The 230,686-nt window shown below is 32.0% G+C and carries 192 protein-coding genes, 1 tRNA gene and 1 pseudogene (2 of these 194 cut by a window edge); 106 read left to right on the top strand and 88 right to left on the bottom strand.

Going from position 1 to position 230,686, the window contains the following annotated elements:
* Both ACUN3A_RS14450 and ACUN3A_RS14445 read left to right on the top strand, forming a co-directional pair.
* Window positions 1-214 carry the final stretch of a DUF4249 family protein gene (locus ACUN3A_RS14450; protein ID WP_445551983.1) on the top strand. The gene continues 620 nt to the left of window position 1, outside the view, so the window shows 214 of its 834 coding nt (coding positions 621-834); its start codon lies beyond the left edge, outside the window; the stop codon is at window positions 212-214.
* A gap of 286 nt (window positions 215-500) precedes the next feature.
* Window positions 501-1,163 (top strand): thiamine diphosphokinase, encoded by a 663-nt coding sequence (locus tag ACUN3A_RS14445; RefSeq protein WP_445551982.1) that lies wholly within the window; start codon window positions 501-503, stop codon window positions 1,161-1,163.
* 95 nt (window positions 1,164-1,258) lie between these two features.
* On the opposite strand, the gene ACUN3A_RS14440 is transcribed toward ACUN3A_RS14445, so the two are convergent.
* The gene (locus tag ACUN3A_RS14440) at window positions 1,259-2,227 is read right to left on the bottom strand and encodes a helix-turn-helix domain-containing protein (RefSeq protein ID WP_445551981.1); all 969 of its coding nucleotides are present in this window, start codon (window positions 2,225-2,227) and stop codon (window positions 1,259-1,261) included.
* Between the two features lie 90 nt (window positions 2,228-2,317).
* Here ACUN3A_RS14440 and ACUN3A_RS14435 point away from each other — a divergent pair, with 90 nt between their 5' ends.
* A complete protein-coding gene (locus tag ACUN3A_RS14435) occupies window positions 2,318-3,487 on the top strand; it encodes an FAD-dependent oxidoreductase (RefSeq protein ID WP_445551980.1) in 1,170 nt (389 codons plus the stop codon).
* 87 nt (window positions 3,488-3,574) lie between these two features.
* On the opposite strand, the gene ACUN3A_RS14430 is transcribed toward ACUN3A_RS14435, so the two are convergent.
* Together ACUN3A_RS14430 and gltB are read right to left on the bottom strand one after the other, a co-directional pair.
* Complete coding sequence (locus tag ACUN3A_RS14430) at window positions 3,575-5,029, bottom strand: glutamate synthase subunit beta (protein ID WP_445551979.1); 1,455 nt, start codon at window positions 5,027-5,029, stop codon at window positions 3,575-3,577.
* Window positions 5,030-5,031: 2 nt separating this feature from the next.
* Complete coding sequence (gene gltB / locus ACUN3A_RS14425) at window positions 5,032-9,552, bottom strand: glutamate synthase large subunit (RefSeq protein WP_445551978.1); 4,521 nt, start codon at window positions 9,550-9,552, stop codon at window positions 5,032-5,034.
* 411 nt (window positions 9,553-9,963) lie between these two features.
* Between gltB and sucC the strand changes: the two genes are divergently transcribed.
* Window positions 9,964-11,157 (top strand): ADP-forming succinate--CoA ligase subunit beta, encoded by a 1,194-nt coding sequence (sucC, locus tag ACUN3A_RS14420; protein WP_445551977.1) that lies wholly within the window; start codon window positions 9,964-9,966, stop codon window positions 11,155-11,157.
* A gap of 84 nt (window positions 11,158-11,241) precedes the next feature.
* Here the strand turns inward: sucC and ACUN3A_RS14415 are convergent, their stop codons facing one another.
* Window positions 11,242-12,387 (bottom strand): geranylgeranyl reductase family protein, encoded by a 1,146-nt coding sequence (locus ACUN3A_RS14415; protein ID WP_445551976.1) that lies wholly within the window; start codon window positions 12,385-12,387, stop codon window positions 11,242-11,244.
* 312 nt (window positions 12,388-12,699) lie between these two features.
* Between ACUN3A_RS14415 and ACUN3A_RS14410 the strand changes: the two genes are divergently transcribed.
* A complete protein-coding gene (locus ACUN3A_RS14410) occupies window positions 12,700-14,265 on the top strand; it encodes a protein adenylyltransferase SelO (protein ID WP_445551975.1) in 1,566 nt (521 codons plus the stop codon).
* Window positions 14,266-14,410: 145 nt separating this feature from the next.
* Here the strand turns inward: ACUN3A_RS14410 and ACUN3A_RS14405 are convergent, their stop codons facing one another.
* Window positions 14,411-16,816, bottom strand: coding sequence for a mechanosensitive ion channel family protein (locus ACUN3A_RS14405; RefSeq protein ID WP_445551974.1), 2,406 nt, complete (start codon window positions 16,814-16,816; stop codon window positions 14,411-14,413).
* Window positions 16,817-17,537: 721 nt separating this feature from the next.
* On the opposite strand from ACUN3A_RS14405, the gene ACUN3A_RS14400 reads away from it, so the two are divergent.
* Window positions 17,538-17,876 (top strand): hypothetical protein, encoded by a 339-nt coding sequence (locus ACUN3A_RS14400; RefSeq protein ID WP_445551973.1) that lies wholly within the window; start codon window positions 17,538-17,540, stop codon window positions 17,874-17,876.
* 38 nt (window positions 17,877-17,914) lie between these two features.
* Here ACUN3A_RS14400 and ACUN3A_RS14395 read toward each other — a convergent pair whose 3' ends face one another.
* Entirely contained in the window at window positions 17,915-18,379 is a 465-nt protein-coding gene (locus ACUN3A_RS14395) for a DUF1456 family protein (RefSeq protein WP_445551972.1), read from the bottom strand.
* A 159-nt stretch (window positions 18,380-18,538) separates the two neighbouring features.
* Between ACUN3A_RS14395 and ACUN3A_RS14390 the strand changes: the two genes are divergently transcribed.
* Both ACUN3A_RS14390 and ACUN3A_RS14385 read left to right on the top strand, forming a co-directional pair.
* The gene (locus ACUN3A_RS14390) at window positions 18,539-20,050 is read left to right on the top strand and encodes a redoxin domain-containing protein (RefSeq protein WP_445551971.1); all 1,512 of its coding nucleotides are present in this window, start codon (window positions 18,539-18,541) and stop codon (window positions 20,048-20,050) included.
* Window positions 20,051-20,106: 56 nt separating this feature from the next.
* The gene (locus tag ACUN3A_RS14385; protein ID WP_445551970.1) at window positions 20,107-20,508 is read left to right on the top strand and encodes a TerB family tellurite resistance protein; all 402 of its coding nucleotides are present in this window, start codon (window positions 20,107-20,109) and stop codon (window positions 20,506-20,508) included.
* Here ACUN3A_RS14385 and uvrB read toward each other — a convergent pair.
* The 3 genes from uvrB to rlmF form a co-directional block, all read right to left on the bottom strand.
* Window positions 20,505-22,496: an excinuclease ABC subunit UvrB gene (gene uvrB / locus ACUN3A_RS14380; RefSeq protein WP_445551969.1), complete on the bottom strand. Its 1,992-nt coding sequence runs from the start codon at window positions 22,494-22,496 to the stop codon at window positions 20,505-20,507. The genes ACUN3A_RS14385 and uvrB overlap by 4 nt on opposite strands.
* Before the next feature lie 83 nt (window positions 22,497-22,579).
* The gene (locus tag ACUN3A_RS14375) at window positions 22,580-23,518 is read right to left on the bottom strand and encodes an alpha/beta fold hydrolase (RefSeq protein ID WP_445551968.1); all 939 of its coding nucleotides are present in this window, start codon (window positions 23,516-23,518) and stop codon (window positions 22,580-22,582) included.
* A 156-nt stretch (window positions 23,519-23,674) separates the two neighbouring features.
* Window positions 23,675-24,658: a 23S rRNA (adenine(1618)-N(6))-methyltransferase RlmF gene (rlmF, locus tag ACUN3A_RS14370; protein ID WP_445551967.1), complete on the bottom strand. Its 984-nt coding sequence runs from the start codon at window positions 24,656-24,658 to the stop codon at window positions 23,675-23,677.
* A gap of 387 nt (window positions 24,659-25,045) precedes the next feature.
* Between rlmF and lysA the strand changes: the two genes are divergently transcribed.
* Window positions 25,046-26,275: a diaminopimelate decarboxylase gene (gene lysA / locus ACUN3A_RS14365; RefSeq protein ID WP_445551966.1), complete on the top strand. Its 1,230-nt coding sequence runs from the start codon at window positions 25,046-25,048 to the stop codon at window positions 26,273-26,275.
* Window positions 26,276-26,768: 493 nt separating this feature from the next.
* Here lysA and pafA read toward each other — a convergent pair whose 3' ends face one another.
* From pafA to ACUN3A_RS14320, 9 genes are all read right to left on the bottom strand, one after another.
* Entirely contained in the window at window positions 26,769-28,391 is a 1,623-nt protein-coding gene (pafA, locus tag ACUN3A_RS14360; protein ID WP_445551965.1) for an alkaline phosphatase PafA, read from the bottom strand.
* A gap of 226 nt (window positions 28,392-28,617) precedes the next feature.
* Window positions 28,618-29,031, bottom strand: a complete 414-nt coding sequence (locus tag ACUN3A_RS14355; RefSeq protein ID WP_445551964.1) for a hypothetical protein — start codon at window positions 29,029-29,031, stop codon at window positions 28,618-28,620.
* Between the two features lie 35 nt (window positions 29,032-29,066).
* Window positions 29,067-30,011, bottom strand: coding sequence for an NAD(P)H-dependent flavin oxidoreductase (locus tag ACUN3A_RS14350; RefSeq protein ID WP_445551963.1), 945 nt, complete (start codon window positions 30,009-30,011; stop codon window positions 29,067-29,069).
* A 14-nt stretch (window positions 30,012-30,025) separates the two neighbouring features.
* Window positions 30,026-31,639, bottom strand: a complete 1,614-nt coding sequence (locus ACUN3A_RS14345; RefSeq protein WP_445551962.1) for a S8 family serine peptidase — start codon at window positions 31,637-31,639, stop codon at window positions 30,026-30,028.
* Between the two features lie 20 nt (window positions 31,640-31,659).
* On the bottom strand, window positions 31,660-32,847 hold the full coding sequence (mnmA, locus tag ACUN3A_RS14340; protein WP_445551961.1) for a tRNA 2-thiouridine(34) synthase MnmA: 1,188 nt from the start codon (window positions 32,845-32,847) through the stop codon (window positions 31,660-31,662).
* A 247-nt stretch (window positions 32,848-33,094) separates the two neighbouring features.
* Window positions 33,095-33,811 carry a toxin-antitoxin system YwqK family antitoxin gene (locus ACUN3A_RS14335; protein WP_445551960.1) on the bottom strand — a complete coding sequence of 239 codons (717 nt, stop codon included), beginning with the start codon at window positions 33,809-33,811 and terminating at the stop codon, window positions 33,095-33,097.
* Window positions 33,812-33,989: 178 nt separating this feature from the next.
* Window positions 33,990-35,888, bottom strand: a complete 1,899-nt coding sequence (yidC, locus tag ACUN3A_RS14330) for a membrane protein insertase YidC (RefSeq protein ID WP_445551959.1) — start codon at window positions 35,886-35,888, stop codon at window positions 33,990-33,992.
* 130 nt (window positions 35,889-36,018) lie between these two features.
* Window positions 36,019-37,632, bottom strand: coding sequence for a CTP synthase (locus ACUN3A_RS14325; protein WP_445551958.1), 1,614 nt, complete (start codon window positions 37,630-37,632; stop codon window positions 36,019-36,021).
* A 224-nt stretch (window positions 37,633-37,856) separates the two neighbouring features.
* A complete protein-coding gene (locus ACUN3A_RS14320) occupies window positions 37,857-38,087 on the bottom strand; it encodes a DUF3820 family protein (protein ID WP_077377026.1) in 231 nt (76 codons plus the stop codon).
* 179 nt (window positions 38,088-38,266) lie between these two features.
* Here ACUN3A_RS14320 and ACUN3A_RS14315 point away from each other — a divergent pair, with 179 nt between their 5' ends.
* Window positions 38,267-39,217 carry a WG repeat-containing protein gene (locus tag ACUN3A_RS14315; protein ID WP_445551957.1) on the top strand — a complete coding sequence of 317 codons (951 nt, stop codon included), beginning with the start codon at window positions 38,267-38,269 and terminating at the stop codon, window positions 39,215-39,217.
* Window positions 39,218-39,444: 227 nt separating this feature from the next.
* On the opposite strand, the gene ACUN3A_RS14310 is transcribed toward ACUN3A_RS14315, so the two are convergent.
* The 5 genes from ACUN3A_RS14310 to ACUN3A_RS14290 all read right to left on the bottom strand — a co-directional run bounded on the left by ACUN3A_RS14310 (window position 39,445) and on the right by ACUN3A_RS14290 (window position 46,295).
* Window positions 39,445-39,846 carry an OsmC family protein gene (locus ACUN3A_RS14310; RefSeq protein WP_445551956.1) on the bottom strand — a complete coding sequence of 134 codons (402 nt, stop codon included), beginning with the start codon at window positions 39,844-39,846 and terminating at the stop codon, window positions 39,445-39,447.
* Window positions 39,847-39,935: 89 nt separating this feature from the next.
* Window positions 39,936-41,918: a LysM peptidoglycan-binding domain-containing protein gene (locus ACUN3A_RS14305; RefSeq protein WP_445551955.1), complete on the bottom strand. Its 1,983-nt coding sequence runs from the start codon at window positions 41,916-41,918 to the stop codon at window positions 39,936-39,938.
* A gap of 78 nt (window positions 41,919-41,996) precedes the next feature.
* Complete coding sequence (locus ACUN3A_RS14300; RefSeq protein ID WP_445551954.1) at window positions 41,997-43,880, bottom strand: LysM peptidoglycan-binding domain-containing protein; 1,884 nt, start codon at window positions 43,878-43,880, stop codon at window positions 41,997-41,999.
* Window positions 43,881-43,940: 60 nt separating this feature from the next.
* On the bottom strand, window positions 43,941-45,470 hold the full coding sequence (gene guaA / locus ACUN3A_RS14295) for a glutamine-hydrolyzing GMP synthase (RefSeq protein ID WP_445551953.1): 1,530 nt from the start codon (window positions 45,468-45,470) through the stop codon (window positions 43,941-43,943).
* A 144-nt stretch (window positions 45,471-45,614) separates the two neighbouring features.
* Window positions 45,615-46,295, bottom strand: coding sequence for a hypothetical protein (locus tag ACUN3A_RS14290; protein WP_445551952.1), 681 nt, complete (start codon window positions 46,293-46,295; stop codon window positions 45,615-45,617).
* Between the two features lie 418 nt (window positions 46,296-46,713).
* Here ACUN3A_RS14290 and ACUN3A_RS14285 point away from each other — a divergent pair, with 418 nt between their 5' ends.
* The 6 genes from ACUN3A_RS14285 to ACUN3A_RS14260 all read left to right on the top strand — a co-directional run bounded on the left by ACUN3A_RS14285 (window position 46,714) and on the right by ACUN3A_RS14260 (window position 52,536).
* Window positions 46,714-47,100, top strand: a complete 387-nt coding sequence (locus tag ACUN3A_RS14285; RefSeq protein ID WP_100431600.1) for a RidA family protein — start codon at window positions 46,714-46,716, stop codon at window positions 47,098-47,100.
* A 66-nt stretch (window positions 47,101-47,166) separates the two neighbouring features.
* Window positions 47,167-48,423, top strand: coding sequence for a voltage-gated chloride channel family protein (locus tag ACUN3A_RS14280; RefSeq protein WP_445551951.1), 1,257 nt, complete (start codon window positions 47,167-47,169; stop codon window positions 48,421-48,423).
* A 67-nt stretch (window positions 48,424-48,490) separates the two neighbouring features.
* Complete coding sequence (locus ACUN3A_RS14275) at window positions 48,491-49,495, top strand: DHH family phosphoesterase (RefSeq protein WP_445551950.1); 1,005 nt, start codon at window positions 48,491-48,493, stop codon at window positions 49,493-49,495.
* A 6-nt stretch (window positions 49,496-49,501) separates the two neighbouring features.
* Complete coding sequence (gldI, locus tag ACUN3A_RS14270; protein WP_445551949.1) at window positions 49,502-50,143, top strand: gliding motility-associated peptidyl-prolyl isomerase GldI; 642 nt, start codon at window positions 49,502-49,504, stop codon at window positions 50,141-50,143.
* 15 nt (window positions 50,144-50,158) lie between these two features.
* Window positions 50,159-51,283: a peptidylprolyl isomerase gene (locus ACUN3A_RS14265; RefSeq protein ID WP_445551948.1), complete on the top strand. Its 1,125-nt coding sequence runs from the start codon at window positions 50,159-50,161 to the stop codon at window positions 51,281-51,283.
* Window positions 51,284-51,315: 32 nt separating this feature from the next.
* The gene (locus ACUN3A_RS14260) at window positions 51,316-52,536 is read left to right on the top strand and encodes a peptidylprolyl isomerase (RefSeq protein ID WP_445551947.1); all 1,221 of its coding nucleotides are present in this window, start codon (window positions 51,316-51,318) and stop codon (window positions 52,534-52,536) included.
* A 79-nt stretch (window positions 52,537-52,615) separates the two neighbouring features.
* On the opposite strand, the gene ACUN3A_RS14255 is transcribed toward ACUN3A_RS14260, so the two are convergent.
* From ACUN3A_RS14255 to ACUN3A_RS14230, 6 genes are all read right to left on the bottom strand, one after another.
* Window positions 52,616-53,053 carry a hypothetical protein gene (locus ACUN3A_RS14255; RefSeq protein ID WP_445551946.1) on the bottom strand — a complete coding sequence of 146 codons (438 nt, stop codon included), beginning with the start codon at window positions 53,051-53,053 and terminating at the stop codon, window positions 52,616-52,618.
* 166 nt (window positions 53,054-53,219) lie between these two features.
* Entirely contained in the window at window positions 53,220-53,819 is a 600-nt protein-coding gene (locus ACUN3A_RS14250; RefSeq protein WP_445551945.1) for a GNAT family N-acetyltransferase, read from the bottom strand.
* Between the two features lie 177 nt (window positions 53,820-53,996).
* Window positions 53,997-54,353: a hypothetical protein gene (locus tag ACUN3A_RS14245; protein ID WP_445551944.1), complete on the bottom strand. Its 357-nt coding sequence runs from the start codon at window positions 54,351-54,353 to the stop codon at window positions 53,997-53,999.
* A gap of 88 nt (window positions 54,354-54,441) precedes the next feature.
* On the bottom strand, window positions 54,442-55,620 hold the full coding sequence (locus ACUN3A_RS14240; RefSeq protein ID WP_445551943.1) for an AIR synthase related protein: 1,179 nt from the start codon (window positions 55,618-55,620) through the stop codon (window positions 54,442-54,444).
* A gap of 149 nt (window positions 55,621-55,769) precedes the next feature.
* A complete protein-coding gene (locus ACUN3A_RS14235; protein WP_445551942.1) occupies window positions 55,770-56,654 on the bottom strand; it encodes an OmpA family protein in 885 nt (294 codons plus the stop codon).
* A gap of 134 nt (window positions 56,655-56,788) precedes the next feature.
* The gene (locus tag ACUN3A_RS14230) at window positions 56,789-58,978 is read right to left on the bottom strand and encodes a glutamine synthetase III family protein (protein WP_445551941.1); all 2,190 of its coding nucleotides are present in this window, start codon (window positions 58,976-58,978) and stop codon (window positions 56,789-56,791) included.
* A gap of 385 nt (window positions 58,979-59,363) precedes the next feature.
* Between ACUN3A_RS14230 and ACUN3A_RS14225 the strand changes: the two genes are divergently transcribed.
* Window positions 59,364-60,380 (top strand): glutamine synthetase beta-grasp domain-containing protein, encoded by a 1,017-nt coding sequence (locus ACUN3A_RS14225; protein ID WP_445551940.1) that lies wholly within the window; start codon window positions 59,364-59,366, stop codon window positions 60,378-60,380.
* Window positions 60,381-60,554: 174 nt separating this feature from the next.
* Window positions 60,555-61,514 carry a TerC/Alx family metal homeostasis membrane protein gene (locus ACUN3A_RS14220; RefSeq protein ID WP_445551939.1) on the top strand — a complete coding sequence of 320 codons (960 nt, stop codon included), beginning with the start codon at window positions 60,555-60,557 and terminating at the stop codon, window positions 61,512-61,514.
* An 80-nt stretch (window positions 61,515-61,594) separates the two neighbouring features.
* Here ACUN3A_RS14220 and ACUN3A_RS14215 read toward each other — a convergent pair whose 3' ends face one another.
* Both ACUN3A_RS14215 and ACUN3A_RS14210 read right to left on the bottom strand, forming a co-directional pair.
* A complete protein-coding gene (locus ACUN3A_RS14215; protein WP_445551938.1) occupies window positions 61,595-62,119 on the bottom strand; it encodes a hypothetical protein in 525 nt (174 codons plus the stop codon).
* 121 nt (window positions 62,120-62,240) lie between these two features.
* Complete coding sequence (locus ACUN3A_RS14210; RefSeq protein WP_445551937.1) at window positions 62,241-63,113, bottom strand: AraC family transcriptional regulator; 873 nt, start codon at window positions 63,111-63,113, stop codon at window positions 62,241-62,243.
* A 187-nt stretch (window positions 63,114-63,300) separates the two neighbouring features.
* Here ACUN3A_RS14210 and ACUN3A_RS14205 point away from each other — a divergent pair, with 187 nt between their 5' ends.
* A complete protein-coding gene (locus tag ACUN3A_RS14205; protein ID WP_445551936.1) occupies window positions 63,301-63,702 on the top strand; it encodes a DUF3244 domain-containing protein in 402 nt (133 codons plus the stop codon).
* 139 nt (window positions 63,703-63,841) lie between these two features.
* Here ACUN3A_RS14205 and ACUN3A_RS14200 read toward each other — a convergent pair whose 3' ends face one another.
* Window positions 63,842-67,282: a methylmalonyl-CoA mutase family protein gene (locus tag ACUN3A_RS14200; protein WP_445551935.1), complete on the bottom strand. Its 3,441-nt coding sequence runs from the start codon at window positions 67,280-67,282 to the stop codon at window positions 63,842-63,844.
* A gap of 318 nt (window positions 67,283-67,600) precedes the next feature.
* Here ACUN3A_RS14200 and purU point away from each other — a divergent pair, with 318 nt between their 5' ends.
* Window positions 67,601-68,455: a formyltetrahydrofolate deformylase gene (gene purU / locus ACUN3A_RS14195; RefSeq protein ID WP_445551934.1), complete on the top strand. Its 855-nt coding sequence runs from the start codon at window positions 67,601-67,603 to the stop codon at window positions 68,453-68,455.
* 176 nt (window positions 68,456-68,631) lie between these two features.
* On the opposite strand, the gene ACUN3A_RS14190 is transcribed toward purU, so the two are convergent.
* The gene (locus ACUN3A_RS14190; protein ID WP_445551933.1) at window positions 68,632-70,428 is read right to left on the bottom strand and encodes a fasciclin domain-containing protein; all 1,797 of its coding nucleotides are present in this window, start codon (window positions 70,426-70,428) and stop codon (window positions 68,632-68,634) included.
* Window positions 70,429-70,899: 471 nt separating this feature from the next.
* Between ACUN3A_RS14190 and ACUN3A_RS14185 the strand changes: the two genes are divergently transcribed.
* Window positions 70,900-71,622 carry a DUF4197 domain-containing protein gene (locus ACUN3A_RS14185; protein WP_445551932.1) on the top strand — a complete coding sequence of 241 codons (723 nt, stop codon included), beginning with the start codon at window positions 70,900-70,902 and terminating at the stop codon, window positions 71,620-71,622.
* Between the two features lie 238 nt (window positions 71,623-71,860).
* Here ACUN3A_RS14185 and ACUN3A_RS14180 read toward each other — a convergent pair whose 3' ends face one another.
* The 3 genes from ACUN3A_RS14180 to pyrF all read right to left on the bottom strand — a co-directional run bounded on the left by ACUN3A_RS14180 (window position 71,861) and on the right by pyrF (window position 74,451).
* Window positions 71,861-72,646, bottom strand: a complete 786-nt coding sequence (locus ACUN3A_RS14180) for an alpha/beta fold hydrolase (RefSeq protein WP_445551931.1) — start codon at window positions 72,644-72,646, stop codon at window positions 71,861-71,863.
* 115 nt (window positions 72,647-72,761) lie between these two features.
* Window positions 72,762-73,556: an ABC transporter substrate-binding protein gene (locus tag ACUN3A_RS14175; protein ID WP_445551930.1), complete on the bottom strand. Its 795-nt coding sequence runs from the start codon at window positions 73,554-73,556 to the stop codon at window positions 72,762-72,764.
* 79 nt (window positions 73,557-73,635) lie between these two features.
* Window positions 73,636-74,451 (bottom strand): orotidine-5'-phosphate decarboxylase, encoded by an 816-nt coding sequence (gene pyrF, locus ACUN3A_RS14170; protein ID WP_445551929.1) that lies wholly within the window; start codon window positions 74,449-74,451, stop codon window positions 73,636-73,638.
* Between the two features lie 177 nt (window positions 74,452-74,628).
* Between pyrF and ACUN3A_RS14165 the strand changes: the two genes are divergently transcribed.
* From ACUN3A_RS14165 to ACUN3A_RS14120, 10 genes are all read left to right on the top strand, one after another.
* Window positions 74,629-74,814: a CsbD family protein gene (locus ACUN3A_RS14165; protein ID WP_445551928.1), complete on the top strand. Its 186-nt coding sequence runs from the start codon at window positions 74,629-74,631 to the stop codon at window positions 74,812-74,814.
* 319 nt (window positions 74,815-75,133) lie between these two features.
* Window positions 75,134-75,694: a helix-turn-helix domain-containing protein gene (locus ACUN3A_RS14160; protein WP_445551927.1), complete on the top strand. Its 561-nt coding sequence runs from the start codon at window positions 75,134-75,136 to the stop codon at window positions 75,692-75,694.
* A gap of 12 nt (window positions 75,695-75,706) precedes the next feature.
* Complete coding sequence (locus tag ACUN3A_RS14155; RefSeq protein ID WP_445551926.1) at window positions 75,707-76,153, top strand: response regulator; 447 nt, start codon at window positions 75,707-75,709, stop codon at window positions 76,151-76,153.
* A gap of 15 nt (window positions 76,154-76,168) precedes the next feature.
* Window positions 76,169-78,385 carry a PAS domain-containing protein gene (locus ACUN3A_RS14150; protein ID WP_445551925.1) on the top strand — a complete coding sequence of 739 codons (2,217 nt, stop codon included), beginning with the start codon at window positions 76,169-76,171 and terminating at the stop codon, window positions 78,383-78,385.
* 98 nt (window positions 78,386-78,483) lie between these two features.
* Complete coding sequence (locus ACUN3A_RS14145) at window positions 78,484-79,023, top strand: hypothetical protein (protein ID WP_445551924.1); 540 nt, start codon at window positions 78,484-78,486, stop codon at window positions 79,021-79,023.
* Window positions 79,020-79,997 (top strand): YihY/virulence factor BrkB family protein, encoded by a 978-nt coding sequence (locus ACUN3A_RS14140; protein WP_445551923.1) that lies wholly within the window; start codon window positions 79,020-79,022, stop codon window positions 79,995-79,997. Before ACUN3A_RS14145 ends, ACUN3A_RS14140 begins: the two co-directional genes overlap by 4 nt.
* A gap of 186 nt (window positions 79,998-80,183) precedes the next feature.
* The gene (locus ACUN3A_RS14135) at window positions 80,184-80,816 is read left to right on the top strand and encodes a porin family protein (RefSeq protein WP_445551922.1); all 633 of its coding nucleotides are present in this window, start codon (window positions 80,184-80,186) and stop codon (window positions 80,814-80,816) included.
* 24 nt (window positions 80,817-80,840) lie between these two features.
* A complete protein-coding gene (locus tag ACUN3A_RS14130; protein ID WP_445551921.1) occupies window positions 80,841-80,993 on the top strand; it encodes a lmo0937 family membrane protein in 153 nt (50 codons plus the stop codon).
* 20 nt (window positions 80,994-81,013) lie between these two features.
* Complete coding sequence (locus ACUN3A_RS14125) at window positions 81,014-81,325, top strand: YtxH domain-containing protein (protein WP_445551920.1); 312 nt, start codon at window positions 81,014-81,016, stop codon at window positions 81,323-81,325.
* Window positions 81,326-81,360: 35 nt separating this feature from the next.
* On the top strand, window positions 81,361-82,023 hold the full coding sequence (locus ACUN3A_RS14120; protein WP_445551919.1) for a hypothetical protein: 663 nt from the start codon (window positions 81,361-81,363) through the stop codon (window positions 82,021-82,023).
* Between the two features lie 114 nt (window positions 82,024-82,137).
* Here the strand turns inward: ACUN3A_RS14120 and ACUN3A_RS14115 are convergent, their stop codons facing one another.
* Window positions 82,138-84,342 carry a DUF5723 family protein gene (locus tag ACUN3A_RS14115; protein WP_445551918.1) on the bottom strand — a complete coding sequence of 735 codons (2,205 nt, stop codon included), beginning with the start codon at window positions 84,340-84,342 and terminating at the stop codon, window positions 82,138-82,140.
* 121 nt (window positions 84,343-84,463) lie between these two features.
* A complete protein-coding gene (gene prfA / locus ACUN3A_RS14110; protein ID WP_445551917.1) occupies window positions 84,464-85,540 on the bottom strand; it encodes a peptide chain release factor 1 in 1,077 nt (358 codons plus the stop codon).
* Window positions 85,541-85,945: 405 nt separating this feature from the next.
* Here prfA and ACUN3A_RS14105 point away from each other — a divergent pair, with 405 nt between their 5' ends.
* Together ACUN3A_RS14105 and ACUN3A_RS14100 are read left to right on the top strand one after the other, a co-directional pair.
* Complete coding sequence (locus ACUN3A_RS14105) at window positions 85,946-86,566, top strand: uracil-DNA glycosylase family protein (protein ID WP_445551916.1); 621 nt, start codon at window positions 85,946-85,948, stop codon at window positions 86,564-86,566.
* 239 nt (window positions 86,567-86,805) lie between these two features.
* Window positions 86,806-87,426, top strand: coding sequence for an REP-associated tyrosine transposase (locus tag ACUN3A_RS14100; RefSeq protein WP_445551915.1), 621 nt, complete (start codon window positions 86,806-86,808; stop codon window positions 87,424-87,426).
* A 213-nt stretch (window positions 87,427-87,639) separates the two neighbouring features.
* On the opposite strand, the gene ACUN3A_RS14095 is transcribed toward ACUN3A_RS14100, so the two are convergent.
* Window positions 87,640-87,870, bottom strand: coding sequence for a hypothetical protein (locus tag ACUN3A_RS14095; RefSeq protein WP_445551914.1), 231 nt, complete (start codon window positions 87,868-87,870; stop codon window positions 87,640-87,642).
* Between the two features lie 478 nt (window positions 87,871-88,348).
* Here ACUN3A_RS14095 and ACUN3A_RS14090 point away from each other — a divergent pair, with 478 nt between their 5' ends.
* The 10 genes from ACUN3A_RS14090 to ACUN3A_RS14045 all read left to right on the top strand — a co-directional run bounded on the left by ACUN3A_RS14090 (window position 88,349) and on the right by ACUN3A_RS14045 (window position 98,502).
* Window positions 88,349-88,672, top strand: a complete 324-nt coding sequence (locus ACUN3A_RS14090) for an ArsR/SmtB family transcription factor (RefSeq protein ID WP_445551913.1) — start codon at window positions 88,349-88,351, stop codon at window positions 88,670-88,672.
* Between the two features lie 5 nt (window positions 88,673-88,677).
* A complete protein-coding gene (locus ACUN3A_RS14085) occupies window positions 88,678-89,142 on the top strand; it encodes an SRPBCC family protein (RefSeq protein WP_445551912.1) in 465 nt (154 codons plus the stop codon).
* A gap of 6 nt (window positions 89,143-89,148) precedes the next feature.
* A complete protein-coding gene (locus tag ACUN3A_RS14080; protein ID WP_445551911.1) occupies window positions 89,149-89,529 on the top strand; it encodes a DoxX family protein in 381 nt (126 codons plus the stop codon).
* A 224-nt stretch (window positions 89,530-89,753) separates the two neighbouring features.
* The gene (locus ACUN3A_RS14075; RefSeq protein ID WP_445551910.1) at window positions 89,754-92,054 is read left to right on the top strand and encodes a DNA topoisomerase 3; all 2,301 of its coding nucleotides are present in this window, start codon (window positions 89,754-89,756) and stop codon (window positions 92,052-92,054) included.
* Window positions 92,055-92,263: 209 nt separating this feature from the next.
* Window positions 92,264-92,752, top strand: coding sequence for a DUF6265 family protein (locus ACUN3A_RS14070; RefSeq protein WP_445551909.1), 489 nt, complete (start codon window positions 92,264-92,266; stop codon window positions 92,750-92,752).
* Between the two features lie 204 nt (window positions 92,753-92,956).
* On the top strand, window positions 92,957-95,326 hold the full coding sequence (locus ACUN3A_RS14065) for a TonB-dependent siderophore receptor (protein ID WP_445551908.1): 2,370 nt from the start codon (window positions 92,957-92,959) through the stop codon (window positions 95,324-95,326).
* A 150-nt stretch (window positions 95,327-95,476) separates the two neighbouring features.
* Window positions 95,477-96,202 (top strand): DUF4198 domain-containing protein, encoded by a 726-nt coding sequence (locus tag ACUN3A_RS14060; protein WP_445551907.1) that lies wholly within the window; start codon window positions 95,477-95,479, stop codon window positions 96,200-96,202.
* A 95-nt stretch (window positions 96,203-96,297) separates the two neighbouring features.
* A complete protein-coding gene (locus ACUN3A_RS14055; protein WP_445551906.1) occupies window positions 96,298-96,630 on the top strand; it encodes a hypothetical protein in 333 nt (110 codons plus the stop codon).
* 21 nt (window positions 96,631-96,651) lie between these two features.
* Entirely contained in the window at window positions 96,652-96,942 is a 291-nt protein-coding gene (locus ACUN3A_RS14050; RefSeq protein ID WP_445551905.1) for a hypothetical protein, read from the top strand.
* 12 nt (window positions 96,943-96,954) lie between these two features.
* The gene (locus ACUN3A_RS14045; RefSeq protein WP_445551904.1) at window positions 96,955-98,502 is read left to right on the top strand and encodes a PepSY-associated TM helix domain-containing protein; all 1,548 of its coding nucleotides are present in this window, start codon (window positions 96,955-96,957) and stop codon (window positions 98,500-98,502) included.
* Between the two features lie 558 nt (window positions 98,503-99,060).
* On the opposite strand, the gene ACUN3A_RS14040 is transcribed toward ACUN3A_RS14045, so the two are convergent.
* A complete protein-coding gene (locus tag ACUN3A_RS14040) occupies window positions 99,061-100,293 on the bottom strand; it encodes a DUF4374 domain-containing protein (RefSeq protein ID WP_445551903.1) in 1,233 nt (410 codons plus the stop codon).
* A 75-nt stretch (window positions 100,294-100,368) separates the two neighbouring features.
* Window positions 100,369-102,729 carry a TonB-dependent receptor gene (locus ACUN3A_RS14035; protein WP_445551902.1) on the bottom strand — a complete coding sequence of 787 codons (2,361 nt, stop codon included), beginning with the start codon at window positions 102,727-102,729 and terminating at the stop codon, window positions 100,369-100,371.
* 679 nt (window positions 102,730-103,408) lie between these two features.
* Between ACUN3A_RS14035 and ACUN3A_RS14030 the strand changes: the two genes are divergently transcribed.
* The 5 genes from ACUN3A_RS14030 to ACUN3A_RS14010 all read left to right on the top strand — a co-directional run bounded on the left by ACUN3A_RS14030 (window position 103,409) and on the right by ACUN3A_RS14010 (window position 110,491).
* Window positions 103,409-104,536, top strand: a complete 1,128-nt coding sequence (locus ACUN3A_RS14030) for a PepSY-associated TM helix domain-containing protein (protein WP_445551901.1) — start codon at window positions 103,409-103,411, stop codon at window positions 104,534-104,536.
* A 283-nt stretch (window positions 104,537-104,819) separates the two neighbouring features.
* Window positions 104,820-106,346: an ankyrin repeat domain-containing protein gene (locus ACUN3A_RS14025; protein ID WP_445551900.1), complete on the top strand. Its 1,527-nt coding sequence runs from the start codon at window positions 104,820-104,822 to the stop codon at window positions 106,344-106,346.
* A 43-nt stretch (window positions 106,347-106,389) separates the two neighbouring features.
* Entirely contained in the window at window positions 106,390-106,872 is a 483-nt protein-coding gene (locus tag ACUN3A_RS14020; RefSeq protein ID WP_445551899.1) for a DUF2271 domain-containing protein, read from the top strand.
* 261 nt (window positions 106,873-107,133) lie between these two features.
* Window positions 107,134-109,320, top strand: coding sequence for a PepSY domain-containing protein (locus ACUN3A_RS14015; RefSeq protein ID WP_445551898.1), 2,187 nt, complete (start codon window positions 107,134-107,136; stop codon window positions 109,318-109,320).
* Window positions 109,321-109,477: 157 nt separating this feature from the next.
* The gene (locus ACUN3A_RS14010) at window positions 109,478-110,491 is read left to right on the top strand and encodes an FAD:protein FMN transferase (RefSeq protein ID WP_445551897.1); all 1,014 of its coding nucleotides are present in this window, start codon (window positions 109,478-109,480) and stop codon (window positions 110,489-110,491) included.
* Window positions 110,492-110,526: 35 nt separating this feature from the next.
* On the opposite strand, the gene ACUN3A_RS14005 is transcribed toward ACUN3A_RS14010, so the two are convergent.
* Complete coding sequence (locus ACUN3A_RS14005; RefSeq protein ID WP_445551896.1) at window positions 110,527-111,681, bottom strand: MFS transporter; 1,155 nt, start codon at window positions 111,679-111,681, stop codon at window positions 110,527-110,529.
* Window positions 111,682-112,149: 468 nt separating this feature from the next.
* Between ACUN3A_RS14005 and ACUN3A_RS14000 the strand changes: the two genes are divergently transcribed.
* The 3 genes from ACUN3A_RS14000 (at window position 112,150) to ACUN3A_RS13990 (ending at window position 116,106) form a co-directional block, all read left to right on the top strand.
* Window positions 112,150-114,474: a TonB-dependent siderophore receptor gene (locus tag ACUN3A_RS14000; RefSeq protein ID WP_445551895.1), complete on the top strand. Its 2,325-nt coding sequence runs from the start codon at window positions 112,150-112,152 to the stop codon at window positions 114,472-114,474.
* A 218-nt stretch (window positions 114,475-114,692) separates the two neighbouring features.
* Complete coding sequence (locus ACUN3A_RS13995; RefSeq protein ID WP_445551894.1) at window positions 114,693-115,592, top strand: NAD(P)-dependent oxidoreductase; 900 nt, start codon at window positions 114,693-114,695, stop codon at window positions 115,590-115,592.
* Between the two features lie 88 nt (window positions 115,593-115,680).
* Window positions 115,681-116,106 carry an HIT family protein gene (locus ACUN3A_RS13990; RefSeq protein ID WP_445551893.1) on the top strand — a complete coding sequence of 142 codons (426 nt, stop codon included), beginning with the start codon at window positions 115,681-115,683 and terminating at the stop codon, window positions 116,104-116,106.
* A gap of 60 nt (window positions 116,107-116,166) precedes the next feature.
* Here the strand turns inward: ACUN3A_RS13990 and ACUN3A_RS13985 are convergent, their stop codons facing one another.
* The 3 genes from ACUN3A_RS13985 to ACUN3A_RS13975 all read right to left on the bottom strand — a co-directional run bounded on the left by ACUN3A_RS13985 (window position 116,167) and on the right by ACUN3A_RS13975 (window position 122,030).
* Window positions 116,167-116,400: a hypothetical protein gene (locus ACUN3A_RS13985; protein WP_445551892.1), complete on the bottom strand. Its 234-nt coding sequence runs from the start codon at window positions 116,398-116,400 to the stop codon at window positions 116,167-116,169.
* Between the two features lie 21 nt (window positions 116,401-116,421).
* Complete coding sequence (locus ACUN3A_RS13980) at window positions 116,422-118,653, bottom strand: T9SS sorting signal type C domain-containing protein (RefSeq protein ID WP_445551891.1); 2,232 nt, start codon at window positions 118,651-118,653, stop codon at window positions 116,422-116,424.
* 743 nt (window positions 118,654-119,396) lie between these two features.
* Complete coding sequence (locus ACUN3A_RS13975; RefSeq protein WP_445551890.1) at window positions 119,397-122,030, bottom strand: valine--tRNA ligase; 2,634 nt, start codon at window positions 122,028-122,030, stop codon at window positions 119,397-119,399.
* Window positions 122,031-122,238: 208 nt separating this feature from the next.
* Between ACUN3A_RS13975 and ACUN3A_RS13970 the strand changes: the two genes are divergently transcribed.
* Window positions 122,239-122,628: a DUF1573 domain-containing protein gene (locus ACUN3A_RS13970; RefSeq protein WP_445551889.1), complete on the top strand. Its 390-nt coding sequence runs from the start codon at window positions 122,239-122,241 to the stop codon at window positions 122,626-122,628.
* 48 nt (window positions 122,629-122,676) lie between these two features.
* Here the strand turns inward: ACUN3A_RS13970 and ACUN3A_RS13965 are convergent, their stop codons facing one another.
* Window positions 122,677-124,008, bottom strand: a complete 1,332-nt coding sequence (locus ACUN3A_RS13965) for a PDZ domain-containing protein (protein WP_445551888.1) — start codon at window positions 124,006-124,008, stop codon at window positions 122,677-122,679.
* A gap of 126 nt (window positions 124,009-124,134) precedes the next feature.
* Here ACUN3A_RS13965 and ACUN3A_RS13960 point away from each other — a divergent pair, with 126 nt between their 5' ends.
* The 6 genes from ACUN3A_RS13960 (at window position 124,135) to lgt (ending at window position 129,663) form a co-directional block, all read left to right on the top strand.
* Window positions 124,135-125,331 (top strand): pyridoxal phosphate-dependent aminotransferase, encoded by a 1,197-nt coding sequence (locus ACUN3A_RS13960; RefSeq protein WP_445551887.1) that lies wholly within the window; start codon window positions 124,135-124,137, stop codon window positions 125,329-125,331.
* A 203-nt stretch (window positions 125,332-125,534) separates the two neighbouring features.
* Window positions 125,535-126,206 carry a GTP cyclohydrolase I FolE gene (gene folE, locus ACUN3A_RS13955; protein WP_445551886.1) on the top strand — a complete coding sequence of 224 codons (672 nt, stop codon included), beginning with the start codon at window positions 125,535-125,537 and terminating at the stop codon, window positions 126,204-126,206.
* 150 nt (window positions 126,207-126,356) lie between these two features.
* A complete protein-coding gene (locus ACUN3A_RS13950) occupies window positions 126,357-126,722 on the top strand; it encodes a four helix bundle protein (RefSeq protein WP_445551885.1) in 366 nt (121 codons plus the stop codon).
* An 82-nt stretch (window positions 126,723-126,804) separates the two neighbouring features.
* A complete protein-coding gene (gene cysS / locus ACUN3A_RS13945) occupies window positions 126,805-128,283 on the top strand; it encodes a cysteine--tRNA ligase (protein WP_445551884.1) in 1,479 nt (492 codons plus the stop codon).
* Window positions 128,284-128,328: 45 nt separating this feature from the next.
* Window positions 128,329-128,577: a membrane protein insertion efficiency factor YidD gene (yidD, locus tag ACUN3A_RS13940; RefSeq protein ID WP_445551883.1), complete on the top strand. Its 249-nt coding sequence runs from the start codon at window positions 128,329-128,331 to the stop codon at window positions 128,575-128,577.
* A gap of 156 nt (window positions 128,578-128,733) precedes the next feature.
* Window positions 128,734-129,663 (top strand): prolipoprotein diacylglyceryl transferase, encoded by a 930-nt coding sequence (gene lgt / locus ACUN3A_RS13935; protein ID WP_445551882.1) that lies wholly within the window; start codon window positions 128,734-128,736, stop codon window positions 129,661-129,663.
* Between the two features lie 54 nt (window positions 129,664-129,717).
* On the opposite strand, the gene ACUN3A_RS13930 is transcribed toward lgt, so the two are convergent.
* Entirely contained in the window at window positions 129,718-130,008 is a 291-nt protein-coding gene (locus ACUN3A_RS13930; protein WP_445551881.1) for a putative quinol monooxygenase, read from the bottom strand.
* A 2-nt stretch (window positions 130,009-130,010) separates the two neighbouring features.
* Window positions 130,011-130,604 carry an NAD(P)H-dependent oxidoreductase gene (locus ACUN3A_RS13925; RefSeq protein ID WP_445551880.1) on the bottom strand — a complete coding sequence of 198 codons (594 nt, stop codon included), beginning with the start codon at window positions 130,602-130,604 and terminating at the stop codon, window positions 130,011-130,013.
* Between the two features lie 102 nt (window positions 130,605-130,706).
* Between ACUN3A_RS13925 and ACUN3A_RS13920 the strand changes: the two genes are divergently transcribed.
* Window positions 130,707-131,600 carry a LysR family transcriptional regulator gene (locus tag ACUN3A_RS13920; RefSeq protein WP_445551879.1) on the top strand — a complete coding sequence of 298 codons (894 nt, stop codon included), beginning with the start codon at window positions 130,707-130,709 and terminating at the stop codon, window positions 131,598-131,600.
* Window positions 131,601-131,707: 107 nt separating this feature from the next.
* On the opposite strand, the gene secDF is transcribed toward ACUN3A_RS13920, so the two are convergent.
* The 3 genes from secDF to gyrB form a co-directional block, all read right to left on the bottom strand.
* Window positions 131,708-134,683, bottom strand: coding sequence for a protein translocase subunit SecDF (gene secDF, locus ACUN3A_RS13915; RefSeq protein WP_445551878.1), 2,976 nt, complete (start codon window positions 134,681-134,683; stop codon window positions 131,708-131,710).
* Between the two features lie 224 nt (window positions 134,684-134,907).
* Window positions 134,908-135,843 carry a malate dehydrogenase gene (locus ACUN3A_RS13910; RefSeq protein WP_445551877.1) on the bottom strand — a complete coding sequence of 312 codons (936 nt, stop codon included), beginning with the start codon at window positions 135,841-135,843 and terminating at the stop codon, window positions 134,908-134,910.
* 54 nt (window positions 135,844-135,897) lie between these two features.
* Window positions 135,898-137,844, bottom strand: a complete 1,947-nt coding sequence (gyrB, locus tag ACUN3A_RS13905; protein WP_445551876.1) for a DNA topoisomerase (ATP-hydrolyzing) subunit B — start codon at window positions 137,842-137,844, stop codon at window positions 135,898-135,900.
* A gap of 536 nt (window positions 137,845-138,380) precedes the next feature.
* On the opposite strand from gyrB, the gene ACUN3A_RS13900 reads away from it, so the two are divergent.
* Window positions 138,381-139,388: an IS110 family transposase gene (locus ACUN3A_RS13900; RefSeq protein WP_445549790.1), complete on the top strand. Its 1,008-nt coding sequence runs from the start codon at window positions 138,381-138,383 to the stop codon at window positions 139,386-139,388.
* A gap of 231 nt (window positions 139,389-139,619) precedes the next feature.
* Window positions 139,620-140,078 (top strand): RNA methyltransferase, encoded by a 459-nt coding sequence (locus ACUN3A_RS13895; protein ID WP_445551875.1) that lies wholly within the window; start codon window positions 139,620-139,622, stop codon window positions 140,076-140,078.
* A gap of 103 nt (window positions 140,079-140,181) precedes the next feature.
* On the opposite strand, the gene gatB/aspS is transcribed toward ACUN3A_RS13895, so the two are convergent.
* The 3 genes from gatB/aspS to ACUN3A_RS13880 are packed head-to-tail and all read right to left on the bottom strand — an operon-like array spanning window position 140,182 to window position 145,179.
* Window positions 140,182-143,511 carry a bifunctional amidotransferase subunit GatB/aspartate--tRNA ligase AspS gene (gatB/aspS, locus tag ACUN3A_RS13890; RefSeq protein WP_445551874.1) on the bottom strand — a complete coding sequence of 1,110 codons (3,330 nt, stop codon included), beginning with the start codon at window positions 143,509-143,511 and terminating at the stop codon, window positions 140,182-140,184.
* Window positions 143,511-144,908 carry an amidase gene (locus tag ACUN3A_RS13885; RefSeq protein WP_445551873.1) on the bottom strand — a complete coding sequence of 466 codons (1,398 nt, stop codon included), beginning with the start codon at window positions 144,906-144,908 and terminating at the stop codon, window positions 143,511-143,513. The genes gatB/aspS and ACUN3A_RS13885 overlap by 1 nt, the downstream gene beginning before the upstream one ends.
* A gap of 1 nt (window position 144,909) precedes the next feature.
* Window positions 144,910-145,179, bottom strand: a complete 270-nt coding sequence (locus ACUN3A_RS13880; RefSeq protein ID WP_445551872.1) for a hypothetical protein — start codon at window positions 145,177-145,179, stop codon at window positions 144,910-144,912.
* Window positions 145,180-145,646: 467 nt separating this feature from the next.
* Here ACUN3A_RS13880 and ACUN3A_RS13875 point away from each other — a divergent pair, with 467 nt between their 5' ends.
* Together ACUN3A_RS13875 and ACUN3A_RS13870 are read left to right on the top strand one after the other, a co-directional pair.
* On the top strand, window positions 145,647-146,657 hold the full coding sequence (locus ACUN3A_RS13875) for an acyltransferase family protein (RefSeq protein ID WP_445551871.1): 1,011 nt from the start codon (window positions 145,647-145,649) through the stop codon (window positions 146,655-146,657).
* Entirely contained in the window at window positions 146,635-148,146 is a 1,512-nt protein-coding gene (locus tag ACUN3A_RS13870) for a phosphoethanolamine transferase (RefSeq protein ID WP_445551870.1), read from the top strand. Before ACUN3A_RS13875 ends, ACUN3A_RS13870 begins: the two co-directional genes overlap by 23 nt.
* A gap of 113 nt (window positions 148,147-148,259) precedes the next feature.
* On the opposite strand, the gene ACUN3A_RS13865 is transcribed toward ACUN3A_RS13870, so the two are convergent.
* The 4 genes from ACUN3A_RS13865 to ACUN3A_RS13850 all read right to left on the bottom strand — a co-directional run bounded on the left by ACUN3A_RS13865 (window position 148,260) and on the right by ACUN3A_RS13850 (window position 154,620).
* Window positions 148,260-148,709, bottom strand: a complete 450-nt coding sequence (locus ACUN3A_RS13865) for a hypothetical protein (RefSeq protein WP_445551869.1) — start codon at window positions 148,707-148,709, stop codon at window positions 148,260-148,262.
* Between the two features lie 165 nt (window positions 148,710-148,874).
* Window positions 148,875-150,692 carry a TonB-dependent receptor gene (locus ACUN3A_RS13860; protein ID WP_445551868.1) on the bottom strand — a complete coding sequence of 606 codons (1,818 nt, stop codon included), beginning with the start codon at window positions 150,690-150,692 and terminating at the stop codon, window positions 148,875-148,877.
* A gap of 38 nt (window positions 150,693-150,730) precedes the next feature.
* A complete protein-coding gene (locus ACUN3A_RS13855; protein WP_445551867.1) occupies window positions 150,731-151,594 on the bottom strand; it encodes a PhzF family phenazine biosynthesis protein in 864 nt (287 codons plus the stop codon).
* 11 nt (window positions 151,595-151,605) lie between these two features.
* Entirely contained in the window at window positions 151,606-154,620 is a 3,015-nt protein-coding gene (locus ACUN3A_RS13850; protein ID WP_445551866.1) for a tetratricopeptide repeat protein, read from the bottom strand.
* 213 nt (window positions 154,621-154,833) lie between these two features.
* Here ACUN3A_RS13850 and ACUN3A_RS13845 point away from each other — a divergent pair, with 213 nt between their 5' ends.
* Window positions 154,834-155,517 (top strand): cell division ATP-binding protein FtsE, encoded by a 684-nt coding sequence (locus ACUN3A_RS13845; protein ID WP_445551865.1) that lies wholly within the window; start codon window positions 154,834-154,836, stop codon window positions 155,515-155,517.
* The gene (locus ACUN3A_RS13840; protein WP_445551864.1) at window positions 155,517-156,410 is read left to right on the top strand and encodes a glycosyltransferase family 2 protein; all 894 of its coding nucleotides are present in this window, start codon (window positions 155,517-155,519) and stop codon (window positions 156,408-156,410) included. Before ACUN3A_RS13845 ends, ACUN3A_RS13840 begins: the two co-directional genes overlap by 1 nt.
* On the opposite strand, the gene ACUN3A_RS13835 is transcribed toward ACUN3A_RS13840, so the two are convergent.
* From ACUN3A_RS13835 to ACUN3A_RS13825, 3 genes are read right to left on the bottom strand one after another with little or no spacing between them, the layout of a single operon-like run.
* Window positions 156,399-157,499 (bottom strand): glycosyltransferase, encoded by a 1,101-nt coding sequence (locus ACUN3A_RS13835; protein ID WP_445551863.1) that lies wholly within the window; start codon window positions 157,497-157,499, stop codon window positions 156,399-156,401. The genes ACUN3A_RS13840 and ACUN3A_RS13835 overlap by 12 nt on opposite strands.
* A complete protein-coding gene (locus ACUN3A_RS13830) occupies window positions 157,496-157,894 on the bottom strand; it encodes a sugar 3,4-ketoisomerase (protein WP_445551862.1) in 399 nt (132 codons plus the stop codon). The genes ACUN3A_RS13835 and ACUN3A_RS13830 overlap by 4 nt, the downstream gene beginning before the upstream one ends.
* Complete coding sequence (locus ACUN3A_RS13825) at window positions 157,887-158,660, bottom strand: glycosyltransferase (RefSeq protein WP_445551861.1); 774 nt, start codon at window positions 158,658-158,660, stop codon at window positions 157,887-157,889. The genes ACUN3A_RS13830 and ACUN3A_RS13825 overlap by 8 nt, the downstream gene beginning before the upstream one ends.
* A 107-nt stretch (window positions 158,661-158,767) precedes the next feature.
* Here ACUN3A_RS13825 and ACUN3A_RS13820 point away from each other — a divergent pair, with 107 nt between their 5' ends.
* Together ACUN3A_RS13820 and ACUN3A_RS13815 are read left to right on the top strand one after the other, a co-directional pair.
* A complete protein-coding gene (locus tag ACUN3A_RS13820; protein WP_445551860.1) occupies window positions 158,768-159,910 on the top strand; it encodes a glycosyltransferase in 1,143 nt (380 codons plus the stop codon).
* Between the two features lie 130 nt (window positions 159,911-160,040).
* Window positions 160,041-160,568, top strand: coding sequence for a DapH/DapD/GlmU-related protein (locus ACUN3A_RS13815; RefSeq protein ID WP_445551859.1), 528 nt, complete (start codon window positions 160,041-160,043; stop codon window positions 160,566-160,568).
* A 1-nt stretch (window position 160,569) separates the two neighbouring features.
* Here the strand turns inward: ACUN3A_RS13815 and ACUN3A_RS13810 are convergent, their stop codons facing one another.
* The 5 genes from ACUN3A_RS13810 to ACUN3A_RS13790 form a co-directional block, all read right to left on the bottom strand.
* The gene (locus ACUN3A_RS13810; RefSeq protein WP_445551858.1) at window positions 160,570-161,277 is read right to left on the bottom strand and encodes an acyltransferase; all 708 of its coding nucleotides are present in this window, start codon (window positions 161,275-161,277) and stop codon (window positions 160,570-160,572) included.
* A gap of 46 nt (window positions 161,278-161,323) precedes the next feature.
* Window positions 161,324-162,811, bottom strand: a complete 1,488-nt coding sequence (locus tag ACUN3A_RS13805; protein ID WP_445551857.1) for an oligosaccharide flippase family protein — start codon at window positions 162,809-162,811, stop codon at window positions 161,324-161,326.
* A gap of 3 nt (window positions 162,812-162,814) precedes the next feature.
* Window positions 162,815-163,915, bottom strand: coding sequence for a DegT/DnrJ/EryC1/StrS family aminotransferase (locus ACUN3A_RS13800; RefSeq protein WP_445551856.1), 1,101 nt, complete (start codon window positions 163,913-163,915; stop codon window positions 162,815-162,817).
* Window positions 163,912-164,889, bottom strand: a complete 978-nt coding sequence (locus tag ACUN3A_RS13795) for a GNAT family N-acetyltransferase (RefSeq protein WP_445551855.1) — start codon at window positions 164,887-164,889, stop codon at window positions 163,912-163,914. Before ACUN3A_RS13795 ends, ACUN3A_RS13800 begins: the two co-directional genes overlap by 4 nt.
* A 128-nt stretch (window positions 164,890-165,017) precedes the next feature.
* The gene (locus tag ACUN3A_RS13790; protein WP_445551854.1) at window positions 165,018-165,620 is read right to left on the bottom strand and encodes a trimeric intracellular cation channel family protein; all 603 of its coding nucleotides are present in this window, start codon (window positions 165,618-165,620) and stop codon (window positions 165,018-165,020) included.
* A 129-nt stretch (window positions 165,621-165,749) separates the two neighbouring features.
* Here ACUN3A_RS13790 and ACUN3A_RS13785 point away from each other — a divergent pair, with 129 nt between their 5' ends.
* From ACUN3A_RS13785 to ACUN3A_RS13765, 5 genes are all read left to right on the top strand, one after another.
* Window positions 165,750-166,535 carry a TrmH family RNA methyltransferase gene (locus tag ACUN3A_RS13785; protein WP_445551853.1) on the top strand — a complete coding sequence of 262 codons (786 nt, stop codon included), beginning with the start codon at window positions 165,750-165,752 and terminating at the stop codon, window positions 166,533-166,535.
* A gap of 141 nt (window positions 166,536-166,676) precedes the next feature.
* Window positions 166,677-168,896, top strand: coding sequence for a RelA/SpoT family protein (locus ACUN3A_RS13780; RefSeq protein WP_445551852.1), 2,220 nt, complete (start codon window positions 166,677-166,679; stop codon window positions 168,894-168,896).
* Window positions 168,897-169,234: 338 nt separating this feature from the next.
* On the top strand, window positions 169,235-169,717 hold the full coding sequence (locus ACUN3A_RS13775; RefSeq protein WP_445551851.1) for a Fur family transcriptional regulator: 483 nt from the start codon (window positions 169,235-169,237) through the stop codon (window positions 169,715-169,717).
* Window positions 169,718-169,735: 18 nt separating this feature from the next.
* On the top strand, window positions 169,736-171,007 hold the full coding sequence (locus ACUN3A_RS13770; protein ID WP_445551850.1) for an adenylosuccinate synthase: 1,272 nt from the start codon (window positions 169,736-169,738) through the stop codon (window positions 171,005-171,007).
* Between the two features lie 57 nt (window positions 171,008-171,064).
* Window positions 171,065-171,649: an NUDIX domain-containing protein gene (locus ACUN3A_RS13765; RefSeq protein ID WP_445551849.1), complete on the top strand. Its 585-nt coding sequence runs from the start codon at window positions 171,065-171,067 to the stop codon at window positions 171,647-171,649.
* A gap of 216 nt (window positions 171,650-171,865) precedes the next feature.
* Here ACUN3A_RS13765 and ACUN3A_RS13760 read toward each other — a convergent pair whose 3' ends face one another.
* Window positions 171,866-172,777: an AEC family transporter gene (locus ACUN3A_RS13760; protein ID WP_445551848.1), complete on the bottom strand. Its 912-nt coding sequence runs from the start codon at window positions 172,775-172,777 to the stop codon at window positions 171,866-171,868.
* A gap of 128 nt (window positions 172,778-172,905) precedes the next feature.
* On the opposite strand from ACUN3A_RS13760, the gene ACUN3A_RS13755 reads away from it, so the two are divergent.
* The 3 genes from ACUN3A_RS13755 (at window position 172,906) to meaB (ending at window position 175,201) form a co-directional block, all read left to right on the top strand.
* Window positions 172,906-173,313 (top strand): RrF2 family transcriptional regulator, encoded by a 408-nt coding sequence (locus ACUN3A_RS13755; RefSeq protein ID WP_445551847.1) that lies wholly within the window; start codon window positions 172,906-172,908, stop codon window positions 173,311-173,313.
* A gap of 57 nt (window positions 173,314-173,370) precedes the next feature.
* Window positions 173,371-174,012: an NAD(P)-dependent oxidoreductase gene (locus ACUN3A_RS13750; RefSeq protein WP_445551846.1), complete on the top strand. Its 642-nt coding sequence runs from the start codon at window positions 173,371-173,373 to the stop codon at window positions 174,010-174,012.
* Between the two features lie 100 nt (window positions 174,013-174,112).
* Window positions 174,113-175,201 (top strand): methylmalonyl Co-A mutase-associated GTPase MeaB, encoded by a 1,089-nt coding sequence (gene meaB, locus ACUN3A_RS13745; RefSeq protein WP_445551845.1) that lies wholly within the window; start codon window positions 174,113-174,115, stop codon window positions 175,199-175,201.
* Window positions 175,202-175,295: 94 nt separating this feature from the next.
* Here the strand turns inward: meaB and ACUN3A_RS13740 are convergent, their stop codons facing one another.
* Window positions 175,296-177,242, bottom strand: a complete 1,947-nt coding sequence (locus tag ACUN3A_RS13740; protein ID WP_445551844.1) for an LTA synthase family protein — start codon at window positions 177,240-177,242, stop codon at window positions 175,296-175,298.
* Window positions 177,243-177,858: 616 nt separating this feature from the next.
* On the opposite strand from ACUN3A_RS13740, the gene ACUN3A_RS13735 reads away from it, so the two are divergent.
* The 5 genes from ACUN3A_RS13735 to ACUN3A_RS13715 all read left to right on the top strand — a co-directional run bounded on the left by ACUN3A_RS13735 (window position 177,859) and on the right by ACUN3A_RS13715 (window position 183,545).
* Window positions 177,859-178,830: an NAD-dependent epimerase/dehydratase family protein gene (locus ACUN3A_RS13735; RefSeq protein WP_445551843.1), complete on the top strand. Its 972-nt coding sequence runs from the start codon at window positions 177,859-177,861 to the stop codon at window positions 178,828-178,830.
* An 81-nt stretch (window positions 178,831-178,911) separates the two neighbouring features.
* Window positions 178,912-180,534: an ArnT family glycosyltransferase gene (locus ACUN3A_RS13730; RefSeq protein WP_445551842.1), complete on the top strand. Its 1,623-nt coding sequence runs from the start codon at window positions 178,912-178,914 to the stop codon at window positions 180,532-180,534.
* 50 nt (window positions 180,535-180,584) lie between these two features.
* Window positions 180,585-181,298 carry a glycosyltransferase family 2 protein gene (locus ACUN3A_RS13725; protein WP_445551841.1) on the top strand — a complete coding sequence of 238 codons (714 nt, stop codon included), beginning with the start codon at window positions 180,585-180,587 and terminating at the stop codon, window positions 181,296-181,298.
* Window positions 181,298-181,930, top strand: a complete 633-nt coding sequence (locus ACUN3A_RS13720) for a lipid-A-disaccharide synthase N-terminal domain-containing protein (protein WP_445551840.1) — start codon at window positions 181,298-181,300, stop codon at window positions 181,928-181,930. The genes ACUN3A_RS13725 and ACUN3A_RS13720 overlap by 1 nt, the downstream gene beginning before the upstream one ends.
* Complete coding sequence (locus tag ACUN3A_RS13715) at window positions 181,911-183,545, top strand: ArnT family glycosyltransferase (protein WP_445551839.1); 1,635 nt, start codon at window positions 181,911-181,913, stop codon at window positions 183,543-183,545. Before ACUN3A_RS13720 ends, ACUN3A_RS13715 begins: the two co-directional genes overlap by 20 nt.
* Here the strand turns inward: ACUN3A_RS13715 and ACUN3A_RS13710 are convergent, their stop codons facing one another.
* Both ACUN3A_RS13710 and ACUN3A_RS13705 read right to left on the bottom strand, forming a co-directional pair.
* Complete coding sequence (locus ACUN3A_RS13710) at window positions 183,546-183,773, bottom strand: hypothetical protein (protein ID WP_056247475.1); 228 nt, start codon at window positions 183,771-183,773, stop codon at window positions 183,546-183,548.
* 266 nt (window positions 183,774-184,039) lie between these two features.
* Window positions 184,040-185,428, bottom strand: coding sequence for an MATE family efflux transporter (locus ACUN3A_RS13705; RefSeq protein ID WP_445551838.1), 1,389 nt, complete (start codon window positions 185,426-185,428; stop codon window positions 184,040-184,042).
* A gap of 213 nt (window positions 185,429-185,641) precedes the next feature.
* Here ACUN3A_RS13705 and ACUN3A_RS13700 point away from each other — a divergent pair, with 213 nt between their 5' ends.
* From ACUN3A_RS13700 to ACUN3A_RS13685, 4 genes are all read left to right on the top strand, one after another.
* Window positions 185,642-186,184: a hypothetical protein gene (locus tag ACUN3A_RS13700; protein WP_445551837.1), complete on the top strand. Its 543-nt coding sequence runs from the start codon at window positions 185,642-185,644 to the stop codon at window positions 186,182-186,184.
* Between the two features lie 221 nt (window positions 186,185-186,405).
* Window positions 186,406-187,599 (top strand): carbohydrate binding domain-containing protein, encoded by a 1,194-nt coding sequence (locus tag ACUN3A_RS13695; RefSeq protein WP_445551836.1) that lies wholly within the window; start codon window positions 186,406-186,408, stop codon window positions 187,597-187,599.
* Between the two features lie 290 nt (window positions 187,600-187,889).
* Entirely contained in the window at window positions 187,890-188,726 is an 837-nt protein-coding gene (locus ACUN3A_RS13690) for a DUF6929 family protein (protein ID WP_445551835.1), read from the top strand.
* 11 nt (window positions 188,727-188,737) lie between these two features.
* Complete coding sequence (locus ACUN3A_RS13685; RefSeq protein WP_445551834.1) at window positions 188,738-189,454, top strand: 3-ketoacyl-ACP reductase; 717 nt, start codon at window positions 188,738-188,740, stop codon at window positions 189,452-189,454.
* 147 nt (window positions 189,455-189,601) lie between these two features.
* Here ACUN3A_RS13685 and ACUN3A_RS13680 read toward each other — a convergent pair.
* From ACUN3A_RS13680 to mtaB, 4 genes and pseudogenes are all read right to left on the bottom strand, one after another.
* Window positions 189,602-189,859 (bottom strand): annotated as a pseudogene (locus ACUN3A_RS13680) (tRNA (N(6)-L-threonylcarbamoyladenosine(37)-C(2))-methylthiotransferase MtaB); the annotation flags it as partial.
* 56 nt (window positions 189,860-189,915) lie between these two features.
* Window positions 189,916-190,533, bottom strand: coding sequence for a hypothetical protein (locus tag ACUN3A_RS13675; protein ID WP_445551833.1), 618 nt, complete (start codon window positions 190,531-190,533; stop codon window positions 189,916-189,918).
* Between the two features lie 2 nt (window positions 190,534-190,535).
* Window positions 190,536-193,430 carry an HsdM family class I SAM-dependent methyltransferase gene (locus ACUN3A_RS13670; RefSeq protein WP_445551832.1) on the bottom strand — a complete coding sequence of 965 codons (2,895 nt, stop codon included), beginning with the start codon at window positions 193,428-193,430 and terminating at the stop codon, window positions 190,536-190,538.
* 220 nt (window positions 193,431-193,650) lie between these two features.
* On the bottom strand, window positions 193,651-194,985 hold the full coding sequence (gene mtaB, locus ACUN3A_RS13665) for a tRNA (N(6)-L-threonylcarbamoyladenosine(37)-C(2))-methylthiotransferase MtaB (protein WP_445551831.1): 1,335 nt from the start codon (window positions 194,983-194,985) through the stop codon (window positions 193,651-193,653).
* A gap of 170 nt (window positions 194,986-195,155) precedes the next feature.
* Here mtaB and ACUN3A_RS13660 point away from each other — a divergent pair, with 170 nt between their 5' ends.
* The 10 genes from ACUN3A_RS13660 (at window position 195,156) to pelA (ending at window position 202,852) form a co-directional block, all read left to right on the top strand.
* On the top strand, window positions 195,156-196,055 hold the full coding sequence (locus ACUN3A_RS13660; protein WP_445551830.1) for a helix-turn-helix transcriptional regulator: 900 nt from the start codon (window positions 195,156-195,158) through the stop codon (window positions 196,053-196,055).
* 2 nt (window positions 196,056-196,057) lie between these two features.
* Entirely contained in the window at window positions 196,058-196,258 is a 201-nt protein-coding gene (locus ACUN3A_RS13655) for a hypothetical protein (RefSeq protein WP_445551829.1), read from the top strand.
* Between the two features lie 11 nt (window positions 196,259-196,269).
* Window positions 196,270-196,725: an exonuclease domain-containing protein gene (locus ACUN3A_RS13650; RefSeq protein ID WP_445551828.1), complete on the top strand. Its 456-nt coding sequence runs from the start codon at window positions 196,270-196,272 to the stop codon at window positions 196,723-196,725.
* Window positions 196,726-196,747: 22 nt separating this feature from the next.
* A complete protein-coding gene (locus tag ACUN3A_RS13645; RefSeq protein ID WP_445551827.1) occupies window positions 196,748-198,028 on the top strand; it encodes a PDDEXK-like family protein in 1,281 nt (426 codons plus the stop codon).
* A gap of 19 nt (window positions 198,029-198,047) precedes the next feature.
* Window positions 198,048-199,325: a PDDEXK-like family protein gene (locus ACUN3A_RS13640; protein WP_445551826.1), complete on the top strand. Its 1,278-nt coding sequence runs from the start codon at window positions 198,048-198,050 to the stop codon at window positions 199,323-199,325.
* A gap of 181 nt (window positions 199,326-199,506) precedes the next feature.
* Window positions 199,507-199,935, top strand: a complete 429-nt coding sequence (locus ACUN3A_RS13635; protein WP_445551825.1) for a hypothetical protein — start codon at window positions 199,507-199,509, stop codon at window positions 199,933-199,935.
* A gap of 92 nt (window positions 199,936-200,027) precedes the next feature.
* Window positions 200,028-200,258 carry a hypothetical protein gene (locus ACUN3A_RS13630; RefSeq protein ID WP_445551824.1) on the top strand — a complete coding sequence of 77 codons (231 nt, stop codon included), beginning with the start codon at window positions 200,028-200,030 and terminating at the stop codon, window positions 200,256-200,258.
* Between the two features lie 114 nt (window positions 200,259-200,372).
* Entirely contained in the window at window positions 200,373-200,522 is a 150-nt protein-coding gene (locus ACUN3A_RS13625) for a hypothetical protein (protein ID WP_445551823.1), read from the top strand.
* A 385-nt stretch (window positions 200,523-200,907) separates the two neighbouring features.
* Complete coding sequence (locus ACUN3A_RS13620; protein WP_445551822.1) at window positions 200,908-201,432, top strand: hypothetical protein; 525 nt, start codon at window positions 200,908-200,910, stop codon at window positions 201,430-201,432.
* A 241-nt stretch (window positions 201,433-201,673) separates the two neighbouring features.
* Window positions 201,674-202,852, top strand: coding sequence for a pectate lyase (pelA, locus tag ACUN3A_RS13615; RefSeq protein ID WP_445551821.1), 1,179 nt, complete (start codon window positions 201,674-201,676; stop codon window positions 202,850-202,852).
* A gap of 79 nt (window positions 202,853-202,931) precedes the next feature.
* Here the strand turns inward: pelA and ACUN3A_RS13610 are convergent, their stop codons facing one another.
* The 8 genes from ACUN3A_RS13610 to ACUN3A_RS13575 all read right to left on the bottom strand — a co-directional run bounded on the left by ACUN3A_RS13610 (window position 202,932) and on the right by ACUN3A_RS13575 (window position 210,164).
* The gene (locus tag ACUN3A_RS13610) at window positions 202,932-203,744 is read right to left on the bottom strand and encodes a Cof-type HAD-IIB family hydrolase (protein ID WP_445551820.1); all 813 of its coding nucleotides are present in this window, start codon (window positions 203,742-203,744) and stop codon (window positions 202,932-202,934) included.
* Between the two features lie 77 nt (window positions 203,745-203,821).
* Window positions 203,822-204,040, bottom strand: a complete 219-nt coding sequence (locus tag ACUN3A_RS13605; protein ID WP_445551819.1) for a putative signal transducing protein — start codon at window positions 204,038-204,040, stop codon at window positions 203,822-203,824.
* 88 nt (window positions 204,041-204,128) lie between these two features.
* Window positions 204,129-204,647: a GNAT family N-acetyltransferase gene (locus tag ACUN3A_RS13600; protein WP_445551818.1), complete on the bottom strand. Its 519-nt coding sequence runs from the start codon at window positions 204,645-204,647 to the stop codon at window positions 204,129-204,131.
* Window positions 204,648-204,672: 25 nt separating this feature from the next.
* On the bottom strand, window positions 204,673-205,398 hold the full coding sequence (locus ACUN3A_RS13595; protein ID WP_445551817.1) for a DEAD/DEAH box helicase: 726 nt from the start codon (window positions 205,396-205,398) through the stop codon (window positions 204,673-204,675).
* Window positions 205,399-205,490: 92 nt separating this feature from the next.
* The gene (locus tag ACUN3A_RS13590) at window positions 205,491-206,654 is read right to left on the bottom strand and encodes a sigma-54-dependent transcriptional regulator (protein ID WP_445551816.1); all 1,164 of its coding nucleotides are present in this window, start codon (window positions 206,652-206,654) and stop codon (window positions 205,491-205,493) included.
* 150 nt (window positions 206,655-206,804) lie between these two features.
* Window positions 206,805-208,121, bottom strand: coding sequence for an ABC transporter permease (locus tag ACUN3A_RS13585; protein WP_445551815.1), 1,317 nt, complete (start codon window positions 208,119-208,121; stop codon window positions 206,805-206,807).
* A gap of 223 nt (window positions 208,122-208,344) precedes the next feature.
* Window positions 208,345-209,016 carry a hypothetical protein gene (locus ACUN3A_RS13580; protein WP_445551814.1) on the bottom strand — a complete coding sequence of 224 codons (672 nt, stop codon included), beginning with the start codon at window positions 209,014-209,016 and terminating at the stop codon, window positions 208,345-208,347.
* 230 nt (window positions 209,017-209,246) lie between these two features.
* Window positions 209,247-210,164: an ABC transporter ATP-binding protein gene (locus ACUN3A_RS13575; RefSeq protein ID WP_445551813.1), complete on the bottom strand. Its 918-nt coding sequence runs from the start codon at window positions 210,162-210,164 to the stop codon at window positions 209,247-209,249.
* 427 nt (window positions 210,165-210,591) lie between these two features.
* Here ACUN3A_RS13575 and ACUN3A_RS13570 point away from each other — a divergent pair, with 427 nt between their 5' ends.
* Complete coding sequence (locus tag ACUN3A_RS13570; protein WP_445551812.1) at window positions 210,592-211,041, top strand: DinB family protein; 450 nt, start codon at window positions 210,592-210,594, stop codon at window positions 211,039-211,041.
* 70 nt (window positions 211,042-211,111) lie between these two features.
* Here ACUN3A_RS13570 and dnaJ read toward each other — a convergent pair whose 3' ends face one another.
* The 3 genes from dnaJ to ACUN3A_RS13555 form a co-directional block, all read right to left on the bottom strand.
* Window positions 211,112-212,227, bottom strand: a complete 1,116-nt coding sequence (gene dnaJ, locus ACUN3A_RS13565) for a molecular chaperone DnaJ (RefSeq protein ID WP_445551811.1) — start codon at window positions 212,225-212,227, stop codon at window positions 211,112-211,114.
* Window positions 212,228-212,280: 53 nt separating this feature from the next.
* On the bottom strand, window positions 212,281-212,856 hold the full coding sequence (locus ACUN3A_RS13560) for a nucleotide exchange factor GrpE (RefSeq protein ID WP_445551810.1): 576 nt from the start codon (window positions 212,854-212,856) through the stop codon (window positions 212,281-212,283).
* Between the two features lie 330 nt (window positions 212,857-213,186).
* Window positions 213,187-213,639, bottom strand: a complete 453-nt coding sequence (locus ACUN3A_RS13555) for a DUF4442 domain-containing protein (RefSeq protein WP_445551809.1) — start codon at window positions 213,637-213,639, stop codon at window positions 213,187-213,189.
* A gap of 410 nt (window positions 213,640-214,049) precedes the next feature.
* Here ACUN3A_RS13555 and ACUN3A_RS13550 point away from each other — a divergent pair, with 410 nt between their 5' ends.
* The 5 genes from ACUN3A_RS13550 (at window position 214,050) to ACUN3A_RS13530 (ending at window position 218,516) form a co-directional block, all read left to right on the top strand.
* A complete protein-coding gene (locus ACUN3A_RS13550) occupies window positions 214,050-214,505 on the top strand; it encodes a DUF4870 domain-containing protein (RefSeq protein ID WP_445551808.1) in 456 nt (151 codons plus the stop codon).
* Between the two features lie 309 nt (window positions 214,506-214,814).
* Entirely contained in the window at window positions 214,815-215,144 is a 330-nt protein-coding gene (locus ACUN3A_RS13545; protein ID WP_325260687.1) for a PadR family transcriptional regulator, read from the top strand.
* Between the two features lie 5 nt (window positions 215,145-215,149).
* On the top strand, window positions 215,150-216,856 hold the full coding sequence (locus tag ACUN3A_RS13540) for a PspC domain-containing protein (protein WP_445551807.1): 1,707 nt from the start codon (window positions 215,150-215,152) through the stop codon (window positions 216,854-216,856).
* Window positions 216,857-216,858: 2 nt separating this feature from the next.
* The gene (locus ACUN3A_RS13535) at window positions 216,859-217,596 is read left to right on the top strand and encodes a head GIN domain-containing protein (protein ID WP_445551806.1); all 738 of its coding nucleotides are present in this window, start codon (window positions 216,859-216,861) and stop codon (window positions 217,594-217,596) included.
* An 83-nt stretch (window positions 217,597-217,679) separates the two neighbouring features.
* A complete protein-coding gene (locus ACUN3A_RS13530; RefSeq protein ID WP_445551805.1) occupies window positions 217,680-218,516 on the top strand; it encodes a GIN domain-containing protein in 837 nt (278 codons plus the stop codon).
* Between the two features lie 239 nt (window positions 218,517-218,755).
* Here the strand turns inward: ACUN3A_RS13530 and trxB are convergent, their stop codons facing one another.
* Entirely contained in the window at window positions 218,756-219,703 is a 948-nt protein-coding gene (gene trxB, locus ACUN3A_RS13525; protein WP_445551804.1) for a thioredoxin-disulfide reductase, read from the bottom strand.
* 408 nt (window positions 219,704-220,111) lie between these two features.
* On the opposite strand from trxB, the gene ACUN3A_RS13520 reads away from it, so the two are divergent.
* Entirely contained in the window at window positions 220,112-223,861 is a 3,750-nt protein-coding gene (locus ACUN3A_RS13520; RefSeq protein WP_445551803.1) for a hybrid sensor histidine kinase/response regulator transcription factor, read from the top strand.
* Window positions 223,862-224,311: 450 nt separating this feature from the next.
* Window positions 224,312-226,414: a rhamnogalacturonan lyase family protein gene (locus ACUN3A_RS13515; protein ID WP_445551802.1), complete on the top strand. Its 2,103-nt coding sequence runs from the start codon at window positions 224,312-224,314 to the stop codon at window positions 226,412-226,414.
* 145 nt (window positions 226,415-226,559) lie between these two features.
* Here ACUN3A_RS13515 and ACUN3A_RS13510 read toward each other — a convergent pair.
* A tRNA-Pro gene (locus ACUN3A_RS13510) sits at window positions 226,560-226,634 on the bottom strand.
* Between the two features lie 245 nt (window positions 226,635-226,879).
* Window positions 226,880-227,641: a LuxR C-terminal-related transcriptional regulator gene (locus ACUN3A_RS13505; RefSeq protein ID WP_445551801.1), complete on the bottom strand. Its 762-nt coding sequence runs from the start codon at window positions 227,639-227,641 to the stop codon at window positions 226,880-226,882.
* A 303-nt stretch (window positions 227,642-227,944) separates the two neighbouring features.
* Between ACUN3A_RS13505 and udk the strand changes: the two genes are divergently transcribed.
* The 4 genes from udk to ACUN3A_RS13485 form a co-directional block, all read left to right on the top strand.
* Complete coding sequence (gene udk, locus ACUN3A_RS13500) at window positions 227,945-228,553, top strand: uridine kinase (RefSeq protein ID WP_445551800.1); 609 nt, start codon at window positions 227,945-227,947, stop codon at window positions 228,551-228,553.
* A gap of 114 nt (window positions 228,554-228,667) precedes the next feature.
* Window positions 228,668-228,991 (top strand): FtsB family cell division protein, encoded by a 324-nt coding sequence (locus tag ACUN3A_RS13495; protein ID WP_445551799.1) that lies wholly within the window; start codon window positions 228,668-228,670, stop codon window positions 228,989-228,991.
* A gap of 93 nt (window positions 228,992-229,084) precedes the next feature.
* Window positions 229,085-230,449, top strand: a complete 1,365-nt coding sequence (locus ACUN3A_RS13490) for a methylmalonyl-CoA mutase subunit beta (RefSeq protein ID WP_445551798.1) — start codon at window positions 229,085-229,087, stop codon at window positions 230,447-230,449.
* Window positions 230,450-230,517: 68 nt separating this feature from the next.
* Window positions 230,518-230,686: the 5' portion of a hypothetical protein gene (locus ACUN3A_RS13485; RefSeq protein ID WP_445551797.1), read on the top strand. The gene runs 68 nt beyond the window's last position; only the first 169 of its 237 coding nucleotides appear in the window; it begins with the start codon at window positions 230,518-230,520; its stop codon lies beyond the right edge, outside the window.

Here is a 230,686-nt window from a genome sequence, read left to right as displayed (position 1 = left end):
CGATCTAATCGAATTTGGTCTACAAGGAATCACAGAAAAATACAGTAATTACATGACCAAATTACTTAATACAACAGGAACTAATAATGGACCTTTTGCTACAGCACCAGCAACTTTGCGAGGAAATATCATCAACCAAACCAATTCTGATGACTATCCATATGGCTTTTTTCAACTTTCAGAAATAGATACCAAAACTTATACTATTCAGTAGCTAATCCAGCTATTCATTACAAATAAACCAGTTTTATAAACAGTTTAGTAAAGGTTTCAAGGAACTTCCGTTGGTCGTTCTTGTAACCTAACTAAACTAAAGTTTATAACACTGGTTTATTTTTCATTACTATCTGGGCTATTGATTGAAGATTAACGGTTTTAGATTTAAGATATTTCATAACTTTACAGAAAATTTAGGTAAAAATCTAAATTCAAAACCCCATATCCTATTCTAATATTCTTCACTCTGAAATCAAAAATCAGAATTCTAAAATCAAAATCAAATGTCATCACACCATATCGTTCGCGACGACCAAGAACCTGCTTTAATCATTGCTAACGGTGCCTCCTGCAATCCCGAATTATTAGGGCAGTTATTAGAATGGTCTCCGTTGGTAATTGTACTCGATTCGGCAATGGAACGAGTAATGGAATTAGACATTAAAGTAGATGTTTTATTGGGTGATTTCGACCGAGGCTTTGATCCAGAGATATATAAAACCACACAATATCCCCTTGAAATTATATACACCCCAGACCAAGACAAAACCGACTTAGAAAAAGCATTTGATTACCTTATCGAAAGAAAAATACCCGCAGTAAATGTCGTTTGGGCTACAGGAAAACGTGCCGATCATACGCTAACTAACGTTACCAACATAGTTCGATATCGAGATTTGCTAAAAATTGTAATTCTCGACGACCATTCCAAAATATTTTTACTTCCAAATAAATTTGAAAAATGGTACACCGCAGGCACACCAATTTCTCTAATACCTGTTGGAATTGTAAACGGAATCTATTCTCAAAATTTAAAATATACTTTAGAAAATGATACCCTTACTATGGGCTATCGAACAGGATCCAGTAATAGTGTTGCTCAAGACGGACTTGTTGTCTTAACTCACACTGATGGTGATTTGTTGCTTATGGAATGTATCGATTAAAATTTGGAGTTATAATTACTCAAATTAAAGACTTAGCAAGTAAATAATTATCTTCAGTTCTAAATATTATATTTGTGGACCAATTATAAAAGCAACTAAGTTTCCATAGAATACTTTTTTGGTTTTACCCCAATATGCGTTTCAAAAAGTCTGGTAAAATGACTCAGATTACTAAAACCCATTCGGAAACCCACTTCAGAAACTGATAATTTATGTTCTCGAAGTAAAGCAGCCGCTTCTTGCATTCGGAACGATTGAAAATAATGAAAAAGACTGATCCCAAATATTTGCTTAAAAAGGCGTTTGAGTTTTGATTTGCTAAAATTAATCTCTGAAGCTAATGCGTCTAGATTTGGTGAAACATCCAATTGCTTCAACATAGCATCTCTAATTTTATAAATGGCTTGCACATCATCTACATTCAATGCAGATATAGCTGTATTTTCCCTTTTCAGCAATTCAGCAATCAATAGACATACCAATTCTTCGGCTTTTACCTTATAATAAAAAGAAGCTAAATTGCTTGGAATTGAATTTGACAACATTTCAAAAGCCACTTTTTGTATGCTAGCTGGTAACAATTCTTCAAACAAAAAAGACTGCTTTTGGTTTGTAATAGTATCCAAAATAGTATTTTGATAATCTACTTTTAGCAATTCTTTCAAGTACGCTATTTCAATCCCGATTACAATAGAATTGAACAAAGTCTTACTAGGATAAAACTGATCTCCATTTATATTTCCAGAAAAAAGCTGAACAGACTGACGTAATTTCATATGGGTAAGTGAGTCTTTATTTTCGATATTTCTTAAAAAGATATTATGAAATTTAAAGATTACTACTCCAGTAATATTTTCCTCAATAGTTCTTTTTATAAGCAAATCTTCCTTCAACTCATAATCTTGAATCATCATTCTAAGACTCGAATTAAATTTGAAACGCTGTAGAAATCCTTTTCCAAATTGCTTTGGAATAATAACTCTACCACTATCATCAACCGTCATGTTCAACTTATCTGTAAAGCTTTTCCATGAACTGTTCCCCTCTTCTATTATTATTTCCATTAATGATCCTTTAGGACTAAATTAAGAACAAATGTAGCTATTTTGTCTTATTAGATTATTTTAATTTTATATCATATTAAACAATCTAAAATGAATTTACTAAATAACAAAGGAATCGCTATCATTGGTGGAGGACCAGGCGGACTCACATTGGTAAGACTTTTACAAAAAAAAGGTGCTACTGTAAAAGTATATGAAAGAGATTTCAATAAAGAAGTAAGAGTGCAGGGAACAAGATTAGACTTACACAAACACTCGGGATTAAAAGCACTAGAAGAAGCTGGTTTGATGGATGCCTTCAAAGCAAATTATAGAAATGATAATGAACGAACTCGCATTGTGGATGAACATACTAACATTTTATTTGACGAGAATAATGAGAATATGGGTAATTTTGGAGACGAATGGTTTAGCCCCGAAATAGAACGTGGGACATTACGAACTATTTTATTGGATTCTCTTAAACCCGATACCGTTGTTTGGGATAGTCACATTATTTCTCTAGAAAAAAAAGATGACGCTTGGGAAATTATTTTCGAAAATGGAAACAAAGCAAATGCTGATATTATAATCGGGGCTGATGGCGCAAATTCTAAAATTCGCCCATTTGTGACCCCAATCCAAGCCTTTTACTCGGGAGTTACCATTTTACAGGCAACTATTGAAAATGTTGATGAAAATGCACCAAATATTAATGCCTTTTTTAAAGATGGAAAAATTATGGCTCTGGGCGATTCAAAAACAATAACTGCAGTAAGTGCCAAAGGTGACGATAATCTGAAATTTGCTCTAAGCTGGAAAGAAGAAATAAATTGGCTTGAAGAAAATGGTATTAATTTTAAAAATGGTAAACAAGTTTTGGAATGGTTCAGAAAAACCTACTCCAGTTGGAATCCAATTTGGAAAGAACTATTTGAAGCAGAAAATACAATATTCATTCCAAGGCCCCAATACTGCATGCCTTTAGACCAATATTGGGAAGCACAACCAAATATAACCTTACTAGGCGATGCAGCACATTTAATGCCTCCATTTGCAGGCGAAGGGGTAAATATGGCCATGTTTGATGCTTTACAATTAAGCAAAAGTTTAACCAACGGAAAATTCATGGATTTAAAATCGGCAATAGCCCATTATGAAAAAGAAATGTTTTCCCGATTTGCCGAAATAGGAAAGCAAACACTAGACAACACCAATTGGATGCATTCACCCAAAGCATTAAAAAAAATGACAAAATTATTCATCAAAGCTGAAAGATGAGCAACTTTTTTCAGGACGAGACATTGCCAAAAAAAATCCCTTGATAAAATGTATTATCAAGGGATTTTAAATTTAGTATTTCAAATATTATAAAGCAGGTAAATCACCATTACCTTTAGTTGGTAAATTGCTATAACCCATCAAATATAAATCAACTTCTCTTGCAGCTTCACGGCCTTCAGAGATTGCCCATACAATTAGAGATTGTCCTCTTCTCATATCTCCAGCAGTGAAGATGTGAGGAACATTCGTTTGATAGTTAGTAGCTTTATAATTAGTTCTAACATCAACTTCTAAACCTAATTGCTCTGCTAATGTTTTTTCTGGACCTGTAAAGCCTAAAGCTAACAAAGCCAAATCACAAGGCCAAGTTTTCTCTGAACCTTCTTTTTCAATTAATTCTGGTCTTTGTCCTGGAGTTAATTTCCATTGAACTTCAACAGTTTTTAATCCAACTAATTCTCCTTTTTCATTAGCAAGGAATTCTTTAGTATTAATTAACCAGTTTCTATCACATCCTTCTTCGTGAGATGAAGATGTTTTCAACTGTAAAGGCCAAAATGGCCAAGGAGTAGTTTCGCTTCTTCCGATTGGTGGTTTTGGCATGATTTCAAAATTAGTCACCGATTTTGCTCCGTGTCTGTTTGAAGTACCAACACAATCTGATCCAGTATCACCACCACCGATAACGATAACATCTTTTCCAGTAGCTAATACTTGATCTTCAATTTTTTCACCAAATACAACTTTAGTTTGTTGTGTCAAGAAATCCATTGCCTGAACAACACCTTTACTATCTGCTCCTTTAGTTGGCAAACCTCTTTTTTCAGTAGCTCCACCACATAATACGATAGAATCAAAAGCATTTAATTCTTCAACACTATAGTTAACACCTACGTTCACATTTGTTTTAAAAATGATTCCTTCAGCTTCTAGTATTAATACACGTCTGTCAATAATTCCTTTTTCCAATTTGAAATTTGGAATTCCATAACGTAATAAACCTCCTATTGCATTGTCTCTTTCAAAAACCGTAACAGTATGTCCTGCACGATTTAATTGTTGAGCAGCTGCTAATCCAGCAGGACCTGATCCAATAACTGCAACTGTTTTTCCAGTTCTTACTGCTGGAGCTTGTGGTTTAATCCATCCTTCAGCAAAACCTCTTTCAATAATATTTTTTTCAATATTCTCGATAGCAACTGGTTCTTTTATTATTCCTAGAACACATGATTTCTCACATGGTGCAGGACATAAACGACCTGTAAATTCTGGAAAGTTATTTGTTGATTGTAAAATTTCCAAGGCACTTTCCCATTCTTCCTGGTGCACCATGTCGTTAAAATCAGGAATTAAATTTCCTAACGGACATGAGCTATGACAAAATGGAATTCCGCAATCCATACATCTAGAACCTTGTTCTTTGATTTTTTCTTTTGTTAACGGAATTGTAAACTCATTATAATTTGTAACTCTTTCTTGAACAGCAACGTTACTTTCGTCGGCTCTATTATATTCTTTAAATCCTCCTATTTTACCCATGACTATTGTTGTGCTATTAATTCTTCAATTTGCTTTTCTTCTGCCAATCTTTGTAATGCCTTTTTGTAATCTGTTGGCATTACTTTAATGAAATGTTTGCTCTCATTTTCCCAATCTCCTAATATGCGTTTCGCTAAAGGGCTATTGGTGTACATAGAATGATTTTTGATTAAGTGTTTTAATTTCGCTAAATCATCTTCTTCTAATGTCTCTAAGGCAACCATTTCCATATTGCACAATCCATTTTCAAATTTCTTTTTGTCGTCATATACATAAGCAACACCACCGCTCATACCAGCTGCGAAGTTTCTACCTGTTTTTCCAAGAATAACTACTGTTCCTCCTGTCATGTATTCACAACCGTGATCTCCAATTCCTTCAACAACAGCAGTAGCTCCAGAGTTTCTAACAGCAAAACGCTCTCCAGCCATACCGTTGATGTAAGCTTCTCCGGTAATTGCACCGTATAAAGCAACGTTACCAATGATAATATTATCTTCAGGTACAAAAGTAGCTGTAGGTGGTACTTTGATAATTAATTTCCCTCCAGAAAGCCCTTTTCCTAAATAGTCATTACAGTTTCCATGAATTTTAAATGACAATCCGTTAGTTGCAAAAGCTCCAAAACTTTGTCCAGCAGAACCTGTAAAGTCAACAAGAATAGTATCTTCAGGCAATCCTTGAGAACCATATATTTTTGAAATCTCATTACTTAAAATCGCACCTACAGAACGGTCTGTATTTTTGATATCAAATGTAACTCTTGTTTTCTCTTTTCTATAAATAGATGGAATAGCCGCTTTTATAATATCAAAATCAAGTACATTTTCTAATGCGTGATCTTGAGTAGTTGTATTGTGATTTGGAACTGTTTTCGCTTTCTCTGGTTTGTAAAGGATGGTAGACAAATCTAATCCATTCGCTTTATAATGTTTAATAGCTTTATTAACATTTAATTTTTGAGATTGTCCAACCATTTCTTTCAATGTTCTGAAACCAAGTTGAGCCATAATTTCTCTCAACTCTTCAGCGATAAAGTACATGAAGTTGATGATATGTTCAGGTGTTCCTTTGAAATTTTTTCTCAATTCAGGATCTTGTGTTGCAATACCTACTGGGCAAGTATTCAAGTGACAAGCTCTCATCATGATACAACCTGAAGCTACAAGAGGAGCAGTTGCAAAACCAAACTCTTCAGCACCAAGTAAAGCAGCGATAGCTACGTCACGACCTGTTTTCAATTGACCATCACATTCTAAAACTACACGACTTCTTAAATCGTTCAAGATTAAAGTTTGTTGTGCTTCGGCAAGACCGAGTTCCCATGGAATACCTGTATGTTGTAATGAAGTTAATGGTGCAGCACCAGTTCCTCCATCGTATCCAGAAATTAAGATAACGTCCGCTTTTGCTTTAGCAACACCGGCAGCAATTGTTCCAACTCCAACTTCGGCAACTAATTTAACGTTTACTCTAGCTTCTCTGTTAGCATTTTTTAAATCAAATATCAATTGAGATAAATCTTCAATAGAATAAATATCGTGGTGAGGTGGAGGAGAAATAAGACCTACATAAGGAGTAGAATTTCTTGTTTCTGCAATCCAAGGCACTACTTTTTCACCAGGTAATTGTCCACCTTCTCCAGGTTTTGCACCTTGAGCCATTTTAATCTGAATCTCTTGCGCATTTGTCAGGTAGTTAATAGAAACTCCAAATCTTCCAGATGCTACTTGTTTGATGGCACTATTTTTAGAATCACCATTCAATTCTTTTTGGAAACGTTTTGGGTTTTCTCCACCTTCTCCAGAGTTAGATTTACCTCCAATTCTGTTCATTGCAATCGCTAAATTCTCATGAGCTTCCTGGCTGATAGATCCGTAAGACATCGCACCAGTTTTGAATTTCTTCACAATTTCAGTCCATGGTTCTACTTCATCAATAGAAATTGGGTCTAAATTGTTAAATTCAAATAAACCTCTAATAGTCATCAAGTTTTCACTTTGCTCGTTAACCATTTTAGAGTATTCTTTATAGCTTTCTGGGCTATTCAAACGAACTGCTTGTTGTAATTTTGAAATTGTAGTTGGATTGAACATGTGTTTTTCACCATTTCTTCTCCATCTGTAAATTCCTCCAATTTCTAAAGGCAATAAATTTGCAATTTTAGATTTTGGAAATGCATTTACATGTCTTTTCTTAACTTCTCTTTCAATTTCCATTAATCCAATTCCTTCTATTCTTGAAGGAGTATAAGGGAAGTATTTTGAACTAAAGGTTTTATTTAAACCTAAAATTTCAAAAATTTGAGCTGCTTTATAGGAATGCAAAGTAGAGATTCCTATTTTATTCATGATTTTCAGAATACCTTTTGCAATTGCTTTATTATAGTTTGTAATTGCATAATCTGCTTTTATTCCTGTAATAAAACCTTGATTTACTTGGTCATGAAGAATTTCATTTACCATGTAAGGATTGATAGCACTTGCACCGTATCCAAACAATAAAGCAAAATGATGTGGTTCACGTGGTTCAGCAGATTCGATTATAATACCAAATTTAGAACGAACTTTTAGAATGTTCAAAGAGTGGTGAATATAAGAAGTAGCTAACAACATTGGTATTGGAGCCATTTTTTCGTTTACTCCTCTATCTGAAAGAATAACGATATTGCATCCTTCTGAAACTGCTTTGAATGTTGCTTGTACACATTTTTCTAAAGCACGTTCCAAACCATTTACACCTTTTTCAATTTTATATAAAGTAGAAATAGTTACTGATTTGAAATCAGCATGATCGATACTTCTAATTTTATCCAAATCCTCATTAGAAATAACTGGGTTTTGAATTTTGATTTTTTTACAGTGAACATCAGTAATATCAAAGATGTTGTAATCTCCTCCAACTGCTAAACTCGTATCTGTGATTATTTCTTCACGAATACCATCCAATGGTGGATTAGTAACCTGAGCAAATAATTGTTTGAAATAGTTATATAATAATTGCGGTTGATCTGATAATATAGCAAGTGGCGTATCATTACCCATAGAACTCAAAGCTTCATTACCTTGCCCTCCCATTGGATTAATGATTGTTTTTAAATCTTCGATTGTATAACCAAACAAACGTTGTCTAGCTTCAAAATCAGTTTCTTCAGTTGGAATTGGATTATTCGTATAAGGAATTTGTGCCAATTGTAACATATTGTTATCTAACCACTCTCTATAAGGGCGTTTAGTAACTACTGAATGTTTGATTTCATCATCTTCAACAATACGACCTTCATTCATGTCCACTAAGAACATTTTTCCTGGCTCTAATCTTCCGTGTTGAATTACATCTTCTGGTTTTACATCAAGTACACCAATCTCTGATGACATGATAACAAAACCGCTTTTAGTCAATGTATAACGAGAAGGACGTAATCCATTTCTATCTAATAATGCTCCAATTACGTTACCATCTGTAAATGGAATAGAAGCTGGACCATCCCAAGGCTCCATAATACAAGCATTGTATTCGTAGAATGCTTTTTTCTCATCAGACATGGTTTTGTGTTTTTCCCATGCTTCAGGAACAACCATCATCATTACTTCTGGCAAAGAACGTCCAGTCATTAATAATAACTCAACAACCATATCCATAGAAGCAGAATCTGATTTTCCTTCTAAAATGATTGGGAATAATTTTTTCAAATCATCTCCAAAAACATCACTTTTCATTAATTCTTCACGAGCACGCATTCTGCTCACGTTTCCTCTTAATGTATTAATTTCACCATTGTGACACATATATCTAAATGGTTGTGCCAAATCCCAAGAAGGGAAAGTGTTTGTAGAGAAACGTTGGTGAACCAAAGCTAAACGGGTTACCAAATCGCTATCTAATAAATCAGTATAGTATCTACTGATGTCTTCTGGCATCAATAGACCTTTGTATATAATAGTAGTAGTAGAACAACTTGAGAAGTAAAACATATGACTTTCAGAAGTTCTTGAATTGCGAATCGTATGCTCAGCAATTTTTCTAGCCATAAATAATTTGGCGTTGAATTGTTGCTCAGTAATATCCTGACCATTTTTACCAACAAATACTTGTTTTACAGTTGGTTCTTTCTCGGCAGCTATTTGTCCTAAATTAGAAACATCCACAGGAACATCTCTCCATCCTAAAATAGATAGGTTTTGATCTTTTATTGCAGATTCAAAAGTTTCTTTGCAAAAGGCAACTTGGTTAGGGCTTTTTGGCATAAAAGTCATACCTACTGCATATTCTCTAACTTCTGGAATTTCAAAATCACAGACCTTCTTGAAGAAATCATGTGGAATATCAAATAAGATTCCAGCACCATCACCAGTTCTTCCATCTGAGCTTACCGCTCCACGATGTTCCAACTTGATAAGGATGTCTAGAGCCTTGTGAATAATATCATTAGACTTGATTCCATTCAAATTACATATAAATCCTGCGCCACAGTTGTCGTGCTCAAATTCGGGTAAATAAAGACCTTGTTCTTTAACTCTCATGCTTGATATTTTTTTTTACAAAATTAAAGATTTCATAACATATAACTAATGAATCTTGACTTAAGGTCTTATTTTTGCTATAAAATTAAAAATATAATATAAAATTGATAATAATGCTTATTTTTCACTTTTCAATTGATATATTATCAATAAATATTTTTCTGTTTTTTTAAAAGCAACTGTTTTTGTAATAAATATAGGGTAATACATTTTAGAGATAATTATTTTAACAAAATAGATGATTATTTTTAAATTTTATTTTTCAATTCCATTTAAAGCATAGGAATCAGTTTTTTGCTTTCAAACATTATAAGATATGAGTAAAAAAAGTTTTAATTAAATTTAATTTTGCTATTTTTGCGCCACTTTCGATATGAAATAAATTTTTAGAATCTAGTCAAAACATATATTATGAACATACACGAATATCAAGGAAAAGAAATTTTAGCTAGCTATGGCGTTCGCATTCAACGTGGAATTGTAGCTAATAGTCCAGTAGAAGCGGTAGCAGCTGCAAAACAATTAACTACTGAAACTGGTACTAGCTGGTATGTAGTAAAAGCTCAAGTTCACGCAGGTGGTCGTGGAAAAGGTGGTGGAGTTAAGCTTGCTAAAGGAATTGACAAAGTAGAAGGAATTGCAGAAGAAATCATCGGAATGCAATTAGTTACACCTCAAACTTCAGCAGAAGGAAAAAAAGTACACAAAGTTTTAATTGCTGAAGATGTATATTACCCAGGTGAAAGCGAAACTTCTGAATTTTATGTTTCTGTTCTTTTAAATAGAGGAACTGGACGTAATATGATCATGTATTCTACTGAAGGTGGTATGGATATTGAAGAAGTTGCAGAACACACTCCACACTTAATTTTTACTGAAGAAATTGATCCAGCTGTTGGATTACAAGGTTTTCAAGCAAGAAGAATTGCCTTTAATTTAGGTCTTTCTGGAAATGCTTTCAAAGAAATGGTAAAATTCATCGATGCATTATACAAAGCTTACATTGGTTCTGACGCTTCTATGTTTGAAATCAACCCAGTTTTAAAAACTTCGGATGATAAAATATTAGCTGTAGATGCTAAAGTAAATATCGATGATAATGCTTTATACAGACAAAAAGTATATGCTGATATGCGTGACATTCGTGAGGAAAATCCAATCGAGGTTGAAGCTAAAGAAGTAGGATTAAACTATGTAGATCTTGACGGAACTGTAGGATGTATGGTAAACGGTGCAGGTCTTGCAATGGCAACTATGGATTTAATTAAGTATGCTGGTTTTGAACCTGCAAACTTCCTTGACGTAGGTGGAACTGCTGATGCAAAACGTGTTGAAACTGCTTTCCGTATTATCTTGAAAGATCCAAACGTAAAAGCAATTTTGATTAATATTTTTGGAGGAATCGTTCGTTGTGACCGTGTTGCTCAAGGTGTTGTTGACGCTTACAAAAACATGGGAGATGCTATTAAAGTGCCAATCATTGTTCGTTTACAAGGTACAAATGCTGAAATTGCAAAAGAATTAATTGATAATTCTGGAATGCCAATTTTATCTGCAGTACAATTTCAAGAAGCTGCTGATCAAGTACAAGCTGCACTTTCTTAATTAAATAAGAAAAACTTATATATTGAAAATCCTGAGTGAAAGCTCAGGATTTTTTATTTTTAATTAAGATTATTTAAAAAACTATTATTTAAAAATTGTCTCTTTAATCTTTTTACTAATACTTGCTATGTAATCTTTAGGATAAGTTCTTTCCCCCATAAACAAATCAGTCATAGCTTCGGCAGAATACTGTCCGTATTTTTTTAAAATAATATTTCTAAAGCTTTTTTTACAATAAAATTGACGCGCAAGTATAGCACCTCTTTTAATTTCAGGCAAAATAGTAGTTTCTAATTTTTCAACATATAAAGTGGCAGCCTTTTCTGAATCTAAATTACTTTCTATAATAGCTTGAGCAGCTTGCACACCACTCAGAATGGCGTTCGAAATACCTTCTGCAACTAATGGATCTGCTAAACCTGCAGCATCTCCTGTTAAAAAAACATTTTTTTGCACAAAATAATCTGTTCTCGGTGTTACTGGAACGACAAAACCATGTCCTACTTCATTCAGTATTTCTGTAATCCCTAATGTTTTTAAATACTCAGCATAATAGTGTTTGAGATTCATTTTTTTATTGGTTTTCACCATAACTCCAACCCCAATCGAAAGATGATTTTTTTTAGGAAAACACCACCCGTATCCATAAGGAATAGCATCAATATCAAAACGAACCTCTTTAGACAATCGTTCAAAATCAAGTGCAGGAACTTCAACTTCATATTCTAATGCCGGAATGATTGTTCTCGTTTCTTTCCAGCCTGCTATTTTAGCTATTGGACTTAATGCGCCATCTGCAGCTATAATAAATTTAACACTAACATCTCCTTCAGTTGTATGAATCGTTTGAGTTTCTCCAAAAGTAATATCCAAAACTTTATGATTTTGCAATAAAGTAACTCCATTATTCCTGGCTTTTTCTACTATTAAATTATCAAAAGTATCACGCATAACCATGGTAACGATAGGATTTTCTCTTTTGGTAGTGATACAAGGGTATTTTTTAGAAAAATAAAGATCCATTGAATGGAAATTCTTTTCTACTACAGATGAAATATCAAACGGCATCTTTTTGAGACCTCGATAAACAAGTCCTCCACCACAAGTTTTATATCTTGGCAGGGTTTCTTTTTCAATAATTACAGTTGAAATTCCTGATTTGGATAACTCAAAAGCCGCAGAAGCACCAGCGGGACCACTACCAATAATCGCTACATCAAATGATTTCATCAGTTTTTATTGTAAAACTAAATTAATAATTTGTATTCTTCAAAATTATCTACAGCTAGTATTATACAAATAATTGGTTTTCTGTTTCAATTCAGACATTAATTTATTTTAGACTTCCATATCTATAACTATAATGATTTTGCATATAAAATAAAGTTATCATTAGGATTCGATTATCTATTAGATATGAAATATCTTTACGTATTATTAATTTAGTGAGAAATGAAATGAGCATGACCGAAAATAAGTAGTAAAAACTGATAGCATTCACGCGAATTACATACGACCAATAAAAAAAATAAATATCCCCATATGAAACTTCATATTCAAAATAATTTCACAACAGAACTACCTGCTGATCCAAGCGAAATCAATATTCCAAGACAAGTAGAACGAGCTTGTTTTTCATATGTTACACCAAAGCAACCTTCTAAACCTACTTTTATTCACGCTTCGGAAGAAGTAGCATATTTAATAGGATTATCTTCAAAGGATATAGTATCGGAGGAGTTTTTGAATGTTTTTTCAGGAAAAACTGTTTACCCAGAAACAAAACCTTATGCTTTACCTTATGCAGGGCATCAATTTGGTAACTGGGCTGGGCAATTGGGAGATGGTCGCGCCATCAATCTAACCGAAGTTGTACATAATAATCAATCCTATACTTTACAACTAAAAGGAGCAGGACCTACCCCCTATTCTCGTACCGCCGATGGTTTTGCCGTTTTGCGTTCTTCCATACGAGAACATTTGTGTGCCGAAGCCATGCATTATTTAGGAGTTCCAACGACGCGTTCACTTTCTTTGATGCTTTCTGGAGATGAAGTATTACGAGACATATTATATAACGGAAATCCTGCTTATGAAAAAGGCGCAATTGTTTGTAGAGTAGCACCATCTTTTATTCGTTTTGGTAGTTTTGAATTATTTTATTCTCGAAATGATCGTGTTAATCTCAAATTGCTAACCGATTTTACCATCAAACATCATTTTCCTGATATCAAAAGTGAAAGTGTAACAAAATATCTTGACTTTTTTCAAGAAGTTAGTCGAACAACACTAGATATGATTGTACACTGGCAACGCGTTGGCTTTGTTCATGGCGTGATGAATACCGATAATATGTCTATTCATGGCGTAACTATAGATTATGGTCCTTATGGATGGTTAGAGGATTACAACCCAAATTGGACTCCAAATACAACCGATAGAGAAAATAAACGATACCGATTTGGGAATCAGCCAGAAATTGCATTGTGGAATTTATACAAATTAGCAAATGCCTTATATCTTTTGATTAATGATGCAAAGCCGCTAGAGGAAATCTTAAACGCTTTTAGTGTTAACTATCAAAAAGAGTATTTGAACATGATGCGAAATAAACTTGGATTAAAAGTAACAAAAGAGGAAGATGCTATTTTAATTGAAAGCTTGACTGAATTACTTCAATTGATAGAAACAGATATGACCATTTTCTTTAGGAATCTGAGTAACATCCAAAAAACGGATACGGTAGAAGTTGCTTTTGATGTAATTAAAGAAGCTTTTTATAACGAGAAAGATCTTAATGCGTCTATTTTGGATAATTGGCATGTTTGGCTAGAGCATTACAAGAACAGAATCATTCAGGAATCACTGACCGATGCCGAAAGAAAAGAGCAGATGAATGCCGTAAATCCCAAATATGTATTGCGAAATTATATAGCACAACTATGTATTGATGATGCCGATAAAGGAGATTATTCATTACTTAATGAACTATTTGAATTACTCAAAAAACCTTACGATGAGCAACCTAACAGTCAAAAATGGTTTGCCAAAAGACCAGATTGGGCCAGAGATAAAGTAGGCTGTTCTATGTTAAGCTGCAGTTCGTAAATATTTTAGATTAATGGCTTTCAAAGTCGTCAAAATTGCAAAATGCTTTCCTGTAAATTACAAATACAACTGTGTAATTTGTAATATTTCAATAAGAAAAAGCAGCAGTAAAATTATAATTTTACTGCTGCTTTTTCTTATTGCATTAAGTCTCAGATTCTGGTTCTTCAGATTCTTCTAGCTTACTATCGGATTCATTATTAATTATATGAATATCCTGTTGAGAAAAAGGAATCACAATGTTATTTTCTTTCAATGTTTTGTCAATAGCAATTATCAATTCACTTCTCGTGTCATTATCAAAATCAAAATGGCTGATCCAATATTTCAGAACTAAGTCGATTGAGCTGTCTCCAAATTTAGTAAACCAAATTGCTGGCTGAGGTCTCATAAGGACATTCGTATTTTTCTCTAGAATTACAAAAAGTAAATTTTTGGTTAATTCTAAGTCGGTTCCATAAGCTACACCAAATCGGATTTCTGATCTTCGGCTACTGCTCCCAAGAGTCCAATTGGTTAAATTTTGGTTTAATAATTCTCCGTTTGGAATAACTACATCGGCTCCATCAAATGTTGTCACCACACTGCTTCGGATACCAATTGATTTCATTTTCCCAGATTGTGCGCCAACTTCAATAATATCGTCTAAACTTACCGGTTTTTCAAAGGCTATAATCAATCCACTTATTAGATTATTAACTAAACTCTGCATACCAAAACCAATACCAACTCCCAAGGCACTAATGATTAAAGTTATTTTATCCAGAGGGATTCCTGCTGACCCAAAAGCAAGTAAAACACCTAAAGTCACAATAGTTATTCGGGATAAAAATAACCAGCTTCCAAAATTTTTGCTCTTGTTTTTATCTTTAATAATTTGATTATCTGAAGCTAAAAATGAAACCACTTTTGAAAGGAAATTAGACAATAGAATTACAACAAAAAAGGTTAGAATATTTTCAAATGTGAATGTAATATTTCCAAGGCTTCTAGGTTCAGAGATGGTATTTCTAAAAGGATCAACAATATTTTGAAAAGTATAGGTATTTCTTATCATCAACAAAAAACAGCAAACAAAGAGGATTAAATAAAACCCAATACTAAATTGGTGAGGAATACCATTTAAGTTTTTCTTTCGCTTGTCTTCATCATCAACTTTCAAAATTTTAGATATCAAATTAATTTCCTTAACAATAATAAAGGTGCTATAAAGAGAAAACACTACTATAATAAGATAAACAGCTTTTGTCATTAAAAATTTACCCAGATTATAATGGCCATTTAGCAAATAATAGAATGAAAAGAACTGAAGAATAGCTGCTGCAATGATATACCACAAATAAACTTTTCTTTGAATTTTCGCCCTATTCATGAATGCATAAATTCCTATTCCAATGCCTAAACAGTTTATTGCCAAAATCAAAAAGGACTCCCCTACAAAGTGAATCAAAATTATAATATCAAAAAAAGCAATCATATTCAATAGAAAAATAGCAATCCAGATTTTCCAAACAAATGTATTGATTGATTTCCTCATTATTATAGTCAATGAGATGGTCGATATTGTCCAAGTTATGATTGAAAAAATAAGCGGTGGCATAGGAAGAACAAACTGATACAAATTCAGAACAGCCAAAATAGCAGTGGTAATAGGACTATTTAGGATATATATATCAAATAACATTTCTTTTTTATAACCCAAATCAAGGAATTTATTCTTTTGCAGTTTAAAATATATTGCAGTTCCTACTATTAGAATCAGCATCAAAAGAATAGAGTTTATATTGTTTATCACATAAAAATATAATACCAAATAATTTGTTTTTAAAGAAAAAGCCAATGGATCATCAATTATCAACCTTTTGATATTAAGACTCTCAAAAACAGGCACTTTCTTGGTAAATAACTGATCAACTTCTAATTTTCTGAGTCTATCATTTTCAATTATATCTGACTCAATTTTAAATTTTAATCGGTCACCCATAATTTCCAATGTTTGGATGCTGTCCACTGCATTTTTTAGCCTTTCTGAGATAGAATTAATATCGGCATCAATTTTTAGGGATTGCAGTCGATAAATTTCACGGGCAACAGAATCCGTAGGTACATAATACAAATTTTTATCTGCAACTAAGGAATCAATTCTTTCTTGCGCTCTACTTACCTGTTGATTTTCTACACTTATTTTCAACAAACGATTACTGGCACGTTTTAATAATTCATCAAGTAAGATGGAAGTTGAACTAAGATTTCTGTCAGTTTGAACTCTGAATTTTTTTTCCCCTACAATTCCTTTAACGGCAAATTCTTCCCATTCTTTTAATTGATGAATTTCTTCAGTAATATCCTTGTAGTCAAATCCCCTGTTTAAAAGAATCTTTGCATTTTGCAATTCAAATTCTATTAAATTGAAGATTCTATTTTGTTTTTGGACTTTTTGGTAACTAATGTATTTTTCCTGTCTCGTTTTCTTTTCATTTTCAGCTTTACCCTCAAGCATAAGCTGATTTACCCTATTTTTAATTCCAATTTCTTTAACAATGGAATCCATTTCCCTTTTTTGGGATTGAGAAACAACTGAGAAAAAAGACATTAATGTAAAAAAAACAAAAATAGAATTCCAACTATTAGCGTTATTATTTTTGACAGGCTTATTGCGTTGAAAAGTAAAATTTAGCATAGCTATAATATATTTGTAATGTGTTATTTCGTGGTTTCTCATTAATTTAGGAACTGAAGAAAACAATCTTATCGCCTTTATACTTCTTTTGCACCAGGATGCAATTAAATCCTTATTTGCTCTGGCTTTTTTACTTACTCTTTTAATTGAAGATTAATTACTAGATGTATATCAAATTTAACAAAAAACTATTACAATTTTCGATAAAGGCTAAAAAAGAGTTAGTCTTTATAATTATGGAATAGGACCAATTAAGACATAGAAAAATCCTGAACTTTCATTCAGGATTTTTTATGCAGATGTCGTAATAAGCAACTATTTATATATTTCAATGTTAACTAAATGTTACCAATGTAAATTTAATGTTATCAATTTGAAATTAACTTTTGTAGGTCTTTTGGCTATTTTTATGTGATAAGTGTAATTTATAGTCGTTTTTTTTGTTTAGTCAAAAATTTTAAAAGATATTTTTTTTTGATATAGAAAAAAATAAGATTTAAAGCATGCGTTATCAACAGGTTAAGTTCTATTTTGTAAGTTTTTATACGGAAAAACTGTTGTACTTTTGTCCTGTAATTAAAAACTAAAAATCATGAAAAAATTATTTTTAACGGTTATTGCTACTTTATTTATTGCTAATACTTTTGCTAATACAAATCATCCTAATCCAATAGAAAAAATTGAAACGAATAAAGAATTAACTACTTTATTCAATAGTAGCCCATTTTCTGAGAATGCATATCAAGAGGTTTTAGTAAAAGTAAAAATTACTTTGAATGAAAATCGCGAAATAGTTGTTGTGGAGACTAACAGTAAAGATAATGTACTTAATGATTATATTAAAAACACTTTGAATAATCAAAAAATTGCCTCTGATGAATTGAGAGCTGGTGAAGATTTGGAATTTGCAATTATATTTACAAGTAACTAATAGTTATTATTAATAAAAACAAAAAATCCTAAGTAGTCTTAGGATTTTTTGTTTTTACCAAAATTGTATTTTACTTTTTCTACAACGGGTGTTTTTCCGTTACCTTTTGGAAATTCTTTTTTACTAGGCTTTTTAGCTGAATTCGATTTTGATGGGCTTTGATCTCCACGAGATCGTTCTTCATCCTTTGGTTTAGCTTTAAATTCTGGTCTATCTTTTGAACTTTCTTTCTTTGGAATTTCCGCTTTGTGTTTAGCCAAAACATCATTTGGATTTTTCGGATTTTCTTTGGTTCCTCTTAAATGTATTACTAATCCGTTTAAGAAGTTACGCAAAACCTGATCCCCACATTCCATATAGTTTTCGTGTTTTTCATCACGAAAAAAAGCGCCCAATTCTGATTTTGAAATTCTAAAATCTACCAATTCTAAAATTTCTACTATTTGGTCGTCACGTAACATCAAGGCTACTCGAAGCTTTTTAAATATATCGTTATTTGTCATTTTTTTATTTTTAAAGCACAAAGATAAGCATTTGCAAAATGAATTAGTCATTATTGTTTTCGAGAGTGTAAAAACACTTTACCGATAGTTTGAAAATATATTTTAATTCTATTATTTTTGATGCAAAGGTGATACCTCCTCTAAAGATTATTTTGTACTATGAAAAAATTCTTAATAGCTTTTGTTTTATTTTTTTATTTATTGTTTGCACAAGCTCAAACGGGGCATGAAATCAAGATTAACTTGAAAAATTGCAAAGATACCATTGCCTATTTAGCTTTTTATCAATTTGATAAAATGTACATTTCAGACACTTGTAAAAAAGTGGTCAATGGAAATATTATATTTAAAGGAAAGAAAAAATTAGACAAAGGAGTTTATTTTTTACTTAGTCAGGAGAAAGGAAATTATTTTGATTTTATTGTTGACGAGCAATCTCAAAAGCAACAAATTAATTCGGACAAATCAAATTTAATTGAAAATTTAAAAGCTGTTAACTCTAAGCAAAACGACAATTTCTTCAATTACATTCGTTTTGTATCTGCCAAAAACAAAGAATTTGATAGTTTTAAAAAATCAATAAAAGAACAAAAGAAACCTGATTCGATTGCGCTTTTGTCCAAAGAATTCAAAATTTTGGATGAAGCGATTTTACAGAACGATTTGAATGCGGTCACTCAAAATAAAGGAACATATCTATCCGAAATGATCAATTTAAAAATGGATAAAAAAGCAAAAGATATTCCAAAAGCATCTAACGGCAGACCCGACAGTCTTTACGCCTACAACTATCATAAAAAGCATTTTTGGGATGGAGTCAATTTCCAAGATGATGCTATGTTGAAAAATCCATTTTTTGCAAATAAAATAAAGCAATATTTTAACACAGTTGTAGTTCAACATCCTGATTCTATTTGTGTGGAAATTGATAAAATGATGATCAAAACCAAGTCAGGAACTAAAATGAATATGCATTTATTAGCCTATTTTACACAGACTTATGAGATTCCAAAAATTATGGGAATGGACAAAGTGTTTATTTATATGGTTGATAATTACTTTAAAACAGGCAAAGCCAAAGGAATTTATGATGACAGTGTCATTAAAATTATTATCAATCGAGCAGCTATTTTAGCACCATTACAACTTGGAAAAACTGCTCCAGAACTTAACATGATTGATATTGCCTCACATGATAAAATAGCTAAAATGGGTTTTGATTCGGCTAAAACAAGCGAAGAAATCACCAAAGTCTATTATGCTAATAAAGAGGAAATTGAAAAATCATATACATCATTATCCAGTATAAAAGCCGATTATTTGATTCTTATTTTTTGGGATGTTGACTGTGGCCATTGCCAAAAAGAAATACCTAAAATCCTTGAATTATATCATGATTTACTGAAAGAAAAGAAAAATGTTCAGGTTTTTGGAGTTTATACTCAAAACGAATTTGATAAATATAAAAAGTACATCGACGATAATAAATTAGATTGGATCAATGTATATGATGGAGTTCACATCAATAATCTCAAGGATAAATACGATGTAGTGACTACACCTGTTATTTATATTTTAGATAAAAACAAAGTGATTAAAGCCAAGGGAATTGGTTCTGAATCCATTAAAGGTATTATTACTCAAATGGAGAAAGAATATTCTAAGAATTAATAATTTAATTTTTAGATTTGAAAAAAAAGAATATTTTAGCTGAAAATACAAATTTGATGAATACTCAAGAAGAAAAAATAAAGTTATTATCGGAGATGATTGCGTTTTCAGTTGTAGATGGCAGATTGCATGAAAGAGAATATCAATTTGTTTGGATAGTTGCTCAGGAATTGGGTATTAGCAGAGCCGAATTCAATGATTTATTTCGTAAAGAACTACCAACTGGGGTTATCAAATCAGAGTTTGAAAGGATTCAACAATTTTATCGTTTGGCATTATTGATGCATTGTGATAATGTTTTACATCCAAAAGAACAAGAAGCTATTCGTCAAATTGCCATTAACATGGGATTGAATCCAAGTGCTACGAATCGTATTTTAAAATTAATGCAAGCAGCTCCTAATGGTATAATTTCTCCAGAAGTACTATTAAGTCTTTTTCAAGAGCAACTCAATTAATGAATTTGCTCTTGTAGTTTCTTAATCTCATCACGTAGTTTTGCGGCTTGTATAAAATCTAAATCTTTTGCCGCTTTTTCCATTAATTTTCTCTTTTCACGGATCAATTTTTCTAAATCGGGTTTTGACATATAGGCCGTTTCTGGTTCAGCAGCGGCTGATAAATTATGCCCCAATTCATATTCTACCAACTTATTATTGGTAAAGGCACTTTCTATTTTTTTATTTAAAGCAACAGGAACTTGATTGTTTTGCGTATTAAAATTGATTTGCTTGGTTCTTCTGTATTCGGTTTCATCAATTGTTTTTTGCATGCTGTCGGTAATTTTGTCCGCATACATAATCGCTTTTCCGTTTAGGTTTCTTGCAGCACGACCAATCGTCTGAGTAAGTGATCGGTGACTTCTTAGAAATCCTTCTTTGTCCGCATCAAGTATGGCTACCAATGAAACTTCTGGTAAATCCAATCCTTCACGAAGTAAATTCACCCCAATTAAAACATCAAATATCCCTTTTCGTAAATCTTGCATGATTTCAATTCGCTCCAAAGTATCTACATCAGAATGAATATAACGACAGCGGATATTAACTTTATCCAAATATTTAGCTAATTCTTCTGCCATTCTTTTGGTTAAAGTAGTGATCAAAACACGCTCATCTATTTCAGCTCGGGCTTGAATCTCTTCAATCAAATCATCAATTTGATTCAAACTCGGACGAATTTCTATGATAGGATCCAATAAACCTGTTGGTCGAATAATTTGCTCTACATAAACGCCATCACATTTTTGCAATTCATAATCGGCCGGTGTCGCCGAAACATAAATCGTTTGATTTTGCATGGCTTCAAATTCCTCAAATTTCAATGGCCGATTATCCATCGCAGCTGGAAGTCGGAAACCATATTCCACTAAATTCTCTTTTCTACTTCTATCACCACCATACATAGCATGTACTTGCGAAAGCGTAACGTGACTTTCATCCACAACCATCAAATAATCTTTTGGGAAATAATCCAATAAACAGAAAGGTCTTGTACCCGCTTCCCTTCCATCTAAATAACGAGAATAATTTTCTATTCCAGAGCAATACCCCAATTCCCGAATCATTTCTAAATCGAAATTAGTTCGTTCTTCCAAGCGTTTGGCTTCAAGATGTTTTCCAATTTCTTTAAAATAATCCACTTGTTTAACCATGTCTTGCTGTATTTCCCAAATAGCATTTTGCAATACATCGGGCGACGTAACAAACATATTCGCAGGATATATTGTCAATTTTCCGAAACGTTCAATCACTTTGGAAGTCTTTGTATCAAAACTTTCAATTTCTTCTATTTCATCTCCAAAAAAATGAATTCGAAAGGCATCATCGGCATAACTCGGATATACTTCAACGGTATCTCCTTTTATACGAAAATTTCCAGGCGTAAAATCAGCTTCCGTTCTGGAATACAAACTTTGAACCAAACTTTTTAATAATTGTGTTCTTGAAATCATTTGGTTGGTTTCAAGAGCAATTACGTTTTTTTGAAATTCGACAGGATTTCCAATACCATAAATACAAGAAACTGATGCAACCACAATAATATCTCTTCGCCCTGAAAGTAAAGAAGAAGTGGTGCTCAAACGCATTTTCTCTAATTCTTCATTAATAGATAAATCTTTTTCAATGAAAACGCCCGTAACAGGCATAAAAGCCTCCGGTTGGTAATAGTCGTAATAAGAAACGAAATATTCGACTGCATTATTAGGAAAAAATTGCTTGAATTCCGAATATAATTGGGCAGCCAAAGTCTTGTTATGTGCCAAAATCAACGTTGGTTTTTGCACTTCCTGAATGACATTGGCAACCGTAAATGTTTTTCCTGAACCCGTAACTCCCAAAAGGGTCTGAAATTGTTCGCCAGTCTCAATACCCTGCACTAATTTTTCGATAGCCTGAGGTTGGTCTCCTTTGGGTTGGTAATCGGATACGACTTGGAAATTCATATGTTATAAGTCAAAGGTTAGAATCGCAAAGTTACAAAGTTTGAATGCTATACAACAACGTACAATAAAATTAAAAATTAGAGCTATTCTAAAAATGAAAGCATAGCTTCATTCACTTCCTTGGTTTGGTCGATAGTTAAAAAATGCCCCGCATCTTTTATAATTTTGGTTTTGCCTTTGACTAAAAATTCTTGAGCTCTTTCAATACTTTTTTCAGAATTGATAACATCCTGATCGCCGATTAAAACCAGTACTGGATTACCAATTGATTTTAGCTCATCATCCGAAAAAGGTTGCATTTGAAGCATACTTGCATTTGATTTTGAATATTTATTGGCTAAATAAAATTGTCTTCTGTAAATAGAATTGATTTTTTCAGGATGTGTAGAAAATATTTTTAATGTTTTTTTGAATTTTTTCTCACTCGGAAAAAGTTTTAAAAACAATGCAGAAGATGTTTTTCCAACTTTATCAATATATTCGAATGTTTGTGCAGGGCTTAATAAAACGATTTTATTGATAGAATTGTTTTTTTGAATAGCTAATAAAGTAGCAATCCAACCGCCACGGGAAGCCGCAACGATATCAAAGTTTTTTAATTTATAGTAATTGAAAATATCGTTGTACCAAATTACTATTTCTTCTTTTGAAAGTGCATTGGATGTTAAAGTGGATTTATTAGGCTCCATCAAAAAATCGATAGCATATATTCGATGGTTTTTTGCCAAAGCCTTAATATTAGGATACCACATTGTTGAACTGGCATCCATACCATGAAGTAACACTAACTTTTTTCCGTTTTTGGGACCAGTCATAATGATGTGAGCTGTTCCATAGCGGGTTTTTATATTTTCTTCTTCATATGGAACATCCCAGAGTTTTAAGGCATTATCATAGGAAGCAATATAATTGTCTTTTTCTTTCTTTGTTTCAAAAGTATAATCGTCAAACTTTGCTTTCTTTGAAGAAGCACAACCAATAAAAAGCAATAATACTAGAGTTTGCAGTAGCAATTTTGACATAATTTTAAAATTATAATTTACTTTAAAGATACTCTTTAATAAGGCTTTAAAGTATTAAAATTCCAATTTAATGTTATGCAATTACCATTGTTTATTAGAACAATTGTCAGGTCCAGATAATTATTCAATGGATGAAACTAATACTGTAACCACTGCTTATTCTTCAAACTTCCAATTTGCTTGTTGTTCTTCAGTCAAAAAAGTCCAGGCAACAAATCGGCTTGTTTTTTGGCCTTGAGCCATATCAATCGTTTTTATGGTTGCTGGGTGTACTTTTGCTAATGTTTTATAAATACTTTTTAGGTTATCACTTTTAGAAACTAAAGTAGTAAACCACAAACATTGCATTGGGTATTTGGCACTTTCGTAAACCATTTGTTTAATAAATCCTAATTCGCCACCATCACACCATAATTCCGTATTTTGACCCCCGAAATTTAAAACTGCTTTGTCAGTTTTAGGTGCTTTTGGATTCAGGTTATTTACTTTCCGAGTAGCGCTTTTTTGTGCTTCCTCAGCTGAATTATGAAAAGGCGGATTGCAAAGCACAAATGTAAATCGATCCTCAGGAGTTATAATATTTTTGAAAATAAAACGGGATTCAGTTTGTTGTTGCAAACTAATCGCATCAATTAAGTTCGGATTAGCTTCGATAATTTTGCTGCAATTTTCGATAGCTTTTGAGTCAATATCTGTCCCAACAAAACTCCAGCCATAAGTGGCGTGACCGAGAATAGGATAAATACAATTTGATCCCACACCAATATCAAGACCCATTACATTTTCGCCTTCTGGAATTTTTCCTTTATTGGATAAAGCTAACAAATCGGCGATATAATGAATATAATCAACACGTCCAGGAATAGGCGGACAAAGATAATTCTCAGGAATATCCCAGCTTTTAATATTGTAATTAGCAATTAACAACGCTTTATTGAGTGCTTTTACAGCTTTAGAATCACTGAAATCAATAGTTTGTTTTGCATGTTCGCTATCGCACGAGTCAATGGCATGCTCATTGATTACCACAAAATTTTGAAGTTCAGGGCAAACAGCAATTAATTCTTGAAAATTATATCCCAATCGATGTTGGTTTCTTGGATGTAAATTGGTTTTAACCGAAGGCTTAGATTCTTTCATTATATTTAATTTCGATGCAAAGATACTGATTCCAAATTTGAAAATTTTGAAGATTATTTTGCTTAAAATAAAGGACTTAAAATAGCATTAAAATTCTCATAAATTATTTTATATCATTTAAATAACTGTTATGCATACATAATATATTATTACCTAAATTTGCAGAAAAAATAAAACAGCTTTTTTAAAGAACACCAAATTATTTGATAAAAATCATATCAATTACAGTTGAAACATAACTTACAAAGTCCAATAAAGTTAAGAAATTCAATAGGTAACAGCAATTTGTTACAATAAAAACAATTTGTTATATTTTGTTAAATAACATAAAATAGTTTGGTCGTCATATTAAAGAATAATAAATTTGTAAAAAATAATAATTAAAAGATGCAAGCAAACGATTTACTACACTTAGCAGAACAATTTGGAAGTCCACTTTATGTGTATGATGCAGAGAAAATACAATCCCAGTATAATCGATTAACAAAGGCATTTTCAAAGGTTTCAAATTTACGCATTAATTATGCTATGAAAGCATTATCTAATGTTGCCATACTTCAATTATTAAGAGATATGGGATCAGGATTAGATACCGTTTCTATACAAGAAGTGCAATTGGGTTTACATGCTGGTTATGCCCCAGAAAAAATATTTTATACGCCAAACGGTGTTTCTTTAGAAGAAATAGAAGCAGTTCACGCTTTGGGAGTTCAAATTAACATTGACAATTTATCAATATTGGAGCAATTTGGTGCAAAACATCCACATGTTCCAGTTTGTATCCGTATTAATCCACACGTAATGGCTGGTGGAAATGCAAATATTTCTGTTGGACATATCGATAGTAAATTTGGTATTTCTGTACACCAAATACCTCATTTGGTACGTATTGTAGAGAATACAAATATGAACATCGTAGGTATTCACATGCATACAGGATCAGATATCTTAGATATTGAAGTGTTTTTATATGCAGCAGAAATTTTATTTGACACTGCAAAAAACTTCAAAAACTTAGAGTTTTTAGATTTTGGAAGTGGTTTTAAAGTTCCTTACAAAAAAGATGATATTGCAACTGATATTGATGAATTAGGTAAAAAACTATCTAAAAGATTCAATGCTTTCTGTACAGAATACGGTAAAGATTTAACGCTAATATTTGAACCTGGAAAATTCCTAGTGAGTGAAGCAGGATTCTTTTTAGCAAAAGTTAATGTGGTAAAACAAACAACTTCGACTGTTTTTGCAGGTATTGATAGTGGATTTAATCACTTGATTCGTCCAATGCTTTATGGTTCTTCACATTTTATAGAAAACATATCAAATCCTAAAGGTAAAGAGCGTTTTTACTCTGTAGTAGGATACATTTGTGAAACAGATACATTTGCGACTAACAGAAAAATTTCTGAAATAAAAGAAGGAGACATTTTATCTTTCCGAAATGCTGGAGCTTATTGCTTCTCAATGTCTTCTAATTACAATTCAAGATACAAACCAGCCGAAGTGTTATGGATGAATGGTAAAGGCTATTTAATCAGAGCGCATGAAAAATTTGAAGATTTATTGCAAAATCAAATTTCATTGCCAAAAGAAATAACTGAAGCAGTAAACATTTAAGAAAACAAAAAATCCCGAAATATTTCGGGATTTTTTTTTGCTAAAAAACTGAATTCAATTACGAATGTAGGTCACTCTATGGAGTTTTTAAAACGAATCTCTTTTTCTACAAACGGTTAACTTCTACGAGGTTTATTTAATTTGTAAAGCACCTTTTGAACTTATATTTTAAATACCATAAGTTTATCATTTAGCCCCGATTGCTTCGCCAGTTCGCTACGCTCGTATGTAGTGAAAATCCTTTTTGTTTTTTCTTTAAAAACAAAAAGATTACAACGGATAGCGAGACTAGATTTATTAAAAACCTAAGGTAACTGCTCCATAAAACAAACAATAACTTCTCAGACAATTTCTTCATAAATAAAAAACGTCTAACAAAACCATTTCTATTCAACAGTTACATCTTTAATTGCTCAAGAAAACTAAAACATGCATAAAACAAAAATATCCCATTTGTTGTTACAAATGGGATATTTTATGACTGTAAAAACGATTATTTTTTAATGAACAAATCTTCTAAAACTTCACCTTCCGAACCGTTTGGAGTAGTGATTTTTAACATTTTAGAAACTGTCGGAGCGATTTCTGTAATATACTCTTTTTTATTTGATTCTCCTTTTGGAACGTGCCAACCATAAAAAAGCAACGGTACATTAGTATCATAACTATTAGGAGTTCCATGAGTAGTTCCTGTTCCAAATCCATAGCTTTCCAAATAGCCCGGTCCTTCAAGAATAACAAGATCACCACTTTGTTTTGGATCGTATCCTTTGAAAATAAAATTCAAATAATAATCTTGGGCAGCACCAGCCAAAATATCTTCTTGCGTGTATATTCTTTTTACATATGGCTGTTCCATTAAAAAGTCTTTGAAAACTTGTTTCACTTTGACCAATTCCAAACCTTTTTGTTTGATAGCTGCTTTATCTAAGAAAACATTAAAATTAGAATAATTCAAAATTAAATTTGCCCCAAAAGTATCAGTTGAAAATTTACTCAAAGAAGCAGAAATATCTTTGGAAGGAATGTTATCTACATTTAATTTACGATCTTTCAAATAAATTGCATTTTCAGCAACAGCATGGTCTGCTGTCAAGAAAAGCAAGTAATTATCCTTTCCAACTTTAGAATCTAAATAGTCCAAAAATGCAGCAATAGTAAGATCCAAACGCAAATAAGTATCTTGAATCTCCATAGATCTAGGACCAAAAGTATGCCCTACATAATCAGTTGAAGAAAAACTTACAGCAAGAAAATCAGTAATATTATCTTTCCCTAATTCTTCTTTATCTACAGCTCTCATGGCTAATTCAGCCAAATAATCATTTCCAAATGGAGTCGTTTTCAAAACTTCCATTCCACTTTCTTTATAAATTTTACTCAAATTATAAGGAAACACAGGTGGCAAAGATTTGTCTAATCTTCCTTCATAAGGATTATCATCAGGTAAACTTTCGTTATAAGTTTCAATTGGTCTCAATAAACTCCACCCTTTATCAATATATTTCATATAATTCTTTTCAGAATTAAATTGAGTAACCCAATCCGGCATTTTATCACCATAAAAACTACTTGAAATAAACGCTCCTGATTTAGTACTCCAAAAAGCCCAATTCGCAAAATGACCTGCTGGCAAAATAGCGCCACGATCCTTAATACTCAAACCAATTACTTTGCCTTTAAAATTTGTAGCCATTCTCAATTCGTCTGTAATTGTAGTGGTCAAAAGGTTTTTAGGAGACATTGCTCCTTCTTTTTCAGTCCCTTCAACTAGCGTTTTAACACTAGCATCATCTGTACAATACATCGTTTTACCAATGGAACGGATATACCAATCATTTCCTATAATTCCATGAGTAGCAGGAGTCGTACCTGTGTAGATAGAAGCATGCCCAGGAGCCGTAAATGTGGGCATATAGTTATAATTCATGTTATAAAAAGTAAACCCTTCACCCATCAGTCTCTTAAAACCGTTGGCTGAAAAATCATCAGAAAACCGGTACAAATACTCCATTCTCATTTGATCAACAACAATACCAACAACCAATTTTGGTCGTTGCTGTGCTTGACTTTGAATCGCAAAAACACAAACTAAAAACAAAATAATTTTTCTCATAATATATTTAAATGGTGAACAAAAATACTTTTTATCTTCTAAAAAAGAGATAAATAGTAAATATTAAAACAACAAATTTACGTTACCGCTATTACTGCGGGTTTGGGGCTGAATTAAACTCTATTTTTGGATTTAAAAAAACATTTAGAAGACAAATTCATGAATAACAACCAATTATCATCACATGCTAAAAGTCTCTACGAGAGAGCTAAATAAACAATCTCTTTTACAGAAGACTCACAATATTATATGCCAATACTCGATTACTATATTTGACATATAACTGTTTTCTGTTTTGTTGATTTTTTCTGGTTATGAATGAAAGAGTACAATCTTCACCGCTATTGTCTTTACAAACAAAAGAATAAACAATATCAGTAGCATTTTCTTCATCAGGGAGGTATTCTATGATTTCAAATGCCTGAATGGCTTCCGAGTAAATTGTAATTCTATTTTTTTTTGTATCCAAATTGATTACAATGCTTACTGGCTTTAGTTCACTCCACTCTCCAAATTTGCCTTTTTCTCCTTTTGCAGCAACACTCAGTCCAGTAGTTTTAAATTTATATACCTGGCTGAATCCTTGACTTAATCCAAAAAAAAGAAACAACAACAAAAACGATTTTTTTAATTTATTCATTATCTAAAATTTTGTAAGAAACAAATATAATAATTTTAAAAGCCAAACAAAGCTACTTCCTGTTTTGCTTGTTCAAATTCGGAAATCATGCTCTCAATTATTTTTTTTGCAGGTAAAACTTCTTTAATTAGTCCTGCAATTTGTCCAATTTCTAACTCCCCTTCTTCTAAGTCACCTTCAAATATACCGCGTTTTGCTCTTGCTCTCCCTAATAAAGTTACTAATTCTTCTTTGCTTGGACATTTTTCATACAATTGCTGTACGTCCTGGTAAAATTTATTTTTGATTAAACGAACAGGCGCCAATTCTTTTAAAGTCAATTGAGTTCCACCTTCTGGAAGTTCAATAATCGCTTGTTTAAAGTTTTCATGAGAAGACGATTCTGTCGAAGCTGCAAATCGGCTTCCAACTTGTACACCATCAGCTCCAAGAACCATTGCTGCCAACATTCCTCGTCCCGTAGCAATTCCACCAGCAGCTATTAACGGAATTGATATTTTATCTTTAACCATAGGAATCAAAGTAAATGTCGTAGTTTCCTCTCTACCATTATGCCCACCAGCTTCAAAGCCTTCTGCAACAATCGCATCAACTCCTGCTTCTTGCGCTTTTAACGCAAAAACTGAACTGCTAACTACATGCACAACCATTATCCCTTTCTCTTTCAAAAAAGATGTCCACGTTTTTGGATTTCCTGCTGATGTAAAAACTATTTTAACCCCTTCTTCAACAATAATTTTCATTATCTCTTCGATATTGGGATATAACAATGGAACATTTACCCCAAAAGGTTGTGACGTTGCTTTTTTACATTTTTGAATGTGTTCTCTCAATATTTCTGGGTACATAGAACCAGCACCTATTAATCCTAATCCTCCTGAATTACTCACGGCACTAGCCAATTTATAACCACTATTCCAAACCATTCCACCTTGTATGATTGGATATTTAATATTGAAAAGACTGGTGATTTTATTCATAAATAAAAAGACGATTATTGTTTGATTAGTTTTCCAGAGATTACTTTACCATTACAATCAATTTCATAAACATAAACCCCAGCTTGTAATGTTTTTAATGAAACCGAAGGCATTGCTCTGTTAATAGTTTTTTCGAATACCTTTTGACCAACTAAAGAATAAACCCGAAATAGACCAGTATCAAAATTATCCGAAAAAGAAACGATACTTATATCGCTGGTAGGATTTGGATATAAAAAAACACTCTTTTTACAAATATCATTTACATCTAACCCATTTGACAAACCCAAACTAAAATCAGGAATTCCATATCCATATTGATTATTTGGTGTGTTATATTTATCAGCCGATTTTATAATTAAATCTTTAATTTCCTGATTGGTTTTATTAGGGAAAGCTTGCCATAAACAAGCCACTAAACCGGCGGTTATTGGACCAGAGAAAGAAGTACCATTTGCTGTAACAATTGTTCCTGAAGGATCCGATAAAACAACTGACTGTCCTTGCGCCATAACATCTGGCTTTATTCTTCCATCAAATGAAGGTCCAATAGAACTAAAACTCGTTATTGTTTTCGATGTATTAACTGCACCCACTGTAAGTACCGAAACTCCATCTGCAGGCGCTCCAACATGAGGATTTGAAGTTGCTCCTTCATTCCCCGCAGAAACAACAACCATCATTCCTCTAGAAAAAGCGATTTCGGCTCCTCTCGTTATATAAGCTGTTTTACCATCCATCTCTGAATAAGTGTGGCTATAACTTGCTTTATCCATCTCAAAATAGCCTAAAGAGGTATTTATAACATCTACTCCCAAACTATCTGCTTTTTCAGCCGCTTCAACCCAATACGATTCCTCTACAGGATTTTCGCTCGAATCATCTTCTGTTCTAAATAAATAATAAGAAGCATCGGGTGCGGTTCCTACAAGGGAATTTTCTTTATAACCTCCCATACTTGAAAGCACCATAGTGCCATGAGAATCTCCTGTATAAAAATTAGCATTTCGATTTACAAAATCATAACCACCCGAAATTTGGGAATTATCTCTTAATCTTTGAAAGGGTTGAGCTGTATTCACTCCAGGAAAACCAGCATCCATAACAGCAATTATTTTTCCTGAGCCTGTATAATTTTGTTGGTGCAAAATATCACCATGAAGCATTTGTATTTGGTTTGCCGAACTACCATAAGTAAAATTTACTTGAGTTTCCAAAACCTTAACTATCGATTTTGTTTTAGAAGCACTGGCTATCTTTGAAGTCGAATTGAGCGCTTTATTTGCAAAATCAACTTTATCGACTATGTTTAAAGATTTCAACGAATTAATAACAGCTTCCGTACCTCTAATATGCAAAGCATTCAACCATTTAGATTGCGCCATAACGGTAATACCTGAGACTGCTTTTATTTGATTAATATTGCTTTTATCAATAGGAATGTCTTTAGAATCTAAAGGAATACTTTGTCTTATCCTTCTATCCAAAGCCCTTTGAGAAAGCATTAGCAAAGGGGTGTCAAAATAAGATTGAGAATTATTTTTTGTCTTAAAATAAACCCAAGCGTCTTCTTGAGCAAAGCCCGAAAAACAAGAAAAAAACAAAATAAAAAATACAATTTTCTTCATGTTTGACAACTATTTTAAATTTATGAAATAACTCCTGAACCGATTAATTCATCACCAATATACCAAGCGGCAAATTGTCCTTCTGTAATAGCAGATTGTGGCTCTTCAAATGAAATATACATTCCGCTTTCAAATTGATGCAAAGTAGCTCGTTGCAAAGGTTGTCTGTATCGAATTCTTGCCATCACTTCCATTGTTTCTCCTTCAGCCAAAGCTAAATCTTTACGAATCCAATGTACTTCAGTTTTATCAATAAACAAAGCTTTCTTAAATAATCCTGGATGCATACTCGATAAACCAGTATAAATAGTATTGGTATTTACATCGGTCGCAATCACAAATAAGGGATCTGTAGTTCCTCCTACGTTCAAACCTTTTCTTTGACCAACGGTAAAATAATGCGCCCCTTGATGTTTCCCCATTACTTTCCCCATAGTAGGGGTATAAGGTAATTTTCTAGAGGCAAAAGACAATTTATCTTCAATAGATAATTCGCCATCAATATCATTAGAATATACTGAGTCATTTTTATCAATTTGAATAATCGTTCCTTCTTTAGGCTGCAATTTTTGTTGCAAAAACTCAGGTAAACGCACTTTCCCAATAAAACATAATCCTTGTGAATCTTTCTTTTCGGCGGTAACCAATTCCATTTGAGCTGCAATTTCACGAACTTCAGGCTTAGTTAATTCACCAATTGGGAATAAGGATTTAGACAACTGTTCTTGAGACAATTGACATAAAAAATAAGATTGATCTTTATTGTTGTCAACTCCAGCGAGAAGTTGATATACTTTTTCTCCATTAAATTCAACTTCACCTTTTCGGCAATAATGTCCTGTTGCTACATAATCAGCTCCAAGACTTAAAGCGATTTTCATAAAAACGTCAAATTTTATTTCACGATTACAAAGTACGTCTGGGTTTGGGGTTCTTCCCTTTTCGTATTCGTTGAACATATAATCAACGATTTTCTCTTTATATTGTTCGCTCAAATCAACCGTTTGAAAAGGAATCCCTAGCTTTTCGGCAACTAACAAAGCATCATTATTATCTTCCAGCCAAGGACATTCATTAGAAATTGTCACTGAATCATCGTGCCAATTTTTCATAAAAAGACCTATTACTTCATATCCTTGTTGTTGCAATAAATATGCTGCAACACTCGAATCAACACCACCTGAAAGACCTACAACTACACGTTTCATATACTGACTTATATTATTTCCCTAATACAAATTAGGAACAATTCGCAGAATCTAATTGGTATTTTTAACCAAATTAAAGATTATGCTCCTTACATTTTAAAAAATTTAATTCTTGAAATTTTAATCACTTGCAAAAGTACAAATAATAACTAGAGATACATCAACATTGGGATTGATGAAAACAATGCTACAATAATCGAAGTCAATACTTTTGATTCTTAGTTTTACCCAAAAAAGAATAACAAAACTATTCGGTTTTAACTTTATCTCTTTTAAGTTGTGGCTTTTTCGGTTTGTTCATATCTTCTTCACTAGTCAATTTTCCATTGATGAAAAATTGCCATTTACCTACTTTCTTACCGTTTTTAAACATTCCTTTCGCAATAACAAGATCATTTGGATCTTTATAAACCGCTTCACCTTCATATTCACCATTTTTAAAAAAACTACTTTCTAAAACAATACCCGTTTCTGAATACTTTTTATAAACACCTTCTTTTAAACCTTTTTTATAAATTGTTTCATCAACAATTTTGCCACTTGGATAATAAACAGTTCTAGTTCCTTCTAATTTTCCGTTTTTATAATTTTCTAAAGTCATAATTGCTTTTGAAGCTTTGTGGTAATACTTCCAAGGTCCTTCACGCAATTTATTAACCTCTTTTCCCTCACTCACTACATTTTTCTTTTGGTCATAAAAAATAGTATAGCAAGAATTATCATTTGGACTAAATGTTCTTGTTGCTATAATAGTTTGTGCCTTCGTATCATCAAAAAAGTTAAAAACACCAACTTCTTTTCCATGTTCAAAAGTACCTTCGTATCTAGGTCTACCAGATGTTTCATATACCCCTTTCCATACACCATGTTTTTTCCCTTTGTCATCTACAGGGTTATTATCCGTTTGAGAAAAAACGATTTGGCAACACAAAAAAAGAACTAAAAATCTAAAAATAGAAAACATATATTTATAATTTAATTATCTAAAACCAATACCAATATAACTTCAAAAAATCACGAATAGTATGACTTTCAAGTTATTTCACAAAAGTACAAAACCTGATACTTTTAAATTAACACACTCTTTATTAAAACAAAAAAGCTCCTATTTTATTAGGAGCTTTTGCAATATGTATTAAATATTATTTCTTTTTATCTCTTGCTTTTTGAGCTTCGGCTTGTTCCATAGCGTCTTGCAAACGTTGTTGAAATTTACCTGGTTTTTTTGGCTCTTTCGCTTTATTCTCTTGAATTTGCGCATGTATTTTATCAGAATCTACAATGTAGTTTTTGATAACAAACATAATTCCGATAGTAATTAAATTCGAAATAAAGTTATACAAACTCAATCCAGCACCATAACTATTGAAGAAAATCAACATCATGATTGGTGAAATATAAATCATGTATTTCATCATTTTAGCCATATCTGGCATTCCTTCTTGTTGGGGAGCTGCCATTTGCTGATCGCCAGAAGTCATTTTCATATAAAAGAAAATTGCAATGGCTGCCAAAATTGGAAACAAACTAATATGATCACCATACAATGGAATATGGAAAGGCAATTTATAAACCGAGTCAAATGAAGATAAATCATCTGCCCAAAGGAAACTTTTTTGTCTCAACTCAAAAGCTGATGGAAAAAACTGAAACGAAGCATACATAAATGGCAACTGAATCAAAGCAGGAATACAACCAGCCATAGGATTTACACCTGCTTTATTGTATAACTTCATCGTTTCCTGTTGTTTCTTCATTGGGTCTTTTTTGTATTTTTCTCCCAACTCAGTAATATCAGGTCTTAATACTTTCATCTTAGCCTGAGACAGAAATGACTTATAAGTAATTGGTGACATAGCCAATTTAATCATAATGGTAAAGATAATAATGGCAATTCCATAAGCAATATAAGAACTTAAGAAACCGAATAAAGGAATAAAAATCCACTTATTGATCCATCCAAAAATACCCCAACCTAATGGAATAATTTTCTCTAAATTTTCATCATATCCTTTTAAAGTTTTATAATCTGAAGGTCCAAAATACCAACTCATTTTATAATCTACTTCACCATTTGTGAAAGCCAAAGGCATATTAGCATTAAATTGTTTAACAAAAATAGTATCAACCTTTTCATCGACAGCTAATTTATTTGATTTAAGAACCGCTTTTTCAAAAGGAGTATCTGTCAATAAAATCGTAGAGAAGAAATGCTGTTTGTAGGCTACAAATTTAACTTTATCAATAGATTCTTCTTTATTGGCCCCATCACTAACATTACTAAACTTCTCATCACCATATTCGTAATTCAAAAGAGTGTAGCGATTTTCATAAGAGATACTTTTCTCTGTTCTAAACGTTTTCATGTTCCACTGCAAATCCATTGGTTTTGCTGTATTCAAAACTTTATTAAGACCTTGAGAACGGATATCAAAACCAACCATATAGTCGTTTGGTTTTAAAATGTATTTGTATTCTAAAAATTCATTGGCACCAGCTTTCAATTTCATCGAAAGAATTTGATCAGCACCAACTTTAGATAATGTAGGTTCAAAATACAAGTTTTTTGTATTTAAAATTCTACTGTCATTTGTTTGTAACTGAATATTCAAATCGGCGTTATTATCTTTTATTAAAGAAACTAACTGACCAGATTTTTTTTCAAATTTTTCGAAATTTTTTAAAGTAGCTTCAACAATATAACCTCCTTTGTTAGCAATTTTTAATACTACATAATCATTTTCGATTGTTGTAATATCATTTTTAGCAGAAGGTAAAGTCGCTGAATAAGCAAATCCTCCTAATGTTTTTTGCAATTGTGCTAATTGTGTAGAATCTCCTGCAACAATAGCTGTTGGAGTCACAATTTGTTTTGCAGCTGCATCTTTAGCAGCAGCTTGTTTTGCAACCAATTCTTTTTTAGCCTTTTCTGCAGCAATTTGCGCCTCCGAAGGTTTGTTTTGGTACATCATCCAAAAGAATATACCAACGATTAATAACATACCTATAATCGAGTTAAGGTCTAATTTTTTTTCTTCCATTTTATTTATTGTTGTTTTTCATCTTCTCAATTTCATTCAAATAAATCAAGAACTGACTTTGTTAGTCATCCATTCACATTCAATGTTACAATATGGATGATTATCTTTTAAAAAATAAATTATATAAAACTTACTTCTTTTTTCCTTTTACTGCTGCTGCAACAAAACTTACAAAAATTGGATGCGGATTTGCTACTGTACTTTTATATTCAGGGTGGTATTGCACACCTATAAAGAAAGGATGATTTTCTAATTCAACAACCTCTACAAGACCAGTATCAGGATTTACACCTGAAGCAATTAATCCTGCTTTTTGCAATTGATCAACATATTGACTGTTGTATTCGTAGCGGTGACGGTGACGTTCTGAAATAGATGTCTTACCGTAAATTTTATTAGCTAATGAATCTGGTGTAAGCTCACATTTCCATGCTCCAAGACGCATTGTTCCACCTTTATCTGTTACTGTTTTTTGATCTTCCATCAAATTGACAACAGGATTTTTGGTTTTATCATTCATCTCAGTAGAATTAGCATCTGCTAAACCTAAAACATTTCTAGAATATTCAATAATCGCCATTTGCATTCCCAAACAAATTCCGAAAAATGGAACATTGTTTTCACGAGCATAACGAATAGTTTCAATTTTTCCTTCAATTCCTCTTTCTCCAAAACCTGGAGCAACAAGAATAGCATCTAAACCTGATAATTTCTCTGTAATATTTTCTGAATCGATAAATTCAGAATGTATTGAAATAACATTTACTTTAGTCTCATTAGCAGCACCTGCATGGATAAAAGCTTCTAATATCGATTTGTAACAGTCTTGCATTTCTACATATTTCCCAACCAAACCAATATTTACGGTATGTTTAGGAAATTTCAATCTACGTAAAAATGTATTCCAGTTTTTTAAATCTGGAGCTGCTTTTTTAGGTAAATCTAATTTTTTCAAAGCGACAACATCTAGTCCTTCTTCCAACATTAAATTTGGAACTTCATAAATAGTCGATGCATCAATAGATTGAATAACTGCTTCTCTTTTTACATTACAAAACAAAGCCAATTTATTACGAATTTCATCCGAAATCTCATGCTCTGTTCTACAAACCAAAATATCAGCTTTGATACCGCTTTCCATCAAAGTTTTAACAGAATGCTGTGTTGGTTTTGTTTTTAATTCTCCTGCTGCAGCCAAATATGGTACTAAAGTTAAATGAATAACGATTGCATTATTTTCGCCTAAATCCCATACTAATTGACGAACAGACTCTATATAAGGTAATGATTCAATATCCCCAACAGTACCACCAATTTCAGTAATAACAATGTCAAAATCACCTGATTCCCCAAGCAATTTCATTCTATCTTTAATTTCATTAGTAATATGAGGTACAACTTGAACTGTTTTTCCAAGAAATTCTCCTCTACGTTCTTTTTCTATTACCGAAAGATAAATTCTACCAGTAGTTACATTGTTCGCTTGAGAAGTAGGTACATTTAGGAAACGCTCGTAGTGTCCTAAATCCAAATCAGTTTCTGCACCATCATCTGTTACATAACATTCTCCATGTTCATAAGGATTTAATGTTCCTGGGTCAACATTTAAATAGGGATCAAACTTTTGAATAGTTGTTCTATACCCTCTTGCTTGTAACAATTTTGCCAAAGATGCTGCTATAATTCCTTTTCCTAAAGAAGAAGTCACACCACCTGTAACAAAAATATATTTCGTTTGATTCATTCTGTTGTTGTTTGTATTGTAGTTATGTAAAAAACGTGGCAAAAGTACAAATTTAATTAGACAATTAGCTAATTAGAAAATTAGAAAATGAATCAATTTGATAATTTAGGAAATAGATAAGTGATAATTAGAAAACAATGAATTAAATTCATTTTAAACCAATATATTATAATTATCTCTCTAAAGATTATCTAATTTTCTAATTCCCCCGCTAACTAATTATCTTAAGGTTTTGGGTACTTCTTTTTTATGTTTCGAATTAATTCTTCGAGTCCGTTAAGTTTTAACTCATAAATTAATTTCAATTGTTCTCCGAGCTCTCCTTTTGGAAAACCTTTATTACTATACCACACAATGTAATACTCTGGAATATCAATAAGGAACCAACCTTCGTATTTACCAAAGGGCATTTTCGTATGGGCTAGTTTTATGAGTTGTTTTTGGTTTTGATCCATTTTAAAAAAGAAAAAAATGTACTTTGTTTTGCTGCAAGGTACATTTTTAGTTGAATGATATACAATACAAATTTATTTTTTTGGAGCAGAAATTTTAGTTTTTACAGAAATTTCAGATATGGCTTGACAATAAAAATTATATATTTACAAACTAATTTTAACATTAAACATCTTAATAAATGAACAAAATAATAGTAGCATTAGCATTATGTATAACCGTTGTAACAGGACATTCTCAAACCTTAAAGCTTTATATGAATCAGGATACTGATAAATTTGGTTTCAAAGATGATAATGGAAAAACAATTATTTCGGCAAAATACAATTATGCTGGTGAATTTAAAGAAGGTCTCGCAGCAGTCGAACTGAATTCTAAATGTGGTTTTATAGATGCTACTGGAAAAGAAGTCATCCCACTACAATATGACGAAACATATAACTTTAAAAATGGAAGAGCAAGTGTTAGGCTTAATGGAAAATGGGGATTTATAGACAGTCATGGAAAAGTTATTATTCCACTAGAATATGATTCTGTAAATGAATTTTCCGAAGAACTTGCACCAGTTAAGAAAAAAAATAAATGGGGCTTTATAGATATATCTGGAAAAGTTATTATTCCGTTGAAATACGATCAAGTATCTAATTTTTCTGAAAAACTTGCGGCAGTTAAGTTAAATAAAAAATGGGGTTTTATAAATTATGAGAATAAACTAATCATTCCGATGGAATATGATCGTGTAGATAGTTTTTACGAAGGACTTTCATCATTTAAGTTGAATGGGAAATATGGTTTTATAGATAAATCGGGAAATGTAACTGCACCTCCAAAATATGATGAAGTAGACAGATATTTCGAAGGTCTCGCAGAAGTTAAGCTGAATCATAAAAAGGGATTTATAGACCATTTAGGAAAAGAAATTACTCAATTTAAATATGATCAGGTAAGCTCTTTTTCAGAAGGACTTATAGCTGTTAAGCTAAACAGTAAATGGGGGTTTCTAGATAAGTCAGGAATAGTAGTTATACCTATGATTTATGAGAATGCAACTAGCTTTAATAAAGGAACCGCAAAGGTTCAATTGAATGGCAACTATTTTTCTATAGACAAAACTGGTAAAAAGAAAAAATAGTACTAATTAGCTTGAAAAAATCGTTTGGTATTCATTTAATAAATAAGATTTTTAAATATAGAACCTATTTTAAAATTACAAATAAGAACTACTGTGCAAGATTTCCCTACAAGGTATTTTGAGATATGCACTAATTTTATAAGTTTGTTTTGATCTATTCTAAAAACAAAAAAGAAGCTCGAATAAAGAGCTTCTTTTAATTAAAATTATTAATCGCAATAAATATTTTATTTCCAAATAAAACTAATATCTTTTTCAATTTCAGTATTCAAACTCAAGAAAACAGGACAAGTTCTAGCTGCTCTTTCTAAAATAATTTTATCTTTTGTTTCTGTTACACCTTGCATTTCAAAAATAATTTCGATAGCACCAATACGTCTTGGTTCAGCATTCATGGTTTTAGTCACTGCAGCAGTTGAACCATTAAAATCAATATTCAAATCTCTTGCTTTTATCCCCATTATAGTCATCATACAGCTTGCCAAAGCATTAGCCACTGTATCTGTTGGAGAAAAAGCTTCGCCTTTTCCGTTATTATCAACTGGAGCATCAGATATTATTTCGCTTCCTGATTGTATATGTATGGAGGAAGTTCTTAAATCTCCTAAATAAGTTACTTTTGAAGTCATTTTTTATTATTTTTAATTATCTTTTATCAGGTCATCTGTTAGTAGTTTTCTGAAACCGACAACCAACAACAGACAACCTACAACTTTTTTTACTTTGCTTCTTTTACAGTCAGATCAGTATCATAATACAAGATATAAAGACCTTTATTAATATAACCGCCTTCTTCTTTTTTATGATATTCAAATTTATTTTCTACTTGTTCTGTTATCATTGTTTCAGCAGTTTCCTGATAAGTTTTATCTTGAGACAAACGCATCATAGTATCAAACGTAATATCGAAACCACGAATAGCAAACGTACTTGGATTTACTTTATTCTTTTTTCTATAACTCTGCATGAATAATTGTGCTTCGGGTGAATTATTTTCACGAGTTGCCGATGGATACATCAAATGCAACTTAGTTAAATTTTCGAATCTAACCTCATCGGTATCCAAAGTTTCATTCGGTTCCAAAACAACTAATTGTACCTGATAAGAAGCCATTACACTAATCATCGTATTTATAGTATACTTAACCATGGCAGTATTGGTTGTTTCCAAAATGATATAATTCATTTTATCTTTTACCAATAATGCTTTAAAACTTTCTACATTTAAACCTCCAGTTTCAGTCAAGGGAGCAATTTTGACAGCCTTTTGATTCTCTAAAATATATTTCTTTATAGTTTCTTTTTTCTTGTCAATAACCGCTATTATGTTTCCTTGCTTTGCATTTAAAAAATCAAACATAGCTGTTTTTAAATCAGAATTAGGAACAATCGATTGGTATAAATTTGGAGTGGGATTCCCCGCATCTTTTGACAATGGAGAAATCACCGGTACATTATTTTGACCCAATATTGAAGCTGTTTTTTCAACGTTCGCTTGATAAAATGGCCCAACCACAGCATCCGCATTAGCAAGATCACTATCATTAAAAATAGTCGTTACATTCGAAGTTGTTTTAGTTTCATTCGAATCAAAAACTTTAACATCCATTGTAATTCCCATTTGCTTAGCAGAATCAATTGCCATTAAAGCACCCGAATAAAAATCTAAAGTCATATTTAGAAATTTATCATTATTCAATCGATTAACATTTGAAGTAAGTGTATCTCCTCCGTTTTTGGCAACATTAAAAGGTAATAACAACACTAAAGTCTTTTTATCATTGCTATTTTTCTTAGCTAAAACAACTTTTTGTTTAGTAGAATTGGCTGCAATTTGATTTGATTTTGATGGTACTTTTAAAACCATTCCTTCTTGAACACCGCTAGATAAAGCAGAATTCAACTCAATCAATTGTTGTTGTGTTAAACCAAACTGTTTTGACAAGCTATAAAAAGTTTCTTTGGCCTTTACAGTGTACTCGATATAACTTACAGGTTCTACATGCGGTACAGCAGATTTTACCGGAGTTACTTTTGTTTCCGGAACAGTACTTTTTGGTGCAACTTTTGGTCTGCTTCCTTTTATCAATAACTCATATCCTATTGTCAAGTTAGAGACAATCTCAGGATTTTTTTGTTCTAATTCCCCAACTGTTATACCATATTGTTTTGCGATAGAAAACTTTGTTTCTTTTGGCAATACGGTATGATATACCACTACATTCTTAGCTACAACAGTTGGTTTTGGGCCATTCTTAGAAGGAATATTCAAAATTTGTCCTACTTGTAAACCATTTTTTTCAAGATCTGGATTAGCTTTTTTCAAATCTTGATCCGTTACATCGTATTTTTTTTCAATTGCAAATAATGTTTCTTTCGGAAGAACTTGATGTGTTTTTGGAAGTTGTTTTGTTACGGTCGTAGTTTTTGTATCGGGTGTAGTTTTTGCAGCGATCGCAGTGCTTTTCCCTTTACTTTTTGGAATCAACAAAACACTACTTGGCTTTAATCCACTTTGTGCATCTGGATTAAGTTTATAAATATCATAAGGAGTAATATTAAATTTTTGAGCAATTTGAGCTACTGTTTCTCCTTTACCAACAATATACTTATCTATTTTTTCTTGCGCTATAACAGAAGTCAATGAAAACAATACCACGCCAAGTGCTACAAAAAAACAGTTTTTATTAAATAGGGTCATTGTAATTTATTTTTAGTAAAAATACTGTCTTTCGAACAAATATCCTTTCTACAGTTGTTAATTTATTCTTTAATTGATTTATTCAGAAACTACATTTGCGATGTAGATTTTTTCAATAAGTGGTCTCCCTTGTTTTTGAATACATTCATATTGAGCTTCTTCTTTAGTTTCAAACACTTTTGAATACACATAATAAGAAAGCACATTTATATTATAAAAGAAATTACTTTCCAAAGAACCAGAATCTGATAATTTTTTAATGAAAGCATCTCTTTGCTTGGCATCTTGAAAACTTCCTAATACAACATAATAACCTGCTTTCAAATCCTTAACACCTTCCACTTTCTCAATTTTAATGGATTTAACTTTCGTGGGTTGCTTCGCTAATTCTTTATTAATTTTATCTAATGTAAGTGGCTTTACAACTACAGCAGTTTTCGCTTTTACCTGAGCCTCAGATGCTTTATTTTGATAACTTTTATTTTTTAATTTAGCTAAATTATCATCAAAAGCTCTGGCTTGTTTACTATAAAAATCAGCTTTACTAATATGCAGTCTCAACTCAGATTTACTTTCGTTGTTCAAAGAATCTAATTTTGTAATCAGCTTTATATTATTTAAATCACGAACACGTTGTTCCATTTCCATGGTCTTTAATTCGGCAGGAGTCAATTTTGTAGGTTTTGCTTCTACAGGTTTTGTTTTGCTATTATCGCGAATACTTTTCTTGTATTCTTGATTTTCCTCCACAGCAATACGTTCCGCTTTGTCCATTAAACCTGTATATACTTTTCTATTATCAGCCAATTGTTTTTTGAGCTGTTGCGATAATTCATTAGTTTTTTGAATATTTTCATTTGAAATTTTTTGCAAACGAACAGATTCATCAAGATCTACTAATTCTGTTTTTTTTAGTACTGATAAATCTTTACTCATTGTATTTACCAATGAATCTAATTTTACCAAAAGAATTTCCTGTATATTTTTATTGGCTTCTAAAACCAATCTCAATTTTTCAGCAGAACTTTCTTTTGTATTATCAATTTCTTTCAAATCTACCAAAAGACCATTAACCTTAACTACTCTTTGATTGATTTCTTGTTGTAATTCTAATTTATCTTTTAAACTGTTGATTTCTTTTTCCTTCGCTTTAGATTTCTCAACCACCACTTGCTTTTCTGCTAAAGCAAGCATTAACTCTTCATTTTCATTGGTTGGTTTAACCTCTTTAACATTAATTGCTAATTTATTACCTTCAACCAATCCATTTACAATTTCTGGATTTTGAGATTCCAATTGTTCAACTGAAATACCAAATTGTTTGGTTATAGAATACTTAGTTTCCTTTGGTTTTACCACATAAAAGACAGTTTCAGAATTGATAACCCTTACTCTTCCATCTATAGTTTTCTTTTTATTCGGAATAGTAATTTCTTGCCCAATCTGCAATCCATTTTTCAAAAGAGCAGCATTATTTTTATCTAAATCTTCTACAGATACATTATAAAGTCTGGCAATGCTAAATAAAGATTCTTTAGCCTGAACAATATGAGTCTTTTTAGACGAAGTAGTTTCTGTTTTAACTTCTTGTGGAATGACCAATTCCTGACCAACCTGTAATCCATTAGCAAGAACACCAGCATTCGCATTTTGAATAGCATCTGCTTTAACATTATACTTTGTTGCCAATCCAAACAAGGTTTCTTTTGGAGCAACAATATGGGTAATTGAGTTTTGAGTTTGAGGAACTAATTCTGGAACATTCAGCATTTGGTTTTCCGAAATTCCGTTTTGAGCTTCTGGATTCAATTTATAAATTTCAGAAGGTGTAGTTTTGTAATTTTGAGCGATTTGGGTTATATTTTCGCCTTTTAAAACTTTATGGGCTGTTGTAGAATGTTGTCCAAAAGAGAAATTAAAACAAAAAACAACAAGCAAAAAAACGCTAAAAAAATTTTTCATAAGTAGGATTAAAAAAATTAAGTCGTTACAAATGTAACGACTTAATCTTAAAAAATAATACTATTCCCACTCAATTGTTGCAGGTGGTTTTGAGCTAATATCGTAAACTACACGATTCACTCCTTTTACTTTATTAATGATATCATTAGACACTTTCATCAAGAATTCATATGGTAAATGTACCCAGTCAGCAGTCATTCCATCAGTAGATTCTACTGCACGAAGAGCAACCACTTTTTCGTAAGTACGCTCATCGCCCATTACTCCAACGCTGTTCACAGGAAGCAAAATAGCTCCTGCTTGCCAAACTTTATCATACAATCCCCAAGATTTTAATCCGTCGATAAATACTTTATCCACATCTTGTAAAATTTGTACTTTCTCTAAAGTAATATCACCTAAAATACGAATAGACAATCCTGGTCCTGGGAAAGGGTGTCTTCCTAATAATTCTGGATCAATTCCTAAAGTTGCTCCTACTCTACGTACCTCATCTTTAAAAAGCATACGTAAAGGTTCTACAATCTTCAATTTCATATAATCTGGCAAACCACCCACGTTATGGTGTGATTTAATAGTTGCAGACGGTCCTTTTACCGAAACCGATTCGATTACGTCAGGGTATATTGTTCCTTGCGCTAACCAGGTAACGTCTTCAATTTTATGTGACTCATCATCGAAAACTTCGATAAATGCGTTACCAATTGCTTTTCTTTTTAATTCTGGATCAGTAACTCCAGCTAAGGCATCGTAAAAACGTTGAGAAGCATCAACTCCTTTTACGTTTAGTCCCATTCCTTCGTATTGATCTAAAACGCTTTGGAATTCATTTTTACGAAGCAATCCGTTATTAACAAAAATACAATACAGGTTTTTACCAATTGCTTTATGTAATAAAACCGCCGCTACTGTTGAATCCACTCCTCCTGAAAGACCCAAAACAACTTTGTCGTTTCCGATTTTTTGTTTCATTTCAGCCACAATCTCTTCAACGAAAGCACCTGGCGTGAAATTTTGAGGAACTTCAGCAATTTTCACTAAGAAATTCTCTAGCATTTTTGATCCATCTGTAGAATGAAAAACTTCTGGATGGTATTGAATAGCATAAGTAGTTTCACCTTCAATTTTGTAAGCAGCAAATTCTACATCGTGAGTACTTGCTAATTTTACACCATTAGTTGGTAATGCTTTGATACTATCACTGTGGCTCATCCAAACTTGGCTGTTTTCAGAAACGCCTTCAAAGAAAGTCTCGTCTTCTTTAATGTAGGATAAATTAGCTCTTCCGTATTCTCTGGTGTTTGAAGCAGCAACTTCTCCTCCACTAAAATGGGCTAAATATTGCGCTCCGTAACACACAGCAAGCATAGGAAGCTTACCTCTAATTTGTGATAAATCTGGATGTGGTGCATCTTCTCCTCTAACAGAAAAAGGGCTTCCTCCAAGAATTACGGCTTTATAACTTGATAAATCACTCGGAAAATGATTGTAAGGAAAAATTTCGCAGAATATATTTAATTCGCGAACTCTACGCGCAATAAGCTGTGTATATTGCGATCCGAAATCTAAAATAAGTACGTTGTGTTGCATGCGCAAAAATACTTTATATATTCGGAATTGAAAAATTGATTTTTGATTTTTTTTTAAGTTTCTGAATTTCTAAATTTCAAAGTCACTACGCTAAACTAAAATCTTAGTAACTCAGTCTCTTAGTGTCTTAGTAACTTATAAAAACTATTCTTTTACAATAATAATGGAGGCTTTAAAACCAGTGCCCAAATTCCATTCACTGGCAGAAATTAGATTATTTTTATCATCATAAACTTTAAATTCGGCAGTATTCGGTCCTGACTGTCCTTGATTTAATGCTTCAAAATCAATTTTATTAAATCCTTTTACCAGAACTACATCAAAACCTTTAAAATTACTATCCAAATACACTTGAGATTGAATGATAACGCCATTCAAATACACCCGAATTAAATCCCCATCGACATATTGAGCATCTCTATACATTACAGTAGCCGATTTCGCAGTAGAACTATAGGTACCTAAATCTTGATTGCGACGGTACGCTAAACCTTCTTGACGATCTGTCCTTTTATTCAATTTATCTCGCACTTCATCACCTGGATTCATAAACTCATTCTTAGGGATCATTGACATTTCACTTTTGGTTTTCACATCATAATCATCAACAGGATTCGGCGGTGATTTAATGATATTTGGACTCTTGTAAACATTTGGCGTTATAATAACCGGAACATTAGGATCTACTGGCGGAACATACTTCTTCTCTGGTTTGGGTTTGGTATTTGCTGGAGGAATACCTTTGAACTTATTACTAAACTCAATTTGAGCTTGTGAACAAGTTATAAAACCAATTAGAAAAATAAATAAAAGAAAATGCTTCATAGTAAAAAAAGTAGGCTTTTGTCTTCAAACATCAATTCAAAAATAGAAAAACATCAATTAGAAAATCATAAAACAAACATAAATTATTTTTATTTACCTGCTAAAAAATTCTAAATAGTAAAAACAAACCTCTTATAAATACTCAAAAAAACAGTCATTATCTAAACCCCAGATAGAAATAGAAGCCGTTACAATAATAGCAGTCAAGTCCAAAATAGAATCGATTAATAAAGTCGTAGAAATTAAAATAAAATTATTAATTTGTTATAAAAAGCACAATTCAATCACATTAAAGCTTCTGCTTCAAAAGGGACTCTTTTTTTAATTCTAATTTTTATAAATTCGCACTTTAATCGAAATTCATCTATAATTTGAATAACGCATTAAACAACAATCAACAAACTTTAAAAAACAAATAATGAAAAGAGAAAACATCTTAACTGGATCGCCTTGGGAAGACAAAATGGGATATTGTCGCGCAGTTCGTATTGGAAACATCATTGAAGTATCTGGAACTGTTGCTATCGTAGACGGTGAAAAAGTAAAAGCAGATGATGCACATGCTCAAACTTTAAACATTCTTGAAAGAGTAGAAAAAGTGTTAGAAGATCTTAACGTAGGAATGAAAGATGTAATTCGTACTCGAATTTTCACAACTGATGTTTCAACATTTGAAGCGGTTGCAACAGCTCATGCAACTTTCTTTAAAGACATCAAGCCAACTACAGGATTTTATGGTATCAACCAATTGGTAGCTCCAGAATATTTGGTTGAAATTGAATTTACAGCTATTGCTTCAGAATAATTCTAAAAAATACTATAAATTGCAGTGCTTTTGTATAAACATTTAGCTTAAAAAGTATTGCAATTAATGGATTTTCAAAAAATAAAACAACTAATGCTTATCACACTCAAATGGCTTCTCATTTGTTGTTTGATAGGCATTTTTTCTGGATCAGCATCAGCTTTTTTTTTAGTTGCGTTAGAATATGTCACTCAAATTAGAATTCACAATACTTGGCTTATTTGGTTATTACCGTTTGGCGGATTACTCATTGGGTACCTTTATTTCATATCAGACTCCAGAATTGCAAAAGGAAACAATCTCCTTTTAGAAGAATACAACAAACCCGAAAAAAAGATTCCTTTGCTGATGGCTCCTCTAGTGCTGTCGGGTACATTGGTAACGCATCTTTTTGGAGGATCAGCAGGTAGAGAAGGAACAGCGGTACAAATGAGCGGGGCGATTGCTGATGTATGCAGCAGCATTTTTAAAGTAAGCCGATCTAAAAGACGAACATTGATTATTTTAGGAATCAGTGCTGGTTTTGCTTCTGTTTTTGGAACACCGTTAACAGGAGCTATATTTGCTTTAGAAATTGTTATTTTTAGTAAAATCAATTTTAAAAGTAGTATTCTATCTTTTGTAGTAGCATACATCGCTTATTTCACAGTCGAATTTTGGAACGTAAAACACACTCATTATAGCATTCCAACAATACCGGAAATGAATTTCAAAACTTTATTTTGGGTAATTGGGGTGAGCATTCTATTTGGTTTTGCCGCGTTGCTTTTTTCCAGATCTACTCATTTTTGGAGTAAATTATTTTCCAAAAACATCAAATACCCTCCTTTGAGACCCTTTGTTGGTGGAGCTATATTAGCATTGACCTTTTACTTTATGGGTAATTTGAAATTTACAGGACTAGGAGTTCCTGAAATTGTGAATGCTTTTTCAATCCAAAATGCACCTTATGATTTTCTTTTAAAAATACTTTTTACAGGATTTACGCTTGGAGCAGGATTCAAAGGAGGCGAAGTAACTCCGCTCTTTTTTATAGGGGCTACACTAGGAAGCGCATTATCTGTAATTGTTCCTTTGCCAATTGCATTATTGGCTGGAATGGGATTTGTAGCTGTATTTTCGGGAGCAACCCACACTCCTATTGCGTGTACAGTAATGGGAATGGAACTTTTTGGTATAGATTGTGGTATTTACATTGGGATTGCCTGTGTCTTTGCTTATTTCTCATCAGGTTCTATAGGGATTTACCATGCTCAAATTGTAAAAGGTCCGAAGTATATTTTGTATCAAAAGTTTAGAAAAAAAAGACTGAAATTTCTTTAACCACTATTTCTTTATAATTTCTTAAAACTTTTCAACTTTTAGTTTAAAAAATGTAATTTCGCAAACTATGAAAATACAAGACATACAAGCGATACAGTTGTTATTATCAACGCCAAAAAAGATTGCTATAATTCCACACCGTGGTCCAGACGGAGACGCTATGGGTTCGACATTAGCATTATATCATTTTTTATTAAAAAACAATCACTACCCAACAGTGGTTTCTCCTAATGATTATCCTGATTTTTTAGCTTGGATGCCAGGCTCAGAAACAGTAAAAATATTCGAAAAAGACAAAGAAAATTGCACCAAAATACTTGAAGAAGCTGAAGTGATTTTCACGTTAGATTTCAATGCATTGCATAGAGTTGGCGAAATGGAACAAACGTTAGAGAAACTTACGGCTCCGTTTATCATGATTGATCATCATCAAAAACCTGATGATTATGCAACCTACACCTATTCGAATGTTGCTTTTGGATCTACTTGCGAAATGATCTATAATTTTATTTCATTTTTGGATAAAAAACAAGATTTAGACAAAACGATAGCTACTTGTATTTACACGGGGATTTTGACGGATTCGGGTTCATTTCGTTTCCCAAAAACGACTGGAACAACACATAGAATTGTAGCCGATTTGATCGATCTTGGAGTAGAAAACACATTAATTCCTGCCTTATTATTTGATAATAGTTCGTATAGCCGTTTACAATTACTGGGACGCGCTTTGCAAAACTTAAAAGTGATGATGGAACACAAAACATCATATACTACATTGACGCAGGAGGAACTAAATAGCTTTAATTACATAAAAGGCGATACTGAAGGCATTGTTAATTATGGTCTGAGTATAAAAGGTATTGTATTTACAGCTATTTTTATCGAAAATAAAGAAGAAGGAATTATCAAAATTTCTTTCCGTTCCCAAGGCGATTTTGATGTAAATCAATTTGCAAGAGATCATTTTCAAGGGGGAGGTCACTGTAATGCTGCCGGAGGTAAATCAGAGATTTCTATGGAAGAAACCATTAGTAAATTTGAAAGTTTAATCCAAAATTTAAAAATATAGTAACCTATGAACTATCTTAAAGTATTACTTATTGTATTTTTTTCTGCTATTTTAGTAGCTAGCTGCAAGCAGACCCAAGAAGCAAGAAAACCTATTTCGCATTCATCGGGTAGTTTCATGAAGCAATCTATTGCTCGAAATAAAAAAATGATAGCAAAAGAAGAAGACCAGATTGCAGCTGTAATTAAAAGTGATACTACCAAAAAATACATTGCCTCTAAAAAAGGATATTGGTATTATTACGAATCCAGAAACTTAACAGATAGTCTGACTCCTAAAAAAGGAGATATTGCTCTTTTTGATTATGAAATAAAAGATTTAAACGGAAAAACCATTTATTCAAAAGAAGAATTAGAACGACAAATCTATAAAGTCGACAAACAGGATATCATGATGGGATTGAGAGATGGTATCAAATTAATGCGTAAAAAAGAAAAAGTACATTTTCTATTTACGTCGCACATGGGATACGGGTATCATGGAGACAATAACAAAATAGGAATTAATCAGCCTTTGTTTTGCACCGTAACACTTTATGATTTTATGCCTGAAACAGAATATAACAAACAAAATCAACCGGCTGCAATCGTAAAAGCAAACACTACGGTAAAACCTAAAGTCATTGTAAAAGACACGTTAACAAATTAATTAAAAGAATTCAGAATGAAAAAAAATGTTTTATTTCTATTATTAGTTATTACAACTTTAATTTCTTGTAAAAATGAATACGCGAATTTACCTGATGGTTTATACGCAGAAATAGAAACCAACAAAGGAACTATTCTACTGGAATTAGACTATAAAAAAGCACCAGTAACGGTTGCTAATTTCATAACATTGGCAGAGGGTGAAAACGAATTTATTGTAAATGACACCCTGAAAGGAAAACCTTTTTTTAATGGATTAAAATTTCATAGAGTAATAAAAGATTTTATGATTCAAACTGGTGATCCGCTGGGAAATGGATCTGGAGATACGGGTTACAAATTCAAAGATGAATTTTCAGATGTGAAATTTGACAAAGGAGGAATTTTAGCAATGGCAAATAATGGTGCAGGAACAAACAGCAGTCAATTTTTTATCACACATTTAGAAACGCCTTGGCTTGATGGTAAACATACAATTTTTGGACATGTAGTAGATTACAACCTGGAAGTAGTCAATAAAATTGAGCAGGATGATTTTATAAAAAGTGTAACTATTATTAGAAATGGTGAAGACGCAAAGAAATTTGATGCCAAAAAAACGTTTTATGATTATTTCAAAATAGAATCAGAAAATCAAAAACAAAAAATAGCGGCAGAGGCCGCTGCAAAAAAAGAATATGAAGCCAAATACAAAGCAGTTTGTGAGCAAAAAACAGCTGAACTTACAGCATTAAAAAGCAAAGCTATCAAAACTTCAACTGGGCTTAAATATGCAATTACTAAAAAAGGCAATGGCAAAAAACCTGCTATAGGATCTATTGTTTACATTCATTACGCTGGCTTTTTTGAAAATGGGACATTGTTTGATTCAAGCCTTGAAGATGTTTCTAAAACCTTCGGTAAATTTGACCCGGCAAGAGCAGCTGAACATCAATATATACCAATGGCTTTTCAAATAGGAAAAAAAGACGGTTTAATACCAGGTTTTATTGAAGGAATTGAAAAAATGGCAATTGGCGACAAAGCAACACTTTTCATTCCGTCACACCTTGCTTATGGAGAAGCTGGAGCAGGAGATGTTATCCCGCCAAATAGCAATATAATTTTCGAACTTGAATTATTGGAAAAAATGCCTAATTAATTTTAACCTAAAATATCTATAAACTTTAAAAAATGAAATCTAAAATCTTATTATTACTCTTCTTAGGAGTAATCAATTTACACGCACAAAGCACCAAAAAAGCAGTTCCAGCAAAAAAAACTGCTACTACTGCTACTAAATCTACAACAAAACCAGCGGCAAAACCAACTGTTCCTGTTGAAGGTATTTTTGCTACAATAGCAACCGCCAAAGGAAATATTACTATTCAATTATTCTATAAAGAAGCACCTATTACAGTAGCTAACTTTATAAGTCTTGCCGAAGGAAACAATCCATTTGTAACTGTTGAAAGATTAAAAGGAAAACCTTTTTTTGATGGTTTAAAATTCCACAGAGTTATCGCTGATTTCATGATTCAAGGAGGAGATCCTGATGGTAATGGTTCTGGAGGACCTGGTTATGCATTCAAAGATGAATTTAATAGTTCAAAATTTGACAAAGCTGGAATATTAGCAATGGCAAATTCTGGTCCTACTACTAACGGAAGTCAATTTTTTATTACCCATAAAGATACACCTTGGTTAACTGGAAAACACACTATTTTTGGTCAGGTAACACAAGGACAAAGTGTCGTAAATGCTATAGCTCAAAATGATGTTATGACCAAAATTACGATCACTAGAAAAGGAACTTTAGCTAAGAAATTTGATGCCGTAAAAGTATTCTCTGATTATTTCAACAACAAAGCAGAGGATCAAAAAAAGCAGGCATTAATAGATGCTGAAAACCAAAAAAAGCAAGCTGCAATTGATGCTGAAGCTAAAAAAGCGTACCTAGAAAAATACGCCCCGATTATTAAAGCAAAAACAGCTTATTTCGCAACCGAAAAAGCTAAAGCTACTACAACTCCATCGGGATTAGCTTATAGCGTAATAACAAAAGGAACAGGCATAAAACCTGCTGATGGTTCTACATTTTATTTTCACTATGCAGGTTATTTCGAAGATGGTACACTCTTTGACAGTAGCTATGAAGAAGTAAGCAAAGCTTATGGAAAATTTGATGCTAACAGAGCGGCACAAAATGGATACAAACCATTCCCTTTTGAAGCTGGAAAAAAAGAGGGTTTAATTCCAGGTTTTCTAGAAGCGGTAGCCACTATGTCTTATGGAGAGAAAATAATTGCATTTATTCCTTCTAATCTAGCTTATGGAGATAGAGGCGCAGGCGGTGTAATTCCACCAAATGCAAATTTAATTTTCGAATTAGAAATGTTTGAAAAACAACCATAATCTAATTTTTACATCTAAAAAAAGCCACGACATTTTATTATAAATATCGTGGCTTTTTTATGTGAAAAAAATATGAATTTTATTTTTTAAACTTCCATTCAAATTCGTCTTTGCTGTTGATTATTGCACCAATTTCAAATTTAACTACTTCATCAAATTCGGTTTGAAGTATAATCCAATTCTCTTCATTAAAGTAGTTTTCAAAAGTATCAAACTCTTCTTGAGTAAACTTTGTTATTCCTTTTGGAGCCAAATCTTTCTTAACATCAGCTATTTTTCTATTCATTATTTTGCTGCCAAATAATTCTAAATCTGAACTAGAAGCTACTAAATATCCTAATCTCAACTCTTCATCTTTATAAAAAGTCATACGGATCTTAAGATTATTATACACAAAAATCACGTTATCATCTTCGTCTTTATAATCTTTATTAGGTTTACCGTAAGCAGTTATAACATCATTTTGTTTCATTCCGAAAATGAGCTTGTCAATTCCGCTTTTAAGATTTATTTTCATTCTTTATTTTTTTATTTCTTTTGCATACAAAGGTATCCTTTTTTGAATCAATTGTATTTTTTACTTAAAACAATGTTTTAAACATATAAGACATATAAGTTTTTAGCTTAAAGTTCAAATTAGCAATTAATGAAGTTATTATACCTCCTTACTTTTGAGAAGTACTCTAAAGTTTTTTTCTCAAATTCTCTTTAACCTCATCAAACCATTCATTTTTTAAAATACTCAATATAATACTATCCCTGCGAACATCACTTCCCGAAGTTGGCATGTGGCTTCGCAGAACACCTTCAACTTTGCAGCCGATACTTTTCATGGCGGCAATACTTCGCTGATTATCATTATCGGCACGAAATTCTACACGTTCCATCCCAAGGGTTTCAAATGCAAATTGCAAAAGCAAAAATTTACAATGCTTATTAAGTCCAGTACCTCTAAAATCTTTTCCATACCAAGTATAGCCTAATTGAACTGTTTTGAAAGGCAAATTGATATCATAAAAACGAGTGCTTCCAGCATATTTACCTGTTTTTTTATCATAAACTATAAATGGGAATTCAATTTTATTTTCTCTCGCTTTTATCGCTAACTGAATATAATTTTCCAGATTTTCTTTTCCATTCGCACGAACTAAGGAGTAATACCAAGTTTCAGGTTCATTGAGGGAAATATCCAAAAGATTGTCAATATCTGTTAATTCTAAAGATCGCAGTAAAACTAATTCATCTTCGAGTATTATATTTTGAGGAAATTCCAATGTAGTCATTATTTTTTTTAGCTAATTTATAAAATTGATAAAAAACACAGAGCCTTTTATTTCAAAAATATCATTGATTTCTAATTCATCTTGCTTCGTCAGTTCGCTCTAGCAGAGGCAAAATAAAAACCCGCAATATAAACTTCTTTACATTGCGGGTTTCTAATATAGATTAATTCAAAAAAACTATTCATTCATTTCATCATAACGCACTGGAACTTGTGGGTCATATAATGGACATTTGAATTCATCCAAAGTATCGGCGAGAAGATTCATAGTTTTACCTTCAGTACCATAACAATCAATTTGTATGCTTTGCGGAGTTGTTTTGACTTGAAAAGCTCCTTTCCCTTTGGGATTTTGCCAACTGTTCTCATCCACTTTTTCCCAGCTTGAGAACACACTGTTAATTCTATTTAAAATAACATCGACAGGAAGTATTTCAAGACCTTCTACTTCTTGTTGTTCTACCAAAGCTTCATAAACCAAATGATGGTTTAGATAAATTCCTTCCTGATATTGCCAAAAAAGTAGTTCGTACATATTGAAAAAAAGTTTAATCGTTTAATTGTTTATTTGTTTAATCGATGATTGGCTAAACGTTTAAACGAATAAACGATTAAACAGTCCTTTAGTATTCGAAAGTACCGTATTCGCTGTTGATTGTTAATTTCTTCGCATCAGAAGCCTCTACTCTACCTACAATTTGCGCATCAACATTGAAAGATTTTGAAATAGCAATAATGTCCTGAGCAATCGCTTCTGGTACATATATTTCCATTCTGTGACCACAATTGAACACTTGATACATTTCTTTCCAATCAGTTTTTGACTGCTCTTGAATCAATTGAAACAAAGGCGGAACTGGAAATAAATTATCTTTTATGATATGCAAATTATTTACAAAATGTAAAATCTTGGTTTGAGCTCCTCCACTACAATGAACCATTCCGTGAATCTCTTGTGAAGTATATTTGTCTAAAATTTTCTTGATGATTGGCGCATACGTTCTTGTTGGGGAAAGTACAAGTTGTCCAGCATCGATTGGTGAATTTTCAACTGCATCAGTTAATTTTACCTGTCCAGAATAAATCAATTCATTAGGAACTGCAGCATCATAACTTTCTGGATATTTGTTCGCCAAATATTTCTCGAATACATCATGACGAGCCGAAGTTAATCCGTTACTTCCCATTCCACCATTATAGCTTTTCTCATAAGTTGCTTGACCAAAAGAAGCCAATCCAACGATAACATCGCCTGCTTTTATATTTGCATTATCAATTACTTTGGAACGTTTCATTCTAGCTGTTACAGTAGAATCTACGATGATGGTCCTTACTAAATCACCAACATCTGCCGTTTCTCCTCCTGTTGAGTGAATCGTTACTCCAAAAGAATCTAATTCTTTTATCAATTCTTCAGTTCCATTGATAATAGCAGATAAAACCTCACCTGGAATAACATTTTTGTTTCTTCCAATAGTAGATGAAAGTAAAATATTATCGGTAGCACCTACACACAATAAATCGTCAATATTCATGATTAAAGCATCTTGAGCGATACCTTTCCAAACCGAAATATCTCCGGTTTCTTTCCAGTACATATAAGCTAATGAAGATTTTGTACCAGCTCCATCAGCGTGCATTATAAGACAGTAATCTTCGTCCTGTGTCAAATAATCTGGGACAATTTTACAAAATGCTTGAGGAAATAAACCTTTGTCAATATTTTTAATGGCGTTATGCACATCTTCTTTGGATGCCGAAACACCGCGTTGTGCATATCTTTTTGAAGTATCTGAACTCATTTTTCTAGTTGTGTGTATGTTGGGCAAAGATAATTTTAATGTAACAATTATACAATTAAATTTCAATAGCAATATCAATGGGAATTTCAATGACAATATCAATGGGAATGGCAATCAGAAAATTCAAATTTTAAATCTTTATCTTTTTATTAATTAGCCATAATTTCAATCTCAACGCGACGGTTTGCTTCTCTTTCAGCTTCGTTTTTTTCAGGTAAAGGGTACAACGGTTTTGTACTGGCAAAACCAACAAAAGTCATTCGGCTTTTATCAATTCCATTAAATTCTAAAAATTTGTAAATAGCTTTGGCTCTTTGAGTACTGAGATCACGAAAGTCTTTTTGTACACAACAAATATGCCCTTGAATTTGTATTTTTAAATCTGGAACATTTTTCATCACCGTCAGCAATTCATACATTACTGATCTGGATTGTGGCATTATTGCAAAAGTATCAACAAAAAAATTCATGTTTTCTAACTTAAGTTTTTCACCAACATTAGCAACACTCACTTTTTTCATAAAAACGGTATCCATTTTTAAAGTAACAGCAGAACCATCGGGGTTTTCGTAGGTATAAGTATCTATAAATTTAATGTTTGACTTTTTCTTCTCTACAACTACTTCTTTCTTTTCGGATATTATTTTTTCTTCATTTACAAAATCTTTTGGAAGTATATAGTACAACGTAACTTTCCGATTTTCGGCTTTGATAGTAGATAAAGCATGTAGTTTACCAAAGCTTCTTGTTTTGAAATCTTCTCTAATTTTGACCTTCCCTTTTATAATATTGAATACATAATTAATTCTTTTTTTAGCCAAAGTATCATTGTATCCTACTGATCCTTCTTCATCACAAAAGCCGTAAACCCCAACCACTTTTACTTCCTTATTAACTGACAACCATTTATTCAGATTCAATAACTCTGTTTTTTGCAATACAAATTTGTCGCTATCAAAAAAGAAAGAAACTTGTTCTTGAGCAAAAGCAGAAGAAACTACAAAACCAAACAGTAATGCGATAAGGAATTTCATATTTTAGAGATTTATCATTCAAATTTACACTAAAAATTACAGTTTATAATTAGCAACAAAATGTAACAATCAAAAATTAAAAACAAAAACCGCTTCACAAGGAAACGGTTTTATCATTTTAAATGCAATAAACTTTATTTAGTCAAAAGCAATTCTCTGTATTTAGTCAAAGTCCATAATTCATTATCGACCAATAATTCCAATTTATCACAATGATTTCTAATGATTTCAAAATAAGGCTTTACATTATTGCAATACATTTCGGCCATTACCTGTGCATCGGTCAAATTATTTGCTTTCTTTCTTTCTTCAGTCATCTCTTCTACTTTAGAATTAATTCCTTCTATATGTCCCGAAATCTCTTTTATCAAAATAATTTGTTCTTTCGCAATAGATTCAAATTCTGAACCAAAAATGTCTTTCAAGCCTTTTACATTTTCAATCAAAGTATTCTGATAACGTATAGCTGTTGGAATAACATGGTTTTTAGAAATATCCCCTAATACTCTACTTTCAATTTGAATTTTCTTGGTGTATTCTTCTAATTCTATTTCATAACGGGCTTCTAATTCAACATGATTCATAATACCCATTTCTCCAAATAAATCAAAAGCTTGTTTTGAAGCTCTTGATTTCAATGCCTCTGGAGTAGTTTTAAAATTACTCAATCCTCTTTTTGCTGCCTCTTTTTGCCAAGCTTCACTATAACCATCACCTTCAAAAAGAATCTTTTTAGATTGTTTGATATATTCTCTTAATACATTAAAAATCGCATCGTCTTTTTTCATGTCTTTAGATTCTATCAAAACATCTACAGCAACTTTAAAATCCTTCAGTTGTTTGGCAACAATAGCATTTAATGTCGTCATTGCATTGGAACAATTTGCAGATGAGCCCACTGCTCTGAATTCGAATTTATTACCTGTAAAAGCAAATGGAGAAGTTCTGTTTCTATCTGTGTTATCCAAAAGAACATCTGGAATTTTACCCACAACATTAAGCTTTAAATCGGTTTTTTCTTCAGGAGATAATTTCCCTGTAGAAACACCTTCCAATTCGGCTAAAACCTTAGTTAACTGCTCACCTATAAAAACTGATATAATTGCTGGTGGCGCTTCATTAGCTCCTAGTCGGTGATCATTACTAGCTGTAGCAATAGCTCCTCTTAATAAAGCTTCATAATCATTAACCGCTTTGATTGTATTAATAAAGAAAGTCAAAAATTGCAAATTAGTCATAGGTGTTTTACTTGGACTTAACAAGTTTACCCCTGTATCCGTTGATAATGACCAGTTATTATGTTTTCCGGAACCGTTTACACCTTTAAAAGGTTTTTCATGAAACAATACTTTCAAATCATGACGTTCTGCTACTTTTTGCATAACATCCATCAATAGACAGTTATGATCTACCGCTAGATTTGCTTCTTCAAAAATAGGTGCAAATTCAAATTGATTTGGAGCCACCTCATTATGACGCGTTTTCACAGGAATCCCAAGCAACATACACTCTTGTTCCAAATCTCTCATATAGGTCAAAGCACGAGTTGGAATAGATCCAAAATAATGATCATCAAGCTGTTGTCCTTTAGCAGAAGTATGTCCTAATAAAGTTCTTCCTGTCATAATAAGATCTGGACGAGAATTTGCCAACGACTTATCAATCAGGAAATATTCTTGTTCCCAGCCTAAAGTAGCCGTTACTTTCTTTACATTCTTATCAAAATATTTACAAACCTCAGTAGCAGCTTCATCCATTGCAGATAAAGCCCTTAATAATGGAATTTTATTATCTAAAGCTTCGCCCGTATAGGAAATAAAAATAGTTGGAATACATAAAGTTGTTCCAAATATAAAAGCAGGAGACGTTGGATCCCAAGCTGTATAACCACGAGCTTCGAATGTATTTCGAATTCCGCCGTTTGGAAAACTGGATGCATCCGGCTCTTGCTGCACTAATTGAGCACCACCAAATTTTTCTAATGGATCGCTACCGTCATACGAAGTCTCAAAAAAAGCATCATGTTTTTCAGCCGTTGTTCCCGTTAATGGCTGAAACCAGTGAGTATAATGAGTAACTCCTTTAGCCAAAGCCCATTCCTTCATTCCCATGGCAATATAATCTGCCAGTTTTCTATCTATTTTATTTCCATATTGAACCGCACCCTGCACTGCTTTAAAAGCATCCGAAGTCAAATATTGCTTCATCGCTTTATCATTAAATACATTAGAACCAAAAAGTTCTGATTTTCTTCCTGATTCCTGAAAATCTATTAACTTTCTATTTGAAGCTTCTTTTAAAGCTTGAAAACGAATTGATGACATATCTTATATATTAAACATTAATATCCTTTGAATAAACATATGCAAATATAAATCATTCTATTCAACAAATAATTATTGCATCGAGTAGATAAATTACATTCAGCTTTAGATTAGACAGACTACTTTAAAAATGTATCAAAAGCATGATTTTTAAAAATATAGTACTAAAATTCTTAATTAAAAATTAATATTGAAAAAACATTGATTACGAATTTAATTATTATACCCCTCTAAAATTACAATTTTTCAAATATACACCTCGTAAAATGCAGTAATATCAAAAATTAAAAACACTCAAATAAAAACTACCCCCCAATTTTAGGACGTGAACAAATATTTTTATATTTGCAATCAGAAAAATCAAAAAAAAATAAATTATAATATTATGGCTAAAATTAAATTAGAATACCTTTGGTTAGATGGATACGAACCAACACAAAACTTAAGAAGTAAAACTAAAGTTGAAGAGCACGAAAACTTTCAAGGAACTTTAGCTGAAATCGAAAACTGGTCTTTTGATGGTTCATCAACTAAACAAGCTGAAGGTGGTTCATCTGACTGTTTATTAGTTCCTGTTGCAATTTACCCAGATCCAACTCGTATTAACGGATGGTTAGTAATGTCTGAAGTTATGTATGCTGATGGTACTCCACACCCTTCAAACGGTAGAGCTACTATTGATGATGACAATGACGATTTCTGGTTTGGTTTCGAACAAGAATACTTCATCATGGATACTAAAACATTATTACCTTTAGGATTCCCTGTTGGAGGTTACCCTGCTCCACAAGGTATGTACTACTGTTCAGTAGGTGGAAAAAACACACACGGAAGAAAATTAGTTGAAGAGCATGCAGATTTATGTATCGCTGCAGGACTTAACTTCGAAGGTATTAACCAAGAGGTTGCTTGCGGACAATGGGAATATCAATTATTCGCTAAAGGTGCTAAAAAAGCAGGTGATGAAATCTGGGTTTCTAGATATTTATTAGATCGTTTGACTGAAAAATATGGTTACTATATTGAATACCACCCAAAACCACTAGGTGATACAGACTGGAATGGTTCTGGAATGCACGCTAACTTCTCTAACGAAGTATTAAGAACATGTGGTTCTCAAGAAGTTTACGAAAAAATCTGTGAGGCTTTCCGTCCTGTAACTGCTGAGCACATTGCTGTTTATGGAGCTTACAACGACCAACGTTTGACTGGTAAACACGAAACTGCTTCTATCCATGATTTCTCTTACGGAGTTTCTGATAGAGGATGTTCAATCCGTATTCCTTTGATGACTGTTCAAAAAGGATGGAAAGGATGGTTGGAAGACAGAAGACCAGCTTCAAATGGAGATCCATACAAAATTGCTGCTAGAATTATCAAAACTGTAAAATCAGCTTTGTAATTATAACAAATATATTAAACTACAAAAAGTGCCTTTCTAACCGAAGGCACTTTTTTTTATACAATAGAATATCGTATTTTTAATCAAATTCAATTATGCCGATTATTTAACAATCACTATTTACAAGTTAAAAACAAATCTTACATTTGAATTAAACCAAAAATAAATCATACTATGACAGTTTGGATATTATTTATAGCACTAATTATCATTATACTAGCACTTGATTTAGGCGTTTTCAATAAAACACCGCACATCATTAGCACAAAAGAAGCTAGTAAATGGACAGCCATTTGGTTTACAGTTTCCTTACTTTTTTCAGGAGTTGTCTATTGGTTATACTCTACCGACTATGTATTAAACCCCAGTCAATTAAAACCATCTGTAGCAGCAATGAAATTCATTACCGGCTATTTAATAGAACTATCCTTAAGCATTGATAATATCTTTGTAATCGCATTGGTTTTCACTTCGTTTAATATCTCGAAAAAATACCAACACCGCGTTTTATTTTGGGGAATTTTGGGGGCTGTAGTTTTTAGAGGCTTAATGATTTTCTTTGGCGTTTTATTGATTAATAAATTCTCTTGGACAACTTATATTTTTGGCGGATTCTTATTATTCACGGCTTTAAAAATGCTATTTACCGCCGAAAAAGAAAAAGAATTTGACCCTAAAAAATCTATCATTTATAAAATCCTTGGAAAATTAATTCCAATCACACATCATACTGAAAAAGAACATTTTTTTATAAAAACCGAAAAAGGAAATGCTGCTACACCTTTATTTGTAGCGTTAATAGTTATTGAAGTAATGGATGTTGTTTTTGCAGTAGACAGTGTTCCTGCCATTTTAGCCATTACATCTGATCCTTTTTTAGTATTTAGTTCTAATATTTTCGCTATATTAGGGCTGCGTTCTTTGTATTTTTTCTTGGCCAATATGCTGGAAAAATTCAGTCATTTAGAATACAGTTTGATCGCTATTTTGAGCTTTGTAGGATTAAAAATGCTATTACATGATCACATAGAAATTCCAGAATGGGGCTCTCTTGGTTTCATAGCTATTTCACTGATTATTGGAGTTATAGTTTCTATAAAAATGGAAAACAAAACTAAGCAAAAAACAAAGTAATTCAGAACTATCATTTTTTACAAATAAAAAAAGCTGCCAAATAGAGATTTTGGCAGCTTTTTTTAATATTTAAAAATCAATTAATTTAAAACTTTCACTTTTGAATCATCAATATTATATGCCTTAATAACCGCATCATAATCTGAAAGATTTACTTTTTTAGCAGTAGATTTACCAGTCAAATCACCAGGTACAATAACAATTCTAAATGTCTGTCCGTTAATAAAACTTGGCGTTAACGCTAAATTATAGGTTCCACCAGCATAAATAGTGAAATCCTTTTTACTGAAATCAAAATCATAATCTAATTCTCCTTGACTTAAGTATAGTGTTCTTGGAATTGGTTGCCAAATTGGAGTCGCAGAATCGATTGTCCCCGCTAAACGATAAATTAAAATAACATCTCCATCGTATAATACAGGATCTAATTTTTGATAAATTATATACCCGTCAACATTATCAAGCGAGAAATTCACATTCCTAAGCTCAAAAACCTCGCTAATCAAGCCGTCTTGCCCTGGAGGCCCTACAGGTCCTTCCGGTCCTTCGCAACTAGAAAATACCATTAAACCAACAATCGCTAAAAGTGTAATTATTTTTTTCATCTTATTTATATTTTTAAGGTTTAATAAATGTATTACAAAAATCAAGCCAAAAATAATTATTTGATTAAACTTCAATCGAAATAGTTAAATTCTAATTCATAAAAATAGCTTTCTATGAATACTACTCAATAAGAGATTTTAATTCATGTCTATATTGCGAAGCACTTTTTCCTGTAAATGCCTTAAATGATTTATTAAAATGACTAAAATTATTAAATCCGCTTTCAAAACTAATTTCAGTAATACTTTTTGTGTTTTCCGCCAAAAGTTTTGAGGCATGAACCAAGCGATAATCATTTACAAAAGTGGTAAATGTTTTATTAGTTATTTTTTTAAAATACCTACAAAAAGAAGGTGTAGTCATACTCACCATATTTGAAACAGTATCAAGCTGAATAGGTTCTTGAAAGTTATCTTTTACATAGTTAAAAACAACATTAATCCTATCATTATCCTGCACTTGTAACTCCAACGCAAAACCATCTGCATTCAAAATGGTGTATTCATCACTTACCCCTAGGTCATTCAAAATCCTAATCATTCTTAATAATCGATCAAAATTAGACCGATTTTCCATCTCTTCTATTACAGGTGCAATCCTTTTTATAGTTTCTTTACCAAAAGCAATTCCTCCTTTTGCTTTCTTAAAAAGATGTTGAATGTTTTTTAGTTCCGGAACATTCAAAAAATCACTCCCTAAAAAATCAGCAGGCATTTGTATAACAATTTCATTTTTATTACCCGTTTGTTCGTTTGTAAATCCACAATGAGGCAAATTACTACCTATTAGTACCAAATCACCATCCGAGTAGTAAGATACATGACTTCCAATCTGCCTTTTTCCAGAACCTCCGTTTACAAAAACCAGTTCGATTTCAGGATGATAATGCCAGAGATCAGATTTACAATTCGACTTCTCAACATAATTTGAAAAAGTAAAAGAACTACCAAAAGTTGGCGTAATAAGTTCGAGTGTTGGATTTATTTTTTTCATATACGTCCATTTTAAAATACTACTCAAATTTACCACAAAACTGTCTTATATTATCAAAAATTAACATACAACGTTTTCGTAAAGTTAAAATAACATATAAATCAGAAAATCCTGTTGCGTTATGTAATCGATTACCCTTGTACATTTGTAATAGAAATTTAATTAATAAACTAAAAAAACAAAACATATGAAAACGATCTTAAAACTTAGTCTAGTAGTATTAGTTGCAATGACAACAATAAATACTTATGCAATCAATGGTGATTTTTTATTAAAAGTAATGAGAGGTAATGGCAAAGAAATTAGTTTTGCTGTAAATCAAATTCAAAAAATTAAGATAACTATCACAGATAAATTTAACAATGTTATCTATTCTGAATTAGCAACTGGAAAAGATGGTATTTTAAAGACATACAGCTTAGAAGAATTTCCTGAAGGAACTTATTTTTTGGAAGTAGAAACAAACTCTAAAAAAATAACACATGAAATTGTTGTTACAAGAGAATTTTCTACACTATCAAAAAAATCAATAGCTGAAGTGCAAAAAACTGATTTAAAAATTAAAAATCAAAATGTAGCTAATAACTAGGACTCTTTTTGCCCTTAATTAAAAATATAAGAAACAGCTTCAAATTGAAGCTGTTTCTTTTTATACAAAAAACACATTTAATAAACAGTTCAGTTTACTAAATGTGTTTTAATCAATTATGAAAATCTAACTTAAAAAACTACATATTTCGTCTATACTGTCCTCCTACTTCAAACAAAGCCTCCGTAATTTGTCCTAATGAACAAACTTTTGTTGCTTCCATCAAATGTTCAAATAAATTATCACCTTTGATTGCTGCTTCCTGAAGTGTGCATAAATGCTCTTTTACCAAATCGGCATGACATTGATGCAAATTATCCAACATCGTAATTTGGTATTGCTTTTCTTCCTCGGTTGCACGAATTACTTCTGCTGGAATTACTGTTGGAGAACCTTTAGAACTCAAGAATGTATTTACGCCTACAATCGGAAATTCACCAGTATGTTTCAATGTTTCATAATACAGACTTTCTTCTTGAATTTTAGAGCGTTGATACATTGTTTCCATTGCACCAAGTACTCCTCCTCGATCTGTAATACGATCAAATTCCTGTAAAACAGCTGCTTCAACCAAGTCTGTCAATTCTTCAATAATGAACGAACCTTGAATTGGGTTTTCATTTTTGGCCAATCCTAATTCTTTATTAATAATCAACTGAATAGCCATTGCCCTACGAACCGATTCTTCTGTTGGCGTTGTAATTGCTTCATCATACGCATTGGTATGCAATGAGTTACAGTTGTCATAAATTGCATATAAAGCTTGTAAAGTCGTACGAATATCATTGAAATCAATTTCTTGCGCATGTAAAGAACGTCCCGAAGTTTGAATGTGATATTTCAGCATCTGCGCTCTTTCGTTGGCTCCGTATTTATTTTTCATGGCTTTCGCCCAAATTTTTCTAGCAACACGGCCAATTACTGCATATTCAGGATCGACACCATTTGAGAAAAAGAACGACAAATTAGGTCCAAAATCGTTGATATCCATTTCGCGACTCAAATAATATTCTACATAAGTAAAACCATTAGAAAGCGTGAAAGCCAACTGCGTGATTGGATTGGCCCCAGCCTCAGCAATATGATAACCCGAAATAGATACTGAATAAAAATTTCTAACATTTTTAGCAATAAAATATTCCTGAACATCCCCCATCAATCGCAATGCAAATTCAGTAGAAAAAATACAAGTATTTTGAGCTTGATCTTCCTTTAAAATATCGGCCTGAACCGTTCCTCTAACTTTTTTAAGTGTTTTGGCTTTTATCTTATCATATACTTCCGAAGGTAACACCTGATCACCAGTCACTCCTAACAGAAACAATCCTAAACCATTATTCCCTTCCGGCAAATCGCCTTGGTAATGTGGTCTTTCAACTCCTTTTTGTTGGTAAATTTTATTGATTTTATCCGTAATCTCATCTCCAAGATCATTCTCTTTTATATAATGCTCACACTGCTGATCAATAGCTGCATTCATAAAGAATCCAAGCAACATAGGTGCTGGTCCGTTAATAGTCATACTCACTGATGTCATAGCATGCACTAAATCAAAACCTGAATATAATTTTTTAGCATCATCCAAACAGCATATTGAAACTCCAGCATTTCCGATTTTTCCATAAATATCTGGTCGGATATGAGGATCGTTACCATATAAAGTAACACTATCAAAAGCAGTAGAAAGTCTCTTCGCTGGTAATCCCGTACTTACATAATGAAAACGTTTGTTTGTTCTTTCGGGACCTCCCTCTCCAGCAAACATACGCGACGGATCTTCTCCTTCACGCTTAAACGGATACAAACCAGAAGTAAAAGGGAATTCTCCTGGAACATTCTCCTGTAAACACCAACGCAAAATATCCCCCCATGCTTTGTATTTAGGCATTGCTATTTTTGGAATTTGAGAATGCGATAATGACTCCGTATGTGTATCCATTTTTATTTCTTTGTCACGAACTTTAAAAGTGTAAATTGGATTTTTATATAAGCTGACTTTTTCATCCCAATTCAAAATCATTTCCCAATTGTAAGGATCCAAATCCATTTTTACTTTATCGAATTCGTTCAATAAAAGATTTAGAAAGATTCTATTGTCATCATGTTCAACCAAAGCACTTGGAAGCACTGAACTATCATCAATCCCAGCTTTATTGATTACGGGAACTTTTCCAGAAACACTTTCCAGCGTTTTAAAAATTCCATATAATTTTTGAGCCACTTGCTCCTGACTCAAAGCAATGGTATCGTATTTTCTGTTATTTTCGGCAATTTCAGATAAGTAACGCGTTCTGTGAGGCGGAATCACATAGATTTTCTCGCTCATTTCACGGGTAATTTCAAAAGTTGATTTTAAATCCGCATCGGTTTTCTCAACTATTGTATCCATGATAGATTTATACAAAGTATTCATCCCTGGATCATTAAATTGAGATGCAATAGTTCCATAAACTGGCATCGCATCAGGATTTACATCCCAAAGATTATGATTACGCTGATATTGTTTTTTCACATCACGAATAGCATCCAAAGCACCGCGTTTATCGAATTTATTCAAAGCTACTAAATCGGCAAAATCAAGCATATCTATTTTTTCTAATTGAGTCGCCGCACCAAATTCGGGTGTCATTACATATAGAGAAACATCAGAATGATCCATAATTTCCGTATCGGATTGCCCGATACCCGAAGTTTCCAAAATTATAATATCGTATTTCGCCGCTTTTAAAACTTCAATAGCTTCGGCTACATATTTTGACAATGCCAAATTGGATTGGCGTGTTGCCAAAGAACGCATATAAACTCTAGGATTATTAATCGCATTCATACGAATTCTATCTCCTAATAATGCTCCTCCCGTTTTACGCTTTGAAGGATCGACAGAAATTAATCCAATAGTTTTTTCTGGAAAATCTATTAAAAAACGACGTACCAATTCATCTACTAATGATGATTTTCCAGCACCACCAGTTCCTGTAATTCCAAGAACTGGAATCTTTGATGTTTTATTTTTTTCGTGAATTACATCAAAGAAAGGTTTCGCTATTTCAGGAAAATTCTCTGCAGATGAAATTAAGCGGGCAATAGCAGTTGGTGTTTTATTTTCGATTAAATCCAACTCATTGGTTAGTTTATTCCCTATTGGAAAATCAGAACGTTCAACTAAATCATTGATCATTCCCTGTAATCCCATCGCGCGCCCATCATCCGGAGCATAAATTCTGGTAATTCCGTAGTCTTGTAATTCGGTTATTTCCGATGGGAGGATTACACCTCCGCCTCCGCCAAAAATTTTGATATGACTAGCTCCCTTTTCTTGAAGCAAATCATACATATATCTAAAATACTCATTGTGCCCACCTTGATAGGAAGTCATGGCAATAGCATTAGCATCTTCTTGAATAGCAGTATTGACTACTTCTTCTACACTTCGGTCATGACCCAGATGAATTACTTCAACTCCTGTGGACTGAATAATTCTTCTCATTATATTTATTGCAGCATCATGCCCATCAAAGAGGGATGCAGCAGTTACAATTCGGACTTTATTTACGGGTATGTAAGGTTTAACTAATTCCATTTTGCGAATATGATAATTTAAAGATGCAATTTACATAAATTTTAAAATAAAAATCATTAAAAACAATGCAAAATAAAAAATATGACAACATTGTTTTTTATTAAGATTAAAGAAGCTTTATTTTCATAAAAAATTGGTATTTTCGAACTTTAGCCCCGATGGAAACGAAAAGCCCGGAATGGATAAAAATAGTTTTTCTTGCTCCAAAAAAGCGACCAACGGAAGCTGTTTTGGAGCTTAGAAAAACAGTTTTATACATGAGGACTTGTAGTGTACAGCGGGAACAGCTCCTAATTATTTTTAGAAAATTTAAAACAAATGCAAAGAATAACTATACTTATCCATTGTGAAGATAAAAAAGCAATTATTGCCTCGGTAACTAATTATATAGCTTCGATTAATGGAAACATCATATACCTCGATCAACATGTTGACGCAGATGAAAATGTATTTTTTATGCGATTAGAATGTGATTTTAGTGATGATAATTGGAATTTTGAGTCGATTAAAAGTCGCTTTCAAGACAATCTTGCCACTCCTTTTGATATGACTTGGGCAATGTATCCTCAAAATCAAAAGCCGAAAATGGCTTTGTTTATTTCTAAATATGATCACTGTTTATATGATATTTTGGGTCGTTATTGCGCTGGTGAATTACCGCTTGAAATCCCTTTAATTATAAGTAATCACGATGATTTAAAACCAATAGCAGAGCGTTTTAACATTCCATTTTTCCATGTTCCTTTTACAAAAGACAACAAAGAAGAGGGGGAAAAAGCACAACTTGAATTATTAAAAAAATTCAATATTGACTTTATCGTTTTAGCTCGTTATATGCAAATAATTACCCCAAATCTGATTGAACTTTACAAAAACAAAATCATTAATATTCACCATTCATTTCTTCCAGCCTTTCCTGGAGCGAAACCATATCATTCGGCTTTTAAGCGTGGTGTAAAAATCATTGGTGCCACGAGTCACTATGTTACTGAAGAATTAGACGAAGGTCCAATTATTGAACAAGATATTTCGAGAGTTTCCCACAGTCATTCTATAGAAGATTTTATCATGAAAGGGCGCGACTTAGAACGAATCGTACTTGCGAGAGCTATAAAATTACATGCCGAACGAAAAACAATGGTATATAATAACAAAACGGTTGTATTTTCTTAATACAACCGTTTTTGTTATTTTAATAAATCTCTAAAAACTATTTCAAAGGATATAGCCAAATATTTCTCATTGGACATTTAATTTATAAACAATCCCTTTCCTTTTTTATAAAAAAGAAAGGGATTTGTTTTTACTTTGAATTAGTCACTTTTTATTTTAGTGTCACTTTTAAAATTTTAATAACCAGAATTACCGTTATCCCCTTTAGTAGCCTCTGATCTTTGAATTAAACCATCACCATTAAGATCATTACCACTTGGAAGACCAGTTTTAATACCTTTTAGAAATTTTGGCCATATTTGATCCATATCTACAGGACGAAATTCTACCAAATCCCATCTGTCTCCAGCATCTGCACTACAACCAGTACAAGCGTCTGTTGTGAACTTAATTAAATGCCTTCCAGTTGTTGTTACTTCTACAATACCTACAAGTCTAGAATTAAGATTGTCACTTTGAACATGTGGAAAAATATAACGTTTGTAACCTTGCGACTCTAATACTTTATCATTCACGCCTGATCCTGCAGTAGCTGGATTATTTGGAAATTCCTGCCCATTCATAATTCTAGAGGTTTGTATACCATCAAAAAACACCTTTGTATTTGTAGAAGCTTTAGCGTTTTGACGATAAGAAACCCATACTTTGTAACGACCTTTAATAATTACAGGTGTCTTTAATTCAATATCATTATTACCATTACTACTACCACTAGCATTTTGAAGACGAAAACGAAAAATATTAAAAAGATCCCCATTAACTGCTGCAGGCCATGGTTGCCAATTAATTGATCCTTGTCCTACCCAGGTTATACCACTAAGTGCTCCATTATTTCCGAAACCAAAAGTCACTCCAGCTGTTTTTCTGTAATTAGCAACATTCGCAGCGAATTCAGGTTGATCACATATATCAAAATAAACTGGTGCTGCAACACGTTTTTTAATAGTGAAATGTCCATCCACATAATGCAATACTCCATTAGAACAAGTTACATTGCTTAGATCTCGTATTATTGCAACACCTTGTTCTTGTACCCCATTAAAAATATCATGATTCAACAAAATAGACTGCTTATCTAACTGAGAACTAATCACTTCAAGTGGTGCCTTAGTTAAAAAGGTAGGAGTTGTTGCCATATCACTTAAATAATTTAAATTAGGCAACACATGATATTGAACAAATAGATTCAAACTATCCGCTGGATTCATTGGATCAGTTCCTTTACTATATCTGTTTTTTAAATCCTGTAAAGAACTAAAACCTGCTTTAGTGAAAACATCATTACTTTGTGCTAAAACAGTTAAAAAACTACCAACCTTATTAGCATCATAAGTAATAGGAAGGTCTAACTTATCATACCATCCAGTAGCTTTTAAAACTTCGGTAAATAAAGAAAGATTTTTATCTGCTTCAATGGTCTTTGCTAGTGTTTTATTAGCAACTCGCAACACTTTATCAATAGCATGAATGATACCATTTCCAGCTAAAATGTTAGAAACTACAATATTTGATGTTTTATTAACTGTTATACTTGAAACACCATTGATGTTCGCTGCTCCAGTTATTAAATATTGACCATAAAGAGTAGGCGTAGTAATTTTACCATCAGTAAAAGCTGTTGTAGATATTGTCTTATCTATAATATGTATTTTAACGATATCTTTCAAATCTTCTAATGGCACTTCTTTTACTGAACTAACACCTAAATCAGCTAAATACTGTTTAACAGCATCATTGGTTGGAAGAAATAAAGTATATGTCCCGTAGGTATTCATAAATGAAGCGTAATCTGTAATATCAAGAATTTCTAAAAACAAAGAATATTCTGGATTTGCTCTTAAATATTCAGTAATATTAGGAGTTTTATCTGTACCTTCTTTTATCTGTTGCTCTGAACAGCTCTGAAACACCAGAACAATCAAAAACACTAAAGTAAATCGCAAGAGGCTTGGTAATTTTAATAATCTTTTCATGTTTTATTATTTTTTATTTATAAAATGGATTTTGTAATTATACTTTTTTAATATTAGATCATAGACATTAAAACGAAAAAGCTTTTTTATTTTCTTAGACTCTATACATATTATTCCCCAACAAATTGCCTAATGAGTTAGAACTGTTACTTAAAAAACTTTCAAACCTAAATCCAGCACCAAGTCAATTACTATTCTCAGACAATGATTAATCACTTTCATTTTATTCTTTTTTAAGATTTAAACATGTTGTAATATTTTAACACAATAACACCATTAAATAAAATAAAAAAATTACATAATTTTAATATAAAATTATTAACTGTTAAATATATAATAAATATACAAAATAAAAACATAATTAACAAAAAAACAAATCATATTTTCATTTATTAATTTTATACTAAAACACAAAAAAGATATCCTATGGTACATTATGTTTATTTATTTTTGAAAAAAAATAGAAACAAAATGAAAAAAGCCCTACTCCTATTCCTTATTTTACCAGCGATTAGCAATGCCCAATTCAAAGACATATTAGCAAAAGCAACCGAAAAAATAAATGCAGTTACAAAATCCAACAATACGATAGATATTACTGCTGGATTAAAAGAAGCCTTAAACAAAGGAGTTACTCAACAAGTATCAAAATTAACTGCGACCGATGGTTTTTATAAAAATGAAGCCGTAAAGATTTTAATGCCCGAAGAATTAACCAAAGTAGACAAAACTTTACGTAAAATAGGAATGTCAAAATTAGCGGATGAAGGTATTCTTGCTCTAAATAGAGCTGCCGAAGACGCAGTAAAAGAAGCTACACCAATATTTGTATCAGCCATCAAAAACATAACTATAACTGATGCCAAAGGTATCTTACTAGGAAAAGAAAATGCTGCAACGGTTTATTTGCAATCAGCTACTACAACTTCGCTTTATGCTAAATTTAATCCCGTGGTGCAACAGTCAATTGGTAAAGTTGGAGCCGATGTGATTTGGACAAAAATAATCAAACAATACAATACTATACCGCTTGTAACCAAAGTAAATCCTGACCTTACAGATTATGTAACCAACAAAGCATTAGATGGTGTTTTTAAAATGATTACTGTGGAAGAAAAAAATATTAGAACCGACATCAATGCTAGAACTTCAGATGTTTTAAAGAAAGTTTTTGCTTTGCAGGATAAAAAATAAAACACGAAAAAATCAATTGGTTATACATTTAAAACCGTGAAAATTTTGATATGTTAAATTAAATTTCAAAACTTAACTTTTTAAGAATAACTAATAACAATTCCTTAACAGCATAACATCTACATTATACTGATCTTTGTAGTGTAATAAACTGGTTATTTATTATTTTGGTTTTGGTTAGTTATAAAATTGCCTGCATCTATATGACGCAGGCATTTTTTGTTTTGGGATGTATTGATTATTTTGCGGTATGTATAAAAGATAAAACAGCTTTATTAAAAGCGTTAGGCTGTTCTACATTTACTACATGACCACAATTTTCGATTACGAATAATTGAGATGATTTATAATGACTTTCTACCACTTTACGAACTGATGGCAGAAACATATAATCTTCTTCTCCCATTATATAAAGTGTAGGAATATTTAATTCTACTTGCCTAAACCACTTTAGCACAGGATTAATTTCAGCTGTGAGCTTAAACCATTTGATAAATTCCTTTTGGTACAATTTTTTAGCTTCATTAATAAAAAGCGATCTAGATTGTTTGTGACTTTTTTTAGGCATAATCACAAAAGCAAAAAACTTGTATAAAACCAAATATGGCAGCACATATTTAAAAGTATTTCCCAAACGCATTAAAATTTGCGAACGAAAATTCATTTTTAAAATGGCTCCCCCAAGAATCATACTTTGCACTCTATTAGGATACATTTCAGCTAACTGTCTAATAAGTATAGTTCCTAATGAAATTCCAACAAAGTGTGATTTTTCTATTTTTAGATGATCCAAAACTTCCAGAATATCATTAGCCAAAGCCGAAAAAGTATATTTCTGTTTGAAAGCAGTTTTCAATGTAGTTTTAGATTCCCCATGACCTCTTAAATCCAACAACAAAATATTGTAGCTTTTTTTAAAATCACGAATTTGCTTGAACCAAATAGAGGAACTTCCTCCAGCACCATGAACAAAAGTTACCCATTGATTGCTGTTTTCGTTCTTATATATTGTATAATTAATCACTTAGCTTTTTTTTGTTGGGCAAATATAGTTCTTTTTTAGGCTTTTGAATTGCTGGATTTTTAGATTATTAGATTGTTAAACTTTTGATTTGTTAGATTTTTAAACTTTAAACCTTTCAAATACTATTATGCAAAAATTTAAAATACTCCAAAGCTTTCATCAATCGGCTTCCGTACCAAGAAAACATTTCTCCATCGACTAAAATAGCTTTGGCATTATTTAAATTTCTTACAATCTCATAACCATCTTCAGTTTTAAACGGAAATGGTTCCGAAGAAAGCAAAACCAAATCCAGATTTCCATTCTCATCCATTTTTTCAAGTTCAATTTCAGGATATCGCTCTTTTGAAAAATACTGGTTTTGAAAATGATTCAGATGTAACAATTCATCAATAAAAGTTCCCGAACCTGCCACCATATAGGGGTTTTTCCAAATAAAATAAGCCACTTTTTTAACTGGAACATTGGCAATAAAACCTTTAAAATCGCTCAAAGCAAAAGCTAACTTATCGTTCCATTTTCTGGCTTCGGTTCTTCGATTAAAAAGTTGTCCAAAGTCGGAAATCATTTGAAAATTATCTTCTATAGTAAAAATATCTGTTATCCAAACGGGGCAAATCTTTCGCAACTCTTCAACTATTTCTTTGGTATTTTCTTCTTTGTTACAAATAATAATATCTGGTTCTAGCGACCTAATTTTATCATAATTGACTTTCTTGGTTCCGCCTACAATCTTTTTAGTCGATTTAAGATGATACGGATGCACACAAAATTTAGTGATTCCAACTATTTTATCTTCAAGCCCCAAATCAAATAATAATTCGGTTTGAGAAGGCACCAGAGAAACAATCCGCTGAGGAGAAGTTTCAAATGTGTGGGATATACCGAGTTGGTCTATGAATTGTTTCATTTTAGAAATTGCTTAATTTTGTTTAAAAGTTTGAATTGTTTAAAAATCAAGAGAAAACAACTTTAAACATTTAAACTCTTTAACCTTTTAAAATCTCTTCCATTTCTTCCTGCATCTTCAAAGCTTCTATTCTTGCAACTTTGGCAAAATCAGCACCATTTGAAGCGTAAATAATAGCACGAGAAGAGTTAATTAACAATCCTACTTTATCATTCATTCCGTATTTACAAACTTCAGAAAGACTTCCTCCCTGCGCACCAACACCTGGTACAAGTAAGAAACTATCAGGAACAATTTTACGGATTTCGGTAAAATATTCAGCTTTAGTAGCACCTACAACATACATTAGATTTTCAGAATTCTTCCAAGTTTTGGATGTTTCCAATACATGTTTGTAAACTTCTTTCCCATCAACTTTTAATGTTTGAAAATCAAAAGCACCTTCATTAGAAGTTAAAGCCAACAATATAGCATGTTTGTTTTCGAAAGCAAGAAAAGGTTCAACAGAATCTTTACCCATATAAGGAGCGATTGTAACGCTATCAAAATTTAAATCTTCAAAAAAAGCTTTGGCATACATAAAAGATGTATTTCCAATATCGCCTCTTTTAGCATCAGCAATTGTAAAAATTTCAGGATAATTTACGTTGATATAATTAATGGTCTTTTGCAATGAAGCCCAACCTTTTAATCCATAGGCTTCAAAAAAAGCAATATTAGGTTTATAAGCAACTGTTAAATCATGAGTTGCATCAATAATTGCTTTATTAAATTCAAAAATAGGATCTTCTAATTCTAATAAATGTTGGGGAATTTTATTCAAATCAACATCCAAACCTACGCATAGAAATGATTTTTTGATTTTGATTTGATCGTTAAGTTGTTGTGTAGTCATGTGAATTTTAGTTGTGCGGCAAATTTACAAACTTGAAATTAAAAAACTTGAAATTTTGCAACAATCCTAAAAAATTGTGTAAGCCGTTTTAAAAGGAACGAGAATATATTTGTAAAGAACATCAAAATGATGATTTAAAAAAAAGAAAAAAAATATTAATTCTAAAAATAAACGATCATGAACACTACAGAAATTAAAGGAAACTGGAACGAAATTAAAGGGAAATTGAAACAGAAATATGCCGACCTGACGGATGACGATTTGTTGTATGAAGAAGGGAAAGAGGACGAAATGTACGGCAAAATCCAAAAAAGAATTGGTAAAAGTAAAGATGAAATTACAAAATGGATTGCTGATTTGTAATTAAGTTTCAAATTTTAAAAATTGAACTGCCTAAATTATTTTTTGATTGAGAAATTACAAAATAGTATAGGCAGTTTTTCCTAATAAATGTCTATCAGGATTTTAATCCATCCTATATTATGCATCGATCTGAAACTAGATTATATTTTAATCAAAAAAATAGTTTAAAAACTAAAAACATAGTTCCGAAACAGTACTTTTATTTTAATTATTAGCTAATTCTGCAATATTATCAATAAATTTACGATTAAGAATGAAAGTATTATTCAAATTAACAAGTGCTATTTTTAACAACTTTAATAGCCAAATAAAATAAATCATGAAAATATTTATACGATTTGATTTTAATAAAATTTGCAATAAAATTCTCGAAGAAAAACTAGAGGAATTCCAAATAAAACATAGAGTTTTAGGTTTTGGAGAAGTTGAATTTTTAGAAAAAATACCAGCCGAAAAACTGGATTTATTCAGCCATTCCTTAAATAATTATGGAATTGAAATTGTTGAAAATCAAAAAACCATTTTGATTCAAAAAATTAAGGATGCAATAGTTGATATGGTTTTTAATGAAGATACCGATATAAACGTAAAAAGTTCTGTATATTTATCTGAAAAACTAGGTCATTCCTACGGTTATTTATCTAATCTTTTTTCGGAAGTAACCTATACGTCTATTGAAAACTTCATTATTCTACAAAAAATTGAACATACAAAACAATTAATCATAAACAGTCAGTTATCATTAACAGAAATAGCCTTTAAGCTAAATTATTCTAGTGTTGCTCATTTAAGCACACAGTTCAAAAACACTACTGGTATAACGCCTTCAGCATTTCAAAGAATAATAAAAAGACGAAGAGAAATTAGCTCTAAACAATAAAAACCAAGAAACATGCAACACGATTCGATACTTATTACCCTAGCAGACGATGATGAAGATGACAGATTATTTTTTACTGATGCCTTTGAAGAAATAAAAATTAATACAATTGTCAATACTGTAAATAATGGCAGAGAATTGTTAAACTACTTAAATCTTCCAGATACAATATTACCTAATATTCTTTTTCTGGATTTAAATATGCCAATTTTAAACGGAATAGAGTGTTTGAAAGAAATTAAATTAAATGATAGATTTAAAGATATTGTTGTTGCAATATATTCTACCTCATCTTCAGATCAAGATGTAGAAGATACATTTGTTTTGGGTGCAAATATTTACATTAAAAAGCCTAGCAATTTTAATAATTTAAAAAAAATATTGTCGGATGTTGTCACTATTAATTGGCAATATCATACTAATGGATTAAATAAAGACAATTTTTTACTCAGAATGTAATGTTATTAAAATTTTATGAAAACCAATAAAAATAAATCTTCAGTTTATCATAAAATTATATTTATAATAAGTTTACTTATTGTATTTGTTATTAGTCTACTTACCGTAAAACATATCAATAACATCTCTAAATCTACAAAATTACTCATGCACACGTATGAAGTAAATTTAGAATTAGAGCATCTATTTTCCTATATTAAAGATTCTGAAAATGATATGAGAGGTTATATTATTTCTAAAGATAATTTTTATTTAATATTATATAAAAACGATATAAAAAACATAAACAACACTTTTTCTACCCTTAAAAAGCTGAGCAAAAACAATATCAATCAACAAGAAAATTTAATATCATTATATAAAACAATTAATAAAAGGTATGAATATATAGCAAATTATTCGAATCTAAATGAAAACTCAGACCTCTCTAAAAATTACGATTTCAAAAAAAATTTTAGAGAAAGTAACACCCTTTTGGCTGACATTAGAATCAAATTAGACGAAATGGTTCATAATGAAAAGTATAATTTAAGACTTCAAAATTCAATATACGACAAGCAAATATATCTTACACCAATCTTTACCTTAAGCATTTTATTTATAACTCTTTTGCTTTTAACTTTTACTTATTTTAAAACCACAAGAGATTTAGAGAAACTTCAAAATGCAAATACCAAATTAAGCAAATTTAATTTTTTAAGTTCCCAGGCTGAAATTCTCTCTGAATTTGGTACTTGGGACTTAAATTTGGATACTGACGAAATAATTTATTCTGATAACTTATATAGAATTTTGGGAACAGAACCTCAATCTTTTGATGCAAATCAGGAAAATTTCATGAAATTTATACATCCGGAAGATGTCGAAATTGTAAATACTATTTTTCAAAAAATTATTAAAGATGAAGATCTTCCACATGTTTTCTTTAGAATTATCAGACCAGATAAAAACATTCGTATAGTAAGATCTGTTAGAAAACTGTTTACTGATAATTGGGGTAATAAAACCATTTTAGGCGTAACCGGAGATATTACTGATGAACATAATAAAAATCAATTATTAAAGAGTAATTATGAAGATTTAATAAAGATAAACAATCAACTAAAGATTTTCGATGAATCAAGTAAACAAGCAGAGATTCTTGGAAAATATGGAAGTTGGGTTCTAAATCTTAAAACCTTAAAATTCACTTATTCGGATAATAGCTTTAGATTATTGGGTTTTGAACCTCAAACATTTGATCCAAATATCGAAAACTTATTAGACCTTGTTCATCCAGAGGATAAAGAAATTGTAGATATAGCTTATAAAAAAGCATTCGTTGGTTTAGAAATTCCAAGTATAAATTATAGAATTATTACTAAAGAAGGCAAAACCAAGCGATTTAGAACTATTGCTAAATCATTTACTGATCTAGAAGGCACACAAAGTATAATTGGAACTACTCAAGATGTTACAGAGGATTACAATAAAAGTTTACAATTAAAACAACGAAACTCAGAATTAGAGAAACATGTCAAAGAATTGAATGAATTTAATCAGGTAGCCAGTCACGATTTACAAGAGCCTTTACGAAAAATTCAAACTTTTATTTCCCGAATTAATGATAAAGAAAAAGATAACCTAACAGATATTGGTAAAGAATATTTATCCAGAATAGAAACAGCCTCTAATAGAATGCGGGTGTTAATTAATGATCTATTGCAATATTCTAAAGCCAACAGATCTGAAAAAAATCTTGTAAAAACTAATTTGAACGAAGTTCTAAAAGACAGTTTAATAGAATTATCTCAAACTATTGAAGACAAAAAAGCCATTATCAACTATACTGAATTGCCTACAATCAATGGAATTCCTTTTCAAATTCAACAGCTTTTTTCAAACTTATTGAGCAATTCACTAAAATATTCAAAGGAAGATGTTAGTCCAATAATTGATATCAGTTGCAGCAAAGTTTTGGCAAAAACACAAAGTATTTTGAATGATAAAAGCACAAAAGAATACTATAAAATAACCTGCTCAGACAACGGAATTGGTTTTGAACAAGAGCAATCCAAAAAAATATTTTTACTTTTCAACCGTCTTCATGGTAAAACTGAATATCATGGAACTGGTGTAGGACTCGCTATTTGCGAAAAAATTGTAGAAAACCACAAAGGCTATATTTTTGCTAACAGTAAAGTTAATGAAGGAGCAACATTCACTATCTACTTCCCTGTCCGTATTGCTTAAACTCATATTCTTTTTAGATGGTAATATTATAATACTAAAAAGAAATAATACAATTCCATTCGTTAATATATCGTGAACTTTGTATCAAAACAAAGGTCATGAAAAAGCTGATTATCTATCAACCCATTCTTTGTTGTTTATTTGCAATCTTTGGTATACAATCTTGCACTAATCAAGAAAAAGAAAACAACAATTCTATTTTAGAATCTACCAAAGAAGAGCCTACAATTGATTTTAATTTAATTGACTGCCTGAATGAATACAATCAAAAAAATATTAAACTTTCGGATATTACATTTGATTTAACCAAAGATGTAAAGACACTTCAGCTCCTTTTGAAGATCAAAAAAAATCACCAAGACATTGATTCTGAACTAAAAAAATTGACAAAACAGAAATTAATAATTATCCCAAAAATTGTTTATCAGATAAATATAAATCCAGATTCTATAAAAGGTAAAAAGGCTACTCTTTATCTTTTAAAAAAATTAAAAAATCAAATAGAAACCCAAATTTCATTATTTGACAGCATCGAAAAAAACAGCCAAAATACGGATTTCAAAATACTTGCCATAAAATCAAGAAAAATATTAGAAAACAATAATAATGTATTAAACACTTTAACTTATTTAAAATGAACTATTACAAACAATATATTATTTCATTATTTAAGGTTATAAAAAATGCTGCCAACTGTTTTTCTGAACATAAAGTAATGAAAATGAGTGCTGCGTTGTCTTATACAACAATGTTTTCAATGGGACCTTTGCTTTTAGTTATTTTATTTTTATCCGATTTCTTTTGGGGAAAAGAAGCAACTGAGGGAGCTATTTACAGCCAAATCAAAAGTTTTGTTGGGCCATCAAGTGCTGCGCAAATTCAGACTATAATTGAGAATTTAGCCATATCAAATAATGGGCATTTAGCTGGAATAATAGGTGTAATCACCTTATTGATTGGTGCAACATCAGTCTTTGCAGAAATTCAAGATTCAATCAATACCATTTGGGGAATCAAACCCAAAAAACAATCAGGGTTTTGGCTTTACATCAAAGCACGTTTGTTATCCTTTGGCGTAATAGGAAGTTTTGGTTTTATATTATTAGTTTCATTAGGCGTTTCAACTATAATGGATACATTGAGCAGCCAGTTTTTTTCTCGGTTTTCAGACTCATTATTTTATGTAATATATGTATGTAATAGCTTAATGACTTTTATAATTATCTCTTTGTTATTTGGAGCAATTTTCACCATTCTCCCAGATGCAGAAATAAAATGGAGGCAAGTTCGATTGGCCTCATTCACAACAGCTATATTATTTATGATAGGTAAATTTTTAATCTCATTTTATATTTCTAACTCTAATATTCAAAATGTTTATGGGACAGCTGGTTCATTTGTCGTCTTGATGATTTGGGTTTATTATTCATCGGTTATACTTTATTTTGGAGCTGAGTTTGCAAAAAGTTATGCTATACAGTTTTCAAGCGATATTGTCCCATCAAAATTTGCTGATTTGGTTAATACAGTAGAAGTTATTTCCGATCAACAAACTGTTCAACAGGCCGACAAAGAACTTAAAGCCATCAAAGAAAACCAATTGATAAAATAACCTATCCATTTCTATTAAAAAAACAATTACTTCTCTAATAAGGGAAGTTTTTTTTTGCTTTAAAAAATATTTCTATAAGTAAAATGGTAATTATATAAAACATCAAAAGTATGATATAACACAATGATTCTGCTTCAGTTGCATCTTTGTAATATAAACATCGATACCTAACCTATGAAAAACAGAATGAAATTACTATCCGCAATAGCCTTAATCGGACTATCAAATACCATTCATGCACAAACAGATTCATCTACAATACAATTTGGCGTAAAGGGCGGTGTAAATTTCTCTAACATATATAATGAAGAGGTTGACGACAATAATGTATTGACCAGTTTTAATGCCGGTATTTATGCTTCATTTCCAATTACGGATTTAATTGCCATTCAGCCAGAAATTTTATACAGTCAAAAAGGAGCCGAATTAAAGTACGATAATGCCTTTGCAACAGGAGAAGCAAAATTTAAATTGAATTATATTGAAGTTCCTGTTTTAGTAAAATTTAATCTAACTGAAAATTTAAATATTCATGCTGGTCCTTATGTCGCATATTTAGTTGATGCCCAAGTAAAAAATAATTCTGAAGGAGGCTCTTTTAATTTTGAAGACAATTACAATAATGACGATTTCAACAAATTTGATGCTGGACTTTCAGGCGGAATCGGATTAGAATTTAATTCTGTCGGATTTGGAGCTCGTTATAATTATGGTCTATCAAAAATAGGAAAAGAAAAAGAAATTGCAGGAACTACCTATACTACATCCGAAGGAAAAAACAGCAATTTAAGCATTTATGCCACATTCAGAATAAATTAATACTAATCATAAAAAATAGAAATCATGTCAAATTTATTGTATTTAATAGCGGTCATTCTAGTGATATCTTGGGCTTTAGGTTTTTTCGTTTACAGCGCTGGATCAATAATTCATATTTTATTGGTAATTGCAATAATTGCAGTTTTACTAAGACTAATAAACGGAAAAAGAATTTAAAATAACTTAAAAAGAAAAAAATGAGAACAGACAAAACAATAATCGGAATTTTAGGAGGAGTTGCAATTGGTGCAGCATTAGGCATATTATTAGCGCCTGATAAAGGTTCAAACACAAGAAAAAAAATTATTCAAAATAGTGCGGCTGCAACTGATGGTTTAAAAAGCAAATTAGAAAACATCACCAATACCTTATCTGAAAAGTATCATTCAATACTAAACAAAAGCGAAGAACTTGTTGACAAAGAAATGGATAAGTTTAATATCGAGAATATCAAAAAAATGAATAAAGAACTAGGAGAACTAAAACAATTCCCTACTGCAAAAGCATAAGTCAAAATATTTTAATCACTAAAAAATTTAAAAAAATGAAAAATTTAAAAATAACATTCGTACTAATCGCAACAGCAATTGCATTCGCATCTTGTAAAGATGAAAAACAGGAAACCGCACAAAAAGCATTAGATGTTTACACTAATTATGTAGATTCCGTGAGCAAAATTACGCAAGAAAAAGCTGTTGAAAATTGGCAAACAATTGAAAGTGATTATACCAAACTAAAAGCAGATGCCGAAATTTCATTAGCAAACGCAACTGATAAAGCAAAAATTCAAGATAATTTAGACAAGTCTACAATCCAATATGAGGAATTTAAAACTAACATTTTAGCTGAAAAAGAAAAAATGGAAGCAAGTAGTTCTAAATCGGTGATGTATACAACATTATTTGGTCCAAGTTATGTTAATGATGACATGAAATTCAATTGGGTAAATAAAGACAATATATTGAGTGTGTATGATAACTTTGTGACTACGGTACAAAAAAACAAAGACTCTTATTCTCGTGAAGATTGGGACGAAATCAAACTTGTATATGAAGCTTTAGACTCTAGAAAAAACACAGTTGAAAAAGAAGGTTTAACTAGTCACGATAATAACAAAATTGCGTTACTAAAACTTAAATTTGCACCAATGTACACCCTTAATAGAATGGGAGCAAAATCAGAAGAAAATGCTGAAGCAAAAAAATAAGCTTTCATCTGTTACAAACTGAAAAAGCTATTCACATTCTTTTTGAAGGAATGTAAAAAAGAAATGAGGTCTTTGCAGACCTCATTTCTTTTTTTATAATAATAGAAAAACTAATTATAATTTTCCTTCGTATACAGTTCCTACGTGTATTACTTCGGTTCTTCTGTTTTGAGCTCTTCCTGCAGCTGTTTTATTACTAGCTACTGGTTTAGATGATCCAAAACCTTTATACGTTAAGTTTTCAGGTTTAACACCTTTAGCAATCAATGCATCCATAACCACTTTTGCTCTTGCTTCAGAAAGTTTTTGGTTTGCTTTAGCATTTCCTACGCTATCAGTATGACCTTCAATAGAGAATTTTGCATTAGGATAATTTTTAATAATATCTTTAATAGCATCTAATCTTCCATCAGTTTGACCTTTATCAGCACTTTGTAGAACAGCTTTTCCAGTTACAAAGAATACCGCTCTTGCTTGAACTTTAAGTTCTTTTAATACTGCAGCAGTTACTTCTGGACAACCTTTGTTACTTGCAGGTCCAGCAACAGTAGGACAAGCATCCTCTTTATCTGTAATACCATCTTTATCTGCATCATAAATAGGACAACCACCATTTTCAACTAATCCTTTTTCGTTAGGACATTTGTCATCTTTATCTAAAACTGTATCTCCATCAGTATCAGGCCAAGGGCAACCTTTGTTTTCAACTGGACCAGCAACAGAAGGACATGCATCCACGTTGTCTAAAAGAGTATCACTATCAGCATCTCCCCAAGGACATCCTTTATTTTCAACTGGACCAGCAACTTTAGGACAAACATCATCTTTATCAGCAACAGTATCAGCATCAGCATCAGGCCAAGGACAACCTTTATTTTCAATTGGACCTACAACTTTAGGACAAGCATCATCTTTATCTATAACTTCATCTCCATCAGTATCTTTAAATTTCTTTTCATATACTGGAATTTTAAATCCAAAATATACATCCGCAGCTTTAGATTCTTTAGAAAGCATATTAGTAATCAAAGAACTTGAACCAACAAATACTGGACCAAAACGCAATCCAGTACCTACTTGCATACCATTGAATTCCATGTAGTTTATAGGTAATGAAAAAGTAAACCATCTTGTTTCGTAACGAGGAGTCAACATCCATGTGTTTTGAGAATAAGTAGTATTACGAGCATTATTATCTACTAAACTTAGATTCCCAGTTGCATTTAAATAAAATTTCTTATAGATATTCCAATCAACATCCACGTGCAACATTGTAGGCAATTTTGATTTGTATTCGCTGTATGTTGTTTTAGGAGTTCCATAATGTTCAGTTAAAAAATCTTCAAGGTTATCAAAATCTTCAAGATCTTGTGCAGTAGCTTCACCGTTTATGTTATATAGATCTTTCTTCATGTTTTTGTACGTGATAGAACCAATATCAGTAACAGATGCACCAAAACGTATTTTGTACTTATTTAAGTCTCTAAAATTATTATCGGCAGCTTTAGCTTTATTCACATCATACGAATCATAATCAGGTCTCCACTCGTATACTAAACCAAAATCAGCACCAAATCCTTTTGAATCAGAATCAAATTTAAAGTCATCATCACCAGTAATAACATCCTGACTACTCGCTACAGTAACAGTTCCTGTTGTTGTCAACTTACTTGATACAAGATCACCAGTTTGATTAAAATTAGCTGTAATACCATTTCCGTCTACATAAGAATTAATTCCACCCACTAAATATTTAGCTGTAAAACCTCCTTTTAAGAAATGTTGTTTACTTTGCCATAAAACAGCAGCATAAGAAGCTCCAATTTCACCCCAAGTATGCCCTACTACATTTGGACTTCCAACCTTAAGATTCGTAAAACTTTCCACATCATCAAATCCATCTTTAAATCTATCAAATAATTCACCGTTTATTTCATTTCCATTTAATACTGCTCTTGCTCTTGTGTAAATTGCAATAGCATGTTTTGGAGCTATATTAAACATGAATGAAGGCCCCATAATATCAGAATACATAATTCCACCGTTATTTTGAGTAGGAGTTCTAACAGCATCTTTATCAGAATCAAAAGAACTACTTGGCAGTTTAAACAAATTAACACCATAGTAATCATTGTTTAATGAACTACTGGTTGAAAACAAATTGATATCCGCTTTGAAACGAGAATCAACAATAGACGCAGGGTTAAAAAGTACCCCTTGAACTCCAGCATAATTATCTGGAATATACCCCATGTACGATTGGGCATTAATTTTCACAATTGAAAACAGAACAATTAAAAAAAGTATTTTTTTACTCATAAATTTGATTTTAGACTACACTAATAGTCATTTGTTAATTTTAAGACAAAATTAACAAAAAAAAGCACTTAACAAAGACTAATCTTTAATTAAGTGCTACTACTTTTTGGGTATTTTTTATTTAGAAAACTTCGCTGGCTTCTTTTAATTTCTCCATATTATTCACTAATGCTAACTCGTCCACAATCTTCTGAATATCACCATTCATGATATTTCCTAGATCGTATAAAGTCAAACCAACACGGTGATCCGTCACACGCCCTTGAGCATAATTATACGTACGAATCTTTGCCGAACGGTCACCAGAACTTACTTGTGATGTACGTTTAGTAGCATCTTCAGCTTGTTTTTTGGCCAATTCCTGCTCATATAAACGAGAACGCAAAACGCCCAAAGCTTTGTCTTTATTTTTATGCTGTGATTTCTGATCCTGACATTGCGCCACCAATCCTGTCGGAATGTGCGTTAAACGTACTGCCGATTTCGTAGTATTTACCGATTGTCCACCAGGTCCTGACGAACAGAAGAAATCCACACGAACATCATTCATATCAATTTGAACGTCAAATTCCTCTGCTTCCGGAAGCACCATAACCGTCGCTGCCGAGGTGTGTACACGTCCCTGAGTTTCCGTTTGCGGTACACGTTGCACACGGTGAACACCCGCTTCAAACTTCAAAGTTCCGTAAACATCCTCTCCCGAAACTTCAAAAATCACCTCTTTGAAACCACCCGAAGTCCCTTCGTTCATATCGACAACCGAAGTTCTCCAACCTTGTCCTTCACAGTATTTAGTATACATTCTGAATAAATCACCTGCAAAAATACTCGCTTCATCCCCACCCGTTCCGGCACGAATCTCCACCATTACGTTTTTCGCATCTTCAGGATCTTTTGGAATTAGCATGAATTTAATTTCATCCTCTAATTCCGGCAATCTTTCTTTGGCTTCGTCTAATTGCATTTTGGCCATCTCCGTCATATCGGCATCACTACCGTCAGCAATAATTTCGTTGGCTTCTTCGATATTTGCCATCAAAAGCACGTATTCATCACGCTTTTCAGCCAAAGCTTTTAAATTTTTATACTCTTGATTCAATTGCACATAACGTTTCTGATCCGAGATCACATCCGGCTGAATAATCAAATCCGAAATCTCATCGAAACGTTGTTTTACTATTTGAAGTCTATCTAACATCTTTATCTTCCTTTTTATTGGACTGCAAAATTACAAAATTTTTGTTGAAAATTCTATCATTAACTTTTTGAGTTTTTTAGGGTCTTTTTCTAAAGAATCATTAGTCGAATTATATGATTTTTCAGGAGCTATTTCCTGCTATTCGCTTGTATCTTTTCCTTGCTAAAGAAGCAAGAAAAAGGATATTGCTTCTATCAGGGCTAGGGCTTTTGTTTTCAAAAAGATTTACAGTTTTCAAAATTAATGGATTTTGAAGTAATTATCTTTGAAACTATTTTTATCCGTTTTTCAATGTTAATTTATATATTTGAAAACCTTCCTATCTGCACTTAGATGATCGGTAGATTTACGAGACTAAGTTTCGTATAACCATAAGTTGGTTGATATTTTACCAAAAAAAAGCAAATGATTACAAAATTTATTGAAGAACTTAAAAAATTAAACGTGGAATATTGCTTAAACGAGCAAGTTTACGATTATAAAAAATTAAAATATATCATTGTAGGCGATAATCCTGGAAAAACTGAAAAGAAAGAAAATAGATTTTTTATCGGAGCTTCTGGTCAAAAATTAAGAAAACACTTCGAGTCAAATAAATTGGTAGATGATTTCAATAATGAATGTATCATTTTTAATAAAACATTTATACATACTGTAAAAACTGAACAATTAGAGTCTATCAGGATAAATATTGGTATAGAACTATTTGATAATATCCAAATTCATTGTGCTAAAGAAATCTCAAAAATTACAAATGAGTTTAATATTCCCATTTTAATTTTTGGTAAAAGTAAAATTGGAGCAAATTTACTTTTTGAAAGTTTTTGGAAAGCAATAAATGAATTCACAATTATAAAAGAAAATATTTTGGTCTTTAACCATCCTTCATATAATCATTTCTTCAATGAATGGGATAAATACAAAACAGATTTAAAATTAAACTCCAAAGAATTACTTAAAGAAATTGGAACTATTAATTCACAAAAAATACAATTATCAAATACAAAAAAACAACTGAAGCATTAAAAACCCAAATTCCGCGAAGTGTAGGTGCTCTACGAAGTCTCCCGACTTCGCTTTTTTTTTTAAGTTCTTGAAAACCTTAAACTTCTCAAAAGTCTCCCGACTTTTAACGCATATGCCTTTATAACAACATGTTTTTTAAAAATCATCGTAAAAACAACAAAATCATTATTTTGTAGTTTTTTATTTATATTTTAATTCTAGACTAACTATAATATTCTAATTTCAAATAAACTTTCAAGATGGATGAAAACAAAACAGCAACTAGAGAAGGCTATACTATACGAGACCAAACTTTGCCACATTTTATAACAGCAACTGTAGTCGATTGGATAGATGTTTTCACGAGAAAAACGTATAGAGATACAGTTATTGAGTGTTTCGATTATTGCATTAAGCACAAAGCGATGGTACTTTATGGTTATGTAATAATGAGTAATCACATACATTTAATCGTTCAATCCAGTGATGGTAATCTTTCTGATTTAATACGTGATTTCAAAAAATTTATAGCTACCAAAATCTTAGAAAAAATTCAAACCGAACCAGAAAGTCGAAGAGAATGGATGCTAGAACGGTTTAAATTAGCTACCGAAAGTCATTCCAGAAACAAAAACTATCAGTTTTGGCAATATGGCAATCACCCCGAAGAAATCTATACCAATAAATTTATGTGGTCCAAACTAGATTATATTCATCTAAATCCTGTACGCGCAGGAATTGTTGAAAAAACATCACAATACATTTATTCCAGTGCCAGTAATTATGTTTACGACACAGGTTTACTAAAAATAGAAAAAGCAGACAATCCTATTGTTGATGTTTTAAATCCTAACTCTTTTGCCAAATACAATTTGTATTGATAGTTATAAAATGCTTTAGATTATAAAGATATTCACGGTAAAAGTCAGGAGACTTTTAGTAGATTTACGTTTTACAACAACATTTAAAAAAATTCGAAGTCGGGAGACTTCGCAGAGCTGAGTAATTTTATACTATCAATAATCTCCCCTGCTGACGCGAGCGTCCCGCTCGTGCCTCTGCTCTTCAAAGTCTCTCAACTTCCTGCTGTAGTTCTACCTATTTCCCATACTACATTTACCCCCTATCCAAACCATAGTCGCACCTGCCAAAACTAAAGGCTCTCCTATCAAAAGCATAGGAGCTCCTACTAAAATCATAGGTACTCCTATCAAAAGTATAGGAGCTCCTACAAAAACAATAGGCACTCCTACCAAAATCATAGGAGCTCCTACTAAAACCATAAGTACGCCTATCAAATTCATAGCTGCTCCTACTAAAATCATAGGAGCTCCTACAAAAACTAAAGGTCGCCTACTTAAAGTATAGGCGCGCCTACAAAAACGATAGGCACGCCTATCTAAAATTATGGCTTGCCTAAACAATTCAAAGGCTCGCCTATCAAAACCAAAGGCGACACCTTCAAAATAGATAGCCACGCCTATCAAAACTATAGGCGATGCCTAATAAAACTAATGGCGAGCCTATTGAAATTAAAGGCTCGCCTATCAAAAACAAAGGCAACACCTTCAAAATTGATAGGCGAGCCTTAATATTAGTATGGCGTAGTATTCCTTTCTCTGCCAAATCCCCCGATTTGCCCACACACACTTAGGAAACAATATAATTCCACAATCAAAGTCATCACTATCAATTTTTAAATCAACATCAACTTATTATACAACCTCTTTTTTCAAAAAAAATTAAATAAAAAATTGCGTAGTTAAATAACTACACTTATATTTGAAGTCAAATAACTACACAATGAATTTACGAAGAGATGTTTTCCAAGCCATAGCAGACCCAACAAGAAGATCCATTTTGTTATTGGTTACTGCTCAATCGATGACAGCAGGCGCAATAGCTTCAAACTTTGATACTGCAAGACCCACAGTTTCAAAGCACCTGCAAATACTTACCGAATGCGAATTATTAAAAAAAGAACAAAACGGAAGAGAAATATATTATCAAATAAATCCCCAAAAAATGAAAGAAGTCGATGTTTTTATTGAACCCTTTCGAAAATTGTGGGATGATAGATTCAATAAATTAGAAGCAATCATGAAAGAATACAAATCAAAAGAATAAATAATATGGAGGCAAAAACAAAAATCAATGCCGAGGAAGGCAAACAGGATTTAACAATAACAAGAGAATTTGATTTACCATTAGAATTGCTTTTCAAAGCCTATTCAGAACCAGATCTTGTTGCACAATGGATGGGAACAAATGTGCTAAAATTTGACAATAAAAAACATGGCAGCTATCAATTTGAAACATTGTATCAGGGAAATGTCGTGTTTCGTGCCAATGGCGTAATTCATGATTTTATTCCTAATCAAAAAATCACACGAACCTTTGAAATGGAAACAGCCTCTTTTGGAGTGCAGCTTGAAATTCATCAATTTGAAAAAATAACTGACAACACAAGCAAAATAAACATTCACACCATTTTTGAAAGTGTTGCTGTTCGAGATCAAATGCTCAAATTGCCATTCAAGCAAGGCATCAACATGGCACATAACCGTTTACAAGAAATAGTAACTAATTTAAAATAACATCAAATGACAAAGACAAACAAAATAATTTATTGGATTTCTACTGCCCTATTGAGTTTTGGAATGTTAGGAAGCGGTATATCTCAAGTGCTGCATGTAAAAGAAATGAACGAATTAATTACACACGTTGGCTATCCTTTATATTTTATGTACATCATTGGTGTGTGGAAAATTCTTGGTGTAATAGCTATTTTAGTTCCAAATTTTAAATTAGTAAAAGAATGGGCTTATGCGGGTTTCTTTTTTTTAATGACTGGTGCACTAGTATCACATCTATTTATGGGCGACGCTGGGAAAGCAATATTCGGACCTCTTTTTCAGACCATTTTTATAATTCTGTCTTGGTATTTCAGACCTGCGGACAGAAAGTTAGTTTCGGCGAATTAGCAAACGAATGCTACCCTAGCAAATGTCATTAAGCTAACTATAATTTTCTTCACAGAGACGCAAAGGAATCGGTTGTGAACTTTGTGTCTCTACATTTTTGTAAGATTAAAAATCTTAGAATCTTAGAGCCTTAGTTGCTTAGCAACTAAACCCACAATCTTCAAATTTCTTTTCAATACCAATTTCAAAATTCCTAATTTGCGCCCTCAAATCAAAAGGAAAAAATGAAGGTCTGTATTGCCGAAAAACCAAGTGTAGCACGCGAAATCGCATCCGTTTTGGGAGCCAATACCAAACACGATGGGTATTTCGAAGGCAATGGCTATCAGGTCACTTATACCTTTGGGCATTTATGTACCTTAAAAGAACCTAACGATTATAAACCCAATTGGAAAAGTTGGGATTTGAACAATCTGCCTATGCTTCCTGAAAAATTTGAAACCAAAGTGGTACAAAATTCGGGTATTCAAAAGCAGTTTAGAATTGTAAAAGGTTTATTTGACAAAGCAGAATTGGTCATCAACTGCGGGGATGCCGGGCAGGAAGGAGAACTCATTCAGCGTTGGGTAATGAACGAAGCCAATTATAAAGGCGAAGTACAACGCTTATGGATTTCTTCCCTTACCACCGAAGCCATCAAAGAGGGGTTTCAAAACCTAAAACCATCTGCCAACTACGATAATTTATACTACGCCGGATTTTCCAGAGCCATTGGCGACTGGTTACTCGGTATGAACGCTACCCGTTTGTACACCGTAAAACATGGTGGATATAAACAGGTTTTGTCTATTGGTCGGGTACAAACCCCAACCCTAGCAATGGTGGTGGATCGATTTAAAGAAATTGAGAATTTCAAACCTCAACCTTATTGGGAGTTACAGACTTTATACAGAGAAACGCTTTTTAGCTATGAAGAAGGACGTTTTCTGAATAAGGAAGATGGCGAAATTTTGGCTAATAAAGTTAAAGAAAGTGAATTCGAAATTGTTTCTGTCGAAAAAAAGAACGGTAATGAGTATGCTCCAAAACTGTTTGACCTAACAGGTTTACAGGTATATTGCAATCAAAAATTTGGCTTTTCAGCAGATGAAACGCTCAAAATTGTCCAGACTTTATACGAACAAAAAGTAGTCACTTATCCTAGAGTCGATACCACATTTTTACCAAACGATATTTATCCAAAAGTTCCTGGAATTCTACAAAAGCTGACTAATTATTCTGAGTTGACGCAGCCTCTTTTAGAAAAAAAGATTAAAAAATCACCTAAGGTTTTTAATGATAAAAAGGTAACCGATCACCACGCTATTATTCCAACAGGTGTACAATCTAATTTGCAATACAATCAGCAACAAGTATATGATATTATTGTAAAGCGTTTTATTGCTGTCTTTTATGATGATTGTTTGGTTGCTAATACTACAGTAATCGGAAAAGCAGCCGATGTACTATTTAAAACCACCGGAAAAGAAATCTTGAAAAAAGGATTTCGAGTTGTTTTTGAAGATCCAAATGCCAAAGAAAAAGAAGCCGATATATTAGCAAGTTTTGTTGTTGGCGAAAAAGGACCGCACGTACCTTCGTTTTTAGAAAAGGAAACCAAACCTCCCAATCAGTTTACGGAAGCGACTTTATTGCGTGCCATGGAAACTGCCGGCAAGCAAGTCGATGATGAAGATTTACGTGAATTAATGAAAGAAAACGGTATTGGCCGTCCATCAACCCGAGCTAATATTATAGAAACTCTTTTCAAACGCCAATACATCATTCGAAACAAAAAACAGGTTTTGCCAACGCCAACGGGAATTCAACTGATTGATACCATTCAAAATGAATTAATCAAATCGGCCGAATTGACGGGTTCCTGGGAAAAGCAGTTGAAGGACATTGAAAAAGGAACATTTACCGCTGGATCATTTATCAAAAACATGAAACAGATGGTTGAAGCTTTAGTATATGAAGTACGAAGCGAAACCAGACGTGCTAATATTTCGCATGAGGGAAGCATTCAAAAACAAGAGGCTACGGTTGAGAAAAAGAAAGCAGCAGGAATTTTGGCAGAAGTTTGCCCGAAATGTAAAAAAGGAAACTTAATAAAAGGGAAATCGGCTTACGGATGCAGTGAATATAAATCAGGCTGCGATTTTCTATTGCCCTATACTTTTGCGGAGAAAAAAATATCAGAGAATCAATACTTGCGATTACTTCAAAAAGGATCTACTGTAAATCTAAAGGACTTCAAAACCGATGAGGGTACTGTAGAAGGCTTGCTCCGTTTTGATGAAAATTTTAAACTCATATTAGAACCAAAGAAAACCGTTGAGAAAACGGAGAAAACAACATCCGATTCATTGACCTGTCCGAAATGCAAAAAAGGAACGGTGCTAAAAGGAAAAACAGCTTACGGTTGTGGCGACTATAAATTGGGTTGTGATTTTAAAGTCACTTTTGATGTCGTTAGAGAAAAACTGAAAGATCAAAAACCAACTAAGGAACTGGTTCATTCTATATTAAATGAAAGTATCTAGTTTTTTAGCCACAAATTTCAACAAAGAATCTACATCTTAAAATTTAACCGCAAAGTCCACTAAGGAAGCGCAAGGCACGCAAAGCTTTGTAAACTTTCCATAATTCTTTGCGCACTTTGCGGTTATCTTTCCATGACAATTAATATACATAATTTTTAAATGATTTTTTCATAATTTAGCATTTCAAACAATATCAAATAACCACTCCTATGTTTCAAAAAACAACCTTTATACTGCTTTTGTTAGCTATTGTTTCATGTAAAAACACTGAAGCAACCGAGAAAGATCAAATAAAATCAGCCAACTGGTTACTTGGAAAATGGGAAACCAAAACCGCTGATGGTGATCTTTCCGAGAGTTGGAAACAGCTTAACGATAGTACTTTCAAAGGAGAATCCTTTTTCGTCAAAGGAAAGGATACTTTACATTTTGAATCCATAACATTACAGCAAAAAGGAGAAGAACTTTTTTATAATGCTACTGTAAAAGGTCAAAACGAAAATAAAGCAGTCGCCTTTAAACTCACAACAAAAACCGAAAAACAATTGGTTTTTGAAAATCCAAAACACGATTATCCACAAAAAATAAGCTATACCCGAATTACCAAAGATAGCCTTGTCGCATCGATATCTGGAGTACAATTAGGGAAACCAAGCTCCGAAAAATTCGGGATGAAAAAAGACTCAATAGCTAAATAACAATCTTTGTCTTATAAAAATTTTACCTTGCCTAAAAACAGCAAGTTTTTTTATGCTCTAAAATGCCCTAAATCATTGACTTAATTATTTTATTTGTAATTAATCTAAATAAATACCGTAAAATAAAGTTAAATTTTTACATTTGCACTATTCTTATTTGTTCTAAATAATAACAGTAAAATTAAAAAAATTTACACTTTACCTATGAAATATTTGAATCAACAATTATCCAAATTTAAATTATTCTTATTTCTCTTAATTCTTTTCACAGCTACCACTTTTGCACAAACTAAAGGAAGCCTAAAAGGAACCGTTCAAACTAGTGATAACAAACCCGCAGAAGGAGTTTCGGTTACCGTTAAAGAATTAAACAGAACAACCATCGCTGATAATAATGGTTTTTATACTATCAAAAACCTACCTGCTGGCAACTATACTTTAATACTTACATTGGTTGGTAATAGTGATGTTCAACAAAAAGTAACCATAGTGGCTGGTGAAACTGCAACTGTTGACATCAATTTGTCACTCTCCAATAATCAATTGAACCAAGTAGTCGTTTTGAGTAATAAAAGTGCTTTTAAAACCAACCGTGTTTCTTCTTCACTTCGCTTACAATCTCCTATTATAGAGATTCCACAAAACATACAAATTGTAACTGGAAAACTTATTCAAGATCAACAAATTAATAATATGCTTGAAGGTGTAACCCGCAACGTTAGTGGTGCTACAAGGGTAGAGCATTGGGATAATTATGCTAACATTACTATGAGAGGTAGTCAAGTTGCTGCTTTTAGAAATGGTATGAACGTAAGTACAACTTGGGGCCCGTTGACGGAAGATATGAGTATGGTAGAACGTATTGAATTTGTAAAAGGTCCTGCAGGATTTATGTTATCAAACGGAAATCCAAGTGGTTTTTATAATGTGGTAACTAAAAAACCAAGCGGAAGAAACAAAGGTGAGGCAAGTTTATCTTTAGGTAGTTATGGCATGTACAGAGGTACATTGGATTTAGATGGAAAATTAACTAAAGACGGAAAACTTTTGTATCGTTTCAATGCAATGGGAGAAAAGAAAGACAGTTATCGTGATTTTGACTTTAATGATCGTTATACTTTTGCACCTGTTTTAAAATATTTATTTTCTGATAAAACTTCAGCAACATTAGAATATACACAACAATTTTCAAAAGTAAATGCTATTGGTAGTAACTATGTTTATGCCAAAAATGGTTACGAAGAATTACCAAGAAGCTTTACTACATCAGAAAAAGAATTAGATCCTACACAAATGCTGGAAAGAAGTCTTTTGGGTATTTTCGAACATAATTTTAATGACAAATGGAAAATTACGGCCCAAGGTTCCTACTTAAATTACGAACAAGAAGGAATGTCATTATGGCCAGGTGGTTTTGATGATACAAATGATGCAATCCTTAAAAGAGCTGGTGGAAACTGGGATATTTTAGGAAAAATATATGTTGGACAAGCTTATGTAAATGGTCAGGCTCAAACTGGATCTGTTTCACATAAAATATTGTCTGGATTAGATCTGAGTGATAAAACCTACTATCATGATTGGTCACAATCTTTTACTTTACCTGATTTAGACATTTATAATCCAGTACATGGTATCGCAGAATCACCAAAATTTGACAGAAGCAAAGACATCAAAGACAGAGGCGTAAAATATTATAATAACTATAAAGGTTTTTATGCGCAGGATGAGTTAGGGTTCTTAGATAATGACCTTCGTTTAACATTGGCAGGAAGATATACTGTTCTAAAAGCTGGTGATGTATATTCTGGTGGTTCAAAAAACGAAAAATTCACGCCTCGAATTGGATTGAGTTATTCTATTGACAAAAACACATCAGCCTATTTTGTAAGAGATGAGTCTTTTACAGAAAATTACGGAAGCGATTGGCAAGGGAAAAGTTTTAATCCTCAAACCGGAACAAATTTAGAATTAGGTTTCAAAAGAGACTGGCTAAACGGAAAATGGAATTCAACACTTGCTGCCTACCAAATTACAACAGACAATGTCCTTACATTAGATGCTGAGCATTCTACACCTGCTAAACAATTTAGCAAAGAAGACGGTCAACAAAAAGTAAAAGGTTTTGAAGTTGACATTAGAGGAGAAATCTTTAAAAACTTAGATGTTGTTGTAAATTATGCTTTCACAGAAGGAAAAATCACCAAAGATACTGACCCAAATATGGTCGGAAATCAAATTCCGGGAAGTAGTAAACATATTCAAAACACTTGGCTAAATTATAAAATAGATAACGGATTACTGAACGGATTGGGTCTTTCATTAGGATATCAATATCAAGTAGACAGAGCTCCTTGGTACATTTCACCTGATAACACGACTTCGCTACCTGATTATTTCCGTTTAGATGGTGGAGTTTCTTATCAAATCAAGAAAGTATACATAAATCTTATTGTTAATAATATACTTAACAAATACCTGTATTCAGGTGGATATTACAGCTATACTGACATGTACTACTGGCAAGCAGAAGCTGGAACAAATGCAAGACTAACTGTAAGTTATAAGTTCTAAATTATTTTAATTACGATCAACTAAATTCAAACTCCCCATTTCGGTGCGGAGTTTTATTTTTAATACAGCAAACAAATTAACAAGTAAATAAATACGGAATAATTGTTTGTTTTTTTATAAAGAACAATTATATCAAATAAATTAAAAGCCATGAAATCAAACTCATTACAAAAAGTATTATTCGTAATACTAACACTATTATTCAGTGCTTCAACATTCGCACACGCACTTTGGATTGAAACTAAAGCAATTGGAACTAAAGGAAAAGCACAAAAAATCGATATTTATTTCGGTGAATTTTCAGACAAAGACATTACCAAAACTGCCAAATGGTTTTCGGATATAAAAGACTTTTCGTTAGTATTGATTACTCCTTCCAAAAAAGAAATCAAATTAACCTCAACAGCTTTAGAAGATAAATACCAAGCTTCATTCATTCCAGATGAAGAAGGTGTTTACACAGTAACCATGCACCATACTGTAAAGGATGTTTATGGAACAATGAAATTAGATTACAATTCAAGTGCCACCGTTACAGTTGGAAATCCATCAAAAGGAAATGAAGCAACCGCAAATACAAACATAATCAGTTTATTTTCCAAAGAGATCACAGCAGCAAAGAAAAACGGAAAAATAACTGTAAATGCTTTATATGATGCTAAAATTGCAAAGAGCCAAAAAATGAAAGTTATTGCTCCAAATGGCTGGGAAAAAGAATTATGGAGTAATGAAAATGGCGAAATATCCTTTACACCGCTTTGGTCTGGAAATTATATGGTTGAATTTGCTTATACAGAAAAAAGTGAGGGTGAATACAACGGCAAAAAATACAATGAAATCTGGAAAATGGCCACTTATTTTATTGCCGTAAAATAATTTCTATTAGATATTCAACACTACATTTTACTATTAAAAGATATTAACCTAAAACTGAATGCCTTTTAATAGTATTATAAAAAATCAAATCAATTATGATAACCATAGCTAATAGTATTCTATTTTTTGCATTCTATACTTTGTATTATACTTCCAAACGAGTTCCATTAACTTATAATCTTGGTTTTGAAAAATGGCTGCAAAGAAACCCAAATTCAACCAAAATCATAGGGATATCATTATTAGTAACATCCTATCTTTTATGGGTTTTCATTACTGCCTTTGGTGTTGGAACACTATTATTTGTTATAGCATTAATGACTATTGGTAGTTTAATAGTCATCTTAAAACCTTTGCAAATCATACCTCTAAAAACCATCTTATTACTTTTTATCATAATAGAATTTTTAGAAATTTATTACTCTTAAATCATTTGTTTACTTATAAATATGCCTGCAAATCCTAAATATTTAACGCAATCCAAAACGCAACGTTTTGCCAAAATAACCGCCGCAATACTGGGTGGCTATTTAGTTTCGGTAAGTTTTCATTTGGCTCTTGCTGCTTGGTTAGACCAAGTAACTATAATTATCACAATGGCCTTTAGTGGTTTTATACTCTGGGTAGCTTTGATGATTGTTGCTTTTTTGGCAAAAAACGGTTGGAAAATTTGGGGTATTTATTTACTACTGACTTTATTTTTTGCTCTTATTGTTTATTTAGGTAAAACCTATAATTAGTCACTAACTTTTATGAATAACAGAAACTATAATATTTATTTTCATACCCATACGGTTAGCGGTATCGTAATAAGCGTGGTGCTTTATGTGATTTTCTTTGCTGGATCTTTTTCCTTTTTTAAAGAAGAAATCAATAGTTGGGAACGAAATGAATCCATAATAATCAATAAGGAAGTTACATTAAACACAGAAACTATATTAGATTCTATAGGCAAAAAAAATAATTTGCACGCCCGCACTATATCATTTTGGCATCAAAATAATTCTAGAAAAATAAGTGTTTCTCTGGAAGGTTCAAAAGACAGCTTGGCATCCAAAGAAGATAAAGAAAGTCTGTACTTTAAATTAGACAACCAAACGTACAAAACAACTACTTATGAAGAATCGTATTCTTTGGGTGAATTCCTGTATCGACTTCATTTTTTAGCCCAAATCCCCTACCCTGTTGGTTATTACCTTTCTGGATTTGTGGCTTTGTTTTTTCTATTTGCAATAGTAACAGGAGTATTGTTGCATTGGCAAAAAATAGTATCTAACTTTTATCTTTTTAGACCGAAAGAAAAATTAAAAACAATGTGGACAGATGCACATACTTCATTAGGCATCTTAGGTTTACCTTTTCAATTTGTATATGCTGTTACTGGTGCTTTTTTTATGATTAAATTAGTACTTCTTGCACCAATATTATCTACTTTTTACAATGGCGATCAGGACAAATTATACAAAGATTTAGAATACAATTCTGCACCTTATGAGTATAAAAACACTCCTTTAAAATCACCTTATCGTATTGACGAACTAGTTAACGAAGCAAAAACCAAATGGAAAGATTTTGAAGTGACAGAAGTCAAAATTGAAAATTATGGCGATACAAATATGCACCTTACAGTTGGAGGACAGTTATCTACTAACCAAAAATTTACAGGCAATGGTGAATTAGTTTATAATGTTGCGACTGGGAAATTAGTAAAACAAAAAGACCCATATACTCAAAATACCTATTTAGATGGTGTGAAAAGCGTTTTATACCGAATTCATTTTGGCGATTATGGAGGTTATGCCTTGAAAATAATTAGTTTTATATTGGGAATCATTACCTGTTTTGTCATTATTTCTGGGGTTATGATTTGGCTGGTTGCTCGTGATAAAAAGAACATGCCTGAAAAGAAAAGGCGTTTTAACCGTAGAGTAGTTCGCATCTATTTAGCAATTTGCTTGAGTATGTATCCAGTAACGGCTCTTACTTTTATTATTTGTAAACAATTTTATCCTCTAAGTCAATCAGGCATTTATACCGTTTATTTTGTGAGTTGGCTATTATTAAGTATCTTTTTTATTGTAAAAAGAAATGATGCTTTTACTAATAAATATTGCCTGCTTTCGGGAAGTATTCTTGGTTTTATGATTCCAATTGTAAACGGAATCGTTACTGGAAATTGGTTTTGGATTACTTATAACAACGAATTTCATTCCTTTTTTATAGATACTTTTTGGATTGTTTTGGCTTCTATCAGTCTTTATGTGGCTTTGAAACCCAAAAAAAGTAATACAGATAAATAACAACAATACACATTAAAACAAATAACCTCTAGCTTTCACTAGAGGTTATTTGTTTTAATATGGTAATCAAAAATAGTTGGTCCGTTTTATTTCTTTTAAAATTTCACTTTCTTCTTTCCCCATTTTCGATTATACCAAATTATAAATCCTGTAACTGGCAGACTGGCTATCAAATATTTTTTTTGTTGGTAATCTCTTCTATGAATTTCAAATGGAGACTAACATTAGATCGCATTAGCCATTAGACTCAACTTCGAATTCATTTTACTAAATCGTGATTTACATATATTGCACATCTATCAAAACCTCATAGAAGTTAATTATTTATAGTACAGCAATTTGTCTCAATAATTAAGCTCCATATGGGCGACCTGTATTTGTATATTTCAGGTCGCTCCTACGGAGCTTTCTTTGCACGCCTTAGTGAAATTTATTCCTATTACTGGATTTAGGCTAAATTATATTTATGTTTAGTATAATAAATCATTCGTACTCAAAAAAAAACCACATAATCAAAGCTATAAAAGCAATGATTATATGGTTATAAAAAAACTTAAATTATTGCTTTGGCGATAATTGAGTAATAGCCGAAATATCTGTTCCTCCACCTGTTACTTTGGCACCAGCTGTTGCAACTCCAGTTGCTATATTTATTCTATATATACGAACTTCATCTTTTGTTTTGAATGCTTTATAAGCGTTTCCATCTTCAAAATACATACTTCCTACTCCAAAATAATAATCACCTCCGTGATCTGGCAAACCTGTTACTGGTGTAATCGTTTTAGCTGCTAAGTCTATAATTGCAGATTTGAATTTGTAGTTAGTAAATAAGAATCCCCACAATATGTCATCAGCTCCTTCTGGAATATAATTGACAAATACTTTTTCTCCACCAACTGGATATGCTGATAACACTTTACCTTTAAGAGCACTAGCTTCAATATCAAAGAAATAAGAAGAATCAAACACTGTTGTACCTTTATTGATACGAAGAATTCCTGATTTTTTTGTCGTTTCTAATGTTTCATATCCACCAGCTAAAGCATTTGAAGAAAAAGTATAAACATTCCCAGAATCAGTACGAACAATACCTGTTCCTGTATAATACATTCCTGCTGCTGTTGTACGGGTATCTTCGATTCTTTTAACAAAAGTTAAAGATGGATAATCATATATTCTTATGTATGCATTTTTCTGATCCATATTCCAATCTTTGTCTCTATTAAATACAGATACATAAACCTTTCCATTACTTACCGTTACTGCTGTAGGAAAGTCAAAACGCCCAGCAGCTGTACTAAAATCGTCAAACTTACGAGCAGTAATTGCCTGTTTTGATGGATCATAAACCATCAATTCATTATTTGTGGATGTTCCGTCCCAAGAAGCTCCAATGTTTATTACTTTATCATCATCAGTAACTCCATAAGCATAAGAAGATTCAATAAAAACACGATTTCCTGCTGTTAATTGGCTAGCACTATTCAGGTAAAAAGGAGCTGCACCTTCAACGTCTTCGGCATTAAGAGCAAACATTGTATTGGCAACAGGAACATAAGAACCTCCTTGTTCAATTCCTTTTACTGTCATATCAATAGTACCAGTCATAAACTCATCTAGCGAATCAAAACTCCACATATAATTTGCATTCCATGTATCTGTTTGATATCCTATTACGTATTTACTTCCTTCAATAGTATCATCACCTCCATTATCGTCACTACATGAGAATAATGAAACTGAAATTAGCGCAACTGCTAAAAGGTTTTTAATTTTAATTGTTTTCATATTATTTTAATTTTAGTTAATTATTATCTGTTTTCAAGTCACAGATTTGTTGTATTAAGAATTTTGATATTCGAATTAATTAATAAAGTATCGCAGTTTTAAAGTGAAAGATCTTCCAGGTTTTTGGACATTATAATAATCATATAACTTTTCATTAGTGATGTCAAAACACTCCAGGGCGATGTTATATTTTCCGTTTTTTAAAGAATAAGCCACATTCACAGAGTAAAAAAGCTGTTCAGGGATTTCTTTTTTATTATATTTTCCTAAAGAAGGAGGATTTAAATAATAACTGTCTGTATAATTGGTTGATATATTAGCTGTAAAGAAATCATCAGCATATTTTATATTTTTAAAATGAAAACCTAAATCAGCGTTTCCATATAAAATTGGAATATTAGGCACTTGCTTGTTATACAAATAATTAACCTGATTCGTTCCTGGCTGAAGTGTATTGTCTTTATTCAATGTTTGCTGATAAGTAGCATTCAAATCAAATGTTAACCATTCTTTATAACCATAGTGAACCACTCCATCAACACCTGTAACTTGTATATTTTTAAAGTTTACGTTTATACTTTTATTGCCATCAAGTCTGGATTGAATAAAGTTATCTGCCTTTCTATAAAGAAAATTACTTTCAAAACCGAAGGAATGTATTTCAAACTTCTTTTTATATGAAAATCCTAAATTTAAATTATCGCTCTCTTCAGGTTGAAGATTTGGATTCGGATTTACTCGAACACCACCATCACCTAACAACTCTTGCGCTGATGGAAGTCTAAAAGCATGCTCATAAGATGCTTTAACTTGGAATTCTTCTGGAACTACAAAATAAGCTGCAGCAGTACCATAACCAACATTATTGAAAGATGGTTTTACTGTTACATCATCTGCATATTGATCATGAGTTGTGATTTCGCCTTTCATATCAAGCATTTTGACAAATGCGGTGTAGGATAATCTTTTTTGAAGAGCAGATAAATCATAACCAATACCTACAATATTTTTATTTATATATGGTTTTGTAACTATATAATCTGAATCATATTCATTATTTTCGGTTCGCTTATAACCTAAAAGTGTATAATTAAGAGAGAATGAATTATTTTCGTTTAGGTCATATTTAAGATTAGCATTACTTTGAAGCGATTTTACATCCAATACCATTAGGGTTTTAACTAAGTTAATTTCACCGCCACTTTCATAATTTTTAATAGTATAATTTCCTGACCAATCATATCTGGCAGACGAAGTATCAATCGTTCGTTCTTGCGCAATATTATAAGAAGCTGCTAAAGTTGCAGTTAGGTTTTTGGTAAACAAATTGGCTTTTTTGTACTTAAGTGAGGGCACAAAGTTTTTACTATCTGTAAATGCATCCCCAACAACTCTCAACATTGTAGTCCCTTGTTGAATCTCTTTTTTATTTGTACTCGCAGCAACGCCAAACAATAAGTAATCAGCGTATTTTTTGTCTTTAACACCCACTTCTGCCATAATAGTTCCTTGCTTGTAGGCGTCATGAAAATGTTCAAGTTCTTGAACTGGACCAAAAACTCCGGAAAAAGCATCTGGAATCTGCGCATCCACTTTATAATTATTATCTGAAAAATTGACAAAGGCATTAATATTAGTTACGAAACCTTTTTCATTGGTAAAACGGGTATTAACAGCTGCTTTATGTGTATTAAAAGACCCATAACTATAGGAAGCATCAATATATCTTTTTGCACTTTTATTTGTTACAATATTTACTGCACCACCTAGTGCATCTCCTCCAAGTTCTATTGGAACAACACCCTTGTAAACCTCAACACGTTCTGCCATTGTTGCCGGAATATTGTTTAGTGTAAAAGAAGAACCATAATTATCTATTGGAATTCCATCCATAAAGAACTTGACCTGGTTCCCTGAAAATCCATTTAATGAAAAATTAAAAGTAGATCCCATACCACCAGTTTCTCTGACTCGAACGCCTGTAGTTCGGTTTAGAATCTGATTCAAATCAGCCGAAGTATTATATAGCTTTTTTAAATCAACAGCAGTAATATTATACGCTTTTTCCCGAACACGTTGCACTTTCGATTTTCCATTAACGTTTACTTCGTTCAAACTAGCCACATCCTCCTCCATCGTAATATTTTCAATCTTTTTCCCTTCTGGAGCTAGGTTTATAGAAATTCTATTGGTCTTATATCCTACGTTAGAAATTACCAAAACATACTTACCAGGAACTGCGTTAATTTTGTACTCTCCCTTTTCATTAGTAGATGTTGACACTGCTGTTCCTTTTAATAAAATTGAAGCACCTTCGGCTGGTTGCCCATTATTTGTTAAAACAACTCCTGAAATAGTTGCTTTACCTGTTTGAGAATAAAGCTGTGTTATTGTCAAAAACATTGTTATTAAAACTGCTATTTTTTTTGCTTGCATTATTTTGATGTTGGTTCAAATTAAATTCGGCACAAAAGTATTATTTAAAATTATTCTAAACAACACTATATTTAATTATTCTAAATAAAAATAACAAAACAAAATGCAAAATATTGATACACAAGAAGTTGATTAACAATTTTAAATACGTTTTTTCTGATTAAAACAAAAGATATTATTGAAAGTTGAAATAGAATATTGAAATGGTATTCGCAAAAACACAATATAATTCTAGTTTTTATTCTTAAGAATGGAGTTCAGGTGAGTAAAGGTATGGATTTTGAATTAATTGCTAATCCAATATCAGGTTAAAGTGTTGTAGCAAGATATGCTTATAATGATAATCGAATTGTAAAAACAAGCGAAAGTAGCAAAGCTATAGAAGGTAATAAAGTAACTGGATCTCCTGAGAATATAGCAAATTTCTCTGCAACTTATCATTCAGATTTTAAAACCTATTTTGTTAGTTAGTGGGTCAAAACACCTCTACCTCTAAGAAATATGAGGAATGGGGTGTTTTGTTTTTAATACAATAGAAATTTTATAGAATTGCAAACTAAAGTACACTCCTAAAATGCATTATTTACGAATAGAAGTTTAACACAAGAATAAACAACCTTACAACTTTTATCATGGTTTCAGCTAATTAACGCTATTTTTGCAGGGAATTTTATTTAAAATGAAGAAGAAGAATAATTTAAAAAAAGCTATAGGTAAAATACATTTATGGCTCGGATTGTCATCAGGAATTATTGTATTCATAATTGCCATAACAGGTTGTTTGTATGCTTTTCAAGAAGAAATACAAAACTATACTGAAGAATATCGCTTTGTAGAAAAACAAAATAAACCTTTTCTTTTGCCTTCGCAATTGGAACAAATTGCCAGAAAAGAACTTCCAAATAAAGCCTTACATGCCATCAAATACAATGGAAACGAAAAATCGGCTGAAGCTATATTTTTCCATTTCGAACCTACCTATTATTATATTGTTTACCTGAATCCTTACACTGGCAAAGTATTGCAAAAAGTCAATATGGACGAAGGCTTTTTTGAATTTATATTAGATGGCCATTTTTACCTTTGGCTACCCGATCAAATTGGACAAACGGTTTGTGCAACTGCAACATTAATTTTTCTTATACTCATTATTTCTGGGTTCTATCTTTGGTTTCCAAAAAATAAAAACGCTGTCAAACAACGATTTTGGTTCCGATGGAAAGATAAAACAAAATGGAAACGCAAAAACTATGACTTACACAATATCACTGGTTTTTATGTTCTCTTCATAGCTCTTATTTTTGCAACTACAGGTTTGGTTTGGGGCTTTCAATGGTTTGCAAACTCCTATTACAAAGTTCTTGGAGGAGAAAAATCATTGCTGTATGAAGATCCTATTTCTATAAAAAATACTGTTCATCCCATTAAACCATTGGATAAAATCTGGTTGCAAATGCAAAAAGAATATCCAACAGCCAAATCTATCGAAGTACATCCTCCAGAAAATGACAGTACGTCTATTGCTGCTAATGCTAATCCTGAAGAAGGAACATTTTGGAAAACCGAATACCGCTATTTTGACCAATATTCTTTAAAAGAACTAGAAGTCAAACACCTTTACGGAAAATATAAAGACGCAGCTATTTCAGATAAATTATTACGAATGAATTATGATCTACACACTGGTGCTGTATTTGGATTAACAGGGAAAATATTTGCTTTTTTAATCAGCTTGCTTATTGCGACACTTCCTATATCTGGTTTTTATATTTGGTGGGGAAGAAATAGAAAAGAAAAAAGTAAATAATCTATTTCTTAAGAGCTATTATTTTAAGCTCGCTAAGCTATTTTATCAGTTCTATTTATATGGTCAGTCATTTATTTCTATATTCAGATTAAACCTTTTATAAATTTTTCAATCCAAAGGCGATAAAAAATAATCACGTTATTTTCTGTTAAAAATAAATAAAACAAGTCCAAGACTAAAACATTGGTTTTATAATATTAATTTCTACATTTGCATTATTTTTATTTATTCTAAATAGCTTTTGATAAAAATTACTATTACAAAATAACCCTTACTTTATATTATGAAAAAACAACTTTTCATTTCTTTTGCATTAGCAGCTACATTATTTGTTAGTGCTCAACAAAAAAACGCTCTTTTGGAACAATCATTTTGGAAAACAAATCCAGATGTAGCAGCTGTTCAAGCTGAAATCGCAAAAGGCAGTAATCCTTCGGAATCAAACTCAAGATCTTTTGACCCTGTAGTTTTAGCCATTAATAATGATGCACCAGCAGCTACTATCAAATTCTTATTGGAACAACCAGGAAATGACGTAAACAAACCGACTCATGATAATCGCATTTACCTACATTGGGCAGCAAGCAAAGGAAATCTAGAAATCATAGAATACTTAATTGCTAAAAAATCAGATGTTAATTTAGAAGACAGCCATAGCAGCTTTCCAATTACAGCAGCAGCAAGTAGTGGTGTAACTAATCCAGCAGTTTATGAAGCTTTTTTTAAAGCTGGTGTTGAACCAATGAAAAAATATCAAGACGGGGCAAACCTTTTGCTTATCGCAATACCTTATGACAAAGACCTTAGTCTTGCCAATTATTTTACAACCAAAGGAATGTCAATTAAAGATGTAGATGCTAATGGCAACACGGCTTTCAATTATGTAGCTAAAACTGGTAATATTCCTTTCTTAAAAACACTATTAGAAAAAGGAGTAAAATACACTGACAATGCACTTATTTTTGCAGCGCAAGGTTCACGTAGAGAAACAAATACACTTGAAACATACAAATACCTAGTAGAAGATTTAAAAATCAAACCGACAACTAGAAGCAAATCTGGTGAAACTGTATTTCATTATCTGGTAAGCAAACCAAAACAAACCGAAATCATCAATTACTTTTTGGCTAAAGGAGTGAATATTACCCTAGCAGATAACGAAGGAAATACTCCTTTGATGGTTGCTGCTTCATCTAGAGAAACAGGTACTGCTACAATAGAACAAATATTGACAATTGTAAAAAACATAAATGGTCAAAATGGAAACGGAGAATCTGCATTAACAATCGCGGTTAAATCTGGAACTCCAGAAACTGTAAGCTTACTTTTGGATAAAGGTGCCGATGTAAAAGTCTTGGACAAACAAGGGAACAATTTAGGTTACTATTTAATACAATCTTACCGCCCACAAATGGCAATGGGAATGGGTGGTCGTCCTGAAGGTGGAAATGCTCCAAAACAAGATGCCTTTGTTGCAAAAACAAAATTACTTCAAGATAAAGGATTAAACTTGGCGACTCCTCAAAAAGATGGTAACACACTTTATCACTTAGCTGTAGCCAAAAATGATTTAGTTTTATTAAAAAAATTAGCTGATTTAAACATTGATGTTAATGCTAAAAACAAGGATGGTTTAACAGCTTTACATAGAGCTGCAATGATTGCTAAAGACGATACCATTATGAAATACTTGATTTCTATTGGTGCAAAAAAAGACATCACTACTGAATTTAAAGAAAGTACTTTTGACTTGGCAAAAGAAAATGAATCTTTAAGCAAAAACAAAACCGATTTAACATTTTTGAAATAATAATTCAAAGAACATAACTATAATAAATAATTCATAATTCGATATGAAATCAATACTTAAAATAGCTTCCACAACTGCCTTAATATGTCTTTTATCATTTCAAGCAACTGCTCAAACGAGTAAATATAAATGCATGCTCCAAATGTCTAATTATGTTGGAGATGGTGCTTATGTTGTGGTATCCCTTCTAAATCCAAAAGGGGAATATGAAAAAACACTTTATGTAATGGGTGATGACAAAAAATGGTACAAAACCCTTAAAGAATGGCATAAATTTTATTCTAAAAAACCTACTGATATCAGTGCTACAACAGGAGCTTCTGTAACTGGAGGAGATCGAAGCATTACCACTTTTGAAATAGAAGATTCTAAAATTAACAAAGGGTATAAATTACGTTTTGAATCTTCAGTTGAAGATCAAAAATATTACACCTCCGATTTAGAACTTCCGTTAACTACTGAAGCAATGGCTGATAAAACAGAAGGAAAAGGATACATTCGATATGTAAGATTGAATAAAATCTAATAAAAAGACTTTACTTTTAACTATATAAGGCATATAAGATCATTTAAGATTGGTAAACAAACTTAACATATCTATTTTTACATTAAATACTAAAGCAACTATTTGTCATTCTGAGGAACGAAGAATCACATAACGTGAATGTAGGATATGATTTCTCCTTCGTCGAAATGACAAATTATGTATTTTATATTCAGGTAAATTCAAATATAAAATGGTATTATATGCCTTATATAGTAAACATTTCAAACAAAATCATTATCAATGACTCTTTCTTTTTGGCGTTACACTCACTTAACTTTAGCGATTTTTTCGGTTGCCTTTTTAATTGTGGCATCAGTAACAGGTACTATACTTGCAGTTGATGCAATACAAGAGAAAATTCCGTCCTATCGAGTGGAAAATTTCGACCAAGTTACATTACAGGAATCTTTACCGAAGCTTCGCAAAATTTACCCTGAAATAACAGAATTAAGTGTAGACCACAATCAATTTGTAACCCTTCAAGCGATTGATAAAGATGGAAATGATGTTAATGCCTATATTGACCCTTTGACAGGAAAAATAATAGGAACTCCACACAAAAAGAACGAATTCATTCAATGGGTTACCTCCTTACATCGTTCTTTGTTTTTGCACGAAACAGGGCGATTTTTTATTGGAGTTAATGCTTTTCTTTTACTGCTAATTGCTGTTTCAGGTTTCGCTTTGGTAATTAACAGACAGCGAAGCTTGAGAAAATTCTTTTCCAAAATCATCAAAGAATATTTTACGCAATACTACCATGTTTTATTTGGTCGATTGGCATTAATTCCAATTTTAATTATTGCACTTTCAGGAACCTATTTATCTATGGAACGTTTTCATTTTTTTGAAAACAAAACTGAAGAAAAGGACAAAATTGAAACCAAAGCCACGGCTGTTGCTAACAATAAATTTGACTTTAAAAATACGCTTCTTGCAAATGTTACTAAAATCGAATTCCCTTTCTCCGATGATGCCGAAGATTATTACACCTTTGAATTAAAAGACAGAAAAATCGAAGTCGATCAATATTCAAACGAAATTATTACCGAAGAAGTTTTTCCAATGTCAGCTGTTTTAACAGAATTGAGTTTGGATTTGCACACAGGTCGAGCCAATCCTTTTTGGGCAATTGTTCTTGGTCTTGCTTCTTTAAACATACTTTTCTTTATTTATTCGGGCTTTGCAATGACATTAAAACGCAGAGCAAGTCGTATTAAAAATAAATTCAAAGCCAACGAAAGTAAATACATTATTTTAGTTGGTTCCGAAAATGGAAGTACACTGCGTTTTGCCAATGCTATTCAGAAACAATTAATTGATCAAGGCGAAAAAGCACATATTGCTCAAATGAATGATTATTGCCTGTATCCAAAAGCGGAACATTTATTGATTTTTACCTCAACATATGGTTTGGGCGATGCTCCAACTAATGCGAGTAAATTTGAATTCCTTTTGAGTAAACACCAACAACAACAAAACATTCATTATTCAGTAGTTGGTTTCGGTTCTAAATCGTATACTGATTTTTGTGGTTATGCCAAAGAAATTGATATTATCTTATCCAGTCAAGATTGGGCGCATCAATTAACGGATTTGCAAACCGTAAACGACAAATCTGCTGACGAGTTTGTTAGTTGGGTAAAACTATGGAGCAAAAAGACAGATATTCCATTGGCCACAACTCCATCTTTATACAATCATATTCCAAAAGGTTTAGAAAAATTAATGGTATTAGATAAAACAACTGTTTCTGATACTGAACAAACTTTCTTACTGACTTTACGCACCGAAACGCAAAGCAAATTTACTTCAGGAGACTTATTAGCTATTTATCCCGCCAATGACAATAGAGAGCGTTTGTATTCTATTGCAAAAAATAATGGAAATATTCAATTGGCTGTAAAATTACATCCTTCAGGTTTGGGTTCCGAATTTTTATACAATACAACAGTAGGTGATATTTTCAAAGCCCGAATTATTAATAATCATGCTTTTCATTTTCCCAAAAATGCCAAAAGAGTAGCTTTGATTTCAAATGGAACAGGCATTGCTCCTTTTTTAGGTATGATTCAACAAAATAAGAAAAAAGTAGATATTCATTTGTATTGTGGCTTCCGCCAAAAGACTGAAATCACTACACACTACGAAGAATTTGCATATGAAATGATGCAAAAACAGCGATTAACTAATTTACACTTGGCTTTTTCTCGTGGTGAAAATCAACATTATGTAATGGATTTGATTAAAAGGGATGAAGACTTTTTTGCTGATTTCTTAAAAAATGATGGAGTAATAATGATCTGTGGCGCATTACAAATGCAGATTGATGTTGAAAATATTTTGGATGCCATTTGTTTAGCCAAAAACAATACAACTCTTTCCTATTATATAAACAAACAGCAAATTTTGACTGATTGTTATTAAAATGATGTTTAAAATAGTCACTGATTACACTAATTTTCGCAGATTAAATCATTTAAATCTGTGGAAAAAAAACCGCAAATTCGCAAAGTGTACTTAAAACATAAAATAATTTGTGAATTTGCGGTAAACATTTTTAGAATCTGAAAGAAACAAACAAATGGAATTGAGATTAAAATTCATAACCCCTTATTTAATTATCACTTTTCTGTTTATCAGTTTGTATAGTAATGCCCAAGTTTTACGAAAAAGAAACACCATGCTTATGGGCGGTCGTTTTGACATTACTATTGTAGCCAAAGATTCACTTACAGCGGAACAAAGCATTGACGAAGTTATTGCAGAAATAAGTCGGATAGAATATTTAATTTCCGATTGGAAACCTACTACACAAATTTCCCAAGTGAATCAAAATGCTGGAATCCGACCGGTTAAAGTAGATAAAGAAGTCTTTGAATTAACCCAAAGAGCACTCCATTTTTCACAAATTACCAATGGTGGTTTTGACATCAGTTTTGCCGCTATGGATCGAATTTGGAAATTTGATGGATCAATGACTGAAATGCCTTCGGCGGAAGCCATAAAAAAATCAGTCGAAAAAGTGGGGTACAAAAACATTATTTTGGACAGTGTAAATTCTACCATTTTTTTAAAATTAAAGGGAATGAAAATTGGATTTGGCGCTTTGGGCGAAGGCTACGCAACAAACAAATGCATGAAAATGATGCTTGCCAAAGGAATCAAATCTGGAATTGTAAATGCTACTGGGGACATGAGCACTTGGGGAAAACAGCCTAACGGAAAACCTTGGAATATTGGCGTTACAAATCCCTTTCATCCTGAAAAATTATTAGGCGTAATTCCGCTAACACAAGGTGCGGTTACTACTTCTGGTTCTTATGAAAAATTTGTTGTTTTTGATGGCAAACGTTATTCTCACATAATCAATCCTACTACGGGATATCCTGTAACGGGTTTATGTAGTGTAACTGTTTTAGGTCCTAATGCCGAAACCGCAAATGGATTGAGTACTTCAATAATGATTTTAGGAAAAACTGCAGGATTACTTTTGCTTCACAAATACCCTGATTACAGCTGCATTATAATTACAGACGATGGCAAAGTGGTAAAATCTAAAAACTTTAAAATCAAAAAATTCAAAGCTAAACTTTAATTTTTTAGGCTTATAACGTTATAATTTAGAGTTCTTTATTCTTCAATTTTTCTCACCATCAGGACCATAATAAATCCTAAAAATGCCATTATTAGAAACGCCCATTTCATACTTAAAATTTCAGAAATAAAACCAACCATTGGTGGCACAACCAAAAAGCCAAGATAACCAATAGTCGAAATTGAGGTTAAAGCTGATCCATTACTCAAACTTTTTGATTTTCCTGCAATACTAAAAACCAATGGAACTACGCAAGAAACCCCTATTCCTATTAAAGAATAACCTAAAATTGTAGGGTAAATAAAAGGTAAAAGAAAACAAATTAAAAATCCCAAAGTGATAAAAATCCCGCTAATCAATAATATTTGTTTGATACCAAATTTCATTACTGCATAATCGCCAGAGAAACGTCCTAAAGTAACAGCTGTCATAAAAAACACAAAAGCCGCTGTGGTAAGTTTCGGAGATGCATGCAATACATTCTGAAAATAAATACCACTCCAATCGTACATTGTATTTTCACATGCCATAGCAACAAAACAAATTAGGGCAAACTTTATAAGGTTTTGATCAGGCATCGAGAAGAATTTTCGTTTTTCTCTCAAAGGTTCTGTTTTGATGGTCATAGGATAAAAACAAGCCATAACTCCCATCATCGCTATACTAATTCCGAGTAAATGATATGAGGCAGCAACATTTTGCGTCACCATAATATAACCCAAACCCGCGCCTGCAAATCCTGCCAAACTCCACACTGCGTGAAAAGTAGTCATAATCGATTTTGAATATAATCTTTGAACTTCCAGAGCTTGTGCATTCATCGATAAATTCAGAATATTACGCGATGATCCAAATAGTAAAAGAATAATAACTAACTGCCAAACAAAAGACGTAAAACCTGGCAAAGCCAAAAAAATATTAAACAAAACAGCTCCCAACAACATACAATATCGGCTACTAAACTTATTTAGTAATCGTCCTGTAAATGGCATTGTCAGTATTAAACCTATTGGAAATGCAAATAAAACAGCTCCGAATTGTGCTTCGCTTAAATGCAATTGCTCTTTAACACTCGGAATTCTAGAAGCCCATGAGGAATATCCAAATCCGGATACAAAGAAAAACACTGTGTTTGCTAATCTGTATCCTTTTGGGGTATCTATTAGACTTTTAAAATAGGAAATAATCATTATGCAGAAATAGTCAATTTATTTTAACTGCAAAATTAAGCTTTTTAAAACTATTTATAAATTAAGACTATAAATCATAAACTTTTAATAGTTTGGGTATAATTCGGAACGCAATCCAAACTAGCATTTGAAAAAGCGGTAGAGTTTTCAACTTATAATAAAAAAGCAAAAACACTATTAAATAAAAAATAACGATGCAGCTCATTATTAATTTCCTCCTTAAAAATTAACATCAAAAAGATCTTTAAACTCTATTCTCAGACATAATTTGAGCATTTTTAAAATCTAAAATTGCCAATTAATTACTTTTTTCCAAATAAAAAATAAACATTTTTTGAATTAAAAAACTGAAAATGAAATAGTTAAATACTGTTAAAATATTATTAATATTTAGTCTAAATAAATTGCAAAAACAAAATTCAGGTTGTACATTTGCATCGTTATTTTAATTAATTCTAAATAAAAACGATGAAACGCATTTTACTCCCTCTGACATTTTTTGCTTTTTGCTTTAATGCTCAAGCTCAAGAAATGGCAAGTAATACTTCAAAATCAAATGACAAAGAATTATACTATTTTTCTTCTGATACGATAAAATCAATAAATGATACTGTAAAGAAAAGAAGAGGACAAGAATTAAAAGAAGTTAAAGTTACAGGAAATAAATTACGCAAACCTGTTAGTGCTTTACGCTCTGGTTTAAAACCAATGGATACACCACAAAGCATACAAGTAATTGGTTCAGAGGTAATCGAGCAACAACAAGCTATTCGTTTGAGCGAAGTAATAAAAAATGCTAATGGTATCAATGTAAGTTCTGCTCGAGGTGGTGCTCAAGAATCTTTTTCTTCAAGAGGATACGCTATGGGAGCCAGCAATATGCTAAAGAATGGTTTCCGTTATAATTCTGGTTCTATTCCTGATGTTTCTGGTTTAGAAAAAGTAGAATTCCTTAAAGGAGGTTCTGCGCTATTATATGGAAATGTGGCTCCAGGGGGAATCTTGAATTTGGTAACAAAAACACCTTCTTTCACACAAGGAGGTTCTATATCAATGCAAGCAGGTAGCTATGCATTCTACAAACCTTCTATTGATTTTTATGGACCTTTAAATAAATCTATTGCTTATAGAATTAATGCTTCTTATGAAAATTCTGAAAGCTTTAGAGATGTTGTAAAAAATGAACGTTTATATATTAATCCATCTTTCCTTTTTAATATAAGCGATAAAACACAGATTACATTACAAGGGGATTATTTAGATGCTGATTGGACTCCAGATTTTGGAACAGGAGCTATTACTTATCCTTTATATTCAACAATTGTTGATGTACCACGTAACAATTTCTATGGTGCTCTTTGGTCAGTTGGAAACACAAAATCAGCTAGTGCTTCTGCATTTGTTAACCATGATTTCAACAAAAACTGGAAATTGAATTTCAATTCTTCTTTCCAAACTTATGACCGATATTCAAAATCGACTGCTCAATTATCAACTGTACAACCTAATGGTGACTGGAAAAGAGGATTGACTGAAGGTAAAAACATAGAAAACATCTACGGTGACCAATTAAGCTTACAAGGAACCTTTAATACAGGAGCTATTAAGCATCAATTATTTACTGGTGTAGATTGGGAAAATTCATTTGCAACTGCATATACTTACGGATTTTTCAAAAAACCAACAACAGCAACAGCTGTAACTACAGAAGATAAATCTATAAATCTTTATGACTATGATGCACTAAGTACTCAAAGTACTGAAGCTCCATATCCTTCTAGACAAACTCAAATTGCAAATACAGACACGAATCGTTTTGGTGTATATTTTCAAGATTTAATTTCAATTACAAAAGAATTTAAAGTTCTAGCTGGTCTTCGTTGGTCTTGGCAAGAATCTGAAGTTACTACATACAAAGAAGTTGTAGATACAAAAAAGGATATTCTTGTAACATCGGTAAATAATGTAGCTCCAGTTGTTGGTGACAAAAAATTAGATAATGCTTTTTCTCCAAAAATTGGAATTGTTTACCAACCTTTAACTGACATGTCTTTATTTGCAAGTTATTCCAATTCATTTACTCCAAACACAGGAACAACTGTAGATTTACAACCAATTGAACCTTCGATCATTGATCAATACGAAGCTGGTGTTAAAACCGATTTCTTAAAAGGAATGTTAAGCACAAACGTTACTGTTTACCAAATCACTAATAGTAATTTAGCACAAACAGCCGAATTTAAAGCAGATGGTTCTCTTAATAGTGACACAAACATAAAAACTTTAAACGGACAAACAAAAAGCAAGGGTATTGAAGTTGATGTTACCGCTAGACCAATCGACGGTTTAAGCATCATTGCTGGATACAGTTATAATGATATGCGTTACAGTAAAACATCAGGACTAAACGGAAGCCCTGTTGAAGGTGATCGTTTAGTTGGAACTCCAGCAAACACAGCTAACTTAAGCTTTTTCTATACAGTACAATCTGGATTCTTAAAAGGAATTTCTGTAGGAGCTATAGGAAATTATATTGGAGACCGTATTGCTGGTTGGAATAACCAAAACAGTACAGACCTTGTTAAATACCCTGACGGAATCTATCATAGAGAAATTCCATTGGACGGATACACTACTATTGATGCCTCTTTAGGATATACTTGGAACAAGTTTTCAATATTATGCAGATTATCTAATATTACAAACGAGTTGAATTATACAGTACACGAAAATTACAGTGTAAATCCAATTGCACCTCGTCAATTTATGACAACTTTAAAATACAAGTTCTAAAATCTCAAGTTTAGTTATATTTTTTTTCCAAAACTTTTTCTGACCATTTCATTTTTTGATAAGCAGAAAAAGTTTTTGGTTTTTAATAATCAATCAAAAAAACAAATAGTAAACCACTGAATATTCAATTGAACAAAAATGGATCTGACTTATATCAGGTCCATTTCTTTTTTGAAACTACCCAAGCCTATTCTTTCTCTCTTTTTTCGTAAATTTACTTGTCAAATCCAATCGGAAATCGGAAACCAAATTATAAAAACAAAAACATGAATAAACAGAAAATAGGATGGATTGGTCTTGGAAACATGGGCGTTCCAATGGCAAAGAATCTTCTCAAAGCCAATTATGAAGTGACTGTTTATAACAGAACAAAGGAAAAAGAACAGGAATTAATCAACCTAGGCGCAATATCGGCAGCAAGTCCGCAAGAAATAATTCAAAAATGCGACATAATTTTTACAATGCTTACCAATGACAATGCCGTAAAAGAAGTTTTCCAAAACGAAACTGGTTTATTATCTAAACCTGGGATCGGTAAACTCATCATCAACATGAGTACAATTTCCCCTGAAACTTCCAGATACTTAGCAGAAATATCCAACAATCATCAAATAGAATTTTTAGACGCGCCCGTATCAGGCAGCGTAAAACCGGCCCAAGATGGTGCTCTTATCATTCTTGTGGGCGGTAGTGTTGGAAATTATGAAAGAGCAAAACCCCTGTTTGACATATTGGGAAAATCCTCCCTTCTTTTAGGTGATATTGGCGTGGGAAGTTCAGCCAAATTAGCCATCAATTACTTTTTAGCATTAAATATTCAGGGATTGGCAGAAACGGTTTTATTTGCCGAAAAAAACGGAGTGAGCCGTGAGAACATGCTAACCATTGTTAACGAAGGCGCATGCGGAAATGGAATAACCCATATAAAAACTCCCTCTCTTTTAGCCAATCAATACCCAGTTGCATTTCCGTTGAAACTTTTATACAAAGACCTTAATCTAGCCAAAAATGAAGGATTGGACTCTCCTTTGTTTAAACCTCTCTTCGAAAGTTTTCTGCAGGCAAAAGACAATGGCTTGGGAGATGAAGACGTAATGGCCATCATCAAAAACCTTTAATCCATCAAATAAATTTTAATTATTTAACTAAAGCCAAGACATAATTTACTAGTTTTGGTTTCAATTAAATTTTTTTTAAAAAAATAATATGCCTAGCCCAGTTTCAGAATGTCTATACTGTCAAAATAATGACACCCTGCATCAATTAATGATTAAAATAGGTGATTTAAAAGTATCGCAACTTTTCCTTTTTAAAGAACAATCATACGCTGGTCGTTGCAATGTGGTTTATAAAGATCATGGCGTGGAGCTTTATGAATTAAGCGATGAACAACGCAATCTATTTTTTGAAGATGTAGCCACTGTTGGAAGAGCAATCGCTAAAGCTTTTAATCCTACCAAAGTTAATTATGGTGCCTATAGCGATACACTTTCTCACTTACACGTTCATATCGTTCCTAAATATAAAGAAGGTTACGGTTTTGGAACTGTATTTGAAATGAATCCGCAAAAAACGTACTTATCGGATGCTGAATATACTGAGGTAATCGAAAAGATTAAATCAAATTTATAAATCAAAAAAATCCCAATTCCGAAAATTTTCAGAATTGGGTTTTTTAAACTTTGGGTTTTCTTATCCTTGAATTTTATTTTTCTGAATAGCTCTCAGTTTCATAAAAACAAAAACCAAGCCTATTACAGCTAAAACCCAAACATAATTATCGATAGGAACTCCATCATCTCCTTCTAAACCAGGACCACCTCCACCTCCATCTCCTGGACCTGGTTCTCCTGGGTAAGAAAACATTACAAAAGTGGATAAAAAGAACACTGCAGCTATATAATATTTTAAAGAATTATTTTTCATTTTTTAATGATTTTAAGGTTCTTAGTTTAGAACTTTTTTACTCACTATTTTGTTGTCCTCTAAGCTTATCTGAACGATCAAAACTTGGTGCGATTTCAAGTTAGCGATAGAAGCAGTATCGGCTTTCACATTTTTTTGTTCAGCAATTAATCTTCCTTGAATATCAAAAACTTTAACGTTATTGATTACACTTGCTCTTGAGGTGATGTATAAAGTACCATTATTTCTATATGCCGTTACACTGTTGTCGTTCATTACTGGCGTATCCACATTCAAGGTTTTTTGGTATTTCAATGAAAATCTAGTATTGTCAACACCAGCTGTAGCAGTAAAGTTGTAAGCTCCTGCTTTCAAGTTGGTTTCAGCTCCCGTTTTGCTATCTACAAGATACACTTCCTGACTTCCTAAAAACAAACCATCAACGTGGTCTATGGCGATGGTAAAATTACCATTAATAGCAGTTTTGAATGCCAATGGTACAATATCCGTTCCATCAAAAGGCAGGCTTCTTCCTTGAATAACAAATTCTTCGTTATTAAGTAAAGAGTTCAAAGCACTAGAACTATCATTAAAATATTTACCATCAATTGCGGCATCAACACCTTGTGTAGCATCTGTCATATAAGCTACCAACATTTGGCTAAATGCACCTGCAGCATTAGTAAGGTTTAACCAAATACGATTTCTTTCCACTGTATTTTTAATTTTCAAAATTTGATTGGCATTATTTGGTAGACGCATAGTATTGGTAAATTGAATACTTGTCGAAGTAGATTTAGCTATAAAACCTTGACCAACTTGGATAATTCCACTTGGTGTAATTCCAATAGGGTCTGCAGTGTTCGAACTAGTTGTCCCAGTTCCACCCGCTTTTGTGTATGTTGCATAAGAGGTAGTTGGTGCAGTTAATTGGTCTAGATTATTCTTTTTTCTCCAGAAATACAACGGACCAGTAATCCCATTAGCTGTGATAAATGCATCTGCACTTATAGTAGAAGGATAAGGATTACCAATTGCGTAATAAGACCCTGCAGTAAGACCGGTAAGAGAAACAGTTCCATTATTGGGTACTCCAGTAAAGATACCCGGATAATTCAAAGTAGCTAATCCAGTATCATAACCTGTTTTAGGATCGCTATTAGGCATACGGATTAAATAACCAGTGCCTTTTGCAAAAGTACTTGCAGATGAAGCTATATCGTATAAATTAGTAATTGGGTTGTACGTATAAAAACGTGTTGAAATAGTCAAAGGCGAAAAGTTAGCCAATGTTTGAGTACCCGTAACTGGTGATGACCATAAAGTGTAATCTAGACGGAACAGCGCATTGCTATTGCGATTTACATTAATAACTCCTGAATTGATGGAATTTGCATCCGTCTGAACCAAATTGGAGTTGTTGCTCAAGGTAAAAGTACTTCCAGCCTGTATAGTTAAAGCTCCAGTCAATTTTACATTATATCCAGAAGGAATAGTAACTGTAGCATTATCCTTGACTGTTAATGTCAAAGCAGTGATATCCGCAGCTTCACTATATGTATCTTCAATTTCTGCATTAATAGTTGCATTTGGTGCAGCAGGATACCAAGCGCTGTTCCAAGTAGCTAGAGGATAATAGGTCGCTGTTGCATCTTTTACCCAACCACTACTTGGTATTGCAGCCAGATCAGTGACAACAATACGACTTAAAGCAGGATTAGCTGTACAATCAAAAGTATTTAGACTATTCAATCCTCTAACATCTAAACTTGTTAGACTGTTGTAGGAGCAATCTAAATAGGTCAAATTTGTCAATGTACTTACATCTAATGAACTAATAGAATTGAAATAGCAATCTAAATAGGTCAAATTTGTTAAACCGGTAACATTTATTGAAGTTAATTGATTGTCCCAAAGTTCAATTTTAGTTAAGTGAGTTAACATACTTAAATTTAAACTACCTGTTAGCGAGTTAGACCCGCATTGTAAAGTTTGCAAACTACTAAAATCCTGTATACCTGTCAGATCTGTTATATCGCTTAAAAAAACATCTAAATCTTTAACACTGCTAATATCGGAAGTCAACACATGTCCATTAACATTACCATCACTATCATAACCCTCTCTAATTAATGCTAATTCAAAATTTGGGTCAGGAATTGATGTATATTGTGCAGAAGCCAAATTTGTAAACAACGAAAATAATACCGGGATTAGTAAAACCCGAATTTGATAACCAAAATTTGGTCTTAAATTCTGTAAAATATGCTGCATAGCTATTTTTTTAAATTGTTTGGGCAAGTTTTAAAAATTTTGGAGTGCTTCTAGACTAAAAAAAGCATTTGCGATACAAAATTAAAAAATTAACTGCACATCTATTTTTTTTTCACTTTTTTTTAAGTATTAAGTATCTAATATGAAGACATTTACTTACTAAAAAGACCGATTCAAATCGGCCAAAACACAGGCTATGATAAACCGAGGAAATGATATTATATAGTAAACATTTATCTAAATAAGGTACTAAAAGAGCAGTAAATACGGATACTATGATGTAAATTTAACCCGTTGGGTGTAATTCGTTTTTAATATTAATTTTCGGCAGTTCGAGTGTTCCCCCTTTTTGGGGGCAGTATATTAATTTTATGACTATCCGTGACTAGTACCATTTCGCAGAATAAATTAGTTGTTGAATGTTTTTCGCAAACTTTATACTTTATGCTCTTTGCGTCTCTGCGTCTTAGCGAGCCCAATTTCACGCAAAGGCGCAGAGACGCAAAGTGTATTTTCAATATTTAGACTCTTGATATGAGTTACGGACAGTCATATTAATTTTCTTTATAAAAAAAACGAATGAAATTGCAGTCGTTAGAGTTTTACACGAAAAAATGGATATTAAAAACAGGTTAAATGAATGAATGAATGAATGAATAAACGAGATCAAACGTAATTCAAAAAACAAACCCGACAAATTTCAAAAATCTGTCGGGTTTTATATTTTTAGCAAATTCTGATTGTTATTTCAATCCGGCTAAACTCTGCTCAATAGTAGCAATTTTAGCCAATGCATCGGCTTCTTTTTGTCTTTCGTTTGCCAAAACTTTCTCTGGCGCTCCGTTCACAAATTTCTCATTCGAAAGTTTATTTTGAACAGATTTCAAGAAACCTTGCGTGTATTCTAACTCCGTAGTTAGTTTTGCAATTTCAGCTTCAACATCAATATTCCCAGTAATCGGAATAAAATATTCGTTAGATTTTACACGGAAAGATAATGCCCCATCTACTTTATCCGAAACATATTCTAACGAAGTAATGTTTCCTAATTTGGTCACAACCGAATCAAAATAAGTAGAAGCGTTATCATTGTTTACCACCTTCAATTCAATCGTATCCTTGAATGGAATATTCTTGTCTTTACGAATCGTTCTGATTCCAGAAATCACTTCAATCGTGTTTTCAAAATCTGTAATTAATTTGGCATCAAAAGGTTTTAATTCTGGCCAAGTTGAAACTATTAAAGCTTCTTCTGTAGTTCTTTCTGCAATATGTTGCCAAATTTCTTCTGTCAAGAAAGGCATAAATGGATGCAATAATTTAAGATTATTTTCTAGCATTTCTATTGCTTTCGCAAAAGTTACGCTATCAATTGGCTGTTGGTAGGCTGGTTTAATCATTTCCAGGAACCAAGAACAAAAATCATCCCATACCAATTTGTAAATTCCCATCAAGGCATCAGAAATTCTATATTTTTCAAAATTATCTTCAATTTCTAAAAGCGTTTGTTGCAACTTAGCCTCATACCATTCAATCGCCACTTTAGAAGATTCTGGTTGTGGAATAGTTTCTGAAACCTCCCAGCCTTTAATCAATTTGAAAGCATTCCAAATTTTATTGGTAAAACCTTTTCCTTGGTTACACAATTCTTCATCAAACATAATGTCGTTACCCGCAGAAGCACTCAAAAGCAATCCAACACGTACACCATCGGCACCAAATTTTTCAATTAACTCTAATGGTTCTGGTGAATTACCCAACGATTTAGACATTTTACGTCTTTGTTTATCACGAACCAAACCAGTCAAATATACATTTGAAAATGGTTTTTCCCCTGCATATTCGTAACCAGCAATAATCATTCTCGCCACCCAGAAAAACAAAATATCTGGACCAGTTACTAAATCATTAGTTGGATAATAGTATTTGAAATCTTCGTTTTCAGGATCCATAATTCCTCCAAAAACAGACATTGGCCATAACCAAGAAGAGAACCAGGTATCTAAGGCATCTGCATCTTGAGTAAGGTTGTTGGTTGTTAGTTGTTGGTTGTTGGTTTTCTCTTTGGCTAATGCCAAAGCGTCTTCGATGTTTTCAGCAACTACAAAATCTTCTTTCCCATCGCCATAAAAATAAGCAGGAATTTGTTGTCCCCACCATAACTGGCGCGAGATGTTCCAATCGCGGATATTATTTAACCAATGTGCATACGTATTATTAAAACGTGCTGGATGCAATTTAATATCACCATCAACCAAAACAGATTGAATCGCTGGTTTTACCAAATCTTCCATTTTCAAGAACCATTGATCAGATAATCTTGGTTCGATTACTGCTTTAGTTCTTTCAGAAGTTCCTACTTTATTCAGGTGGATTTCAGTTTTAGCCAAAGCTCCACTTTCTTCTAATTCTTTTGCAATTTCGGTGCGAACCACAAAACGATCTTTCCCTTGGTAATGCAATCCAAAACTATTTAAAGTAGCATCTTCATTGAAAATATCAATAATTTCCAAATTATGCTTCTCCCCTAACGTTTTGTCATTCATATCGTGAGCTGGAGTCACTTTCAAACATCCAGTTCCAAACTCTACATCTACATATTCATCTTCAATAATCGGAATCACTCGACCGCAAATTGGCACAATTGCTTTCTTTCCTTTCAAATGTGCAAAACGCTCATCATTTGGATTAATACAAATAGCAGTATCACCAAAAATAGTTTCCGGACGAGTTGTTGCAACTGTCAAGAAATCTTCGGAACCTTCGATTTTATATTTTAGGAAAAATAATTTCCCGTTTTGTTCTTCATATATAACTTCCTCATCAGACAAAGTTGTTTTAGCTTCCGGATCCCAGTTTACCATTCGGTAACCCCTGTAAATCAAACCTTTGTTATATAAATCCACAAAAGATTTAATTACAGAGGCAGACATATCTGGATCCATTGTGAATTTAGTTCTGTCCCAATCACAAGAACATCCCAATTGCTTTAATTGCTCTAGAATTGTTCCTCCATATTTATCGGTCCATTCGTAAGCATGTTTCAAAAACTCTTCACGACTCAAATCTGATTTATTAATCCCCTCGGATTTTAATTTGGCTACAACTTTAGCTTCAGTTGCAATAGAAGCATGATCCGTTCCAGGAACCCAACAGGCGTTAAAACCTTTCAAACGCGCTCTTCTAATCAAAACATCTTGAATGGTATTATTAAGCATGTGCCCCATGTGTAATACCCCTGTAACATTGGGAGGTGGAATTACAATCGAATAAGGTGTTCTGTGATCTGGCTCAGAATGAAAATAATTATTCTTCATCCAGTAATCATACCACTTATTTTCAATGGTTTTAGCGTCAAATTGTGCAGGAATTGTCATTGTATTGTTTATTTGTTTAATCGGTTATTTGTTTAATCGATTAAATGAATAACCGATTAAACAAATAAACTTATCTTTTGGTCTGATTTTTGTTATTGTAATTAACGACAAAAGTAAATAATTAAGCACAGTATAAAAAATAGAAATAAAAAATTGTCCGTTAATTAAAAGATAGTACATTTACTATACTTTCAAAAAAAACTAAGAAATGAAAAATATAAAATTACTTATAATATTCCTATTTTTAAGCTACACGGGCTTTGCGCAAAGTGGTCCTAAGATAGAGATTCAACAAACTGACAATACGATTGATTTTGGCAAAATAAACAAGTCTACTGATAATGGAGTTCGAAACTTTACATTTACCAATATTGGAGATGCTCCTTTAACTATTACAGGATTCCAATCTACAGCTAGTTTCACTATTTCATATAAACCTAATCAGCCAATTGCTCCGGGGAAATCAGATAAAATAGAAATAAAATACAATATGGTTCCTGGTCCAATTCGTAAAACCATTACACTAGAAACAAATGCCGTAAATTATGACGGAGGTCGAGTTCCTCTCAAAATTAAAGGGGAAGTAATGACCAATTAAAACAAACTAATTCCTAAAAAAACGCTTTTAAAAAGCGTTTTTTTTTATTTATAAATCATCGACCAATTGAAATGCGAATTTTAAAACTTCATTATTCCTTTGTATTTCTAAGTAAATCCATTTATCCTCATGTAGCTTAAACATTTCATTCAGTTTTTGTAGTGAATAATTATAAGCTGCTGTTTTATTAACCTTAAGAATTAGATCTCCCACTTGCAAACCACATTTTGCTGCAGCTGAATTTTTTCGAATATTAGCAATTTCATAAATTGGTTTGAGCTGAAATTTATATTTAAAATCATTCGTAATTCTATTTCCTTCATTATCAAATGTAATTGCTCCGGATATAGGAACCGTCTCCAACCTTACTGTTTCTTTCACCCATTGAATGCCATTGTGTTTTATTTCAATACCGCTTTTATTATAAGAAAAATGATCATTAAAATCACCGTTTTTTTTCAAATATAGCTGAGCATTTTTATAATCAAATACTACCGAAAAGCGTTTTAAAATTTCTCCTCCAATAGATCCAACTCTATTTTTCACCATACGAACATTTTTTATAGAACTTGAATCTGGGAAAGCTACGATTGGTGACTTAAAAGTAAATTTATCAAACGAAAAATTAGAAATCCTGGCTCTTTTCCCTTCGATATCTCCGCTAAAACCTTTTCCTAAAAAATCATCAAAATTTTTAGCCGGCACTTTAATTTGATCTGATAAATTTTGAAAAAGCCACACTGAATCACTATTGCCTATATCTATTAATAATTTTACCTGTACTTTTTGTTCATTAATATCTACTTTACCAATCAAATAAGGCTTAAACTTTTCAATTGTAATGGTCATTTTATCGAATTTTCTTTCGATTTTTTTTTGATTTAAATCATCGTTCTTATACACAATTATTCTCTTGCTAGTATAATCAATGCGAACCAAATTGTCTTTAAAAAATTGATAGCCAATAATACCATTTACAGGAATACCAATTTGTGATGAAAGATTAAAACTCTGATCCAAAATGACATAAATAAGCTGACGAGTTGCTTTAACGCCATCCAAGTCCAAAATATTATTGGTAGTTTTTAATCCTTCAATTGCATCTTCACTGCCTAAACCTCGCAGAGTTATTTTTTCGGAATTAAAAAAATTAACTTTTGGATTATCTTCCAAACTAAAAAGAATAGTTTCCTCTACCCCAGTATCCAAAAGAAAATTCAACTCTACGCCATTTACCTTTATAGGAACAAAAACTAAGTTATTTATTAGTTTTATGGGTATCGAAACTTTTTCAACTCCTTTATCAAACACAAAACTGTCCTGACCAAAAACTGGTATTATTGTTAGTAATAAAAGAAAAAATACACATTTTTTTTTCATTTAGTGATATTTCTACATTGTTACTCAATTATACAACAATAATCAATCAAAAACAATAAAATAGGCATATTGTTTACTGTGTTTTTGGAAAATAAATTGCAAATTTGCACCTCAAATTTTATAATCATGCCTGAAATTTCAATCAGAGGTCAAAGAATGCCGGAATCACCAATTCGAAAATTGGCTCCATATGCAGACATAGCGAAGAAAAAGGGGCATAAGGTTTATCATTTAAACATTGGACAACCTGATATAAAAAGCCCTGAAATTGCTATCCAAGCGATAAAAAACATTGACTTAACTATCATAGAATATGGCCCGTCAGCGGGATACGAAAGTTACCGAAAAAAACTAGCCCAATTTTACACCAAACAAGATGTAAAAGTAGGTTATGAAGATATAATGATAACCACTGGTGGTTCTGAAGCACTTTTATTTGCTCTTGGAAGCATCATGGATCCAGGAGATGAAGTCATTATTCCTGAGCCATTTTATGCCAACTATAGCGCATTTTCAGAAGAATCAAGTGCCAAAGTTGTACCCGTAATTTCTACTATTGAAAGTGGATTTACGCTACCAACAATTGAAGAATTTGAAAAAGCAATCACATCAAAAACAAAAGCTATTTTAATTTGTAACCCAAATAATCCAACAGGATATTTATATTCAGAATCTGAAATTAATCAGTTGGGAGAATTGGTTAAAAAGCATGATTTGTTTTTAATCGCAGATGAAGTATATCGTGAATTCATATACGATGAAAGAGACAAACACTTTTCTGTAATGAACTTAAAAGGAATCGAACAAAACGTAATCATGATTGATTCAGTTTCTAAAAGATACAGTATGTGTGGCGCACGTATTGGTTGTATGGTAACTAAAAACAGAGCCGTTATTGCTGCCGCGATGAAATTTGCACAAGCTCGTCTATGCCCGCCAACAATCGAACAAATTGCTTGCGAAGCTGCAATTGATACACCTCAAAGTTATTTTGACGAAGTAATCGTTGAATACAAAGAACGAAGAAATATTTTAATAAGCGAATTGAACAAAATAGAAGGTGTAGTAGTAAAGACTCCAAAAGCGGCTTTTTATTGTATCGCCCAATTACCCGTTGATAATACCGATGATTTTGCACAATGGTTATTAGAAAGCTTTAATTCGAATGGTGAAACTGTAATGGTAGCTCCAGCAGCTGGATTTTATTCGACACCTGGAGTTGGTTTAAATCAAGTACGAATTGCATATGTTCTTAAAAAAGAAGATTTAATAAGTGCGGTTCGGATTTTGAAAGAAGCACTAACTGCTTACAATTCAAAATAAAGAAAAAGAAAAACACCCTTACCTTATAAATATCAAAAGGCAATAGCAATTTATGTTATTGCCTTTTTTGTTTTGATATCAAAATAATCAATATTTCTATCGATTTTATGTATAATTAAAAGCCAAAGCGATAGAAAATGTTTCCTTTTTATTAATTATCTTTACCCCTTAAAAATAGACACTCATAATAATAGTAGCTTTTAATGATAAACAACGAAGAATTTCAGGACGAAATAGGAAACAATCATATTAGTACAAATGCTCAAAATCCAGTAAGAAAAGACGCTTTTGACATTACCGATGAAGAAAAGATTGAAAAAATAAAAAAAGATGTTGAAAACATTCTACTAACACTAGGAATGGACTTAACTGATGACAGCATGAAAGGAACCCCTAATCGTGTTGCAAAAATGTTTGTAAAAGAAATTTTTGGAGGACTAAATCCAGACAAAAAACCGAAAGCATCCACTTTTGAGAACAATTACAAATATGGAGAAATGTTAGTTGAAAAAAACATTACGCTCTACTCTACCTGCGAACACCATTTATTGCCAATTATCGGAAGAGCACATGTTGCTTATATTTCGAGTGGAAGAGTTATTGGTCTTTCTAAAATGAACCGTATCGTAGAGCATTATGCCAAAAGACCTCAAGTACAAGAACGTTTAACCATGCAAATTGTTCAGGAACTTCAACAAGCTCTTGGCACTGAAGATGTGGCTTGCGTGATCGATGCGAAACACCTTTGCGTGAATTCTAGAGGAATCAAAGATATCGAAAGCAGTACGGTAACTTCAGAATTTGGTGGAAAATTCAAAGATGCTCAAATCAAAAGAGAGTTTTTGGATTATATCAAATTGGAAACAAAATTCTAAATAAAATGTTGAATTGGTTATTTGTTGAATCGATCATTCGCTAAACACTTTCACAATGATGAATTGGCTAATCGTTGATTTGTCAGAATGGTAGTTAAACGATTAAACAATACACAATTAAACGATTCAACTTTTTAAATAAACAACAAGATGTATATTTTTTCATTTGAAAAACTTGATGTTTGGCAAAATTCAAGAGAATTTGTTTTAACAATTTACAAACTGATAAATAATTTTCCGTCAACTGAAATTTACGGTATCACATCTCAAATAAAAAGAAGTTCGTCATCTATTGCGACAAATATAGCTGAAGGAACTTCTAGAAACACAAATAAAGATAAAGCTCACTTTCTTACTATTTCATATTCTTCGGCAACAGAAACATTAAATCATCTTATAATTTCAAAAGACCTTGATTATATTTCTGAAAAAGAATATTTAATTTGCAGAGAAAAACTTGAAAAAATTTGTAACCAAATAAACAGCTTAAAAAAATATTATCTTTCACAAGGGTAAAAGTTTAATCGTTGATTCGTTTAATCGGTAATGCGGTAAACAATTCAACAATTAAACGATTAAACAATAAACGAATAAACACATGCCGCTATATAAAAGTCAGACCTTAAAAATATACAATTCTCTTTCTGGAGAAAAAGAAACATTTACACCAATTAACGAAGGAAATGTGGGGATGTATGTATGTGGGCCAACGGTTTACAGCAATGTGCATCTTGGAAATGTAAGGACTTTTATGTCATTTGATGTAATTTTTAGATACTTATTGCATTTGGATTATAAAGTGCGTTATGTTCGAAACATTACCGATGTTGGTCATATTGTAGACGATGTGGATGAAGGCGAGGATAAAATTGCTAAAAAAGCGCGTTTGGAACAATTGGAACCTATGGAAGTGGTACAACGCTACACAGTAGATTTTCATGATATTCTGAATGCTTTTAACTTTTTACCACCGAGTATAGAACCAACAGCAACTGGGCATATTATTGAGCAAATCGAAATCATAAAAACCATTATTGACAAAGGAATTGGTTATATAGCCAATGGCTCTGTTTATTTTGATGTTGTTAAATTCAATGAAACGAATCATTACGGAATATTAAGTGGCCGTAATATTGAAGATATGCTGGCTAATACCCGCGATCTTGACGGACAATCTGACAAAAGAAACCCACAAGATTTTGCGCTTTGGAAAAAAGCCGAACCACAACATATTATGCGTTGGCCATCTCCTTGGAGCGATGGTTTTCCAGGTTGGCACTTAGAATGTACAGCAATGAGTACCAAATATCTTGGCAATCATTTTGATATTCACGGTGGCGGAATGGATTTGAAATTTCCACACCATGAATGTGAAATTGCACAAAACGAAGCTTGCACTGGACATACACCGGTAAACTACTGGATGCATGCCAATATGTTAACTTTGAATGGCAAAAAAATGGCAAAATCGACTGGAAATAACATTTTGCCAGGAGAGATTTTAACTGGTGATAATGCTTTTTTGAGTAAAGCCTTTTCAGCATCTGTGGCTAGATTTTTTATGCTACAAGCACACTACAGAAGCATTCTTGATTTCTCTGACGAAGCTATTACTGCAGCCGAAAAAGGATATAAAAGATTAATGGAAGCGATAGAATCTTTAAATGGAATTTCACCAAGCGAATCGAGTTCATTAAATATAGCTGATTGGAAACAATTGTGTTATGATGCCATGAATGATGATTTCAATAGTCCAATCCTTATTGCACAATTATTTGAAGGAGTTCGTTTTGTTAATTTATTGAAAGACGAAAAAGAGACTTTAAATGCCGCAGATTTGAAATTATTCACAACAACAATGCAAGCTTTTGTATTTGATGTTTTAGGATTGGAAGAAGAGAAAACCAATGGTAATACCGAAAAACTAGAAGGCGTGGTTAACATGCTTATCGGTATGCGTAAACAAGCTAGAGACAATAAAGATTTTGCATTATCAGATCAAATTCGCGACCAGCTAATAGCTTTAGGCATTCAATTAAAAGACGGGAAAGAAGGAACAACATTTAGTGTTCAGTAGTCTAATTTTTAGTATTCGGCTGAACACTGATTACTTTATAAAAATATGCTAAACAAAATCCTCATCTATCCATTTGTATTGCTCGTTCGGTTTTATCAAGGCGCAATTTCTCCTTTTACTCCCGCAGCCTGCCGATTTGAGCCCACCTGTTCTAGTTATATGATTCAAGCCTTACAAACTCATGGATTGTTTTATGGAGGCTATTTAGGTTTAAAACGAATTTTAAGATGTAATCCTTGGGGCGGAAAAGGATATGATCCCGTTCCTGAAAAGAAATGTAAGCATAAACATTAAACAAAAATGCAGATGATATTGGTTTTGTTGGAATATGTAATTTACGCATCCTCATTAGTATTGTCCACTAATTCATGGTCTAGCTGATTTCTTACCTTTTAGTTAACATAATTACTCAATTCAAAATAGTATTTTCACAAAAAAATAAAAAATTAAATGACACACGCTTTAAACATTGTCTGGAATCCTTCCGAAGGTATTGATTTAGGTTTTTTCATTATTCGCTTTTACAGTTTAATGTTCGTAATTGCTTTTGGATTAGGATGGTATATCATGAAGCAAATTTTTGACAGAGAAAACATTTCCATCGACAAATTGGATTCCTTATTTGTTTGGACAGTATTAGCAACATTAATTGGTGCTCGTTTGGGGCATGTCTTCTTTTACGATTGGGAATATTACAGAAACAATCTAGCTGAAATCGTATTACCTTTCCGTTTTAATCCAAAATTTGAATTTACAGGATATCAAGGTCTAGCTAGTCATGGAGCTACTATTTCCATCATCATTGCTATGTACTTCTTCAGCAAAAAAGTACTTCATAAACCAATATTATGGATATTGGACCGAGTAGTTATTCCTGTAGCCAGTGGAGCAATTTTTGTGAGATTAGGAAATTTTTTCAATTCAGAAATTTTAGGAAAAGAAACAACTTCAGCATTTGGAATTCGTTTTGTGAGAGACCAATTTACTCCAAGAGAAGCTGTAAATGCAACACAACTTCCTACGCCAAAAGAAGCTTATAACGCTATTGCTACCAATCCTCAATATGCTAATTTACTGGAACAAGTTCCTGCTAAACATCCAGCACAATTGTATGAAGCTATTTGTTATGTTTTTGTGTTTGCAACCTTGTTTTTCCTTTACTGGAAAACGGATACCCGAAAAAAATCTGGCTTTTTATTCGGTTTGTTCTTAGTTCTTTTATTCACTGTTCGTATCGTAGTTGAGTCAGTAAAAGAAAGTCAAGGCGGTTTCGAAAGCGATTTAGGAAACATATTATCAACAGGTCAATGGTTGAGTATTCCTTTTATAATCGTGGGATTATATTTTGTAATTACTGCAAAAAAGACAAGCGAAATATAAATTGAGTTTTTCATAATTTAAAATGCCACTGAAAATTCAGTGGCATTTTTTTTATTATCCAATTCTAGAAGTCACATAAACTACTATTTTTTCTTCTAAAAAAAGTTCCGAAGTGTGATCAAATTTCAAGAAATATGGTTGTTCTTTATGCAAATCCAGTCCTTCCTTATTTTTCCAAACTTCGTGAAGGATAAAGATATTTTGATCATCTATATTTTGATGTAAATCATATTGAAGACAAGCTTTTTCCTTTTTAGAATTTTCTGCTAAATTTTCCAAAACCGCTTTTAATTCTTCTCTATATCCAAATTTACTTTTGATAATTACTGTCAAATTTATTTCCATAATTAGTTCAAAAATAATTGAGACAAATGATTTCTGTACATTTCTAAATCACTATCTACGTTCGCTCCTTTCATAACATCATGAAAATGCAAGCTTTCTAAAGGTTTCAATCCTGTAAACGCATTCATTTTGTGAAATCCAAATAATGGTCCATCATCGACACTTGTTTCATCAAAAAACTCGCCTGGCAACGTAAAAGCTTCTTTCGGTGCATTCCAAGAAGTAGTTACCATGTATTTTTTTCCATGTAGCATGCCACCTGTTCCGTAATTTATCGCTGGGTTTTTAGACGATCTACCATCGCTTTTATAAATACCATTGTTATGTCCTTCGGTAAAAACTACATCAATATATTTCTTCAAAGCGTGTGGCAATTGAAACCACCAAATCGGTGTATGATAAATAATCACATCAGCCCAAACAAATTTATCCACTTCTTGAGCTGGATCATACTCATCATTCACATCTGTACTTTTCACTTCGAAATCTTTATGATTTATAAAAAAATCTGCAGTGGCATTCGCTATTGTTTGATTGAATCTTCCTCCTGAATGTCCAAACTTTTGACCTCCATTTATTATAAATATCTTTTTCATATCGTTTTATATTAATTTGATACTGCAAATTTACAACCAACATAACTATAATAAAAATAACATAATTCATACATTTGTATCATAATTATAATACTTATTGGAATGGTAAATCTAGAATGGTACAGAACTTTCAAATATATTTACAAAACTGGTACTTTGACTGGTGCGGCTGAAGCATTATTTATTTCACAGCCTGGAGTTAGTTTACATTTAAGTTCACTTGAAAGTTACGTCGGTTATAAATTATTCGACAGAACTAGCAGAAAAATGATTCCCACCGAAAAAGGAAAAGTACTCTATAATTTTATAACCGATGCATTGTCTAAATTGGAAGAAGCAGAGAAAAATTTTCAGCGAAGCACAGAAAAAAACACGCCAACAATAAGCATTGGAATGTGTTTTGAGACGTTTCAGATAACTTTAGAGCCATATTTAGCAACATTTCCTTTCAATGTTATTATACAATTTGGAGAATACCCTGAAATGATCGAAAATCTAGACAAAGGAATTCTAGATTTAATCATTACCCCACAAATGATAGTCAAGAACACTATCGATTATCAAGCCTTCTCTTCAGAAACGATTGTTCTCATAGGCGGTAACGAAACAGATTCAGACGCCTTTGACAATTTAAAAAAACAAAATAACTTAGAAGCTATAGAAGACTGGCTCAAACAGCAAAGATGGTATGGAACAACAGGAGACATGGAGCATTTAAGACGCTTTTGGCAGCTAAATTTCAACAAATACGCAGATTTTAGACCTAACTATATTGTTCCTAATTTAAACTCAATAGTACGCTGCTTGAGCAACAGCAATGGATTAGCGGTAATTCCAGATTTCTTGTGTAAAACAGAACTCGAAAACGGAAAAATCAAGCTTTTGTGGCAAGGAAAAACACCTTTAAAGAATACGCTGTACTTTGCAACAAAAAAGAAAACCATTTATATAGATCAAATACAATTAATAAAAGAAACCTTCATCAAAATAATGTAAGTAAAAGCATTTCTGAACATAATCATACATTAGTTACTCTAATTATAAAGTAAAAAAAAAGATTCAACTTTCGTTGAATCTTTTTTAAAAAAATATACTTGTTATTTTTAAGCTTGCACTTCTTGGTGTTTAACTTCCACTTCATGCTTCTCATCTTTAGAAATGGTATCAACCAATACCGGAGTTGCAATAAACAATGAAGAATAAGTACCAATAATAATACCGATAAGCATTGCAAAGATAAATCCTCTAATAGATTCACCTCCAAAAATAAACATAATCAACAATACAAAAATCATTGTCAATGAAGTATTGATTGTTCTTGACATTGTAGAGTTAATAGATTTATTTACAATCTCAGAGAAAGAACCTTTTGTTTTACCATCTAAGAACTCACGTACTCTATCATAAACGATTACAGTATCATTCATAGAATAACCAATAACTGTCAAGATAGCCGCAATGAAGTGCTGATCAATCTCCATACCGAAAGGCATGTATTTCCAAAGCAATGAGTACACTCCTAATACGAAGATAACGTCATGTGCTACCGCTGCGATTGCACCTAAACTATATTGCCATTTTCTGAAACTGATTACTAAATACAAACCAACAATAAGCATTGCTCCTAAAACAGCCCAGTAAGCATTTGTTTTAATATCTTCCGCTACAGTTGGACCAACTTTTGATGCTTGTAAAACACCCAATTTTTTACCTTCATAAGCATTTACAAACTTATCATAAGTCATATCTGCACCATAATGCTTTTTCAGAGTTTCAAACAACTTTTTGTTTACTTCTTCGTCAGCAGCACTTCCAGTTTCTTGAATTTTATATTTAGTTGTGATTTTCAACTGATTGTCTTCACCAAATATTTTAACCTCGGCACTACCAAACACTGCAGTCAACTCATCTTTAACCTCTTCTGGCTTCATTGATTTGTCAAAACGTACTTGGAAAGTTCTACCTCCAACAAAATCAACACCCTGATCAAAACCGTTAGTTGCAATAGATGCAATACTTACAATAGTTACTACAGCAGAGAAAAGGTAAGTCCATTTTTTAATTCCCAAGAAATCAAAATGGAAATTTGTAAAGAAATTTTTAGAGAAATTAGTAATGAAAGTCAAATCATTTTTACCAGCAATATTTTTATCAATAAAGATTCTAGCAATAAAGATAGAAGTAAATAAGGATGTAATAATACCGATTAATAAAGTAGTAGCAAAACCTTTAATTGGTCCAGATCCGAAGATAAACAATACAGCACCTGTCAAAATGTGGGTTACGTTAGCATCCACAATAGAACGCATCGCACCAGTCCAGCTATAAGAAGCTTTAACTGCTTCATCAAGTGACTTACCAGCTCTTAATTCTTCTTTTGCTCTTTCATATATAATGATATTTGCATCTACAGCAGTACCCATTGTTAAAACGATACCTGCAATACCTGGCAATGTAAGTACAGCACCTAAGCTTGCCAAAATACCAAACATAAATAGTAAGTTAACTGCTAAAGCAATATTTGCATACCATCCTGCTTTACCATAGTAAATCATCATCCAAAGAGACACTAAAAGCAATCCAATTACAGCAGAATTTGTACCGTTATCAATAGCTTCCTGACCTAAGGACGGTCCTACAACTTCAGACTGAACAATTTCAGCAGCAGCAGGTAATTTACCAGCTCTTAATACGTTTGCTAAATCTTTAGTTTCTGTAACATCGAAATTTCCAGAAATTTCAGATCTACCACCAGCAATTGGTCCACTAGAAACTCCAGGTGCAGAATAAACAACATCATCAAGAACAATAGCAATATTACTTTTTTGAGTATAAGCTCTTCCTGTTAATTCTTCCCATTCTTTAGCTCCTGTGTTATTCATTTGCATAGAAACAGCAGGTTTTCCTAATTGATCAAATGTATCACTAGCATCAGTAACAACACCACCTCCCATAGAAGCAACATTATCTCTATTTCCTTTTAAAGCATATAATTCAACAGCTTCAACATCTTTTTCTTTTGCATCTTTAATAGTCGTTGGTTTTCCCCAAACGAATTTTGCATAACGCTGGTCACCTGCCAACAAAACTCTAATATCAGCTCTTTTAAAATAAGAGTTAATTACAGCAGTATCTTTTGGAGAGAAAAGACCAAGAACTGGTCCTCCACCTTGAGCAAGAATTTTATCAATAATAGGATTGTTTCCTTTTTTTGTAGTAGTAGAATCTTTTGCATCAGTCAATAAAGCACTTAAAGAATCTTTTGCAACAGTTTTAGATTCAACTTTTGCTACTTCAGTTTTTTTCAAAGCCTCATTAGCGGCCATGATGAAATTACCAATTTCTTCAACTTTATAAGTTTCCCAAAACTCTAATTGAGCTGTACTTTGTAATAACTTTTTAATTCTATCAACATCTTTAGCTCCTGGAAGTTCTACTAGAATTCTTCCAGACTCTCCTAATTTTTGAATATTAGGCTGAGTTACACCAAATTTATCGATACGTTTTCTCAATACTCCAAAAGCACTTTCTACAGATTCATCAACTTTTCTTTTGATTACTTTTTGAACTTGTGCATCTGTCATTTGAAAAGTAACTCCACCATCCCCTTGCAAACTTCTGTTAGCAAAAATATCTGGTGACGCTAATTTCACAGACCCTTTAGAGTTCGCTTCGAAAGCTTCAAAGAATGCGTCAATATACGTTTGATTTCCTTTTTGATTTGCAGTGGCATCAGCCAAAGATTTATTAAAAACAGGGTTTTTCGAATTATTTGACAATCCTTTCAAAATGTCTTTAACAGAGATTTGAAGAATCACGTTGATTCCACCTTCTAAGTCAAGTCCTTTATTGATTTGTTTATCTTTTACTTCATTGAATGTAAAATCAGTAAAGCCTAAATTAAATACTTTTTCTTTACCAATTGAATCCAAATATTTTAATTCTTTTTCTGGATTTCCTCCAGCAAAAGATTTTGCATCACTTTTGACTTTACTAGAGATAAAAGTGAAAGAAAGTTGGTAAATACTTACCAATGCAAATAGAATTGCGAAAAATTTAATAAGTCCTTTATTCTGCATTATTACTAAAAATTAATTATTTTTATTTATTATTTTTTGTTTTAAACCCTATAAAATAAGCCATTACGTCATTTTTGAAAAACAAAAAAGAAGTGTACGATTTATATCATTTTTTTTAAACCGAGCAAATATATAATTAACGGAAAGATTAACCAATTTATTTATTAATTAATATCAAAAAAAAGACCGCAAAATTGCAGTCTTTTTTTTTATGCCGTAAATTATTATGCTAAAACCGATTTTAAATCAGCATTCATATTTCTTACTGCATCAGCACTTTTAGCAAAAGCTGCTTTTTCAGCATCATTCAATGCAATATCCACAATTTGCTCCACACCATTTTTACCTATAATACAAGGTACTCCAATACAAATATCATTTTGACCATATTCTCCTTCGACAAAAACAGAACAAGCTATCATTTTCTTTTGATCATTCAAAATACTATCAACCAAATAAGCAACAGAAGCCCCCGGAGCATACCAAGCCGAAGTACCTAATAAACCAGTAAGTGTTGCACCACCTACCATAGTCGCTGCAGCAACTTTATCCAATTCTTCTTGAGACAAAAATTGAGAAACAGGAATACCATTATAAGAAGCTAATCTTGTTAAAGGAATCATTGTAGTATCACCGTGACCACCAATTACCATAGCTGAAATATCATTTGATGGTTTATCTAATGCTTTAGACAAATAATATCTAAAACGAGAGCTATCCAAAGCTCCACCCATACCGATAATTCTGTTTTTTGGCAATCCAGTAGCTTTCAATGTCAAATAAGTCATTGTATCCATAGGATTTGACACCACAATAATAATACAATTTGGAGAATGTACTAATACATTTTCTGCAACAGATTTAACAATCCCAGCATTAATTCCAATTAATTCTTCCCTAGTCATTCCAGGCTTTCTAGGAATTCCTGAAGTGATAACAACAACATCACTGTTCGCTGTTTTAGAATAATCATTGGTAACACCTGAAACATTGGTATTAAATCCAGTATTAGTAGCACATTGCATGATATCCATAGCTTTACCTTCGGCAAAACCTTCTCTGATATCCAATAATACTACTTCACTTGCAATTCCTCTATAAGAAATTGAATCTGCACAGGATGCTCCCACATTCCCCGCTCCTACAATGGTAACTTTCATTTCTATTTAGTTTTATATTATTTGCAAATTAAAAAACACAGTTACCCTAAAGAACTAAGCATCAATATTAGCGTAAACAGCATTTTTCTCGATAAACTCTCTTCTTGGCGGTACTTCATCCCCCATTAACATTGAAAAAACCCTGTCAGCCTCAGCAAGGCTATCAATATTTACTTGTCGTAAAGTTCTAAAAGCCGGATCCATTGTAGTTTCCCACAATTGCTCAGCGTTCATCTCTCCAAGACCTTTATAACGTTGAATAGCAGCACTTCCTCCCATCCTAGCATTTGCCTGATCACGTTGATCGTCATTCCAAGCATATTCTTTTTTATTTCCTTTTTTAACCAAATATAAAGGCGGAGCTGCAATATAAACGTGCCCTTCCTCAATTAATTCTTTCATAAAACGGAAGAAAAATGTCAAAATCAAAGTAGAAATGTGACTACCATCGACATCGGCATCACACATGATAATTACTTTATGGTAACGTAATTTCGAAATATTCAAAGCTTTACTATCCTCTTCGGTTCCAATAGTTACCCCAAGTGCTGTAAATATATTTCGAATCTCTTCGTTTTCAAAAACTTTATGATGCATTGCTTTTTCAACATTCAAAATCTTACCACGTAATGGCAAAATAGCTTGAAAAGCACGGTCACGACCTTGTTTTGCCGTTCCACCTGCCGAATCTCCCTCGACAAGATACACTTCACATTTTGCAGGATCTTGTTCTGAACAATCCGATAATTTTCCTGGTAATCCACCGCCACCCATTACGGTTTTGCGTTGTACCATTTCACGTGCTTTCTTAGCTGCGTGACGAGCCTGAGCAGCCAAAATTACTTTTTGAACAATGATACGAGCATCATTTGGATTTTCTTCCAAATACGCTTCAACCATTTCTCCAACAGCTTGACTTACAGGCGAAACAACCTCTCTGTTTCCTAATTTGGTTTTGGTTTGCCCCTCAAACTGAGGTTCGGCCACTTTTACAGAAATAATTGCTGTAAGACCTTCTCGGAAATCATCTCCAGAGATATCAAACTTCAATTTATCTAGCATTCCCGAAGTATCAGCATACTTTTTTAAAGAACGGGTCAAACCAGTTCTAAAACCTTGTAAATGCGTCCCTCCTTCGTGAGTGTTGATGTTATTTACGTAAGAAAAGATATTCTCACCATAACTTGTGTTATAGATTAAGGCAACTTCAACTGGAATTTCTCCTTTGTCGCTGTCCATTGAAATTACATGTGAAATAATTGGCTCACGATTTCCATCCAAATAACGGATATATTCTTTTAAACCTTCTGTAGAATGAAACACTTCCGAAAGAAAGTTTCCATCTTTATCAACTTCTCTTTTATCAGTAAAAGTAATTGTAATTCCTTTATTCAAGAAAGACAATTCTCGCATACGCGCCGAAAGAGTATCGTATGAATATTCTATTGATTGTGTAAAAATAGAAGGATCTGGATAAAAAGTTACAATTGTACCTCTTTTTGTAGTTTCACCAATTTGTTTTACAGGATAAAGTGCTTTTCCTTTTTCATATTCTTGTTCATATACTTTTCCATCACTACTATGAACGGTCGCTCTTAAATGGTTTGACAACGCATTTACAACAGAAACTCCAACTCCATGCAGTCCTCCAGAAACTTTATAGGAATCTTTATCAAATTTACCTCCGGCACCAATTTTAGTCATTACAACCTCCAAAGCCGAAACACCTTCTTTTTTATGAATACCAACTGGAATACCACGTCCGTTATCTTCAACAGAAATAGAACCATCTTCATTAATATCCACTCGTATCGTATCACAATGACCTCCCATTGCCTCATCGATAGAGTTATCTACTACCTCATACACCAAGTGATGTAATCCTCGAACACCTACATCTCCAATATACATCGAAGGACGCATTCTTACGTGCTCCATTCCTTCTAATGCCTGAATACTATCTGCTGAATAATTATTTTCCTTCTTGATTTCTTCGCTCATATTTTTTATTCTAAAAAATGTAATTTTTGTCTAACGAACAAATATATAAAAACAGAAATTAGAACACAGTTAAAATTAGCTTTTAACCGCTTAAGTTATTAACATTTTGTTGATTTTTTAGCTTAAAAATCAACCTTTCAACCCTTACACTTAGCACCATTGACTTATTTCTATCTTATTATTTTTTCTCAACTAATCAAAACTGACAAACATTTAAATTTTCTATACAAAAAAGACAATTTGGGCGTGCCATCAGCAAACAAAGGGGCTTAATTTTGCATGCGCATATACAGCCCCATTGCTTGCTGCTGTCGGGCTATCCGCCTTTACTTTGTGTTTAATAAAAACAGTAACTTTATTCAAAGGAAAACAGAGGTGAACTATGCTATCCGCCAAGCTTGTGACTTATGTAGCGCATTAGTCCTCTGTCTTCTCCTTGAATCCCGTTGAATTGCTTCAAATAGAATGATAGACATCAAGGTCTAATAAAGGCTCTAAAGAAGTTCAACATTTTTGTTTATCCTAAATTCAAAGTTATGAAAAACTATTTATTTTATGTAGGTGTTGATATTTCAAAATCAAAATTAGATGTAGTGCTTTTAAAAAAAGAAGAGCCAAATGTAATTAATCATTTCATTGTAGAAAACAATTTAAAAGGTGTTAAGGAAATTTTAAAAAACTTAACAAAACAGAAGATAGATTTAACTGCTGTTTTGTTTTGCTGTGAAAACACCGGGGTTTATACTTTTCCTTTGAGTAGCTGTCTATCTGAAAGCAATCTTGATTTCTGGGTTGTACCAGCCATTGAAATCAAACGATCTAAAGGAATCTCGAGAGGCAAAAATGACAAAGCAGATGCTAAAGACATTGCTTTGTACAGCCTCCGAAATGTTGATAAACTAAAACTCTCTACTTTGCCAGAAACAGTAATTCAACAATTAAAATTGCTTTTCACTGAAAGAGAAAAAGTAATGAAATCATTTAAAATTTTTGAGAGGACAAAAGAGAATGCTGCTTTTATGCCAAAACAGATTTATCAATCAATTAAAGGAATAAATAATAAAACGGTGAAGTTTTTAAAAGCAACATTAAAATCTATTGAGAAGGAAATGGAAGCAATAATATCTAGTCATTCTGAATTGAAAAAACAATTTGAATTGATTAAAAGTGTTCCTGGCATTGGAGATAAAACGGCTATCTATATGTTAATTGTTACAAGAGGTTTTACAGCATTTGATAATGCGAGGAAATTGGCTTGTTACGCTGGAACCGCCCCTTTTGAACATACGTCGGGTTCGAGTATAAAAGGACGAACCAAAGTAAATCATATGGCAGATAAAAAAATGAAATCAATATTACAAATGTGTGCTTTAGTAGCAGTAAAACATGATCCGCAACTCAAAGAATATTATGAAAGAAAAAAAAGGGAAGGCAAAAATGCTATGTTAATCTTAAACAATGTAAAATGCAAAATAATAGGACGTGTTTTCTCTGTAATTAACAGACAAACACCATATATAAACACATATAAATTTGCCTGTTAATCTTTTAAATTTAATTGTTTTTTATCATAGAATGCGCTACTTCGGTAGCCTACTTCTATCCCTCACGCAAACCCGTAGTCCTAAATAAATTTTATTTTCAACAACAACTTCCCACCACCAATTAAAAGAATTTAAAAACAGATACACAATCAGAAAAACAGCAATTAAAAAAGACGTTTTTTAAATAAACCAAAAATTTGAAAATACTATCAACAATTGTACTTTTGCATTATGAATGATAATTTTATAAATGAATTTTTCGGCATCGGAATTCAAAACGGAAAAACTCCAGAAAACTTGGGTGTTTTATGGCGCTCTGCACAAAACTTAGGAGCCAGTTTTATTTTTACTATCGGCAATCGATATGCAAAACAAGCTTGTGACACACACAATGCTGTAAAATCGATGCCTTACTTCCATTACGAAAATTTTGATGATTTTTTCAACAACCTACCTAAAGGTGCACGCTTAGTTGGTGTAGAATTAGATGACAATGCTGAAGACTTAGAAACTTTCGAACATCCAAGACGTTGTGTATATTTATTAGGCGCTGAAGATAACGGCCTTTCTAAACAAGCCATTGAAAAGTGCCATTATTTAGTAAAATTCAAATCCGAAAAAAGTTTAAATGTATCAGTTGCAGGAACTATCGTTCTATACGACAGAGGACTTAACAAACCGAGATCTTAAGGCAAACCACAGCATTTTTAATCACATTACCACATAAAAAAAGCGGATTTATATCTTTCGATACAAATCCGCTTTTACTATTAATTTAGATTTTAAAAATCTATTATCTCATAATCTTCACATTCATTTCTTCTACCTTTTTATCTGATAAAAGAGATGGTGCTCCAAATAATAAATCCTCGCTTGATCCTGTTTTAGGGAAAGCCATAACTTCACGAATCGATGCCTTTTTCTCTAAAATCATCATTAAACGATCGATTCCCCAAGCAATTCCTCCGTGTGGCGGCGCTCCATATTGAAAAGCTTTATACATCGTTCCAACGCTCTTCATCATTTCTTCTTTGTTATAACCCATATTTCTATAAGTTGCTTCCAAGATTTCAGATTTATGTGCACGAACTGAACCTCCACCGATTTCATAACCGTTTAAGATTATATCGTATTGTTGCGCGATGATAGATCCAATTTCATTATCATCTCCTTTCATATGCTTTTCTAAATCGTAAATCGCAGGCATCGAGAACGGATTGTGTGTAAATGTCCATCTACCTTCGTCTGTTCTTTCAAACATTGGGAAATCAACCACCCAAGCCGGACATAATTCCTTCGGATTAATCAAATTTAACATCCTACCCATTTCTTGACGAACGGCATCCAAAGCTTTATTAGCTGTAGCATAATCCGCTGCAGAGAAGAATACAATATCACCCACTTGCGCATTAGTCGCTTTGATAATTCCTGCAGCAATTTCTTCACCTAAAAATTTGATAATTGGCGATTGCAAATCCTCTTCATTAACGATAATATAAGCCAAACCTCCTAAACCGTGTTGTTGTGCAACAGCAGTCAGTGTTTCAATTTGACCTTTAGACATACGCTTGTTTCCTTGCTCTTGAGCCGAAACTTTGATACATTTTACAATTCCACCTTCTTCAATTGGTTTACTGAATACTTGGAAAGTCGTATCTTTTACAATATCTGTAATGTCTTGCATTTTCAAACCGTAACGCAAATCAGGTCGGTCACAACCATAGAAATCCATTGCATCTTTATAGGTAATCACTTCAAACGGACGTAAAATCCATTTTTTACCGTAAATTTTAGCTACTATTTCATTGAACATTTTCGTGTTCAAATCGATAATTTGTTGCATACTTGCGTAAGCCATTTCCATATCCAATTGCGTAAATTCCGGCTGACGATCTCCACGAGAATCCTCATCTCTAAAACAACGTGCAATTTGGAAATATTTCTCATAACCACTTACCATCAACATTTGTTTGAACTGCTGAGGCGCTTGTGGAAGCGTATAAAACATACCCGAACCTTTACGTGTAGGTACAATAAATTCACGTGCTCCTTCATCAGTTCCTGCACTTAAAATCGGCGTTTCAATTTCTAAGAACTCTTCTTCATCTAAAATGTCACGCAACAACTTAATTACTTTATGACGGTTTACGATGGCTCTTCTAACTTCTTCGTTTCTGTGATCTAAGAACTTGTATTGAAAACGAATCGCTTCGTTTGTCTTTGCCGCTCTTTTAATTTCGAAAGGCAATGTTTTAGACAAGTTTAGAATTTCTAATTCAGAAGTTTCTAATTCAATTTTACCGGTACGCAAACCTGCATTATAGTCATCTTCATTACGTCCAACAACGATACCTGTTACAGCAATTACTGATTCCGGTTTCAATTTCACCAACTCATCGATATTAGGAAACGATTCTCTGCTGATACGTACTTGAAAAATCTCATAACTTGAATCACGTAAATCGATAAACATCAATTCACCGTGGTCACGCACACTCGCAATCCAACCGGACAACATCACTTCTTCTTTGATGCTTTCTTCTGATAATTGCGAAATTTTATGCGTTCTATACGTATCTTTTATAATAATTGGAACTTCAGGAAGTGTTTCTTCTTGTTGTTCTTTTGTAGCAACAACCGTTTCTTTAGCAACATTTTCAGAAGTTGCTGCCTTTTCTAAAACAGCATCGGCTCCTAACTTGTCTAAAATAATTTGACGAATTACTTTACCATTCGCTCCTTTTCCGATAACGCCTAAAACTTTACCAACTAAAATACCTGCTTTTCCTTGGTCTCCTGCTTTGATATCATTGGCAACAGCCTCATTCTCTGAAAGAACTTTAGCTATAACTTCTTGAATCGTATCTTCTGAAATCGTATTTTCTTCAAAATACTTTTTGTAATCAAAATTTTGATCTTTCAAATAACCCGTAATCGCATTTTGAACTAAAACCGCAGTGATTTTTTCAGCTTTAAACAACACAAAAATGGTTACTAAATGCTCAATATTATGGATTTTAGCGTAGTCTTCTGCCTTAACATTATTTGACAAAGTTTTAGCAACAAAAGACGGATCATTGATTTCGTTGTTTAATGTAACGAAGGTTCTTGAACGCAAAGCATCAGCTGTAAAAAATTTAGCATCTTGTGGCAAAACACCTCCACCAATTAAAATAGATTCCACTGCATAAGGCAAAGCGCTTGTATCCACTTTAATCGCATCGATTTCTGCTTTGATATTTACAAAAGGTAAATCCGGCTCCGAAATAAAACGGTAATCCGCTTCGAATTCTTTTTTACGCATTACTTTGGTTTGCTTCAAATCAGCATCCCATAAAACCGTTGTTTGATCAGGTCTAAATGCAGCATTTTCTATGAAATAATTGAATTGTTTCTCCACCTCTTCTTTCAAAGCTTCCACCATAAACTTAAACGAGTTCAAGTTTTTGATTTCCGTTCTTGGGTTTAAAACATTCGAATCAATTTTGCGTAAAGAAACCGAAACATCCGATTTGAATTCTCCTTTTTCTAAATTCGCTTCCGAGATTCCTAAATTCTGAACAATACGCTGAATGTATTGCGCATAAGTCGAAGCATCTTCAATATTACGAACGCAAGGTTCTGTAACAATTTCGATTAATGGCACACCTGCTTTATTAAAATCGACTAACGAAATTTTCTTTTCGTGCATCAATTTTGCAGCATCCTCTTCAATATGAACTTGTGTTAAATTTACAGTAAATTGAGAACCATCATTTCTATAACAAGACACTTTTCCATCAGGAATGATTGGATTGTGAAATTGTGTTATTTGTATGTTTTTCGGATTATCCGGATATTCGTAATGTTTTCTATCCCAAGAGATAATTTCATTACTAAAAGTAGATTCTACCGCTTTTCCAAAATAAATCGCTTTTGTAATTGCTTCTTTATTCAGGGCAGGCAAAACGCCCATTTGTCCCGTACAAACGGAACATATATTTTCGTTAGGTGTTTCTATTTCTTGATTTGGACAAGAACAAAACAACTTGGTTTTGGTATTCAATCGAACGTGAGTTTCAAGTCCAATTACCAATTCTAAATCGTGGGCTTTTAATGCCGCTGTTAATTGCTCCAATTCCATTATATTGTATCTTTTAAGAAGTTTGCAAACTTCAACACTAATTCATCATTATTTTTTGCTGCCGTAATTTGCAGTCCTGTACTTGTTCCTTGTGGCACGGTTAAAGTTGGTAATTGCCCCAAACTAAAACCAACCGTATAAGCATCTGACAAATACATCGCCAACGGATCTTTTAAACTGTCTCCAATTTTAGGAGGAGTACTTGGTGTAACGGGCGATAAGATAATATCTACTTCGTTAAAATCTTTACTGAAATTTTCAGAAATCTGATCTCTTAAAGCCAATCCTTTCAAATATATTTCATCTGAAAACCCTTGAGACAACACTTGGTTTCCACCCACAATTCTGCGCTTAGTTTCTTCTGAAAAGTTTTCAGAACGCGTTACTGCATAAGTTTCAATTAAATTTTCAGCTTCAATACGGTTTCCATAATTTGTTCCATCAAGACGAGATAAATTAGAAGCCGTTTCTGCCATTGCCAATGTATAATAAGTCGAAACTAAAATATCAGATTTGAAAAAATCTAATTCTTTTACCGCAATTCCTTTGGCTTTTATTTTTTCGATACTAGCTAAAAAATCCGCTTTTATTTGCGAATCAATAGCTTCACTTTCGATAAAGTTTTTGAAATAACCAATTGTTTTCACAGCTGAAGTTGCAATTGCTTCTTCACTAATTTCATTTGAAGTAATTGAGGTTTGATCTTTTGCATCTTTTCCGCTCATTACATTCAACACAATTCGAATATCTTCAACCGATTTTGCCAATGGACCAACGCAATCCGTAGAGGATACATAAGCCATCAAACCGTATCTTGAAATTCTTCCGTAAGTTGGTTTTAAACCGTAAATATGATTGTATCCTGCAGGCTGACGAACAGAACCTCCCGTATCGCCTCCGATAGAAAATACAGTGTAATCTTTAGCAACATTTACCGCAGAACCTCCACTTGAACCTCCTGCTACTAATTCCGGATTGATAGCGTTTTTCACGGCACCAAAAATGGTGTTTTCACTCGAAGACCCGTGACCAAAACTATCGCAGTTTTCTTTTACTAACGGAATAGCACCTGCATCCAATAATTTTTGAATGGCAGTAGCGGTATAAGGCGATTTATAATTTTTCAACAAATCTGAACTTGCAGTAGTGAAAGTTCCTTGAACCATAAATACATCTTTAATTCCAAAAGGAATTCCTTCTAACAATCCGATGGTTTCTCCACTTGCAATTTTAGCATCTACTTTAGCGGCTAAATCCAAAGCCAAAGTATCTAATAAAGAATTGACAGAATTGTATTTATTTTCTTTAAGTAAGTTCAGTTTTTCTTGTACCAAAACCGTACAAGTTATTTCTTTCGACACCAATTGTTGGTGTATTTTTTTTATCTGAGAATCCATTTTATCCTTCTATAACTTTAGCAACCACTAAAAATCCATTTTTCTTGTTCGGGAAGTTTTCCAAAATAATTTGTTTCTCCATAGCCGAACTTTCTACCACAACATCTTCTCTTAAACTATTTACAGACACAGCATTATGATTGACATTATTTACAGCGTTATTATTAGATGGAACTGCATTTTTAATTACATCAAATAATTTGTTCACAGACTCTGAGGGCTGCGCACCTTTAATACTCGACAAAATGTCGACTGTCATTGTTTTGCTCATAATTTTGTTTCGTTTAACGTCAAACTTTTAAGGTGGCGAATTTACAAAAGTTTTATTTGGGAAGCCTATTTTTTTTGAGGATTTAGATAATACTCTTCAAAAAAGATCATCAATTTAACATGATGTTAAATTTATTCACATTATATAATACAATGTTAAAATAACATACAAGTAAAGAGGAATGGAACATAGATTATAACAGATTTTATTCAATACTCTCAATTAAATACTTCGATCCATTAATTTCAAATTGAAATTCAACTTTATTCCCTAAAATATTTAAAACGAAATTGCAATTATATTTACTCCAAGAATTGCAATTTTAAAAAAATATAACATATAATAATTAATATCATTTTCTTAAAAATCAGCAGATTAATCATCAACCTTTAAAACCCGATACTGAAGCATAATTGATATCAAAACAAAATTCTATATTTGCTTAAGCAATATAATTAAATATCCTCATGAAACTTAAACCAAATTATGAAACCGAAAGATTAAATTGGATTGACCAAGTAAAAGGATTTGCAATTTTCTTGGTTGTATATGCCCATAATTTCCCTTTTAATGAAAAATATATCTACAGTTTTCATATGCCTTTATTCATTATGATTGCAGGTTTTTTTCACCCAAGCACTTCAAGTTTTACTAATATCAAAAAAAGATTTAATTTCATAATCATTCCTTATTTTATTTGGAGTTTTCTTTTATTTATCTTTTGGTTTTTTCTAGGTAGAAAATATGGAAGTAATGTTCCTTTAAATTTATCACCAATCAAAAATCTAATAGGTGTTTTTTATTCACAGGGAGGACAAAATTATATGGACTGGGGAATTCCACTTTGGTTCCTACCTTTTATTTTCTGTACCTTCCTGATTTTAGATTTAATTAAAAAAATAAACAACAAAACTTTACTCTATATTATTTTAACTCTTATCCCAATAATAGGCTTTATTTACACACGTTTCAATCAAGAAAATTTGGTCTGGAGTATAAACATTGCTATGGTAGGTTTACTTTTTTACGCATTTGGCAATTATTTTTTAAAAAAAATAACAAGTCTATCAAAGAACAACTCCATCCTTCTAATGTTTTTTATGGGATTGATCAATTTGTATTTCTATAATAGCAACACAAAAATAGATATGTACAGAGCCTACTATGGAATTGAATTTTATTTTATTTTGAACGGCATTTGTGGAAGTTTATTTATTCTTTTGTTCTTTAAAACATTTCCCTTTTTTAAATTTTTAGAATCTATTGGTAAATTTTCGATGACAATATTGGCATTACAATTATTAGCCATGACATTCATTAAGTTTACATTATTAAAAATATTTAATCAATCTGAATTTAATTTCTCAGAATGGGAAAAATTTCAATATAGTATTTTACAGATAATTATATTAACACCTAGTTTTTTTTTAATCAACAAATATTTACCTATCTTAAATGGAGGCTATAAAAAAATATAAGAAACAACTTTATTTTCATTTTATTTTAAATTTTTATTTTGGAATATTCATTACTTTCGCTTCTTTCAGTCACATCCCTTTAAATGATTTCAAAGACCATATTTATTATTTTTCTCATTTTTTAGCTGTACAGTTTTCTGTATTTGGTTTTCTTTACTTTTTAAGTTTAAATAGATTGGTGTTTACTATTGCATTCCCTTTGTTATTTGTTTTATATTCAATTATTGCTTATTGGATATATTTTCAAGATATAGCCATCTCGCAAAGTATAATTCAAGTATCAATAGAAACAAAACCAGATATTATTTTAGACCTAATCACTATTCCTTTTATATTATACATTCTATGTTCAATAATAGCTTGCATTATTATATTAAAAATATATTTTAAAATAGGTATTAATCAATTGAAATCACCGCTTATACTATTTGCAGTAATTGGAATTTTCACACATACTCTTTTTGAAAATTATAAATATGGTTCATTCAACAGAAGGCTGCCTTACAATGTTGTTTTTTCCATTAAAGACTATTTTAATCAGAACAATATAATCTTTAAACCAATCAATAAAATTTTAAAAACGAACGTTGATAGCTTAAGTGTCGTTTTTATTCTTGGAGAAAGTGTAAGAGCAGATCATTTACAATTGAATGCTTACAGTAGAAAAACAAATCCTTTTCTTTCGAAAAGAAAAAACATTATAAGCTTTCCAAACACCTATACTCCATTAACTTATACTGCTATAAGTGTTCCTCAAATTTTAACAAATGCAACTCTTACAGACGATTATAGTCAACCAAAATACTCGTTGATAGACGTATTAAATCACTCTAACATTATGACAAATTGGATTGGCAATCAGACCCCTGAAAAAAGCTACGAAACATTCATTAAACAATCAAATTACAGCAAAATAATTGATCCTCTTCATTCTGAATTGAGTTTTCAAAAAGATTATGACGAAAAATTATTACCTATTTTTAAGGAAAGATATTCCCCATATAAAAATCAATTCACAACAATACATATGATAGGAAGCCATTGGTGGTATGAAACTAGGTATCCGAATTCATTTAGAGTATTCAACCCTGTTATTAAAAGCAAACACATTCCTTCAAATTCAAAAATGGAAATGATAAATTCCTACGATAATACTATCGTGTATTTAGATTATTTCATAAATGAAACTATAAAACATGTTGAAAAATATAATTCCAATACATTAATCATCTATCTTTCAGATCATGGAGAAACATTGGGAGAAGATGGCTTATGGCTACATGCCCAAAAAAGTAAAGAAATAGAGCATCCTGCAATGCTAATTTGGTACTCCAATCGATTTAAAGAAAAGCATAGTAAAATGATAGCAATCTTAAAATCTAACAACAGCCAAGAAATAAATTTAGATTTCTTTTTTCACAGCATTGTAGATTTGTATAAAATAAAAGGAATAGAATACAGTAAAGAAAAAAGTATTTTACAAGACTAAATAACACCCCTTTCATCCATCCAATGAAACATATTTTTTAAATTTCAACATTCAAGTTGGATGGATTCAATTCGTAAACAGAACTTATATTGTCTTTATTAGTAGATTATAACCTACTCTACACTCTCAATAGTGTATTTAGTAGTATTAATCTCAAAAGCAAACCCAACTTTATTTCCCATCAATTTATTTCCAAGAGGAGATTGCGGGGATAAAGCGATGACATTAACTCCATCAACATTGATTTTTGGAAGTGCAAGACTTAGATACAAATAGATTCCATTGGCTTTTACCAAACTTCCCAAAACTATAGTTTCTGCAACTATAGATGCGTCAATTTTATCTAAAACTGCTTTTTGAGTCAATACTTCTTTGAGTTTTGTATTGAGTTTTTCCTGTTCAATGTGCATCATAGACAAAGCCGTCTCGTGCTTATCGCCAGCTGAACCTTTGGCGTCGTTCTTAGAATCTTCGGTCAAAGCCACAATCATGTCTTTGAAAACATCGATTCGATCTTGAACTAATTGATGGTATTGATTGTATATTTTTTGTTTGAAAGTCATAGAGAAGGTTTAACCGCGAAGTTCGCAAAGAATTACGCAAAGTTCGCAAAGCTAATTTAAAAATTTAATACATAAGAGATGCAAGTCAAAGTTTAAGTAAACCCAACAAAAGACAAAACCATAGCGTTCTTTGCGCAATTCTTTGTGAACTTTGCTATTATTTTCCTAAAAATCAAACTTATAATTCGCTCCCAACATCACTTGAAAACCTTGAACTGGATAATTCAACCATTTTTGATATCCTTTATTAGTGATATTATTAGCTTTCAAAAAAGTGGTAAATCTTTCGCTGTATTTGAATCGTACATTAGCATTCAAATCGAAATAGCTATCTAATGTGATAGCTCCAGGAGCTGTAACATAAACAATATCTGTGTTTAACTGATAATCTTTACGCTCGCCTATATAAAATAAATTTACGCCTGCAAACCATTTATCAGTAATCATAAAATCTGCTTTACCATTCAATTGAAGTTCTGGCAAATTCCATGCTTCTTGCTCTGCCTTTTTAGTATAGCTATTTAATGTTACATCTGCTTCAACTGTTATTCCTTTGGCTAAATCAGCTTTGATTTCTCCATAAAAACGCATTGTCGTCAAATCATCATAAACTACTTGAAATGAGTTTCCAAAACCATAATTGGCATTTGTATTGTTTTCAGTATAATCATTACTTCTAAACAATGCTTTATTTTCATCATGTATATAGGACGCTCTTACATCATAACTCACAGTGCTTGCTAATTTTCCTTTTAATCCCCCCTGAATATCATACAACTCATTTGTAGGCTTAATATTTAATGTAGGCGAAACATAAGGATTCTCATCTACAAAATCTTTATAGGTGTTTTGCTGTAAATTCCCAATGGCATTCGCATAAAATATCATCAAATCTCCCACTACGTTATATGAAGCCTTAATCGACGGATAAATATAAAACTTGTTGCTCGTATTATCTTTACCCATACTATAAACCAAGCCAGCACCAATATCTATTGTCCAATCATCTCTTTTCATCACAAAACTTGGCACTATTCCTAGATTAGTAAAGCCATATTCAATATCGGCGGTATTGGTTCCTGAATAATCCTTCTTAAAGCTGCCGTCAATATAATCAACAAAAACTTTGGTTTTGATGGCTTCATCCATCACGTCAAACTTAAAAGTTGGAGCTAGTAAAAAACGATTCTCAGCCGAACTAAATGCATCTGTAAAATGTGTAAATTCAAGATTCATATCATTTAAAACACCATCCTCAAAGGCTATAGAACCACCCGCAGTAAATGTATTATATGATTGCTGTGGATTAATACCATATACCAAGTCCATGCTTTCTGGAAGCGTCAAAGTATCCCCGAAATTTGCTGGCAATCCATACCAATTATAAATTTGATTTCGATAGCCTGCTTTTAAATTCCAAGCCATATTTTGCTGATTGTTTCCATATTGCAAATCAATTTTGGTATCATAATAGAAATCATCAAGAAGAATATCTTTTATACCTCCTTGTGACGAATTATGGCGAAACATTCCACTTACATATTCGTTATTATTAAGATCTTCATTTACATACAGTTCAGCATTTAAAGCCCCATAATTACCGATACCAAGAGTGGCATAATTTTTAAATAAACGGTCTTGTTTGGTTTTTTCAACTCCCTGGGCATTTCCTTTGGAAGGAGCAAATGTAGAAGCGACTGGAAAAGGCAAAATAGAATAATTTACATTTTCTTTTTTAGCATTCTCCTCGTTAATAATTACTGGAACTTCTTTTACTTTGAAAGCATCAGAAATTGTCGGAGTATACGGTTTTACAACATTTACTACTTCTGTACCAATATTATCTTGTTTGTTTTGAGCAAATGAAAACTGGAAAAACAAAATAAATAATACCACAAACCCACTCGATATTCTCAAAGGATTTAAAACCGATAGTATTGATTTTGTATATTTAAAAGATTTTATTTTGTTTTTAAACGCCATTGTATTTTGTTTTTTACTTCTATTTTTTTGAGTATTCATTACACTTCCCATTCCCCTTTTGCAATGAATTGTGTTTTTCCTCCAATTTTTATATCAAAATTATCTCCAACCAATTCCCCATCAAAATAAATTTGCGAAGGTCTGTTGATAAAATCTCCCTGATGATTCACCATTTTTATCTCTGTCGAATGATATTTCAAAAGAAAAGCCTGCAAACAAGTACTAGCACTTCCTGTTGCTGCATCTTCCAGTAGCTGATTATTTTCAATGCATAACATTCTGCTATATAATTTTCCATTATCAAAACAATAAAAATATAACGCTCTATGCGCTGTCTTACAATGAGCCAGCAACCATTTAGTCATTTTAACCAAGTCGAGTTTTAAATTCTCTAACGCTTCTATATTTTGAAGCGGAACAATCACAAAAGCACTCCCTGTAGTCACTTCCTGAATAGGAAATTCAGCTTCAAGATCGGTATTCTTCAAATTATTAAAAGATAAAAAATCTTCCTTCGAGAAAACATCTAAAAATTGAGGCTGTGCGGCTTGTAACCAAACTAAATCTCCAGATTGCTGAATTGGAATTTGACCAATTGGAACTGTCAACTTAAAATTTTGAGGGTTATTCGCTACTATTTTATTCATTAAAACCCACGAAGTCCCTATTATTGGATGACCTGCAAACTGCATTTCCTTTTCGGGCGTAAAAATTCTAATTGTTGCACTGTTATTTTCAGGTTGAATTTTAGTTATAAAAGTACTTTCAGCAAAATTAATTTCGCGCGCAATTTGCTGCATTTTTTCAGTACTTAAATTGTCCGAATCTAAAAAAACAGCCAACTGATTTCCAGCATATTTTTTCTCGGCAAAAACATCTACTATATAAAAAGGTAATATCATTTTGTTTGTTTTTATTTAGTTATTGATGAATTTGTTTTAGACTCTTCTGCTTTTATTTTATTCAATTCTGTTTTTGCTTCCTCAACCACATCTGGATAATCCTTGAAATTTTCAATTACATTATCCAAAATATAAGTCGCCTGATAACTATCTTTTAAACCATAATAATTTTTCGCCATTAAAATCAAGCCTTTGGCTCCATAATAACGATAACTCGAATAGTTTTTGGCCAATTTTTGAATCGCTGTATTCGAAATTTCAAATTTTCCGTCTTTATTTTTAAAGTAAGCATCATAATACAAAGCCTCTGCTGCCAACTCGCCTTTGCTTACGCTTAGTAATTTTGCGTAAGCGACTTTAGCTTTAGCCTCATCACCAGATTGCATAGCAGAACGCGCCACTATAATTTGAGCATCACTTTTTACATTTTCCTCAGTTTTTGGATTAGCCAAAACCTTATCAGCATACACTACTGAATTTGAATAATTCTTTGTTTCATAATAACATTTCATCAAATTCGCTTGCGCAAAAGTTTTATTTTGAGGAAAATCGGCTTCATTTTCTAAACGAATCAAAACAGGAATTGCTTTATCCATTTTTTTATCTTTCAAAAATATTTGAGCCAAACGAACCAAAGACTGTTCTGTATATTCGCAGCGAGGCTGGCTTATCACATACTCATAATTAGGAACCGATTTACTTTCTGATCCTTCTGTATAATACAATTGTGCTAATTGAAAATTAGCTTGTAAAATATGAACTCCATTAGGAAACTTGGTCACATAATTACTGTACCCCGAAATAGCTTGTTTGTTATTACCTTGTCCCAATTGTTTTTCAGAAGCCTCAAAAGTGTCATTATCTAACTCCAAGTCAGTAACTGCCACAAAATCCAAAGTACGTACCCAGGCAGCATATTCATCAACTTTTCCGTTATCAACATAAATCAATCTAGCCGTAGAAACCGCTTCATAAGCTTCTGGAGTTTTAGGGAATTCGGAAGCCACTTTTTTAAATTTAGCAATAGCCAAATCATCTTTATCGGAATTATAATAAATCAATCCTTGTCGCAAAATAGATTTTGAGGTATAGGAACTGCTTTTATAATTTGCAATTAATTTATCATAAGCCTTTATAGCCAAATCTTGCTTATTCTCGGCTACATATGTATTTCCTAATTCAAACAAAGCATCATCTTGATAATCAGATTTTGGATACAATGTCAAAAACGCATTCAGCTCTTCTATTTTTTTGCTGTTTTTCGAAAGAAATCCGTAACAAAGCGTTTTCTGGAAATAAGCATAATCAGCATCTACACTTTTTGATTCTATTACCTTATTATAAGCATCTAATGCAACCTGATATTTAGTAGTTACAAATCGGCAATCAGCAAGACGCAAATAAGAATCATTTAGACGAACCTTATCTATTTTATTATTGTCAATTTGACTTTGGAAAGAATTCCCAGCTGTGTCATACTCTTTTAATTTGAAATTAGCGTAAGCAATATTATAATTAACGTTTTTATATTCAGCCGTTTCTTTGGATTTTGGCAAATCTAAAAACTGTTTGTAGCTCAATAAAGCTTCTTTGAAATTTTCTAAATTAAATTCGGATTCAGCTTTCCAAAAAGCAGAACGAGCAGTAATTATAGGGTCTTTTGGTTCTTTTAAACCTTTTTCGAACATAGACAATGAACCAAAATAATCACTATCAGTGTACAATTCCAATCCTCTATAGAAAACAACTTTTTGATAAACTCCTCTGTTTTCTGATGATTTGTTTTTCTCCAACAAAGTCAACGCTTCCTTATAATTCTTGGATGAAATATAAGAGTCTATTAATAATTTTTCTATCGCATTATTATTTGGATTGGTTGGATATTTATTCATAAAAGCCAATAAAACTTCAGGAACACTTTGGTATGAATTCCCAATTTCATAACTCAATTTGGCATAATTGAAATTGGCATCTTCCTGCAGTTTCAAATTAAAATTCATTTCGGATGCATTCTTGAAAGCATTCAAAGCCTGTTGTTTTTTATTGGATTCCAAATAACTTTCTCCCAAATGGTAATACGCATTTTGAGCGATAAAATCATTTCCATCAATAATTTTATTGAATTGAGAAATGGCATTTTCATAATCCTTCTGAACATAATAAGCGTAACCTAATTGATAAAAATCGGTGTTGTTCCATTTCCCATTTTTACCTTTATATCCTACCAAATAAGGAATTGCTTTGTCGTATTGTTTTAGATTAAAATAGCTTTCACCAATGATTTTATTCAATTCAGATTTTTCTTCAGGAGTAGAATTTGGCATTGCTTTAATTCCTAAATCAATGGCTTTTTGAAATTCACCTGATTTAAAACTCATGTCGGATTTGTAGTAAGATAATTTCTCGGCATATTTTTCATTTCCGGAAACTTGGTCAAATTGCTTATTTGCTTCGGCATAATCATTCGATTCATAGGCCATGAAACCCATATAATATTTGCTTTGCGTGCCATATTCATCAGAACTGGTTACTCTGCTAAAATAACTTTTGGCTTTTTGAGCATTTTTAGCATCAAAATAAGTGTATCCTTTTTGGAAATTATACTTGTTGCGCTCGCTGTCTTTTAAAACACTTTCGTCAACTCTTTCAAACCAGTGCATGGCTTCTTTGTATTCGCGACGATCAAAATAGTAATAAGCAACATCTATAAAAGCCTGATTTTGTTTTCGGCTAGCAGGATATTCTTCTACAAAGCGATTAATAAGCTCCTCGGCATTATCCTGATCGGTACGAATAGCACAATTGGCGATATAATAAGCGCAATCGGATTGCAAACCTTCGGTAACAGCCTTCTCTTTTACCTGCTTAAAAATAATTTGTGCCGATGCATATTGTTGATCTTCATATAAAGAAATCGCTTTATCAAAATCTTTTAATGGGTAGGTATAAATTGTTGATTCTTGAGAAAACAGGAGGGTTATTGGAACAAAAAAAAGGAATAAAAAAAGCCTGATATGTTTACGCATTGTTGTTTTTATTTAGTCTTTCAAAGATATTTAAACTGTTTCTATAACGGAAGCCCGATTGCTTTTATTATAAACTATTTTTAAACACATTCTAAAATCAATCCTTCCTATCAGAATAAAAAAGATTGTAATAATTAGAATTTGGATTTTATCTTTTGTTATTTGTTATTTGGATTTTATCTTTTTACTTTTACCCAATAAACAAATTCTATTATGTCACAATCAGTACTGTCTTTAAAAAACGTAAACATATATCAAGAAGGAAAAGCTATTTTATCTGATGTAAATTTAGAAGTCAATCACGGCGAATTTATCTACATCATTGGAAAAACTGGTTCTGGAAAAAGTAGTTTATTAAAAACATTATATGCTGATTTGCCATTATTAGAAGGCGAAGGTAAAATTGTAGAATTTGATTTAGCTACTTTAAAAGAAGATGATATTCCGTTTTTGAGAAGAAAATTTGGAATTGTTTTTCAAGATTTTAAATTGTTACCAGATCGTACTGTACAAGACAATATGCTTTTTGTTTTAAAAGCAACTGGTTGGAAAGACACAGAGGGCATGAATGCTAAAATAGAAGAAGTGCTTTCTAAAGTAAACATGGAAGATTTTGCGAATAAAATGCCACATCAATTGTCTGGTGGTGAACAACAACGAGTTGCTATTGCAAGAGCCTTATTGAATGACCCTGAATTCATTCTTGCCGATGAGCCAACGGGGAATCTTGATCCACAAACAAGTACCGAAGTTCTTGAAGTTTTAAGAAAAATCAATGCCAACGGAAAAACAGTCATTATGGCTACTCACGATTATGCCTTGTTGATGAAATTTCCAAGCAAAACTTTAAAATGTGAGGATGCGACTATTTTTGAGGTTGTACAAAGGACTGTATAATGCTTTCAATACTTATACCTACTTATAATTATAATATTTATTCTCTTGTTGAAGAATTAGAAAAACAATGTAAGAATATTGATATAAATTTTGAAATACTTTGCCAGGATGACTGCTCTAATTCTTTATTAAACACTAAAAATAAAGAAATTAAACTTCTTCATAATTGCTTTTTTTTTATCAATGAGACTAATATAGGAAGAGGCAAAAATCTAAATTCTTTAGTTACTAAAGCAAAATTTGAATGGATTCTTTTTTTAGATTGCGATACCTTTCCAACAAAAGATAACTTTATAAAAAACTACATAGAAACTGCTTATCAAAACGATTTAATAGTATTTGGTGGAATTGTTTATAAGAACAAAAAACCTGAAAGAGATGCTTTATTGCGTTGGATTTATGGTCAAAAAAGAGAAGCTTTATCTTTAAGTAATAGAAATAAAAGACCAAATTTCTCTGCTCTAACTTCCAATTTATTAATCAAAAAAGAGATTTTTTCAAAATATCCTTTTGATGATTCAATCACAAAATATGGTTACGAAGATTTGTGTTTTTTTGCTGTTTTAAATAACAATCATTTTGAAGTTAAGCATATTGAAAATCCAACCTATCATTTGGATTTAGAAACTTCCAATTTATTTTTAAAAAAAACCAGAACAGCTCTCGAAAACCTTAATTTTTTAGAAAAGTCCAATAAAATATCCGAAAAAGAAAGTAAAATAATTGTAGCTTATCAAAAATTAGATAAGCTTAAACTGACCCCTTTTATTGCTTTTATATTTTCAAAAATACAACTAAAAATAGAAACCAATTTACTTTCTGAAAACCCTTCTTTATTTTGGTTTGATATTTACAAATTGGGTTATTATTGCCAATTAAAATCATCTAAGTAAAACGTCTTTAAATAATTCTTCCCAAAGAAGCATAATCTTATCTTTTGAAAAAATTGAAGCTTTATTTACAGCATTTGCACCTAATTGTTTTTGCATTATTTTATTTTGCAACAAAACATTAAGCTCTTCCATATATAGTTTTTCATTATTATCCGGAATTAATAATCCATCAACATCATTCTCTATAATGTTTCCCGGACCAATTGGGCAATCATAAGCTATTACCGGTAATCCCAAAGACATTGCTTCTAAAAGTACTATTCCGAACCCTTCAAATCTTGAAGTCATCAAAAAAATGGAAGCTTCTTTATATATTTTTTCTATATTCTTAACGGGCAATAATAGATCTATTTTGTCCTGAAGTTGCAGCTTTTCAATTTCTTCTTTTAATAAAAAAGTCTCTTCGGTAAAACCTCCGTAAATTTTCAATTTCCATTCTGGATTTTGAGAACTAATTTTTTTCCAAATCGGAAACAATCTATCTAATCCTTTTTCATACGAATGCCTTCCGATTGCAATAGCAACTTTCGAGGTTAGTTCACTCTGTTCCTTTGGTTCAAAAAACAATGCATTTGGGATAATTTTAGCTTTATGAAAACCCCATTCGGCAGCACTATTTTTGGTAAGGAATACAACCTGATCAAATTTAGTAATCGAAAAACACTTAATAATGGAATGTAATTTTCTTTTCAAAAACAAAATAAGAGAAATCTTCCTATTTATTATTTCCCTTTTCGAACCATGAACTTCTAAAATAATCGGAATCTTAGTTTTTAAGAGCAAGGGCAATAAGAACCCTTTTAATCCATTATCCGAAACCACAATTATATCTGGACAAATCTGATTAACAACTCTTTGAACAGCCTTTTTAAAGTTAAAAATATAAAATAAAGATTTGTTATTAAGTCCCAAATTAGTGAGATGTATCTTTTCATTAAAATCATAAAAAGTCGAATTTTCAAAAGTTTCATTGTAAACAATAACAACCTGATAATTAAATCTTTTTACAAAATAATCCGATTTTGAAGCCAGTGTTTTCTCTACACCTCCTGCTGTTGAAACTACCGAAGTTACATATAGGATTTTCATTTTGTAGTCGCTAAAAAAGTATTATAATCACGAATATAATCTTCTTCTACAAAAACATCAGAAGCAACAACAAGACAAACCGCTCCTGATGAAAAGTTTTGCAATTCTCTCCAAATTCCAGGTGAAATTAATAATCCCAAATTAGGTTTGTTGAGTAAAAAAGATTTTTTTTCAAAACCAACATCAAGAACAACCTCAAAACTTCCACTAAGTGCAATTAAAATTTCCTGCTGTTCAATATGTGAGTGACCGCCTCTGAAAGCACTACTAGGAACATCAAAGAGGTAATACACTCTTTTTAGTTCAAATGGCAAAACATCATTTTGCAGGAATGCCAAATTTCCACGAACATCTTTTATTACTGGTAATTTTATTAATTGTATATCGTTAAGCATTATTTTGGTTTTGTAATTTATAAAAATCTATTCTTCCTAATTTGGCATTTTTTAATGCTTCTCCAATTTGATTTATTTTTAGTTTCCTTTGTTTTAAATCAAAAAAAAGTTTCATAGCTAAATGAAATTTACAGTTTTTCTTTAAAACTCTTGCCAAAAAAGCCCCCTGAATATAATACCTTTGCTTAAAATCTAATCTATCTGTAGTTGTTATTACTGGATTAATCGCAATCACTTTTGGAATATAAACTAATTGTTGCTTTTTTAATTTTAAATCTGTTAAAAAAATAGCCTCTTCTCCCATTAAAAAATTAGCTCCCAAACCAAAATTGACATCAAACATTACCTTCGCTTTTTCTAAAATAGCTTTATTAATCGTAATCTCTGAAGAAAAAATTCCAAATAAATCAAGCAGACTAAGATTTGTTTTCGATTCTTCTAAATATTTTCTAAATAATTCGCCTTCTGGATTTTTAACCTGAAAACTGATAACTACAGCAAGAGGATATTCATTATAACTACGAATTATTAAAGAATCAAATCCTTCTTTAAAAATTTCATCATCATCTGAAATTAAAAGTATACTTTTTCTACTCTTTTCTAAACCTAAATTCCTACTCTTAGACAGACCTTTCTCTAATGAATTTATCACTCGAACAGAAGAGAAATCGGAATTCAATAAATTACTTCCCTCTGTTTGATTAATGATAAGAATTGAAAATTCAGAGAAATGACAAAAAGGAAACATTGGAATCAAAAAATCCAAATTCGTCTTATTCATTGTTGAAATTACAATCTCTAAATCTTCTTTTTTTAATTCTTTTCGCAATTTGATAGTATATTTACACAAATATAGAAATTTAAAGTTGCCATATGAAAATACTTTTGGTCGGAGAATATAGTCGATTACATAACTCTTTGAAAGAAGGGTTAAAAGTTTTAGGGCATGATACTTTTATTATTGCTGATGGCGATCATTTCAAGAACTTTGATGTTGATTTTTCTATTCGTCCCACTCTTTTCTCCAATTATTGGCTAATTCGAAAATTTGCTAATTTTTGCTACAAAATTTTCAAAATAGATTTCCTAAAATTAGAAAGAACATATCGCTTTTATCATTTTTTGCCACAATTAAAGAATTTTGATGCAGTACAATTAATCAATTCAGATGCAATAGAAACTTATCCTGTTTTCTCAAAATATTTACTTAAAAAAGTATTTACTCAAAATAAAAAAACAACGCTTTTAATTTGTGGGGACGAAACTCCGATTATTGATTATTTACTAAAAGACGAATTACAATATTCTATTTTAACTCCTTTCCTTCATAATCCAAAATTAAAAAAAGAGTTTTACTATTCTTTAAAATATACGCACAAAAATTATCGCAATTTATTTGAATTTGTTTCTAAAAATACTTCCCAAATAATTTGCTCTGATTTGGATTATAAAATCCCAATGGAAAGAATGGGATTTCAAACAAGCTTAATTCCTAATCCAATTAATCTCGAAAAAATACAGTTTAAGCCTCTTGAAGTTTCAGGAAAAATTATCATTTTTTTAGGAATAAATATTGGAAGCAGTATTAAAAAAGGAACTTCCTATTTTGAAGAAGCGTTAGAAATTATTTCACAAAAATATCCAGCACAAATCGAAATTATAATTAGCCGAAGTATACCTTACCAGGAGTACATCAATATTTACAACAAAGCACATATACTTTTGGATCAGGCATATGGTTTTGATCAAGGCTATAATGCCTTGGAAGCTATGGCGAAAGGAAAAGTAGTATTTACAGGTGCGGAAACCGAGTTTACTGAACACTATAATTTGACCGAAAGAGTTGCAATAAATGCGTTACCCGATGTCGATTATTTAGTCCAAGAATTATCTTTTTTGATTGAAAACCCAAAAGAAATAATTGCCATCGGTAAGCGAGCGAGAACATTTATTGAAAAGGAACACGATTATGTGAAAATTGCCGAGAAATATCTAAAAAATTGGGAGGAATCTTAAAACATATTCATCAATTTTACAACATATAAAGCAAAGCCTGTTATTATTTTTTATAAAAATAATATTATTTTTGAGACAATATCAGATAAAAAATATTGTCTAACCAAAACATTCTATAAATTTAAAAAATATGCAAACCACTATTATATCAAGTAAAGCTAAAATAGGAAATAATGTCAAAATTGGTGATTTCTGTATCATTGAAGATAATGTTGTGATTGGTGACAATACAATTATCAAAAATTATGTTGAACTTAGAGAAGGTACTATTATTGGCGAAAATTGCTATATAGATTCTCGAATATCTTCCTCTGGAGATTGCAAAATCGGCAATAATGTAACTATTCGTTATGATAGTATAATAGCTAGAGGTGTAATAATTGGTGACAACACCTACATTTCACCAAAAATGATGTCAAACAATTTGAATACAAATATGAATCAAGTTGGAGGTGCAGAAATTGGAGCTAATGTGTTTATAGGAACAAGTTGTGTACTCCAACACGGAATAAAAATTGGAGATAATACCGTACTAGGTTCTTTGTCTTTTGTTAACAAAGATGTCCCTGAAAATGAAATTTGGTTTGGAAATCCTGCAAAGTTTTATAAAATAAATGAAATTAATAATATCTCAAATGAAATCCATTTACCTCAATAATTTATAATTCAATTACCTTATATTTTTTTAAAAGTTCTTTTTCATTTTCCCAATCTCGCGAGTAATTATTTTTTATAAGTCTCGCGGGAATACCTCCGATTAAAATATTGTTTCCCAAATTTGTATAATCTTTATTACACAACGTATTGGACGCAATTACACAATAATCTGGAGTTTTTGTATTAGGCATTATCGAAATTCTATTCGAAAAAGCATTATGGGTTCCTATATAGATTGGTCCTGACATCGGATAATGCTCCCCTGTCACAGTATTTTTCATCGGATGCGAATTAGTATCTATTATTTGAGATTCATAACCAATACCAGACCAATCTCCTATAATAATTTTGTTTGTACAAACCACTTTAACATCAGATCCCAAACACGACATATATCCAAATTCACAATAAGCATTTTTGCCTATATATAAAATCACATCTTTACCAAAATGCGAATAACCATTGAATACTAACTTACCAAAAAGTGAAAATTCAGCTATTCCTTTTGATTTAGTGGCAGTTTCAAAATGCTGACCATAACCAATCATTGCTGTTTTAATTGGTCCATTTATTATAATTTGTCCTTTAATGTTTTGAAAATGTATTTTTCCATAAAAAAAAACAGGAAGTTTTTTTGCTGTACTAAAAGGGAATTTTTTAAAATTAAAATACAGTGTTTTAGTCCAGTTAACAGTATAATAAAATTTCATCCTGTGATAATAAGACCTTAATTTTCTATAAATATTTTTAAATAAACTAATCATTTTTTCTATTAATTACGGAATTGAATATTCCTTTTAATTGTATTTTTTTATTCACCTGATGCAAAACAAATAGTAACGAAACTAACCCCATCAACGACATCAATCCATATTTTAATATTGAAAATTCTATATAACTGAATAAAAAAGTCATTAAACATATTACAATACAAATCAAATATATTTTATAAAAATCATTATCGAAATAAAACCCGTATCTCCTTTTTACAATAATTTTAATAACAAAAAAATGAATCAAATTATAGACCAGAAAACTAAAACCAAGACCTTCTAATCCGTAAAAGAAATACCCTAGAATATTCATAATCAATAACAAAACATTAAATCCAACAGCCGTTTTTACAAATATTTTCGAATCTCCTTTGGCAATTATCACATACCCCATTGACCACGAAACTGCTCTTAACAACATTCCTAATATTCCAAAAGAAACCATTGAGGTAATGGAAATAAATTTTGGAGTATATAAAATTTTTATAATTAGCGGAATAAATATCAAAAATAGAATTATTATCGGAGTAATAATAAGTATCGATATAAATGATTGCTGAATGACGCTTATTCTAACTTTTTCATTTTCATCACAAATAGCAGCCAATCTTGGAAAATAATCAGTAGCCATAACCGCAAAAATAATACCTACATACGAATTTAACAATGTAAAACCTGCATTATAGAAACCAACTTCTTCTATACCTCCTATTTTACCAACATAAATTTGAATTAAATAAGTAGAAAGCAAAGTTAAAAATCCACTCAATGTCAACATTATCCCAAGTCTAATGATGTGCTTGCCTTCAGTAACTAATTGATCGTTTGAAACATCTTCTTTTACAATTTCTATTTTTTTTGAATAGTAAAAAGAAAAAAACAAAGAAGACAAAGAAGCAATAATAATTGTGGGCACTATAGCATCAATTCTGTAATAATAATACAACGGAATCGAAAACAGCAACCCAAATAAATTTCCATAAAAATTGGTTTTTGCCAAAAGTCTCATTTTCCTTAACCCCTGTAAAACTACTAATTTTCCAGTTGACAACTGTTTAAAAAGTAAGGTGATTGAAAGAAAAACAAATGAAAAAGTATGTTCTGAATGTCCAAAAGTAAGCTGACTTAACCAACCTGAAAGAAACAGAGTTAATAAAGCGCCTAAAATTCCCGTAAATAACACCAACTTTTTAACAATTGTCACATTAGCCGAAACAGTATTTAAGTCATCATTTTTATAACTGCCCGAAATGTGTTTTACTGCACTTGTCTCAATTCCCAAACTTGTAATTCCGCTAACAATATTGATCGTAGAATTTAATAATGTAGCAATTCCCATTCCGGCTGGACCAATAAATATTGCAATAAACTTAGTCCGAATAATCGAAATGATAATATTAAAAAACTGAACACCTCCAAAAAGAGAGGTGGTTTTTAAAATTTGCAAATAGGGCGATCTACTTTCAGACACTATCTAATATTTATTTAAAATTTCTATAATAGAATCAACTTCTTCCATTGTCAAAACAGGACTTATAGGCAAACTCAGAACCTCTTTATGTATTTTTTCGGTGATAGGAAAGGACGAATGATTCCATTCTGAAAATGCTTTTTGTTGGTGTGGCGGAATAGGATAATGAATCATGGTTTGAATTCCGTTTTCTAATAAAAACTGTTGCAATTCATTCCTATTTTCGGTTCGAATAACAAATAAATGAAAAACATGATTCTCTGAAAAATCCCAAAAAGGCAAAATTATTTTATCATTTTTTATTTCTGACAAATAGCGTCTGGCAATGGCTATGCGTCTCTTGTTTTCGGCATCTAACTGGGGTAATTTAACATTCAAGAAAGCCGCTTGCAATTCGTCTAATCTTGAATTTACACCAATATATTCATTCTGATATTTAACTTCTGAACCGTAATTACGTAAGGATAGAATGACTTTAGCCAATTCGGAATCGTTTGTAGTGATGGCTCCACCATCACCCAAAGCACCTAAATTTTTTCCAGGGTAAAAACTATAGGCAATTGCAGATTTTTGATTATCAATTCCTGATTTTTGATTTTTGATTGCACCATGTGATTGTGCTGCATCTTCTATAACTAATAAATTATTTTGTTTTGCAATCCCGTTTATAGTATCCATTTCAGCTAGTTGACCGTAAAGATGTACCGCTAAAATTGCCTTGGTCTTGGATGTGATTTTTTCCGAAATTAAATCCGGACAGATATTGTAGGTTTCCAACTTTGGCTCGACCAAAATTGGAATCAAATCTACTTGCATAATAGCCAAAATACTTGCAATATAAGTATTTGCAGGAACAATTACCTCATCTCCTTTTTGTAATTTTCCCAATTGTAAATAGGCTTTAAAAATTAAAACTAAAGCATCAAAACCATTACCTACCCCAATACAATAATCAGCTCCACAATATTTAGCAAAATTAGTTTCAAACTCCTTAACTTCGTTGCCCAAAATATACCAGCCGTTGGCTAACACCAAATTCAATTTCTCTTGAAAAGCAAATTGATAGGGTTCATTTATTTTTTTTAAGTCTAAGAATTTTATCATATCAAAACGGTATCTAACAGATAATGATTAGAAGTCTCAACTTCATAGAAATCCTGAACTAAAGAATTTGCTCCAAAACTTTCTTTCCAGAAATTAATATTTTCAACAATTTCCAACCCCTTATTTTCATGTGAGGGACCAAGATCAAAAAAAAACTTCCCCCTAGCAACTTCTTTTATTAGAAAATCATATAAAAAATCAATACATCCCAAAAAATTATTTTCTTCACTTCCAGCTATATATTGTGGTTTCGCAACATTTTTTGTCATAAACAAAGTCGTTCCTGCCACTAATCTCTCATTGCTATAAACATTAAAATGACGAATATTTTCGGGAAATTTACTTTTCAACGACATTATTTCTTTCAATGAATGAACAGGTTTAGAACCGTATTTATCTTTTAAATTGGGAATCAAAAGTTTATTCCAAAATATTTCAAAATTAGATTCCTCTTTGATGATTAAATTTTGAATCTTTCCTCTATTGATACATTGTTTCCTAGATTTAGAAAAAACAAAATCATTATTTAAGGAGATAACCGAAAGATTATGTTTCATTATTATCTTCCCTTTACACACATACATCAAATAATTAATTTCATCCGACAAATACTCACAATATATAGATGGAATCTGTTTTAAAACTAATTTGTAAATTTGATTTTCATTAAGATATTCAAGGATTGCTTTAAAAACAAAAATAGTGTTGTATAACTTGGATTTTGGCAACAAAACCAAACCTCCATATGTCAACCCCTGATGCGAATAAACACAATCTCCAACCCTATTTGCGGGCAGTACAGCCACTAACTTTACACCTTCAAAAACCATTAAAGAATAATCTTCAAATCGGTCTTTGTGGTAATCCATAAAATCACGATGAAACAAGAAAGTAGCATTCTTGGCTTGGCTTATAAAAGCGTTCCAATTCGCATAATCAGTTTCTTGATATTTTTTTACACTATAGTTTTTCAAAATTGGGAATTAAAAGAGTGGAAAAGTACGCAATTAGGACAATATTATAAATAGTAAATAGAGAAAAAAATTTAATGTAAATTTTATCGATTTTTACTGATTTTTCGAAGAACAAGTACTAAAATGATTTATTCATTTTCCAAAGGAGCAAAATGCCATTTGTATTTTACGGCCAATAGGCGAACCACAATAATTACAGATGAAGTGATTAAATATACAGCATCACTTTCTACATTCATTTTTCGAAGCGTAAAGAATACGATTCCACCTAGAATACAGATAGTAGCATAAACTTCCCGGCGAAAAATTACTGGTATTTCGGTGCATAAAATATCTCGGGTGACTCCTCCAAAACAGGCAGTCATAGTTCCTAGTGCAATGCAAATAACGGGATGAAGTTGATAATCAATTCCTTTTTGTATTCCTATTAAAGTAAAAACGCCCAATCCAATAGTGTCGAATAAAGCCAATGAGGTTCTGAGTTTATCTAATTTTTTTCTAAAAATAATCGCTAAAATAAATCCCCAAACAATTACATAAACATAAGTTGGATCTTGCATCCAGCCAACAGGCGTACGGCCGATCATCACATCACGCAAGGTTCCGCCTCCTACTGCGGTCACAAATGCAATGATGAAAACACCAAAAGGATCTAGCTTTTTGCTCATTGCAGTTAATGCACCTGACATTGCAAATGCCATGGTTCCAATAATATCTAGAAGGTGAAACATTGAAATTTTTAGATTTTAAGTCATGCTTAGTTTTCAAAATTAAATAAAAAACTACTATACTATTGATTATTTCAAGAATTTAAAAAATGGTAGTACCTTAGCATCTTAGAAACTTATTCCTTTACAGCTTTGAAACAAATCACTTCCATCCAAAACCCTTTTATAAAATCCTTGGTTCTATTGCAGGAAAAAGCAAAGACCCGCAAACAATCTGGAACATTTTTAATAGAAGGAAAACGTGAAATTTCATTAGCATTAAAAGGTGGATATGAAATAGAAACGATTTTGTTTTTACCCGAAGTCTGCTCGGAAACCGAAACCCGAAAGTTAGCGAATAGTGCCGAATTGATAGAAATCAACAAAGAAGTCTATCAAAAATTAGCATACAGAGATACTACCGAAGGAATTTTGGCTGTAGCCAAAGCCAAATCGATGCAGTTATCCGACTTACAATTATCCGAAAATCCATTAATTATTATTGCCGAAGCTCCCGAAAAACCTGGAAACATTGGCGCATTACTTCGCACTGCCGATGCAGCAAATCTTGATGCGGTGATTATTGCTAATCCAAAAAGTGATTTATACAATCCAAATGTAGTTCGGTCTAGCGTAGGCTGTTTGTTTACTAACCAAATTGCGACGGGAACGACTACCGAAATTATTGCTTATTTAAAAGAAAGAAACATTAATTTTTATTGCGCCACTTTGCAAAATTCAACTTCCTATCATACCCAAGATTATACTTCGCCAACGGCTCTAGTTGTTGGGACAGAAGCTACAGGATTGACGCAAGAATGGCGAGATGCTGCCACTCAAAATATTATTATCCCAATGCAGGGAGAAATAGACAGCATGAATGTTTCAGTAGCTGCTGCTATTTTAATATTTGAAGCTAAGAGACAGAGAGGCTTTTGATTTTAGATTGATGATGTGAGAAATTTAGAATTTTGAATATTTTATAAATCTTTATTCTAAAATCTACAATCAAAATTCCACCTCATTCCTCTTGTGTATTCCCTAAAAATTTCATATTTTTAAGAATTGAACCCTGCCGTTATGATAGAAATCGATACAGAAAAAGAAAACAAAGCAATTGCCCAAGAATATAAAGAGCTACTACGCATTAGTTATCAAACTTTAACCACAGAGGATAAAAAACTGATACGTAAAGCTTTTGACGTTGCAGTTGATGCTCACAAAGACCAACGCCGTAAATCGGGTGAAGCCTATATTTTTCATCCAATAGCAGTTGCCAAAATCGTTGCCTCAGATATTGGTTTGGGAGCAAGCTCTATTGCAGCAGCCTTAATGCATGACGTTGTAGAAGATACTCCGATCACTGTCAAAGACATCGAAAAAATGTTTGGTTCTAAAATCGCTCAATTGGTCGAGGGGTTAACCAAAATATCATTGGTACAAAAAGACCTTAATGTATCGATGCAAGCAGAGAATTTCCGTAGAATGTTATTAACTCTCCATGACGATGTTAGGGTAATCCTCATAAAAATAGCCGATAGATTGCATAATATGCTCACTATGGACTCAATGGAAGATCACAAACAGGTCAAACTAGCTTCCGAAACCTTATACATTTATGCTCCACTAGCGCATCGATTGGGACTTTATAAAATAAAAAATAAACTAGAAGATTTAGGTTTAAAATACACTGAACCAGAAAGGTACAACAACATCGTTAGCAGAATAAGAGAAACCAAAGAAGAACAAGATCTTTATATCAAAGACATCTCAGAAGTGCTCCAAAAAGCGTTAGACGAAGAAAATATAGACTACATTATTAAAGGCCGACCAAAATCCATTTATTCTATCAATAGAAAAATGCTGGCTCAAAATGTAAGTTTTGACGAAGTTTATGACAAATTTGCTTTGCGTATTGTTTATAAATCAACTCCACACGAGGAAAAATTCCTAGCTTGGAAGATATACTCCATTGTAACCGATCATTACAGACCCAGTCCAAGCCGATTACGCGATTGGATATCATCCCCAAAATCAACTGGTTACGAAGCATTACACATTACTGTAATGGGACCAAAAGGGCGTTGGGTAGAAGTACAAGTACGTAGCGAGCGTATGGATGAAATTGCCGAAAAAGGATACGCAGCACATTATAAATACAAAAACGGAGCTACCGAAGAAAACGGTCTCGATGTTTGGTTAAATCTTTTAAAAGAAGCTCTAGAAAACTCAGAAACCAGTGCTGTAGATTTTGTAGAAGATTTTAAAATGAACCTCTACTCGAAAGAGATTTATATTTTTACCCCAAAAGGAGAAATTAAATCTCTTCCAAAAGGTGCTACTTCATTAGATTTTGCCTTTAGCATCCACTCCGAAATTGGAATAAAAACAAGAGGAACCAGAGTCAACGGAAAATTAGTACCCTTAAATTACGAATTAAAAAGTGGTGATCAAGTAGAAATCATTACCTCACAAAATCAAAAACCAACCATTAACTGGCTAGATTTTGTTACTACTTCGAGAGCAAAAAACAAAATTAGAAGTGTACTCAACGAGAACACCAAAAAAATTGCCGAAGACGGAAAAGAACTTCTTACGCGAAAACTAAAACACCTCAAGATAACTTTAAACGAACAGTCTATCAATGAGTTGGTCAACTTTTTTAAATTAAAAACAAGTCTGGATTTGTTTTACAGAGTTGGAGTTGGCTCTATTGACAACCAACAATTAAAAGATTATGCCAGCCAAAAAAGCAATACGTTAATCAATTTTTTCAAAAACAAAATCAAGCGTAATACCAGCACTGCCAACGAGGATATTCACAAACAAGTTATCAGTAACAATTACGACATGTTGGTTTTTGGGAAAACGCATGACAAACTCGATTATAAATTATCCAGTTGCTGTAATCCAATCCCAGGCGACGAAGTATTTGGTTTTGTTACCATAAATGAAGGCATCAAAATACACAAAAAAGACTGCCCAAATGCCATTGCCTTACAATCCAATTACGCCTACCGAATCATGCAGGCCAAGTGGATAGATTCCACCCAGCAAGACTTCAAAGCCACCATTAATATTATGGGAATGGATAGTTTAGGACTGACAAACGAACTGACAAAAGTAATTTCAAATAACATGAACGTGAACATACAAAGTATTTCACTCAGTGGTGAAGCGGGAATTTTCAAAGGTCAAATATCCGTGATTGTACCAAACATCACCCTTTTGAAAAAATTAATGGACAACATCAAAAAAATTGATGGAATTGACAAAGTAACACGAGTCTATAAAAACTAACTCATTCAACATAAAATAAACTTTTGGCATAAAAATTGTTATAATTAATAAGAAAAAAGCAATAACATATAATTCCAAAAACAATTAGGGCGTGCCACCATTAGAGAAAGAGACCTACTCATAAATACCGCATATTTAGGTCTCTTTCTCTAATGCTGTCGGGCTATACGCGCTACTTCGGTAGCTAGCTTCTATCCCTCACGCACGTAACAATAGCTTACAACATAATCAGAAACAGTACAACATACCAGTATTAACACCAAAAAACAAAACCTCTGATTTAGAATTAAAACCCTATTTTTTTATACTTTTAAAATAATAATTTATCTTTGCACGATATGACACTCATTTCTACAGATAACAACAAAAATCAAGAGATTGTAAAAAACGTTTTTACAATGTATCTTGAAAACAAAGGACATCGCAAAACACCTGAACGTTATGCCATCCTTCAAGAAATTTACGATAGTGAAGAACATTTTGATATAGAAAACCTATACCTCAAAATGAAAAACAAAAACTACCGTGTCAGTAGAGCTACTCTTTACAATACCATCGAATTACTACTAGATTGTGCTTTGGTCCGCAAACATCAGTTTGGACAAAATCAAGCACATTACGAAAAGTCCTATTTCGATAAACAACACGATCATATTATTATGACCGATACTGGTGAAGTAATTGAATTTTGTGACCCACGAATTCAAACTATCAAAAAAACAATCGAAGAAATTTTTGATATCGAAATCACTAATCATTCCTTATACTTATACGGAAACAAGAAAAACAAAAAAACAGAAGAAAACACATTAGAAAATTAACTAAAAATAAAATATAGAATGACCGTAGATTTATTATTAGGATTACAATGGGGAGATGAAGGAAAAGGAAAAATTGTTGACGTTCTTACATCAAATTATGACATAATTGCTCGTTTTCAAGGAGGCCCAAATGCAGGACATACTTTAGAATTTGATGGAATTAAACACGTACTTAGAACCATTCCATCAGGAATTTTCCATAAAACTGCTATCAACATTATTGGAAACGGAGTTGTAATTGACCCAGTAGTATTTCAAAAAGAAATTGAAGGTCTTGAGAAATTTAATTTGGACATCAAAAGCAAATTAATTATTTCTAGAAAAGCACATTTAATCTTACCAACACACCGCTTACTTGACGCAGCTTCTGAAGCTTCAAAAGGAAAAGCTAAAATTGGTTCTACTCTTAAAGGAATTGGACCAACATACATGGACAAAACCGGAAGAAACGGATTGCGTGTTGGAGATACTGAATTAGAAGATTTCGAAGAGCGTTACCGAGCATTGGCTGACAAACACGAAGAAATGATTAAATTCTACGATGTTAATATTCAGTACAATTTAGCTGAAATGGAAAAAGAATTCTTCGAATCTATCCAAGTTTTAAAAACATTAGACTTTATTGATAGTGAAGAATATTTGAACCAAGCGCAAAGAGCAGGAAAATCAATTCTTTGTGAAGGTGCTCAAGGATCTTTATTAGATGTTGATTTTGGAACGTATCCATTCGTAACTTCATCAAACACTACAGCAGCTGGTGCTTGTACAGGTTTAGGAATTGCTCCAAACAAAATCAAAGAAGTATACGGAATTTTCAAAGCTTACGTAACTCGCGTAGGTAGTGGCCCATTCCCTACTGAACTTTTTGACGAAGATGGTGCAACTATGGCCAAAGTTGGAAACGAATTTGGATCGGTTACAGGAAGACAAAGACGTTGCGGATGGTTGGATTTAGTAGCTCTAAAATATGCTGTTCAAATCAACGGAGTAACACAATTAATGATGATGAAAGGTGATGTACTTTCTGGTTTCGAAACTTTAAAAGTATGTACTGAGTACAATTACAAAGGAAAAAACATTTCACATTTCCCTTATAACATTGAACCAGAAAATGTAACTCCAGTATTCCAAGAGTTCAAAGGGTGGCACCAAGATTTAACTGGAATGACCACTTATGATCAATTACCAGCTGAACTAAAAGCATACATCGAATTCATCGAAAAAGAAGTTGAAGTTCCTATAAAAATTGTTTCTGTTGGACCAGACAGAAAACAAACAATTCTTAAATAATACAACTAACGTCCCGATATATCGGGACGTTTTTTTTTAACATTCAAAACATACCTCATGAACAATCCAAAATATAAAATACAAAAAACAGAATTACTATCAGACAACTGGTATATCCTAAATAAAGTTACTGTAGATTATCAAAAAAAAGATGATTCATGGGACACACAAATACGTGAAGTCTATGATAGAGGCAACGGAGCCGCTATACTTTTATTTAATGAATTAAAAGGAACCGTTATCCTAACCCGACAATTCAGACTCCCAACCTATTTAAACGGAAATAAAAGTGGATTAATGATTGAAGTATGTGCCGGATTGCTCGATGAAGACGATCCTGAAACTTGTATTATTCGAGAAACCGAAGAAGAAACAGGATACAGAGTACATTCCGTTAAAAAAATCATGGAAGCATATATGTCTCCAGGAGCAATAACTGAAATTTTACATTTATTCATAGCCAAATATGACCCAAGCATGAAAGTAAGCGATGGCGGCGGATTAGAACACGAACAGGAAGAAATCGATGTTATCGAAATCCCATTTGCCCAAGCATATGTGATGATAGAAGCGGGAGAAATAAAAGATGCTAAAACCATCCTCTTGTTGCAATATGCTAAAATTCATGATTTGGTATCTTAAAAATTGAAGCACTATATTTATTTACCGCAAGGTTCACAAAGTTTTGCGCTCTTTACGTTCTTTAATAATCAAAATCCTTGCGATCCTTGCGGTAAATTTTATTTAGCTTTCATTAGAGTTAGCTCACTTTTGTCAAAGTTCCAAACCCACTTTCTTCAAATCTGTGGCTAATAATTCAAACATGGTATTACATTTATATAGTCACGTATAGCATTTTTAAATAGAATTGGCTACAAAATACCAAAACACTAATGTGATAAAGGAAAGAGGAATTCCAAAACCAATCATCATACTAGACAATCTGGGTTTTAAACCATAAGAAGCAGCAATAATACTAGAGGAAATCATAGGAGCCATAGCAGCTTCCATAATAGAGACTTGAATCATTTTGGAATGCTGATCTAATACCACAACATATAATAAATAAATCAAGGCTGGAGTCAATATTAATTTATAAACAAGTCCCAAACCTAGAAATTTAAAGTGTTTGCTTCTTCTGTCAAAATGCAATTGCAAACCTACCGAAAGCATTGCCAATGGTGTCATCACACTTCCTATCTTTTGCAAACCAATCTGAATGTATTGATGAAAATCAAAACGAAACAAATTCATAAAACAAGCAAAAAGGAAGGCTATAAATGGCGGAAAGAAAAGTATTTTTTTAGCAATTTCAACTCCATTCGAACTTGCCTTAGAATATAAAGTAGCAACAAAAATACCTAAAGTCGAAAGTACCACAAATGTTCCTGGCTGATCGACTAAAATTGCCATTTTCATTCCCTCTTCCCCATACAAAGCTTGTATAATTGGAAAACCTAAAAAAGAAGTATTACTAAAACCCGCAGTCATAATTAAACATCCTGTGAGTTTTCTAGACCATCCGTATTTTTTCCCTAACAAACTAAAAAACAACCAAGAAACTGTAAAACTAATCCACGTTACAGCAATCGGATACAATAATTTTGTATCTAACTCAATTTTTGGAATGTAAAATAAGGCTAAAGAAGGAAGACAAAAATAAATAACAATGTAATTCAATCGCTTGTATGTATTGACTGGTAAACGTTTTACATTTTGCAAAAGAACGCCAAGCAATAAACAAACAAAAATTAAAACAATGTTATACATAGTGTAGAATTGAATGCAAAAATACCATTAATAATCTATTTAATAAAGTCGCAATCATTGAAATTAATTTGTAAAACGAATGAATAAGTTAATTTAATTCATATATTTGCAATAAATTTTATTACAGTATGATTTCAGGTAAATTTGCCATAACAATTCACATTCTAACCCTTCTTTCAAAATTTCCAGATGAATATTTATCATCGGACTTTATAGCAGGAAGTATGAATTTACATCCTGTTCTGGTTAGAAAAGAAATTGCAAACCTGAAAAAAAATAATATTGTAGAAAGCAAAGAAGGCAAAAACGGAGGTACTCGTTTGTTGAAATCTGCTTCAAAAATTACATTAGACGCAATATTCAAAATGACTTTTGACACGGTAACATTGGGGTTTTCAAAAAACGAACCGAATCCAGATTGTCCAATAGGCAAACAAATAAATAAAAATTTAGAAAATTTATATGAAGATATTAATCAAACCATCAGTATGCAATTGAGCGATATTACATTGGAAAATTTTTCAAATAAATTTTAATTCTATTTTTTTACACTAAACTGTAACATTTTTTATTACTTTTAAATATACATAACTATGAAAATCACAATTATTGGAGCCACTGGATTTGTAGGTTCCGCAATTTTAAATGAATTAGCAGGCAGAAACCATGAAATTACTGCAATTGCAAGAACTCCAAAAGAAACATCAGGAGTGAATTGGGTAGCAAGTGACATCTTTAACATAGATTCTTTGGCAGCAACCTTAAAAGGAAACGATATTATTGTTAGTGCTTACAACCCAGGCTGGACAAACCCAAATATCCATGATGAATTTATAGCAGGAGCCAAAGCTATTCAGGAAGCTGTAAAAAAATCTGGAGTAAAACGTTTAATCACCATTGGTGGAGCAGGAAGTTTATACATTGCACCAAACATACAATTAGTTGACACCCCAGAATTTCCAAAAGAATATTATGTAGCAGCATCAGCAGCAAGAGAATATTTGAATATCATTAAGGAAGAAAAAGAATTGGATTGGGTGTTTTTTAGCCCAGCAATCGAAATGCATCAAGGAATCACCACAGGACGAACAGGAAAATATAGATTAGGCCTAGAAAACCCTGTATTTGATGAAAACCAAAGAAGCATTTTATCTGTAGAGGATTTAGCTATTGTTATTGCTGATGAAGTTGAAACTCCAAAGCACCATCAACAACGTTTTACGGCAGCTTATTAATCTTATTCAAATTCAGAAAACGAAAACAGTTTCAAAACAGTAGCTTTTTGAAACTGTTTTTGTTTTCAATACTTTTACTTTACTAAAAAAGAAAAGCATTTTGTCCATCAAAAAAAACAATCCAAGCGCTATAGATGAAAAAGCTGGTATTTTTCCGCCCGAAATTATCAATTCTAGTGCTATGCAAAATATAAAGGAATCTAGAAAGAAGCAACCTTCTGCCACAGAATTAATCGAAGGAATTCTATCTAAAAACATAACAGCTTTAAGTCGTGCCATTACTCTAATAGAAAGCACCAATAACGAACATTTATCCAAAGCCAATGAAGTTATTCAAGCATGCTTACCTCATGCTAACAACTCCATACGCATTGGGATCACTGGTGTTCCTGGTGTCGGAAAAAGCACTTTTATTGAAGCCTTTGGAAAGCATTTAACTAGTTTGGGAAAGAAAGTAGCAATTCTTGCTGTAGATCCAAGCAGTACAATTTCCCATGGAAGCATACTAGGTGATAAAACCCGAATGGAAGAATTGGTAAAAGATAAAAATGCATTCATTCGACCGTCGGCATCGGGAGAGACTTTGGGAGGCGTTGCCCGAAAAACAAGAGAAACTATAATTCTTTGCGAAGCATGCGGATTTGATGTCATCCTAATTGAAACAGTTGGTGTAGGACAAAGTGAAACTGCTGTTCACAGTATGGTTGATTTCTTTTTATTACTAAAAATACCTGGAGCTGGCGATGAACTTCAAGGCATCAAACGCGGCATTATGGAAATGGCAGATGCTATAATCATTAACAAAGCAGATGGTGACAATATTAAAAAAGCAAACTTAACGAAAGTAGAATTTAACAGAGCTTTGCATTTATTTCCAGCAAAAAAATCGGGTTGGATTCCAACGACTGCAACCTGCAGTGCCATAACTCATTTAGGTATTGACAACGTTTGGAAAGCTATCAAAAAATATCTTGAATTAGTAAATTCGAATAATTATTTTTTGGAAAAACGCAAGGAACAAAATCTCTTTTGGATGATAGAAACCATTGACGAACAATTAAAAAATAATTTCTACAATCAGCCAAAAACCATTCAGCTATTGGACTCCACAAAAAAAGAGGTGCAGAATAATACCATTTCTCCTTTTGCAGCAGCACAAATTTTATTAGATAGTTATTTTAAAAAATAATACGAAATCAATATTTCTGAAAATGAAAATCAGCACTCAAAACTTTTGTTGATAAAAAGGTTTCGGCAGATAGATACTTTATTTTTAATATGAGTTATAAATTATTTTTCACAGCCCTCAACTTATATTCTTTGTCTTTATATAAATTTCCTGCCGTTATCACATGAGCCAAAGCATCTTTTGCAAACTCTTTATCTAATTTAACAGGAATTAAAGTTGTGTCATTTTTTATTTCAAATTGCAGCGCTTTCAAATTAGGCTGCATGATTACCACCCTGTTTTCAACTCTAAAAGCGTTGATGTCGTTAAATTGCATCATGCATCTTCCTTTGGCTGAAGGCTGACTGCTATTCAGATTCCTACCTACCATTGGCGTTTCAAACTGACCTCCAACATAACTTAATAGAGTAGGCGGAATATCTATCTGACTTGCCAATTTACTGTACACTTTACCCTTTGGTACACCAGGGCCCAATATCAACGCTGGTATATGAAATTTATTGATTGGAACTAAATTCTTCCCATATGTTCTTGTATTATGGTCAGCAATAACAATAAAGATAGTATTCTTAAAATAGGCTTCTTTTTTAGCCATTTCAAAGAATTTACCAATTGAAAAGTCCGCATATTTCATTGCGTTGTTAACCGTTGCCGCTTTTTTGTCATAGAGTTTGATTTTACCAGAAGGGTACTCAAACGGTTCGTGGTTTGAAGTCGAAAACATTAAAGAGAAAAACGGTTTACTTCCTTTGCTTTTAAAATAATTATTAGCCTTTACAGCCAAATCCTCATCAGAATATCCCCATGTGCCTTTGAAGGCATATTTATTTCCATCAGAATCAAAATCATCCTGATCTACAATATCTTGAAAACCATTTCCATTAAAAAATGAAGCCATATTATCAAAATTTGACATTCCGCCATAAATAAAACTAGTCTCATAGCCTTTTCGTTTAAAAGCGTCAGCCAAATCAAAAAATCCTTGTTGCGAACCCCCTAATTTTACAACACTCTCTGATGGCGAAGGAAGAAATCCAGTAACTACTGCTTCGATTCCGCGTACACTTCGGGTTCCTGTACAATATAGATTTGTAAAAAGAAGTCCTTCTTTAGTAAGGCGGTCAAACTCTGGAGTTAAAGGCTTACCTCCTAAACTTCCCACATATTCAGCTCCTAGACTTTCCTGTAAAAACACCACTAAATTATAGGGTCTTTTTAAAAGCACTTCTGGATTCTGTATGTGAAGAAAAGGAATTTCAGGAGTAGTAAATTCATGCTCCCCTACTGTCATGTATTTTTTCACACGAGCAAACGCTTCAGCTTTGTCCATTTTTCCGTACATCTCGGTATTTGCCTCATTCTTGAGAGAATACGCCGCAAATGCAACCGTATAAAATGAATTTATCCCTAGAGAATTAGTCAGCTGATCTGTCGAAAAAACAGCATTACTAGCATTAATAGGACGCTTGGAAGTAAGGCTTGAACGTGCTCCAAAAAAAAGCAAAAAAGCAACTAAAGGAAATACGATTAATTTGGTTTTATAATCCGATTCTACCGTACAAAAATACTTTTTTCCTTTTTTGACAGCAAAATACAAAGCAGTCCCCAAAATTGAAAAAGTAACGATTATCGAAACCAAATAGCTTTTCAAAAGCATTCCCACAACTTCCCGTGGGTAAATTAGATAATCCAAAAATATTTTATTTGGCCGTGTATCATACTGTTTAACAAAATCTGGAGTCGCCAATTCGATAAAAAGAATTAGAAAAAGAACTGTAAAACTATAAAGAACCAAAAACAGATTGGTGTACTTGATGGATTTATTCGGCAGAAAAGTTATTAAAAGCGCTGGTAAGAATGAAAAATAGCATAACAATATCAAATCCATTCGAAGACCAATAGGAAAGATATACCAATAATCTTGAGTTTCAACAACTCTATCCTTAAATAAAAAAAATAAAAACAAACGACTTAACGTTGTTATCAGTAATCCAAATACAATAAAATTAAAAACAGGTTTTAGAAAAATATATTTTCTCATTAACAAAAAATAAAATTTAAGATCAATTAGATCCTAAACGATTAATAAATTATATAAAATTGAATTTGACCCAAAAAAAGTATCGACATACTCGCCTAATCCTTACTCTTAGGTGTGATACAGTTGTGTTAATCAACTAATTACTTTAATTATATTTCACATAATTATCAAATCAACTATATTATATTGTAGTTCGTGATGAACTAAATAGGCAAATTTATTACTCAATTTAGAAGAAAAACTGAATTTCGCTTTTAACAAAACGGTTTTTTAGTCGTTTTGGAAATATAAGATTCAGAAAAAATTCAAAATTGAAAGATAGTTTTACCGTACAATACTAGCAAAGGCTTCAAACTACGTTTAAAACAATGAAAAGAAATATTTTTTTTTAGTCGTCTTATTCTTATTTTTTTAAAGTTAAATCGACATGTAAAATAGTTGATTTTTCTTATTTTTACATATTAGAAATAAGTAACCAAAAAATAACATTTTGATCACTTTATTACTAACTGAAAAAAATAATTTTTGTTTGTCTTTGTTTTGCAATTAAAGGGAGATTTATCCTATACAAATTAACCTAAAAATAATACCGATAATAATCATTAAAGTACAACTTATGAAAATATTAGTTACAGGTGCAGCCGGATACATTGCCTCGCACACAGCTGAAAGACTGCAGTCGATGGGATATGAAGTGGTTGGTTTGGATAATTTTTCAGATTATTATGATGTTTCTTTGAAGCAATTAAATGCAAATGCTTTGAAAGCGAAAGGTATTACTATCGAAAAAATTGATTTACGATATGCCGAGCAGCTTCAGTCATTACCGACCGATTTTGAATATATTTTTCATTTTGCCGCACAGCCAGGCATTTCGGCCACTTCTAGTTTTGAGGACTATTTAGGAAACAATGTTATTGGAACAAAAAACTTAATCGATTTTTCTTTAAAAAATCAAAAACTGGCTCTTTTTGTTAATATTGCCACATCATCCATTTATGGTATTCATGCCACATTTAATGAATCGGCCGCACCATCACCAGCTTCTTTTTATGGTGTAACTAAATTAGCCGCTGAACAATTAATCTTAGCAAGCTGCAGACTGGGCCAATTGAAAGCCTGTTCTTTACGACTATATTCAGTTTATGGTCCACGTGAAAGACCAGAAAAACTATACACAAAGCTAATTGCCAATGCTTTCAACAACATCCCATTCCCTTTGTTTGAAGGAAGCGAAAATCATTTAAGAAGTTTTACCTATGTACAGGATATCGTTGATGGAGTTGTGAGTGTAATTGGTAAAGAAGATTTAGTTAATAATGAAATCATCAATTTAGGAACTGAAGAAGAAAACACAACCCAACACGGAATTGAAGTTGTAGAGCAGATTTTGAATAAAAAAATCAAAATAGAATTGGTTAAAGCTAGAGTTGGTGATCAACTGAGAACAAAAGCTGTAATCGACAGAGCAAGAAAATTATTGGGTTATAATCCTCAAACGAGTTTGTATGAAGGACTGAAAGCACAGGTCGAATGGTATCAGGATAATTTCATCAATAAAGTATCCAAATCTGATACAATAAGTTAGATAAATGATTATTAAACAATTAGAATATAATTTTTTAAAAACAATAGCTTAAATTTATGTCAACCAAAAAATTTAATTTCAATGGATACTAAATTTTTAGCTACAAATACAAAAAGTTCCGTCTATTTTATCCTGTTAGCCGTCTTTATTGTCACATTATTCCAGCTCGGTTCTTGGGGTTTGACTGAAACAAGTGAAGCGCGTTATGCACAAATTGCTAAAGAAATGTTTGAAACTGGAGACTATATCCATCCAAGAAAAATGGGGATCTCACATTATCACAAACCTCCACTAACCTATTATATTACAGCACTAGGGTATGCCATATTCGGAATCAATGAATTTGGCGCCCGTTTTTTTTTATCAATTGCACTATTAGTTCAATTGATTCTAATTTACAAAACGTCCATGCTACTTTTTAATGACAGAAAAACATCTTTACTGTCAGTTGCTTTGTATTTTTCAACTCCTTTGATTTTAGCATCCATCCGAAATTTGACTACAGATGCCTATTTAAACACTTTTGTTATAATGGCTGTTTATTTTTGGCTTAAATATTTAGACGATAAAAAATTCTTTTTTTTGTTTTATCTTTCACTCTCACTAGGTTTTTTTACGAAGGGTCCGTTAGTTCTCATTCCTGTTATTATCTTTCAACTAACATGGTTTTATTATAACAAAAAAAAGATTCGGTTTTCTCTTTATGATTTCTTGGGAGTCCTCTTTTTTTTTATTTCTTGCGGTTGGTGGTATTTGGCTGTTATAAAAGATAATCCAATGGTTTTAGACTATTTTACCAGCAACCAGCTTTATCAAAGAATGTTTTCAAATGATGCGTTTAATAGAGGAAAACCTTTTTGGTATTATATTGTTTTTCTCCCTTTATCATTATTTCCATGGATAGTTTATATTTTTCTGACTTTAAAGAAAACAGACTCGACAGTTTTAAAAAGGAAAATTTTATTAGCTACCTTTTCCCTAATTATTTTCCTTTTTTCAATATTCAAGACTAAATTGATTTTTTATGTCTTGCCATCATTAACATTTCTAATACTATTCGTCTCAACTCATTTGGTTCAATTGAGCGAAAATCATTGGAAAAAATTTACACTTTATCTCCGCGGTTATTTCATACTGCTTTTTGTTACCATTCTAATAGCCATCTTAATTCACAAAATAGAACTTGATCTTCCTTATGTTTTGATTTTACTATTTGGGTTGCTAATTAGTATTTTTGGAATAAAAAACGAAAGCTGGTTTTACAAAAATTTATATACACTTGTAATAAACACTTTGGCATTAGTGGTGTTTTCCACTTTTTTAATGAAATCAAATGAGTTACTTATCAATTCCGCAAAGCCTATTGCTACTTTTGTAAATTCACTAAAATCTAAAGATGTATATGTCTATAACTATCTGCTCCCGTCAATGTCTTTTTACACCAACAAAAACATTATAACTCTCAACAATGGAAACTATACCAGTAAAAGAGAAGTTCAATTTGAACAAAACTTAGACTATTTAAAACACTATTACAACTTGGAAGAAAAGAATGAAATTACACGACTAAAATCTGATTTCAATACACAAAATACAGTTTTCCTAGTAAGAAAAAAAGAAGAAATCCCCGAATATATCAAAACGGAAATCGCTTCTTATACAAACAAAAAATATTTCGGAAAATGGGTACTTTATTATAATTAAATTACTCCTAATCAATTAAAAATCAAATACAATTACTTAAAAATTAACCAATGAATTTTGAATTAACAATTATCATACCTGTCTATAACGAAGAAGACAATCTCGATCGCGTACATCAAGAAATGAAACAGTTTTTGTCAATTTCGAAAAAAAAGACAAAAATTCTATTTGTAAATGACGGCTCGAAAGACAACAGTCAATCGCTAATTGAGAAAATCTGCAAAGACAACGAAGAATTTACTTTTATTTCTTTTGAAAAAAATGCAGGTTTAAGCGCCGCAATTAAAGCTGGTTTCGATTATGTTGACACTCCTTGGGTGGGTTATATTGATGCCGATTTACAAACTGCTCCTGAAGATTTTAATGTTTTAATGGAATTTACAGGAGAATTTGACCTTGTTACCGGAGTGCGTTCTCAGAGAAAAGATTCTTTTACGAAAAATATGTCTTCAACCATTGCCAACGGAATTCGAAGAGCTTTCACAGATGACGGCATGGATGACACGGGCTGTCCTCTAAAAATAATCCGTACGGATATGGCAAAAAGAATTCCGATGTTTAATGGATTACATCGTTTTCTGCCAGCCATGATTTTATTGCAAAACGGTAAAATCAAACAAACTCCGGTAAGACATTTCCCAAGAGTGGCAGGCGTTTCAAAATTCAATCTTTGGAATCGATTATTAGGTCCATTGCAAGATTGTTTTGCTTATTTGTGGATGAAGAAAAAATACATCAATTATAGCGTAGCAAAACAAGGATAATGAACAACATCATCATTTATTCCGTAGGGTTCATTGCTCAAATTTTGTTTTCGAGCAGAATGATATTACAATGGATTATTTCAGAAAAAAACAAAAAAGTATTAACTCCTGTTTTGTTTTGGGAAATTAGTTTATTTGCTTCTTTTTTGTTGTTTGTATATGGTTATTTCAGACATGATTTCTCGATTATGTTGGGGCAAACAATTACTTATTACATTTATATCAGAAACATTCAGTTGCAAAATGACTGGAAAAAAATCCATGTCATTCTCAGATGGTTCATACTGTTATTTCCCGCTTTTATTGTTTGGTATTCTTATAACAATAATGTCTATGATTTAGACAATCTTTTGCGAAATGAAGCAATACCAAAATGGCTTCTTTGGACAGGAATCATAGGGCAAGTGCTATTTACATTGCGTTTTGTTTATCAATGGATTTATTCTGAAAAGAAAAAAGATTCCGTTTTGCCATTAGGCTTTTGGATCATCAGTTTGACTGGATCTCTTATCATATTTATTTACGCCATAATCAGAAAAGACCCTGTTTTATTGGCTGGTCACGCCATAGGTTTAGTCATTTACACAAGAAATATAATAATCATAAAGAAGGATGTCAAAATTAATTCATAATTATACTTTTTGGCTTTTTATAATAGCCTCTTTGATGCTTTTTCCACATTTGGATGTTATCGAAACCAACATTATGGAATCTCGTAATTTTATTACAGCTAGAGAAATGGCAACTCAAAATCATTGGATTCTAACCACTTTAAATGATTTGCCACGATATGAAAAACCACCATTGCCAAGTTGGCTAACAGCCATTTCTGGAATTATTTTTGGATTTGACAGTATGTATGGTATGCGAATTCCTGTAACATTAATCACCCTATTACTTGTATTTGGAGTTTATAGACTTTCGGAAAAATTAGATTTATCCAAACAGCAAAGCTTCCACAACGGATTGATTTTAATTACGTCTTTTTATATTTATTTCGCAGGAAGAGACAACCAATGGGATATGTACACTCATAGCTTTATGGTAATTTGTATTTTGTTTTTATGGAATTTATTGAATGACTCAAAGAAGCCTCTATTCAATGCTGTAATGGCAGGATTATTTTTTGGTTTTTCCTTTTTAAGCAAAGGACCAATTTCGGTTTATGCTTTATTATTACCATTTTTAATTGCTTACGGATTTACCTATAAATTTCAGTTGAAAGACAAAAAAAAGTACCTTATTCTGATTCTTATATTGGGATTCATCATTGGTTTGTCATGGCCTTTATATGTAAAATGGGCAGATGCTGCAACCTATTTGAAAGTGACCAAAATAGAAAGCAGCCGATGGGGGAATTATAACACCAAACCTTTTTATTATTACTGGAGTTTTTTCACCCAAAGCGGTATTTGGACAGTTCCTGCCTTAATTGCATTAATTTATCCGTATTTAAAGACCAGAGTCAGTAATTTAAAAGCCTATCAATTTACGTTGATATGGACATTAGCTTCGGTAGTTTTACTTTCGATTGTTCCTGAAAAAAAATCAAGATACTTGTTACCAGTTTTAATTCCGATGGCTTTGAATACGGGATTTCACATCGAATATCTGATTAACAATTTTAAAAATATCACTTTAAAAAAGGAAAAAGGAATTATTTATTTTGCCTTTGGACTTATCGGAATCATTTGCATTGCTATTCCAGTTGGTATTTTTATTAAAGTAAAAAATGATATTGCAGGATTTGAATTTTGTCTAATTGCGTTAACACTTTCTTTATTAGCCATAGGTTATGTATTAATTACAAACCTTAGAAATAAAAACTTCACAAAAGTATTCTATGCTGTAATAGCCGTTCAGATAGCTGTGGTTGTGTTTGGGATACCATTTACAAAGCTCATTCTAAAAAATCCTGATTACGCTAGTGCAAAAGCAATTAGGAACAAAGAAAAAAGTCTTGGTATTCGAACTTACGAATTATACGCATTTACACCCGAGATTGTATGGGATTACGGTTTTAGTATTCCTATCTTATTAAATGAAAAAACCAACAAACTAAACTTACCCGCTGAGAGTAAATTTGGTTTATTGGCTTTGGAAACTGATACTATTAATTCTAAAAAAGAATTCCAGAATTATAATATAAAAAAGGTTTCGTATATCGATTTGAATCATGTTCCGACAGATTCAAAAAAACACAATGATCGATTGGTTCGAATATACTATCTCGTTACGAAGAAATAATTATTCTTCGTAACGGGTAATTTCCCTGTCGTAAAATTCATTGGCAAGAACAATTAGTCCTTCCATTTCGGCGTTCAATTCGGCTTCATCCAGGTCTTCTGCTTCTTCCATAAATTCGACCTCATCGTCTTTTAGATTGATGATAAATCTTGGGTAATCCAAGTGAATGATAAAAATATCGTCTGGAAAATCGGTATTGTCTCCTAATAAGAATTTTGGTAATTCCATGTGTTTGAATATTATTTAATGTAAAAGTGTAAAAATACGTTTTTTATTGAGATTCCTTTTTTAAAAAAGAAGTTATACCATTAGCAAATATAAAATAATCCAATCTACTCGTTCTTTGGACTATTTTATATTCACTTATGGTATAAAAAAAATTAAAGTTGTTGTCTAGCCCTGATGGAAGCGACATCCTTTGTGTCCAGGGTTTGGACACAAAGATACAGCGGACAGCAGGTGAATAGGTATTTTGAAAACAAAAACTTTTGCTCCTAAACTTCTTTATCAGCATGCTCTTCAACCAATTTCTTTGTCAAATGCGCAAATCGAATGTACAAAAACAGAGCTGCAGCTGTTAATCCAGCCAAAAGACCAATCCAGATTCCAACTGCTTTTAAGTCAGTATATCTGCCAAGATAAAAAGATATTGGGAAGCCAATAATCCAGTAAGCTACAAAAGTAATATACATGGGAACCTTGACATCTTGGAAACCTCTCAAAGCACCCAAAACAACCACCTGTATTCCATCAGAAATTTGAAAAATAGCCGCAATCAATAACAATTTTGAAGTAATCATAATGATTTCAGTATTATCCAAGGCCTGTGCCGGATCGTGCATATTTAAAAACAAATGCGGTAAGAAATTATGAAAAACTACAAATATCAACGCAAAAAAGGCTTCGGTAATTACCGCCAATAAAAAGATAGATCGGGCTACGATAATCAAGTTTTTATAATCGGCCACTCCCCTAGCATGTCCAACACGGATCATAGCGGTAACACTCAATCCCATAGCCACCATAAAGGTTGACGAGGCCAAAATTAACGCAATTTGATTCGCCGCCTGACTGTTTTTTCCCAAAGATCCCGAAAGCCAAATTGCAGCTGTAAACAAAGTCACCTCAAACAGCATTTGCATAGCAGAGGGAATTCCAAGATCCACTATTTTTTTAATTATTGTCTTTTTGATTTCTTTGAAAGTGAAATTTTTAAAATACTTTTTCATAACAGCATTGTGTTTCATCAAATAATGCATGAAAACGACCATCATTATTCTAGAAATTACTGTTCCCAAAGCAGCTCCTGTCACACCTAATTTTGGAAAAATCCAAAATCCATAAATCAGCACATAATTAAAAAACACGTGTACTACATTGGTCAAAATAATAGAATACATTGAATATTTAGTCAAGGACAAACCATCGGCAAATTGTTTATAGCCCTGATACATCACAACTGGAATCAAAGAAAAAGCTACCCAATCAATATAAGGAGCCGCTAATGCAACCACTGCTGGCGGCTGATCCATAAAATACATCAATTGCTTTGATAATACTGTTATAATGAACAATGACACTCCCAAAATAGTACATAACAGTAAACCGTGATGAAAAGTGGTTCTTATTTTTTTATCATTTTTCTCCGCATCAGCTTCGGCAACCAAAGGTGTAATAGCTGTCGAAAAACCTATCCCAACGGCCATCGCCAAAAAGATAAAACTATTCCCCAAGGAAACAGCTGCCAACTCGGTTGAACCCAAATTTCCAACCATATAATTATCTACAATCCCTATCAAAGTATGGCCTAGCATTCCTAATATTACAGGGTAAGCCAATTTAATATTATACGAGAATTCTTTGGTGTATTGAGAAAATTTCATCTTGAATTTATTGAGTCGGCAAAGGTAATTAGAACAAACTGATTCTATCACTATTAATGTAATTAAAGAAAACGTAATCCGTCTTAAACCCGATATTATATAATAAATCCGAATAATTCTGTAATAACTTCCAAGAGCTAGCAGTATATCTTTGCATAATACTCTTACAAACTAGGAGTTAAAATATTTTTCAATTAATTAAAATCTACTATTATGAAAACTACAGAAAAAATCAAAATCGTTATGGTATTAGCAATTTCGCTATTATTTGCAAATAACACTAAGGCGCAAGAAACAACAAATTACGATCAAGGATTTCGTCTTGGTTTCGGTGTAACAGGAGGATATGCAGTTCATGATCCTTATAAATTAGCTTTAAGCGGAGATGCCAGATTGCAATATGACTTATCCAAACAATACTCTTTGACGCTAACAACTGGGTATAGTAACCTATTCGTAAGCAAAGCTGATGGAAATGATGTTGGATTTATTCCTGCAAAGCTTGGTTTTAAAGCCTTTGTTTGGGGTGACCAATTTTATATAATGGGAGAAGGCGGTGGCGCTTTTGCTGTTTCGAATGGCTATCATAAAACCTCATTACTTTTAGCTCCAAGTATTGGTTATGCAACGAAAGACATAGATATTTCATTGAGGTATGAGCACTATAATGACTTTGCAAGATTGAATAATGATGGAAGTATAGGAAAAGGTGTTGGTCAAGTAGGTGTTCGTGTTGCTTATGGTTTTAAATTATAAAAAACATTCAGATTCTTAAAAAAAATGTGCTGTATTCCAGCACATTTTTTTTGCTTAAAAACGAAATATGATAATTAATTAACTCTTTAAAACAATATATATTAAAAATAATTATACTTTTTTAAACATATGTCAAATATTTTTATACTTTTGATAAACAATCGGTTGTGTTAAAACAATCGGTTGCTTTTATATCTAACCAATTACTAAAAAACCAAATTATGAAAAAAAATTACTTATCAGTATTGTTTGTACTCATTGGCACAACAGTAAGCATGCATGCTCAAAATCTTTTATTAAACAGCGGATTTGAAAATGGAACAGGAGATAATTTTACAAACTGGACAAAAACCAATGGTCCAGCTAATATAACTGCCGAAACAGTAACTATTCATGGCGGTGTTAGAGGTATAAAAGCAATTTCTATGGGTGCTAATGAATACAATGTACAATTGCAAAGTGATGATGTTGCTACAACAATTGGAGTAAACTACGAAATAAGTATTTGGATAAAAGGTACAGCTGGAGGCAACACCATACGCTTTTCAACAGTTGGAGGAACAGCAGTTTATGCACCACCTTATACTGTAACAACTGCATGGCAAAAATACATTTACGGTTTTACGGCTACGGCTACCACAACCAAAATTTCATTGGATTTAGGAAAAGGAACAGACACATTTTACATAGATGATGCCGTAATGTTAGACTTATCTACTACTCCATCTAAAGATTTTATCCTTAATGGTAATCTAGAAGCAGGTACAGGCGATACCTTTACCAACTGGAATAAATATAACGGCGTAGCAAATTTAACTGCCGAGACCGTTCAAGTTCATGGCGGAGTTAGAGCCTTAAAAGCAGTATCTACAGGAGCAGCCGAATACAATGTACAATTTGTTACAGACATCATGACCTTAGTTGTAGGAAGAACATACACAGCAAGCATGTGGATAAAAGCGGTTACTGGTGGCACTACCGTTCGTTTTTCAACTACAGCGACTCCTGCTGATTATGGTCCGAACACAACAACTACAACGGCCTGGCAAAAAATAAGTTACACTTTTCAAGCCAAAAATGAATCAACCAGATTAAATTTAGATTTAGGAAAAAGTACCGATACTTTTTATATTGATGATATTAGTTTTATTGGAGCTAATCCATCATTAGGAACTTCACAATTTGAAACTCCAAATAATACTGCTATTTTCTACCCAAACCCAGTGATAAACACTTTGTCCTTCTCCCCTAACGCTGACATAAAATCATTTAAAATTTATGATGTGACTGGTAAAACCGTAGTTAGCAACAATAAAGCCGAAAATGTATCATCGGTTGATTTATCAGCTTTGAAAAAAGGAATATACATATTAACTACTGATAGCAACCAAAGTTTTAAATTTATAAAAGAGTAAGAAACCCAATTTATTTCATACCAAAAGCCATCTGATTCATTCGAGATGGCTTTTTTGTTTGAAAACGATATTACAAATCGATTACATTTCTTAGCTTTTAATTCAAAGAAATATAGTATTTTCGGGCAGCAATTTCCCGCTTTCCATTATAATCTTGTTCTTGCACTTGGTTTTTTATTAGGTCGTTGCAGGAGCTTCCGTTGGTCGCTCTACCTCTCCCATAAAAAATCCAAGTCCACTCCAAGGATTTTCATTTTAATCGGGGCTGCAAACGGCTAACAACATCATTTATGGAAAAATTCACCCTCGAAATACTTTTTCACATCATCGGAATAGGTTCTGCATCTGGGCTTATTTACAAAGACAATACTTTATTTATTATTGGTGACAACAGCGGATTTCTGTACGAATATGCGATTCCTTCACAAACGTTGCAACAGCATCAAATCATCGAAAATTCGGCTGCAAATATTGCAAAAAGCGAAAAACCAGATTTTGAAGCGATCACTCATTTTGGAGATACCCTCTATGTTTTTGGTTCGGGTTCTACCCAAAAAAGAAACAAAATGATTGAGATTAATACGCTACAAAAAGAAATAAGAACCAACGAACTCACGGATTTGTATGGTGTAATGCAAAGTTTCGCCGAAATTAAACCCGAAGACTTTAATCTTGAAGGTGTCATTTACACCGGAAAAGAATGGTATTTATTCAACCGTGGCAATGGAGCATCAGGGAAAAATGTAGTATTTACTATTCAAGGGAAAAACTTAATTAATGAGTTTAATATCGTTTCCAACAACTATAAATTACCCAAAATAAAAGGAATTCGCAGTAGTTTTACTGATGCAGTAGCGGTCGACGAGAAAATATATTTTTTAGCAACAGTCGAAGATACTAAATCAACTTATGAAGATGGGGAAGTACTCGGGAGCTTTATCGGTTGCATTGATACCAAAACAATGAAAATTGATTTTACCAAAAAAATCAGCGACAGTCAAAAATTTGAAGGAATTACCGTTTATCAAAATACAAATAATAAAATTGAGTTTTTACTTTGCGAAGACAAAGACACTGAAGTACTAGAAACGAGTATTTATAAATTAACAATAGCCAAAAAACATTAAAAAATAAAGTAATGAACGACTTAAAAAATAAAAACGCCCTTATTACAGGTGCTGGAAAAGGAATTGGAAAAGCCATAGCCCTTGCATTAGCAAAAGAAGGTGTAAACGTAATTTTATTGGCACGAACACAAGATGAAATCGAAAATGTGGCCGCAAAAGCACGCTCATTAAGAGTAAAAGCGCTAGCCATAACAGCAGATGTTGCTGATATTAACTCGGTAAATAAAGCCGTAGAAAAAGCTTTAGCCGAATTCAAATCAATTGATATTTTAATTAACAACGCTGGAATTGCAGCTTTTGGAAACTTCTTAGAATTAGAACCTTCCGAATGGGAGCGCATCATTCAGGTAAATTTAATGGGGACGTATTATGTTACACGTGCTGTTTTGCCTAATATGATTGAAAGAAAAACAGGAGATATTATTAATATTTCGTCTACAGCGGGATTAAACGGAAATGCATTAACAAGTGCTTATAGTGCTTCGAAATTTGCAGTTTTAGGATTAACTGACTCTTTGATGCAGGAAGTACGCAAACACAACATTCGTGTTACAGCTTTAACTCCAAGTACTGTTGCGACCGATATGGCAAAAGATTTAAAACTTACCGATGGCAATCCTGATAAAGTAATGCAATCAGAAGATATGGCTGAATTAATTATCGCTCAATTAAAATTAAACCGACGCGTATTTATCAAAAACAGTAGTATTTGGTCAACAAATCCTTAAAAGCAAGTTGTCCTGCCACAAATAAAAAAAATTAAACCATTAAGATATTAAGAAAATTAAGAGCAAAATCTTAATGAAACTTAATATCTTAATGGTTCAAAGAAATATTTTAATTTTTAAAATATTTCTATCTCTAATTATTTGCTTTTAAACCTCAACGTTTAAAAACTCCATTCGAACGCTTCCGTCTTCATCGATTTTTGTCAAATTAATTTCATGTAAAGTGTTTACTAATTCTGGATTCCAAGGTGTTTTTACTTTTACGTAATTCTCGGTAAAACCATGAATGTAGCCTTCTTTATTTTCACTTTCAAAAAGCACTGTTCTATTCGTTCCCAACTGACTTTCATAAAAAGCACGACGCTTTTTAACCGACAAACCTCGTAGCATTTTGCTTCGTTTGCTTTAAGTTAATTAGGTGTTTTATAATCAATACATTTTAATATACTTCTCATAACGGTTTAAAAGAGTTTTATCCAGAAATGATGAAGTTTAAAATTTACAGAATTACATTCACATTCAAATTTATGTAAAGAAATCAATTCATTATTAAAATCATCTTTCTTTTTCATAGTTTCATTAATATTATAATTCTTTTGAATAGTTTCATTCACTTTTTCAAACCAATATTCAAAAGAATTATTCTCAACATAAGCAATTAAGCCATTATCAAAAATCCCAGTTGGATCTCCATGTATTCCTTTTTTAAAACGCTCAATTCCTCCACTTGAATTACCTGAATTATTTGTACCTAAAACGTACTCATCTTTTGCTTGAGTATTATATTTAGGTAATCTTTTCCCTTCAATGAAAAATATTCTAGTATAGTTTTCATTGTTTAAATAAAAATATATATCCTCTCTTGCTTGCTTCCCTTTTGATACATTCTCTTTACTTACACCAATCCAAACTTTTTCATTTGTTGTTCCAAGATAATTAAAAGCATCTGTTAGTAACTGGTTTTTCAAACTTTCATTGTCCGAAGATTTAAGTTTTGATAAACTTTGTGAAATTCCACTACGAATTATATTAAATATAATATCTAAATATGGAGAAGTTGGTAAATTATCAAATTGCATCTTTAATAACCTTTTTTAAACATTATACTCTTCACTTCTTCAGCATCTCTATATGCAATACTTTGTGTCCAATATTTCAAAGTTCTCGGTTTAAGAAAACTGATACAATTAGGTTCATTTATATATGTTACAATCCGATTTATTCGTAATCCATTATTAGAAACATCATCTTGTAAAATATTTTTGTATGTCTTTTCATTTTTATCAGACAAAATTGATTCAATTGACTGATTTATATCAGTGTGACAAAGAGTTACCCATACCCAATCTTCATCAATAATTATTCTTTTAGTACGAAATTTGTAATCTCCATTTTCATATAGATAATTCATGATCTCACAAAAAGCCAAAGAATATTTTTCTAAATTTAAACTTGTAGCATCATTGAAAAGAGATCCTGTTGTTTTATTAATAGACTGCGCTAATAATTCAGTATCATCCCAAACAGCATTTTCTATTTCACTTAATCCATCAAAAGCAATAAGTTTTCCTTCAGCATCTAACTTTAACGGAAGATTCATTATATCTTGGGCATCAATAGAATATTCTCCGCTTTGTTGCATATAAATTTTGGATGACAACAGTTTTATTAAAGTTCGATAAATAAGTCTATTTATTTTAAATATTTCCACAAATCTCTTCATTACTAAATCATTTTCCCCTTTTAGACCTAATACTCCAGGGAAAAAACCAATCTTCTTTGTATTAAAAACTATTGGCATAGAGTAATTAGCATTTAATCTAATAAGAATATTTGGAGGATTCAGAATATCAGCATTAATATTTCTTTTTACCAAATGTTCTTCTTGAATATATGTTGCCCCTTCTATTGTGTCTTGAACAAAATTTTTCGAATCAAGGAGTTCCATACCTTTTAAATCTATCTGATTTAGAGAAGAAATATCAGAACGAAAGCCTGTATAATCTTTCATTAAACTTTTTACAGAAATCTCATTATTAGACAAATACTTATCAACATAAAAATGTAATCTACCGCCACCTAAAAGGTTGGTTTTCCAATAATATTTATCAGTTAAGGATCTTTCAAAAGGAACTTGAAAACGATCATATTTATCAATTTGAAATCTTAATGCCCCTTTATGATTCAAATATGAACTTCGAACAATTATATGCTCTATAGGTTTTTGTTTGCTTCCAATATTCTGTACTAATATAGCAATTGTAGCGACTTTAGTTTTTCCCCATAAAAAATCTTTTAAAGGAGTGAAATCATAAATTTTCTGAATATTCCACTTTGAAAAAATAGTTTTTCTGAATTGTAAAGATGTTGGGTTATATAAAAATGCAGATGAAGGCATTATCATAAATAATGACCCAGAAGGTTTTAATAATTTTTCTAAAGATTTATAGAATATTGTTAATGCAGGATTTTTATATGGGAAATCTATTTTTTTATCCTTTTCATTTAAATAATATTCATTATCACATATATTATCTAATCCTATTTCTGCATTTAGTATATTTTCACTTTTATCTATATTAAAAGGAGGGTTACCAACAATCACATTAAATTGTAAATCGGTTTCCTTATACCATTTAAAAATCCCTTTAACACCAAGATTACCTCTTATAATTAAGTTGTCAAATTGGATTAAATCAATATCTTTAGGATTAAAATGACTTGTATATTCAATCTGAAGAGATGTGGCGGTTATGGAAATTGCATCAGGATTTATATCAACACCATATATACAATTAGACAATATTTGCTTTAATTCATAAATATCTTTTTCTCCTTCAACTTTCGTTTTATTGTTTTGCAACATCCATAACGTGATTAGTCTTTTGTAGGCAAGAACAAGAAATATTCCTGAACCACATGAAGGATCAAGAAGCTTAAAGTTTTCGAAATCAACTTTTTCATCAAAAGGTAAAAGCTCATCTATAAGTAAACGAGCTAAATGAGGTGGAGTATAATATGCTCCGTCTTTTTTTTGCCTTCCATCAACGGATAAAATAAATCTTTCATACAGCCTAGAAATAAATTCAATTGGAATAAACTTTAGGTCATATAATTTCCAAAAAGCTCCTTGTCCATCTTGCCCAAAACGACCATCTAATGCAATAGCAATCGTAGTAAGATCACTTTTTGATATTTCTTCAGCTTCTTCATTAGTTAAATTAAATACACCTCCATTAAACTTTTGATTTAATTTAGCAAATAAATCTAGAATATTACCATCTTTAATAACATCACAGAACGTTGTATTCTTTTTTGGATCATTAATAAAAGATGAGAAAAAATTGTTTTTGAAAATATTTTCGCCACTATCATCAACTTGTTCTTCTAAATACTTAATTAATATACATTTTACTATCAGAGACCTGAGTGTATGAGGAGAGCAACCAATTTTATCTTTTTTAGAAAGAATATTCTTATCTATGTGTTCAAGTAATTTTACATAGGGAGAAACTGAAAGATAATCAGTAGGCTTCTCCTCAAGAATTCTTCCAGAAAATATTATTTTTTTTAATTTTTTATCTATTTTAGAAATAGTAGGAAAAAGAATATTCGCAGTCAATTCACCTTCACTCGAAATCTTTACAGGCTGTCGGGTGTCAATGATTTTAAATTCATCAGAGTAAACAATAACAGCAATTGCAATATCTCCGATTGTCCAAATCTTTTTATTGATTAAAGCGAGTTTTTGCTCATCAAGATATTGATTTCTATAATCAAATATGTAAATAAAAGGTATTTTATCTTTTTCTAATTCACTATCAAGACAATAAAAATAATCAGCTTCAACACTTTTAGCTTGAAATTGATAATACTTTAATCTATTGTTATGTAATTCCTCTGATACACAATACAAATTATTAGCATATTCATCGAGTGATAAAAAGTTAACAATTGAATTGTTTTCAGTTTCCATCCATTTAGTTTTATAATAACTTCAAAGTTAATAAAATCATTTTATATTTTATTTTATAAGGCCTTTATTTTGTTTGAGAAAATCTATTTGGACATTACTTAAAATAAAGATATTTTTTGAATTTTATTAGATTCAATAACAGATTTTTACGATATTCAGATAACTATTAAATCAAAAAAAGCTTTTATTTATAAACAGGAATATTATTGTAAAATTGTAATTATTCGCAAATTAAAACATTGCCAAACTCCATTCGAACGCCTCCGTCTTCATCGATTTTTGTCAAATTAATTTCATGTAAAGTGTTCACCAATTCTGGATTCCAAGGTGTTTTTACTTTTACGTAATTCTCGGTAAAACCATGAATGTAACCTTCTTTATTTTCACTTTCAAAAAGTACTGTTCTGTTGCTTCCTAATTGGCTTTCATAAAAAGCACGACGCTTTTTTACAGATAAACCACGTAGCATTTTGCTTCGTTTGGCTCGAACATTGGCAGGAACAACACCATCCATATTCGCAGCTTCAGTATTATCTCTCTCCGAATAAGTAAAAACATGTAAATAAGAAATATTCATTTCGTTCAGAAAATGGTACGTTTCCAAGAAATGTTCATCTGTTTCTCCTGGGAAACCAACAATCACATCCACACCAATACAAGCGTGTGGCATTACCTCGCGAATTTTATTTACGCGTTCCGTATAAATTTCACGCAAATAACGACGTTTCATCAATTTCAAGATATCGTTACTTCCTGATTGCAACGGAATATGAAAATGTGGTACAAAAGTTCTGCTTTTGGACACGAATTCTATTGTTTCATTTTTCAATAAATTAGGCTCAATAGAAGAAATACGCAATCTTTCGATTCCTTCTACTTCATCTAAAGCTTGTACTAATTCCAGAAAAGTATGTTCGTGTTTTTTATTCCCGAACTCCCCTTTTCCGTAATCTCCAATATTTACTCCTGTCAGAACAATTTCTTTGATATTTTGTTTCGAAATCTCGTAAGCATTTTTCAAAACATTTTCCAACTCGTCACTTCGGGAAATTCCGCGTGCTAATGGAATCGTGCAATACGTACATTTATAATCACAGCCATCCTGAACTTTTAAGAAAGCACGGGTTCTATCCCCGATTGAATAACTGCCAACATAAAAATCAGCTTCGGCTATCTCACAAGAGTGTACTTCGCCAAAATCATTCTTCGATAAATCATTGATATAATCGGCAAGTTTGAATTTCTCTGTAGCTCCAAGAACCAGATCTACTCCATCCACATTTGCTAATTCCTCTGGTTTTAACTGTGCATAACACCCTACTGCAGCGACAAAAGCCTTGTCGTTCAATTTCATCGCCTTTCGCACTACTTGCTTAAATTGTTTATCAGCATTCTCCGTAACCGAACAGGTATTAATTACATACATATCAGCAACTTCTTCAAAATCAACGCGATCAAAACCCTCATCTTCTAAATTACGCGCAATGGTTGATGTTTCCGAAAAATTTAATTTACAACCTAAAGTGTAAAAAGCGACTTTTTTTCTATTTTCCATAAGATAACTCAATTAATGAAATCGTTGTCAAAAAATTGAGAGTGCAAATTTACAAACAAAAATTTATAAAAGGAAATTCTATTTTAATCCTTTGTGATTCAATAAATTATTTTACTCTGTCATAAATTGGCAGACAAACTATCTATCTTTGAAAAATAAATCTAAAAATTATGTCAAAATTAATTTATTTTAAAAGGTACTTATACGTTATTGACCGTTTGAGAAGCCGACCGTGCAGTTTCAACGATTTACAGGAGCATGTCATGCGTAAATTAAAAAATGACGATATCGACACAGCTTTCGAATATGCAATTCGCACTTTTGAACGTGACAAGAAAGATATTTCAACTCTTTTTGGAATTGACATTCACTACAACCGCAAAGACAAAACCTATGCTATTGATGAAGAAGAAATAGAAGACCAGTCGGTAACCCGGATGATTGATGCTTTTTCGATTCATCACGCACTGCAAGAGGGAAATAAATTGTCACCAAGTGTGTTTCTTGAAAAGAGAAAATCATTGGGTACCGAAAATATTTATGGTATTATTCACGCCATACAAAATAATTATATTCTACAATTAACATATAAAAAACATTGGGAAGATTTTAGTACCCAACGCGAACTGAAACCCATTGCAATCAAAGAATCGCAACAAAGATGGTATTTAGTCGCTTGGGACAAAAAAGATGATAGAATAAAAACTTTTGGTTTAGACAGAATCTCCAACCTAAAAATCACCAACTCTAAATTCAAACCCTTTAATTACAACGTAGAAAAAGAATTCCAACACGCTTTTGGGGTTGAAACTTATGAGGCAGCAGAAAAAGTGGTTTTAGAGTTTTCTAAACAGCAAGGCAATTACATCAAAACCTTTCCGTTGCACGAATCCCAACGCATTGTGGAAGAAACCGAAAATACTGTAATCCTAGAAATTTTCATTCATACCACCAACGATATTAAAATGGAATTATTGAAATACGGCTCGAATGTAAAAGTAATCTCTCCTATTTCGCTTCAAAACGAAATCAAAAACAGAATTTCGGAAATGTCTAATCTTTATATATAATTATGGAAAAAGAAGAATTTGTGCGCTTGTTTTCAAAACGGATGGATAAACTAGAGCTTACTTTTAAGGAGAAATTCCCTGATGGGATAGATGATAGAACAACAGGGTTTATTCCGTTAGGTTTTCTGAATCGATTAGTAATTGATGGCAGACTATATAAGATAAAAATTTCAGGGATGGAAATTACAAATACAAATGAATAGCAATTAAATTTATGGATTGTTTTACCGCAATAGATTTTGAAATGGCAACAGGTTACAGGAATAGCATTTGCCAAGTTGGATTGGTAAGAGTAGAAAACGGAATCATTACCAAAGAAATCAATCTATTGGTTCAGCCTCCCGATAATTATTATTGGAATCGCTTTACGGACATTCACGGGATTTCCGGAAAAACTACTTTGAACACTCCTGCTTTCGGCCAAGTTTGGCATCAAATTGCGCCGTATATAGAAAATCAAAATGTGGTAGCGCACAATGGTTTTGGCTTTGATTTTCCTGTTTTGAACAAAACACTCGCCTACTATAATTTACCAATTCCTGCCTACAATAAATTTTGCACTTATAGGATTTATAAGTCAAACTTGGCTAACTTGTGCAAAGAACATAATATTCCGCTTAACCATCACGATGCATTGAGCGATGCTAGGGCTTGTGGGGAATTAGTTTGAAAAACAAAAAATAACTAAAAACATGAATGAAATTACCATTGACGAAAAAAGAACCACAACAGAAATAAAAAATTTGCTTGAAAATGTAAGTGCAATTCAGAAGAAATACGACAATATCGCAGAAATTACTGGAGAGAAATTTAATGTTTTTTCTGTTTTAAATTTGACAAGCAATGAGGTACGTACACACTCTGCATTTATAGGAGAACTTTTAAACAGGAGAGGTTCACACGGTTTAAAAGATATTCCTTTGAAACTTTTCATCCAAATGTTAGAAGAAAAATTCATACCTAATAAAGTAGATGATTACAAAAATGAAAATGATTTAAACAGATTTAAAATCAATACAGAAACATCCAAAACTATTGTTGAAAAACATATTGGAAAATTAAACGGCGACAAAACAGATGGCGGAAGAATTGATATTATTGTAGAAGACAATAACAAAAAATCCCTTATCATCGAAAACAAAATCTATGCTGGGGAACAAGAAAATCAGTTGATTCGATACAATAATTATAACAACGAAGCTCCGATTTTATTTTTAACCTTAAAAGAAAGCAAACCTAAATCAGCGAAAGGATTGATTGAGAACAAAGATTATTTCAATATTTCCTATAAAGATGATATTGTAAAATGGTTAGGTGCTTGCGTAAAAGAAGCCACAGACAAACCAATGCTTCGAGAGGTATTAAAACAATATACTTATTTGATTAAAACATTAACAGGACAAACACTTAATAAGGTCATGAGTAACGAAATACAAGAGATAATTTTAAAAAATTTTTCAATCGCAGAGCAAATCTTTAAAGATTTTGAAAATGCAAAAAATAAAATACGCAAAAGTATAAGAGATGGTGTGATTAAAAAATTAAAAATGGAATTAGATGTTAAATATGAAATTATTGAGCATAAGAATGTCGGAGAAAAGAATTCAGGAATCTGGTTAAAAGTTAAAACACCTAAAACAGAAAGTGTTATTTTTGGAATTGAGCCTTTCAGTGGTAATGGAAATGAAAGAAACAGATTGTTTTATGGAGTTTTAAATTTGCAAAATCAGAATAAGGATATTTTTATACGAAACGGGTTTTCTAATGATGAAAAAGGTTGGTGGAGAGAGAGAAATCGCTTTGACACATTGGAAAATTTATATATTGATTTTAATAATATTGAATTTCTTGAACTTTTAGGAAAAAGCGAAAAAATGCAAGAAATATTAATAGATAATATCAGCAATGAAACAATCAAATATGTAAATGATAATTCTGAACGTATTCTTAAAATTTGTAATGAAATAATTTAAAAAATTAGTATGACAATTTATGGATAAAATAAATAAACTTTTGGAACAAGTTTCAAGTATTCGAAGAGAATATGAAAAAGCAAAAATTACTGAAGAGAATTTTAATGTTTTTTCTGTTATGAATATGGAGCATAGTGAAGTTAATACTCATTCCTCAATTATAGGCGAACTATTGAATCCTAATGGCTCTCACTGTCAAGGAGATTTTTTTTTGAAATTATTTATTAGTGAAGTGCAAAATTCCTTTGGTTCAGATATTGAATTAAATAATTTTAACACTTTGATTAATGATAAAATTTGTGAAAGGACGGTCAGTTTAGATATAGATTGGGAGAATATTACTGGAGGCAGAATTGATTTAATAATAGAAGATAAAAAACAAATTCTAATTATTGAAAATAAATTATATGCTATTGATCAACCTCTTCAGTTAATTCGATATGACAATTATGCTAAAACAAAGAAAAAAGAATACAAAATTCTCTACTTAACATTGTTCGGAAAAAAATTAGAAAAAGAAGAAAAATTAGATGGAATAATAAGAGGCTACAATTTTATACATACCGAAATAAACGAATATAAATTGTTTGCCGAAAACAACACAAACAATAATTGTTTGTATTATCCTATTTCCTTTGAAGTTCACATAAGAAGTTGGATAAAAAAATGTCTCAAAAACCAAGAATTAAAACCATTATTAAAATCAACTTTACAACAATATTTAGCCTTAATTGAAAAAATAACATTCCAAACAATGAGCGAAGAAATGAAAAAGGAAATTGTATCAACAATACTAAAAAATCCTGAAGAGAATATTAAAAGTGCTTTTGAAATACATACAACTATACATAATTTAAAACGAGAATTATACAAAACATTTATTGATATTTTAAAAAACAAGATAGGATTTGAAGAAATTAAAGAAGTTAATAACATCGATATTGTTGATATAAATGATGATGCAGAATATTGCGGTGTATATTTGAACTTTAGAGCTTTAAAAAAGAATACAATTGGAATGTTTTTTGGAAGGAAAAATGATAATTCTCCATTTTCAGAAAATGTTTTTTTTGGCTTTAGAAAGAAAGAAGGTTTAGAAGATTTAATTGAAAAATTCGAAAATAAATATGATTTTATTTCTACTCCTTTTTGGATTTATAAAAATTCGGAATATAATAATTGGGGCGATTCTCCTGAAATTTGGGAAGATGTAGCAAAAGGCAAAGAAGGGAAAGTTTACCAAGAAATAATATCCGTAATAAAGGAAATCATTGAAATTGAAAAACTCTCTAATTAAATATGACACTATTCTCAAAAACGACACTCGTGTGAGTGTCGTTTTTTTTTATTCAAATAATTTTCAAAAAAAGAAAAATAAATCTTTTGATAAAAAAATTATTCCGCCACACTTTGGCACATTCCAATAATTTCTTTGTTATATCGAAAAAAAGAAAACCAATTATAAAAATTAAATTATCATGGACCTTAAATATTCAAGATTAGACAATTGTATCTTACTAGACAAGTTAAAAAATGAAGAGATAAACAAAACTTTAGCTTATATGCTCGATTTTAAAGAGCATAATAATCTTGTAGTTATTCCAAATAAACACTCCATCGAAATCTCTAATGCTTCCATTTGTATTGCAGTTATCTTGTATGTAGGTTTTGAGAAAGAAGAATATCAAGCCTTAAAAAAGAAAAACAACTTTCATATAGTAATTTTTGAATCAATTATATCAAGCATGTGCGAATTTGAAAACTTGCCTATAAAGCATATTGATTATACTGCATTATTTTTTATGTCATTGGCAAGATCAGAGGATAAAAAGATAAAAGATTTTTTGAGCCTTAATAATTTAAGAGAAAATAATACAATATACAAATTAACAAAAAAACATATTTAATCTGCCGCACTTTGTCCTACTCGCCTCATAATTTTATCCTTGGGAAAGCCGAAAACCAATTAGAGTAGGCAAACTAAAAACACAAAACTATAATGGCACAAATGATTTTAAAAGGCAAAGAAATGATTCGAATTAACCCATCAACGAAAACCAAAATTGAATATTCGACAAACGATGGAAGAAGCTGGATACTGCGTTACAATTCCAACAACTGTGGAGATTTTAACGATTTAACCGATAACGGCAAAGAAATTTTAGGAATGACTTCAAAGGGATTGTATTATTCTACCAATGAAGGCAGAAGTTGGATAAAAAGAAGTTAAAATTCAATTGTTATTTTATAGTACTATTCAAACCGTCACAATATAGCATTGTGGCGGTTTATTTTTACATCATAATAGCTACAAAAACTTAGTAATTATATTAAGAAAACGACTTTGTCAATTCTTACTGCTAATGAAGCATCTCAATTTTCTTATTCAGGCGATAAAATGGAGAATATTACCCAAAAATTATTAATGGGTGAAATTATTTTTGGTACAAAACCTAACTTCGAAAAAATCCTTTTTTCTAAAAATGAAAAATAGAATAGCAAAACTAAAAATGCTATTAGGTTTTAAAAAAACTTTATTTTCCCTTTAGCGTTTTGTTCCTATTCATTAAAATATTAATTTCACAATTCCAAAAACAACTCAACGGGAGTCCTTTCATTTTATACCAAATAAAGGCATAGTCCCATTTCAAAATTCAAAAAACTAATTATTTTAAAAATAATTTAGAATAAAAGTAATATTCTGCAACTTTATCAGTTAGAACAAAAGGATCAAATCATATAATATTTGTCTCTCTCCTTTAAATATACATAACAAATTAAATATCAGTGTTTTGAATTAAAACCATAATATTAACACTAAATGGGATTGCCGAAAACCATAAAGAGTAGGCCAATATTAAATAAATAACAAAAATTAAATGAAATCACTTTACCTCACAATCTTCCTACTATTCATCACACTTTGCTCAAAGGCACAAAATGCACCAACAGCTATAGCAACTAAAAATCCTTTTCCAACAATCAGTACTTTGACTGCTTGGGCTAGTTATAACTCTCAAGAAAAATTCAATCTTGATATCAGAAGTCTTGGTTTTAAATTTGAAGAGAAATCAGTAGAAACAGCTTCAACTGCCTACACTTACATTAGAAAAGTTACAGTAGAAAACATCAACTATACTGATAGAATTGTATACAGAATTGCTAATGATAACACAGCAAGTATTATTTCATTAGTGACCGCTTCAACGGATTTGGTTTCTTTTTACACGCCACAATTGGCTGGTTATAAAACAGGGAAATGCGACAATGAAATGTCTAAAGACAAAAAAACGACTTGTACCTGTTATACCAGTGATAAATTCGCCATCGATGTTTGTGACGAAAGAGTTAAACTGACAATGGGTGACGGAAACAATTACTTTATCTCAGTAGCTAAAAAATAAAACTTTTTTTAAATTCTAAAAGCCGTTTCATTGCAGAATGAAACGGCTTTTTTTTGATTATAAAAACCAAAATACAGATTACATTTTTTAAAATATATTCATCTTAAACACATAAAAATATTATTTTAAAACCCATTAAACCAATCAATTCAAAAAACATCTAATAAAAACTAGAGTTTACTAAGAATTAAAACCTTAGCTATTTTTTTATAAATTTAACTACTTCAATAAAAAACTTCAAATGCTAAAAATACTTCAAGACCAAATCAAAATTTTCTTATTGCTAAGCTCTTTTTTTGCTGCTTCTCAATCAAAAACTGTGATTAGCACCAAACCATTCCAAGATGGAGTCAATCATTGGTATCATATCAAAGCCAATGACAATATCATAAATCCAATCGATAATCAGCCTGTATATGAGGAATCTGATTACACCAAAATTGCAGACAACATTATATATTTTCAACGTGATAATGGTGGATGGCCTAAAAACTATGACATGAAGGCTATTTTAACCCCTGAACAAATAAAAGCTGTGATTTCTTCGAAAGCTAACTTGCATACCACATTTGACAATTCTACGACTTACACTCATATTTATTATTTAGCACAAGTTTATACGGCAACTCAAACTGAGAAATACAAAGACGCTTGTATTAAAGGAATTGATTTTATACTTAATGCACAATACGATAACGGTGGTTGGCCTCAATATTTTCCTTTAGAAAAAGGCTACAGTCGCTATATCACTTTTAATGATGGTGCTTATATGGGCATTATGAATCTGTTGAAAAAAGTGGTTACTAATGATGCTAACTTTGCGTTTGTCGATGCTAAAACTAGAAAAAAAGTTACTGTAGCTTACGAAAAAGGAATCGATTGTATCTTAAAAATGCAAATTAACGATAAAGGAAAATTAACGGCTTGGTGTCAACAACACAATGAAAAAACTTTATTACCGGAATGGGCTAGAAAATTTGAACCACCAAGTATTTGTAATGGCGAAAGTGCTGAAATAGTTTTGTTTTTAATGAATATAGACAAGCCAAATGAAAAAATAATTAATTCTATTCAAAGTGCTGTAAAATGGTTTTCAGATTCCAAAATATACAATACTCGAGTAGAAACTTTCAACGCACCTGATTTAGATTCTAAATACAATACAAAACCAGTTACTGTTGATTGTCGAGTGGTAAATGATCCTACTGCTCCTCCTATTTGGACCCGTTATTATGAATTAGTTACAGAAAGACCTTTATTCTGCGACAGAAATAGTATTTATTTATATTCCTTGGCAGAAGTTGGCAGAGAAAGACGTGTTGGTTATGCCTGGTATACTTACAATCCTGAAAAAGTCTTGAAACAATATCCAGCATGGCAAAAAAAATGGGTTCCAACAGCTGAAGTTTTAAAACCCTAACACCATGACATTTTTAATACCAATTAGAAATATAAAATAATTGAATTATATTTCTAATTGGTATAAATGAACGAATTCATTAATTCAAAATATATTTTCTAATTACCTCGGCAACACCGTGATTATTATTAGAAGCTACAATAACATCACCAAATTCTCTTAATTCAGCGTCAACATTATCTACCCAAACACCTAGTCCGGCATATTGTACCATCGTTAAATCGTTTCCTGCATTTCCAACAGCTATAATTTCACTTTGATGAATATTGAGTCTTTCTGCCAAAACTTGAATAGCAGCTCCTTTATCAATTCCGTTTGGTGCAGCTTCTAGGAAAAAGGGTTTTGACATACACACACTCAAATCTGGCATAGCATTTTTTAAAACGGCTTCTACACCTTTGAGATAACTTGGCTCTTCGAGCAATAAACATTTTACTGCCGAAGTTGTTACTGCATCTTTAAAACTTGGAACAATTAAAAGCTCCAAACCTGTAATAGTAGCCTCAACATCAATATATTCCGAATGTCTTTCGCTAATAATTTGTTCGCCTAAATAAGTAATAATATGAGTATTATTTTGCTTGCTAAAATCGTATAGAGAATGAATTTGCTCTTTGGTCAGGGCGTGTTCAAAAAGCACTTTGTCTTCTTTTAAATCTGTAATCGTTGAACCATTAAAAGAAATCATATAGGAATTATAATGATCCATTTTTAATTCTTTAGCATAAGCAGTCATCGCAGATGTTGGTCTTCCTGAAGCTAAAACTACATAAACTCCCATTTCCTGGGCCTTAAAAATCATTTCTTTATTCTCTTCGGATATGATATGATCATCATTTAACAATGTGTCATCCATATCCAAAACAATCATTTTGTATTGCACTTCTTTCATTATAAAGTTATTATAAAAAAACCTTGATACTGGAATAAGTGTCAAGGTTATAAAAAATTAAAATCAATTTAATTTAACTAGATACTCAACCTAAATTCTTCGATAACTGGATTTGCTTTAGCAAAATCAGTTTCTTGGATAAACACCTCAACAGCTGAATCCGAATTTGGAAAACCCGACATTCTAGCCGATTGGATATTGTTTTTTATTGATGTTTCAACTCCTGCATCTTCAATTTTTTTTTGTAGTGCCAAAGCCAAAATTTCACTTCCCGAAAACACTTTCATTAATCCCATAATGTTTTATTTTTTAAAATTATTATTATATCAAATCTTCAAACTAAAAGCGAATTAAATTATGCCAAAAAATTCAATTTTTATTAAACTACAATTTAAGTTTCATCATAATGTCTGTTTGTTCTTCATTTCCTAATTTAAAAATATGTTTATCAAACTCAACAAAACCATTTTTCTTGTAAAAACGTATTGCTCTAAGATTTTCTTCCCAAACACCAAGCCAAACATATTCTGAATCGTTCAGTTTTGCAACTTGAATAGCTTTATCATAAAGCAATTGCCCAACACTTTTTCCATGAAACTCTTTTGACACATAGATTCGCTCAATTTCAAGAGATTTGTTATCCTTTAATTCAGTTTGTGAGTCTCCAAAGTTGAGTTTTAAATACCCTATTACCTCATTATCAACTGTTGCAAAATAAAAATCAGAGTTTCTATCAGTAAGTTCTTCAGTAAGTTTTTCGTTAGAAAATCCAACCTCCAAATAGCTTTTCATATTCTCTTCAGAATTTGATTCTGAAAACGTTTCTTTAAAAGTTTGCCTACCAATTTTTTGCAATTGGTCAATATCGTTGAGCGTTACTTTTTTTATTGTAATGTTTACCATATTAACGGTATTTTATTTAAAAAGACTATTCCTCTTCGTCGCCTATTTCTTCTTCAGGTTCTTCAAAATCATCAACATCCAGCAATACTGATTGTTCTTCTTCTAAATCCTCTTCGTCCTCATCCTCTTCTTCATATTCTTCGTCAAAATCAAAAACGAAAGGCTCTAGCAACATTTTGTCTGCTAATATTTCTATACGATCTGTAATTTTATCGGTAAAAATAATACGTTGTGTTTTGGCAATACTATTTGAGATTCTCATGATTTTTGTCTCATTACGCAATTTCAAAATAGGATCGGCATCATCAATAATAAACATTTTTAGTCGGTTCACGTTATAACCGGCTGTAGTAAACATCTCACTCAATTTAACAGGAGTTCCAATCAACACGTCGATACCTGCTGAAATATAATTTTTGTCATATTCCATATCGCCTTTTTCATGAACCCCAAACACTCTCAAGTTAGTAAATTTCCCAAACTTTTCAAAGAGATCTTCCATTTCAAGTACTTTTGCTTTATTTTCAACAAAAATTAAAGCACGAGGCGATTCTTCCCCCTCACAAACCAATTGCTGAATTACATTCATAACAATCGTTGTTGATTTACCTGATCCTTCCGAAGAAGAAATAATAGCATCTGCCCCACTTTTTATAGTCGAAAAAGTTTCCTTTTGCAAGTCATTAGCCTCTGTCAAACCACAATCGATTAAGGCTTCCTGCAATACTTGATTAATTTTTTTTAATTTCATTTTTTTATTATTGAGATTAAAAAACAAAATAATATAAAGATAACGGTTGTAAATTCTTTAAATCATTCCATTTTTAAATCATTAAATTTCATTTATTTACTTGCAAAAGCTTTAACATCCGCTTCTGAAATTTCATTTCCTCCCAGAATAATCAAACGCTCTACCACATTGCGTAATTCCCTGATATTTCCAGTCCAATCGTATTCTTGCAACAACAGAATCGCTGGTTCCGAAAAATGTTTAACTGCATTTCCGTGCTCATTAGCTATTTTATCAGCAAAATGTTTTACCAAAGCAGGAATATCACTTCTCCTATCATTCAAAGAAGGCACATTTATAAGAATTACTGCTAAACGATGATATAAATCTTCTCTAAAACGTCCTGCTTCAATTTCGCTTTTTAAATCTTTATTCGTCGCAGCAATCACTCGAACATCAATTTTTATATCACTGTCTGCTCCAACCCTTGAGATGATTCCTTCCTGCAAAGCTCTCAACACCTTGGCTTGAGCCGATAAACTCATGTCTCCAATTTCATCTAAGAAAATGGTTCCTTTATTAGCTGCTTCAAATTTTCCTGCACGATCTTTCACTGCCGAAGTAAAAGCTCCTTTTACATGTCCAAACAATTCACTTTCTATCAATTCGCTTGGAATGGCAGCACAATTTACTTCAATCATTGGAGCTGTAGAACGTTCGCTTTTGTCATGTAATTGATGAGCAACTAATTCTTTCCCAGTTCCATTTGGTCCTGTAATCAGAACTCGAGCGTCGGTTGGAGCTACTTTATCAATCATAATTTTCACTAGATTGAGTGATTCACTTTCACCAACTATTTCGTATTTCTTACTGACCTTCTTTTTTAAAATTTTATTTTCGACAACTAGTTTTTTTCTGTCTAATGCATTTCGAACCGTATTCAACAAACGATTTAAATCTGGTGGTTTCGAAATATAATCAAAAGCACCAAGACGCATTGTATTAATAGCCGTTTCCATATCACCATGACCAGAAATCATTACAATTGGAACTTCGGTATTGAACTTTTTTACTGCTTCCAGTAATTCGACACCATCCATTCTTGGCATCTTAATATCACATAACACTAAATCGTAGTCGTTCTCTTTTATTTTTTCAAGTCCTATTACCCCATCTTCAGCAGCATCTACTTCATAAGACTCATTTTCTTCGCAAAGTATTCGAACCAATACTCTTCTAATCGCTTCTTCGTCTTCAATAATTAAAATTTTACTCATCTACTTTTTAGTTTCTAAGATTCTGAGTTTCTAAGTTACTAAGTTTCCTAAAACTTACCAACCTAGAACTTCAACAACTTTTTTTTATATTTTCAAATTCTATTCTTTAACAAAACTTAGCCTCTTAGTATCTCAGCAACTTAGCAGCTTCTAATACTTAAGCCACTTATATAATTCTCCCCAACTTGGTTTTTTACCATACATTAAAATTCCAACACGGTAAATTTTGGCAGCAAACCAAACGACACCAAGAAAGCTTGCGAATAACAAAGATACAGAAATTGCAATTTGCCACCACGGCACTCCAAAAGGAATACGCATTAGCATCACTATTGGCGAGGTTAATGGAATCATAGAAAAAACAACCGCTATTGTCCCATGCGGATCATTGATTACTGTAAAAAATCCAATATAAACACTCAGTATCAAAGGCATAATGATAGGCAAAAGAAATTGTTGCGAATCTGTTTGGTTATCTACAGCGGCCCCAATAGCAGCATAAAAAGAGCTATATAAAAAATAACCTCCAATGAAATAAACAATAAAACCAATCAGGATACTCGCAATAGGAAGGCTCCAAATTTCTTTAATATACATTTGAGCTGTTCCTGAGAATTCTTGTTGTGCTGCTTGCATCAATTCAGGTGAAACTCTCGCCGTTGGACCAACATTAACTCCAAAAAATGCAGAAGCCGCAAACATTAACGTCAAACCTATTATTGTCCAAATTAAAAACTGCAGCAATCCAGCCAATGAAGTTCCTATTATTTTCCCCATCATCAATTGGAAAGGTTTTACCGAAGATATAATAATCTCAACAATACGGTTCGTTTTCTCTTCAATTACGCTTCGCATCACCATATTACCATAAATAATAATAAACATCATTACCAGATAACCAAAAGCTCCACCAATTCCAATTTTAATTTCATTCAGCCCTCTAAGACTCTCCTCTCCAGAAGCTTTTGACAAATTTAAAACAACTTCAGCTTTTGCTTTTTTGATGGCCAAAGTATCTAAATGTGCCAATTCCAGATTATTCTTCGTTAACTTATCTGCAATAATACCTTGTGTTTTCTCGATAAAACCAATACTCGGACTTTCATTTGAAACCAACTGAATTTTAGTTTCCAAATCTTTATTGTTAGTTGTTTTGGGTACATAAAGCAAGGCCTCAAAATTCTCTTTAACAATACTATCTTTCAGAAATTGAATGTCAATTTTGGACAAATCCAAATATTTATAATCACTATTTTTATTATTTAACGCTATAAACTCATTAACAAACAAACCCGATTCATCGTGAATTGCAACCAGCTTAGTTTCGGGTTTCATCGAACTTAAATAGGTAATAAAACCAGTAATAGCAACAAATAGCAGTGGACTTAAAAAAGTCATTACAATAAATGACTTATTGCGAACCTTAGCTATAAACTCTCTTTTTATGATTAATGATATAATGCTCATTCTCGACTTATGATGTTTAATTTAATATAGACAAAATTGGATATTATTTTTTATATTGACTTTCTTACTAACTTTCGACTTTCCAATCATATTTCGTTTCACAAATAGGTTCATTTGTAACTTGGCAGATGAGTTTTATTCACAGGACAAAACGAAAAAAGAAGACAAACATTTGAAAATAAAAGTATTAGCAATAGCAATTATTGCCAATTAGTAGCTATTATCATTGCTGAATACTGATAACTGAATCGAAAATCAAATTAGCTAAATTCACCATCCCCGTATCTGAAGGATGATTACTTACAGCATCGTCTTCATACTGACCATATGCATAGTTATTATAATGATTTTGAAAATCTATTAAAGAAATGTATTTATAATTATTATCCTTAGCAACTTTCTCTTGGATTAAATCTTTTTCAAGAGAACTCCATAAATTACCCGTAATAATTACTTTAGTATTTTTTGTCTTAAAGTGATTTATCATTAAAGTTAATGAAGATTCATAATTTTTAAATTGTTTCGAAGATGTATCTATATTTTCTCCTAATCTGACAATAAGAATATCATATACTTTATTTGAGATATCGGTATACTGATTAAGATCATAATCAAAATTAAGTTCCCAAAAAGAAATATTTTTTGAAGATACAATAACATTTTCATTAGAATAATAATCTGTCATTTTAACTGTTAGCAAAGATTCAAAATCTTTATCAGGCGCAGATGCTGCCATTCCCCAATTACCATACCATCCTCGTTCTGGTATTGGCTCCCGATATGTTATGGAATTACCAACAATTAAAACTTTTAAGTCTTTTTTTTCCGAATGATCATTTTCACATGATATCAAGATAAAAATAATAAAAAATGATATTCTAATTTTCTGTTTCATATAAATATTTTTCATCATTATTCACGCCATCAATTAATAACTGAAAGATTTTCCTTTGATTTGATTTTAACACATACAGCTTAAACCTTAAATATGTATAATGTATAAAATCAAAAATTCAAACAAGATTTTGATATCTGTTAAAGTATAATTTTTAATGCTTAATTATTAATTAAACTTCTCTTGTTTTAGATTCATTGATTTTGAATATTTTCAATCACCTTTAGCTACTAGCTTACTGTTTGGATAAAAATATCATTTACACTTGGAATTTTTTCAACAAAATGGGTTACCTGTCCAAGCTGTGTTAAAACATTTAGTAATTCATTTGGTGTAGCATTTCCAATCTGAATCTCTAATTTTAATTCATCGTTTAATGATTTAAAATCAGCTTGCCCTACAGAAAACTTTTGAGTAATATCAAACATTAACCCTTCAACATTGTCTGATAAAATTCCCACTTCAAAACTATTCGTCTTAAATTGTCTTTTTACATCAATCAATTTTCCTTCTATCAGCTTATTAGATTTATGAATTAATGCAATATGATCACACAATTCTTCCACGCTTTCCATTCTGTGAGTCGAAAAAATAATAGTTGCTCCATCCTCTTTCAATGCTAAAATTTCATCTTTAATCACATTAGCATTTACGGGGTCAAATCCAGAAAAAGGCTCATCAAAAATCAATAATTTAGGCTTGTGCAAAACGCAAACTACAAACTGGATTTTCTGCGCCATTCCTTTAGATAATTCCTGAATTTTCTTGTTCCACCAACCTTGAATTCCCAAGCGATCAAACCAATATTCGAGTTGTTTTTTGGCTTCGGTTTTGGACAAACCTTTCATTTGTGCCAAATACAAGCATTGTTCACCGACTTTCATAGTGCTGTACAAACCTCTCTCCTCGGGAAGATATCCAATATGCTGAATGTGTTTGGGCTGAAGCTTTTCACCATCAAGAATAATTTCGCCGCTATCAGGCATTGTAATCTGATTGATAATTCGAATTAAGGAAGTTTTTCCTGCTCCATTTGGACCTAGAAGTCCGTATATACTCCCTTTGGGAACGGCTAATGATACTTCGTTAAGCGCAACATAATCACCATATTGCTTTACGACTTTATTTACTTCAAGAATATTGCTCACGGATGATTTTTTAGAATTGCAAAAGTAGTTAATTTGCAATGATTATAGTCGAATTATTCCACAAAAAACCTAATGATTTAAGCCTTTCGACAGACACAATAAATAAAAAAAACATTCTTCTGTAACCGCTTTAAAAAGTATAAAATACAAAGCCTATTTTTCAGGAGCCAATTCCAGCTGTCCATTTTATCTGTGTTCCCGAACCCCGGGAACACAGGATGCCATTTCCATCTGGGCTAATGAGAAAATTACCGAATATATTTGAAAAACACTGAAATAAAACATTTTTTTGACAAAAGAAGAACTGCCTAAATACACACAAAAGAATTAACTTCGTCAAATCTTCAGATTCATGAATAAATGAGGATTTTATGGTAAATAATAAGAAACTGTTCACGTATTTAAAATAGAATTTAAAATTAAAAGTATGCTGATTGAAACACTTAAAACTTTATTTGACCGCGATTTAAACAGATTGCGTATTGAAATCGAATTATACACCAACGAAGAAAATATTTGGAAAATTGATAAGAATATTTCCAATTCAGCAGGAAATCTTTGCTTGCATCTAATGGGAAATCTCAACACCTATATTGGAGCAGAAATCGGCAAAACAAATTACATTCGAAATAGAGAACTCGAATTTTCTTTAAAGAATATCTCTAAAGCCGAACTGATTGAGAGTATTGAAAAAACAAAAATAGTAGTGGCAACATCCCTTGATAATTTAACTGATAAAGAACTAGAAAGGGAATATCCTATTTTGGTATTTGATAATAAAACGGCAACAGGGTATTTATTAATTCATTTAACAACACATCTAACATATCATCTTGGACAAATAAACTATCACAGAAGACTTTTGGATTTAGATTGAAACCAAAAAAATATCCCCATTCTAAAAACAATTAGAATGGGGACTTATATATTTAAATCTTTTGAAAAGATTAAGAAAACATATCTTTTACTTTTTCAAAAAATGATTTGTCTGATTTTTCAGGATTTGGAGTAAAGTTATCATCAGTTAACGCTTTTTCAAAGAATTGTTTTTGTTCTTTGTTTAGTGTTTTTGGAGTCCAAACATTTACATGTACCAGTAAATCTCCGTTACCATAACCATTGATACTTGGAATACCTTTTCCTTTTAATCTTAGAATTTTACCTGACTGAATTCCCTCTTCAAGTTTGATTCTTACTTTACCGTTTACAGCATCAATATCTTTTGAAATTCCAAGAACCGCTTCTGCAAAACTGATGTATAAATCGTAGTGTAGATTTTCGCCTTCGCGTTTCAAAAACTCATGCTCAATTTCTTCGATAACAACAATCAAATCTCCCGAAACACTATTTCCTGGAGCGTCATTTCCTTTACCAGAAACTTTCAATTGCATTCCATCAACAACACCAGCTGGGATTTTTATAGAAACAGTTTCGTCTTCAGCAACCATTCCTTGAGAGTCAGCATTATTTGGTTTTTTATCCAAAATTTGTCCTGAACCTCCACATGTTGGACATGTAGAAGCCGATTGCATTCTTCCCAAAATAGTATTGGTAACACGCATTACTTGTCCTTGTCCGTTACAAGTAGAACACGTTTTATAGCTTACGCCTGGCGCTTGAACTTTACGTTTTACTTTTACTTTTTTCTCAACACCATTAGCAATTTCTTCAATAGTCAATTTTACTTTGATACGTAGATTGCTTCCTTTTACGCGACGAGAACCTCCGCCTCCGCCACTAAATCCGCCAAAACCGCCACCAAAAATATCTCCAAACTGGCTAAATATGTCATCCATATTCATACCACCATGGTTACCACCGCCACCAAATCCACCTGAACCATCAAATGCTTGATGACCGTATTGATCGTATTTTGCTTTTTTGGCAGGATCACTCAATACTTCATAAGCTTCGGCAGCCAATTTGAAATTTTCTTCTGCCGATTTGTCGTCAGGATTCTTGTCAGGATGGTATTTCAAAGCGCTTTTTCGGTATGCTTTTTTTATTTCAGCTGCATCAGCACCTTTTGAAATACCTAATATTTCGTAAAAATCTTTTTTCATAATTTAAAGTAAAAACCAAATTTTAAAAATCCTAAATTCCTATAAATTGGAATTTAACTACCAATTACCACTTTTGGAAAACGAATAATTTTGTCTCCTAGTTTATATCCTTTTTCAAGAACATCTACAATTTTTCCTTTCATTGCATCTGAAGCCGCTGGGATTTGTGTAATTGCTTCTGCAAAATCAGCATTAAATGCATCTCCTGCGTTAACGTCAACTTGCTCCAATCCTTTGGCAACCAATGTGCTTTTTAATTTTTCGTGAATTAATTCAACACCTTTAGCTAACAACTCATCCTCAGATTTGTTGATTTCAATTATTGCTCTATCAAAATCATCTAATACAGGCAACATCGCAAGTAAAACCTCTTGATTAGCCGTTTTGAATAATTCGATTCTTTCTTTAGTAGTACGTCTTTTATAATTTTCAAATTCAGCAAATAATCTCAAAAACTTATCTTTTTCTTTCGCTAAGTCTTGCGCTAATTGCTCTTCAACACTTAATTCTTCAATAATAATTTGCTCTCCATTTGCATTATTTTCTAATGTCACATCGTCTATTTCTTGATCGAATTCTGTATTTTCTGTAGTCATATTGCTCTTATTTTTAAAAAAATTCTTAAACATAGTTTTATTCTTTAAATCCGATTGCAAAAGTACTGCCAAAACTTATAAAATGTCAAATTGTCACTCTTTTTTAAAGAATTAAATACACATTTAAAAAAAGCACTTCCTTTCATTCAAAAAAATTAATATAATTTTAAGACTATTACGATATAGTTTACTTATATTTGATACAGATTTATATTCTAACCCAAAAGAGTACAACTCTCCAAATTAAAAATTTAAGGTTGTTTTCTATATTGTAATTATTAATTCACCATGCCTTATATCAAAAAAAGCTTCGTTTTAAGATAACGAAGCTTTTTTTTTATTTTAAAATTTGAGTGTCTATTTTTATTTCGCACGAATACTCCATTCAAAATCCATTTCAGAAACCTGAACTCCTTCTTCATTAGTTCCAATTGATTTCATCCAAAAGGTTTGACCTTCGCCATTTGCGATCGTCTTTTGAACTGCTTCCTCTATCAAATGTCCATCTTTACACACAAAAGTGATTCGTCCTGTAGCTTTCTTAGAAAAATTAGATTTGTTGTTTGCTACTAACATTGATATTTTTTTGCCACTTGCTTGAATTTTATCAATCACCATGGCTCCAGTTGTCATCTCGGCAGCCATAGCTTGAACTGCAAAATACATAGAATTAAACGGATTTTGATTTATCCATCTGTGTTTTACTGTAACTACACACTGATCTTTATCAATAAATTTAACCCGTACACCACAGATATAGGCTGAGGGTAATTTGAAAAGTATAAATCGATTCAATTTTGATACCGTTAATTCCATAGTGCTTCTTTTTTTTGCTAAAGTACAAAAAATACTATGCATACATATTAAAAAGAATAATTAACTCTATTTTGCTTTTAGGCAAAGTCTTTTGTTGCGGCACCCTTTTTATCTGTCATTTTACGCAAGTCTAAAAGCAAGACTTTTAACATCCTTTAAAATTCCGATTAGTGCCTAGAAAGACATTTTATTACTTTATAGAGAGTTATTTCTTTCAAAATAATGATTTTTTCTTAAAATTATGTTAATATATACTACTATGCTATACAAGATACTTTCTTTTAGCCATATATTTGCATAAGAAATTACTAGGTAAATCATTTAGTAAATTTTTCTAATCAATCATCACCCGAGGCGCAGCCGAACTGTTTGGAGCGTAGCGGAATAAATCAAAAAACGAAATCAAAAAAATGGAAACTTCAAACGAAAAAAAAATTGCTGCTCTGGTACACTTAAGTACTTTTAGTCAATATATCATCCCTTTTGGGAATTATATTTTTCCGATAATAATTTGGACTTCAAAAAAAGACGAATCTAAATTTGTGGATTACAATGGCAAACAAGCACTTAATTTTCAATTGAGTGTTTTAATTTATTCATTAGTGTTGGCAATGATTGCTATTCCAGCTTTTATATCCACAATTTTGAGAAACATATCTTTCAATGAATTAGTACATAATGAAGATATCGTATTTGAGAACTTCGATTTTGGAAACAGCATTGGACTTTTGACAATAGGAGTTTTAACGCTTTTTGCATTTGTCTGTATGAAAGTTGCTGAATTCTTTTTGATCATTTATGCTTCGGTAAAAGCATCAAATGGAGAGGAATATAATTATCCGTTAACCATTCCTTTTCTGAAATAATAATAAAGTTACTAAGTTGCTGAGATTCTAAGTTGCTAAGACCTCATCAGTCAAATTTAAAAACTTAGAAACTTAGTTTCTTAAATCAATTAAAAAATCAATCATCAATATGGAAAGGAATATAATCACCGACAACAATTTCTTTTCTAAAATAATAAGTAGTTACTAAGTTGCTGAGATTCTAAGTCGCTAAGACCTAATCAGTCAAATTAAAAAAACTTAGATTCTTAGAAACTTAGCAACTCAATTAAAAATCATCAATCAAAAAATGAACAGTTTAATCAACAAATCAACTCAAATTAAAGAATTATGAACATTGAAAACACTAAAGCCCAGATGCGTAAAGGTGTTCTTGAGTTTTGTATCTTATCTGTATTAAAAGAAAAAGACGCTTATACCTCGGAAATATTAGACACTTTGAAAGACGCTAAATTATTGGTAGTGGAGGGAACTATTTATCCGTTATTAACTCGATTAAAAAACGACGGACTACTCAACTATCGTTGGGAAGAATCTACCTCGGGACCACCTAGAAAATACTATGGACTAACCGAAATTGGACAAACTTTTTTAAACGAATTGGATGGCACTTGGACTGAATTGTCTAATGCCGTAAACTTAATAACCAACCAAAAATAATAGTCATGAACAAAACTGTAAATATAAACTTAGGTGGAATGTTCTTTCACATTGACGAAGATGCATACCAAAAATTGACCCGTTATTTTGAAGCAATAAAACGTTCGCTGTCAAAATCATCTGGACAAGAAGAAATTATAAAGGATATCGAAATGAGAGTTTCGGAATTATTGACTGAGAAACAAAAAAGCGAAAAACACGTAGTTACAATTAGAGAAGTTGACGAAGTTATCGCAGTAATGGGACAACCTGAAGATTATATCATTGAAGATGATGGTCCAAACTCATCAGCAACAAATGATTTTTATGCTCCTAGAGCTCTAAAAAAATTGTACCGTGATAAAGAAAACGGAATGATTGGTGGTGTTGCAACAGGTTTAGGTCACTATTTTGGAATTGAAGCCGTTTGGTTAAAAGTCATATTCCTGATATGCGTTTTTGCTGGATTTGGAACTGGAATTGTAGCTTATATTATTCTATGGATTGTGACTCCAGAAGCAGTAACTACAACCGAAAAGCTAGAAATGACAGGAGAACCTGTTACCATTTCCAACATTGAAAAAAAAGTTCGTGAAGAATTTGACAATGTTTCAGATAAAATAAAAAATGCTGATTATGACAAATATGGTAATCAAATAAGATCGGAAGCTGGGAAATTGGGAAACGGTTTTAGCGATTTTATCATGACTGTTTTTAAAATCTTCGCAAAGTTTTTAGGTGTGATTTTAATTATGGGCGGATTATCTGTACTCGTGTTACTTTTTATTGGAGTATTTACTTTAGGGACTAGCGTTTCTATTGATTTTCCTTGGCAAAATTATATAGAAGCCGGTAATTTTACAGATTATCCTATTTGGGTTTTTGGTTTATTAATGTTCCTTGCAGTAGGTATTCCGTTCTTTTTCATGACTTTATTAGGTTTCAAATTATTGGCACCTAATATGAAATCAGTTGGGAATATTGTAAAATACACTTTACTAGCTGTTTGGTTAATAGCGGTTTCGATTGCCATTTCTATAGGCATAAGACAAGTATCAGCATTTGCAGTTAATGGAAGAACCGTTCACAAAGAAACAATCCCTCTTCATGCAAACGATACCCTTTATATAAAATTCAGACACAATGATTATTTTGCCAAAGATGTTGATGACCGAAAGGATGTAATGATTACAAAAGATTCGTTGGACAACGACATTATTTATTCTAATCAAGTAGGAATCAGAATTGAAAAATCGGATGAGAAATATGCCTACATCCAAATCGAAAAAGAAGCTAAAGGAAGCTCATTATCAGAAGCCAAAAAAAGATCGGAAGCCATTCGTTACGGGTACCAAATCATCGGAAACAAATTGATATTAGACAATTACTTAATCACAGATGCGAAAAACAAATTTCGCGACCAAGAAATAGAAATTACACTATTCTTACCAAAAGGCACTCTATTAAAACCAGATGATTCTATGGCTCATTATGATCGTACCAATGGTGATTATTTTTTATGGAATCCTGGAAACAACGAAATCTACAGAGTGGAACAAGATCTTATAGAATGCATAAGTTATGAAGAAGACAATCATAACGATGATAACGAGTCTAATATCACTATTAATAAAAATGGTGTAACAATAGAAGGTGATTCGACTGTAAAAAGTAAAAAGAATTTTAAGGAATTGAAAATCAACAAAGATGGTATAATTATTAAAACCGAATAGTCATGATAAAAATATTCGCATTAATTACCAAATTCATTGTTATTACATTAATAGCACTCTTATTTGGTTCTTGCAATCTAAAAGGACAGAATTCTATAAATGGAAGCGGTAATGTTACTACCGAAAACAGAGCGGTTACAAACGATTTTAAAAATGTAGTAGTAAGCAATGCTTTAGATCTTGAAATCGAGCAATCTGATAAACCAGAAATAACTGTAATTGCGGATGATAATATACAGAAAGAAATCACCACAACTATTGAAAATGGTGTACTTACAATTTCGAGCAAAACAGGCAACTATACTGATATTACTTCTAAAAAAATAATTGTAAAAATGCCTGTTATTGAAGGATTAGAAGCAACATCAGCCTCAACAATTATGAGCAAAACAACACTAAAAGGAAATAGCCTGACTTTGGTTTCAGCGAGTGCGGCATCTATTCTTGCCACGGTAGAATTTGAAACTATTCAAGTGACATGTACTAGTGCTAGCAATCAAACTATCAAAGGAAAAGCAATCCATTTAGAAACGAAATCTTCTAGTGGTTCGGTTTTGGATGCTAGCGGATTATTAGCAAATGAAATCATTGCAAAAGCTTCTAGCGGATCCTCAATGTCTGTTTCTCCAATAGTGAATTTGAAAGCAAATGCTTCTAGTGGCGCAAATATTGCTTACAACAAAATTCCAAAATCACTTCAAAAAGAAGAACATTCTGGAGGAAGTGTTCACCAAGAATAATCAAAAGCATTAAAATTCATAAAAAATCATCCATCAAAAATGGGTGATTTTTTTATATTTGCATCGAACCCAAACCATACAAAATGAAATATTCACACCTAGTTATTTTTTTCTTTTTAGCTACAACTTTGTCCATTGGTCAAAATAAAGAAAAAATAAAAGGATCTAAAGTCGTAGTCGAAAAACTAATAGAAACCGAAGCATTTACCGCTTTGGAAATTGAAGACAACCTAACTGTATTTTTAGAAAAAGGAGATAAAAACGAAATTAAAATTGAATCCGATGATAATCTTCAGGACGTAATTTCTTTTGATATCAAAGAAAAAACACTTCGTATTTATACTTCTAAAGAAATTAGTAGTTTTAAAAAATTAGCTATAAAAATCAAATATACTAATGATTTGAAATCGGTAACTGCCAAAAATATCGCTATTATAAATGCACTTGAAGCCGTTCAACTAGATGACATTACCTTTAAATCATTAGATTATGCCAAATTATATTTAAATGTAAATTCAAAAAGCTTCAACTTATTTTCAGATGATAAAACAAAGGTTGAATTAAATTTAAAGGCCGAAAAATCAAAAATTCAACTGAGTAAAAATGCTCAAATCAAAGCGTTAATCACCACAACCGACCTCTCATTTGACATGTACCAAAAAGCAACTGCAACGATTGAAGGAGAAAGTACTAATGCCACTTTACGCCTAGATAATGACAGTGCATTTACTGGATCTCGATTCACAATTCATAATGCTGATGTCACTACAGAAAACGCTACGGTTTGTAATTTGATGGCAGATACGACTCTTATTATTGATGCCAATAATACTTCGAAAATATATTTACTTGGAGCACCAAAAATTGAAGTACGTAAGTTTCTAGGAGAAGCACAATTGATTAAAAAAGCGAAGTTATAAGTAAGTCGAAAGTTTAAAAGTTGTAAAGTCAAAAGACTAAACAGCAGTTATAACAACTAAAAAAAACAACTAATTACATTTTTATCAGATTTTAAAATACGACATTATACTACGCTTATTACTTAATGCCTTTCTTTTAAAATATTTTGAATAAAATAACAACAACTATTTTTGACTACATTACCATAAAAAAAGTCCCAATTTAAAAAATTGGGACTTTTATATTTTAAAGTAACGTTTTAATGTTTTGCTGCCAAATATCTTTCGGCATCAAGAGCTGCCATACAACCTGTACCTGCCGCAGTAATTGCCTGACGGTACACATGATCTGCAGCATCACCCGCAACAAAAACACCTTCTACATTTGTTTTTGAAGTCCCCGGAGTATTTACAATATATCCAGTTTCGTCAAGAGTAAGATAGTCTGCAAAAATATCAGTGTTTGGTTTGTGACCAATAGCTGCAAAGAAACCAGTGGCAGGAATATCAAAAATATCGCCTGTAGTTTTGTTTTTTGCTTTTACACCTGTAACTACTTGACCATCTCCTAAAATTTCAACAGTGTCGTGGTTCATCAAAATAGAAATGTTTTCTGTTTTGCGAACGCGTTCTTCCATAATTTTAGATGCTCTAAATTTATCAGAACGAACTAACATTGTTACTTTAGAACATAATTTAGATAAATAATGTGCTTCTTCACAAGCTGAATCCCCTGCTCCAACGATTACAACTTCTTGATTTCTGTAGAAAAATCCGTCGCAAACCGCACAAGCTGAAACTCCACCACCCATTTTTAAATAATGTTGTTCCGAATCTAATCCTAAATATTTAGCAGATGCACCAGTCGAAATGATAACTGTTTCGCAATGCAATTCGATTTTATCATTAATCCAAACTTTGTGAATATCACCGGAAAAATCAACTTTAGTAGCCCATCCATCTCGGATATCAGCACCAAAACGTTTTGATTGTTCCTGCAATTGTACCATCATTTCTGGACCAGTAACTCCATCAACATAACCTGGGAAATTTTCAACCTCATTCGTTGTAGTCAATTGACCACCTGGCTGCATTCCTTGGTATAAAACTGGATTCATGTTGGCTCTAGCTGCATAAATTGCTGCAGTATAACCTGCAGGGCCAGAACCTATAATAAGACATTTTATTTTTTCGATTGTATCAGACATAATATTTGTATTACTTTTTTAAACAGCACAAAAATAAGTTTTTATTATTGGAAAACTATATTAAAATAATCAGTTTTTATTATTCCAATATAGACATGTAAAGAATCAAATAAATCATCTCTGTAGAGTCATAAAACAACAACTTTACCACATAAATTACCATAATAATCACCTCTCATTAGTAGTCAGACAGTACAGGATACTTATAATTATAGAGCATCTTATTTTAGTCTTATTTTTCCGAATTACAAAAAGAATAAACTTTCTAAGTGTTTAGAAATCAAAATCATTCTAGATTGCTACATAAATAGCAACAAAATAAATTTTACTGTATAGTGATTTAATTGCACCAAAACTTTACCTCAACGCAATCCGTTGTGTAAAACCAAAATTATTAGAACTATTATTATGAAATTAAAACAATATACTAAGATTTTATTATTCCTTTTTTTTGGATTGATATCATGTGGCTTGTTTGCTCAAGGACCAATTGTGAGCTTTGAACATATTACGTCAGATAATGGACTTCCTCAAAATACTGTTCTTGGGATTGTAAAAGACAAATATGGTTTTATGTGGTTTGGTACCTGGAATGGTCTTTCTCGTTTTGATGGATATTCTTTTAAAACTTATAGATACGACCCTAAGAATAAGAAAAGCATAAATAATAACAGAATTCAAACCATTGTACTTGATAAAAATCAAAATTTATTAATACGAACTTTTGAAAACGATCAATTATGCCGCTATAACTATGAGCATGATAATTTTGATCGGTTTGATAAAAATAAAATCAATAACTCGCTTTTTGATTGGAGCGACAGACGAAAACATGCTGAATCAGTCAGAGTCAGATATAAACACTTCATGTGGAATATCGATTTAAAAACAAATCTTCTGATAGAAACAAACACTACATCTGGAAAAAGAAAAACATATAATAAAAGCTCTTCTGACAACGAGGATTTAAACGACCCACATGTTACAGATATTTTCAAAGACAATCATAATATTTTATGGGTAGGCACTTATAGTAGCGGTATTAATAAAGCCAATTTAAATGCCAAGCCTTTTACACATATTAACCATAATCCTTCAGTTTCCGAATCATTGATTGATAAAAATGTCATGGCAATTTGCGAAGACAAGGCTGGAAACGTATGGATAGGCACAAGAGATAGTGGAATTACAATAATGGGAACCAAAATACGCCACATCCAAAAATCTACTAAATCAATAAGCAACAATCAGATAAGAGCTATTTTTTGTGATTCGAACGGCATTGTATGGATTGGTACCAAAGAAGGCCTTACTTCCTATAATCCGTCAACTAATGTTTTTAGGGATTTGTCTAAAGAATTAAATTATAAATCTGTATTTAATATAACAGAAGACAAAGAGCATAATTTACTAATCGCTTCTTGGCAAGGTTTCTATAAATATAATGCTGCACTTGATAAATTCAGTCATTATGACGCTGAGAAACTAATGATTCACCCACACACAAAGGTAGCAATACAGGACACAAAAGGAAGAATATGGGTAGGATGTGAAGGCGAAGGAGGAGCCACTGGAGGAATCAATCTATTAGCTCCTATTAAAGGTGCAGATGGTTTTAGACTTGTAAACCATTTTCTTCATAGTGAAAACAAAAACTCAATAAGTGATAATCGTATTAACTGTATTTATGAAGATAAAAGCGGAATTATTTGGATAGGAAGCGGAAATGGACTCGATAAATATGATCCACTACATAATCGTTTTAGTAATCTTTCTACAGATAATCAATTTCCAAAATCTCCAGTAGTCGCAATATTAGAAGATGATAAAGGCTATTTATGGATTAGTCATAAAATGGGAATATCACGTTTGCACAAAAAGAGCCTTAAAGTACGAACCTATACATTACAGGATGGCTTACAAAGTAATGAGTTTTCTTGTGGGGCAGCTTTTAAAAGCAAAACACATAATAAAATGTATTTTGGCGGAAATAATGGCTTTAACGTTTTTAATCCTGATAGTATTCTTACTGAAAAAACGCTTCCGAATACTGTAATTACTGATCTGGAAATATTAAACCATCGTGTAGCTATAAATGAAAAAGTGAATGGACGAGTGGTACTTACTAAACCACTATATTTAACCAAAGAAATTCAACTTAATAATGAAGACAAAAGCATTTCTATAGAATTTGCAGGTTTGCATTATTCTAATCCACAAGCTAATAAATACGCTTATAAACTTGTAGGATTTGATAAAAACTGGATATATACTGACGCTAACAGAAGATATGCAACATATTCTAATCTGAATTCTGGAAAATATACCTTCAAAGTTATATCCTCTAATAGTGATGGGGTTTGGAATCTAAAGCCTGCTATATTACATATTGAAATGTTGCCTCCGTTTTGGGCGAGTACTTGGGCCTATTTATTCTATATAACCATAGCATTACTAACTCTATTGGCATATCATAGATATTCTACAAGGATTACACTGCTAAAATCAAAATTAGCATATGAAGCTCTTATTCATAAGCAGGAGCATGAACTTCATCAAAATAAACTACAGTTTTTCACCAATATTTCTCATGAAATTAAAACACCACTTTCCTTGATTTTAGCCCCATTAGAAAGACTTCTTGGATTACATACTGAAAACCAAGCTATTTATTCCCAACTGTTAACTATGAAAACCAATGGTGATCGACTCCTTAAACTCATTAACCAGCTCCTTGATTTCAGGAAGTTTGAAACAGCCAATTTAAAGTTAGATTTACAAAAACAGGACATCATAGCCTTCTTATCGTATGTTGTAGAATCATTTAAAGATAGTGCCGCTTTAAAAAAAATACAATTGACTTTTGTACATGATATTGATAATTTCCATTTTATTTTTGACCAAGATAAACTAGAAAAAGTACTTTCTAATCTATTATCTAATGCATTAAAATTCACTCCTTCTTCAGGATGGATTAAAGTACAATTTTCGGTTTCTGATAATGATGAAACCCAATATGCAATAATCGAAGTCATAAACTTAGGAAATAAAACAATTTCTGAAGCTGACAGTGAAATCATTTTTCTTCCTTTCCAACAAGCGAATAGTAACAATCGCAGCGGAACAGGTTTAGGGCTTGCTTATAGCAAAGGACTAGTTGAATTGCACGGAGGCCTTATCAGTGTTAAAAGTAGATACCTAAATGATGATGAAATTCATTCTCAGACTACATTTAAAATAGAACTTCCTCTGCTACTCGAAAAAGAAAGTTTACTTGTGGAAAGAGAAAATATCATAGAACCAAAAAGAGCAACAGAAGAGTATCATTTATTTAATAATGAATATATTGATACAAAAACAGTTGATTCCAAAAAATCACTCACTAATAAATCTCAGATTATTTTATTAGTTGAAGACAATGAAGATATGAGAGCCTATCTTAAAGAATATTTTTCAACTTTTTATACTGTTATTGAAGCCAGCAATGGGATAAGAGGATTTGATATTGCTTTAAATGAACTTCCTGATCTTATTATCTCTGACGTAATGATGGATGAAATGGATGGATTTGAATTTTGTAGCAAAATAAAAAGCGACATTAAAACTTCACATATACCCGTTATTCTTCTTACTGCCAAAACGATGCTTGAAGCAGAAATTCAGGGAATAGAAACTGGAGCAGATGATTACATAACCAAACCTTTTAATCTTTCCCAACTTTCTGCAAAGGTCAAAAACTTGATTATTTCAAGAAACAACCTTAAAGAAAAATACCGCAAGAAAATATCATTGGAGCCAAGCACAGAGATACCTATGTCTAATGACGAAAAGTTATTGCAAAAACTTCTTGAATTTATAGAGCAAAACATCTCAAATCCTGAACTTAGTGTAGAAAAAATCTGTATTGGTGTTGGAGTTAGCAGAAGTCAATTGTATAGAAAAGTTAAAGAACTTACAGGACTTAACCTCTCCGAAATGCTTAAAGAGATACGTTTAAAGAAAGCAAAACAGTTATTTTTAGATAGTAACTTCACCGTTTATGAAGTAGCTACTGCTGTGGGTTTTTCCGATATAGATTATTTTAGAAGATGTTTTAAATCAGAATTCGGTATGTCTCCTACTGAGTACAAATCGATAAATTTAAAACAACAGGACTAACTGAATAATACATCTCTTAAAAGTTTATTTCATCAATCCCACAATTTTATATTGGCATAAAAATCGGAAGTAATATGAAACTATAACAATTAAGGCTATTGATCAATTTTGACTGTTTTTAATCAAATAAAAATCTACTATTAATTATCATTAATAAAATGCGTTTCATATAGATAAATCAAAATCCTTCTTATTATACTTCAATTAACCAATAACATAATTAGTAAAATTTTAGCTTTAAAATTTTACTTAAAATAAAAAAAACTTTAATTTTTTTAATAATTCACTACTATTTAACCTATTTACCATTTTTTACTGGCAGTTAGGAACGATTTTTACGTATGTTTTTTAGGTCTTTATTTTATTTTTGTCATTTAAATTTTACAGGAATTAACACTCAAAAAATAAGTAACCCAAATAAATTAATAAATATTTCAAACCCAAAAAACTATGAAAAAAACTACGTTTTTAGTAATGCTATTATTACTACAATTAAGCATCCTGCATGCACAGAGGAAGATGGAAAACCTAGGACGAGGTGTTGTTGCAGTTCGCACTAGTAACAGCATTTTTGTCAGTTGGCGTCTATTAGGTTTAGACCCTTCAAACATTGGCTTTAACCTATACAGATCTACAAACGGTGGTACAGCCGTAAAACTTAACAGTACTGTTTTAACAGCAGGCACTAATTATAACGATACTACAGCAAACCTAACATTAAAAAACGCCTACTATGTTAGACCAGTAATAGGAAGTACTGAACAGGCAGCAAGTGCAGCTTATACAATAATTGCAAATGAGGAAGTCAAGCCATGCTTTACTGTGCCTGTAAAAACTGGTGCAGCAATCCACTTTGTTTGGGTTGGTGATCTCGATGGTGATGGTGAATACGATTATGTACTAGATCGTATTGGTGACGCTTCAGGTCATAGCAAAATAGAAGCCTATAAACGAGACGGAACATTCTTATGGGATATCGATTATGGTCCAAATAGCGTTAATCAGGACAACATTTCTCCTGGGTCCGCAACAATTGACGTAGGTAATTGGGACGGAGTTACCGTTTATGACCTTGATGGAGATGGTAAAGCAGAAGTAATATCTAAAATAGCAAATGGCGTACGCTTTGGAGATGGTTCAACATGGAGCAACAGCAGTGATACAAAACAATGGATAGCAGTACTAAACGGACAAACTGGCGCTTTAAAAAGTTACATCAGCGTACCTAGTGATTATATTACCACAGGACCTTTGGCTTGCAATCTTGGAATCGGATATCTTAATGGAACAACACCAAGCATAATAGCTAAATTTAAAAATAGAAATGCCGACAAATCATTTAACCTTATGGTGTGTGCTTTTAAATATAGTGGCAGCAACACCACCTTACAATGGAAATGGTTAAGAGGCAATACTAATGCTCCAGATGGACATCAAATAAGAATAATAGATGTCGATGGCAATGGTACTGATGAAGTTTGCGACATTGGTTACTGCCTTAATAGTGATGGTACATTACGTTATGAACTAGGAAGTCAAGGCGTTGTACACGGAGACCGTACCCAAATAGGAAAACTTGATCCTAATGGCGCTGGTATGCAAGGATACGCTGTACAACAAGACAATGCAAGCGGATTATTGGAGTATTATTATAGCGCTAGCAATGGAAGTATGATTTGGAAACATTATGGCACAATTGCAGATGTAGGACGCGGTACAGCAGCAGATATAGACCCAACATATAGTGGTTTCGAGGCCTGGTCTTTTTCTGGTATGTACAATTTAGCTTCTAACACAAACATAACCGCTACCAACCCTTATCCTAACTTCAGAATATGGTGGGATGGAGATTTACTGAGTGAAAACCTACATGATGGTAAAGTTGAAAAATGGAACTATACTAGCGCTACAGTTTCTCGTTTACTTACTTGCTGGAGTTATGATACTTCAATAGGAAGTGACCGAGATGCACCATTATTTTATGGAGATATAACAGGAGACTGGCGTGAGGAAATAGTAATGCATAACGCAACTGATTCTCAATTGGTAATCTTTACCACTAACACCCCTTCTACCACAAGGCTTTACACATTAGCCCATAATCCTGCTTATAGAAACTGTATGACTTTAAAAGGATACATGCAATCGCATCAAGCTGATTATTTTTTAGGTTACAGAATGACTACACCTCCTACTCCTAACATTACCTATGCTGTAGGTACAGGTAAATACGGCCTAGATTCTGATAAAGATTTAATATCTGAGACAGATACAAGTTCTATTAATACGTCAGATACAAATTTCAGCATATATCCTAACCCAATAATTGGCAATGATATCAATATCAAATTATACCTTGATACCCGATCAGACGTAAACTTCACATTAACTAATCTGCAAGGTCAAAAAATATTTGAAAAAGAATTAGGCGAAATAGAAAAAGGCAATAATACTTTAACAATAAATAGTACTGAAAATTTACCTTCAGGAACGTATATAGCCACCGTAAAACATAACGGAGAAATACATTCTATAAAGCTATTAAAAAAATAAAACTTCTAAATTATTAAAATAGAAAGCACAAAAACTGCATTGTTTTTGTGCTTTTTTATTTTAACATTCTGTATCAAAATCCTTGGTTGTCTTTTTAAAACTAAACTGCATAAAAAAACCTCCTTGGTTCACAAGAAGGTTTTAGTCGGGGTGGCAGGATTCGAACCTGCGGCCTCCTGCTCCCAAAGCAGGCGCGATAACCGAGCTACGCTACACCCCGTAACGCGGGTGCAAATATAAAACTTTTTTTTGCTTATCCAAAGCTATTCTCCAAAATAATAAATAATATTCTTTTGAAGAAAAAAACAAGTTTTATATGATAGTACCCTAAAAGACTTTAAACCAAAACGAAACGCTTCTATTCTTATAAATAAAATCATGTATCATCCTAAAACTAGCGTAATGATTATGCAACGTTTTCATCTTGACTGTTTTTAGTTAATACTATCAAATTGAAATAATCAACTAAATCACTCCCTGAAGAATACAATTTTTAACCAACTGAGCCGTATTTTTACAAGCAGATTTATTCAAAATATTTTTGCGATGTTTTTTTACTGTCAAATCACTAATAAAAAGTTTTTCAGCAATTTCGATGCTACTTAACCCATCAGCTATACTTTTAATAATATCAATTTCTCGTTTAGAAAATTCAATTGCATTTTTAATATTGTCATTTGGTTTTAAATCCATATAAGATGGTTCACCGTTTAACCCAATAAGCGAACTTTTATAAATATTCTGATTTGTGAGATGATCAATTCTGGTATGTATATTAAGTGACTTTCCATATCCTCCATCCCCATCTAACGTTAACATCAGTGACTGATGGTTAAGCATTCCGTATGTTCCTTCTTTCATCATGGATCTGAAACAATAATTGATCTTATAATTTAATAATTTTTGAGCTCCAATATTATTATAAAAAAAATCATTAAAAAAAGCTTCTGTTTGTGCCACAAAAGGCATATCATCTGGATGTATTGTCCCCAAGACATCATTGAAAGTAACCACATCAGGATCAAAACCATGAATATCAGAAATAGATGAACTTACATTAGAAATAGACATATCATAAAAATCTACAATATAATAATAGAAAGGCCCTGTGCTAATAATAGAGTTAGTGAGGTTATCAAAAGTAATCTGAGAGAATTCCGTATTCTCCTTTGATCTATTTTGAGTATCCATCCAAACATCATGAAGTTTTTGTATTTCTTTTGTCATAATTTTTTTTAAAAGTTTACAATAGATAGATAATACTGATTAATAGCTGTTTATAATTAAATTTTAGTTTCCTCCTCAAAAACTAAAAATATAAAATTTTAACAGAAAAAATAACACATTCAATTACAATTTAGCATTTATCAAGTTATTTTAATTCAAACTAAATACTAAATTCATTGAATGTTTTTTTTAATCAAAAATTATTCAAATTCATTTCTTCAAAATTCAGTAACGTCATAAAATTAATCCATCCAGCTAAAACAATTAATCCTTATTTTTGCATCATAACAAACAAATCATTTTATGCTCATCATTGGAATTGCAGGAGGAACAGGGTCAGGAAAAACGACAGTAGTACATCAAATCATGAATGAACTACCAGAGGCCGAAGTTGGAATTATTTCTCAAGATTCTTACTATAAGGAAACACAGGATCTAAGTTACGAAGATCGCTCCAACATTAATTTTGATCATCCAAGAGCAATTGATTTTGAGTTATTGGTAGCGCATCTCAAAGAATTAAAAGCAGGTAAGACTATTAATCAACCCGTTTATTCTTTTGTACAACATAACCGAACTGATGACGTTGTTGTCACACATCCTCGAAAAGTGATGATTGTAGAAGGCATCCTAATCCTAACTAATCCAGAATTAAGAAGACTTTTTGACATCAAAATATACGTACACGCTGATTCAGATGAACGATTAATTCGACGATTAAAAAGGGACATCGCAGAACGCGGAAGAGACATGAATGAAGTTTTAAACCGTTATCAAAACACCCTAAAACCAATGCATGAGCAATTCATCGAACCGACCAAAGCTTTTGCTGATATTATAATTCCAAACGACCGCTTTAATACAGTAGCCATAGATGTAGTTCGAGCGGTAATTAATCAACGTATTTTGTAATTTTGTTGTAATTTTATTGCATCATAGAAATGCAGCAAAACTTTTAGGCTTTATAAAACTAAAGTTATACCAAACAAAATTTCACTTTTCTATTAAAATTAGGCATAAACCCCAATGAAGAACCCATTTAAAGACAATTATTGGTTTAAATTTTTGAGTAACAAATACGTTTGGGTATCGTTATCATTTTTGATATGGATGGTTTTCTTAGATAATTACTCTTATTTTGAACATCGATTTTTAGACAAACAAATTGATGGACTAGAAGAAAATGCTGCTTATTATCAAGAAGAAATCAAAAAGGATGAAGAAAATATCAAACAGCTAAAAAACCCTATGCAAATAGAGAAATATGCTCGCGAAAAATACTATATGAAAAAAGATAGCGAAGATATTTATATCATTCAATTTGATGGTGATACTGTAAAGAAAAAATAATCTGGTTGCCAATTTAACAATCGGAACAATGTTTTGAATATACAAATACAAGAGTTATTTTGTTCTCATTACTTAAATCTAATCACAATTAAAATGGCCAAGAATTTATTCGATGATTTCAGTCCAGTTTCTGCAAAACTTTGGAAACAAAAAATCCAATTTGAACTCAACGGAGCCGATTATAATGAAACTTTAATCTGGAATTCTCCCGAGGATATCAAAGTGAAGCCATTTTATGATAAAGAAGATTTAACCAAAATACATTCTGTTTCCACAAAAGTTTCTCAGTTTAAAATTTGCCAAAACATCTTTGTATTTGATTTTAACAAATCAATCGAAAAAGCTTTAGACTCTATTAATCGTGGAGCCGAAAGTATTCGTTTTACCATTCCAGAAGAAAGCGTAAACATCAGAAAACTATTGGATCAACTTCCTTTAGAAAAAATTACTATTTACTTTCATTTTCGATTCCTTTCAATCGATTTCGTCAAAAAGATTGATGAAATAGCAAAAGAAAAAAAAGCAACAATCTTTTGTCTTTTGGACCCAATTGGGCAATTGTCTAAAGATGGAAATTGGTATCAAACAAAAGAAAAAAATAATTTTGATACCCTAAATATACTTTCTACAGCAACGACATCACTTTCACTCATTAGCATTAATAGTAGTTTGTACCAAAATGCTGGAGCTAATATGGTTCAACAAATTGCATACAGCCTTGCTCATGCTAATGAATATTTTAATCGAATAGCAATTATAAACAAGCCTATCGTTTTTCAAATATCAGTGGGAGCCAATTATTTCTTTGAAATTGCAAAACTTAGAGCATTCCGAATACTGTTTAAAATAATAGCTCAGGAATATCAACATAATCTAGATTGCCATATTATAGTTACTCCAACAAAACGCAATAAAACCATCTATGATTATAATGTCAATATGCTTCGAACTACAACCGAATGTATGAGTGCAGTTCTTGGTGGTGCCAATGCAATTGCCAATTTGTCTTATGATGCTTTGTACCACAAAGACAATGAATTTGGAAATAGAATTGCAAGAAATCAATTGTTGATTTTAAAAAATGAAAGCTATTTTGACAAAATAGATAATCCAGCAGATGGCAGTTATTATATTGAAAATTTAACCCATCAACTAGCTGAAAAAGCATTAGCGTTATTTAAAGATATAGAAACCAAAGGCGGATTTCTAAAACAATTGAATGAAGGCGTTATTAAAAGAAAAATTCAAGAAAGCGCAGATGCAGAACAGGCTTTGTTTGATTCTGGGAAAGAAACTTTATTGGGAACCAATAAATACCCGAACAAAAATGACAAAATGAAACAGGATTTAGAATTGTTTCCATTTGTAAAAATCAAACCTAGAAAAACATTAATTACACCAATAATCGAAAAACGATTGGCAGAAAAACTGGAACAGAAACGATTAGCAAATGAGTGATAAATGATTGATTTCCAGCAATAACAACAAACGATAAAAAAACTATCTTTACAGTATAAAAAAATATCATGGAAGCAATTAGACAAATAGTTACCGTAAAAAACCATCAAATCAATATCACTTTACCGCTTGACTTTATTGCAGATGAAGTAGAAATCATCATTTTTCCAACAGATAAAAAAGGAATTACTATTCCGGAATGGCAGATAAATGAAGTTAGAGAGAGAACAACCGAAT

It is taken from the genome of Flavobacterium sp. WC2509 (assembly GCF_052683105.1).
This window is presented reverse-complemented; position numbering and strand designations above follow the sequence as displayed.

What these genes read in the sequence shown, in the direction of transcription:
- ACUN3A_RS13560 (WP_445551810.1), bottom strand. Translation starts at nt 212,856, where the DNA reads ATGTTTAAGAATTTTTTTAAAAATAAGAGCAATATGACTACAGAAAAT.
- ACUN3A_RS14025 (WP_445551900.1), top strand. Translation starts at nt 104,820, where the DNA reads ATGAAAAAACAACTTTTCATTTCTTTTGCATTAGCAGCTACATTATTT.
- ACUN3A_RS14215 (WP_445551938.1), bottom strand. Translation starts at nt 62,119, where the DNA reads ATGAAAAAAATAATTACACTTTTAGCGATTGTTGGTTTAATGGTATTT.
- ACUN3A_RS13870 (WP_445551870.1), top strand. Translation starts at nt 146,635, where the DNA reads ATGGAGGCTATAAAAAAATATAAGAAACAACTTTATTTTCATTTTATT.
- ACUN3A_RS13700 (WP_445551837.1), top strand. Translation starts at nt 185,642, where the DNA reads ATGAAAACTACAGAAAAAATCAAAATCGTTATGGTATTAGCAATTTCG.
- ACUN3A_RS14320 (WP_077377026.1), bottom strand. Translation starts at nt 38,087, where the DNA reads ATGGATCAAAACCAAAAACAACTCATAAAACTAGCCCATACGAAAATG.
- ACUN3A_RS14430 (WP_445551979.1), bottom strand. Translation starts at nt 5,029, where the DNA reads ATGGGTAAAATAGGAGGATTTAAAGAATATAATAGAGCCGACGAAAGT.
- ACUN3A_RS13910 (WP_445551877.1), bottom strand. Translation starts at nt 135,843, where the DNA reads ATGAAAGTTACCATTGTAGGAGCGGGGAATGTGGGAGCATCCTGTGCA.
- ACUN3A_RS14135 (WP_445551922.1), top strand. Translation starts at nt 80,184, where the DNA reads ATGAAATTACTATCCGCAATAGCCTTAATCGGACTATCAAATACCATT.
- ACUN3A_RS13490 (WP_445551798.1), top strand. Translation starts at nt 229,085, where the DNA reads ATGGCCAAGAATTTATTCGATGATTTCAGTCCAGTTTCTGCAAAACTT.
- ACUN3A_RS14045 (WP_445551904.1), top strand. Translation starts at nt 96,955, where the DNA reads ATGAATAACAGAAACTATAATATTTATTTTCATACCCATACGGTTAGC.
- ACUN3A_RS14145 (WP_445551924.1), top strand. Translation starts at nt 78,484, where the DNA reads ATGAAAAAGCTGATTATCTATCAACCCATTCTTTGTTGTTTATTTGCA.
- ACUN3A_RS13960 (WP_445551887.1), top strand. Translation starts at nt 124,135, where the DNA reads ATGCCTGAAATTTCAATCAGAGGTCAAAGAATGCCGGAATCACCAATT.
- ACUN3A_RS13975 (WP_445551890.1), bottom strand. Translation starts at nt 122,030, where the DNA reads ATGACAATTCCTGCACAATTTGACGCTAAAACCATTGAAAATAAGTGG.
- ACUN3A_RS14390 (WP_445551971.1), top strand. Translation starts at nt 18,539, where the DNA reads ATGAAAAAATTCTTAATAGCTTTTGTTTTATTTTTTTATTTATTGTTT.
- ACUN3A_RS13635 (WP_445551825.1), top strand. Translation starts at nt 199,507, where the DNA reads ATGGACCTTAAATATTCAAGATTAGACAATTGTATCTTACTAGACAAG.
- ACUN3A_RS14335 (WP_445551960.1), bottom strand. Translation starts at nt 33,811, where the DNA reads ATGTTTTCTATTTTTAGATTTTTAGTTCTTTTTTTGTGTTGCCAAATC.
- ACUN3A_RS13820 (WP_445551860.1), top strand. Translation starts at nt 158,768, where the DNA reads ATGAAAATACTTTTGGTCGGAGAATATAGTCGATTACATAACTCTTTG.
- ACUN3A_RS14105 (WP_445551916.1), top strand. Translation starts at nt 85,946, where the DNA reads ATGATTACAAAATTTATTGAAGAACTTAAAAAATTAAACGTGGAATAT.
- ACUN3A_RS13920 (WP_445551879.1), top strand. Translation starts at nt 130,707, where the DNA reads ATGGTAAATCTAGAATGGTACAGAACTTTCAAATATATTTACAAAACT.
- ACUN3A_RS13605 (WP_445551819.1), bottom strand. Translation starts at nt 204,040, where the DNA reads ATGGGATTAATGAAAGTGTTTTCGGGAAGTGAAATTTTGGCTTTGGCA.
- ACUN3A_RS13740 (WP_445551844.1), bottom strand. Translation starts at nt 177,242, where the DNA reads ATGAGAAAATATATTTTTCTAAAACCTGTTTTTAATTTTATTGTATTT.
- ACUN3A_RS14290 (WP_445551952.1), bottom strand. Translation starts at nt 46,295, where the DNA reads ATGAAGCATTTTCTTTTATTTATTTTTCTAATTGGTTTTATAACTTGT.
- ACUN3A_RS14405 (WP_445551974.1), bottom strand. Translation starts at nt 16,816, where the DNA reads ATGGATTCCATTGTTAAAGAAATTGGAATTAAAAATAGGGTAAATCAG.
- dnaJ (WP_445551811.1), bottom strand. Translation starts at nt 212,227, where the DNA reads ATGAAAAAAGATTTTTACGAAATATTAGGTATTTCAAAAGGTGCTGAT.
- ACUN3A_RS14300 (WP_445551954.1), bottom strand. Translation starts at nt 43,880, where the DNA reads ATGAAAAATTTTTTTAGCGTTTTTTTGCTTGTTGTTTTTTGTTTTAAT.
- gatB/aspS (WP_445551874.1), bottom strand. Translation starts at nt 143,511, where the DNA reads ATGGAATTGGAGCAATTAACAGCGGCATTAAAAGCCCACGATTTAGAA.
- ACUN3A_RS14280 (WP_445551951.1), top strand. Translation starts at nt 47,167, where the DNA reads ATGGATTTTCAAAAAATAAAACAACTAATGCTTATCACACTCAAATGG.
- gltB (WP_445551978.1), bottom strand. Translation starts at nt 9,552, where the DNA reads ATGAGAGTTAAAGAACAAGGTCTTTATTTACCCGAATTTGAGCACGAC.
- ACUN3A_RS14315 (WP_445551957.1), top strand. Translation starts at nt 38,267, where the DNA reads ATGAACAAAATAATAGTAGCATTAGCATTATGTATAACCGTTGTAACA.
- ACUN3A_RS14160 (WP_445551927.1), top strand. Translation starts at nt 75,134, where the DNA reads ATGAAAATATTTATACGATTTGATTTTAATAAAATTTGCAATAAAATT.
- ACUN3A_RS13860 (WP_445551868.1), bottom strand. Translation starts at nt 150,692, where the DNA reads ATGGCGTTTAAAAACAAAATAAAATCTTTTAAATATACAAAATCAATA.
- ACUN3A_RS14040 (WP_445551903.1), bottom strand. Translation starts at nt 100,293, where the DNA reads ATGAAAACAATTAAAATTAAAAACCTTTTAGCAGTTGCGCTAATTTCA.
- ACUN3A_RS14325 (WP_445551958.1), bottom strand. Translation starts at nt 37,632, where the DNA reads ATGAATCAAACGAAATATATTTTTGTTACAGGTGGTGTGACTTCTTCT.
- ACUN3A_RS14020 (WP_445551899.1), top strand. Translation starts at nt 106,390, where the DNA reads ATGAAATCAATACTTAAAATAGCTTCCACAACTGCCTTAATATGTCTT.
- ACUN3A_RS13950 (WP_445551885.1), top strand. Translation starts at nt 126,357, where the DNA reads ATGTATATTTTTTCATTTGAAAAACTTGATGTTTGGCAAAATTCAAGA.
- ACUN3A_RS13715 (WP_445551839.1), top strand. Translation starts at nt 181,911, where the DNA reads ATGTCAAAATTAATTCATAATTATACTTTTTGGCTTTTTATAATAGCC.
- ACUN3A_RS13970 (WP_445551889.1), top strand. Translation starts at nt 122,239, where the DNA reads ATGAAAAATATAAAATTACTTATAATATTCCTATTTTTAAGCTACACG.
- ACUN3A_RS14190 (WP_445551933.1), bottom strand. Translation starts at nt 70,428, where the DNA reads ATGAAAAGATTATTAAAATTACCAAGCCTCTTGCGATTTACTTTAGTG.
- ACUN3A_RS14250 (WP_445551945.1), bottom strand. Translation starts at nt 53,819, where the DNA reads ATGACTACATTGGAATTTCCTCAAAATATAATACTCGAAGATGAATTA.
- ACUN3A_RS13515 (WP_445551802.1), top strand. Translation starts at nt 224,312, where the DNA reads ATGAAAAAAACTACGTTTTTAGTAATGCTATTATTACTACAATTAAGC.
- ACUN3A_RS13505 (WP_445551801.1), bottom strand. Translation starts at nt 227,641, where the DNA reads ATGACAAAAGAAATACAAAAACTTCATGATGTTTGGATGGATACTCAA.
- ACUN3A_RS14055 (WP_445551906.1), top strand. Translation starts at nt 96,298, where the DNA reads ATGATAACCATAGCTAATAGTATTCTATTTTTTGCATTCTATACTTTG.
- purU (WP_445551934.1), top strand. Translation starts at nt 67,601, where the DNA reads ATGCAAAGAATAACTATACTTATCCATTGTGAAGATAAAAAAGCAATT.
- ACUN3A_RS14150 (WP_445551925.1), top strand. Translation starts at nt 76,169, where the DNA reads ATGAAAACCAATAAAAATAAATCTTCAGTTTATCATAAAATTATATTT.
- ACUN3A_RS14275 (WP_445551950.1), top strand. Translation starts at nt 48,491, where the DNA reads ATGAAAATACAAGACATACAAGCGATACAGTTGTTATTATCAACGCCA.
- ACUN3A_RS13640 (WP_445551826.1), top strand. Translation starts at nt 198,048, where the DNA reads ATGGATAAAATAAATAAACTTTTGGAACAAGTTTCAAGTATTCGAAGA.
- rlmF (WP_445551967.1), bottom strand. Translation starts at nt 24,658, where the DNA reads ATGAAAGAATCTAAGCCTTCGGTTAAAACCAATTTACATCCAAGAAAC.
- ACUN3A_RS13980 (WP_445551891.1), bottom strand. Translation starts at nt 118,653, where the DNA reads ATGCAGCATATTTTACAGAATTTAAGACCAAATTTTGGTTATCAAATT.
- ACUN3A_RS14240 (WP_445551943.1), bottom strand. Translation starts at nt 55,620, where the DNA reads ATGAGTTCAGATACTTCAAAAAGATATGCACAACGCGGTGTTTCGGCA.
- ACUN3A_RS13610 (WP_445551820.1), bottom strand. Translation starts at nt 203,744, where the DNA reads ATGAAAGAAGTGCAATACAAAATGATTGTTTTGGATATGGATGACACA.
- ACUN3A_RS13530 (WP_445551805.1), top strand. Translation starts at nt 217,680, where the DNA reads ATGAAATATTCACACCTAGTTATTTTTTTCTTTTTAGCTACAACTTTG.
- ACUN3A_RS14065 (WP_445551908.1), top strand. Translation starts at nt 92,957, where the DNA reads ATGAAATATTTGAATCAACAATTATCCAAATTTAAATTATTCTTATTT.
- ACUN3A_RS14095 (WP_445551914.1), bottom strand. Translation starts at nt 87,870, where the DNA reads ATGATTTTAGTAGGAGCAGCTATGAATTTGATAGGCGTACTTATGGTT.
- lysA (WP_445551966.1), top strand. Translation starts at nt 25,046, where the DNA reads ATGCAAGCAAACGATTTACTACACTTAGCAGAACAATTTGGAAGTCCA.
- ACUN3A_RS13495 (WP_445551799.1), top strand. Translation starts at nt 228,668, where the DNA reads ATGAAGAACCCATTTAAAGACAATTATTGGTTTAAATTTTTGAGTAAC.
- ACUN3A_RS14010 (WP_445551897.1), top strand. Translation starts at nt 109,478, where the DNA reads ATGGAATTGAGATTAAAATTCATAACCCCTTATTTAATTATCACTTTT.
- ACUN3A_RS13780 (WP_445551852.1), top strand. Translation starts at nt 166,677, where the DNA reads ATGATAGAAATCGATACAGAAAAAGAAAACAAAGCAATTGCCCAAGAA.
- ACUN3A_RS14235 (WP_445551942.1), bottom strand. Translation starts at nt 56,654, where the DNA reads ATGAAATTCCTTATCGCATTACTGTTTGGTTTTGTAGTTTCTTCTGCT.
- ACUN3A_RS13930 (WP_445551881.1), bottom strand. Translation starts at nt 130,008, where the DNA reads ATGGAAATAAATTTGACAGTAATTATCAAAAGTAAATTTGGATATAGA.
- ACUN3A_RS13650 (WP_445551828.1), top strand. Translation starts at nt 196,270, where the DNA reads ATGGATTGTTTTACCGCAATAGATTTTGAAATGGCAACAGGTTACAGG.
- ACUN3A_RS14130 (WP_445551921.1), top strand. Translation starts at nt 80,841, where the DNA reads ATGTCAAATTTATTGTATTTAATAGCGGTCATTCTAGTGATATCTTGG.
- ACUN3A_RS14435 (WP_445551980.1), top strand. Translation starts at nt 2,318, where the DNA reads ATGAATTTACTAAATAACAAAGGAATCGCTATCATTGGTGGAGGACCA.
- ACUN3A_RS14345 (WP_445551962.1), bottom strand. Translation starts at nt 31,639, where the DNA reads ATGAAGAAAATTGTATTTTTTATTTTGTTTTTTTCTTGTTTTTCGGGC.
- ACUN3A_RS14115 (WP_445551918.1), bottom strand. Translation starts at nt 84,342, where the DNA reads ATGAGTAAAAAAATACTTTTTTTAATTGTTCTGTTTTCAATTGTGAAA.
- guaA (WP_445551953.1), bottom strand. Translation starts at nt 45,470, where the DNA reads ATGCAACACAACGTACTTATTTTAGATTTCGGATCGCAATATACACAG.
- ACUN3A_RS13840 (WP_445551864.1), top strand. Translation starts at nt 155,517, where the DNA reads ATGCTTTCAATACTTATACCTACTTATAATTATAATATTTATTCTCTT.
- ACUN3A_RS13760 (WP_445551848.1), bottom strand. Translation starts at nt 172,777, where the DNA reads ATGTATAACATTGTTTTAATTTTTGTTTGTTTATTGCTTGGCGTTCTT.
- ACUN3A_RS13660 (WP_445551830.1), top strand. Translation starts at nt 195,156, where the DNA reads ATGTCAAAATTAATTTATTTTAAAAGGTACTTATACGTTATTGACCGT.
- cysS (WP_445551884.1), top strand. Translation starts at nt 126,805, where the DNA reads ATGCCGCTATATAAAAGTCAGACCTTAAAAATATACAATTCTCTTTCT.
- ACUN3A_RS14230 (WP_445551941.1), bottom strand. Translation starts at nt 58,978, where the DNA reads ATGTCATCAATTCGTTTTCAAGCTTTAAAAGAAGCTTCAAATAGAAAG.
- ACUN3A_RS14225 (WP_445551940.1), top strand. Translation starts at nt 59,364, where the DNA reads ATGGCTAAAATTAAATTAGAATACCTTTGGTTAGATGGATACGAACCA.
- ACUN3A_RS13590 (WP_445551816.1), bottom strand. Translation starts at nt 206,654, where the DNA reads ATGAGTAAAATTTTAATTATTGAAGACGAAGAAGCGATTAGAAGAGTA.
- ACUN3A_RS13705 (WP_445551838.1), bottom strand. Translation starts at nt 185,428, where the DNA reads ATGAAATTTTCTCAATACACCAAAGAATTCTCGTATAATATTAAATTG.
- ACUN3A_RS14185 (WP_445551932.1), top strand. Translation starts at nt 70,900, where the DNA reads ATGAAAAAAGCCCTACTCCTATTCCTTATTTTACCAGCGATTAGCAAT.
- ACUN3A_RS13630 (WP_445551824.1), top strand. Translation starts at nt 200,028, where the DNA reads ATGGCACAAATGATTTTAAAAGGCAAAGAAATGATTCGAATTAACCCA.
- ACUN3A_RS13835 (WP_445551863.1), bottom strand. Translation starts at nt 157,499, where the DNA reads ATGAAAATCCTATATGTAACTTCGGTAGTTTCAACAGCAGGAGGTGTA.
- ACUN3A_RS14035 (WP_445551902.1), bottom strand. Translation starts at nt 102,729, where the DNA reads ATGCAAGCAAAAAAAATAGCAGTTTTAATAACAATGTTTTTGACAATA.
- gldI (WP_445551949.1), top strand. Translation starts at nt 49,502, where the DNA reads ATGAACTATCTTAAAGTATTACTTATTGTATTTTTTTCTGCTATTTTA.
- ACUN3A_RS13845 (WP_445551865.1), top strand. Translation starts at nt 154,834, where the DNA reads ATGTCACAATCAGTACTGTCTTTAAAAAACGTAAACATATATCAAGAA.
- ACUN3A_RS14100 (WP_445551915.1), top strand. Translation starts at nt 86,806, where the DNA reads ATGGATGAAAACAAAACAGCAACTAGAGAAGGCTATACTATACGAGAC.
- ACUN3A_RS13875 (WP_445551871.1), top strand. Translation starts at nt 145,647, where the DNA reads ATGAAACTTAAACCAAATTATGAAACCGAAAGATTAAATTGGATTGAC.
- ACUN3A_RS14395 (WP_445551972.1), bottom strand. Translation starts at nt 18,379, where the DNA reads ATGACAAATAACGATATATTTAAAAAGCTTCGAGTAGCCTTGATGTTA.
- ACUN3A_RS13600 (WP_445551818.1), bottom strand. Translation starts at nt 204,647, where the DNA reads ATGGTAAACATTACAATAAAAAAAGTAACGCTCAACGATATTGACCAA.
- ACUN3A_RS13885 (WP_445551873.1), bottom strand. Translation starts at nt 144,908, where the DNA reads ATGGATTCTCAGATAAAAAAAATACACCAACAATTGGTGTCGAAAGAA.
- ACUN3A_RS14255 (WP_445551946.1), bottom strand. Translation starts at nt 53,053, where the DNA reads ATGAAAATAAATCTTAAAAGCGGAATTGACAAGCTCATTTTCGGAATG.
- ACUN3A_RS13855 (WP_445551867.1), bottom strand. Translation starts at nt 151,594, where the DNA reads ATGATATTACCTTTTTATATAGTAGATGTTTTTGCCGAGAAAAAATAT.
- ACUN3A_RS14155 (WP_445551926.1), top strand. Translation starts at nt 75,707, where the DNA reads ATGCAACACGATTCGATACTTATTACCCTAGCAGACGATGATGAAGAT.
- ACUN3A_RS13550 (WP_445551808.1), top strand. Translation starts at nt 214,050, where the DNA reads ATGGAAACTTCAAACGAAAAAAAAATTGCTGCTCTGGTACACTTAAGT.
- ACUN3A_RS14140 (WP_445551923.1), top strand. Translation starts at nt 79,020, where the DNA reads ATGAACTATTACAAACAATATATTATTTCATTATTTAAGGTTATAAAA.
- ACUN3A_RS13580 (WP_445551814.1), bottom strand. Translation starts at nt 209,016, where the DNA reads ATGAAACAGAAAATTAGAATATCATTTTTTATTATTTTTATCTTGATA.
- lgt (WP_445551882.1), top strand. Translation starts at nt 128,734, where the DNA reads ATGACACACGCTTTAAACATTGTCTGGAATCCTTCCGAAGGTATTGAT.
- ACUN3A_RS13645 (WP_445551827.1), top strand. Translation starts at nt 196,748, where the DNA reads ATGAATGAAATTACCATTGACGAAAAAAGAACCACAACAGAAATAAAA.
- ACUN3A_RS13965 (WP_445551888.1), bottom strand. Translation starts at nt 124,008, where the DNA reads ATGAAAAAAAAATGTGTATTTTTTCTTTTATTACTAACAATAATACCA.
- ACUN3A_RS14305 (WP_445551955.1), bottom strand. Translation starts at nt 41,918, where the DNA reads ATGACCCTATTTAATAAAAACTGTTTTTTTGTAGCACTTGGCGTGGTA.
- ACUN3A_RS14000 (WP_445551895.1), top strand. Translation starts at nt 112,150, where the DNA reads ATGAAACGCATTTTACTCCCTCTGACATTTTTTGCTTTTTGCTTTAAT.
- ACUN3A_RS14260 (WP_445551947.1), top strand. Translation starts at nt 51,316, where the DNA reads ATGAAATCTAAAATCTTATTATTACTCTTCTTAGGAGTAATCAATTTA.
- ACUN3A_RS13900 (WP_445549790.1), top strand. Translation starts at nt 138,381, where the DNA reads ATGAAAAACTATTTATTTTATGTAGGTGTTGATATTTCAAAATCAAAA.
- ACUN3A_RS13985 (WP_445551892.1), bottom strand. Translation starts at nt 116,400, where the DNA reads ATGAAAAATAATTCTTTAAAATATTATATAGCTGCAGTGTTCTTTTTA.
- ACUN3A_RS13865 (WP_445551869.1), bottom strand. Translation starts at nt 148,709, where the DNA reads ATGACTTTCAAACAAAAAATATACAATCAATACCATCAATTAGTTCAA.
- ACUN3A_RS14310 (WP_445551956.1), bottom strand. Translation starts at nt 39,846, where the DNA reads ATGACTTCAAAAGTAACTTATTTAGGAGATTTAAGAACTTCCTCCATA.
- ACUN3A_RS13925 (WP_445551880.1), bottom strand. Translation starts at nt 130,604, where the DNA reads ATGAAAAAGATATTTATAATAAATGGAGGTCAAAAGTTTGGACATTCA.
- ACUN3A_RS14245 (WP_445551944.1), bottom strand. Translation starts at nt 54,353, where the DNA reads ATGTACGAACTACTTTTTTGGCAATATCAGGAAGGAATTTATCTAAAC.
- prfA (WP_445551917.1), bottom strand. Translation starts at nt 85,540, where the DNA reads ATGTTAGATAGACTTCAAATAGTAAAACAACGTTTCGATGAGATTTCG.
- ACUN3A_RS13535 (WP_445551806.1), top strand. Translation starts at nt 216,859, where the DNA reads ATGATAAAAATATTCGCATTAATTACCAAATTCATTGTTATTACATTA.
- ACUN3A_RS13830 (WP_445551862.1), bottom strand. Translation starts at nt 157,894, where the DNA reads ATGCTTAACGATATACAATTAATAAAATTACCAGTAATAAAAGATGTT.
- ACUN3A_RS13990 (WP_445551893.1), top strand. Translation starts at nt 115,681, where the DNA reads ATGCCTAGCCCAGTTTCAGAATGTCTATACTGTCAAAATAATGACACC.
- ACUN3A_RS14415 (WP_445551976.1), bottom strand. Translation starts at nt 12,387, where the DNA reads ATGAAATCATTTGATGTAGCGATTATTGGTAGTGGTCCCGCTGGTGCT.
- ACUN3A_RS13675 (WP_445551833.1), bottom strand. Translation starts at nt 190,533, where the DNA reads ATGCAATTTGATAATTTACCAACTTCTCCATATTTAGATATTATATTT.
- ACUN3A_RS14285 (WP_100431600.1), top strand. Translation starts at nt 46,714, where the DNA reads ATGAAAAGAGAAAACATCTTAACTGGATCGCCTTGGGAAGACAAAATG.
- ACUN3A_RS14200 (WP_445551935.1), bottom strand. Translation starts at nt 67,282, where the DNA reads ATGGAATTAGTTAAACCTTACATACCCGTAAATAAAGTCCGAATTGTA.
- ACUN3A_RS13895 (WP_445551875.1), top strand. Translation starts at nt 139,620, where the DNA reads ATGAATGATAATTTTATAAATGAATTTTTCGGCATCGGAATTCAAAAC.
- gyrB (WP_445551876.1), bottom strand. Translation starts at nt 137,844, where the DNA reads ATGAGCGAAGAAATCAAGAAGGAAAATAATTATTCAGCAGATAGTATT.
- udk (WP_445551800.1), top strand. Translation starts at nt 227,945, where the DNA reads ATGCTCATCATTGGAATTGCAGGAGGAACAGGGTCAGGAAAAACGACA.
- ACUN3A_RS13755 (WP_445551847.1), top strand. Translation starts at nt 172,906, where the DNA reads ATGATTTCAGGTAAATTTGCCATAACAATTCACATTCTAACCCTTCTT.
- ACUN3A_RS13585 (WP_445551815.1), bottom strand. Translation starts at nt 208,121, where the DNA reads ATGAGCATTATATCATTAATCATAAAAAGAGAGTTTATAGCTAAGGTT.
- ACUN3A_RS13815 (WP_445551859.1), top strand. Translation starts at nt 160,041, where the DNA reads ATGCAAACCACTATTATATCAAGTAAAGCTAAAATAGGAAATAATGTC.
- ACUN3A_RS14355 (WP_445551964.1), bottom strand. Translation starts at nt 29,031, where the DNA reads ATGAATAAATTAAAAAAATCGTTTTTGTTGTTGTTTCTTTTTTTTGGA.
- ACUN3A_RS14385 (WP_445551970.1), top strand. Translation starts at nt 20,107, where the DNA reads ATGAATACTCAAGAAGAAAAAATAAAGTTATTATCGGAGATGATTGCG.
- ACUN3A_RS14410 (WP_445551975.1), top strand. Translation starts at nt 12,700, where the DNA reads ATGAAACTTCATATTCAAAATAATTTCACAACAGAACTACCTGCTGAT.
- ACUN3A_RS14440 (WP_445551981.1), bottom strand. Translation starts at nt 2,227, where the DNA reads ATGGAAATAATAATAGAAGAGGGGAACAGTTCATGGAAAAGCTTTACA.
- ACUN3A_RS14050 (WP_445551905.1), top strand. Translation starts at nt 96,652, where the DNA reads ATGCCTGCAAATCCTAAATATTTAACGCAATCCAAAACGCAACGTTTT.
- ACUN3A_RS13595 (WP_445551817.1), bottom strand. Translation starts at nt 205,398, where the DNA reads ATGAAATTAAAAAAAATTAATCAAGTATTGCAGGAAGCCTTAATCGAT.
- ACUN3A_RS14165 (WP_445551928.1), top strand. Translation starts at nt 74,629, where the DNA reads ATGAACACTACAGAAATTAAAGGAAACTGGAACGAAATTAAAGGGAAA.
- ACUN3A_RS13730 (WP_445551842.1), top strand. Translation starts at nt 178,912, where the DNA reads ATGGATACTAAATTTTTAGCTACAAATACAAAAAGTTCCGTCTATTTT.
- ACUN3A_RS14070 (WP_445551909.1), top strand. Translation starts at nt 92,264, where the DNA reads ATGTTTCAAAAAACAACCTTTATACTGCTTTTGTTAGCTATTGTTTCA.
- mnmA (WP_445551961.1), bottom strand. Translation starts at nt 32,847, where the DNA reads ATGAAACGTGTAGTTGTAGGTCTTTCAGGTGGTGTTGATTCGAGTGTT.
- secDF (WP_445551878.1), bottom strand. Translation starts at nt 134,683, where the DNA reads ATGCAGAATAAAGGACTTATTAAATTTTTCGCAATTCTATTTGCATTG.
- ACUN3A_RS14060 (WP_445551907.1), top strand. Translation starts at nt 95,477, where the DNA reads ATGAAATCAAACTCATTACAAAAAGTATTATTCGTAATACTAACACTA.
- ACUN3A_RS13750 (WP_445551846.1), top strand. Translation starts at nt 173,371, where the DNA reads ATGAAAATCACAATTATTGGAGCCACTGGATTTGTAGGTTCCGCAATT.
- pafA (WP_445551965.1), bottom strand. Translation starts at nt 28,391, where the DNA reads ATGAGAAAAATTATTTTGTTTTTAGTTTGTGTTTTTGCGATTCAAAGT.
- ACUN3A_RS14205 (WP_445551936.1), top strand. Translation starts at nt 63,301, where the DNA reads ATGAAAACGATCTTAAAACTTAGTCTAGTAGTATTAGTTGCAATGACA.
- ACUN3A_RS14005 (WP_445551896.1), bottom strand. Translation starts at nt 111,681, where the DNA reads ATGATTATTTCCTATTTTAAAAGTCTAATAGATACCCCAAAAGGATAC.
- trxB (WP_445551804.1), bottom strand. Translation starts at nt 219,703, where the DNA reads ATGTCTGATACAATCGAAAAAATAAAATGTCTTATTATAGGTTCTGGC.
- ACUN3A_RS13540 (WP_445551807.1), top strand. Translation starts at nt 215,150, where the DNA reads ATGAACAAAACTGTAAATATAAACTTAGGTGGAATGTTCTTTCACATT.
- pyrF (WP_445551929.1), bottom strand. Translation starts at nt 74,451, where the DNA reads ATGACTACACAACAACTTAACGATCAAATCAAAATCAAAAAATCATTT.
- ACUN3A_RS13735 (WP_445551843.1), top strand. Translation starts at nt 177,859, where the DNA reads ATGAAAATATTAGTTACAGGTGCAGCCGGATACATTGCCTCGCACACA.
- ACUN3A_RS13775 (WP_445551851.1), top strand. Translation starts at nt 169,235, where the DNA reads ATGACACTCATTTCTACAGATAACAACAAAAATCAAGAGATTGTAAAA.
- ACUN3A_RS14400 (WP_445551973.1), top strand. Translation starts at nt 17,538, where the DNA reads ATGAAAAAATTATTTTTAACGGTTATTGCTACTTTATTTATTGCTAAT.
- ACUN3A_RS13555 (WP_445551809.1), bottom strand. Translation starts at nt 213,639, where the DNA reads ATGGAATTAACGGTATCAAAATTGAATCGATTTATACTTTTCAAATTA.
- ACUN3A_RS14080 (WP_445551911.1), top strand. Translation starts at nt 89,149, where the DNA reads ATGACAAAGACAAACAAAATAATTTATTGGATTTCTACTGCCCTATTG.
- ACUN3A_RS13620 (WP_445551822.1), top strand. Translation starts at nt 200,908, where the DNA reads ATGAAATCACTTTACCTCACAATCTTCCTACTATTCATCACACTTTGC.
- ACUN3A_RS13695 (WP_445551836.1), top strand. Translation starts at nt 186,406, where the DNA reads ATGAAAAAAAATTACTTATCAGTATTGTTTGTACTCATTGGCACAACA.
- folE (WP_445551886.1), top strand. Translation starts at nt 125,535, where the DNA reads ATGATAAACAACGAAGAATTTCAGGACGAAATAGGAAACAATCATATT.
- pelA (WP_445551821.1), top strand. Translation starts at nt 201,674, where the DNA reads ATGCTAAAAATACTTCAAGACCAAATCAAAATTTTCTTATTGCTAAGC.
- ACUN3A_RS14075 (WP_445551910.1), top strand. Translation starts at nt 89,754, where the DNA reads ATGAAGGTCTGTATTGCCGAAAAACCAAGTGTAGCACGCGAAATCGCA.
- ACUN3A_RS13770 (WP_445551850.1), top strand. Translation starts at nt 169,736, where the DNA reads ATGACCGTAGATTTATTATTAGGATTACAATGGGGAGATGAAGGAAAA.
- uvrB (WP_445551969.1), bottom strand. Translation starts at nt 22,496, where the DNA reads ATGAATTTCCAAGTCGTATCCGATTACCAACCCAAAGGAGACCAACCT.
- mtaB (WP_445551831.1), bottom strand. Translation starts at nt 194,985, where the DNA reads ATGGAAAATAGAAAAAAAGTCGCTTTTTACACTTTAGGTTGTAAATTA.
- ACUN3A_RS14030 (WP_445551901.1), top strand. Translation starts at nt 103,409, where the DNA reads ATGAAGAAGAAGAATAATTTAAAAAAAGCTATAGGTAAAATACATTTA.
- ACUN3A_RS14085 (WP_445551912.1), top strand. Translation starts at nt 88,678, where the DNA reads ATGGAGGCAAAAACAAAAATCAATGCCGAGGAAGGCAAACAGGATTTA.
- ACUN3A_RS13800 (WP_445551856.1), bottom strand. Translation starts at nt 163,915, where the DNA reads ATGATAAAATTCTTAGACTTAAAAAAAATAAATGAACCCTATCAATTT.
- ACUN3A_RS14175 (WP_445551930.1), bottom strand. Translation starts at nt 73,556, where the DNA reads ATGAAACAATTCATAGACCAACTCGGTATATCCCACACATTTGAAACT.
- ACUN3A_RS13670 (WP_445551832.1), bottom strand. Translation starts at nt 193,430, where the DNA reads ATGGAAACTGAAAACAATTCAATTGTTAACTTTTTATCACTCGATGAA.
- ACUN3A_RS13725 (WP_445551841.1), top strand. Translation starts at nt 180,585, where the DNA reads ATGAATTTTGAATTAACAATTATCATACCTGTCTATAACGAAGAAGAC.
- ACUN3A_RS13765 (WP_445551849.1), top strand. Translation starts at nt 171,065, where the DNA reads ATGAACAATCCAAAATATAAAATACAAAAAACAGAATTACTATCAGAC.
- ACUN3A_RS13520 (WP_445551803.1), top strand. Translation starts at nt 220,112, where the DNA reads ATGAAATTAAAACAATATACTAAGATTTTATTATTCCTTTTTTTTGGA.
- ACUN3A_RS14220 (WP_445551939.1), top strand. Translation starts at nt 60,555, where the DNA reads ATGACAGTTTGGATATTATTTATAGCACTAATTATCATTATACTAGCA.
- ACUN3A_RS13790 (WP_445551854.1), bottom strand. Translation starts at nt 165,620, where the DNA reads ATGTTTCACCTTCTAGATATTATTGGAACCATGGCATTTGCAATGTCA.
- ACUN3A_RS13570 (WP_445551812.1), top strand. Translation starts at nt 210,592, where the DNA reads ATGCTGATTGAAACACTTAAAACTTTATTTGACCGCGATTTAAACAGA.
- ACUN3A_RS13710 (WP_056247475.1), bottom strand. Translation starts at nt 183,773, where the DNA reads ATGGAATTACCAAAATTCTTATTAGGAGACAATACCGATTTTCCAGAC.
- sucC (WP_445551977.1), top strand. Translation starts at nt 9,964, where the DNA reads ATGAACATACACGAATATCAAGGAAAAGAAATTTTAGCTAGCTATGGC.
- ACUN3A_RS14015 (WP_445551898.1), top strand. Translation starts at nt 107,134, where the DNA reads ATGACTCTTTCTTTTTGGCGTTACACTCACTTAACTTTAGCGATTTTT.
- ACUN3A_RS14090 (WP_445551913.1), top strand. Translation starts at nt 88,349, where the DNA reads ATGAATTTACGAAGAGATGTTTTCCAAGCCATAGCAGACCCAACAAGA.
- ACUN3A_RS14125 (WP_445551920.1), top strand. Translation starts at nt 81,014, where the DNA reads ATGAGAACAGACAAAACAATAATCGGAATTTTAGGAGGAGTTGCAATT.
- ACUN3A_RS14120 (WP_445551919.1), top strand. Translation starts at nt 81,361, where the DNA reads ATGAAAAATTTAAAAATAACATTCGTACTAATCGCAACAGCAATTGCA.
- ACUN3A_RS13545 (WP_325260687.1), top strand. Translation starts at nt 214,815, where the DNA reads ATGAACATTGAAAACACTAAAGCCCAGATGCGTAAAGGTGTTCTTGAG.
- ACUN3A_RS13810 (WP_445551858.1), bottom strand. Translation starts at nt 161,277, where the DNA reads ATGAAATTTTATTATACTGTTAACTGGACTAAAACACTGTATTTTAAT.
- ACUN3A_RS14265 (WP_445551948.1), top strand. Translation starts at nt 50,159, where the DNA reads ATGAAAAAAAATGTTTTATTTCTATTATTAGTTATTACAACTTTAATT.
- ACUN3A_RS13685 (WP_445551834.1), top strand. Translation starts at nt 188,738, where the DNA reads ATGAACGACTTAAAAAATAAAAACGCCCTTATTACAGGTGCTGGAAAA.
- ACUN3A_RS13880 (WP_445551872.1), bottom strand. Translation starts at nt 145,179, where the DNA reads ATGAGCAAAACAATGACAGTCGACATTTTGTCGAGTATTAAAGGTGCG.
- ACUN3A_RS13690 (WP_445551835.1), top strand. Translation starts at nt 187,890, where the DNA reads ATGGAAAAATTCACCCTCGAAATACTTTTTCACATCATCGGAATAGGT.
- yidD (WP_445551883.1), top strand. Translation starts at nt 128,329, where the DNA reads ATGCTAAACAAAATCCTCATCTATCCATTTGTATTGCTCGTTCGGTTT.
- ACUN3A_RS13655 (WP_445551829.1), top strand. Translation starts at nt 196,058, where the DNA reads ATGGAAAAAGAAGAATTTGTGCGCTTGTTTTCAAAACGGATGGATAAA.
- ACUN3A_RS14375 (WP_445551968.1), bottom strand. Translation starts at nt 23,518, where the DNA reads ATGTCAAAATTGCTACTGCAAACTCTAGTATTATTGCTTTTTATTGGT.
- ACUN3A_RS14445 (WP_445551982.1), top strand. Translation starts at nt 501, where the DNA reads ATGTCATCACACCATATCGTTCGCGACGACCAAGAACCTGCTTTAATC.
- yidC (WP_445551959.1), bottom strand. Translation starts at nt 35,888, where the DNA reads ATGGAAGAAAAAAAATTAGACCTTAACTCGATTATAGGTATGTTATTA.
- ACUN3A_RS14350 (WP_445551963.1), bottom strand. Translation starts at nt 30,011, where the DNA reads ATGAATAAAATCACCAGTCTTTTCAATATTAAATATCCAATCATACAA.
- ACUN3A_RS14210 (WP_445551937.1), bottom strand. Translation starts at nt 63,113, where the DNA reads ATGAAAAAAATAAATCCAACACTCGAACTTATTACGCCAACTTTTGGT.
- ACUN3A_RS13850 (WP_445551866.1), bottom strand. Translation starts at nt 154,620, where the DNA reads ATGCGTAAACATATCAGGCTTTTTTTATTCCTTTTTTTTGTTCCAATA.
- ACUN3A_RS13720 (WP_445551840.1), top strand. Translation starts at nt 181,298, where the DNA reads ATGAACAACATCATCATTTATTCCGTAGGGTTCATTGCTCAAATTTTG.